Source organism: Pseudomonas sp. SWI36, assembly GCF_002948105.1.
Taxonomy (GTDB): Bacteria; Pseudomonadota; Gammaproteobacteria; order Pseudomonadales; family Pseudomonadaceae; genus Aquipseudomonas; species Aquipseudomonas alloputida.
On sequence record NZ_CP026675.1, the window covers coordinates 162,026 to 390,630 of the forward strand.

The following is a 228,605-nucleotide window of genomic DNA, read 5'->3' on the forward strand; positions in this document are numbered from 1 at the left end:
GGGAGGATCTCACGCGCCTGCTCAATGCCCTCGTCCACTCCAAGTTTTGGCACCACCTGGAAGGTCATCCGATACACCTGGCCGTCGATCTCGTAGCCCTCTCGCGCGAGTTCGCGGCGAGTCTTGCCGTCGCTACCAAATTCCCGGTTGTCGATGTCGTGAGGCCCCCAGTGCTCGCCATACTCGTAGCCGCGATCCTTGAGCACCTTCATGTAGTGCCGCAGGCCCTCGCCGCTGTTCTGGTAGAAATCGACAACGTGGTATTCCTCGCCGACGATCCGGACGAACCAGATGGCCGTTGAGTCGCCCACGCCAATGTCCCAGAACGTGTGCACCGGTAGGTGGCTGTTGTCTGGAAGCTTGCCGATGCGCTGGGCAGCGTAGAGCTTGGTGAACTGCTTGGCGTAGTAGGCGCCCTCGATCGTCTGCTGGAATGCCTCGGCCGGGATCGACGGGTACTCGCGCTTCATGTCGTCGCCGAGGGTCTTTTCCTTGGCGCTGTACCAGGCGCGCTGGCCTGGGTTGGTGACGATGCCGTGCTTGGCGGTGAGGTCGTCGAAATACTTGGTCAGCCGATCTGGAATGACTACATCTGTCGGGTCCAGCCAGTACAGCGGGTTGCGCCACCAGCTGAAGAAGAAGAACTTCCAGTCCAGCAGGCCAAGGGGCACGCCGGCCAGCTGCTGCTTCTCGGCAGACTGGCTGTAGTCGAAGAAGTACCCGGCCCGGCCTTCTGCTGTCGATTCGATGGTGACGAAGCACTCAGCGGCCACGGCCTCGAACGCACCGGTGACGATCTCACGCGCCTTGTGCGGGAACTTGGCGCAGATTTTCCCGAACTCGGAAACGTGCAGGTAACGCAGCGTGCCGCCCCGGAAGGAGGTGGACACGTACAGCGACCCGCCCTTGCTGAACACCAGCTCCCCCGCGGCGTCGTTGCGTGCCGGGTTGGCCGCCTTGATCTCCTTGGGCAGGTGATCGTAGGCGTACTTCACTTTCTCCCGGAACAGGCGCTTGGCGTCGTTCAGGGTATGGGCGATCAGTGCGCACTTGGCCGCTTCAAACAGCGCGGCATCCAACTGGACGATGCAGACCAGTGTGGTGAAGCCCAACTGCCGCGCCTTGAGGATGATGTTGCGGGTGTGCATCCCCTGGAAGTAATCGATCTGCTCCTGCGTCATGCGGAAGCGGACCTTCTTGCCCTGCTTGTCCGTGATGAAATACAGGTTGTTCAGCCGCCAGAACCGGTCCCGGAGCAGTTTCATGTGCTCGGGCTTCATGGTCAGGCATCCTTCGATAGTTCATCCATCAGCTGCGACAGCTCGTCGGCGTCTTTCGACTACTCCTTGTCGTCCAGGCCGAATGCGGTACGCTCAAGCACCTGCAGGTTCTTCATCGCCGAGGACAGCTGGAAAAGGGTTTTGGCATTACTTGGCAAGGCCACAGCCGCGAGCATAGAGCTACGGCGGAAGCCGCCTTCATCATCGGCAGTCTCGCGCTCAATCTCGTCCTCGATGTCCTCGCGGCGCTTGATGGTGGTGAGCAAATCATCCATCAGCAGGTTTGCAAGGTTCGCGGCTTTGCGAATGTCACGGCGGTGGCTGCGAACAACCGTCGCGCCCTCTTCTGCCGCCTCTTCGATGATCTCGGCGTCCCGCTCAGGGTTCGCGCATTGGTCTTCGCGAACCTCGCCGCGAACCAGCTTGTTGCGAACCTCTTTGCGGACCTGTTCGGAAAGATCCCGCTCCCAGCCTAAGGCCTTGGCCTTCTTCCGGATTGCGGTGTCGCTCACCCCGTTGCGGTCAGCGATGGTGCGGATGGAAAGCGCGCCGGCCCGGAAGGCTCGTTCGATCGCCTCCCAGTCGGGTTGCTTTGCTGTCATATCGGCACCAAATGAAGGCCCCGATAGAATCGGGGCCAGGTTATTTCCCTTACCTCTTAAGCCAGGGTCAACACTGCCACGTCAAATACCTTCTCTTTCGGCTCGCTTTTTTCAAACCAAATACAGTGTGCGCCATTCTCTGGCCCGGTCCCCCATTCCCCGGCGTAGTTACCAACGTTTTCGACGGTCATTTTCGGGCCGCCACTTTTCAGCTGAACTACGGCACCTTTTACAATTTCAGACATGTCACAGCTCCGCTTGTGTACTGGAAATAAACACATGGGGAGCTAATGCCATCATTTCAATGGCACGGATTCATCTGACCACCATCTTGTGCGTTTCAGCGTGCGCGTGACCATGCAGCAGGTCCACGAGCAAGCCCTGGGGAAGCCCGGCATCCTTGGCAGCATCAATCGCTTTCACCAAGGTGGCATCGAACTCTGCCACCGCAAGCACGATTTCCGTGCTCACTGGCAGTTCATGGCGAATACGAATGATGTTGCTCATGACTTCTCCTAGAAGAACGCCACTAACAACCGAAGATTGAAGGGCGGAAGATCAAAGGTTCTATAACCATTCATCCAGTGCGCGAAGGCGATGAAGCGCATGTTTGTATCGGCAAAAGAGGGCATACCCAGAGCGAGCAGTTCCCGCTGCGCTTTCTGCGTAAATTCCGTCGCAGTCAGCTTTGACATATTGTTTCCACAGCGCCTGGGAATCTTTGAGCAGGGACGGTACCGTCTCATAGGTCGCAAAGCTGTCAGGATGCTCAGCCATGTGCTGGGCTGTTACCATTTTTTCCTGATACTTCTCTTCGACCCTCTCGTTACTCGCGCGCACCATCGATAACAGACACAGGTCACTATCCTTCGTCGTGCGAGTGTTCGGATTCTTCAGGCACTGTTGCCACTCAGCCTCCACCTTTGCAGCAAACTGACGGACTGCCTCATCAAGACCCTCTTCTCGTCCCACATCAGCATGAGCCACGCCCGTCGCCAGCAAGGCCGCAACGCAAACTGCCTTGAACACACTTTCCATGCATCTCGTTCCTTGAGGTTATTAGTAGCCGACTGCATCGTGCCGGAGATGCACGCTACGCACAATCATCACATGCGGAATTTAGGTCGATGCGCCACGAAACGGTGCACCTCGATTTTGTGGCGCGGATTACTGACCTTCGGTGCGCCGTGGCAGCTTGAAGTCAGAGAAGCGATCAGCCAGATCAGCAATCTTCTTGACTCCGATGAAACCTATCCCGCCGCCAAGCCCGGCGGCGAAGTTCTGCGGAAGACCGAAGTACTCCAGCAGTGGGAATGCACCCGCTGTCAGCAATGTGCAGAGGCAGGCCTCCAGTACCGCCTGACGCCTGGTCCCGCCGCCGTAGATGATCCGCAGCAGGGCCATCACGAACGAAAGCGCTCCCGCGTAAAGCAGAGGGGCGTGCTGGCTCAGCCAGGCGAGCAGCATTGCCCAGGTGTCTGGTTTATCTGGCATGTTGGACATCCGAATGCCCCTCCCTTTCGGGAAGTGAGTTTGATACGGCCCCTACAACACTCCCAGGTCGGAGCAATGGATGTGGCGGAGCCGAAAAGAGAAAGCCAAGGAATTCTTCAAGGCTCTTTTTTACCACGAAAACGTTGTATAATGGACTCATCCAACAACGAGGCGAGGTGATGAAGTTCAGCGAGTTCAGACGATGGTTGAAGGCCCAAGGGGTGGCCTTCGAAGCAGGCAAGGAAGCCACTTCAAAGTCACCGCCCCAAACGGCAAAGGCAATCTTCGCGGATCACGGTTGCAAGGAAATGCCAGAACCGACCCGCAAGGCGTTCATTAAACAACTAGGGCTCAAAGAGCCCCTTCGCCACACCTGAATGCTGGGCGGTCACCTCTGAAGAATGGCTATGTACAACTATGCAATCCGCTTTGAGCGCGACGACACACCTGGGCTAGCAGTGTTTTGTCGCGACCTGCCGCAGTTTCACAGCTACGGCGATAACGAGCAACACGCGCTAAGCGAAGCGGTGGATGGTATCGAGACGACCCTGTCGATATATGTCGATGAGCGTCGCTCGATCCCCGCTGCGTCCGAACCTGAGACTGGCGAGTTGGTTGTCCACTTGCCTGCGGTGACCGTGGCGAAGATCGTGCTGTGGAACGAAATGATGGCCCGCGATATGCGCAAGGCCGATCTGTGCCGCCTGCTTGGCTTGGCGCAGACCCAAGGAGATCGTCTTGTCGACTTCCGGCACACTTCGAAGATGGAGGCAATGGAGACGGCGCTAGCCGCGCTCGGCAAACAACTGGTGGTGTCTGTCGAGTCGACTTGACCTGGACCGAGATCCGCCGGGTCCACTGCTAACTCTAGTTTAGGAAGGCTGCTGAGATGGCAGCCTTTGGGTCATCTGACTGACTCAGCAGCCAAATAATTGGAGGTTCAGAAATCCCCAGTGCCTGCCGCATTCAGGAATAGATCGCGAACAGCATCATTCCGGCTCTCATCAGGAATGTTTCGATGTGACTCGGTAGCCGCCGTCGCCCAATCTTGGTTGCGAACGGCTTCCATGAATCGTGGAAATCTAGTTGAGAGCCTGGTAGCACCTACGTTGTAAATCATGTCTTGCAGAGCAACACGTGCCGCGCCTGGGTATTGACCAATTGCAGGGAATAGGTTGTTCAACTCACTAAAATTGGTGCTAATGATAGCTCCAAGCCTTGAATCGATATAATCGCTAGCCAGATGCAAGTCTGTGTGACTCTGATACCAACCCGCAACGTAATTGGTAGGTAGCGCATGGATAGTTTGCCATTCGGCCCGTTTTTGCTCAACAGAGGCTGGACTATTATTGGAAGTTAGAAAAGGATATTCGACAGCCGCAGCTTCATTGGGAAGCATGAAGCCAATTCCAACGGTGACATAGCCATTTGTATCAAGATACATGTGATCGGTAATTCCTTCATGCTCTCTCATGGCAGCATCAATGGCATTGAGTTCGCGCGTGGTGAAATCTGCAGCTTTGTCCTCCTCAGGGAAGTCCACCTTCGCGGTCGCATTTACATGACCGGATCCATCCGCCGCAAGGGAAGCAGCCACCTTAACTTTTACCGTGTGTACGCCGGTATGCTGGAAAGTTGCCAAATATGGGCTGCCGAGGCGGTTCGGCATGCTAATGGAAAAATCACTACCGACGTAAACCCCAGACTCGGCGGTGTCCACCCAGTTGCCATTTACATCCCGGTGTTTGAGGTAATAGGACTTAGTGAAGATAGGCTCTCCCTTACTCAGGGCTACAACACTCACAGAAGCATTATGAAGTGCTGGATTTTGAGCATCAGGTAGATCGAAAACCATGAAGGAGATCGAAAGATCGGAATCAATTTGAATAGAGGTAGAGGCAATACCTTTTCCGGCGCCGCCCGTACCCATTACCATGCTGGGCTGACTCTCTTCCCCAAAAGCGTTGAAGGTTAGATTCTGATAGTCGGCGCCAAACTCAGAGACTGCAGCCCCTCCCGTAAAGGAAAATTCAGCACCACAGAAATTTTCATCTTCATTTTTCAGAGGGATCATAGTAAAAGCCATAGCTCATTTCCTTTTGCGATTATTAAGAAAGGCGATCAATGTCGCTCTCTTGTCGCACCTAGGCGATAAGTTCGAAGCTCTGGGCTTTCTGGGTTAATCTCATTCTGGCGCGATCACGCCCGTGAAGCTTTCTGATCGGCAACGGCGAGCGATACTTCTCGGTCGGCTGCCGTCACCTGATTCAACGTCCCGCAACGGGAGCATTTGATCTGGAGCTGGGTAACCCCCACCGCACGGGCGAGGAGTCGGTTGCATTTCCCGCAACGAATGTCTCTAAGCATCTGCAAAGCCTTGTGATTTTCTGCTAGGCTCCGCCCCGCTCGCGCGAGCAGTGGGGGCCTTGGCTGGCTTGCAGGTACAGTCTGCGATCTGGCGTCTCCCTTGGGTGTTACAGCACCTTCTGGAGTCGCCCTCTCTTTTTTCTCGCCGCACAAATGACAAAGCCCCGACTAGTTCGGGGCTTTTGCTTTTCTGCGGGCACAAAAAAACCGGCGCTTGGGCCGGTTTCTAGACGAGCTTGCCAAAGGCAAAACTCTAACAATGGACAAATAGTGCCATCACGCGTGCGGGAACGCAATAGGCCCTCAAGCGGCCTTTTTCATTTCGTAGATTGCGGCTGCTACCGGTGAGAGTGCACGCTTATCCAGGTCCTCACAGACCTCGAAGCAAATCTGCACGAATGGCTCCCAGTCCCTAGCCCAGGCGCACGAGGGAAGCGTCACGCCGTAGACGTCATCGATCCAGCGCTTGAACCACTCCGGGCTTTCGAACGGGTCTTGCGCCGATGACTGCCCACCCTGGTGCATACGGCGGTACCGGAACATGACACCCTTGGCCACATACTCACAGCGCTCACGCTTGGCCGCGGTCATACGGCCCGACCTGGCCATTGCCAGCGAGAACACGCACTCCTCGGCCACCTCGCGCTCGTTGTCGCCGCTCTGCGGGGCGTACATGAAGTTGCCGAAGGCGCGTAGACTGCCGGGCAGCTTGAAGATTGCCGCCTGCACACCACCGGCCAACGCCTGGTGCACGGCATGGCTCGCCTTCCGCTGCTTGTCTGTGGTCTGGACCATAGTGCCCAACAGGCCCAGCTGTTCGATGAATGCGCCCTGGCTGTCCCACGCCGTGTAGAGGCAGTCGTGCCACGCTTGGCGTGCGCTGTTCAGTTGCATGGGCCGTTCTCCTTCTTGCGGCGACTTTCGATGCCCTTGGCGCGCACTACGCACCAGGTGGAAGCGATGGTCATGGCCAGCAACAGCGCGCCGGCGGTATCTGCGATAGTCCAGTTCATGCTGCTGGCCTCCTCAGGTCTTTGAGCTTCTGCCTGTACAGGGCCTTGATGGCCTGCAGGTCTTCGATGGTCAGGCGCTGGGGCTTATGAGGCCCTTCGAGCCATTCAACCTGGTCGGCGCCGATGCGCTTCACCAACCGGATGCGGTACTCGATGGCGTTGCCCGACAGGTTCCGGTTGCACTTCACGCACTGGCGGTGGACGTTGAGCGGTTCAAACCGCAATTCAGGGCATGCACCCACCGACCGGTAATGCCCGGCGTCCCAGCGGCTGCCGGTGATGAGGTCATGGTCGCTTGGGTTCGAATCGCAACTGATGCACGGCAAGCCGGCGTCGCGCTCGCGGATGTAGGCATTGAACGCCGTCTGCGCTTCGGCCATGTGCTCGCGGCGGGTCTTCAGCTTCTCCCGGCGCTCCTGCAGGTCCTGGCGGGCCTGCTTGGTGATAGCCTTGGCCGCAACCTTCTGTAGCTTCGGATCTTTGGCCATGGCCTTGGCACAGGCGATGCTGCACACCTTCTGCGTGGTCATGGTCGGCTTGAAGTGCTTGCCGCAGCCTGGCGCCTTGCACTTCTTTGGTTTCGGTGTTTTCAGAGCGGTCATTGGTACACGCTCCCCCGCTGGCCTGGCTCATTACTTCCGGTGCACGCCAGATCATGATCACTCGCGTGGGGGCAGCGCTTGCAGCCGGACACCTGGCAGAGAATCATTTTTGTCGATGAGAGCCGCACCCATCCGAACGGGCCTTCCATACCAAGGCGGTGTTCTTCAATGCAGCGATGGCATTCGCATTGATGGCTCATATCTCGTCACCCCACTTGTAGAACACGCCCCCCATGGCCAGCGCAGTCCCGAAGATCATCCAGAAGGCTGGCGTGTTCATGAAAATACCCACCACCGCCAGCTGTGCTGCGAGTGCGCCCCCGAGCAACGCAGTCACCGCTCCATAACCAGGCTTCATGCCGCCTCCTCACTCAGCAGGTCACCAAAGAACCCCCCTGCGGCGCGAACTCGGCCACGATGCGGTCGGTGTATTCGCAGCCTTGGGCCCGGTCGAACAACCGGGTGACCGGGAACCCATCTGGCCCGAACATGGCGCACGGGCCCATCAGGCGCAGCTTCACGTCGTAATCCAGGTGGATGAACGACTCAGCCCAGCCGGTGCGGAACTCGGTGCAGCCGGCGCGCATGATCGGCACGCCCAGGTGCAGCTTGCAGTAACGACGCACGTCCTCGATGTCGCCCATCTCAGTGCTCTTGGCGATCCGCTCGTACATGGCGAACCACAGAGCGTTCTGGTCCAGGGTCCGATCCTTGCCCGGGCGCATGCTGACCACGACGAACTTCTTGTCGCGGAACATGCGGGTGAGCATGGTCACGGCCTCGGAGAGCTTGGCCTGGCTGTTGACGCTGATCTTTTCAGCCATGAGCACTGCCCTCCAGACGGTCCATCGACTTGATGAGCGCGCGATCATGCTCAACCAGGCCCCGTGCCTTCGAATAGAGCGCGTGAGCGCGCAGCCCTGTGTATGGGCTTCTGGAGTAAAAGTCCCAGCTCAGGTACCAGCCGCCGAGGACAGACAGAGCATTGTTCACCTGCATGCGGAACAGGAGATCTCTTTGGAGTTGGCTCATACGCCCTCCCCGGCCGGCTGCCCGGCGCGCTTGATGTTCAACTTGGCCAGCAGGTGGGCGCGGCACGCGGCTGCACCACTGGGAATTTGCTGGACTTCGAGCAGGCGGGCCTGCTTCTGGCTGGCGTACTCGTCGGCCAGTTCTGCAGCGCTCTTCTGGCTGTCGTGACCGATGCCCGTGGCGATCTTGCCGTCCAGTGACTGGCCTTCCTTTGCCCGGCGCAGCACGATCTCGTAGGCCCGGTCGAAGCGCGCCTGCAGGCCCTTGTCGTTCTGCTGTGCGGCGCGCAGGTCGAACAACCCGGTGGCCACGGCGGCGATCTTCACCCCCTCGTGGCTGTAGACGCCCAGCAGGGCCTCGACCCAGGCAGCGGCCGGCACCGGCATGCCGAAGTCCTCAGGCGTCGGCTGGCACATGGCGATGAACTCGCCAACGCTCGGCGCGAAGGGCTTCTTGAGCTTGCGGCACTTCTCGATGCCGAACTCGATCTGCTCGATGGTGCGGATGCCCTCGGCGGCGAACTCCTTGATCCACTCCTCCTTGGCAGCCGCCAGAGCCTCGGTGGATGGCCAGGCTTGGCGCCAGGCAGGGAAGATGCCGCGCAGACGGCGGAACAGGCCATTGACCACCTCGGCCGTCTCCAGCGAGACAACAACCGGGCCGCCGTGCAGCTCTGGCGGTAGGTTCTGCATCGCCGCCATCAGTTGGTTTGCTGATTTCATGTGCGCACCATCAGCCCTTCGGCCCAGGATGAGTCGTTGAAGTCGGGTTCGTTGTTCTGGCGGCGCTGGCCCTGCTGGACACCCGGCAGCACCTTCTCCGGGAACAGGCCAGTCCAGCCGTTGCTGATCGACTGGTTGATCACGGCGTCAGGCGCGTGGTGGCCTGCCAGGATCTTGGCCTGCTTCGCGCAGGTGGTGGCGGTCAGCGGCTTGCGGATCTCTTTGCGGTGCTGGCACCAGTCGGCCCAAGTCTGCTCGCTCACGTTGGTGGGTTTGCAGGTCATCGGGTCAAACTTCGCAGCCTTCTTCTTCGCCGAGGGAGCGTCAGCGACCGTCTGCTCTACTGGTTCATTGACTGATTCAAAAGAGTGACTGGTTCTGGTGCTTTCTGGGCCTACACCCCCTGTAGGCTGTGGGCCTACACCTGTGCTTTCTGGGCCTACAGGGGTGCTGTTTTGGCCTACAGGGTTGCGCAGGGTCAGATAGTACAAGTTGGTGGAGTTTCCCTTCGGCCCTTCGCGGTTCTCGATGCGCAGCAGCCCTTGAGATTCCAAGTGCTTGATATGCTTGCGAACGGTGCTGCGGTCGATCTCGCACTGATCGGCAATGTGCTGGTACGACGGCCAGCATTCGCCCTGATCACTGGCATTGTCGGCCAGCTTGATGAGCACGAGCTTGCGCAGCGGATTGCCGACCTTGGTCTTCATGGCCTTGACCATCAGTTCCATGCTCATGGCGAAACCTTTGGCAGAACCTTGCGACGCCCCTCTGAGTCAATTGCGCTCACAACTCCGTCAGCAACCAGTCGATCCATAAGCCGGCACGCAGCCCCATAGGCGATCTTGAAATGCCGCTGGAGGGCGGAGATCGAGGCGCGCCCCGATTCGCGGACGAATGCTTCGGCCAGCAGTGCCTGGCCACGCTCCTCGTCGTCGATACGCTGCATTAGCGCCGCGACTTCCGGGCTGATTGCGGAGTCCTGCGCAGCCTCGCGGGAGGCCTGCCAGGCCCAGGCGGCAGCCTTGAGCATTGCGGCGGCATCATCGTTGGCCGTGGCCGTCATCTCGCCGAAGCCGAATTCAGCTCGGAAGGCGGCCAGGAACTCGGATTTCATGCCGTCTGGCATGTCGTGAAGGCTCATGCTGCACCCCGCACTGCCTTGTCGTGGGAGTGCAGTCCGTCCCAGTTCTTCTTCATGGGCAGCTCGCCGGCCAGGTACAGCTCGTACAGGCGCACGGCGCCCTTGCGCAGCAGCACGGGGGTGAAGGCGACAAAGGCCTCTTTGCCGTGCGGGCTGACCGTCTGCTGATGCTCGGTCATGTATTTGTCGCGGGCGTATTTGCCGACGCGATAGCGAGTGCCGCTGCTGCCCTCGGTGTAGAGCCAGTTCTTGGCCTTGAGGAAGGCGTTCACCTGCATGACGTTGACCCCATTGAGGCCCTTGCAGAACTGGGTCGGACTCATGCCCTCCTTGAACAGGTTCTCTAGGTGGTCGATCTTCTTGGCCTGGGCCTCGACCTGGACGGTGAGCAGGACGCGGGCTTTCTCCGACTCCAGGGCCATCTGGAGGATTTCCAGCTTGCTCAGGTCGGCGGGTGCCGCCGGCGTGGCCTGGGCTTCGAGTTCACGCCAGCGTTTAATGACAGCCATGCGCATAGCGGCGCTGTAGCCGGTAAGCAGGCAGTCGGTGTGCTCACGGTCCAGGCAGTACTCGCGCCGAGCCCGGTTTTGCGAGTCGAAATAGATCTGTCCAAACTTGGACGCATCTTCTTTCAGATCGCCAAGCATCTTCTCGATGTCGCGCTTGACGTGCTGATGCTGCTTTCCAGTTAGTTCGGCGATTTCGCGCGACGACATCGTGCGCGCCACGAAATCGTGGTTCGCATTTTGTGGCGCGGGCCGGTTGAGGGCCTGTACACTTTGGGTCTGCATATGCATAATTCCCTTCAGAGTTTTGTGTTGCAGAAAGCCGGGCCGCTATCCCGGCTTTTTTGTGCCCGTAATTCGGGCTTATCAGGGCCTGTTCAGGCCTTTCGATGAAACGGGGTCACGACTCCTCGCGGGTTGCGAGGTTTGGTTCGGTTGGCCAGTTCTCGACGGATCAGCTCAGCTGCCAGCGCCTCAGGGCTTACGCCCCTTCTCATCGCCTCTTTCTCCAGCTGCTCCATCTGCCCCTGGTCCAATCCGATTTCTTCAATCGGCATGGGGCCTCCTAAGGGCCTTCAGGCCACGTGCTGATCGCCGGTATTCTCCGAAGCCAAGGCGGCCAGCTGAGCCTCAAGCAGCTCACGGCAAAGCACAGCGCGCTGAGTGCGATGAAACTTTGCCAGCGCTTGGATCAGTTCAAAGGTGTCCTCATCGACCCGGACCTTGATCTCGCGGTCATGCAGGTGATTGCGGTTGGCGTACATGCGGGAGTAGCTCCTTGCAGTTGGAATTGGTTAGGCGGCGACTTGTGCCGGTGGGAACGCATCATCAAGGGCGCAATTGGCACCCAGGACGTTCAGCGCTTCTACGATCTGGCGCGCCTCTTGAAGGCCCGGATTCCTGAGGCCTGATTCGTAATTCGCCAGGCGGGACTGATTCCAGCCGAGCTGACGGCGCAGCGCTGCCTGGGTAACGCCAGCCCTTTCGCGGATCGTTCGGACTTGGTTCATACGGTCTTCCTCCATTGATGACCGAAGGATAAACACGCATCGTGTTAATTGCAATCACAATAAGTGAAAGCCGGGTATTTCGTTTCGTGATGAAATTCCGCGCATGAACGAATCATTGAGCCAGCGCATCAAGCGCTTGAGAAAAGCGACGGGAATGTCCCAGGCCCAACTGGCAGAGGCCTGTGGCTGGAAATCGCAGTCTCGGGTCGGGAATTACGAGGCAGGCACGAGGGAGCCGACCTTGGCGGACATCGCGGCCATGGCATCGGCCTTGGGCGTCGACCAGTCCGAGCTACTGCTTAGTCAGCCTGTCGTCGAGGCTCCTACCACAACAGTTCGAAGCACGACCGACTTGGTTAAGCTGATGCTTGCCAAAAGTGGTAAGGGCATACCGGAAGAAGCCCGGCAGCGCTTGATAGCCGCGGCTGAGGATTATTCCTTGTCTGGGGTCATGTCTGATGACATGCAGCGCCCTGGCCTGGTCGGAGATGAAGTCCGGATCGCTCACTACGATATCCGCGCTGCAATGGGTGGCGGCCAGCTGCCGCACGACTACCCGGAAATGCTCAAGGACATTCGCGTCAGCCCCAGTCACCTGCGGGAAATCGGCGTCGAGTTCGAAGAGCACTACCACCTGAAGGTGGTCACCGGATGGGGTCAGTCGATGGAGCCCACCATCAAGCACCGGGACCCGCTGATCGTGAATATCAACGTCCGCGACTTCGTGGGCGATGGGGTGTACCTCTTCGTCTGGGATGACCTGCTCTACATCAAGCGCCTGCAGGTGGCTGATGAGGAGCACTACGAGATGATATCGGACAACCCGCGGCACAAGGATCGTCTGATCCGGCGGGATATGACCTACATCCAGGCCCGCGTACTACTGGTATGGAACGCCCATCTGGTGTGATCCTACGGGGAAGGCTTGCAGATTATTTCAGCTGCCAAAAAATGGACGGTCATGCGGCAAATACCCTTGGCCTAGACTAGGAATAGAGGATTTACGATGGTTCAGATTGGCTTGCCAGTAATACCGCACGTAATGGAGGGAAACCTTATCCATCAACGCGCGGTAGATGGATATATCAGTGCGACCGCCATGTGTAACGCTGCCGGTAAGCAATTTGGCCACTACAACTCCTCGCGACCAAATGTCGAGTTCCTGCAGGCGTTGTCAGCATCTCTGAATATCCCGCAAGCGGTTCTTGTGCAATCGATCCGCGGGGGAAATTACCAGGGAACGTGGGTTCATCCTCAGGTAGCGATCCATTTAGCTCAATGGTTGTCGGCTGGATTCGCCGTCCAAGTGACCGCATGGGTTGCCGAATGGATGTCTGGTGGCGTGAACCCTGCTACCGCCGGTCGTACCCCGGTGCACGTCCAGCGCTACATTGCAAACCGTTCGAAGATCCCGCACACGCATTTTTCGATGCTGAACGAAATAACCCTAGCGCTGATCGCTCCGCTCGAGGCGGAGGGCTACGTTCTGCCGGAGTCTTTGATCCCTGACATTTCTAGTGGCCGGATGTTTTCTGGCTGGCTTCGGAAAGAGAAGGGTATCAGCCCAGAGACCTTTCCAAGCTACCCACATCAATACCTAGATGGCAGGATTGTTCAGGCGAGACTTTACCCTAACGAGCTTCTTGCTGACTTCCGATCCTATTTCTACGGCACGTGGATGCCAAAGCGATGCATGGATTATTTCAAGGAAAGGGACCAGGTAGCCCTGAAATACCTCCCAGCTCTTCTCGAAAAATTCTGAGTACCGATATCGCCATACCGATATCGGTCAATCGCTCGGCCTGAAAGCCCGCCTTGTGCGGGCTTTTTCATGCTCGTCAAAAAGGCGCCTCCTCCCCTATCCTCTCCGCCTCCCATTCTTTCTCCACGACCAGGTCGTCTCGATCTTCGGCGCTCTGCGCTTCCCACCTGACCGTCACGCTCTCGTCGTCGTTGAATGTAAGGTCCAGCTCCGGCGTTTCCGCCAGCAGCCCCATCACCTCCTCCCATTCCATGTCTCCGTCTGTTTCCAGGCGATGGATCGTCACCCAGCGCTGCGACTGCGCGATCGGGTGATTGATCATCGACGAGACCCGCAAGCCCAGCCGCTCAAGGGCGGTCATCTCTTGGCGAGGTTGCGGGGTCGACTTCTTCTGCTTGGCCATACCTTCCTCTGTTAACTGTACATCCATCCAGTACTGAGCGAAGCATACATCACGCCTCGTGAAAGGTGAACACGCTTCGCTTTGAAGAATCTCAACACGGTCCTGAAAAAATAAATCACATATCGTGTTGACACATAAAACACAATGCGTGATATTTGCCTCAACACGCAGTCACTCACCAGGGACTGCGGAGGCCCTCAAGCCTCACCGCTCTTTCACATCGATGGGAACCTCGCGGATCGATCCCGGCAACGGTACAGCGCGAGCAATAAATTCGATCCCCATGCCAGCTCTGGAACTGGCCAGCTCGAAGCCATGCGGCGCGCTCCCTCACTGAAAGCGTCAAGCGGGCCAAGGGTTGCGCTGCAACCGCTCCCTGCCGGGATGCCCTCAGAACGGGCGTCGGTGCCTGGCACAGTGCGAGCAGCGAGGAAACACAGATTTCACTGGCTGGCCTTGGCGACAGGGCCAGACGGGAAATCGATTGCTCACGCGGCGTCGCGAAAGCAAGTGAGTCAAAAATATTGAATCCGACAGTTGCCTACTTGGTCAGGATTTATGAACGCAGTAAATCTGACGAGGTAACAGCAATGACTATCGAAGCAGAGACACTCGCTCAACTTACCGAAGCGCTTCAGAAGCGCGGTATGTTCCTAGTTTCAGACGTCGCATTTACCAGAGCGCCGTACCGACATAACCACCGCTGGATCTGCATCGTAGAGTGAAAATTCTTATTGCCGGCGGCTCAGAGTAGGCCTCTACCGCCGGCTCCTCTTCTGATTCATCCCACATTCGGCAAGACCCGGTTTCTTTCCTATCCCCTTCCCAACATTCGACCGCATTGGCAGGCGCCAGGCCACCTTTCACGGTGGGTTTGGTCACCCGCGCCTGGCTCCTGGCCAATGCGGTCACACCGAGGAAATTTCCATGTGCAACTGCGCATCCGAAGTTGAAGCCAAAGCCAAGGAAAAGATCGCCACGCAGCTCCCCGATGGGGCTCAGTCGCTCACTGTTGAGCTTCAGGGCATGGCGATGATCCTAGGCAAAACGCTGGAGACCAAAAACAAGCTCAACCTGCACGTTGAGTACCAGGCGCCCAAACGCGCCGGCGGCTTCAAGACCGTCAAGCAGGACCTGTCGATGATCGGCAGCTACTGCATGTTCTGCGGTGAGAAGTACCCGGAGGCAGCATGAGCGGCTGGGTCAAGTGCAGCGACAGACTGCCGGAGGAGATCAAGGCGGACTATTTGATCGTCTGCGAGTCCGGCGAAGTCGCGCTTTCCGAATACGTTTACGACGACACCGAAGGGTGGGGATTCTGGTACGACCCGTACGCGACTCATTGGATGCCCCTCCCTTCCCCACCCACCGAGTAACCCACCACCTGGAGGCGACCATGGGCGCACTTCGAGCAGCACAGTTTGAGTACGACAACCGGATGCCGCCGGCGGTGAGCGAAGTAGCTGACGCCGAATCCACCTGGATCGACGACGGCATCGCTGAGCTGATGGCGCGCCGCGACGTAGTGTTCCAGCGCCGGATGCGCCCGCAGCAGGGTGTCACCTATGAGCGCTTCACCCAGGCGGTGGATGAGTTCGTTATGGGCCAGCTTGCCCTGAATGGCATCAGCAACTCGGTGCTGGGCCGTCTGGTTCTGGCTGCGCGGTGCAAGGTCGCCAGCGATGCAGCAGCGGCAGCTGAGGAGATCCTGAGCGTGGCCAACCCTGAGTCGGCGCTGGAAGAGATCGCCCGCCAGCTGCTCACCCCCTTCGCCAAAGAAGGAGTGCTGGCCCAGGCCGAGGAGGCGCAATGAGCCCTCACAGCTTGGCAGTCAGCGCCATCGAGGCCGCAATCGAAACGATGCTTCTGCCGGGCTCTGGCCCGGTGGAGGAAGCCAAGGCTGAAACCCTGGTGGTCGCCTACTTCTCCCTCCTCGCCATCGACGCCGAGGAGTTCAAACACTACTGCGAGCGCATCCGGCGTATTGCCGTTCGGCGCAAGGAGGCTGCATGACTACGCCGATCTTCATGTCGATCGTCGACGAGCAGGTGGCAGAGGTCGCCCAGGCGGTGCCAGATGACCGCATCCTTCTGGTGTTCAAGGGCCTGACCATGGAGGACGCCATGAACCAGGCGCGCCTGGCTCATATCGAGAATCCTGCTGCCTGGTCGGGCCGCGCTTACCTTTGCGGCATGTGCACCCTCGCCTATGAGGTCCGCACGTGAGCCGCCAGCAGGCCAGACGCTGGGCGTTCTGGCGCGGCTCCTTCTCCATGCTCTTCGCCTGCACCTTCTTCATGCTTGCCAGCGCCCTGGCCGGCAGCATCACTTCCTGAATCACGTAGCCGAGCACGGCGGCCCTTCGGGATAACCGTACCCCATGCGGGAGCGTAAGCGGCGAGAGCGCGCAACCATCCACCGCAGCCAGGGCCTGGAGCGTACCTCCAATCTGGGTGACCTGGCATTTCCCTATCCCAACTGACGGCGCCGGCCTGGCGCGAGGTGTACCAATGTCCGCACAACAGAAACTGATCAAGATCGAAGAGATCAGCGAGGCGAACGCCTCCGGCCATCTACGTGGCCGGCGGCCTGCAGCAATTCATCGACCTGGTGAAGGGTGAGGTACTGGGCGAAGTGCCTGACCTGAAAACCCGCAAGGGCCGCGAGCGCATCGCCAGCCTTGCCGCCAAAGTCAGCAAGTCGAAGACTGCCGTAGAGAAACCTGGCCGCGACTACCTGCGCCGCCTGAAGGAAATGCCGAAGGTGGTCGAGGCTGAGCTGCGCGAGTTCGTGGCCAAAATGGACGCGCTACGGGACGAGACGCGCCGGCCGCTCACCGAGTGGGAAGCCGCCGAGGATGCTCGGATCGACCGCCACAACGACGCAATCAACCGTATGAAGGACCTGGCCACCGAGCTGGGCACCTTGGATGCCGAGCAGCTGAAGGCGCGCCTCAGCGAGCTCTCCGCGTTCCAGTTGGGCGAAGCGTGGGAGGAATTCGAGGCTGAGGCAGCTCGGACCAAAGAGGCTTCGCTGAATGCAGTGCAGGCCGCCCTGGTCGCCCGCCAGAAGTACGACGCCGAACAGGCCGAACTGGCCCGCCTGCGCCGCGAGGCAGAAGAGCGCGCCGAGCAGGACCGCATCCGAGCGGCACAGGAGGCCGCAGTTGAGGCGGAGCGTCAGCGTGTGGCCCAAGAGCAGCAGGCAGCGCGAGAGGCCGCCGCCCGCCGCGAGCAGGAGCTGCTTGACCAGGCTGCCGCACAAGAGCGCGAAGCCGAGAACCAGCGCCTGCAACTCAAGCTGCAGGCCGAGCAAGCTGAGCGTGCTCGCATTCAGGCCGAGGCCGACCGCGTTGCGGCCGAGCAGCGGATGAAGCAGGAGCGCCAGGACGCCGCACGCCGGGAGGAGGAAGCCGCCGAGCAGGCGCGCCAGGAAGAACGCCGCCGCGCCGATGCAGCAGCAGCCGAAATCCTCAGGCAGCAAGAGGCCCGCGAGCGCGACAAGGCGCACAGGGCCAGCATCAACCGCGCCGCCCTGGAGGCCTTCGTCGCCGGCGGCATGACCGAGGAATGCGCCAAGCAGGCCATCACCCTGATTGCCCAGCGCAAGATCCCCAACATCGCCATCACTTACTGAGGCACAGACCATGACCAGCGCAATCATTGTGCCCGAACAGCGTCGCCAGGCAGTGGCTGCGCCCGCCCCCGTCGACAACAGCATAATGGCGGTGATAAGCCGAGCAGCCGCCGACCCAACCTGCGACATCGAGAAGATGGAGCGGCTCCTGGCCATGCATGAGCGCATGCAGGCCAAGACAGCAGAAGCCGCCTTCAACGCTGGCATGGCGCAGATGCAATGCGAGATCCCGACCGTGTTCGAAGCGGCAGTAAATCTGCACACCGGCAACGCCTACGCCACGCTCGACGACATCACCCGAGTCGTCAAGCCGATCATGCAGCGGCACGGCTTCGCGATCACCTTCAAGGTGGAAAACCAGGACAAGTCGATCAGCGTCACCGGCATCCTGATGCACCGCGACGGCCACCGCGAGCAGACAACCATGACCCTGCCGGCCGACATCGGCAAAGGCCGGAACGATGTTCAAGCCGTCGGCTCGTCCACCACCTACGGCAAGCGCTACGTGATGTGCGCCTTGCTGAACATCACAACCGGCGACGTCAGGGACGACGATGCGCAATCGTCGGATGGCTCAGATACGGCGGAAGTGCGGGCCCAGGCGCTGGGCGACATCCTGGCCCAGGTCGAAGCAGCCGCAACCCCCGACGAGCTCAAGGATGTATGGCAGGCATCCGTAAAGGTCATGCAGGCCAGCGGCGACAAAGCCGGATACGACGCGGTGAAGATCGCCGTGACCAAGCGGAAAACAGTACTGGAGGCCAACCCATGATTATCGTCAATTGCACCCAAGGCTCGCCCGAGTGGCTGCAGGCCCGCGCTGGAGTGATCACCGCCAGCATGTTCAGCACCGCCCGTTCGAAGGTCAATGGGCTGACCGCGCAGCAGCGAACCTACGTCGACGCCATTCTGGCGGGGCACAGTGAAGCCAAGGCGCGGGATCTTGCCGGATACAAGGCCGGGCCGAAGGCGGAGGTTGTTCAGAGGGCGCTGGATGGCGAAAAGGTGGGCGAGCCATCGAATGCCGCCCTCACCTACGCCTTCGAGCTGGCCGTCGAGCGCATCGGGGGCGCCCCGCTCGATGGTGGGTTCGAGACCTGGCAGATGCGCCGCGGCCATGAACTGGAGCCGGAGGCGCGGATGGAGCACGAAATCCAGACAGGCCTGATCGTCACGCAGGTCGGTCTGGTCAAAACAGACGACGGCTCGTTCGGCGCCAGCGCGGACGGCTTCATCGGTGAAGACGGCGGAAGCGAGTACAAGTGCTTCCTGGCCCCGGACAAGCTCCGTGCCTTCCACATCGACAACGACGCCAGCGATGTCATCGACCAGGTACAAGGCTGCATGTGGATCACTGGCCGGAAATGGTGGCACATCGGGATGTACTGCCCCCTCCTCAAGCCCGTAGGTCGCCAGCTCTGGTGGCGTGAGTTCAAGCGCGATGACGACTACATCGAGCAGCTTGAGCAGGACCTGTGGGAGTTCAAGCTGTTGGTAGATGGCTTTGAAAAGCAGCTTAGGAGCAAAGCAGCATGAGGGGCATCAACAAAGTCATCCTGGTCGGCACCTGCGGCCAGGATCCCGAGGTCCGCTACCTGCCCAACGGCAACGCGGTCACGAATCTAAGCCTGGCCACCAGCGAATCGCATGCTGCAGCCGCACGAGCTCTACCGCGCCCAAGGCTTCCCGGCCAGCTACATCATCGACAAGGGCGCCGACGGCAAGCCGTTCACCAAGACTGAACAGGTGCACATGTGCGGCAACAGTGTCAGCCCGCCACCGATGGCCGCCCTGGCCCGGGCCAACGATCCCTGGCGAACAGAATGCCGGGCGGCAAAGGCTGCTTAGTGAAGAAGCAGTTGCCACGGATACGACCAGATCAGGTCGGCCAATCGGCTCAACAGCTCCACAGCAATTTCAGCGACAACGTTTGAAAGCAGTTCGACCATGAAGGTTTTCATTGTGCGTCTCCAAAGGATATCCAGTCCGGAATGGCATGGAGAAACCCTTTAGCGAACTGCTTTCACCTTTTTCACGACGCCGAATAATTTTTTTTTGCCAGGTGCCCCATGCCCACCGAAAACCGAACCTCCGCCCTTCAGATACTCAACAAGGGGAGGAAGCGATGAACCCCTACCAGATAACTGGGCCTGCGCAGATCGGCGTCAGTGGTGGCCGCACCAGCGGGCACATGCTCTGGAAAATCCTTGAGGCCCACGGCGGCAAGCTCCCGGCAGATGTGCACGCCTTCTTCCAAAATACCGGCAAGGAGCGCGAGGAAACGCTGGTCTTCATCGACGCCATGGCCAAGCACTGGGGCGTCAATATCGTTTGGATGGAGTGGTGCCGGGTGTACGGCCAGCCGGAATACGCGCCTTGGTACAAGATCGTCGACTTCGAGACAGCCAGCCGCAACGGCGAGCCCTTCACGATGATGCTGGAGTACTACCAGGCATACCGCAAAGCGGAGAAGAACCTGCCGGCCGTGTTGCCGAACTTCAGCAACAACATGTGCACCGCCTACCTCAAGGTGAAGATCGGCGAGAAGCACATGCGCGCCCTGGGCTACGACGAATGGGACTGCATCGTCGGCATCCGCTACGATGAGCCGCGGCGCTACAGCCGCATGATGACGGCCAACGAGCGCGGCAATGCCCGTTGGGACAGCGTCTGTCCCTCCTACGTCGCGGGAATCATCAAGGAGGACGTGGCCTCCTTCTGGGCCGATCAGTCATTCGACCTTGGCATGGATTCGGACTACGGCAACTGCGACCTTTGCTGGAAGAAGAACGAGGCCAAGCTGATCAGGACCATCCAGGAAGACCCGGCGCGGGTTATCTGGTGGTCTGGCACCGAAGAGCGGTTCGGCCAGGTGTTCCGTCAGGATCGCGCCAATTACCGGGCGCTGGCCTGGTCAGCAGATCAGCGTGCCAGGCAAACCGATTTCGGCTTCGATTACCTAGCCGAAGATATAGATTGCTTTTGCGGGGACTAACGGGTACCCCATTTAGACCAGAGAAGCTAAAGACGTTTATCTTTTAAGTAACTCTCTACGGCAGCACAGGCTTTATCGAACTCTTGCCTAAAGTCATCACCTTTTTCATCTGGGGTGTCGTACATGATGTCTCTGCGAGACTTAAGAATCTCACGATAGGGTCGCCGGTCATCCTCGTCTTCTCGGGGGTCGGACGCGATCAAGTTCAACTCTACGACCTTTGCAAATTCGTGATGCAGCTTGAATAGAGGTGCAAATAAGTCAGTAAGAGTCCTGTCCCATACCGCCTCGCTATCTAGCAAAGTGATATGGATCGGCTCACGAGCGCTACGAAGTGCTTCAAGTCTTCGTTGATAGCCCTTCCTCAATTCGAGATGGTGTTTCTCGGCAAATGACAATCCCGCCGCTTCATCTGCTGAAAGCTGGAATTCCCACCCAAGCATCCCCGCAAGACGAGCTTGCTCCATTGCATCCCGATATCGATAAAGCTCAATTAAAGCCCTGCGCGACAGCTCATGGTCGGATGCACCTTTCAGTTGGCGCCGCCACGTAGCAAGGCCTGAAAATCCAACCCAGGAAGCCAGGCCCACGCCAATTGCGCTGACGAACGTCCCGATTACGCTGAAAACATCCTTGGTAAGCGCCCAGTCAGCGTCAGTGATCGCCAAGCAAATCGACATCATCATTCTCCCTAAAGACTGGCTGCATGATAGCTACGAGGTATCCCCATGCCCACAGAAAACCGATCCAGCAACACACAGATGGTAAGCGCACTGCTTCCCTGCCCGTTCTGTGGTGAGAAGCCGCAGATCACGAAGCATCACCGCGAAGACATCTACAGCTTCATGCACCGCTGCCAGATCCTCGGCCCGATCAGTTGGGGCTTCCGCGAAGACCAGCAAGCCCACATTGAAAAGTGGAATGCCCGAGCCCAGCCAGCCCCGCAGCCCCACCCCGAGCCTATAGCCTGGATGGTTGGTACTGCCATCTGGTGGACCAAAGAAGAGGCAGAGCGGGATGCCGCAGAGACTGGGCTGCCGATTGTTGGACTTGGGCCGATGACCGGCACTGCGCCTGCCGAGCAACAACAGGGCGAGCCGGTGGCTTGGTTGGCCAAGACTCTCAAAGGCAGCCTTGCCGGGACGCTCGGGCTTGCACGATACGACCAAAGGCTGAACCCCGAACTGTACGATGGGCCATTCCCGGTGTTCAGGCACGCTGACCCTGGCGAGGTTGAGCGGCTGCGTGAAGGCATCGCCAAGCACTGGAAGGTGGTATGCGATCAGCGTGCGGAGATTGAAAGCCTGCGCGACCAGCTGGCCAAGGTCGTGCGCAGCGGCGCGCTTACCGCCCCAGAGCATGAAGCGCTTGAGGCTGAATGCTGCGCCCTATCCGCCACCGCAGAGCCGAGCGCGCCGGCTGCGCAGGCCTGAAACAAAGTCGTTTTAACCCGCCTCCTCTGTCTCTTGCTCCAGCAGCCAGAGAGCACTTTCGATCTCCGCAATTGCGCCAGGCACCAGCTCGGCATCTACCCATTGCCAGGACGTGTTGCCTATGAGCCCGCCAATGGCCTGGCGGCGCAGTTCACCGATGTCGATGCCCTGCTGCTCCGCTGCTGCAAAGACCGCCGCCAGCGCGTGCTCCAAATGCATAACCCTTTCTGTGGTCATGGCTGCTCTCCAGTTGGGAAGCTCAGTCTAGTCCCCTCCTGATGACCCAGATGTGAAAAACACACAAGAGCACATTTGTACTCTCCGCTGTAACCCCTCTCCCCTCTATTCACTGCCGCGATATGGCGGCCAAGGAATTCGTATGCTCGAAGCAAACATCAACCAACACCTGAGCACCCTCACCGCAAGTCAGCTGGCCAAGCTGCTTGTCATGCGCAAGGGCCTCCAGTTCGGCTACGACTACACGTTTACCGACGATGATGGGCAGTCTACCGACGTCGATCTGGCCTTCCTGGCTGCGGCACCTGGCGAGCTGCTCGAGGTTCTTTTCGAAGAAAACGAGCATGACGACGCCATCAACGAAGTGCGATACGAAGCTGAACAGGTAAGCGGCATCCCCGAGTGGTGCCACTACAGCTGGGGCAGAAACTACGAGGTCGACGTAAAGGCCTTCATCCTGCCCGATGGTCGTGCCCTCGCCTTCTGCGAGATGAGCGGCGGTGGCAAGCACGGCGATCCGAATGCCTACCCGTGGGTGAATGAGGCCAAGTTCATCAAGGTCGCGGGTGTCGAGGAGCGCGTCATCAAGACCTATAAATTCGAGGAGATTCCAGAAGCTGCTGGGGTCGAGCCATGACCCGACTCGCCCTTTGCCTCCTGCTGCTGGCCACCGGCGCCAGCGCAGAACAGGTTGCCCCCAACGTCGAGGTCATCCACGACGACAAGCGCGCCGTCACCTGCTGGGTCTACAGCGGCCACTACTACAAGGGCGGCATCAGCTGCATCCCCGACAGCCAGCTGCTGGCCGGCAACGAGCGCCAGTTCTCCCCGCACGAAACACAACCCGAACCTACACCCGCACTGGCGCCTGGGCGCTGGACTGATGAGAGGTATCAGCTGTGAGCGAATGGATCAAATGCAGCGACAGGCTGCCGGAAACGCCAGTCAATTCCGACACCACCTTTATCGTCGCGGTCTACCGCAGCCGAACCTACAAGACGTACGTGTTCGCAGCGGAATGGCTGAACGAGAAGCTGCTCAATACCGATGATGACGAGCAGCCCGAAGAAGGAACGCCCTTCACCGGCTGGTACTCGCTCGAACCGCACGACGACTTTGATGAATACTGGATGCCGCTTATCGATTCTGGTTCGGGTGATGAGGTCACCCACTGGCAGCCCATGCCTTCCCCGCCGGGCACCCAGCCATGACCGCCCTGATCGAAGTGAAGACGGCAGACCTGGTCGGTGAGGCGCTTGGCTGGGCTGTCGGAAAGGCGGAGGGCCTGGACCTGTTCCTTGAGCCGCCCGGGTACAACGGGGTTCCTTGGCGGGTGTTCGCCAGGTACCGGGGCGAGGCCATCGAGCACATCAAGCGGTACAACCCGTGGGAAGAATGGGCGCTGGGCGGGAAGCTGATCGAGAAGTACCAGGTTTCGCTGTCGCCACCGACAAGCGCCGTGCACCGCAACTTCGGCTCCATGGACAAGCGCAACGGCTACTACGAGTCGGGTTTCTGGAGCAGCACGATCTTAGGTAAAGAGCGAAAGCACCGCCGAACCGCGTTCCACCATCCCGATAACCCACTGACTGTCGCCATGCAGGCCATCGCTCAGTTTGAGCTCGGCGATACTGTCCAGGTTCCGAAGGAACTGACGCTATAACGGTCGTTACTGGGCACAAACATTCTTGAGCCCATGCACTCACGAGTCTGGGCTCACCAGTTGCGACTAACTCCATTATCACAATCAACCAATCTGCCTCTTTAGGCGAAGGAGTCATGCATGACGGAAAACAATATATCCCAAATAGGCACAATGGAAGAAAAACAACTGCTAGGTGGCGCTATTGCCCGAGCAGTTCAGGACTTCTCATCTGAAACGCTACCTACTATCGAAAGTTTTGGCGGCAAAGGTGACTACATCACTGATAACCTTGAGCCTTTAGCGATGGCGATAGCCTCAGGCGCGAAAGGTATTAAGTTTGGATTTGGAATATACTCATTCTCAAACGGCTTTGATAAGCCTCAAGGCTTCCTGATGAAAGGAGAAGTAGCACCAGAGTTCGGGTTTGGAACCTTGGACGCAAAGCAATTTTTACGAGAAGGGTATCGGCATTTGATGCCAGGAACGGTTCTAGCCTTTAAAGGCCGGGGAACCTTAGTAGCGCAATTCCCCCAAAGATCTGACGAATTTTCAACAGTCCGATACTGTATTCGGTCGGTCAATACTGGACATGGGTCTCTGGGCGCATCTATTAGAGACCTTGCCATAATTCAAGATATGATTTGCATTGATGCAAATGGCAAAGCAACTAAGCCAGGATTTGAAAACAAAGCCGATTACGAGGTCGGGCATCTGTTCGATGACAGCGCCCAAGAAGTCTCCTCAGGGGTCGTAGTATTCGGATATTTCTCTAAAGCTGGCACAGCAATTATTTCTAGCGCGGGAAACGATGACCCCGATTACAATAAATTTGTCGGCGGTTCCACAATGGGAAAACACGGACTTGCAATTCTTGGGAGCAGTACTTCTGCCAGCTATGGACTCAGCGGAACGGCAGGATACAACTTCAAAATGTACACCTTAGACCATCATAGTCGGGGCTCTATGACCACAGAGGAGCGCATTGAGTATTATGCAACTGCGGATACTTGGTCCTGCCTTTATATCGATGGCGATGTGGATGCCTCGTCGGCGGAAATCAATGGCCACTATTTTTATGACTGCGTGATGCGAACCAGAGCAAACCATCCTCTCCGCCTTGGAAAAGCATCAAACGTGCAGTTCTATGGCGGTGTTTGTGAATTATCTCCTTACGGCATACCAAACTCAGACACCCCGACCTTTATCGCATCTACCGATGTAAAACGAGGCATCGGCTTTTATGGCATGCGAAACAACTTCCTGAGCACGATATTCAACCCTGAATTCGTTGGAAAGATTCCAGTCCCAGTGATAGTTTCAGGCGACCCTCTCAACGGACGATTTGGAGTATTTGGCAAGGCTCCAACAGGCTATTCAGGTACAATCTTAGGCTCCGATGGAAACACTGGAAACTGCTCGGTTCAGTTAACGAGAGATGCAAACAACGGTAGTTCCGACTGGCTTATGAGGATGAATGTCAATCTAGGAGATAATCTTGAATTCAAGCATGCCTCTAAGAGCTCGCCTGCTTTTTCTCTAACACCAGCAGGAATACGCGTACCCACAGCAGGAGAGCGGCTTGTTATCAAAGAACCTCGCCCTGCGCTCTCCATCAAAGACGGGACAATCACAGTAACCGGATCGTACCATGCTGTTACTCCCGAACTTGGGAATGCAGACGATCTAGACACGATACATGGTGGGGTTGAAGGAATGGAACTAGTGCTACGCCCTACCTCCTCAGCGCATGAAATAACCTTGAGACGCGCCATCGGGAACATCAGACTTGACAGTTCAATCAACCAAGTGCTTAGAGGCAGCCTCTCACGAATCACGCTTCAATATACCGGTGGCTTCTGGGTCCAAGTTGCACCAGTTTGCAACAATGGCTAGCTAAATCACAAAGACTGCCTGTAGTAGCTCCAAAAGCGCTCCTACAGGCATTAGCGATACTCCTTTCTCGTTAGTAAGCACCAGGATAACTCAACTGCCTGTTGTTCTCGGGCAAGATCGGAATCCAAACAACTTTCTTCTGGTGTTGCCATCATCAACAACATAGAGATTTCCCCCATGGAAACCGAGATCCTTTCGGACGAAGAGCTGGTGGAGATCACCGGCTACAAACCCCGGGCGTGGCAGCGCCGTTGGCTCACAGAAAAAGGCTGGCACTTTGTCGAGAGCCGCGGCGGCCGGCCACTCGTGGGCCGCCAATACGCCCGTCAGAAGCTCAGCGGCGTGGTGATCGATACCGTGCCGGTCGTAGCAGCCCCTCCACCAGCCCCCACCTGGACCCCTGATTTTTCCCGAGTGAAGTGAAATGCGCCCAAGGAAGACCGAGAATCGCGACTTGCCACCAGGTATGTATCGCCGCAAGAGACAAAAAGCCAATGGCAAGGTGTGGGAGGCCCTGTACTACAGAGACAAGTCGGGCAAGGACATCTTCCTCGGCAATGACTTGATGAAGGCCAAGCTGAAGTGGGCGGAGTTGGAGGCCAAGTCGGTGCCGAAAGAACTGACCACGATGAAGGGGATCTTCGACGAGTACCTGCTGAAGATCATCCCAGGCAAGGCCGCCAGGACCCAGAAGGACAACATCTACGAGCTCAAGCAGCTGCGCAATGTGTTCGACTCGGCGCCGATCGACGCCATCACCCCGGCCATGATCGCGCAGTACCGCGACTCGCGGTCGGCGAAGACCAGGGCAAACAGGGAAATCGCCCTGCTCTCCCACGTATTCAACACGGCGAGGGAATGGGGGCTTACCACCCGGGACAACCCGTGCCTGGGCGTAAGGAAGAACAAGGAGAAACCGCGCGACTTCTACGCCAACGAAACAGTTTGGCAGGCGGTGTACAAGGAGGCTCCACCGGAGCTGAAGGATGCGATGGACTTGGCCTACCTGACTGGCCAGCGGCCATCGGACGTACTGTCCATGCGGAAGGACGATATGGAGGGAATCTACCTTCTGGTCAGCCAGGGCAAGACCGGCAAGCGATTGAGGATCGTCCTGGAAGTAGATGGAGTGAAGAACAGCCTGGGCCTGCTACTCGAGCGGATCATGCACAGGACCAGAGAACACCTGTCCCCGTTCTTCATCGTCAACGAGCACGGCAAACGCATGAGTTGGCCAATGTTACGCAACCGGTGGGCAGACGCCCGCGAGGGCGCAAGGGTGAAAGCTGAGGTCGAGAAGAAGCCGGACCTGGCCAACCGAATCGCCCAGTTCCAGTTTCGCGACATCCGACCGAAGGCGGCCTCGGAGATCAACGATCTGAGCGATGCAAGCGTGCTGTTGGGCCACTCGAAAGAGGGAATTACCGAGCGCGTTTATCGGCGCGTCGGGGCCATCGCCAAGCCTTCCAAATGACGAAGTTTTGGGACTGGTCTCAATTAGTTTTGGGACTTCGGTATTTTCTGGCGCACAAAGAAAAACCCCGCAGACGTTAATCTGCGGGGCTTTCGAATGGTGGAGGCCGAGGTCGGAATCGAACCGGCGTAGACGGATTTGCAATCCGGAGCATAACCACTTTGCTACTCGGCCTCAAAGGTCGGATCTAGCTGCTTGCGCTTTGCTATCTCCTTGAAACGCTGAACCTTTTTCAAAGTTTGCTGCGTTTCGATGGGCGCCATTATGTCTTCATTCTTTTAACCTTGCAACCCCCTGAACGAAAAAAAATTTCAACGGGTTCAAGGTGTTAGCGCAGGCGGCTGAGTTTACTCCACAAGCCCACCACCGTGTTCTCCACGGTACCACTGGCGGCCATGCCAATACGCTCCTGCAGGCTCTTGCGTTCGGCATAGTGCAGGTGGAACAGGTTGGCGTTGCGTGCGCGCTCGCTCAGGTACTCGTCACTGGTCTGCAACTCGTCAACCAGCTTGCGATTCAAGGCGGCCACGCCCAGCCAGACTTCGCCAGTGGCCACTTCATCGATGTGCAACTGCGGACGATAGCGGGAGACGAAATCCTTGAACAACTGGTGAGTGATGTCCAGGTCTTCCTGGAACTTCTCCCGGCCCTTCTCGGTGTTTTCGCCAAAGATGGTCAGGGTGCGCTTGTACTCGCCAGCAGTCAGCACTTCGAAGTCGATGTCGTGCTTTTTCAACAGGCGGTTGACGTTGGGTAACTGCGCCACCACGCCAATAGACCCCAGTACGGCGAATGGGGCGCTGACGATCTTCTCGCCGATGCAGGCCATCATGTACCCACCGCTGGCAGCCACCTTGTCGATGCACACGGTCAACGGGATGCCTGCCTGACGAATACGCGCCAGTTGCGACGCAGCCAAGCCGTAACTGTGCACCAGGCCACCGCCGCTTTCCAGGCGCAGTACCACTTCGTCACGCGCGGTGGCGAGCGTCAGCAGCGCGGTGATTTCGTTGCGCAGGCTTTCGGTGGCCGAGGCTTTGATGTCGCCATCGAAGTCCAGTACGAATACCCGGCTCTTGTCTTCGGCCTTGCCCTTCTTCTGCTGTTTTTCCGCCTTGGCCTGCTGCTTGCGCAGGGCCTTGAGCTGGGCCTTGTCGAGCAGGCCGGACTCCAGGCGCTCACGCAGGTCCTTGTAAAAATCGTTCAGTCGGGTGACCTGTAATTGCCCGCCCGATTTGCGCCGACCTTTGCCACGCAGACCGGCGATGGCCGACAGCACCACCAGGATGGCGATGACCAGGGTGGCGGTTTTGGCGAGAAAGCTTGCGTATTCGGCAAGAAACTCCACGTTGACTCCTTAAATGCCTGCGCCACTACGGCGCGTCACTGTTGCAAGCATACCGTTGCGTCTATGGTGCTGCCAGCCGGTGTAAACGCTGGCAACATCTTTCAAACAACCTTTTCAAACGCTTGTATGTTTTTTCGTTGACAGCCCGTGAGCCGCATCCTAACCTCGCAGCAACCTCCAACAGGCCGGAACCTTTCGTGGGCAATCTCTACCTGATTCGACATGGCCAAGCCTCCTTCGGTGCCGATGACTACGACGTCCTCTCGCCCGTGGGCGTGCGCCAGAGCCAGGCCCTGGGTGAACACCTGGCCCAGTTGGGCGTGCGGCTGGACCGCTGCGTGGCTGGCGACCTGCGCCGCCAGCAGGATACCGCACGGCTGGCGCTGCAGGCGCTGCACGCCAACGGCTGCCCGGTGCCGGCGATTGAGACCGACGCCGCATTCAATGAGTTCGATGCCGACGGGGTGATCCGCGCCCTGTTGCCCGACCTGCTGCCGGAAGAGCCCGATGCCCTGCATGTGCTGCGCAATGCTGCGCAGCATCGCAGCGAGTTTCAGCGCCTGTTCGCGTTGATGGTGCAGCGCTGGCACGATGGCGAGCATGCCGATAATGGCCTGGAAACCTGGCATTCGTTTACGTCACGCGTACAAGGGGGCCTGCAACGCGTGCTGGACAGCGCCGGCAGCGGCGATCATGTTGCTATCTTCACCTCGGGTGGCACCATTGCCGCCCTGCTCCACCTGGTTACCGGTATTACCCCCAGCCAGGCGTTCGCGCTGAACTGGCAGATCATCAACACGTCGCTCAGCCAGCTGAAGTTTCGCGGCCGCGACGTGGCACTAGCCTCCTTCAACAGCCAGGCCCATGTGCAGCTGTTGAGGGCGCCGGAGCTTGTCACCTACCGATAAGCCCGGCTTGTTGTGTCCCTGCGGGGACGTGTAAATCACTCTATAAGGAATGCGCCATGACCTCCGTAGCTGATGCCGTCAAAAAGATGCAAGAGAAATTCAACCCATCCGCTGCCGCCGGCCTGGACCTGGTGTTCGGCTTCAACATCACCGACGAAGACAAGCACTACGCGCTGATCGTCAAGGACGGCACTTGCGACCTGCAGGAAGGCGAAAACCCGGATGCCAACTGCACCCTGGTGATGGACGCCGAAACCCTGAAGGGTATCGTAAGCGGCGAAACCGACGGCATGCAGGCCTTCATGGGTGGCAAGCTGCGGGTTGAAGGCGACATGATGCTGTCGATGAAACTCAGCGAGCTGTTCCCGTCCTGAGGGCTGGGAATACCGGATGATCGAAAAACCGAAGCCTGACGGCTTCGGTTTTTTTTGCCCTGCATTCGGTGCAGTGATCCACCAGCAACACCCTCACCTATTTGGCACATGGGACGATTGTTCCAACCCCGGCGGACCATTAGATTACCCAATAGTACTTGCTATCGAGAATAAGGAAGACGCATGACGCTCACCGACCAGTCCACCCAGGTACGCCCCGGCGAAGAACTCGACGCGGCCGTCATCGACCCTTACTTCAAAGCCAATATCCCCGGCCTGCACGGCCTGCCGAGCATCAGCCAGTTTCCTGGCGGCGCCTCCAACCTCACCTACCTGGTCAGCTACCCGGGCCGCGACTTCGTGCTGCGTCGACCACCCTTCGGTCAAAAGGCCAAGTCGGCCCACGACATGGGTCGCGAGTACCGCATCCTCAACCAGCTGAACAGCGGCTTCCCCTTCTGCCCCAAGGCCTATGCACACTGCACCGACACCGGCCTGATCGGCGGCGAGTTCTATGTGATGGAACGGGTCAAGGGCATCATCCTGCGCTCGGACATCCCGGCCGAACTGAACCTGGACGCCAGCCGGACCGAAGCCCTGTGCAAAAGCTTCATCGACCGCCTGGTCGAGCTGCACCAGGTGGACTACACCGCCTGCGGCCTGGCCGACCTGGGCAAGCCGGAGGGCTACGTGCAGCGTCAGATCGAGGGCTGGACCAGCCGTTATGAAAAAGCCCTGACACCGGATGCGCCACGCTGGGAAACGGTAACCGCCTGGCTGCACGAAAAAATGCCCGCCGACCACCCGCGCCCAGGCATCGTGCACAACGACTACCGGTTCGACAACGTCATCCTGGACGCGGACAACCCCATGCGCATCATCGGTGTGCTGGACTGGGAAATGGCCACCCTGGGCGACCCACTCATGGACCTGGGCAACTCCCTGGCCTACTGGATCGAAGCCGGCGACCCGGCGCCAGTGCAGTTGATGCGCCGCCAGCCGAGCAACGCGCCGGGCATGCTCAGCCGTCGCCAGTTCGTCGATTACTACGCCGAGCGCGCCGGCATCCGCCTGGACAACTTCGATTACTACTATTGCTATGGCCTGTTCCGCCTGGCAGGCATCGTTCAGCAGATCTACTACCGCTACTACCATGGCCAGACCCAGGACAAGCGTTTCGCCCAGTTCATTCACATGAACCGCTTGCTGGAACAAATGACCTTGCAGGTCATTTCCAAGTCCAGCCTCTGAGCACAGCCCACGACGACGGATAACAAGGAAAACAGCATGTCCAAGACCCACCTGTTCGACCTCGACGGCAAGATTGCCTTTGTTTCCGGCGCCAGCCGAGGCATCGGCGAGGCCATCGCCCACTTGCTCGCGCAGCAAGGGGCCCATGTGATCGTTTCCAGCCGCAAGCTTGACGGGTGCCAGCAGGTGGCCGACGCCATCATTGCCGCCGGCGGCAAGGCCACGGCTGTGGCCTGCCACATTGGTGAGCTGGAACAGATTCAGCAGGTGTTCGCCGGCATTCGCGAACAGTTCGGGCGACTGGACGTGCTGGTCAACAATGCTGCCACCAACCCGCAATTCTGCAATGTGCTGGACACCGACCCAGGGGCGTTCCAGAAGACCGTGGACGTGAACATCCGTGGTTACTTCTTCATGTCGGTGGAGGCTGGCAAGCTGATGCGCGAGAACGGCGGCGGCAGCATCATCAACGTGGCGTCGATCAACGGTGTTTCACCCGGGCTGTTCCAAGGCATCTACTCGGTGACCAAGGCAGCGGTCATCAACATGACCAAGGTGTTCGCCAAAGAGTGTGCACCCTTCGGTATTCGCTGCAACGCGCTACTGCCGGGGCTGACCGACACCAAGTTCGCTTCGGCATTGGTGAAGAACGAAGCCATCCTTAACGCCGCCTTGCAGCAGATCCCGCTCAAGCGCGTGGCCGACCCCAAGGAAATGGCGGGCGCGGTGCTGTACCTGGCCAGCGATGCCTCCAGCTACACCACCGGCACCACGCTCAATGTCGACGGTGGCTTCCTGTCCTGATCAGGCTTTGACGGCGACCAAGGTGTAACTCAGGGGCAGGCGGGCAGGCTGCTCGCGCAGGCGATATTCGCCGTCTTCGCCCTTGACCATCTGCCCCGGCAGCGCCTCCCAGGGGATGCTCTGGTGCTCGACCAGCGCTGTCAGCTGCAGGCCGTGGGCCAGCAAGGCGGTGATCACTTCACCCAGGCCGTGGTTCCATTCGTGAGTTTCGGTGTGGGCCAGGCGTTGATCGGTTTCGACATAGGTCTGGTCGTTGTGCCACACCGTCGGCGCTTCGTGTTCGAAATACGGATATTCGAGCTGCAGGCGGTCCTGATGATCTTCGTTGACAGCCATCAGCATCGGGTGCCCGTCACGCAGGAACAGCCGCCCGCCCGGTTTCAGCAGTGCCGCGACGGTGCGCGCCCAAGGCTCGATGCGGGGCAACCAGCAGAGCGCGCCAATACCGGTGTAGACCAGGTCGAATGTACCCGCCGGCAGTACCTTGTCGGCGGCATAGACGTCAGACTCGACATACCGGATGGGCAGCGCGCAACGCTCGGCCAATGCCCGTGCCTCGGCCAGCGAAGCCTTGGAATAATCCAGGCCGCAAACCTTGGCGCCAAGGCGCGCCAGCGACAGGGTGTCGGTGCCGATGTGGCACTGCAAGTGGACCGTATCAAGCCCGTCGATGTCACCGAGCAATGGCAGGTCGAAGCGTACGGTTTCGGACAAGTGCCCGTGTTGCTGGACCAGGCGTTCGACCTCGTAGTCCTTCGAAGCGGCGTGCAACGGGGCACGCTCATCCCAGCTGATGCGGTTGAGTTGCAGTGAACGGTCCATGGTGTCGTCCTTGAGTGGAAGCACCTTATGCTAGCCGCCACCGAGCGCCCTGCGACACAACTGCCTTGAAAAAAACTGTAAAGCCCGCGCGCCTCTGCTGTGGCAACAACTGCCCTTCCTGAATGCACGGGCCCTTGCAGAAGCGGCGATAGCGCCCGTACAGGCGCCAGCCGTTACAGGCAGGTTGCAGCAGCCGCTCGGCGTTGCAGGGCCACGCCGTCGTTCTGCTTCGCGTAGTAATCCACACGCGTGCCGCCCGGCTGCGGGTAAACGTCCACGAACGCTTCGGCCTCACGGGTAAACACGGTGAAACCGCCCTGCTTGCGAGGCTCCAGGTAGCCGCTGGCGTCATCACCGAACACCTTCTCTTCCTGCCAGCTGAACTGGATGCACTGGGCCACCAGCTCTGGCGCCTTGTGCGAATCGAGCTGCGCAGTCGGCTTGCCGCCACGCGCCGTTTCCATGGTCGCAGAAGCACAACCGGCCAGCATCAGCACCGCAGCCAACGGCAGAATCGCACGCATGTTCCATCCTCGGGGTCGCAAAAAAGAAGGCGACTCTAGCACTGGCAGGCATCCCGAGTGAATTGCCGCGCACTTGCCGCTGTCGCAGATAAAACATGCCATCACGAGGAACGCATCATGAAACTGCACTATCTGCTACTCGCCGCCCTGCCTTGCCTGCCTCTGAGCGTCAGCGCCGCCCCCTCGAGCGAAGAAAGCATCACCGCCCCCGAAACCCACAACCGTGAACTGAACGTCGGCGACAAGGCCCCGGACCAGTACAAACGCGATGACCAGGCCATCCAGGACTGGAAAGCCAAAGGCCTGCCCGAACCGGAAAAGGAAAGCCACTGGGTGCGCATGGGCAAGCATTATGTGCTGGTGCAGATCACCAATGGCGTGGTGCTGGCGATTCAACCGGCATCCTGATTCGACACGCCCCGGCCAAGGCGACCCATTGCACAGCACTTCGCCGCCGGCCAAGCATGGCCAGAACGTGTTGATACGCTTGGAACGATCAATGCCGGTCAGCGCCACAGCCCGTTCTTTCAGGCGAACGCCTTGGCGCTGATCACTTGAAGCACAATTTTTTTGCCCGCCCGGGAAACCAAATCGATCGGTCCCAGTCTTAAAAGGTGCCCCGTAAACCTATGCGGATCAAGGACCTATATCGTGCTCACGCGTCTTGCAAGCCTTTCTCTGGTTGCTGTTGTCCTGCTGACCGCAGGTTGCCATAGCCATCGCTACCATGATGACGACGGCTGGCGTGACCGCGACCGTGACCATCGCCACCACCATCGCCATGACCGCGACGACGATGACGATCGGCAATACCGCGGTGACCGCTACTACCGCTGAAGCGTCCTTTCAGCCCTGACCTGCCGCCCGTTGCGCGGCGACTTATCCTGATGATTCCTTTGAGGTTCGTATCATGCGTCTGACTCTGCCTTCCCTTGCCCTTGGCCTGCTGCTATGCCAGGGCGCTTTCGCCGGTGACGGTACTGCCGCCATTGGCGGTGGCCTGGGGGGTGTCCTGGGCAACGTTGTTGGTCAACAGCTCGGCGGCAAGACCGGCGCAGCCATCGGTGCCGGCGTTGGCGGCGCAGCCGGCAGCGCTGTCGGTGCGCGCAAAGGCAACCGTACCGAAGCCGCCATCGGCGGTGGCCTGGGCTCGGCCGGCGGCTCGCTGCTGGGCGGTGCAGTAGGCGGCAAGACCGGTTCGACCGTGGGTGCCGGCCTGGGCGGCGCGGCCGGTGGTGCCCTCGGCAACCATCTGGGCGACAACAACCGCGGCAGCAAGAAGCACCACCGCCACCGTCACTGACCCCGTGACCGGAGGGCCGCATAGCGGCCCTTTTTGTTGCAGCACATCAACACCCCCTTCACTACAAGCTGGCACACTGACTGCTACTGTCTATCGTGCCCCCGTGTGAAGGAACACCCCCTCCCCATGAACCATGAGTTGCTCTGGGTCCTCGGCCTGCTGGCCATCGTGATTACCCTGTTCGTCATCAACCGCCCACGCATGGACGTGGTCGCGCTGCTGGTGATTCTCGCCCTGCCACTACTCGGCATCCTTACCGTGGAACAGGCCCTGGCCGGGTTCAGCGACCCCAACGTGGTGCTGATCGCCGCCCTGTTCGTGATTGGCGAAGGCCTGGTGCGCACCGGCATTGCCTATCGCATCGGCGAATGGATGAGCGAGCGGGCCGGCAATAGCGAAGCACGCCTGCTGGTACTGCTGATGGTGGCGGTGGCCGGGCTGGGATCGATAATGAGCTCCACCGGCGTGGTGGCCATTTTCATCCCGGTGGTGCTGAGCATCGCTGCGCGCCTGCAGCTGTCACCCAGCCGCCTGATGATGCCACTGGCTTTTGCCGGCCTCATCAGTGGCATGCTCAGCCTGGTCGCCACACCGCCCAACGTGGTGGTGCACAGCGAACTGGTCCGCCATGGCGAAGCGGGGTTCAGCTTCTTCAGCTTTACCCCGTTCGGCCTGGTGGTACTGGTGCTGGGCATTGGCTACATGCTGCTGACCCGGCACTGGCTCAACGGTGAAATGCGCAAGGACGGCCGGGTGGAAAGCCGCCGCACCTTGCTGGACCTGGTACTGGACTACAAGCTCAACGGCCGTGAACGACGCCTGCGCATCCGCCCTCAGTCACCGCTGATCGGCCACAACCTTGGCGAGCTGCAACTGCGCACCAGACACGGCGCCAACGTGATCGGTATCGAGCGCCAACACAAGTTCACCACGCGCGTGATCGCGGCCGACTCGGGCACCGTGCTGCATCAGGGCGACGTGCTGCTGCTCGACCTGTTCGCCAAGCATGACAACCTGCGCAGCCTGTGCCAAACCATGCACCTGGAGCCGCTGCACTTCAAGGCCGCCTACTTCATCGACCAGTCCCAGGATTTGGGAATGGCTGAGGTGTCGCTGCCACCCGGCTCGCAGTTGATCGGCAAGAGCATCCTCGAACTGGCGTTCCGCACCCGCTATGGCCTCAACGTGGTCGGCCTGCGCCGCGATCAGGCCGCTATCGAAGAGCAACTGGTGGAAGAAAAGCTGCGCCTTGGCGACACGCTGCTGGTAGTCGGCCCGTGGAAGGCAGTACGCCAATTGCAAAGCAAGCCCAAAGATTTCCTGGTCCTGAGCTTGCCCGCCGAGATCGACCTGGTCGCACCAGCCCGCACTCGCGCGCCGCAAGCGTTGCTTAGCCTGGCGGTAATGGTCGGGCTAATGGTCAGCGGCGCCGTACCCAATGTCATGGCAGCGTTGATCGGCTGCTTGCTGATGGGCGCAGGCCGTTGCATCGACATGAACAGTGCCTATCGCGCCATCCACTGGCAAAGCCTGGTGCTGATCGTGGGTATGCTGCCCTTCGCCCAGGCGCTGCAGAAAACCGGCGGCATCGACCTGGCGGTGGGTGGGCTGGTGAACGTGCTGGGTGGTGCCGGCCCCAGCGCCATTCTTGCCTGCCTGTTCGCCGTCACCGCAGTGATCGGGCTGTTCATTTCCAACACCGCCACCGCGGTTCTGATGGCGCCGGTGGCTGTCAGCACTGCGGCGCAGCTGGGCATGTCGCCCTACCCGTTCGCCATGACCGTCGCACTGGCCGCGTCGGCGGCATTCATGACGCCGGTGTCATCACCGGTCAACACGCTGGTGCTTGGGCCCGGGCAATACCGCTTCGCTGACTTCGTCAAGATTGGCGTGCCGTTCACCGTGCTGGTGATGCTGGTTACCGTCGTGATGGTGCCGTGGTTCTTCGGGCTGTGAGGAAAGTGGCCAGAAATAGAGGCAATTTGACATTATCGCAACCAATCGCGGCAGATTGACATCAACCACCCTGAGCCAACACACTGCGGGTAATTGCCCCAGGTGCTCTATCGCGTTGTCCTGGATTTCGTTTCCGCTTGCCGGTCGAGTTCATGGTTTTTCCAGCCCAATCGCGCGTGTTGCCTTATGTCATTGTAGTTGGCGTAACCTTCGCCCTTACCCTGGGCGGTATCCTGGCACGCCCGATCGAATCGCTGTCGCTGTTCTGGCCAGTCAATGCCGTACTGGCCGGCGTACTGCTGCGCTACCCCCGTCAAGCCACGTTTACGGGCTTTAGCCTGGTGTGGCTGGCCATGGTCGGGGCCGACCTGCTGTGTGGCAGCGCCTGGGTACCGGCTCTGTGGTTAAACCTGTGCAATCTTGGCGTGGTGGTCACCCTCTGGCAGCTGCTGTCGCGCTTGCCACGCATGCACCGGCGCATGCGCAGCCCGCACGGCGTACTCAGCGTGTTCGCCGCCTGCGCCGCCGCTGCCATGGTGGCGGCCAGCATGGCAGCGGTAATGGCCGCACCCTGGTTCGAACAGTCGTTGCGCGCCACCTGGCTAGCCTGGTTCAGCGAACAGTTCTCGACCGGCGTGCTGGTGCTGCCGGTGCTGCTTACAGCGCCCTCGGTGCGGGCCTTGGTGCGCGGCGGCGCGCAGCCCATTCGCCTGGCGCCGTTGCTGGTACTGCTGGCCTCGCTGGCATTCAGCATCGCATTCGGTGGCCCTGGGGCCATTGCCTTCCCGATTGCCGCGTTACTGTGGTGTGCCTGGACCTACTCACCGTTCCTGGTTTCATTGCTGACGCTCACGGCCGGCAGTACGCTCATCGTGGCCGTGGCGCAAAACCTCATGCACTTCAGCGTGCCGCAGAGCGAGCCTGGGGTTACCACGCTGATGTCGGCGCGCCTGGGCATCGCCATGCTGGTGCTCGGGCCGCTGGTGGTGGCCTGCGTCAGCCAGGCCAACCGTAGCCTCATGGCCCGCCTGGCGCACCAGGCCACCGTCGATCACCTCACCGGCGTGCTCACCCGCAGCGCCTTCACACGCCGTGCCAACTCGCTGCTGGAGAGCCGCCAGCAGCACGCCCAGGCGCTGCCGCTGACCCTGATGATGCTGGACATCGACCACTTCAAGTCGATCAACGATGCCCACGGCCATGCCGTCGGTGACCAGGTGCTGCGCCAATTCGCCAGCACCCTGCAGGACCAACTGCACAACGATGAACTGATCGCACGGCTGGGTGGCGAAGAATTCGTTGTCATCCTGCCCGGACTTGCGCCAGAGCGGGCCAACTTCACCGCCGAACGCCTGCGCCGCGCCATACAGGACCTGCACGTGACACAGGCCGACCAGCGCCTGCAGATTACCGTGAGTATCGGTGTGGCAGGCTGCGACGCAGACATGCCGGCCCCCAGCCTCGACGAACTGCTGGCCAGTGCCGACCAGGCGCTGTACCGGGCCAAGGCCCGGGGCCGCAATCGCGTCGAACAGGCCGAAGCACAGCGCCTGGTGATCTGAACTAGCCGGCCAGCAGGTCCCACGACAGCTTGGCGATCAGCACACACAACAGCACCAGGAACAGCCCGCGGACAAACCCGGCACCCTTGCGTACCGCCAGCCAGGTACCGGTCAGCGCGCCGAGAATGTTACACACCGCCATGGGCAAGGCTATGGCGTACAGCACGTTGCCCGTCGGCACGAAGAACACCAGCGCCGCCAGGTTGGTGGCAATGTTCACCACCTTGGCCGAAGCCGAGGCGTGCAGGAAGTCCAGGGCAAAGAAGCGGATGAACAGGAAGATCAGGAAGCTACCGGTGCCCGGGCCGAACAGGCCATCGTAGAAGCCGATAGCACCGCCGATCAGCACTGCCAGGCACTGCTCCTTGCGGCCGACCTGCGCAGGTGTGTGCAAGGTGCCGAAGTCCTTCTTGCAGAAGGTGTAGACAGCCATCAGCACGATCAGCACCAGCACTGCCGGGCGCATCACGCTGGGGGGTACCAGCGACACCGTGGCGGCCCCCGCGAACGACATGACAAAGGCACTGAGTGCCGCCGGTACGATCAACCCCCAATCCAGCGTCACTTTACGGATGAACGAGCGGGCCGCGAAGGCCGTGCCGCACACGGACGCCAGTTTGTTGCTGCCGAGCAAGGCGGCCGGTTGCGCGGAGGGCAACACGTTGAACAAGGCCGGGATCTGGATCAGCCCGCCGCCACCCACCGCGGCGTCGATCAACCCAGCGGCGAAGGCGAACACAGAAAGCACAGCAATATCCATCATGACGCGGTTCCAGGCAGTGAAGACGCCTGCAAGGCTAATCAAAGTGGCACACTTGTGTTGAAATGCCATATTGCGATAACTGCAACGAGGAGCACGCCATGGCACTGGACATGCTGCGGGAAATTCAGGCGTTCGTCAGTGTGGCGCACAAGCGCAGCTTCGTTGCTGCCGCCCGCGCCCTGGGGCGTTCGCCCAGCGCAGTTACGCGCGCGGTACAAACCCTGGAAGACAATGCGGGAAGCAAACTGCTCAACCGCAACGCCAACGCCGTCACACTGACCGAGGCCGGCGAGCGCTTGCTGCCGCATGCCGAACGCTTGCTGGATGTGCAACGCGATGCTGCCGACGAACTGGCCGCGCTCAGCGGCAGCGCCCAAGGTTGGATTCGCTTTGCCGCGCCGCAACTGCTGGGAGAGCATGTGCTACCGCAAGTGCTTGCCGAGTTTTCCAGCCGCCACCCTCAGGTGACCCTGGACGTGCAGTACAGCGACGAAGCCCTTGACCCGCTGCAAGGTAAATTCGACTTCGTGGTGCGCGGCGCCTTTCCGCAATCGAGCGAGCTGATCGGCTACCCGCTTTGGCCCTACCAGCGCCACCTGTATGCCAGCCCGGCATATCTGGCCCTGGCTGGCACACCGCAACATCCGGAAGACCTGGATGGACACACCTTGATCCTGCATACCGCGCCACGCATCCTCAAGGCCTGGCACTTCTGCCACGATGACCAGATCACCAGCCTGCGCCCCAGGCCCAGGCTCCGCCTGGGCTCAGGAGGCGCGGTGTACCACAGCACCCTGGCCGGCGCCGGCATCGCACGCCTTGCCGCCTGGGTCGGCGAAGCACAGGTCAAGGCCGGCCGCCTGGTGCGGGTGTGCCCGCAGTACCGCTTGACGTCCAGTAGCGGCCAAGACCCACAGATGCATGCTGTATACCCTGCCGGCGAGTTGCCGACGCGGGTGCGTGACTTGCTGGCCGCCCTGCGCCGAGCCGGCCCGCTGTACTGAAACAAGCCATGAAACGACTGTTCAAATTCTGCTCAATTTAACAGAGCCCGCCGCGGGTCTGGCTTGCAGCACTTTATCCACAGACCTACCCACGTTTTTTGTGGACAGATTTCCCAGCGTAAAGAACGACTTATCGCACAAGGAGAAAGGCGAACTGGCCAACCTGACCCGCTCGATCCACGCCTGCCCTGAGAATGACTTGCACCTGATGCTGACCCAGCAGTGCGATGAAAAAGATGACCGGCCATTGGCCAATAGATTGGGCCCGTCGCTTGGAGTGGACGGGCCGCGCAGGGGAAAACGCAGTTGAACTCAGCTTGGCGGAATGGTGCCAAGAATACCAATCAGAATGGTCAGCAGCAGAAAACCACCCAGGAACAGCGCCAGCTTGCCCATTGGAACCTCTACAGTTGTGATGCGGGAATGGGCATATTGTCGAGCTTGGGCTGATACGGTTACAGATTCAGGTTTATGGAAAAAAAGCGGATCAGATGTGACGCGCAGATGCCGCCGAGCTGGATTCAGCCACAGTGGTTGACGCTGAGCACGTGTCGCTCGCGGGCCGGCAATTGATACATGAAGTTTCCAAACACGCCTCCAGGTTTACCCAGCACCTGCGTTGGGTGCGCTGCCCCTCGAAAGCGCCCGAACCCAGCCAATACGGTAGATTGAGCTTGCTTGGGAGGACACGATCTGAAACACGACTTGCAGGATTATTTACCGCACCCTGTAGGAAAGAAGGCGGCAATGAGTCTTGCCTGTATGAAACATCAGTTTCTCCGGCAAATTCGAGCTGCTACGGTCCATTTTTCCTACAACGGTACGGAAGCCTACAGCGTGAGAAAAGCATGGACTCGTTCAAAACCTCTGCACTGAAATTGCAGAAAAATCTGCTTAACCTGCGCGTTGAGTGTGAGCGCCTGAGAGGTGAAGGCAAGGACAAGGAAGCGGATCAACTCACTGGGCCGATCGCGCGGCTTGAGGAGGCCCTTCGGCAACTGCCGGATAGCCTGAAGCCCGACACCTTGCAGTGACCTGCAAGAGCCATTGTCATGCTCCACAGCTCAAACCTACCCATCACCTTGCAGGAGCAGCCTTGCGCTGCGAAGAGCGCGGTAAGGCAAACGACTGCCTTAGGCAGTTATTGCTTCTTCGCAGCACAAGGTTGCTTCGGGAACCGAGCTGGCGCCGGGTCACCTACCCCCTCAGAACAACTTGATCGTGTAACTCAGAATCAAGCGGTTCTCATCTATATCTGTCCGGTAGTTGGAGCGCGCCATCACGTTGCGCACCCGTATCCCAAGCCCGGCCAACGGCCCGCTTTGCACCACGTAGGCCAGGTCCAGGTCACGCTCGCGGTCACGCCCTTCAAAGCCCAGCCCTGTCTCCACGTCCCGGCCCTTCACATAACGCAGGGTCGACGTCAGCCCTGGAAGCCCCAAGGCGACAAAATTGTAATCATGTCGCACCTGCCACGAGCGTTCACCCGGCGCCGAGAACTCATAGGTCGGCAGCGTATTACCCATCGGGTTGGTGTTGGCGCCTACCTGGATAAAGCCGTCATCCCCGCCGATCTGCTGATAGCCCACATAGAAGGTATGCCCGCCGGTCTTGGCCGAGAACAGGCTGAACAGCGCATGGTTATCGTAGTCGCCAGCCACCTTGCTCCCGTCCTCGCTGGCATCGAAGTAGCCGGCATTGACCCCCAGCGTCCAGCCCCCGATCGGCTCGGCATGCTTGAAGCTGTAGAAGCGCTGCTGGTAGATATCCTCCAGCTGCGCCTGCCAGACACCGACGCTGGTTCGGTTGTCGTTGAAGGCATAGTCGGCCCCCACGTAGTTGAACCGGTCGCTGGTAAAACGCGCCAGCCGCGCCGGGTTGATCGGGTCGTTGACCAGCGCGTACATCTTCTGGCTGTTGGACGAGTCGCGCAGGCTGGTGGAGCGGAACTGGCCGGCGCTCAGGGTCAACCCGGCGAACTCGCGCGACTCCAGCATCGCGCCCTGGTATGTCGGCGGCAGCAGGCGCAAATCGCTGAACAGCAGCACCGGCAGGTTGGGCATCAACTCGCCCACCTTCAGCTCGGTTTGCGACACCTTGAACTTGATCGCCGCACCCACGCGGCTGTATTCGTCCGCCGACTTGCCGCTGTCCAGGCTGGGCAGCAACCCGGACCGGGCATGTTCCGGGCTGCTGTCGAGCTTGAAACCCAGCAGGCCAGTAACATCCACACCCACGCCAACGGTGCCCTGGGTATAACCGGAGCTGGCATTGAGGATAAACCCTTGCGCCCATTCCTGGGTGCGCGACTGGGTGCTGGCGCCCTTGATATCGGCATAGTCGCGGCTGAAGAAGTAATTGCGCGCCTGCAGCGTGGCGCGGGCGCCTTCGATGAAACCAGCCTCTTCTGCCGTGGCCTCTGCACACAAGGCGGCGGCAATACAACCGCCGGCCAGGCGTGCAGACGAAGAAAAACGCGGCGCAGTGAAACCTTGCATAGGGCTACTCCTGGATTTGGGCAACAGCAACCCGGCGCGGCGGCACTGCATGGCCACCGGCGTGCGGGTTGCATCGAGAGAGGTCGGCAGGCGGGCCTCGGCCCGCCTGCCCTGCCGTTGCGCGAAGCGCTGGGCCGCTAGCGGTTGACCAGCTTGGCCGGCAAGGCAATGACCAGGAAGCAGCTGAGGATCAGGCAGCCGGCAAACACCCACAGCGCAGCGTGCGAGGTGCCGGTGAGGTCGGTGACCACGCCCATCAGTGAGTTGCTCACCAGGCCGGCGATGTTGGCTACCGAACAGGCCAGGGCAAAGCCGGTGGCGGCTGCGGTACCTTTGAGGAAGGTCGCCGGCAGGCTGAAGAACACCGGCACCGCGCCGATGATCGCCGCCGAGGCAATGGCGAACAGCACCACGGTCATCACCAGGTTCTGGCTGAACAAGGTGCTGCTGGCCATGGCGATTGCACCAATGATGAACGGCACGATGATGTGCCAGCGGCGCTCGCGGTGGCGGTCGGAGCTGGCCCCGATCATGAGCATGCCAGCCAGCGCGGCCAGGCTTGGAATGGCCGTGAGCAGGCCGATATGGAAGGTGTCGCTGACGCCCGCATCGCGGATGAAGGTCGGCATCCAGAAGCCCATTGCATAGGCGCTGAGCAGGATCGAAAAGTCGATACCACCAAGCATCCACACCTTAAGGTTGAAGAAGCCATCGCGGAAGCTGTGTTTGCTGTCCTTGCCCTCGGCATCGTCGGCGGCCAGGTCTGCCGCCAGTTGTGCCTTGTCGTCAGCCGACAGCCACTTGGCCTGCTGAAAATGGTTAGGCAATGCCCAGAACGTGAGGATGCCGAGTAAAACGCTGGGGATCGCCTCCAGCAGGAACAGCCACTGCCACCCATGCAAACCTTGAACCTGGTCGAAATGCCCCATGATCCAGCCAGAAATCGGCCCGCCAATCACGCTCGACAACGGCAGCCCGATCATGAACAGGGCAATGATGCGCCCGCGGCGATAGGTGGGGTACCACATGGTCAGGTAGTACAGCACGCCTGGCAGGAAGCCGGCTTCGGCCGCCCCCAGCAGGAAACGCAGGATATAGAACTGGGTGGTGCTGGTGACGAACATGGTGCAGGCCGACAGCAGGCCCCAGGTGATCATGATGCGGGCGATCCACAGCTTGGCGCCAACGCGCTGCAGGATCAGGTTGCTCGGCACTTCGAAGATGATGTAGCCGACGAAGAACAGCCCGGCACCCAGGCCATAGGCCGCTGTGCTGAACTGCAGGTCTTCGAGCATCTGCAGCTTGGCGAAGCCGACATTGATGCGGTCCAGATAAGCTGCAAGGTAGCAGAAGCACAAGAAGGGGATGAGCCTCCAGGTGATCTTGCTGTACAGCGCTTTCGTGCCATGGTCGATGTCACTGTGGACCGTGGTTGCATTCGCAATTGGCATTTCCTGTCTCCTGGCGGGCGACTTTGTGGTTGTTTTAAGGCCAGCAGTTTTCGACGCGCCGGGCACGCCGCGCATTCTACGCGGCGGGCCTGGACAGCGCCTGAAGACCCCGAGTGTTCCTGCGGGGCGACCACCCGGACAGCAGGCGGTCATGGACGGGCTTCCCGCACCGGTCCTTGATTGTTATTGGGTAGGCGCTGCCCGGCGTTCAGCCGGCCAGGTGCCTGAGTTGCTGCATGGCATCCTGCCGGGTGACGACATCGCCGTACTTGCTGTCGATGTCGAACAGGTTGGCTTCGTGCGGGTCGCTGTGGCGGTCACCGACACACTCGCGCACCACGATGGTTCGAAACCCGTGCTGCATGGCATCCACCGCACTGGCGCGGATGCAGCCGCTGGTCGAGCAGCCAGCCAGCACCACGGTATCCACCCCCTGTGCATGCAGCAGCGGGGCCAGGCTGGTGGCGAAGAAAGCGCTGGCGTACTGCTTGCTCAGCACCACCTCCCCTGCCTGTGGCGCAACGGCCTCGCAAAAGGCTGCCAGCGGGTTGCCTTCGACCATGTCCTTCATCACCGGCGCCTTGCGCACCCACACGCCGCCGTCAGCAAAATGCGGAGGCTGGTAGCGGATGTTGGTATGCACCACCAAGGTACCGCAGTCGCGGGCCAGCGCCAGCAGGCCGGCGGCCTGCTCGACCGCTGCGACCACGCCCGAGGCGTACAGCGGTGCGCCCGGGGTGGTGTAGCCCTGCATGAAGTCGATCATCAGCAGGGCCGGCTTGCGGCCAAAGCCGATGCGCTGGCCCCACACACCCTGGTAGTTGTCACGGGCGCTTTGTGCGTCGCTCATGTCCGTCTCCCGATTTCAGTAGGCGCCCGACAGCAAGGCACCGGCGCCCGGCACGATCGGCTCCAGGTCCAGCGCCTTGAGCATGGCGTAGGTGGTAGCGATGGCAGCGGTGACCACCGGCTTGCCGGTTTGCGCCTCGACCTTGGCCACTGCCGGCAGCGATTGCATCTGCACGCACGCCGACAGCACCACCACATCGACGCCTTCAAGGTCCATGCCGGCGACGATGTCCGGCAGGTTGGCCGGGTCGTGACGGGCCACGGCGAGGTTGTCGGGGATTTCCAGCGCGCGCCAGTCCTGCACCTCGAAGCCTTCCTCGCGGATGTAGTTCACCACCAGCTCGGTCAGCGGCTTCATGTACGGCGCGACGATGGCAATGCGCTTGGCCTTCATCACATGCAAGGCTTCCACCAGCGCCCCGGCGCTGGTGATCACCGGCGCCAGTGCATCATTGTCGGCGGTGGCCTGCTGCAGGCGCTTTTCAGATTGGCGGTGATAGCCCAGCCCCATGGCCATGATCGCCACAAGGCAGGCATAGCCCAGCACATCGACCTTGGCGTCGGACAGCTCGACTGCGCAGCGGTCGGACTCGGCGTCCATCGCGGCCAGTTCTTCCTTCTTCACCTGCTTCATGCGCATGCGGCTGGAATGGAAGGTGAACCGCTCGGGGCGGATCGCCTGGCGTGCGTTGAGCATCGCCGGAATTTCGGTTTCCATGGTGGTGTTCGAACTCGGCACGATCTGGCCGATGCGGTATAGCTGGGTCATGTCTCGTGCTCCGTCAGACGAGGGGGTGGTCGAGGAAGTCGCCAAAGGCGGCGAAGAAACCGTCCAGGTCATCCCAGGGGATCATGTGGCCGGCGTTATCCACGTACGCGACCTGGATATCCGGCTTGAGCTCGCGCATTTCAGCAATGTCACGGGGCTCGATCACTCCACCCCGCCCGGCCACCATCAGCAATGCCGGCTGGCGCACCGCGGGCAGGTACTGGTGGATATCGACCTCGTGGAAATCATCGAAGGCCCGCACGATCGCCGGCTCGTAGCAGGTGTGCAGCCACTCGGCACGCAGGGCCAGCTGCTCGTCGCTCCAGGTGGCACAGAAGGCGCGCATGTCATCGCCGCTCATGCCAACCGTGGCTTGGCGGATCGAATCGACGTACCACGGCAACTTGCTCGGGTAGGCACGGCGGCCCGGCCCGGACACCGGTGGGTCGACCAGCACCAGCCGCTGCAGCCCCGGTGCCCCTTGGGCGGCTGCGCGGATGGCAAAACGCGCACCCATCGAGTGACCGAGCAGATGGTAGCCATCCAGGCCCAGCGCGGCGGCAAAGGCGGGAATATCCGCAGCACAAGCGTCGGTGCCGTAGTCCAGGTCGGGGCCGCTTGAAGACAAGCCACGCCCGCGCACATCCAGCACATAGGTGTCGAAATACTGCCCAAGGCGCTCGGCGACAAAGCTCCAGGTGATCGCTGGGCTTGTGATGCCCGGCACCAGGATCAGCGCATGGCCCTTGCCACCATAGCGCAGGTAATGCTGGCGGATGCCATTGGCGCTGACGTTACCACCAGCGACGAAGGTGCTCATGCCGCCTCCCCGCTTTCAAGCTGCTGCCCATAGAGGTCGTAGCCGTAAACCCAGGCTGGATCTTCCTGGCTGTAGAGCCAGGTGTTGGCGTTGGATACCGATTGCACCTGCGATGCCCGCTCTTTACGGTTGGCCTCGTAGAGGGCGAACGCCGTGCGGTGGTCGGACAGCCCGGTCTCCTGCAGGCAGCGGGTCAGCATGGCCGCGTCCTCGATGGCCATGCACGCGCCCTGGGCCATGTGTGGCTTCATCGGGTGGCAGGCGTCGCCCAGCAGCACCAGGCGGCCACGGCTCCACAACGGCAACGGGTTGCGGTTGCGCAACGGCCACTTGGTGATCGATTCGGTAGCGTCGATCAGCTTCTGCACCGTGGGGTGGTAGCCTTCGAAGGCTGCGCGCATTTCTTCCTGGCTGCTGTCGACGAACGCACCCTGGAAGTCCCAGGCTTCATGTGGCACGCCGGTGACGAAGTAATACTCGTCGCGCTTGCCGGTGGTGTAGTAGACCATCATGTGGCGGTCTTCGGACCACCATTTGACGCAGGGCTCAAACACATCGGCATGCTGTGCCAGGTTCACCCCGCGAATCAGTGCACGGTGCGCGACCCAGCCGCTGTAGATCGGCGCTTCAGCCCCCAGCAACTCTTCACGGATCTTCGAGTGGATGCCGTCGGCCCCGATGACGATGTCGGCCACGGTGTGGGTGCCGTCGGCGAAGTCCAGGCGCACCTGGTCACCTTCGTCGACGATCTTTTCCAGGCGCTTGCCGAAGTGCACGGTGCCCGGCTTGATGGCCTCGATCTGCAGGGCGTGCAGGTCGCCACGGTGGATGGTGATGTAGGCGGCGCCGTATTCGCGGCGGGCAAACTCGCCCAGCGGAATGCGCGACAGGTAATCACCGGTATTGCCGTCGCGGCTGAACCAGAAGTCCGGGTGCGAGCCCATCAGCTCCAGCTTCTGCTCCAGCCCCATGCGGCGGAAGATTTTCATCACGTTAGGGCCGATATGAATGCCCGCGCCCAGGCGGGTGAACGCCGGAGCCTGTTCGAATACCTCGACATCGAACCCGGCCTGTTGCAGCAACGTGGCGGCGGCCGCCCCACCCAGACCTGCACCGACGATTGCGATTTTCTGCCTACCCCGCATGGGTATGTCTCCTCTTGTTCTGATAGGTGGCCAGCGGTTCAACCGCCTGACGATTTAGAGCGTATACGCTATAAATGACCTTTGAAAAGAGCCAGCTGAAAATATTTTTCAAACAGCTGATCGAAACGACACCCGGCTGATTGTTACCGTAAATAATGGTCAATGTGTGGATAGGTAACGTTTTAACAGATCACTTGCGCTCGCTGGCAGGATGCGTTTTCATCTACACAAGTAGGGTGTACACACTATTATTTTGCACCTAGATGAAGCACCAGGCACTGCCATGGTGCGCCCCTGTCAACGCCACCCAGGAGAACCCCGATGCCGGTGAGCAATGCACAACTGACCCAGATGTTCGAGCACGTACTGAAGCTGTCTCGCGTGGACGAAACGCAGAGCGTGGCCGTGCTCAAGAGCCACTACTCCGACTCGCGCACGGTCAACGCCGCCATGGAGGCCGCCCAGCGTTTGAAGGCCAAGGTGTATGCGGTAGAGCTGCCGGCGTTCAACCACCCGACCGCCATGGGCAACGACATGACGGCCTACTGCGGCGACACCGCGCTGACTGGCAACCTGGCGGCGCAGCGGGCGCTGGAAGCCGCCGACCTGGTCGTCGACACCATGATGCTGCTGCACTCGCCCGAGCAGGAGCAGATTCTCAAGACCGGCACGCGCATCCTGCTGGCCGTGGAGCCACCTGAGGTGCTGGCGCGCATGCTGCCGACCGAAGACGACAAACGCCGGGTGCTGGCTGCCGAAACCCTGCTGAAACAGGCGCGCAGCCTGCATGTGCGGTCCAAGGCCGGGAGCGACTTCCATGCCCCGCTCGGCCAGTACCCCGCCGTGACTGAGTACGGCTATGCCGACGAACCGGGGCGCTGGGACCACTGGCCCAGCGGCTTTCTGTTCACCTGGCCGAACGAGGACAGCGCCGAAGGCACGCTGGTGCTGGACGTGGGTGACATCATCCTGCCGTTCAAGAACTATTGCCGCGAGCGCATCACCCTGGAAATCGAAAAAGGCTTCATCACCGGCATACATGGCGGCTTCGAGGCCGAGTACCTGCGTGACTACATGAAATACTTCAACGACCCCGAGGTATACGGCATCTCGCACATAGGCTGGGGCCTGCAGCCGCGCGCGCAATGGACGGCCATGGGCCTGCACGACCGCAACGACGGCATGTGCATGGATGCCCGTGCGTTCTACGGCAACTTCCTGTTCTCCACCGGCCCCAACACCGAGGTCGGCGGCAAGCGCAAGACCCCGTGCCACCTGGACATCCCGCTGCGCAATTGCGATATCTACCTGGATGACAAGGCGGTAGTGCTGGCCGGCGACGTGGTTGCTCCAGAGGAGTCGCGAGCGCGATAGGGGTTATACTGGCCGGGCGCTCCGCTATTGGCGGCCGGCCAGCCTCTTTCCACCCAGCCCAAGCCATCCTATGTCGAAAAAAACCACCCCCAGCAGCGCCCCGCTCGACAACACCCCCTACGACGTTACCGAACAGGTCGGGCACTTGCTGCGCAAGGCCTACCAACGGCACACGGCGATCTTCCAGCAGCAGGCCTGCGACCCGCAGCTTACCTCGATCCAGTTCGTCACCCTGTGCGCCCTGCGCGATCACGGCCCCAGCTCCCAGGCTGAACTGATCAAGGCCACCGCGGTGGACCAGGCAACCATCCGCGGCATCGTCGAGCGCCTGAAGGCGCGCGAGCTGGTGCAGCTTTCGCCAGACCCGGGGGACCGGCGCAAGGTCATCGTCGAACTCACCGAAAGCGGCGCGGCCTTGCTCGATGCAATGATCCCCTGCGCCCGGCAGATCAGCGAATTGAGCATGGGCAGCCTGAATGCCGGGGAGCGCGTAGCCATTTTGTACCTGCTGCGCAAGATGATCGACAGCGACGAGAACGCGGGCTGAAAATTGTTGTGACTGCCGCGATTGCCGTCACAGATACGCAGCCTGAGAGATCAAGCGCATCGCGAGCAAGCTCGCTCACATTGGACACGCATCGGTGGTTGGACACAGGCCGCCGTAGGAGCGGGTTCACCCGCGAATGGGCCGGCCCTGCTGGCCAATCTCCACCCGCCGATCACCGTCACCGCCACCACCGTATTCGCGGGTAACCCCGCTCCTACACACACAACATCGGGGGTTCGGCACAACATCGGGGGTTCGGCACAGGCCGTCGTAGGAGCGGGTTCACCCGCGAATGGGCCGGTCCTGCTAACCAATCTCCACCCGCCGATCACCGCTACCGCCGCCACCGTATTCGCGGGTAAACCCGCTCCTACACACACAACATCGGGGGTTCGGCACAACATCGCGGGTTCGGCACAGGCCGTCGTAGGAGCGGGTTCACCCGCGAATGGGCCGGTCCTGCTAACCAATCTCCACCCGCCGATCACCGCTACCGCCGCCACCGTATTCGCGGGTAAACCCGCTCCTACACACACAACATCGGGGGTTCGGCACAACATCGCGGGTTCGGCACAGGCCGTCGTAGGAGCGGGTTCACCCGCGAATGGGCCGGTCCTGCTGGCCAATCCCCACCTGCCGATCACTGTTGCCGCCACCACCGTATTCGCGGGTAAACCCGCTCCTACACACGCATCGGGGGTTCGGCACAACATCGCGGGTTCGGCACAGGCCGTCGTAGGAGCGGGTTCACCCGCGAATGGGCCGGTCCTGCTAACCAATCTCCACCCGCCGATCACCGCTACCGCCGCCACCGTATTCGCGGGTAAACCCGCTCCTACACACACAACATCGGGGGTTCGGCACAACATCGCGGGTTCGGCACAGGCCGTCGTAGGAGCGGGTTCACCCGCGAATGGGCCGGCCCTGCTGGCCAATCTCCACCTGCCGATCACCGGTGCCGCCACCACCGTATTCGCGGGTAAACCCGCTCCTACACACGCATCGGGGGTTCGGCACAACATCGCGGGTTCGGCACAGGCCGTCGTAGGAGCGGGTTCACCCGCGAATGGGCCGGCCCTGCTAACCAATCTCCACCCGCCGATCACCGCTACCGCCGCCACCGTATTCGCGGGTAAACCCGCTCCTACACACACAACATCGGGGGTTCGGCACAACATCGCGGGTTCGGCACAGGCCGTCGTAGGAGCGGGTTCACCCGCGAATGGGCCGGTCCTGCTGGCCAATCCCCACCTGCCGATCACTGTTGCCGCCACCACCGTATTCGCGGGTAAACCCGCTCCTACACACGCATCGGGGGTTCGGCACAACATCGCGGGTTCGGCACAGGCCGTCGTAGGAGCGGGTTCACCCGCGAATGGGCCGGCCCTGCTAACCAATCTCCACCCGCCGATCACCGCTACCGCCGCCACCGTATTCGCGGGTAAACCCGCTCCTACACACACAACATCGGGGGTTCGGCACAACATCGCGGGTTCGGCACAGGCCGTCGTAGGAGCGGGTTCACCCGCGAATGGGCCGGCCCTGCTGGCCAATCTCCACCTGCCCATCACTGTTGCCGCCACCACCGTATTCGCGGGTAAACCCGCTCCTACACACACAACATCGGGGGTTCGGCACAACATCGCGGGTTCGGCACAGGCCGTCGTAGGAGCGGGTTCACCCGCGAATGGGCCGGCCCTGCTGGCCAATCTCCACCTGCCGATCACCGGTGCCGCCACCACCGTATTCGCGGGTAAACCCGCTCCTACACACACACAACATCGGGGGTTCGGCACAGCGAGATGCGCCGCGCGGGCGGCGCTCGGTTTCCCGGGCGCCGACAATCTTTAACCCTGCCCCACCATCACAGTTCTCTGCAGATTCATCTCTGGCCTGCTTCTTGCTCTCTCATTTCATGTAGTGAGTACTTACCGAAACGCTCGCGTCATTTGAGTCCTTTGGTAGCGCAAGCAACCTCCAGAGATGAGCCAATAATGCAAACAACCATCTCCCTGCAGGTCAACGGCCAGCCCGTCGAAGTCAGCGCCATGCCTGACACCCCGCTGCTGCTGATCCTGCGCAACGACCTGTGCCTGAACGGCCCCAAGTACGGCTGCGGCCTGGGCGAATGCGGGGCGTGTACGGTGATCATCGACGGCGTGGCCGCCCGCTCCTGCGTCATCCCCTTGGCCGGCGCCGCTGGCCGCAATATCACCACCCTCGAAGGGCTGGGCAGCAAGGCCGCGCCGCACCCCGTGCAACAGGCGTTCATCGACGAGCAGGCGGCCCAGTGTGGTTACTGCATGAACGGCATGATCATGACTGCCAAGGCCCTGCTCGATCGCATTCCCGAGCCCAGCGACGAACAGATTCGCAATGAGCTGTCCGGCAACCTGTGCCGCTGCGGCACCCACGTCGAAATCCTGCGCGCCGTGCGCCGCGCTGCCGAGACCCGGAGAAAGCCATGAACCACTCACAACAGGTGCCCAGCCGCGATCAACTGCTGGCCAAGACCGGCGTGTTGCTGATCGTCGACCAGATCACCCCACCCTCAGGCCCTGTGGCCAAGGGCGTGACACCTGCAGTCAAGGAACGTGAGCTGGCGCTGTTCATCGCGGTCAGCGACGACGGCATGGTCTACGCCTTCAATGGCCATGTCGACCTGGGCACTGGTATCCGCACCTCGCTGGCGCAGATCGTCGCCGAAGAGCTGGACGTGCGCATGGACCAGGTGCACATGGTGCTGGGCGACACCGAGCGGGCACCCAACCAGGGCGCGACCATTGCCAGCGCCACCCTGCAGATTTCCGCGGTACCGCTGCGCAAGGCCGCAGCCACAGCGCGACGCTATCTGTTGCAACAGGCCGCCCTACGCCTTGGCTGCCCGCCCGAAATGCTGCGCATTGAAGACGGCACGGTTATCGCCAGTAACGGCAGCACGCTGAGCTTTGCCGAACTGGTGCAAGGCGAGAACCACCAGCTGCACATTGCCGACGACGCCCCGCTCAAGGCCATCGAGGACTACCGCCTGGTCGGGCGCAGCGCCCCTCGAGTAGACATCCCTGGCAAGGCCACCGGCGAGCTGACCTATGTTCACGACATGCGCCTGCCCAACATGCTTCACGGTCGGGTCATCCGCCCGCCCTATGCCGGCCATGACAGCGGCGACTTTGTCGGCAACAGCCTGCTGGCGGTGGATGAATCCTCCATCGCCCATCTACCCGGCGTGGTCGCCGTGGTGGTCATCCGCGACTTCGTCGGTGTGGTGGCAGAGCGCGAAGAGCAAGCCATCCGTGCAGCCCATGAGCTGAAAGTCAGCTGGAAGCCCTTTACAGGCAAGCTGCCCGACCTTAGCGATGTCGCCCAGGCCATCCGCGACAACCCGCGCGTGCAGCGCACTGTGCTGGACCAGGGCGATGTCGACAGCGGCATCGCCAATGCCAGCCAGCGCCTGAGCCGCAGCTACCTGTGGCCTTACCAGCTGCACGCATCGATCGGCCCATCATGTGCACTGGCCGACTTCACCGCAGGGCAGATCCGCGTGTGGTCAGGTACGCAGAACCCGCACCTGCTGCGCGCAGACCTGGCCTGGCTGCTGGCGTGCGACGAAGCACGCATCGAGATCATTCGCATGGAGGCAGCCGGCTGTTATGGCCGCAACTGCGCCGATGACGTGTGCGCCGACGCGGTGCTGCTGTCGCGTGCGGTGCAGCGCCCGGTGCGGGTGCAGCTGACCCGCGAACAGGAACACGTATGGGAGCCCAAGGGCACCGCGCAGCTGATGGAAATCGATGGCGGCCTGAACGCCGATGGCAGCGTGGCCGCCTATGACTTCCAGACCAGCTACCCGTCCAATGGCGCGCCCACCCTGGCCCTGCTGCTGACCGGTGCCGTGGAACCGGTGCCGGCGCTGTTCGAGATGGGCGATCGCACGTCGATCCCACCTTATGATTACCAACACATGCGCGTCACCATCAATGACATGACGCCACTGGTGCGCGCCTCGTGGATGCGGGGGGTGTCGGCCATGCCCAACAGCTTCGCCCACGAGTCGTACATTGATGAGCTGGCCTTCGCCGCTGGCGTCGACCCGGTCGAATATCGCCTCAAGCACCTGTCCGACCCGCGCGCCATCGACCTGGTCAAAGCCACCGCTGAACGCGCGCAATGGCAGCCGCATACCCGGCCCATGCAGACACAGGCCGAAGGTGACGTGCTGCGCGGCAGGGGCTTTGCCTATGCGCGCTATATCCACAGTAAATTTCCCGGCTTCGGCGCGGCCTGGGCAGCTTGGGTGGCTGATGTCGCAGTGGACCGGCGCACAGGCGAAGTCGCCGTCACCCGCGTGGTGATCGGCCACGATGCCGGGATGATGGTCAACCCCGAGGGTGTGCGTCACCAGATCCACGGTAACGTCATCCAGTCCACCAGCCGGGTACTCAAGGAGCAGGTCAGTTTCGAAGAATCGACAGTGGCGAGCAAGGAATGGGGCGGCTACCCGATCCTGACCTTCCCCGAGCTGCCGGCTATCGACGTGATGATGCTGCCGCGCCAGCACGAGCCGCCAATGGGCAGCGGCGAATCAGCCTCGGTACCCAGCGCAGCGGCCATCGCCAATGCCATTTTCGACGCCACCGGCATTCGTTTTCGCGAGCTGCCGATCACTGCCGAACGCGTGCGCGCTGCGCTCGGTGGCGAAGGCCAAGGGCCAGATGCGCCCGCGCCAGCGCAGCCGTCAACCAAGCGTTCGAAGTGGTGGTTCGGCTCGCTGGCCGGGTTGTTCGGCGCCGCATTGGGCATGCTTGCCACCGCCTTGCCCTGGCGCGCCGAAATCGCCCCGGTAACGCCACCTGGTGTCGGCAGCTGGAGCGCTGCCATGCTCGAGCGCGGGCGCCAGGTGGCGGCAGCCGGCGACTGCGCCGTGTGCCATACGGTCAGTGGCGGCAAGGCCAATGCCGGGGGGCTGGCAATGGATACGCCTTTCGGCACGCTGTACAGCACCAATATCACCCCCGACCCGGAAACCGGCATCGGCCGCTGGTCCTTCGCCGCCTTCGAGCGGGCCATGCGCGAAGGTATCAGCCGCGATGGCCGGCACCTGTACCCGGCGTTTCCCTACACCTCGTTTCGCAACATCAACGACGCCGACATGCAAGCGCTGTATGCCTACCTGATGTCGCAAACACCGGTACGCCAGGAAGCGCCCGCCAACCAGATGCGCTTCCCGTTCAACCAGCGGCCGCTGATGGCCGGCTGGAATGCGCTGTTTCTGCAACGCGGCGAATACCAGCCCGACCCGCAGCGCAGCGCGCAGTGGAACCGCGGTGCCTACCTGGTCGACGGCCTGGGCCACTGCACGGCCTGCCACTCGCCGCGTAACCTGATGGGTGCAGAAAAAGGCGGTAGCAGCTACCTTGCCGGCGGCATGGTCGATGGCTGGGAGGCCCCGGCCTTGAATGCCCTGGCCAAGTCATCGACGCCGTGGAGCGAAGACGAGTTGTTCAACTACCTGAGCACTGGCTTCTCCGAAAAACATGGCGTGGCGGCCGGCCCCATGGGCCCGGTGGTCAGTGAGCTTGCCACCCTGCCAAAAAGCGACGTGCGCGCCATCGCCCACTACCTCAGTTCCCTGGAGGGCGAGCCGCAGGCACTGGCCGCCAATGCCGCGCCCCAGGTGGACACGCACGTGTCGCTGAGCAACGGCGAGCGGGTATTCAAAGGTGCGTGCCTGGCCTGCCACAGTGATGGGCTGGGGCCGAAGCTGTTTGGCGTCAGCCCGTCGATGGCGGTCAACAGCAACGTCCACAGCGACCTGCCGGACAACCTGCTGCGCGTGGTGCTGCACGGCATTCCGACCCCGGCAACCCGCGACCTGGGCTACATGCCTGGTTTCAAGGACAGCCTGTCGGACCGCCAGGTAGCCGACCTCGCGGCCTACCTGCGCCATCGTTTTGCCGCCGACAAACCGGCCTGGCAAGGGCTGGCGTCCAAGGCTGCGCAGGTACGCGCCAACCCTGGCAGCCACTGAGGCTCAGCGGCGCAAGCCGCGCAGCGCAAGGTCACTGATGAAGGCCAGCCAATCGGCCTTGGCCTGCTTGTCGGCAAGGTCCACGGCCAGGAACGAGCTGAGCGTATGGCGGTTGGAGTTATAGAAGTAGCAGAGCGAGGCAATCATCAGGTAGGCGTGGGTAATGCAGATATCGTCGCGGAACAGGCCCTTTGCCTGCCCTGCCTCGATGATCGGCCGCAGCACGCCGACCGCTTCGCCGGACAGCGCCCTGAGGTTTTGCGACTTGCGCGCGTGCAAGCCCTGGTGAAGGTTTTCGGTGGCGAGGATGGTGACGAATTCGGGGTGGCGCACATAATAGTCCCAGATAAACGCCACCAGCTCGCGCAGGGCCTGCTCAGGGTCGGCGAGGTCGAGGCGCAGCTTAGCTTCGGCCTGGTTGAAGCTGGCATAGATGTGTTCCAGCACACTGATGAACAGCTTTTCCTTGCTACCGAAGTAGTAATAGATCATCCGGTCGTTGGACTTGGCCAGCGTGGAGATCTGCTCGATGCGCCCGCCAGTGAAGCCTTCCTTGCTGAAAACCTTCACTGCGGCCTTGAGAATATTTTCCCGGGTGCGGTCGGCCTGCTGGGCGCGAACACCGGTTTTGCGAGTTTGCATGTCGGTCCCTGTGGGGCTGGCCAGATACCCAACACTGCCACAGACATTGAGCCATTGCGCGGCTTTTTCGGCTGGGCTGATGGCGGAGATGGCGGACCGGCTAACACCGGCAGAGCCGCTGCCATTGATCGCGTTGCTTTCTTCCCGGGCAAACCCGCTCTCCGTCTGCTACCGGCCTGGAAGTCAGCAGTCATCGGGGCTGGCTTGCACCTGATCATTGGCAGGTACAGCCAGCCGGATCATGACGGGCTCCCGGGTTACCGGACAGGTGCGTAACTCAAGCAGCGACGCCTCGTTCGCCATCATCGCTGACTTCGAACTGCCCCACCAGCTTCTGCAACTTGCCAGCATCCACCTTCACCTTCTGCGCACTGCTTTGCAGCACCAGGGCGGTCTGGCGCATCTCGCTGGAGGACTGGTTGACCTGCTCGATCGTCTTGCCGTATTCCACGCTACGACGGTTGAGCTGCTGGATAATGGCGAACATGCTCTCCACCGCCTGGTGCAGCTGTACATTTTCGGAAGAGGCGTCCTCCGCCAGGCGCAGGCTGTTGTCGACGTCCTGCACGCCCTGCTCCATGAAGCTTACCGCCTGCCGGGTTTCGCCCTGCAGGCTCTCGACCATGTGGCGGATGTCGTCGGCGGCACGCGAGGTGCGTGCGGCCAGGCTGCGCACCTCGTCGGCCACCACCGCGAAGCCACGGCCATGCTCCCCGGCACGCGCCGCCTCGATAGCGGCATTGAGCGCCAGCAGGTTGGTCTGGTTGGTGATTTCGCTGATCAACCCGGTGATGTTGTCGATCTCGACCATGCGGCTGTCGAGCCGCTGCACGCTGGATGATGAGCGCGCCACCACATCGCGGATCGACTGCGTGCCCGCCTGCACCGCCTGGTACTGTGCGCGTGCGCGGCTGACCACTTCGTCCATGGCCTGCTTCATCTGCTCGGCACTGACCGAGGCCTGCTGCAGTTCGCCGAGTTGCTCTTCCATGATGATCATCATCTGGTGCACGGCGTCGGCCACGTCGGCGGAGCTTACGCTGGCCTCCTGGCTGCGCCCGAGCATCATCTGGTTGGTGCTGCCGACCGTGCGACTGGCCTTGACCACCTGCCCAACCACCGCGTCCAGGCGGTCGATGAAGCTGTTGATCCAGCGTGCCATGTCGCCGCTCTCATCATTGGCCAAGGTGCTGGTATCCAGGCGCTGGCGCAGGTTGCCTTCACCCTCGGCGATGGTGCATAGCACACTGCTCATGCCATTCAACCTGGCGGCCAGGCGCTTGGGCCCGAGCACGCCAAACAACAAGGTGGCGCCCAGCATGCTCACGGCCTCGATCACGTCAGTCAGTCCTTGCGGCAGGCCTGCATAGTGCTGTACCAGAAAATTGCAGCCGAACAGCCCCGCCATGATCGCCACATAGGGTTTCATCAACCCGTAGCTCAGCGAACGCCGGCGGTAGACCTCTTCCAGGTCCGCCTCGCACATCATGCCCCAGCGGTCGGGCGAGCCCGGCAACTGGAAGGTCACGCCCTTGCCCACCACTGGCACATGACGGTAGTCGGAATAGCCGGGGTAGGTCACGAACAGGTTGGCACCGCGCCTGATCGTTTCCCTCACGCCAGGGTGCAGTTCCCGCGTGGAAGGGTCGGTGAAACGAAGCTCCAGCTCGGTATGACGCTGGACCTTTACAGTGGCCCAGGGCGTGTGCACACCGTTCTTGAGGTTTTCGCCATGGGTGAAGGTGGCGTCCTCGAAGCGCGAGCGGGACAACGCGGTACCGGGCTGTATGCCAGGGTCGAAGCGCGATTGCGCCATGAACAGGTAGTTGTCGCCCGACTCGGGGTAAATGTGCCCTGCCTCGCGCTGGATCAGATCGCCCAGCACATCGTTGGGCACCCGCCCACACAGACAACCCAGCACTTTGCCCTCGTGCATGAGAGGCTGGTAGAACATCAACGTGACTTCATCGTGGAAGCGCGAGGAAGACGGGCCGATCTGCAAGGTCAGCGGGTCGCTATAGGGACCGTGCAGGAAGGGTGCTTTCAGCCCCTGCGCCAGGGCTGCCAAGTACTCGATACGTGGCGTGCCACGCTGGGGCCAGGTCGAAGCGATGACGCTGCCGTGCACATCGACGACAAACAGTTCGGAAAAGTCCTCCGCCTGGGCCAGCGTGTTGCGCAACATTGCGCTATCGACTTGAGCGAGCCCGGGCGCCACCTGCTCGGCCAGGTCGGCCAGGTGCTCCCACTGCTCGCGCACCCACTCATGCAGCAACTGCACGCGGGTCTGGGCAATGGCTTCGAAGGTTTGCTCGACCTGCGGGTAACTGGCCCGGTTAAGGCGGCACGCCCAGCCCATGCTGAATTTGCCGGTTTTGCCGAACCACGGCAGCCAGCCCTTTTCACTCGACGATAACTGCATCGAACCACTGGAAAGCGACATTATCTTCACCATACGCGACATCGAATGGCAATCTGATAGCAAGTCGCACGCCAACGGCGGGAGGCGTGATTAATCGGCGATGCCGCGGAGTGAATGCACTTCATCAGTGCAAGATGCCGGCAGGCAACCCCGGAACGCACCAGCCACGGGCAAAAATGAGCGATTTAAGCATTCAACTGAAATGAGGCAAATAGCCTCCAGAACTGCTCGCAGATCGCACAACAGTTCGATAATCGCACAAATTCAGCCAAACCCTCTCTACTGTTTCCCTATCTTGCGGCACGCTATAGCGAAAGTCAGCAAGCCATTTCAAGTGCTGACAGGCCCCATCGCTTCACGCGCTCCGGCCAGCCCGACAACCACAACTCCAGGAACAACCAGGAGCTCGCCTTGATCAATAAAACGTACGAGTCCATCGCCAGCGCGGTGGAAGGGATTACCGACGGTTCGACCATCATGGTCGGTGGCTTCGGCACGGCTGGCATGCCGTCCGAGCTGATCGATGGCCTCATTGCCACCGGTGCCCGCGACCTGACCATCATCAGCAACAACGCCGGCAACGGCGAGATCGGCCTGGCCGCCCTGCTCATGGCAGGCAGCGTGCGCAAGGTGGTCTGCTCGTTCCCGCGCCAGTCCGACTCCTACGTGTTCGACGAACTGTACCGCGCCGGCAAGATAGAGCTGGAAGTGGTCCCGCAGGGCAACCTGGCCGAGCGTATCCGCGCCGCAGGCTCCGGCATTGGTGCGTTCTTCTCGCCAACCGGCTACGGCACCCTGCTGGCCGAGGGCAAGGAAACCCGTGAGATCGACGGCCGCATGTACGTGCTGGAAATGCCGCTGCACGCCGACTTCGCACTGATCAAGGCGCACAAGGGTGACCGTTGGGGCAACCTGACCTACCGCAAGGCCGCCCGCAACTTCGGCCCGATCATGGCCATGGCTGCCAAGACCGCCATCGCCCAGGTCGACCAGGTCGTCGAACTTGGTGAACTGGACCCGGAACACATCATCACCCCGGGTATCTTCGTCCAGCGCGTGGTCGCCGTCACCGGTGCTACCGCTTCTTCGATCGCCAAAGCTGTCTGAGGCCTGCCATGACCATCACCAAAAAGCTCTCCCGCACCGAGATGGCCCAACGCGTGGCCGCAGACATCCAGGAAGGCGCGTATGTAAACCTGGGTATCGGCGCACCAACCCTGGTGGCCAACTACCTGGGCGACAAGGAAGTGTTCCTGCACAGCGAGAACGGCCTGCTGGGCATGGGCCCAAGCCCTGCGCCGGGCGAGGAAGACGATGACCTGATCAACGCCGGCAAGCAGCACGTCACCCTGCTGACCGGTGGTGCCTTCTTCCACCATGCCGATTCGTTCTCGATGATGCGTGGTGGCCACCTGGACATCGCTGTACTGGGCGCCTTCCAGGTATCGGTCAAGGGCGACCTGGCCAACTGGCACACGGGCGCCGAAGGTTCGATCCCGGCCGTAGGCGGTGCAATGGACCTGGCCACCGGCGCCCGCCAGGTGTTCGTGATGATGGACCACCTGACCAAGACCGGCGAAAGCAAGCTGGTGCCCGAGTGCACCTACCCGCTGACCGGTATCGCTTGCGTCAGCCGCATCTACACCGACCTGGCCGTACTGGAAGTGACACCTGAAGGGCTGAAAGTGGTCGAAATCTGCGCGGACATCGACTTTGACGAACTGCAGAAACTCAGTGGCGTGCCGCTGATCAAGTAATCCAGAAAGCCCGCGGGCTTTCCATGCCCGCTGCGGCACTCTCAACAGTGCCGCACAAGCGCTGCACGGCAGCCCCGGCAATTCGTGTATCCACGCTGAAATCCGGGGGCTGCTCCGCAGCCCTTTCGCGACACAAGGCTTGCGCTGTTTTCGCCAACCCGCGAAGGGGGTGCGCGGCGTTGAGGCCTCTCTTCCAACCGTTTGGGAGCTGACAGACGGGAACACGCGTAGAGATCAGCCCAATGAGCCATCGAGCGAGAGCCAGACAGCGGCGTGCAAAATCCCCGGCCGCGACTTTACGCCTTTTTTACTCGACATTACCGTAAAGCAAGCAATACTGCCGGCACTGTCCCAACGAGCTCCCTCAATGCCGCTGCCTGCATTGCGTTTCATTGCCTTCATTATTGGCGTATTCCTGATCACATTGGCCGTCAGCATGGTGATTCCGATGCTGACGTTGCTGTGGTACGACCGCAGCGACGACCTCGGCGCATTCGTCTGGTCGAGCCTGATCGTTCTGTGCGTCGGCCTGCTTCCGGTAGCCCGGGGCGTCCCCGACATACCGCAACTGCGGACCAGGGACATGTATTTCCTCACGACGGCAAGCTGGGTCATCGTGTGTGCATTTGCGGCGCTGCCGATGGTGTTAATTCGCGACATCAGTTACACGGACGCGTTCTTCGAAACCATGTCGGGAATTACCACCACCGGCTCGACCGTGCTGACAGGCCTGGACAGTGCATCACCGGGGCTACTGATATGGCGTTCCCTGCTGCACTGGCTGGGAGGCATTGGATTTATCGGCATGGCCGTGGCGATCCTGCCACTGCTGCGCGTGGGCGGCATGCGCCTGTTCCAGACCGAGTCTTCGGATTGGTCTGACAAAGTGACGCCACGTTCGCATGTGGCTGCCAAGATGATACTGCTGGTCTACCTGGCCCTGACAGCATTGGGAACAGGGGCGTTGTGGGCTGCCGGCATGACCCCGTTCGAAGCCATCAATCATTCGATGTCGCTGATTTCAACCGGTGGTTACTCGACCTCGGATGCCTCGCTGGCTCATTGGCCACAGCCTGCGGTGCATTGGGTAGCTGTGGTCATCATGATACTCGGCAGCCTGCCCTTCACACTCTATGTCGCCACGCTGCGTGGCCATCGACGCATCCTGCTCACGGACCATCAAGTTCGCGGTTTCATTGGTTTTCTCGTCTTCGTCTGGCTCACCGTCGGAACCTGGCTCTGCCTGCACAGCGACCTGGCTTGGTGGGATGCGTTTCGTATCGTTGCGGTCAATGTGACCTCGGTGGTGACCACCACAGGCGTTGCCTTGGGTGATTACACGCTCTGGGGCAGCTTCGCCATCATGCTGTTCTTTTACCTGACGTTCGTCGGCGGGTGCTCGGGCTCCACCGCCGGCGGTTTGAAAATATTCCGTTTCCAGGTGGCCGCTGCCTTGCTTGTCAGCAGCCTGAAGCAGTTGATCCATCCACGGGCAACGATCTCGAAGAAATACAATGGGCACCCCATCGATGAAGAGATCGTACGGTCACTGCTGACGTTCTCCTTCTTCTTCTCCGTCACCATCGCAGTCATCGCCCTTGGCCTCTCTCTGATAGGGCTCGACTGGATGACGGCATTGAGCGGGGCGGCCACCGCGGTGTGCAACGTCGGCCCAGGCCTGGGGACGATTATCGGGCCTGTAGGTAATTTCGCCTCGTTGCCGGACGCAGCGAAATGGTTGCTGACGGTTGGCATGCTGCTTGGACGGCTCGAGATCCTCACCGTACTGGTACTTGTCTCGCCGGCCTTCTGGCGATTCTAGGCCTGAGGTCATACAACCAATCAGCCAGAAGACCTCTGGACTCCCCGCATGCCCCGCCTTTGCGGTGGGCTAGGCGGTGTAGCCTGGGCCAGCCTGCCACTGCCACTGCTCGATTTTACCCTCGCGTGGCAGCACGGTGTCGAACGCTGGGCGAAGGCATTACCGAACCCCAATGTCGCAGCGTGCACAGCACCTTGAGACAGAACACGACCACCCTAAGTACCGCGCCCAACGACAATGATGCTGAAGCTCCAGGAAAGCAAACAAGGCGAGCGCACTGTCTTCACAATGTGCAGGTGGCGGTGATCAGTTGGATAAATTGCCGTTCGCCAAGCCCCGCGTGCTCGGAAATCACCATAAACCGTAACGTCCGCAGGGAAAAATCCCAGACCGACGCCCCATGGGAGTGAATGGTTTGGCGCTTTTTGTTCATCTGCGAGTGGTTATTCGGTAGACTACCGCACGGGTGCCAGCTGCACGGTGCAGTGAGGCAGGTTAAAGAACAGCGCAGGTCGGGCCGCCATGCGGGAGCACCTGTGCCTATGCATAAACAAGAATTACCTCGCGCCCAGAAACTGGCCGAGCGCGCCTTCGCCAACCTTGAACGCTTTTTGCACATTGAAGCGGTCAGCGGCATCGTTCTCTTGATTGCCGCAGTCGCTGCCCTGATCTGGGCGAATTCCCCGGCTGCCGACAGTTATGAAGCCCTTTGGCATACCCCGTTGACGTTCGGCGTGGGCTCGCATGTCTATTCGCAGTCCCTGCATTTCTGGATCAATGATGGCCTGATGACCATCTTTTTCCTGGTCGTGGGCATGGAGATCCGCCGCGAGATCCACGAAGGTGCACTGTCCAGCCTGCGTCAAGCCACGCTTCCCATGGCAGCCGCTGTCGGCGGCGTAGCGGTACCCGCACTCCTCTACCTGAGTTTTGGTCACGCGCCAGCAGACCAACAAGGTTGGGCCGTGCCAACGGCGACGGATATCGCCTTTGCGGTGGGCGTATTGGCCCTGCTCGGCAAGTCGATCCCGTCCAACGTACGTGTATTCCTCCTCGCCCTGGCAATCATCGATGACATCATCGCAGTCCTGATCATCGCGTTCTTCTACTCAGGCGGCCTTGATTACACCGGCTTCGGCGTTGCAGTGATCGGCCTGCTAATGGTGATCGGGCTTCAGAAGATTGGAGTGGGTTCAGCCTACGCCTATGTCATTCCCGGTGCGATCGTCTGGCTGGGCATCTTGTTGACCGGCGCCCACCCGACCCTCGCAGGTGTCGTGCTGGGCCTGATGACACCTGTCACCGCAATGCCGATGCGTGAGCGCCCACTGGACGCCATTACCCGCTTCACCGGCGAATTGCTGGGGCGCGCCAAGGCGCCTGAGCAAGATGCCAGCGACCTCATGGACCCGTTGAAACGACTGCGCCTGGCCCAGCGCGAACTGCTGCCGCCGGTAGTGCGCATGCAAGGCACCCTGCACCCCTGGGTAGCCTTCGGCATCATGCCGGTGTTTGCCTTGGCCAACGCCGGGGTCAGCCTTTCGGGTGTCGACCTGTCCGCAGAAGGCCCCCAGTGGGTCATGATCGCCGTCGCTGTCGCCCTGGTAGCAGGAAAGCCCTTGGGCATCGTCAGCGTCAGTTGGCTGATGGTCCGCCTGGGCTGGTGCGTGCTTCCCGCCGAGGTCAACTGGCGTAGCATTGTCCTGGTCGGGCTGCTGGCCGGCATCGGTTTCACCATGTCGATCTTCATCGCCAACCTCGCGTTCGTCGACCCTGGCTCACTTGGGGCAGCGAAACTCGGCGTGCTATCCGCATCGTTGATCGCGGCCGTGCTGGGGTTGACCTGGGGGGTGTGGAGCCTGCGTAGCGCAGCGTCTGCTACCAAAGCAGGTTCGCCCACCTAGCCACGTTCCGAGACTGGCGATCCCTTGCAGTCGGGCAAGCGGATCGCCACTCCCGGCGCGGCTACAACCTGTGTCGGGTAGGCCTGTGCGGGAAAACACGCCATACTCTCGGTTTTCCAAGTCAGCCATGTGTGGACAATGTCCGACCCTACCCGACCTGCTCCTTCACTCCCCCGCCGTTCACGCTGGCGAGAATGGCGTCAGCGACTGGCGTTCTGGATCGGGGCATTGCTGGTGGGGCTCGTTGCGCTGGCATTCGCCTGGCTAGCCGACGCGGCGTTCGCTTCGTTCAAGCGCTTGCTGGAATGGGCACCCTGGTCACCTCTTCTCATCACTCCGCTGGGTTTCGCGGCCCTGGCTTATCTGACGCAACGATGGTTTGAAAATGCCAAGGGTAGCGGCATTCCCCAAGTCATCGCCGCCCTGGAAATGCCCTCTCGCCGGCTGCGCGCTCGATTACTCTCGCTCCCCGTGGCGGCAGCACGCATGAGTCTGACGTTGGGCGCCCTGCTGGTCGGCGGTTCGGTTGGCCGGGAAGGCCCGACCGTCCATATCGGCGCCGCAGTGCTCTATTCCTTTGGCCGACGCTTAGGCCTGCACGGCCGGCGCACCATCGCTGGCCTGGTGCTCGCCGGAGGCGCCGCGGGTATTGCCGCAGCCTTCAATACACCGTTAGCGGGGGTAGTCTTTGCCATTGAGGAGTTGAGCCGCACGTTCGAGCAACGTTTCAGTGGCTTGGTGCTCACTGCGGTGCTGATCGGCGGGGTCGTGACGCTGGGGCTGATGGGGCATTACGCCTACTTTGGCGAGATCAGCGGTCGGATGCCGGTGGGCTGGGGCTGGAGCGTCGTTCCTGCCTGTGCAGTGCTGGGCGGGCTGCTGGGTGGTTTTTACGCCAAGCTTGTGCTGCCCACCGACAAGGGCATACTCGGCCAGGTCTGTACGTTACGCGGACGCTATCCAGTGCGCTTTGCTGCCACCTGTGGGTTGCTGCTGGCCACCTTGGGGCTCGTCTCTGGCAATCATGTATTCGGCACCGGGTATGAAGAAACGCGTGCGTTGCTGGAGGGGCAGCCGATCACGGACACAAGCTTTCTCCTGTGGAAGTTTCTGGCCAACGTCGCGTCCTATCTTTCCGGGATTCCAGGCGGGCTCTTTTCGCCTTCGCTGAGCATCGGCGCCGCCTTTGCGCCGCTGTTGAGCTTGCTGCCCGATGTTGACCCTCAGGCAGGCGCACTACTCGGCATGGGCGCATACCTGGCCGGTGTGACACGCTCGCCACTGACCGCCTCGGTCATCGTGCTTGAACTGACACATAGCCCGGACCTGGCCATTCCCATGTTGGCCGCGACACTGATGGCGGCGGCCATCTCTGGATGGGTGTCTCCGGTCTCGCTTTACCATGCCTTGGCCAAGCAGATTACTGACAAGCTTCATGCTGCCGCGTCTTCCTCCACAGAACCCGCCGCTCGCCAAACGAGCGCTACCGAAAAACCTTGAGCAGCACCAAGCCTGCCCTGCCAGACGTTAACGGGTAGTCAGGTAGCGGAACTGCCCTGAGGGGGACGGGGCTCCCAACAGGGTGGAACTGTCGCGCGCATTCACGCGTCCGTAGAGTCTGTTGGCCGCTTTAGCACCCCGAGCAACAGCAGGTCGAACGCCTTGCCAGCCTGCGCCAAGCGTGCATTGCCGTCTTCGGCCTCCGCGATCCACACAGCCGCTTCAGCCAAGCTGCCGTAGATCAAAGCAGCCAGCGCTTGAGCGTGCGCGTTGACGAAAACGCCCTCTAGTACCAGGTTGTCGATCAACTGGCGCAGCGACTCTATGCAATACCGCTGGGCCTCAGGCGAGCCGCCCCCCAACACCGCTCTGGCGTCGCGCAGCACGATGCGCTGGATCTCGGGCTCCAGCGCCATCTCCAGGTAGGCGTGGCAGCGTTGGCGGAAGCCGTCCAAAGCGTTATCGGCGGTCTCGGTAATAGCACGCAGGCGCTCGTCCATTTCAGCGTCGAGCTGCTCAACGACGGCTGCCAGCAACCCCTTCTTGTCGCCAAAGTGGTGGTACAACGCCCCCCGTGTCAATCCCGCCCGAGCGGTCAGATCATCCATCGAGGCGTGCGCAAACCCCTGCTCGCTGAACATCTGGCGGGCGGTGGCCAGTAACAGGGCTCGGGTTTCTTGCATTGCAGCGCGGGTGCGGCGAACCATCCAGCTATTCCTTGTGTTCTGGCGGCATGGGGTAGGCGTATACGAGTATTCATACCGCTTGCACGCATTGTCTTGGGCGCGAGGCGCACTGACAAGCCTGTCGTATCGTCGCGCGGTGACCGAGCCACCAAGCCTGCCGGCCAGCCCTGAAGCCGATCAAAGCGAATACGACGCCTGTCGGGCTCCGGCGCGCATGCGCTGGTAGCCCCAAAGCGCGACCAACAACACTGCGGCCCCACCGGCCAAGGCAACGTTGAATCCGGCCTGGGCACCCCACATATCGACCACCTGCCCAGACGCTGCGGCACCGCCGGCAACTCCAACGTTGAGACCGGCGAGCAACCAGGTCATCCCTTCAGTCAGCTTGCTTTCGGGAACGATGCGCTCTACCAGCGACATCGCCACGATCATGGTCGGGGCGAAGAACAGGCCCGCAACCAGCACGGCAATGGTCAGCCCGATGATGTTTCCCACCACCAGCAGCGGCAAGGTTGTCGCCGCCGTCGCCAACCCACCCAGCAGTAGCAGCTTGTGTAGCGGGGTATCGAGTTTCAGGACACCGAACACCAGCCCCGCGACACAGGAGCCGATGGCATAACAAGACAGCACCACGCTGGCCGCAGCCGGCATGTCCATCTGCTCGGCGAATGCCACGCTGACGATGTCGACCGTACCGACGATCAAGCCCATAGCGACCATCAGCAAGGTCAGCAGGCGTACGTCGGCCAGCCTGAACGCCGACATGCTGTCTTGCCCGGCGGCGGCATCGGCCTCTACTGGCGGCTCGGTGCCGACCTGCACCGCCAAGGCGAACACGCCGACGGCCAGGAACACGGCAGCAGCCAATGTACCGGCCTGCGGAAGTACCGCCACGCTCAGCCCCACCGAAATCGGCGGGCCAGCAATGAAGGTGACTTCGTCAAGAACGGTTTCCAGCGAGTAGGCTGTCTTCAGTTGCGCCTTGCCGCGGTAAATCGCGGTCCAGCGCGCGCGCACCATCGCCGACATGCTGGGCATGAAGCCGGCGAGCGCGGCCCCGACGAATAGGGTCCAGTCCGCCAGCCGCCAATAGCTGCAAGCCAACAGCAGAAGGATGCCCAGCACACTGAGCCCGGCGGCGGCCGGCAATAAGCGGCCCTGGCCATGGCGGTCGACCAGGCGCGAGATCTGCGGCGACATCAGTGCATAAGTCAGCACGAAGGTGGCCGCCACCGCACCGGCCAGGCCGTAACTGCCGGTGATTTGAGACAACATGGTGATGATCCCGATACCGGTCATCGGCAACGGCAGCCGGGCCAGCAGGCCGGCCAAGGCGAAGCCCTTGGCGCCTCTGGCCTGGAACAACTCGCGGTAGGTACTGAACACGCTCGACTCTCCTTATCGAAAGGCCCTTGGGCAGTCACGCTCAAGGTAAAATACATACAGCTCGTATGATTAAAACCTTATTATCATACGAATTGAATGTAAATACTCGACGGGGAACGTCCTTATTCAGCCGCCCTGCCCCGTGACGCCTTGCGTGTGGCGAACACTCGTTCGCCGTTGAGCGAGAGTTGAAGGTGTGAGCGATGAGGCCCGCAGGCTAGTCGCCACGAACGTCGCTGCAGTCAGCGCACAATTGTAGAGCTTGCTTGAACCACCAAAGCCAACGGCCAAGAACCCTATGCATGGCTTCGCCACGTACTGGAGGACTTGCCGCATGCCGCGAAGATTGAGGATTACGAATCGCTATTGCCGTGGAAGTGAAAGTCGGGGAAGCCACGGTAAACCAAGCCCTGACCTTGCGGCAGGAGGGGAACGTGCATCGGTTAAGAATCGCAAAAAGCCCTGAATAATCAGGGCTTTCCTCACGCCTTTGTCCCATTGGGCCGGCGCGCTCCGCTTGCCATTTGACCACAAGATTCAATGACGTGAACCGTCGCATATCTCCGTCGCAGATCACGCGCATAGGCTGGCCCAGCGTTGGAGAACCCTGCATGACATTGGAGGGACTTTTCTTTCACCCCATTTTCACGACACCTAGGCAACACTCGTCCTATCCCCCCGTGTGATAGAAGCTCCCATTAGCCCGCCTAGCAGCGGGCTTTCTTTTGCCTAGAATTCGGCCGTTTGTCTTCTGAGTTGTCCGTTCAACAGGCCCAGGCTGTCCCTTGAGGACACTAGCTAGAGCCACTCTCATGCCACAACTCATCAAATTCGTAGCCCTTCCCCTGGCCTGTAGTCTTCTTTGGGCTTGCTCTGCTCCTGAGACGAAGTCGCCTGTGGAGACGCCTGGCAGGCCCGAATCCGCAAAGACTCAGTTGCTGGAAGCCGGCGCCGCGACCTTGCAGGCGAAGCCGCCCATTGAGGCCATCAACGCCTATCTGGATGGCTTCCACTTTTACAACGGACATCCTGATGTGCAGATGGAAGCGCATCACTACTGCTCCATCCTGAATGAGGATGTCATCCAGTGCGTCATCTTCGACGGTAATACCAGGGAAGCGAAGATCATGGGTGTCGAGTACATCATCGACGAAAAGCTGTTTGCTGGTCTGCCGGCCAACGAGAAGGCGATGTGGCACAGCCACGGCTATGAAGTCTCGTCCGGTCAGTTGGTTGCACCAGGCATCCCCGCGACTGCTGAACATGCGCTGATGGAGCGGCTTGCCCATACCTACGGGAAGACATGGCACACGTGGCACACCGACCAGGATAAAGCTCTTCCTGTGGGCGTTCCGCAGTTGATGATGGGGTTCACAATGGATGGCCAGGCTGACCCGGCGATGGTCGAGCAGCGCAATCGCCGTCTGAGGGTAGATGCGGCAAAAATCAAAGCTCAGCGGGCTGACATTCAAATCCCTGCGGCTGATCCCAAGGCGGATGCTTGGCAACACGGCAACGTTATTCAGATCACCGATCCAACAGGTGCTCATCTGCATCGGCCCGCCACGTCGACATCTGAGAAAGCGAACAGCCGTTCCAGCCAATAGCACGTGGGACAGTTGCATGTAGTTATGCCCCTGACGTACCCCTCTTGGGACGGCTATCGTAAACCGCACCCTGGCAAAGCCAGGCTACAGTCCTTTCGGGCTTACATCCTCACGCGCTGGCCCATCCTTGGGCCGGCGCGCTCCGCTTGCCTTATCCAAATTATCCCGGCGCATCCCACAACTTGGATTCCCGACTGCCCTTGTCAGTAGTTGCCATCATCCAGCAGCGGGCTGGGCAAGCTAGCCTCATGTCAAAGTGAACGCTCAGCACACCGCGCCACTCCATTTACCGCACCGTGTTTCACGAACAGCACGGCAACGGAAGGGTACTCATCAACATCCATGGAGAGGAAAGCTGTGAGCGGCACGCTGAGATGTCTCAAATGCGGTGGGCAAGACCTTGTGACACCAATAAAGTTGAACAAAAAGGCCATCCTCACGTGCCGAAGGTGTGGCGCAATTGCCAATTATGGCGATCTGATGCAGGCAGAAGGCAGACGGCTCATCGCCGACATCCGGCAGCGTCTGCCCCTGTTGGAAGTAAATTAGCCGCGCTCAGATCGCCACACCTACCTATACCATCGCAACGATCTTTATCACACGATACGTTGCGTTTTACGATCTTTCGCGCCCCCGGTCAGCTAGCACGAAAGTAAGGGGAGCATCCCACACTCTCCCGGCATCCGAAGAAAACACAGGCTCTCTGTGTGAACACACGAGGTGCGAGATCATGGCTAACGATCAAGACAAGGCTGGTCAGCAAGGCGGCACCGCTCAAAACAACCCTGGCAGTTTTGCCAATGATGCACAACGGGCGTCTGAAGCCGGCCAGAAAGGTGATCAAATGTCCGGAGGGAGACCTGAGAATCAGCAAACTGGGCATGGCAGCGGCAGTAACCTTCAGGAAGATGATCCTCAGCGTGCCGGTGGTGCAACCCAACGGGGTGGCCCAGGAGGCCATTCCACCGGCATTAAATCTGACCGGGAGGAAAGTATGGAAGATGAGTCGCAAGCGATTCAGGACGAAGACAGCGGAATGACGGAAGACAACCGCTGAGCAAATGGCCAGGGAGAGGGATAACCCTGGCTTCCCCAATATCTTCGAAGCCACCATTCAAGGAATGACGGAATGACCGGCTAAGGGAACAGTACAGTTTTCCCAATTGATAGGCGAAAAAAAGCCCGCGCACAAAGCGCGGGCCGATCAGAGAGCAACACCCGCCCTGATTAGTTATCCAGCTCGTCCTTGGTGATCTTGCCGTCGTGCGGATCGACCTGGAACTCGTACTGCTTGCCGTCAGCTTTCATACCTTCGCCCTCCCAATGACCATCATCGGCCTCGATCTTGGTAATCTGCGTGTAGCCGGCGCCCTTTAAGGTAGCTTCGGCCTGATCCTTGGTTACTTTCCAATCTGCTCCAGGCTGATCCGCCCATGCTGCAGTGCTTGCCATTGCGGCGACCATGGCGAAGCCTGTGAACAGTCGAGTCATCGCTTTCATCGTTAACATCCTTTTTCGTGACAGTTATCGTTCCGACCCTTACGCTGATCTCGCCGTTCAGTTTGAGTGCAGGTCGACACCGAAACTGAGGTCTCTTCATGGAGCTCCGGCAGACAAGCAGTCGGGTGAGGCTTCATAAATCGTTGGATCGAGTGACTCGAGCTATCCCCGCGTGAAAGTGCTTGCCCGCCTAGCAGCCGGCATTCTTCTGCCCATTAACCAGGCACGCCTTCTAACCCCACCTTGGTTGGCCAAGCTCCTTCTCGTATCATCAGCCCTCCCCACCTGGAATGATTGTCGTGAAGCCGTCACCTGGAAGTGCCCAGTCCATCCCTGCGAATGCCAACGGCCCGAAGTGGGATGTCGGCGAAGCTGTCAGCCAACTTTCCTGGGACGACTTGCGGATCATTAAAACGCTAAGTGACTGTAGCAACCGCTCCGCCACAGCCAAGAAGCTCGGCATCAATGTGTCCACCGTCTCGCGCCGGGTCGCGCAAGTTGAGAAGACGCTTGGGGTCGCGCTTTTCGATCATCGCAAGGCGGGGTATCTGCTGACCGCCGAAGGCGTCGAGCTGCGTGCACTGGCCGAGCGCGTTGAGCTGGACATCGTCAGTGTCACCCGCAGGGTGTCCCGCGCCGGCCAAGGCCCCCTGGGAAAGCTGCGAATCACTACCAGCGACTCGCTGCTGCTGTACTTTCTCACGCCGATCATCGCGGACTTCAAAGCCCTCAATGAGGGGATTTCCATCGAGGTGTTGGTCGGCAACCAGACGTTGAGTTTGGCAAGGGACGAGTCGGATATTGCGGTACGCGCGACCAAAAAACCAACGGACACCCTCGTGGGCCGCAAGCTCGCCAACATCGCGTGGGCGGCATATGGCAGCGTCAAGCAGGCGGCGATTACCGATCCCTTCGCTGAGGGTCAGGCATGGGTATCCTACTCGGGAGGCCTGTGCGGTTTGAAGGCAACGAGCTACGTCGAATGTCGAGTGCCCTCGGAGCATATTGCTTACCGCACTGATTCCGTGGCGGCAGCAAGTGCCGCTATTGCGGCGGGCCTCGGTTTTGGTTTCCTCCCCTGCATGCTGGGCGACATCACCCCAGGTTTGGTTCGAGCAGGCCCAGTGGTGCAGGAGCTTCAGGATGAGTTATGGCTGCTCACCCACCAGGACATAAGAAAGTCCTGGCGGGTAAAAGCATTCATGACGTTCTGCGCGGCTGCCGTGGCCGACCTCAAACCTCTGGTCGAAGGTCAGCAGGCCATCCCTGCTTCCTAGTTGAAATCGGAGGCCCGTTCATTTGGCTTGGGCGCCGATCACAGCACGACACACGATCTCGATCAGCTGGGGGCGCTGTGCAAGCCGCGATACACCGATGATATTACTGGCCGCCTGCGGTCGCTCGGTGCCATAGGCCGCCTTGCGCACCTTGCCGACTACGGCAAAGGCTGCGTCCATGTCCAACACATACAGCGTCTCCTCAACGACATCCTGCATCGTAGCGCCATACAAGGCCAACAGCTTGGCAATGTTGTCGTAAGAAACCCGCATCTGTTCGCCCATTGACGAGAAATCGCTCGGACGACCGTCAGCATCCAGTGGCGCCGGCGCTACCAGGTTGCCCTCTTCGTCATGGTTGAACTGCCCCGAGATGAAGATCTCGTTCCCAACTCGCCGCGCTTGCGGATAGCCGTAGCCCTCTTCCCATGAAACGCCCCAGTAGGCGGTGTCGTCGTTAAAAGGTCGTGAAGCAGCCATTGGATTCTCCTTGGCGAAAAATGGATCGACGTGATCCGACTGGCCGAGATCCTAGCACCGGATTGGACGTCATCCATGGTGCATTAATGCGCCTGCAAGAGCGCAAATGTGCGTCACCATTTCGCTGTGTGTTTCGCTATCTTGTGCTGGCACTCGGCGACAACCCGCCGAAAAACTCTCGCCACCGTTCAGCAAAAGGGAAGAACAATGAGCAAGCCATACACTGAAGTACTGACCCCGCTCAACAGCCAACTGATCTTCATCGATCAGCAACCGCAAATGGCTTTTGGCGTGCAGAGCATTGACCGGCAGACGCTGAAGAACAACACCGTGGGCCTGGCCAAAGCAGCCAGGATCTTTAATGTTCCCACCATCTTCACCACAGTCGAAACCGAGAGCTTCTCCGGGCATACCTACCCCGAGCTGCTCGCGGTCTTCCCTGACGCTCCGCTGCTCGAGCGCACGTCCATGAACTCCTGGGACGACCAGAAGGTACGTGACGCGCTGAAGAAGAATGGTCGAAACAAGATCATCGTTTCGGGCCTGTGGACTGAGGTCTGCAACACCACCTTCGCGCTGTCCGCCATGCACGATGCAGGCTATGAGATCTATATGGTTGCCGACGCTTCCGGGGGCACGACCAAGGAGGCTCACGACTACGCCATGCAGCGCATGATCCAGGCGGGCGTGGTACCAGTTACCTGGCAGCAGGTGCTACTGGAGTGGCAGCGCGACTGGAAAAACCGCGACACCTACGATGCGGTCATGGAACTGGTCAAAGAGCATTCGGGTGCCTACGGCATGGGCGTCGACTACGCCTACACCATGGTGCACAAAGCGCCAGAGCGCGTTCAGCACGGCCCAACCCTGGCCCCCGTGCCCGCATCGGTCTGATGCCTGATCAGCCCCAAAGTTGGTTCCTGATCAACAAGCGGGGCTGGATGAGCTGATCCGGGCTACCAATCGTTACGGAGTGTTCTGAAGCGCCAGACGAGGCTTCAGCGAATCGTGCTGCCCGGATCAAGCCATCTACAGATTTTTCAGGATGAATTGATCCCATGCACAGTACTAAAGGCATCGTTATAGCCACCGTCGGGATTCAGTCGACTGGGCGGCTCAAACCCTGGCAGGTCACAACGGCCAAGCAGATGATGTTGGATCATCTGGATACCGGCATATCGGTCACCGCGCTTGCTGCAGCATGCGGGCAGTCGCGCAGCCATTTTTCGCGAATGTTCAAGGAATCCACACAGATCTCTGCGCAGCAGTGGTTGCGGGAGCAGCGGCTCAGGAAGAGTAAGGACTTGCTGCAGGCGTCGACGATGATGCTCGCCGAGATCGCTCTGGAATGCGGCTTCTACGACCAGCCGCACTTCTGTCGGACGTTTATGAGATCCGTTGGGATGACGCCGCAGGCTTGGCAGCAACAGCCCATTTAGCAGAGTCAGGTGTGCTATCCCAGAAGCACCCGTTGGCGGCGGGTATTCTGGAAACCATCAACGCGTACCTGCGAGACAAAGGGTGCGAAAGTGGAGCACCCGTCCCGGGTGATCAAACGCCAGCTCGGTTATGTGAAGACTCGCTTTCGTGGCTTGGCCAAGAACATGGCGCAACTGACCACGCTATTTGCGCTGTCTAATCTGTGGATGGTGCGCCGGCAATTATTGCCTGCTGCGGGAGAGGTGCGTCCGTGAGGGCAAAAAATTAAGTTTGCGCCTTGGTTTTCCAATAATCAGCGGCTGAAAATCGGGCTTCTCGGCATCCCCAAGCCGTCCATTTCCGGCTGATGGGCAACTTGTTCTGAGTTCCCTCAAATTAGCATTCGAATGGCCAACGAATCCAAAATCATTAGCCCCTAGTTCTAGAACATGGAAATCATTCTGATATTACAATGACGTTGACGCCCCCAAAGCACTAAAGCGGATGAAATATATAGTCACCTCCCTCTTGGCCATCCAATGCCACACCAGCCTGTTTAAGTCTCTGCCGCAGAACTGGAATGTCGACCCGGACTTTCCAATCCGTTCGAATTTGGCTAGCTCTCATGAGTGCGTCGTAAAAAACAAAAGCATCGAGTAGCTGTTCTCGATCAAGCAGGTACACAGTAAATGCATTGCCTTTCCACGCAGCAACATTTAGCCCTAAGATTTCACAGACAGCGATTTTAGCCCGAGCATCGTCTCTATCTGCTTTTCGAGATCACTCAATCTGTTTCGCCAGAACGGGGTCAATGATACGGTCAGTAAATAATACTTCACCTTCATCCCATACCTCAGGCGGACAGATTTTGCTCGCAGGATTCAGTGGGATGAACGGATTTATTTCCGCAGGATAGATTCGACATACCAACGGACGCTCGTCATAGATGCCGCAAAGGTTGTTATCACCCAGGTTCTGACAGCCATTTAGGGCATTGCCCGCGAATACTGCAATGACATAGATTGAGGCATGACCACTGGTGACCTCCACGGCTCGGCCTTTGGCATGAGCAAACTCCTCCGGACTTGAACTCCAATGAAGCTCGTCAAATGCCTCAAGCAGAATTGCTACCTCATGCCCTCTGTTTAGCCACTGCCTCGTTTCATACAGCGTAAGTGGAATCAGCCGTCCTTTACAGCAGACCCCACATCCGTTGCAGGCAAATCGGAAAGAGTTGTTTTCCATAGAAGAACTCGAAAATGCTCTCGGCGCACCATTTGCAAAATTGACCTGACAAGGCAACGCCTTTCAAGAAAATGACCTAAACGGGGCAATCACTGACCACGTAAGTACTTTTATCAATCAAGAATTTTCTTAAATTTTCGGAATAGTCCGCTGATACAGCCTGACGCACGCTTGGTCGAGTCATTAGCGATTGCTTCCAGGCTTCAACTCGAGGGAGCCCATCCAGCACGACATTCTGGGCTGGGGAGTTAAGCACTTCAAAAAACCTGAAAATCGGTGCCATAACAACATCGACCATACTGAATTCAGCCCCTTCAAAGTACGGCCCAGCGACCAAGGCAGAATCAAGCTTCATTAGTTTTCCACGAAGTTCGAATGCCTTATGAACGAAACCCTCTTTATCGGGAGAGTTGATCATTCCCCAAGCATCCCCCATTGCGGCTGTGGAAAACTCCATCCATGCTCGATGTTTAGCTCGCTTCAAAGGCACAGTCGGGTGTAATGGTACCTGGCGATACTCGTCTTCAATAAATTCACATATCGGAAAGCTTTCAAATAAAACAGTTTGACTTTCCTCCTCCTCACCTACGATCAATAGCGGTACCTTGCCGGACGGCGAGATTGCGAGGAACCATTCTGGCTTGTTAGCCAAATCGATGGTTTCACGCTCGAAGGCAATATTTTTCTCGAGCAACGCAATGGCGACACGCTGGACAAACGGACACAATCCATGGCTCACGAGCTTGAGGTTATTGGGCATTTCTTAGGCCTATATTGAAAGGAGGGCGAGACAGCGAGTACATCTAGGCCTACTAAGCCCTACACCGCCCCGCCCACGCGCTGAAGTGATAAGTAAGGGACTTTTACAGTCGACGTCCGCCGTCCACGATGATTTCAGACCCAATCGTCCATTTGGACTCATCAGATGCTAGGTACACTACCGCTTTGGCGATCTCTTCTGGTGTGCCGAAACGACCTGCGGGAATGGAAGAAACGATTTCAGCGTTTACCTGCTCCCTGTACTCAACTGGAATACCGAGCTTGTCATAAAGTGGTGTATCCACAGGGCCAGGACTCACAGCATTCAGACGAACACCGCGATCAAGCAGCTCTGTTGAAAGTGTTTTCGACATATTCAGCAGCGCTGCTTTGGTCGCCGCGTAAACCGAAGAGTTGGCATCACCCACATGAACACTCACAGAAGTATTCAATACTACGGAAGCCGGATTTGCGAACACCGGCAGGAGTGCCTGGATCAGGAAGTAAGGCCCTTTGACATTGATGTCAAAAGACCGATCAAACATCTCTTCAGTCCACGCTTCCATAGGCATCCATACAGAAACACCAGCATTGAGGAAAGCGATATCAAGCTGTCCAAAATGATCACGGATGTCGAGAGCGAGTATTTTCTGGGCTTCCACGTCAGCGGAGTCCGCCTGGAGCACAAGTACCTCGCTCCCTAGCTGATTCTTAGCTTTAGCGATTGAATCTGGGTTCACGCCTGTAACGACAACTCTGGCCCCCTCATTCAGAAAATGTTTAGCGGCTTCGAGACCAATTCCGCTGGTGCCACCGGTGATCAGTGCGCGTTTGCCTTGCAATCTTGCCATTGGAAATTCTCCTGGTGTGCGGGGCCTTCATGCCCCGGTTAGGTGTACTATGTACCTATGCCGAATAATTGATAAGATGGCGAAATTGAATAGCATTCATGCCCTCCAGGCATAAATCGGAGAATGGAACGTGGATCGTCTGCTACTGATGACATGCTTTGTACGCACTGTGGAAACGGGTAGCTTCTCGTCGGCAGGTCGAGATTTAGGCCTTGGCCAACCGAACGTAAGCCGCTATGTAGCCGCCTTGGAAGATCATCTGAAAACTCGATTGCTTCACAGGTCTACCAGGAAGCTGTCACTCACGTCTGAAGGAGAGCGGTACTACGCGGATGCACGCCGAATTCTCGATGCAGTAGCTGAATCGGAATCAGCACTGAAGAACGACGTTACGCCTTCTGGGTTGCTGAGGGTGGCCTGCCCTACTGCTCTGGCACATACCTTTATCGTTCCTGAAATACCCAGATTTCTAAGCCTTTATCCGGAAATGACCCTAGACCTGCAGATTAATGATCGCTTCGTAAACCTTGTAGATGAGGGTGCTGACCTAGCACTGCGGATCGGTCACTTCGATGACAAGACACTTAGAACTAAACAATTAGGTTCATTCAAGCGCGTATGCGTCGCTAGTTCAGATTATTTAGCCAAGCGTGGCACCCCTTCGACGCCAGAAGATCTCGAAAATCATGACTGTATAATTTATACATTGTTAAGCACCGGGGCCACATGGCGTTTTCGTAATGTGGACATACCTGTCACCGGAAAGCTCAGAGTAAACTCTCCAGAAGCTACCCGAGAGTTGGTCAATGCGGGTGTGGGGATAGCACAAGGGCCCGAATGGCTATACGAGGCGGGCTTGAGCAATGGAAATCTTAAACTGATACTTCAGGAGTTTTATCCGCCTCCCGTACCTATCCAGTTTGTTTACATTGCGGATCGGCTAATGCCTAAAAGAGCGCTGGTATTCATGGAGTTTATAGCGGAAGCATTCGCCAACAGCTCCGTGATTGACGAACGCCATGCCTCACCCTAGCTAATGTGTCTCCGAGCCTGCTACCTCTGACCGAACTCGCTACCGGCTGTTAGTCCTAAGTGGTGACTTGAGCTATAGGCTTGGGAGCTTTATACACCAAGCCTTAACAACTCGAACACAGACAACCTAAATATTATTGAACCTGGACTTCAATAACGAAACACCGGTCATCTCTTTGGGCTGCGGAAGATCTAGGATATCTAGAATGGTTGGAGCGATATCACACAGCCGCCCATTACTTAGGCCGAATTTCTTCCCACCGGAAATGTAGATGAGAGGTACGGCATTAAGAGTATGGGCAGTATGAACTTGTCCAGACTCCGGATCCCACATCTGCTCAACGTTGCCGTGATCTGCAGTTATCAGGCAATTGCCACCCGACACAAGCACTGCGTCTACAACACGCCGCAGGCATTGATCGACGGCCTCCACAGCTTTTACAGCAGCTTCAAAAACACCACTATGACCAACCATGTCCCCATTTGCATAATTACATACATTCAAGTCATGATTGGCGCTTAAGATTTCTGCGACTAAATTATCCGTCAATTCAAAGGCACTCATCTCGGGCTGAAGATCGTAGGACTCCACCAGCGGAGATTTAACAAGAATCCTTTTTTCCAATGAGAATGGCTCTTCCTGCCCCCCATTAAAGAAAAACGTAACGTGGGCATACTTTTCTGTTTCGGCAATTCTAAGTTGAGACCTTCCCAGCCGGGCCATGTACTCACCCAGACTATTCCTAATAGGCTCTGGCGGAAAAGCACACAATACATCAAATTCTTCTGCGTAGCGCGTCATAGTGAGCATCTGCTCTTTGCCTATGACAAAAGGTCTCTTGAACTCAGAAAAATTATAGTCAGTGAGCGCTTTACACATTTGACGAGATCGGTCAGGCCTAAAATTTAATAGTATGACTGCATCGTTTCCACTAATTATAACAGGGCTGCCAATCGATGTTGCCTGGACAAACTCATCGCTTTCGCCACGTGCATAGGCTTCTTGAAGAGCCTCCAGCGCAGTTTCATAGTGAAACTTGCTTTGCCCTTGAACAATTAACCTGTAGGCCGCCTCTACCCGACTCCAGCGGTTATCGCGATCCATCGCATAGTAACGCCCTACTAACGACGCGATCCTACCTCCGCCATTGTTGGCCAATTCAAGCTCAAGGGCAGAAATAGATTCTGAAGCGCTTTTGGGTGGGGTATCTCGCCCATCAAGGAACGCATGAACATAGCACTGTTCGATACCATTCGCCGCAACCAAACTGGCTGCTGCAACAAAATGATCCAAGTGACTATGAACACCGCCAGGTGACAATAAGCCAAGCAGATGAATTGAACCACCTCGTTGCCTTGTACGTTTCAAAACCTCTAGAAAAGCATCGTTCTCATAGAATGAGCCATCTTCGATACTTTTGTTGATCCGCGAAAAATTTTGATAAACGATCCGGCCCGCTCCGAGGTTCATATGACCGACCTCGGAATTTCCCATTTGACCATCAGGAAGCCCTACAGCCATACCGGACGTCGCAATCTCACTGTAAGGGTAATTTTCGAAAAGGTAGTCCAGGGTCGGAGTGTTGGCAGCAGCTACTGCATTGGCTTCCTGCTGAGACCTCAGTCCAATTCCATCCAAAACAATTAGAGTGCAGGTTGTCATATGAGAACCTCTGAATGATATTCCTGGCGCGCACGACTCATACATCTACTTAGAGCTAAACCGTGCGCGCGATGGTCAGTCGGCATCTACGAGGATCGTCCCAGCACCTTAGGACGCTTGGCCTTCAAGAGCCTCTTCAATACGAAGCAAGCGGTTGTACTTCCCAACACGATCTGAACGACACAGCGAGCCGGTTTTGATCTGCCCGGCGTTAGTCGCTACGGCCAAATCGGCAATCGTTGTATCCTCCGTTTCCCCGGATCGATGGGAGATCACAGCAGCATAACCAGCCTCTTGCGCCATACGTATGGCATCAAACGTCTCACTTAGAGTTCCGATTTGATTAAGTTTAATCAAAATGGAATTGGCAACTCCTTGCTCAATACCCCTGCGCAGAATTTTTGGATTAGTGACGAAAAGATCATCCCCCACCAGTTGAACCTTCTGGCCCAGCTGAGCGGTTAAGTATGCCCATCCATCCCAATCACTCTCATCCAGACCATCTTCGATAGAAGCAATCGGATATTTGCTACAGAGATCAGCTAAATAGTCAACAAACTGCTCGGAAGTCAGAGACCTCCCCTCACCTTCCAACGTGTATTTACCGTCCTTGTAAAACTCGGAGGCCGCGCAATCTAATGCCAATGTTACGTCTCGCCCTAACTCGTAGCCTGCGCGACTAACAGCTTCGGCAATAACAACGAGCGCTTCTTCATTCGAGGCCAAGGAGGGTGCGAAGCCTCCCTCATCACCAACAGAGGTACTTAGACCACGCTCTGAAAGCACGGCCTTCAAGGTATGAAATATTTCAGCACCAATTCTCAAACCCTCCCTAAAATTCGGAGCTGAAATTGGCTGAATCATGAACTCTTGGATGTCGATATTATTATCCGCATGCTCACCACCGTTGAGGATATTCATCATCGGCACAGGCATAGAGTAAGTGGGGTTCGCACTGAATAGTTTCGCAAGGTGTTCGTACAATGGAATACCTTGGGATGCTGCGGCAGCTTTAGCCGTGGCCAAAGAAACAGCGAGAATTGCGTTAGCACCAAGAATAGATTTCGAGTCCGTACCATCAAGAGAGATCATCGCTTGATCAATGACGCGCTGATCCAGTGCGTCCAGGCCTAGAATGCGCTCGTGAATCGCGACATTCACATTTTCGACGGCACGCATTACTCCTTTTCCCTTGTAACGCCATGAGCCATCACGCAATTCAAGGGCTTCACGGGAGCCGGTGGAAGCGCCTGACGGTACGCTTGCCTCACCTGTTACTCCACAACCTAAAGTAACCACAGCCTCTACGGTAGGGTTGCCTCGAGAGTCCAAGATCTCGCGAGCGAAGACTTTCTTGATGCGAGTGAACTCACTCATCACTACTTTCCTCCAATTGCGATGCACATCCAGCATATTGATAATTAGCGTCCAGCAACTCTTGTTGTTCGGCAAACTCAGCTCGAATATCAAAATCGCGCGGCCAGTCATCAGGCTTCAAATTTCGATCCAAACCAGACTCGAAAATTTTCTGTTGAACAACCATTTGGAAACTCCCTGACAATAGCGACCATACCCCGGAGCTACACCTAGGTGAGTACCGATTGCGTGGCACCGCCGTATATATCCGACAAGAATTAGAGGCAGATCCTTATAAGCGTCAAAGCTGATGCATCCGCCTCTAGAATTATTTCAATTAACTGAGAGTTAGACTTGGAGGATTTTCATGCCGTTCGTACCACCCACCACATTGTAACTGTCACCCTTAGTGAGAATTATCCAGTCTCCAGGCTGTACCAAATCACGCTTCAGCAATTCGCCGATGGCGGCCTCGCTTACTGTCTCAGAGGGCAGTGAGGCAGGATCAAACGCTATTGGATAAACACCACGGAACAGCGAGGAGCGAGCCTGGGTAGCGCGATGAGGCGAAAGCGCATAGATCGGCACATGAGAACGAAGCCTAGACATAATCAAGGGTGTGAAGCCACTCTCTGTGAGCGAGATGATTGCCTTAACACCAGGAAAGTGGTTCGCTGTGTAGAGTGCGGCCAGCGCAATGCTTTCGTCACAACGCCCAAAGGTCGTATGCAATCGATGACTAGACTTTACATTGGTTGGATGTTTTTCAGCACCGCTGCAAATACGAGCCATGGCACGTACTGCCTCGATGGGGTATGCCCCGGCAGCGCTTTCAGCGGACAGCATTACGGCGTCAGTATTGTCGAGTACCGCATTGGCCACATCTGACACTTCAGCGCGGGTAGGCATCGGACTGGAGATCATCGACTCCATCATCTGGGTCGCAACGATCACCGCTTTATTGTTACGCCGGGCATGCAGAATGATCTTCTTTTGGATAGCGATTAGCTCCGCATCTCCAATCTCCACACCAAGATCTCCCCGAGCGACCATGACCGCATCACTCGCTGCGATCAGCTCATCGAGCGTCTGATCATCGGCAACAGCCTCTGCTCGTTCGATTTTCGACACCAGCCAGGCTGTCCCTCCTGACTCGTCACGCAGCTTGCGGGCGTACTCCATATCCTTGGCATCCCGAGGGAATGAAACGGCCAAATAGTCGAGATCCATTTGGGCAGCGAGTTTGATATCAGCTTTGTCTTTTTCGGTAAGGGCAGGAGCAGTGAGCCCGCCCCCCTTGCGGTTGATCCCCTTGTGATCTGACAGAGGCCCGCCCACAGTGACGATGCAATGTAAGGCTTCGGGCGTAGTTGACTCAACACGCATAACCACGCGCCCATCATCAAGCAGGAGCTCGTCACCGACACCACAGTCCTTCACTAGGTCAGGGTAATCAATCCCTACAACCTGCTCATTGCCTGACATGAGGGGATGGCTCGTGGAGAACGAAAAGGTATCGCCAACCTTCAACTCGATCCGTTTGTTAGTGAATTTCGCAATACGAATTTTAGGGCCCTGCAAATCGCCCAACAAAGCCACGTGCCTACCGTGTTTGGCAGCGATCTCACGAATCAAGCGAGCGCGAGTAATGTGCTCACTTGGAGTGCCATGAGAAAAATTCAAACGCGCTACATCTAGCCCGGCCAAGATCAGCGCTTCAATGACTTGCGGCGAATTACTAGCAGGGCCTAGAGTTGCAACAATTTTGGTTCTACGGATGGTCATACCGATACCTTCCAGGGACGAGGATTCTCTCATCTCACTGAGTAAGTTCGAAAAGTTATTGCTGGCTGAGCACTCAGCAATACAAGGTGGGATTTACAGCCGAGACTGCGTGCCCCCGGGGAGGCACGCAAATGCCAGGGTCACTCGTCGACGATGTCCACGTCTTTTGTCTCAGCAGACAGGTAGACACAGAGTCCAGAGAACGCCGCGAGAGCTATCGTGAGCATCGAGATCGCGTAAGGCGTACCGTAATGGCTGAGGAGGAATGCCCCTACAATTGGAGCAGTACCACCGCCTACAATTCCACCAACGTTAGTAGACATCGCGAAACCAGTGAAGCGAGCGCTAGGCCCGAAAGCTTCGCCAGTGAACGATGGCACTGCACCGTATACCAAGCCATATCCGGTCATTAACAGGCATGATCCAGCGACCATCGGCCAGAACTCGCCGGTTGAAAAGAGGTGCCAGAAAGGAAAGGCGGCAAGTGCCGTCACGACGAAACCAATCAGCATCATGGTACGGCGGCCAATACGATCTGCCAGCGCCCCGGCAAAGGGTACGACTACCAGGTGAGTACAGATTGCAACCATTGCGACTGACAACACAAATGCGTTGGACAGGCCTAGCTCTCGCTGGCCATAGCTCAGGGCAAATACAGTGAAGAGGTAGAAGGTCGAGAAGTGGCAGATGTTAGCGCCTGCAACCAGCATCAGTTGCTTAGGATAGCGAGTGAACAAGCGGAGCGCTGGAGATTGCGAATCGCCAGGGGTTGCAGCCCTCTTCTCAGCAGTTTTTTCAAACACTGGAGACTCAGGAACTTTGGAGCGGACAAACACCCCTACTATCAGCAGCGCAAGGCTGGCGATGAAAGGAATACGCCATCCCCAAGCTGTGAAATCCTCTTTAGAAAGCAAGGCACTCACGATCAAAAGCATGCCAGCGGATGCGATGAAACCAAAGACTGGGCCGATGTTATTGATCGCCGCATAGAATCCCCTCCTTCTTCTTGGGGCATGCTCTAAGAGCATCAGCACAGCGCCACTGTACTCACCCGCAAAAGCGAAGCCTTGGATGAAGCGGAGCACGCAGAGCATGATAGGTGCCCAAATGCCAATGCTGGCATAGGTAGGCAAAAGACCAATACCTACCGTGCTCAAGCCCATAATGATGAGAGTGAGATACAGCAGCTTTTTACGGCCAATCCTGTCCCCGAAATGACCAAGTACAAGCGACCCTAGTGGACGCGCCACGAAAGAAATTGCGAATGACGCGAGAGAGGCCAGCCGGGATACTGTCTCGTCAGTCCCTGGGAAAAACAGAGGCCCAAAAATAAGGGCAGCAGCAGTGCCATAGAGGTAGAGATCGTAGGTTTCTAATGCTGTTCCGAACAGGCTTCCGGCCACAACATTCTTCATGGATTTTTTCTCGTCATGATCCATGTGATCGAGGTCACTTTCGACAGGGCTCGATATAGAGGTATGCATGGTTTCACCTTTTGTTATTGTAGATATGCAAGTATTTTCTTGCTGAAAAACCCTCAGAGATTATTCAAGGCCTCTGAGTGCTTTGACGAAATAATCACGATCTCCCATCTGCCCACCTTTTAGAGCAATCTCCACATCCTTCAGGTACGGCTCGCGAGAGTGCATTTGGCACAGAGGAGCGCCAGGAGAAATATCAGACTTGATAACCAGAGCGTCGGGAGCAAGCACTTTGGTCACTTGGCTCGATGTGTCGCCACCGGACACCACTAATCGTTTCAACGGGAATGCCTTGAGAATTTCAAGTGCAACCTGGCCTACCTCCATCGCTAGCTGCTTCCCTCCCTGAACCCTCGCCTCATCCCTAGGCAGGCCTTTTTGCAGCATTGCCTCGATCATCTGCTCGATCCGAGAGTCGCCAGGGCCTTTGGCAGTGTGAATCAACACCGACCGCCCCTCTTCGAGGTGGGATACAGCGGCCATCACCACATCTCGTATTGCGGCGCTTTTTCGGGACTCAGTAATCAAAGCGGCAGCATCGACTTCAAGCTCCACAAACCCGTAATCGATTGCCGTTTCAATCTGGGCCTGACTCAACGGCGAAGCACTGCCTGAGATAACCAGTACCTGGTCTGCAGGTTTCAGAGGTACGGCCAGCGACGCTCGTGGCGGAAACACCCCAGCGGTACGCCAATATTGTGTTAGGCCGTACTCCACGCCGGAAGAACCGACGACGAAAACTGGAGCTGCGCCTGATGAAAGCTCGGTCAATACTTGGCCAGCGGTGGTCATATGAGAGTCGTCGGTACCATCAAACAGCACTGCATCGTGCTGCTGTGACATCGCGTCGACTAATCGGCTGAGCTCTGCACTCTTTTCGAGCTGGCGAATATCCACTTTGCCAATCGACAAGTTCTTTTGCTTGCCGATATGGATACTCAAGTCCGCTTCATGCATCGGGGTAATCGGGTGGGCACTCATAATAGGGTGCCGGTCAATCCTGTGAACCTTGTGATCTGTCTTGGACAAGGCATAGAGGTTGCCGAAAACGCAGTAACGGCCCAATGCGGGATTGCCTGCAATGATCGGAATCCCTTTCACATCATAGATGCGAGATGCCAGCTCAATGACGTGCCCAATGCTGCCCACGGAGTCGGCACTGTCAAAAGTCGAGCAAACCTTGTAGTGAATCAACGCTGGCGATAGACGTTTGATGCCCTCAAAAATCCCGGGCAACACCGCATCCATCTCGCCATTGGACAAAGCACGGCTATCACCAGCGATGCCGATGGCGTCAAATTCACCGAGCTCCGCCAGGCGTTCTGGGGTCGGAGGAGCGAGGAACAGGGCACATTTAAGTCCAGCAGCCGTCAGAACCTCTAGAGCATCGGTCGAGCCAGTGAAGTCATCACCATAAAAGACCAACGGCAGCTTGGTAACGTGATGGGAGGTCATGACTTATTTGCCTCCAAACTTCTGGAGGGCCGCTGACAGGGCTGGCCTACCCTCTGCGTAACGCTCAAGAGGCATATGCTGTACAGCAGCTTCCCAGCCCTCACGCATGCTTTGCACGCCTGCTTCGATACCCATCGGATGACCGATGATGCCGCCGCCAGCGAGGTGCATCAGGTCAACAGATTGAAGCCTGTTGAAAAGCTCAGGCGCCTGGCCCGCCCATTGTCCGGAGGAGAAGACAGGCATCAAGGGGCGCATGCCGGCAAATGGAGCAAGGCAGCTCTTGGCAGAGGAGATTACGGAGTCGTCCGCCTCGTAGAACTTGCCCTGAATACCATTCACATGCAGATGGTCGATCCCGGCCAGCCGCCAGATCTTCTGATACACCTCGAATGAGAAACCTAACTGGGGATAACGAGTCAGAGCTCCCCAGCCATTACGATGACCATGAATAGGCAACTGGGCATGCTTTCGAATGTGCTCTACCGCCGAATGCCCAACCCAATTCAGGCAAAGCATCACGCAGGTACCACCCGCCTCAAGCACTGCATCTTGGCGGCGCATCATCTCGTCGATGCTGCCCGAGATGTTGATAGCGTACATGGGCATGCGTCCGAGGCGATCTGCATGCTTGTGAAGCACAGGCATCACAGCACCGAGACGGGCATCGAACGAAGCGTAGGTAGGATCGATGAGCAACTCATCATCCTTGATGAAATCGATACCTCCGGCGCAGAGCTCATCGACCACAGAAGCTGTCTGCTCGGGAGTAAGGCCGATACTCGGCTTGACGATGGTTCCAATGATCGGTCGGTCATGAACACCGGCTAGCGCCCTGGTGCCCTCAACTCCGAATTGAGGGCCAATGAATCCCGATGCAAACCGCTCGGGAAGCTCCAGATCTAGCACCCTCAGCCCGCTCACCTCGCCGATCTCAAAGAGATTGCCGGCAATGGTGGTGAGCAACGCAGGGATATTCGTTCCGATATTGGCTGTAGGGAACGCGATAGTGACCTCACCTCGATGGTAGGTCTCAGAGGGATTGTGGCGAGCCAGGTAGTCGCTGTGCAGAGAAGGGCTGGAAACGGACGGCAGCGGCTCAATAGCTACGACACGAGCACGAGAGCGTTCTTTAAGCTCCGCCGATTCGCCAGGAAGTGAGAGGAAGGTACCGCTGGATTGCTCTCCTGCGATTACCTCGCTAACCCGTTCAATTGGGTAGCTGCTCTCTACAAAAAATCGGGCAGTAAATTCCTCTCGCCCGGCCTTGTGATCGACCATGATGGGTGCCTCAAATCTATTTGTTATTGTGAATCTGCCCGAAATGCCCAAGACAGTTTCAAATCAATATACATTGACCCTGTATCAATCCAACCGATATGATTTCCTTCGAGAGTGAGAAAAACTCACACTAGAATCCTAGCTATGGCCGAGGCTTCGGTCTTAAGGAGGTGCGTATATGACGTCGCCAGTCAGGCCTTCGCTCAATGCCCTACGAGCGTTTGAAATGATCGCGCGCAAAGGATCGTTCAGCGATGCAGCGGATGCTCTGTGCGTGACTCACGGAGCTATCAGCCGTCATGTCCGAAGCCTGGAAGACGCCCTAGGTGTAATTCTGCTCACCCGAAATGCACATGGCACCAAGCTCACCCCAGAGGGATCACGCCTCGCCTCGGGCTTGGCCAGGGCTTTTGCCTTGATACAAGAGAGCATTGATGAGGTTCGCCCTCGCCCGCTCGAACTCTCCTGCTCCGCCTCGATCATGATGCATTGGCTGCTACCTCGACTTGCCAAGCTACACAGCAGCTTCCCCACCATGGAATTAGGCTTGAAAACGGGTCACGGCCCCATTGATTTCGCCCACGAAGGCGTCAGCGTCGCGATACGCCTCGACAGCATCGAACCACCGCCAGGGATCGAGCCGATACCCTTGACCAGCGAATGGGTAGGTGCGATCTGTTCGCCTGCTTATCTGGCTGCGTCCGGCGTCACAGAGGCGAGCGACTTAGCTAAAGAACGTTTGCTGACCACAAAAACACGCCCTCACGCATGGAAGGACTGGTACTCATCTATTGAGGAGGAACCTGGTCAGCTGCTTGAGATGGAGTATTTCGAACACTTCTACTTGCTGATCCAGGCTGCCAAGCTTGGCTTGGGGTTCGCCTGTGTCCCACGCATGCTGGTGGAGGCAGAGCTTGAAAGTGGTGCCTTGGTGGCTCCCTTTGGCTTTGTGCAAGGGACAGCAAAATTGGTTCTGTGGGTTTCACCCAATGCGAGGCTACGCACTGATACAGCAGATTTGGAAAAGTGGATAAAGAAAGAGATGGCTCAAAGCTAGACAAGCGCCCGCTTGGGCGCTTGCAATAGTGCCGATTACAGGTCGCCTGCGCCCCAGGCCAGGAACCCGCCATCCACAGGCAGAACAACACCATTCACGTAAGCGGCTACGTCAGATGCCAGATAGCTAACTGCGCCGGCAATTTCTTGAGTCGTTCCGTAGCGCTTAGCCGGAATAGCATTGCTATAAGCCTGGCGGAAGGTGTCGCTGTGCAACTCCTTGGTCATCGGGGTATCGACCGGGCCCGGCGCAATAGCGTTAGCAGTGATCCCATATTCGCTGAGTTCCACAGCCATCTGCCGGGTCAACGCAATGACTGCACCTTTAGAAGTACCGTAAGCGGTTCGACCCTTGCCCACGGCACGCATACCAGCGACCGACGCGATGTTGATGATTCTGCCGAACCCGTTTTTCCGCATGATTTGAGCGGCGAGTTGGCAGCACATGAACGTGCCAGTGACGTTGATGTGCATGGTCTTGTTGAAAACGTCTAGATCAAACTCCAGGAACGGCATGGTCTTGGCGATACCTGCGGAATTCACTAGGACATCGCACCTGCCGAACTCGCTATCGATCCAAGAAAATGCATCCCTTACAGACTCCATCGAGGCTACATCTACCTGACATGCGTCAGCCGTGTAGCCCTCCTCACGCAGATGTCGCGAAAATTGCTCAGCCGCGTCGACATTGATGTCACAAATGACGACATGATGCCCGTCCCTTGCCAGTGAAACGGCAGCTTCAGCACCGATACCCATCGCACCGCCTGTAACCACGGCGATTTTCTTGTCTGCGTACTTCATCGAAACCCTCTCTTGTTATGACCGCCAAAGGCTTATTGGATCGCTGAAGGCTAGAGCTGTCAGGGGGCTTTGCGCAATGGATAAAAACTCGTGCTTAGGAGAGGAAACCTCACACAAGCCAGCGCGATTAACTGCACCAACTGAAGCCCCATACTAGGGTGGCATACCGAGGGGCCTTCACAGCAAATAAATAGTGACTACGTTGAACACATAAAAACTTTTAAATTCTATATGTCCACCAGAGGAAATAGCCGGGTGCTCGACAACCACTGAATTCACAACAGAGGTGAAATGTATGGGTGATGTCAAAATTTCCGCCATCCTTCCATCACATAAATATTTACGAGTAGCTACACCTGCCCACCACAGAGAGGTGCCTGATGATCAAGCAACGCCGCACCTTCACATCCGCATTTCAGCGCGAAGCCGCCCGCTTGGTGCTCGACCAGGCTACAACATCGAGGCGGCGCGGTGGCTTGGACTGGCTGAGTCAGCCTTGCCCAGGTGGATCGCCCAGCCTCTGCAGGAACGTGGCGGTGTTACACCGACCAGTGAAGCGCTGACGCCTGAGCAGCAAAAACCCAGGAACTGGAAGCGCGGATCATTTGGCAGGCGCAGGAGAAATCGATCCTAAAGAGCTACCGAGCGCTTGATGGCCGAGGAGCAGGAGCGCTCGCGTTAATCGATCAACTCTGCTGCGAAGCGCCGGTTGACCTGTTGTGCTCGCTTTTTGACATGAGCGCATCGCCTGCCCAGCAGGATATCGGCTGATTCCTGAAACAACGGCACATCTGGAAACGGCCGCATCAGCTCAACGACGGGTTACCGCCTGCGGTCGCCGAGGACAAACCTTGCGCAGGGCTCAGGATCACTTGGCCACTACCAGCAGCTCGCACACAGCATGCGGAAATGATCAAAGAAATGCGGGCGCGATCCGTATGACATAGAAAATCGGAGCCCCAAAAACGCAAAAAGCCCTGAATAATCAGGGCTTTGAATATGGCGGAAGCGTAGAGATTCGAACTCTAGGATAGTTGCCCATCGACGGTTTTCAAGACCGTTGCCTTAAACCACTCGGCCACGCTTCCAGCTCGTTTTGCGGCCGCCATAATACCTTAATGAAACACGCTGTCAAACTCTCTGTGTCGCGGGTTGCAGGAGCTCTGATAGACTCCTAGCATCTGAACGTCCGAAACCACAGGTTTACCAAGGAGTGTCGCCATGCGCGAACAGGATTACGCCGTCCACCACGGCCAGCAGGTCGAGCAGCAGGAGATCAGCAAGGTCCTGCGCAACACGTACAGCCTGCTGGCGCTTACTCTCGCCTTCAGCGGTGTCATGGCTTTCGTTGCCCAGCAGATGCGCGTCGGCTACCCGAACGTGTTCGTGGTGCTGATCGGCTTCTACGGGCTGTTCTTCCTTACCAACAAACTGCGTGATTCGGCCTGGGGCCTGGTGTCCACCTTCGCGCTTACCGGCTTCATGGGCTTCATCCTCGGCCCGATCCTCAACCGCTACTTGGGCATGGCCGGTGGCGCCGAGGTAGTGAGCTCCGCGTTCGCCATGACTGCGCTGGTATTTGGTGGTCTGTCGGCCTACGTGCTGATCACCCGCAAGGACATGAGCTTCCTCAGCGGCTTCATCACTGCAGGTTTCTTCGTTCTGCTGGGTGCTGTCGTTGCCAGCTTCTTCTTCCAGATCAGCGGCCTGCAACTGGCAATCAGCGCTGGCTTCGTGCTGTTCTCGTCGGTCTGCATACTGTTCCAGACCAGCGCGATCATTCATGGTGGCGAACGTAACTACATCATGGCAACCATCAGCCTGTATGTGTCGATCTACAACCTGTTTGTCAGCCTGCTGCAGTTGTTTGGCATCATGGGTCGCGATGACTGATTGATTGCTGTACCGCAAGAAGCCCGCTTCGGCGGGCTTTTTTGTGGGCGCTGGAAATGGGTTGAGCTGCAAGATGCTCGGGCCGTCATCCCGTTTTCTCTACCGCTATCCGCCATCACCCCGTAGAATGCGCTCCTTTTTTCTTCCGGGGCGGCTTTCAGCAATGAGCTCACACGAACACAGCCCAGGCGCAGCGGCGCCTGCCAATGAACTGGTGCTTGGTCTGGAGGACAAGCCACGGCTGTTGATCGGCCTGCTGGCAGCCCTGCAGCACCTGCTGGCGATCATCGTGCCGATCGTCACCCCTGGCCTGCTGATCTGCCAGGCGTTGGGTGTATCTGCACGTGATACCAATTTGATCGTTTCGATGTCGCTGGTGATCTCGGGTATCGCCACCTTCGTCCAGTGCAAACGCTTCGGCCCATTTGGCGCGGGGCTGCTGATCGTTCAGGGCACCAGCTTCAACTTCGTCGGCCCGCTGATTGCCGGTGGTGCGCTGATGGTCAAGCAAGGTACGCCGGTCGAGGGCGTAATGGCGGCCATTTTTGGTGTGGTAATCGCAGGCTCGTTCGTCGAGATGGGCGTGTCGCGCATCCTGCCCTTCGTCAAACGCCTGATCACCCCGCTGGTGACTGGCATCGTGGTGTTGATGATCGGCCTGACGCTGATCAAGGTCGGCCTGATCAGCATGGGCGGTGGCTTTGGTGCCATGGCCAATGGCACCTTTGCCAATGGCGAAAACCTGCTGATGTCGGGCGTGGTATTGGCGATCATCGTCGTTCTCAACCGTATCCCGGTGGTGTGGATGCGCAGCTGCGCCATCGTCATCGCCCTCGCGGTCGGCTATGCGCTGGCCGGTTTCCTGGGCCGCCTGGACTTTACCGGCATGCACGAGGCCGCGCTGTTCCAGGTGCCGACACCACTGCACTTTGGCTTGGGCTTCTCGTGGGCGCTGTTCATTCCGATGCTGGTGATTTACCTGGTCACTTCGCTGGAAGCCATCGGTGACGTTACCGCCACCAGCAAGGTGTCGCGCCAGCCGGTCGAAGGGCCGGTGTGGATGCAGCGGATCAAGGGGGGCGTGCTGGTCAACGGCGCCAACTCGCTGCTGGCCGGTCTGTTCAACACCTTCCCTAGCTCGATTTTTGCCCAGAACAACGGGGTGATTCAGCTGACAGGTATCGCCAGCCGTCATATCGGTATGTGGATTGCCGTGATGCTGGTGTTGCTGGGGCTGTTCCCGAGTGTTGCCGGGGTGATTCAGGCCGTGCCGGAGCCGGTGCTGGGCGGCGCGGCGATGGTCATGTTTGGCGCGGTTGCGGCGTCGGGGATCAATATTCTGGCCAGCACCCGGCTGGACCGTCGGGCGCTGCTGATTATTGCCGTGTCGTTGGCACTGGGCCTGGGTGTGGCGCAGGTGCCAGAGTTCCTGGCGCACATGCCGGCGGCGATTCGCAATGTGCTGGAGTCGGGTGTGGCTACCGGAGGGATTTGTGCGCTGGTGCTGAACTGGTTCTTGCCGGAGGGCAAGGAGCAGGCTTGAACCTTGAGACTGAATGAGAGTAGCCCGCGCCCGCTTGCACAAGCGGGCGCGGGCTTTTTTGCTTTATCATGGCACCATTCCTTTGCATGAGTTAGCCATGAAATTCGCTATCGCGGTGTTCTCCCCGGCCCATGCGCCCTCTTCGCGACGCGCCCTGCGCTTCGCCGAGGCGGTGCTGGCCGGCGGGCATGAGATTGCCCGACTGTTCTTCTATCAGGACGGGGTGCACAGTGCCTCTGCCAACGTCGTCGCCCCCCAGGACGAACTGGACGTGGCTGGCCAGTGGCGCACCTTCATACAGACCCATCAGCTGGACGCCGTGGTGTGTATCGCCGCCGCCCTGCGCCGTGGCGTGCTCGACGAAGCCGAGGCCAACCGCTACCAGCGCCCGGCCGTGAACCTGCCCAAGCCCTGGGAACTGTCGGGGCTGGGCCAACTGCACGAGGCCGCGCAAGTGGCCGACCGCCTTGTCTGCTTCGGAGGCGACTGATTTGGCCAAGTCCTTGTTGATCATCAGCCGTCAGGCACCGTGGAATGGCCCCTCTGCCCGCGAGGCGCTGGACATCGCCCTGGCCGGCGGCGCGTTCGACCTGCCGTTGGGCATGCTGTTCCTCGACGATGGTGTGTTCCAGCTCGCGCCGGACCAGCAACCCGCCGCCGTGCAACAGAAGAACCTGGCCGCCAACCTGCAGGCGTTGCCGATGTTCGGTGTCGAGGAACTGTTCGCCTGCAACCACAGCCTGGCCCGCCGTGGCCTGGCAGCCGAGACCCTGGCGCTGCCGGTGCAAGTGCTCGATGACGCAGCGCTGACCGCCCTGATAGCCCGTTTCGACCAGGTGATAACGCTCTGATGAAAACCCTGCATGTAATTGCCCATTCCCCGTTTGGCGACGAGCGCCTGGCCAGTTGCCTGCGCCTGCTCGGTGCCGAAGATGCCCTGCTGCTGTGCGGCGATGCCGTGTATGCCCTGCGCAGCGGCAGCGAGCCGCATGGCCATCTGCAAGCCGCCGGCCTGGCCCAGCGCCTGTTCGCCCTGGACGAGGATGTACAGGCCCGCGCGGTCGGCAACGACCTGGCAAAGGCCGTGGACTACGCCGGGTTCGTCGAACTGTCGCTGCAATACGACAAGGTCAACAGCTGGCTATGAATACGCTTACCGTTGGCGATCAGGTGATCGCCCTGGACAAGGATGGCTTCCTGGTCGACCTGCAAGACTGGTCCCACGACGCCGCCGAGGCTTTGGCCAAGCGCGAGGGTATCCCGTTGACGGCGGACCATTGGGAAATCCTCGAACTGCTCCGTCAGTTCTACCAGGAATACCAGCTGTCTCCGGCCACCCGCCCGCTGATCAAGTACACGGCCCTCAAGCTGGGCCCTGAAAAGGGCAACAGCCCGCACCTTAACCGCCTGTTCAACGGCACCCCCGCCAAACTTGCCGCCAAGCTGGCGGGCCTGCCCAAGCCGACCAACTGCATATGACCGAACCTCGTCCGCTCACTCTGGAAACCCCCGCCGAACACCCGTTCGCCGAATTCGTGCGTATTCTCGGCAAAGGCAAGCGCGGCGCGCGTGGCCTGACCCGCGAGGAGGCCCGTGCAGCCATGACCCTGCTGCTGGAAGGCAAGGTCGAAGACACCCAGCTCGGTGCCTTCCTCATGCTGCTGCGGCACAAGGAAGAAAGCGCTGAAGAGCTGGCTGGCTTCACCGAGGCCTTGCGCGCCCACTTACAGGCGCCGTACATCGCCGTTGACCTGGACTGGCCCACGTACGCCGGCAAGAAGCGTCACCTGCCCTGGTACCTGCTGGCGGCCAAGTGCCTGGCCAACAATGGCGTGCGCATCCTGATGCACGGCGGTGGCGCACACACTGCCGGGCGTATGTACACAGAGCAACTGCTCGACCTGCTGCAGATTCCGCTGTGCCGCGACTGGGCCGCCGTCGGCAACGCGCTGGACCAGCATCAACTGGCATTCTTCCCACTGCACGACTGGGCGCCGCAGCTGCAACGCATGATCGACCTGCGCAATACCCTGGGCCTGCGCTCGCCCATCCACTCGCTGGCTCGGGTGCTCAACCCGCTGGGCGCTCGCTGTGGATTGCAGAGCATCTTTCACCCCGGTTACCAGGCCGTGCACCGCGAAGCCAGCCGCTTGCTGGGCGACCATGCCGTGGTGATCAAGGGTGATGGCGGCGAAATCGAGGTCAATCCCGATGTCATCAGCCATCTCTACGGCACCACGGCGGGTGAGGCGTGGGATGAAGAGTGGCCAGCGCTGAGCGAACGCCGCCATGTCAAGCCGCCCAGCCTGCAGGCAGAGCACTTGCTGGCGTTCTGGCGTGGCGAAGTGGAAGACAGTTATGGCGAAAAGGCCCTGATCGCGACCATGGCCCTGGCCCTGCGTGGCCTGGGACAGCATCGCGAGCAGGCCTTCGTAACAGCGCAAGGCTATTGGGGTACTCGAAATAGATCGATCTAGCCGATAATAGAACCCCGATCTTTGCGCTATTTCTTCGAACGATTTGCCCTAGACTGGGCTCCAACGACAAACAACTTTGTTTCAGGAGCTCACCATGGGCCTATTGATCGACGGTCGCTGGCACGACCAGTGGTATGAAAACGGCAAGGACGGCACGTTCAAGCGTGAGAATGCCCAGCGCCGCAATCAGCTGCCCGCCCCGAGGCCGGCCGCTACCACCTGTATGTGTCGCTGGCCTGCCCATGGGCCCACCGCACCCTGATCTTTCGCGCGCTGAAAGGCCTGGAGCCGTTGATCGACGTGTCGGTGGTCAGCTGGCTGATGCAGGACCATGGCTGGACCTTCGATCAGCAGCAAGGCTCCAGCGGGGACCACCTCGACGCCCTGCAGTACCTGCACCAGCGCTACACCCAGGATGACCCGCACTACACAGGGCGCGTGACGGTGCCTGTGCTGTGGGACAAGAAAGAGAAGCGCATCGTCAACAATGAGTCGGCAGAAATCATCCGCATATTCAACAGCGCGTTCAACGAGCTGACCGGCAATACCCTGGACCTCTACCCCACATCGCTGCGCCCGACCATCGAAGCACTGAACGAGCGCATTTACCCGGCGGTGAACAACGGCGTGTACCGCGCAGGCTTTGCCACCACGCAAGACGCTTACGAGGCTGCCTTTGACGATGTGTTCAACGAGCTGGATTACCTGGAAGCCTTGCTAGGCCGCAATCGCTACCTGGCGGGTGAGTACCTGACCGAGGCTGATGTACGCCTGTTCACTACACTGGTGCGCTTCGATGCCGTGTACCACGGCCACTTCAAGTGCAACCTGCGCCGCCTGAGCGACTACCACAACCTGTCGAACTGGCTGCGTGAGCTGTACCAGTGGCCTGGGGTGGCGGGTACGGTAAACATGGAGCATATCCAGAAGCACTATTACATGAGCCACAAGACCATCAACCCGAACGGGATCGTGCCTAAAGGGCCTTTGCAGGACTTTGGCTTGCCGCATGATCGAGAGCGGTTGGTGGGCAAAGGGATTTGGCAGGCTTGAGAAAGCCGGGGCTGCTTTGCAGCCCATCGCAACACAAGGCCGCTCTTACAAGGACCTTGCAATGCCTGGGGCATGTGCGATGGGCCGCAAAGCGGCCCCAACGATTTCAGCTGTTCTGCGAACCTTCGAACCAGGCCAGCTTGTCACGCAACTGCACCACTTCCCCCACAATCACCAGGGTCGGCGCATGCACCTCATGCTGGGCCACCAGGTCTGGCAAGTCCGCCAAGGTGCCGGTGAACACGCGCTGATTACGCGTGGTCCCCTGCTGCACCAACGCCGCCGGGGTACTCGCGGCACGCCCGTGACGAATCAGCTCGGCACAGATGGTCGGCAAGCCCACCAAGCCCATGTAGAACACCAAGGTCTGCGCCGGCGCCACCAGGTCATTCCATGGCAGGTTGCTGGTGCCATCCTTGAGGTGCCCGGTGACGAAACGCACCGACTGGGCATAGTCGCGGTGAGTCAGCGGAATGCCGCCATACGCCGAGCAGCCGCTGGCTGCGGTAATGCCCGGCACCACCTGGAACGGAATGCCATGCTCGGCCAGCTCTTCGATCTCTTCGCCGCCCCGGCCGAAGATGAACGGGTCGCCACCCTTCAGGCGCAGCACCCGCTTGCCCTGCCGAGCCAGATCGACCAACAGGCGGTTGATCTGGTCCTGCGGCACTGAATGATCAGCGCGGCGCTTGCCTACATAGATGCGCTCGGCATCACGACGACACATATCGATGATGGCGGGTGCGACCAGGCGGTCGTACAGCACCACGTCGGCCTGCTGCATCAGGCGCAAGGCACGGAAGGTCAGCAAGTCCGGATCACCCGGGCCTGCACCAACCAAGTACACCTCACCACCCTGCTGCACCGGTGCGCCGTCCACCATCGCCTGCAACAGACGTTCGGCTTCAGCACCCTGCCCGGCCAGCTGACGCTCGGCGATCGGCCCCTGGAACACGGTTTCCCAGAAGCCGCGACGCTGGTTGACGTCCGGGTACAGGGATTTGACCTTGTGCCGGAAGCGTGCAGCCAGCCCGGCCAGCTCACCATAGGCCGAAGGGATCCACGCCTCGAGCTTGGCTCGAATCAGGCGTGCCAGTACCGGGGCGTCACCGCCGCTGGAAACAGCGATTACCAGCGGCGAACGGTCCACGATCGCCGGGAAGATCACCGTACACAGGGCCGGCGCATCCACCACATTGACCGGCAGGCTAAGGGCCTGCGCATCGGCCGACACCTGGGCATTCAGCCCAGGGTCGTCAGTCGCCGCGATCACCAGCCGGCAACCGATCAGGTCGGCTGCCTGATAGCCACGCACCAGCACCTCACCGCCACCTTCCCGGGCCAACGCCGCCAACTGGCCGTCGACGTCCGGCGCCACCACGCGCAGCACGCCGCCGGCATCGGCCAGCAGGCGCGCCTTGCGCAAGGCGATCTCACCGCCACCGACGACCAGCACGCGGCCGCCCTGCAGCTTGTGGAACAGCGGCAGGTAATCCATTTAGCGGATGACCTCGACGCCGCCCATGTACGGCTTCAGCACTTCCGGCACCAGGATCGAACCGTCGGCCTGCTGGTAGTTTTCCAGCACAGCAACCAGGGTACGGCCTACGGCCAGACCAGAGCCGTTGAGCGTGTGCACCAGCTCTGGCTTGCCGGTTTCCGGGTTGCGCCAGCGAGCCTGCATGCGGCGCGCCTGGAAGTCACCACAGTTGGAGCAAGAGCTGATTTCGCGGTACTTGTCCTGGCTCGGCACCCACACTTCCAGATCGTAGGTTTTCACCGCACCAAAGCCCATGTCGCCAGTGCACAGGGCCAGCACGCGGTATGGCAGCTCCAGCAGCTGCAGCACGCGCTCGGCATTGGCAGTCAGGCCTTCCAGGGCTTCCATCGACTTGGACGGCTCTACCACCTGCACCATCTCGACTTTGTCGAACTGATGCTGGCGGATCATGCCGCGGGTGTCACGGCCGGAAGCGCCGGCTTCGCTGCGGAAGCAAGGGGTATGGGCAACCAGTTTCAGCGGCAGCTGCTTGGCGTCGAGGATTTCACCTGCCACCAGGTTGGTCAGCGACACTTCGGCGGTCGGGATCAGGTAGAAGTCAGCCTCGCCATCGCGGGTGATCTTGAACAGGTCTTCCTCGAACTTCGGCAACTGGCCAGTGCCCTGCAGCGCCGGCGCCTGCACCATGTACGGGGTGTAGTGTTCCTCGTAGCCATGCTCGCCGGTGTGCAGGTTGATCATGAACTGCGCCAGGGCGCGGTGCAGGCGGGCAACCGGACCACGCAGCACAGCAAAACGGGCGCCGGACAGCTTGGCAGCCGCTTCGAAGTCCAGGCCACCGCTGATTTCACCGAGGGCCACATGGTCCTTGATTTCGAAGTCGAACGCCTTCGGCGTGCCCCAACGGCGCACTTCGACGTTGTCGTCCTCGCTGGCACCGACCGGTACGCTGGCGTCCGGCAGGTTGGGAATGGTCAGCAGGATGCCATCCAGCTCGGCCTGAATAGCGTCCAGCTCAGCCTTGCCGGCAGCCAGTTCGTTGGCCATGCGCTCGACGTCAGCCATCAGCGGGGCGATGTCTTCGCCCTTGGCCTTGGCCTGGCCGATGGACTTGGAACGGGCGTTACGCTCAGCCTGCAGTTGTTCGGTGCGGGTCTGCACCGCCTTGCGGCGCTCTTCCAGTGATTCGATGCGCGCGACATCCAGGCTGAAGCCACGGGAGGCCAGGCGGTCCGCCACTTCCTGAAGTTGGCCGCGTAACAGTTTGGAATCGAGCATATCGTTCTCTCGTTATATGTAGGTGTTGGTTCAGAATCGGGTCAGGGACAGGCCAGCCCAGGTTGCGAGCAGCCCGCCCACCACGCTGATACTGGTATAGCCCAAGGCAAGGGGCACTTGCCCGCTTTCCATCAGGCGCACGGTATCGAGCGAGAAGGAGGAAAAGGTCGTCAGGCCACCGAGAAAGCCGACAATCAGGCCGGCGCGCAATTCGACCGGCGCCAGCGGCTTGTGCAAGAACAAGCCATAGAGCAAGCCGATCAGCAGGCAGCCAACCAGGTTGACCGCCAGCGTACCGGCATAGAAGTGTCGTGGCCAGTGGGCCGCCACCCAGTTGGTGGTAGCGAAGCGCAACAAGGTACCAGCAATACCACCGGCGCTGACCGCGGCGATGAGTGCAATCATGGTTTTCTCCGCTGGCGGGGGCTGTTGCGGTCGAGGTCAGCCAGGTGGCGCAGCTTCTCGCCAATTTTCAGTTCCAGGCCACGGGGCACCGGCTGATAGTACTGGCGCGGCTCCAGTTCATCGGGGAAGTAATCCTCTCCGGCGGCGTAGGCGTCGGGTTCATCATGGGCATAGCGGTACTCGTCGCCATAGCCCAACTGCTTCATCAGCTTGGTCGGGGCATTGCGCAGGTGCAACGGCACCTCCAGCGAACCGTGCTCGGCCGCTTCACGCAGGGCGGTCTTGAAACCCACGTACACCGCGTTGCTCTTGGGTGCGCAGGCCAGGTAGGTGATGGCCTGGGCCACCGCCAACTCGCCCTCGGGGCTGCCAAGGCGCTCCTGCACATCCCAGGCAGCCAGGCACAGGCTAAGCGCACGCGGGTCGGCATTGCCGATGTCCTCGCTGGCCATGCGCACCACTCGGCGGGCGATGTAAAGCGGGTCACAGCCGCCGTCGAGCATGCGTGCAAACCAGTACAGGGCGCCATCGGGATTGGAGCCACGCACCGACTTGTGCAGCGCGGATATCTGGTCGTAAAACGCCTCGCCGCCTTTGTCGAAGCGGCGGCGACTGTCACCCAGCAGGCTCTGTAGCATCTCGACGTCGATCTCGCTGCCGTCTTCAGCCAGGTCCGAGGCGTTCTCGAGGAAGTTGAGCATGCGCCGGCCATCGCCGTCGGCAGCGGCCATCAGCATCTTGAAGGCGTCGTCGCCCACCCGCAGGTTGCGCTTGCCCAGGCCACGCTCTTCCGTCAGCGCACGGTTGACCAGCTTGCGCAGGGCGGCTTCGTCCAGGCTCTTGAGCACATACACCCGCGCCCGTGACAGCAGCGCGTTGTTCAGCTCGAACGACGGGTTTTCGGTGGTGGCACCGATGAACAGCAGGGTGCCGTCCTCGACATAGGGCAAAAAGGCGTCCTGCTGCGACTTGTTGAAGCGGTGCACCTCGTCAACGAACAGGATGGTGCGACGGCCATATTGGCCAGCCTGCTGTTTGGCCACCTCCACGGCCTGGCGGATCTCTTTCACCCCGGCCAGCACCGCCGACACCGTTTCGAAGTGCGCATCGCAGAACTGCGCCAGCAACCGCGCCAGCGTGGTCTTGCCGACCCCGGGCGGCCCCCAGAAGATCATCGAGTGCAGCGCACCTTGTTCCAGCGCTTCGCGCAGCGGTTTACCGCGCGCCAGCAGGTGCTCCTGGCCGACGTACTCATCCAGGCTGGACGGGCGCAGACGGGCGGCCAGGGGCTGGGCGACGGGTTCGCTTCGAAACAGGTCCATGGCGAGCTCTGGTTACTCCTTGATCACGTCCGCGCCCTTGGGGATGTCGAACTTGAACTTGCTGTCCGGCACCGCCTGGTTGGCCTTGACGCCATTGAACAGGATGTTGGTGCGCTGGCCGACGCTGTCGACCAGCTGCATGTCATTGATCAGGCCTTTGCGGAACGAAACGCGCAGCGAGTCGAACAGGGTGTCCTTGGTCTTTGGCTTGAGGGTGAAGTCCATTACTTCTCCCTGCTCCTTGGACGCAATATCAAAGCTCTGGCTGATCTTCGACACGTCACCGGACAGCAACAAGGCCGGGGTCTGGTTCAGGCGCACGTCGAGCTTCTTGATGGTGGCCTGTTCCAGGTCCGGGTCCCACAGGGTGACGTTCTTGCCGTCCGACACCACCACCTGCTCCTGCGGTGCATCGGTGTGCCAGTAGAACAGGCCAGGGCGCTTGACCGTCATCTTGCCCGAGGTTTCCTGCAGGCTGGTGCCATCAGCGCCCAGGGTCAGCTGAGAGAAGTTGGCCTCGATGGTCTGCGACTTTTCCAGCAACTGGGTCAGGCGTTGTACGTCTTGCTCACCGGCATAAGCAGTAACCGAGCCCAGGGTCAGGGCAGAAACCAACAGCATGCGAATCGCGCGCATGGGAATCCTCATTGAGCGTTGAAAAGGCCTGGCGCCACCGTTGGTGCCAGGCAGGGTGTTCATCAGTCGCGCGGGCCGCCCGGGGCTATCACTTCCCGCGAGCCGTTGCTGTTCATCGGGGTGACAACGCCGGCCATCTCCATCGACTCGATCATGCGCGCGGCACGGTTGTAGCCGATCTTCAGCTTGCGTTGCACGGCAGAAATGGAGGCACGACGGCTCTCGAGCACGAATTGCACCGCCTCATCATACAGGGCGTCGGTTTCGGCATCGTCACCCTCGCCACCGCCGCCGCCGCCGTCAAAGCCGCTACCGGCCTCTTCGACGCCGTTGAGGATGTCGTCGTTGTAGTCCGGGGCGCCACGCAGCTTCCACGCCTCGACCGTGCGGTGCACTTCGTCGTCAGACACGAATGCGCCGTGCACCCGGATCGGCAGGCTGGTGCCCGGCGGCATGTACAGCATGTCGCCATGGCCCAGCAACTGCTCGGCACCACCTTGGTCGATGATGGTACGCGAGTCGATCTTGCTCGACACCTGGAACGCCATACGGGTCGGGATGTTGGCCTTGATCAGGCCGGTGATCACGTCCACCGACGGGCGCTGGGTGGCGAGGATCAGGTGAATACCGGCCGCCCGTGCCTTCTGCGCGATACGGGCGATCAGCTCTTCGACCTTCTTGCCGACGATCATCATCATGTCGGCGAATTCGTCCACCACCACCACGATGGTCGGCAGGGTTTTCAGCGCAGGCGGCTCATCGTCCATGCTCTCACGGCGATACAGCGGGTCATGGATGATTTCGCCAGCTTCCTGGGCGTCCTTGATCTTGCGGTTGAAACCGGCCAGGTTACGCACGCCCATGGCCGCCATCAGTTTGTAGCGCCGCTCCATTTCGGCCACGCTCCAGCGCAGGGCGTTGGCGGCGTCCTTCATGTCGGTGACCACCGGGCACAGCAGGTGCGGGATGCCTTCGTAGATCGACAGTTCAAGCATTTTCGGGTCGATCATGATCAGCCGCGCGTCTTCCGGACTGGACTTGAACAGGATCGACAAAATCATCGCGTTCACACCCACCGACTTACCGGAGCCGGTTGTACCGGCCACCAACAGGTGCGGCATCTTGGCCAGGTCGGTGATCACCGGCTTGCCGCCAATGTCGTGGCCCAGCGCCAGCGTGACGGGCGATTTCTGCTCGTCGTACTGCGGCGTGGCCAGCACTTCGGAGAAGCGCACCATCTGGCGGTTTTCGTTGGGTATCTCGATACCTACCGTGGTCTTGCCAGGGATGACCTCGACCACTCGCACACTGGTCACGGCCAGCGAACGCGCCAGGTCCTTGGCCAGGTTGGCGATGCGGCTGACCTTCACACCGGCGGCCGGCTGGATTTCATAACGGGTAATCACCGGGCCGGGGTGGATCGAATCCACCGCCACTTCCACACCGAATTCCTTGAGCTTGATTTCCAGCAGCTGACCGACGCCGGCCAGGGATTCTGGCGAATACTCGATCTTTTTCTGTTCGGCCGGGTCGAGGATGGAAATCGAGGGCAAGGTGCCTTCCACGGCGCTGTCGACGAACAGCGGCGCCTGCTTTTCCTTCATCGCCCGCTTGCTCGGCTCCGGCGCTCTGCTGGCGGCTGACGGCGGCACAATGGTGGGCGCTGCGTGCTGCTGGCGGGGCACCACGGTTTCGCGCGGCGCCAATGCCTCAGGCGCCGTTTCACGTGGCGGCACAATCGGTTCGCGTGCAAGGGTTGGCTCACGCGGCTCGACCGGCTGAGCGGGTGGCTCTTCACGCTTGAGGATGCGCTCGCGCAGTGACGGCTTGGCCGGCTCGCGCTTCTCGGCAGCCATCGGCGCGGCCTTGAACACCGGTTCGTCCTCGCGCAACTGTGCCTCGAGGCGCTTGCGCTCGTTGCGCGCTTCCCACCAGCGGGTGGCAGCCCCTTGCACCAGTTCGAACAGGTCGAGGGTGATCTTGCCGGTCAGGTCCATCACCTTGAACCACGACAGGTCGGTGAAGACGGTCAGGCCGAACAGGAACAGGGCAATGAACATCAGCGTGCTGCCCTGCACGTTCAGCAGGTTGCGCGCCAGGTCGCCCAGGCTTTCGCCCAGTGCACCACCGGCAGAGAACGGCAGGCTGGCGGGCGGGTGGAAGTGGATATGCGCAAGCGCCGCCCCCGACAGCACCAGGAACACCAGGCCAATCAGCCGCCAGGAGAACAGCCAGCCGCTCCAGTCCCATGGCTGGTGGCGTTCGCGGAAAATCTGCCAGGTCTTGACCGCCAGCAGCAGCGGAAAAATATAGGCGAAGTAACCCAGCACCATGAACAGGATGTCGGCGAAATAGGCACCGGCACGCCCGGCCGCATTCTGCACCTGGTCGACGTTGCTGGTGTGGCTGAAGCCCGGGTCCGACGTATCGTAGGTCAGCAGCGCCATCCACAGGTACAGGCACAGCGCGCCGACAGCGATCAACGCACCTTCCTTGAGGCGATAATGCAGCTGCTGCCGCCACAGTGGCACAGGCAATGGAGCTGGAGTTGCGGTGGATTTCTTCAAAACGCGTCTATTCCTGCGCGTGGTGCGCGTCCAATAGTGATCGGCCGCTGCGCGACCAACGAACCACTACTTTTAACATTACTGCCCGCCAGCCGCCATGGCGGCACGCCGTATGGGGGTTTGGCCGGGGGCGAATTCATATAGCTGCAATTTGAGCATGCATTTTCTTTCGTGACAAAGGCTTATGCTGTGTTTTTGCACAGGTGTGACAGCAAATGTAGCGGATGGTGCCTGCGGTTTGATGAATGTGTAGGAAATTGCCCTGAATTGCCGCAAAACTGCCTCACTTCCCTGTAGGGGTAGCCTTGTGCAGGTTACCGCGCTGGCTTTGAGACCCCCAAAGAGATTGACCCCGCTTTTCACCCAAGCCATGCTGCCCTCTCCCCTCCCCCACCGCACGATAGACCATGCTCACCTGGCTGACCCGCGACTCGCTTACCTTCCCGCCCCTGGAAAAGGCGCTGCACGACCCCAACGGCCTACTGGCCGCCGGCGGCGACCTGAGCCCCGAGCGCCTGGTGCAGGCGTATCGCCATGGCTGCTTCCCGTGGTACCAGGACGGCCAACCGATCCTGTGGTGGTCACCCGACCCGCGCACGGTGTTGTTGCCTGACCAGTTGCATGTGTCACGCTCGCTGGCCAAGCTGATGCGCCAAGGCCGCTACCAGGTCAGCTTCGACACCGACTTCCCGGCCGTGATCGCCGCCTGCGCCGCGCCTCGCGACTACGCTGACGGCACCTGGATCACCGACACCATGCGCAACGCCTACTGCGAGCTGCACCGCCGTGGCATCGCTCATTCGGTCGAAGTTCGCCAGGACGGCGAACTGGTCGGGGGCCTGTACGGCCTGGCCATGGGCCAGCTGTTCTTTGGCGAATCGATGTTCAGCCGCGCCGACAACGCCTCCAAGGTCGGTTTCGTGACCTTGGTCAACCACCTGCGAGACGCCGGCTTCGTGCTTATCGACTGCCAGATGCCGACCAACCACCTGCACAGCCTGGGCGCCCACGCCATCAGCCGTGCCGAGTTCGCCAGCTACCTGGCACGCCACCTTGACCAGCCCAACAGCGCTTCATGGGTTGCCTAGGCGAGTTCCCGTAGCTGGCTTACACTTAAAACAAAGTCTCACCGAAGGGGTTGATCATGACAGAGTTGGCGCGGTTGAAGTTCTATGCCACTCAGCCCCACTCCTGCAGCTACCTGCCGGAGGAGCAGGCGACCACGCTGTTCCTCGACCCCAGCCAGCCGATGGACGTGCACGTGTACGCCGATTTGTCGGAAATGGGCTTTCGCCGCAGTGGCGACCACCTGTACCGCCCACACTGCCAGAACTGCAACGCCTGCGTGCCGGCGCGCATCCCGGCGGCGCGCTTCATTCCCAACCGCCAGCAGCGTCGCATACTCAAACGTAACGCCGACCTGACCGTAACCGCAGCGCGCCCGGCGTTCAAGGAAGAGTACTTCGAGCTGTACCGGCGCTATATCGAAACCCGCCACGCCGATGGCGACATGTACCCGCCCAGCCGCGATCAGTTTTCCACCTTCCTGGTACGCGACCTGCCGTTCTGCTGGTTCTACGAGTTTCGCCTGGAAGGCCGGTTGATGGCGGTGGCAGTGTGCGACCTGCTGCCCAATGGCCTGTCGGCGGTGTACACCTTCTACGAGCCGGACGAGGAGCGCCGCAGCCTTGGCCGTTTCGCCATTCTCTGGCAGATCACCGAAGCGCTGCGCCAGAACCTGGAGGCGGTTTACCTGGGCTACTGGATCAAGAACTGCAAGAAGATGAACTACAAGACGCAGTACCGACCTATCGAGCTGCTGATAAACCAGCGCTGGGTCACCCTCAACTGAAAGCATTGGCTTGACACGCAGTTTTCCGGCATAATCCACGCCACTTTTTTGCCCGGTGCGGATATGCGTCGGGCTAACATTGGATCCGAGGGCTCAACTGCATGTCGAAAGAAGACAGCTTCGAAATGGAAGGTACTGTCGTCGACACCCTGCCCAACACCATGTTCCGCGTGGAGTTGGAAAACGGGCACGTCGTAACCGCGCACATCTCCGGAAAGATGCGCAAGAACTACATCCGCATTCTCACTGGCGACAAGGTCCGCGTCGAGCTGACGCCGTACGACCTGAGCAAGGGCCGCATCACCTACCGTGCGCGCTAAGCTCAAGCCATGAAAAAGCCCGGCCAGGTGCCGGGCTTTTTTGTGCCTCAAGAAACTGCAAGGGGCTGCAAGGCAGCCCCTGCACATCACGCGACCTCAGCCGTGGTTTCGAAGTCGAACACCAGTTCGCCATCGCGCAGGTCGACATGCACCACGCCACCATGCTCGGCCAGCTCGCCAAACAGGATCTCCTCGGCCAGCGGCCGCTTGATCTTGTCCTGGATCAGCCGCGCCATTGGCCGCGCGCCCATCTGCACGTCATAGCCCGAAACCGCCAGCCAACCGCGTGCTTCATCGCTGACTTCCAGCAGCACACGCTTGTCTTCCAGCTGCGCCTGCAATTCGATAAGGAACTTGTCGACGATGCTTTTGATCGTCTCCGTGCTCAGGCGGCCAAACTGGATGATGGTATCCAGACGGTTGCGGAACTCTGGCGTGAAGCTCTTGCGGATCACTTCCATGGCATCGGACGCGTGGTCCTGATGAGTAAAGCCGATCGACGCCCGCGCCGCAGTTTCTGCACCGGCGTTGGTGGTCATGATCAGGATCACGTTACGGAAGTCGGCCTTGCGCCCGTTGTTGTCGGTCAGGGTACCGTGGTCCATCACCTGCAGCAGCAGATTGAAGACTTCCGGGTGGGCCTTCTCGATTTCGTCGAGCAACAATACGCAGTGCGGCTGTTTGGTGATCGCCTCGGTCAACAAGCCACCCTGGTCGAAACCGACATAACCCGGCGGCGCACCAATCAAACGCGAGACGGTGTGGCGCTCCATGTACTCAGACATGTCGAAACGCACCAACTCCACACCCAGCGCCTTGGCCAATTGCCGCGCCGCCTCGGTCTTGCCGACGCCGGTAGGGCCGGCGAACAGGAACGAACCAACCGGCTTGTCTGGCGACTTGAGGCCGGCACGGGACAACTTGATCGCGGTGGCCAGCGAGTCGATTGCCTGGTCCTGGCCAAACACGGTCAGTTTCAGGTCGCGCTCAAGGTTGCGCAGCAGCTCCTTGTCGGAACTGGTGACGTGCTTCGGCGGAATTCGCGCAATCTTGGCGACGATATCCTCCACTTGCGGCACATCAATGCGTTTGACGCGACTGGCCTCTGGCTGCAGGCGCTGGTAGGCGCCTGCCTCGTCGATCACATCGATGGCCTTGTCAGGCATGTGCCGGTCATTGATGTAGCGCGAAGCCAGTTCGGCGGCGGCGCGCAGGGCTTCGTCGCTGTACTCGATGTTGTGGTGGCTTTCGAAACGCCCTTTCAGGCCGCGCAGAATGCCCACGGTATCTTCGACCGATGGCTCGCTGACATCCACCTTCTGGAAGCGACGCGCCAGCGCACGATCCTTCTCGAAGATGCCGCGAAACTCCTGGAACGTGGTCGAACCGATGCAGCGGATTTCACCCGACGACAGCAGCGGCTTGAGCAGGTTGGAGGCATCCATCACCCCGCCCGACGCCGCACCGGCGCCGATGATGGTGTGAATTTCGTCGATGAACAGGATGGCCTGCGGACGCTTGCGCAGCTCACCGAGCAGCGCCTTGAAGCGCTTCTCGAAGTCACCACGGTATTTGGTACCAGCCAGCAAGGCGCCCAGGTCGAGGGAGTACACCACGCTCTGCGCCAGCAGGTCAGGCACCTGACCATCGACGATGCGCTTGGCCAAGCCTTCGGCGATGGCCGTCTTGCCCACGCCTGCCTCACCCACCAACAGCGGGTTGTTCTTGCGCCGACGGGCCAGGATTTGCGCCACGCGCTCCACTTCCTGCTCGCGACCTACCAACGGATCGATACGGCCGGCACGGGCCAGCTCGTTCAGGTTGCTGGCGTAGGCGTCCAGCGGGTTGCTCGAAGAGGAGGTTTCACCGCCCTCTTCGTCCTGCATGTCCTGGTCGCTTTCAGATTGCGCACCATGCCCTGGCACCTTGGAGATGCCATGGGCGATGTAGTTGACCACGTCGATACGGGCCACGCTCTGCTGCTTGAGCAGGAACACGGCCTGGCTTTCCTGTTCGCTGAAGATCGCCACCAGCACGTTGGCGCCGGTCACTTCGCGCTTGCCAGAGCTTTGCACGTGGAACACGGCACGCTGCAGCACGCGCTGGAAGCCCAGGGTCGGCTGGGTTTCACGGTCTTCGTCGTTGACAGGGATCAACGGCGTGGTGGAGTCGATGAACTCTTGCAGGTCATGCTTGAGCTTGTCGAGATTGGCGCCACAGGCGCGCAGAACGGTCGCGGCAGCCTCATTGTCAAGGAGTGCCAGCAGCAGATGCTCGACGGTCATGAACTCATGACGCTTCGAACGGGCCTCCTTGAAGGCAAGATTGAGGGTGACTTCGAGCTCGCGGTTTAACATAGCTTCACCTCATACCCAAGTGGTCGGCGATTAACCGTCCTTCTCGATTTCACAGAGTAGCGGATGCTGGCTTTCCCTGGCGTATTGGTTGACCTGCATAGCCTTTGTTTCGGCGATGTCACGGGTAAACAATCCGCACACTGCCCGCCCCTCGGTATGGACGGTCAGCATGATCTTGGTCGCCAGCTCGCGGTTCAGACTGAAGAACGTCTCGAGCACTTCGACGACGAAATCCATTGGCGTGTAGTCATCGTTGAACAAAACCACCTTGTACATCGGTGGCGCCTGCAGGATCGGCTTGGCTTCCTGAACTGCAAGACCTGAGCCGTCGTCCTCATTCGATTGCGGGCGATCCTGATTGAATGTTAGTCGAATCTCACTAGGTGCATGCATGGAAAGAATTTCATCATGAGCGTCAGGTTAAGGTTTCGGGTTGACTGCACAGGCCACCGCCAGCGCAGGCGCCGCGTGACCTTGACTATCGGCAAAACGGTGTTACAACCAATAAGAACCCACCGTGGTCGATAAAGATCCGCGCAGTCAACCAGATTTTTCGCAAGGTTCGTATGCGGATGAAGTGGATGATACTCCAGTGATGGAGTCCTTTGCAGAGGGACATAGGGATGGCAAGCGGTAAAGTCAAGTGGTTCAACAATGCCAAGGGCTATGGATTCATCAATGAGGAAGGTAAATCCGATGACCTGTTCGCCCATTATTCCGCCATCCGAATGGACGGATACAAGACCCTGAAGGCTGGCCAGGCCGTGATATTCGACATCGTCCAGGGCCCCAAAGGCTTGCACGCCGTCGAAATCAAAGATGCCGCGGCCGCTGCAGCAGAGGCTGCCAGAACCCTGGGCGAGCCGCAAAGCGAAACTGCAAAAGCCTGACTGCCTGCGCTGTGCCGATAGACGAAAAAACCGGCCGCCTCTTTACAGGAGGCGACCGGTTTTCTGTTGCCTTACATGTGTTTGATCATTTCATCGCCAAAGCCTGAGCTGCTTACCAGCTTGGCCCCCTCCATCAGCCGCTCGAAATCGTAGGTCACGGTCTTGGCCGCAATGGCGCCATTGGTGCCCTTGATGATCAGGTCGGCGGCCTCGGTCCACCCCATGTGGCGCAGCATCATCTCGGCCGAGAGGATCACCGAGCCCGGGTTGACCTTGTCCTGCCCGGCATACTTGGGTGCCGTGCCGTGAGTGGCCTCGAACATGGCCACGGTGTCGGACAGGTTGGCGCCCGGGGCAATGCCGATACCACCCACTTCCGCCGCCAGGGCATCGGACAGGTAGTCACCGTTGAGGTTGAGGGTGGCGATCACGTCGTACTCGGCCGGGCGTAGCAGGATCTGCTGCAGCATGGCGTCGGCGATGGCGTCCTTGACGATGACCTCGCGACCGGTCTTGGGGTTCTTGAACTTCATCCAAGGGCCGCCATCGAGCAGTTCAGCGCCGAACTCGTCACGCGCCACCTCGTACCCCCAGTCCTTGAAGGCACCCTCGGTGAACTTCATGATGTTGCCCTTGTGCACCAGGGTCAGTGATTCGCGGTCGTTATCCACCACGTATTGCAGGGCCTTGCGCACCAGACGTTTGGTACCCTCCTTCGACACCGGCTTGACGCCGATACCGCAGTCCTGGTCGAAGCGGATCTTGGTGACCCCCATTTCCTCCTTGAGAAACTTGATCACCTTGTTCGCCTCAGGCGACCCGGCCTTCCACTCGATGCCGGCATAGATGTCTTCGGAGTTCTCGCGGAAGATCACCATGTCGACGTCGCCAGGCTTTTTCACCGGGCTCGGTACACCCTGGAACCACAGCACCGGCCGCAGGCACACATACAGGTCCAGTTGCTGGCGCAGGGCCACGTTGAGCGAGCGGATGCCGCCACCGACCGGGGTGGTCAGCGGGCCTTTGATCGATACCACGTAATCACGCACGGCATCGAGGGTTTCCTGCGGCAGCCAGGTATCCTGGTCATACACCTGGGTGGCTTTCTCGCCAGCGTACACCTCCATCCAGGCAATCTTGCGCTTGCCGCCGTAGGCCTTCTCCACGGCGGCATCAACCACCTTGATCATGACCGGCGAAACATCGACGCCGATCCCGTCGCCTTCGATGTAAGGAATGATCGGATGATCAGGCACGTTGAGCGAATGATCTGCATTGACGGTGATCTTGCTGCCGCCGGTCGGAACCTTGATTTTCTGGTATCCCATGCTTGCACTACTCCGCTGTCGGGTGTGGTTTGGACATCGTGCGATCCACTGAGCCTAAACCACATCTGCCGACCTGCAAGGCATGCGACAACCCGCCGCATTGCCGCTTAGTCTTTGGTCTTATAAATGGGCCGATATCACTTGGCCTTGCTGATTAGCCCAAATGGTTTGGTATACTCCGCCGCGACCGAAGGGTCATCGGGGCGAATCCCAGGAAAATGCGGACCGCCCTAGGCCATGAATGGCCATAAAGCCTGGGTTGTTACCGCAGCTCAGCACTTGACGCTCGACTGATGCATCCACCATCACCGCTCGCAGCCTCTCGACTTTCCGCTCATGGTGCTACCAGGGCGATGCGCCTACCCTGCGCACCACGAGACTCGAGCACGCTCAGCACACAGAGAGTTAACCCGCATGCCCACCCGTTCCAAGATCATCTATACCTTCACCGACGAAGCCCCCGCCCTCGCCACTTACTCGCTGCTGCCGATCATCGAAGCGTTCACCGCTTCGGCTGACATCGCTGTCGAAACTCGCGACATTTCCCTGGCTGGCCGTATCCTTGCCGCCTTCCCGGAGCAACTGGGCGCAGAGAAGCAAGTAGGCGATCACCTGGCGGAACTGGGCCAGCTGGCTACCACCCCTGAAGCCAACATCATCAAGCTGCCGAACATCAGCGCCTCGGTACCGCAGCTCAAAGCCGCGATCAAGGAACTGCAAGGCAAGGGCTTCAACATCCCTGACTACGCCGACGAGCCGGCCACCGCGGAAGAAAAAGAATCCCGCGCCCGCTACGACCGCATCAAGGGCTCCGCCGTGAACCCGGTGCTGCGCGAAGGCAACTCCGACCGCCGCGCGCCGCTGTCGGTCAAGAACTACGCCCGCAAGCACCCACACAAGATGGGCGCCTGGGCCGCTGACTCCAAGTCGCACGTTGCCCACATGACCCAGGGCGACTTCTACGGCAGCGAAAAAGCCGCACTGATCGAAGCTGACGACAGCCTGCGCATCGAGCTGGTCGGCAAAGACGGCAGCACCACCGTGCTGAAAGAAAAGACCGCCGTCAAAGCCGCCGAAGTCATCGACTGCGCCACCATGAGCCGCAAGGCCCTGAAAGCCTTCATCGCCGAGCAGATCGCCGATGCCAAGGCCGCCGGCGTGCTGCTGTCGGTGCACCTGAAAGCCACCATGATGAAGGTCTCCGACCCGATCATGTTCGGCGTCATCGTCGAAGAATTCTACAACGACGTGCTGACCAAGCACGCCGCTGCCCTGGCCGAAGTAGGCTTCAACGCCAACAACGGTATCGGCGACCTGTACGCCCGCATCAAGGACCTGCCAGCCGACAAGCAGGCCGAGATCGAAGCCGACATCCAGGCCCTGTACGCAGAGCGCCCGGCCCTGGCCATGGTCAACTCCGACAAAGGCATCACCAACCTGCACGTGCCGAGCGACGTGATCGTCGACGCCTCGATGCCGGCCATGATCCGTGACTCGGGCAAGATGTGGAACGCCGCAGGCGAACTGCAAGACGCCAAGGCCGTGATCCCGGACCGCTGCTACGCCGGCATCTACCAGGCCACCATCGAAGACTGCAAGGTCAACGGTGCCTTCGACCCGACCACCATGGGCAGCGTGCCGAACGTTGGCCTGATGGCGCAGAAAGCCGAAGAGTATGGCTCCCACGACAAGACCTTCCAGATCAAGGCTGACGGCGTGGTTCGCGTAGTCGATGGCAAGGGCAACGTCGTGCTGGAGCAGAACGTCGAAGCCGGTGACATCTTCCGCATGTGCCAGACCAAGGACGCGCCGATCCAGGACTGGGTCAAGCTGGCCGTCAACCGTGCCCGCCTGAGCAACACCCCGGCGGTGTTCTGGCTGGACCCGGCTCGCGCCCACGACGGCGTCATGATCGAGAAGGTGCAGAAGTACCTGAAAGATCACGACACCACCGGCCTGGACATCCGCATCCTGGCACCGGTCGACGCCATCAAGTTCTCCCTGGCCCGCATCCGCGAAGGCAAGGACACCATCTCGGTGACCGGCAACGTGCTGCGCGACTACCTGACCGACCTGTTCCCGATCATGGAACTGGGCACCAGCGCCAAGATGCTGTCGATCGTGCCGCTGATGAACGGCGGTGGCCTGTTCGAAACCGGCGCCGGCGGTTCGGCTCCGAAGCACGTGCAGCAGCTGGTTGAAGAGAACTTCCTGCGTTGGGACTCGCTGGGTGAATTCCTGGCCCTGGCCGCTTCCCTGGAGCACCTGGGCAACACCTACGACAACCCGCGCGCCAAGGTTCTGGCCAACACCCTGGACCAGGCTACCGGCAAGTTCCTCGACACCAACAAGTCGCCGTCGCGCAAAGTCGGCGGTATCGACAACCGCGGTAGCCACTTCTACCTGACCCTGTACTGGGCCGAGGCCTTGGCCGCTCAGACGGACGACGCTGCCCTGCAGGCACGCTTCGCACCACTGGCAAAAACCCTGGCCGAGAACGAAGCGACCATCGTCGCCGAGCTCAACGCCGTTCAAGGCAAGCCAGCCGATATCGGCGGCTACTACGCCCCGGATGCCGAGCTGACCGCCAAGGTGATGCGCCCAAGCCAGACCCTGAACAGCGCCATCGCCGCCCTGTAAGGTTCGCTTGAAGTAACAGCACAAACCCCGGCCACGCACCGGGGTTTGTGCTTTCTGGATCGGGGCCGCTGCGCAGCCCTTCGCGGGGTTGCCCGCTCCCACAGGAAGGTGCTGCCAGCAAGACCTGCACTGCACCTGTGGGAGCGGGCGAGCCCGCGAAGGACCGCAAGGCGGTCCCGGCAATCTGAAAGGACATGGCAAATGACCTGGCAACCCCACATCACCGTCGCCACCATCGTCGAGCACGAAGGCAAGTTCCTCTTCGTCGAGGAATTCAAAGCCAACCAGCACGTCTTCAACCAGCCTGCCGGCCACCTCGAACCCAACGAGACCCTGCCCCAGGCCGCCCTGCGCGAAACCCTGGAAGAAACCGCCTGGGAAGTCGAGCTGACCGGCGTGGTCGGCATCTACCTGTACACCGCCCCCAGCAACGGCGTGACCTACCAGCGCGTCTGCTTCGCCGCCCGCCCCGTGCGCCATCACGCCGACCTGGCACTGGACAGCGACATCGTCCGCGCCGTGTGGCTGACCCGCGACGAACTGCTGGCCGACCCCACTCGCTGGCGCAGCGAGCTGGTGCCGCGCTGCCTGGATGACTACCTCAAAGGCCCGCTGCACAGCCTCGACCTGCTACGCGACTGACGCGGCGCCGCGGGTTTGATAGAATCGGCGTTTTTCCCCCTTGATACACACCGGTACCCATGACCAGCCCAGCACTTAAAGACCCCGCCAAGACCCGCGTCATCGTCGGCATGTCCGGCGGCGTGGACTCTTCCGTCTCAGCCCTTCTGCTCATCGAGCAGGGCTACCAGGTGGAAGGGCTGTTCATGAAGAACTGGGAAGAGGACGACGGCACCGAATACTGCACCGCCCGTGAAGACCTGGCCGACGCCCAGGCCGTGTGCGACCGTATCGGCATCAAGCTGCACACCGCCAACTTCGCCGCCGAATACTGGGACAACGTGTTCGAGCACTTCCTTGAGGAATACAAGGCCGGCCGCACACCCAACCCCGACATCCTCTGCAACCGCGAAATCAAGTTCAAGGCGTTTCTCGACTACGCCCTGTCGCTGGGTGCCGACCTGATCGCCACCGGCCACTACGTGCGCCGCCGCGATACTGGCGCGCTCACCGAACTGCTCAAGGGCCTGGACCCGAACAAGGACCAGAGCTACTTCCTGCACGCCGTCGGCGGCCAGGAAATCGCCCGCACACTGTTCCCGGTCGGCGAACTGGAAAAGCCCGAAGTACGCGCCATCGCCGAAAAGCACGGCCTGGCCACCGCCAAGAAGAAAGATTCCACCGGCATCTGCTTCATTGGCGAGCGCCGCTTCAGCGACTTCCTCAAGCAGTACCTGCCGGCCCAGCCAGGCGACATTGAAACCACCGAAGGTGAAGTGATCGGCCGCCACCATGGCCTGATGTACCATACCATCGGCCAGCGCCAGGGCCTGGGCATTGGCGGCCTGAAGGATGCCAGTGACGAGCCGTGGTACGTGCTGCACAAGGACCTGGCCCGCAACGTGCTGGTGGTCGGCCAGGGCAACGAGCACCCATGGCTGTTCTCCCGCGCCCTGCTGGCCTCGGAAATTTTCTGGGTCAACCCGATCGACCTCGACAGCCCACGGCAGTTGACTGCCAAGGTGCGCTACCGCCAGAGCGACCAGCGATGCACCCTGGAACGCACCGCCAGCGGCTACCGCGCCGTGTTCGACGAGCCTCAGCGCGCCGTGACGCCGGGCCAGTCCGTGGTGTTCTACGATGGCGAAGTGTGCCTGGGCGGCGGCGTGATCGAGGCTGCCGAGCCGTGGAGCCCGCGCGCATGAGCAACCTGCAGGAGCAGCTGATCGCGTTGGGTGGTGTGTTCCAGGCCGCCGTGCTTGTCGACCGCATCGCCCGCACCGGCCAGGCCAGTGAAGCCAATATCGGCTGCATGCTGGGCAGCCTGCTGGTGCGCGACCCCAAGGACACCCTGGAGGTGTTCGGCGGTGACGACCTGAACCTGCGTGACGGCTACCGAGCGCTGATCGGCGCCCTTGAGCGCGACCCCAACAGCCTGCAACGCGAGCCGCTGCGCTACGCCCTGTCGATGCTGGGCCTGGAGCGCCAGCTGAACAAGCGTGGCGACCTGCTGGACACCATCGGCAACCGCCTGCCGCAAATCCAGTCGCAGGCCGAGCATTTCGGCCTGGTTCACGAAAACGTCATCGCTTCCAGTGGAGCCTTGTACCAGGACACCCTGAGCACCTTGCGCCAGCGCATCCAGGTGCATGGCGACATGCGCTTCCTGCAGCAGCCCAACAATGCCTCGAAGATCCGCGCCCTGCTGCTGGCCGGCATCCGCGCCGCGCGACTGTGGCGGCAGCTGGGCGGGCACCGTTGGCAACTGGTGTTCAGCCGGCGCAAGTTGCTGAACGAACTGTACGACATGATGCGCAGCCCCAACTGACGGGCTGGGCAGCCCTTTGTGGGAGCGGGCGTGCCCGCGAAGCAGGCGACGCGGTGTATGGCACCGGCTACGCCGGTGTTCGCGGGCATGCCCACTCCCACAGGGTCTGCCACCAGATCCAAATTGGGCCGACCTTTGGTCAGCCACCCGACCCAGGCGCATTTTTCATGTATGATATGCGCCCTTCCAAAAGCCTGACTGTCCGAGAACACCCCATGCAGCTTTCTTCGCTCACTGCGGTTTCCCCTGTAGACGGCCGTTATGCCGGCAAAACCCAGGCCTTGCGCCCCATTTTCAGCGAATTCGGCCTGATCCGTTTCCGCGCCCTGGTCGAAGTGCGCTGGCTGCAGCGCCTGGCCGCCCACCCGCAAATCGGCGAAGTGCCGGCGTTCTCCGCCGAAGCCAACGCCCTGCTGGACAGCCTGGCCACCGATTTCAAGCTGGAGCACGCCGAGCGCGTCAAGGAAATCGAGCGCACCACCAACCACGACGTCAAGGCCATTGAATACCTCCTCAAGGAGCAGGCCGCCAAGCTGCCTGAGCTGGCCAAGGTCAGCGAGTTCATCCACTTCGCCTGCACCAGCGAGGACATCAACAACCTGTCCCACGCCCTGATGCTGCGCGCCGGCCGTGACGAAGTGCTGCTGCCGCTGATGCGCCAGGTCGCCGACGCCATCCGCGCCCTGGCCCACGCCCACGCCGAAGTGCCAATGCTGTCGCGCACCCACGGCCAGCCGGCTTCGCCGACCACCCTGGGTAAAGAGCTGGCCAACGTCGTGTATCGCCTGGAGCGCCAGATCGCCCAGGTTGCCGCCGTACCGCTGCTGGGCAAGATCAACGGCGCCGTGGGCAACTACAACGCCCACCTGTCGGCCTACTCGCAGATCGACTGGGAAGAAAACGCCCGCGCCTTCATCGAAGACGAGCTGGGCCTGCAGTTCAACCCGTACACCACCCAGATCGAGCCGCACGACTACATCGCCGAGCTGTTCGACGCCATCGCCCGCTTCAACACCATCCTGATCGACTTCGACCGTGATGTGTGGGGCTACATTTCGCTGGGTTACTTCAAGCAGAAGACCGTCGCCGGCGAAATCGGCTCGTCGACCATGCCGCACAAGGTCAACCCGATCGACTTCGAAAACTCCGAAGGCAACCTGGGTATCGCCAACGCGCTGTTCCAGCACCTGGCCAGCAAGCTGCCGATCTCGCGCTGGCAGCGTGACCTGACCGACTCCACCGTGCTGCGCAACCTGGGCGTGGGCTTTGCCCACAGCGTCATCGCCTTCGAGGCCAGCCTGAAAGGCATCGGCAAGCTGGAAGTCAACGAAGCTCGCATCGCCGCCGACCTGGACGCCTGCTGGGAAGTGCTGGCCGAGCCGATCCAGACCGTGATGCGCCGCTTCAACATCGAAAACCCCTACGAGAAGCTCAAAGAGCTGACCCGTGGCAAGGGCATCACCCCAGAAGCGCTGCTGACCTTCATCGACGGCCTGGACATGCCAGCCGAAGCCAAGGCCGAGCTCAAGCAGCTGACCCCCGCTACCTACATCGGTAACGCGGCAGCCCAGGCCAAACGCATCTAAGCTGAGCGTCGCGTACAACGCCCGGCCTGGCCGGGCGTTTTTATTCCCGTACGAAAATTACGTTTTTTCAATAGGTTGAACATGAATCCTGATACTCCACTGCAGCTGCTCGGCGGCATCTCGGCCCGCGAATTCATGCGCGACTACTGGCAGAAGAAGCCGCTGCTGGTACGCCAGGCCTTCCCGGACTTCATCAGCCCGATCGACCCCGACGAGCTCGCCGGCCTGGCCCTGGAAGACGAAGTCGAGTCGCGTATCGTGCTGGAGCACGGCGCACACCCGTGGGAGCTGCGCCGCGGCCCGTTCAACGAAGACACCTTCGCCGAACTGCCGGAAAAAGACTGGACCCTGCTGGTACAGGCCGTTGACCAGTTCGTTCCGGAAGTAGCCGAACTGCTGGAAAACTTCCGCTTCCTGCCCAGCTGGCGTATCGATGACGTGATGATCAGCTTCGCCGCCCCGGGTGGCAGCGTCGGCCCGCACTTCGACAACTACGATGTGTTCCTGCTGCAAGGCCACGGCCAGCGCAACTGGAAAATTGGCCAGATGTGCAGCAGTGACAGCCCGCTGCTGGAGCACGCCGACCTGCGTATCCTGGCCGAGTTCGAGCAGAGCGGCGAGTGGACCCTGGAGCCCGGCGACATGCTCTACCTGCCACCGCGCCTGGCCCACTACGGCGTGGCCGTGGATGACTGCCTGACCTACTCGGTCGGCTTCCGCGCACCGAGCGCTGCCGAAGTGCTGACCCACTTCACCGACTTCCTCGGCCAGTTCCTGCCCGACGAAGAGCGCTACAGCGACGCCGACGCCCAGCCGGTCAGCGACCCGCACCAGATCCAGCACGATGCCCTCGACCGCCTCAAGGCGCTGCTCGACAAGCACATGGGCGACAAGGACCTGCTGCTGACCTGGTTCGGCCAGTTCATGACCGAGCCGCGCTACCCCGAGCAGATCGTTGGCGAAGAGCTGAGCGAGGAAGAGCTGATCAATGCCCTTGAGCAAGGCGCCATCCTGATCCGCAACCCCAGCGCACGCCTGGCCTGGTCCGAATTCGAAGACGACCTGCTGCTGTTCGCCAGCGGCCGTAGTTGCCCACTGCCTGGCAAACTGCGAGAGCTGCTGAAGCTGGTATGTGCGGCCGACGCCCTGCACATCGATAACCTGGCCGAGTGGCTGCAGGATGAGGATGGCCTGATGCTGGTACAGCAGCTGGTCAAACAAGGGAGCCTGGGATTCGCCAATGAATAAGATCAGCGTTCGCCTCGCCGATTGGCACAAAGACAACGCCGACATCCGCCGTATCCGTGAAGCCGTGTTCGTCGCCGAGCAGCACATTCCACCAGAGCTGGAGTTCGATTCGGAAGACCAGGACGCCCTGCACTTCCTGGCCCTGGAAGGCGACTATCCAATCGGTACTGCGCGCCTGCTGGCCGACGGCACCATCGGGCGCATCTCGGTGCTCAAGGACTGGCGTGGCCTGAAGGTGGGCGATGCGTTGGTCAATGCGGTCATCGTCGAAGCGCAGAACCGCGACCTGAAACAGCAGATGCTCAGCGCCCAGGTGCACGCCACGCCGTTCTATGAGCGGCTGGGCTTTCGCGTAGTCAGCGAGGAATTCCTCGAAGCTGGCATCCCGCATGTCGACATGGTGCGCGACTCGCGCGCCTGATCCATAACCTGCACTGGCCGCTTCGCGGGTAAACCCGCTCCTACAAGCACCGCGCTTCCCTGTAGGAACGGGTTTACCCGCGAAGAGGCCGGCTCAGGCGATATACATCCCCGCTGACAAAAAACCTGTACATCCATCCAGATAAAACTTGCCTCTGCGCCCCCGCTTGCGCATCCTATGGCCCACCACCCCGATGAAGCGTCCCCGGCCATGCGCCTGTTTCTCTGCGAAAAACCCTCCCAGGCAAAAGACATCGCCAAAGTGCTCGGCGCCCACCGCAAAGGCGACGGCTGCTGGCAAGGCACCGACATCTGCGTAACCTGGTGCATCGGCCACCTGCTGGAAACCGCCCCGCCCGACAGCTACGACGAACGTTACAAGCGCTGGAACCTGGCCGACCTGCCGATCATTCCAGACAAGTGGAAGATGCTGGTAAAGCCCAAGACTGCCAGCCAGTTCAAGGCGGTCAAGCGCCTGCTCGGTGAAGCGCGGGAGCTGGTGATTGCCACCGACGCCGACCGCGAAGGCGAAATGATTGCCCGCGAGCTGGTCGAGCATTGCCGCTACCGAGGCCCGGTGCAGCGCCTGTGGCTGTCGGCACTGGACGACGCCTCCATCCGCAAGGCCCTGGCACGCCTGCTGCCAGGCCACGAGACGTTCAACCTGTACCACTCGGCGTTGGGCCGCTCGCGCGCCGACTGGCTGATCGGCATGAACATGAGCCGGCTGTTCACCCTGCTGGGCCGCCAATCCGGCTACCAGGGTGTGCTGCCGGTAGGCCGCGTGCAAACGCCGACCTTGCGCCTGGTGGTCGACCGTGATCGCAGCATCGCCAACTTCGTGCCGGTGCCGTTCTGGGCCATCGACGTACAGCTGGAACACGCCGGCCAACGCTTCAATGCCCAATGGCGCGCTCCCGAAGACGCCTGCGATGACCAAGGCCGCTGCCTGAAGCAAAGCCTGGCACAGCAGGCCGCCACCGACATCGGCCATGCCGGCACTGCCCGAGCGGTAAAGGTGGCGACCGAGCGTGTGCGCGAAGCGGCACCGCTGCCCTTCGACCTTGGCACCCTGCAGGAGCTGTGCTCGAAAAAGTTCGGCCTCGGCGCCCAGGAAACCCTCGACATTGCCCAGGCACTGTACGAAACACACAAGCTGATCACCTACCCGCGCAGCGATTGCGGCTATTTGCCACAAAGCCAGCACGCCGAGGCACCCGCCATCCTTGCCGCCCTGCAACGGGCCGATGCCAGCCTTGCGCCGCTGCAGCCCTACCTGGAGCCGCAACGCCGCTCGCGGGCGTGGAACGACGCCAAAGTCAGCGCTCACCATGGCATCATCCCCACCGCCGCCGCCAGCGACCCCTCGCGCCTGCCGGCCAAGCACAAGGCCGTGTACACCCTGATCCGCGCCCGCTATCTGGCGCAGTTCCTGCCCAACCATGAGTACGACCGCACCCAGGCCGACTTCGACTGCGCCGGTCATGCGCTGCGTGCTGTGGGCAAACAGATCGTCGAGCCGGGCTGGCGCCGCGCCTTGCCCGAAGCGCTGACCCCGGCCAAAGGCCGCGAGGCACCACCGGCCCAGGTGTTGCCAGCGCTGCGCGAAGGCCAGGACTGCAACGTAAACGGCCTGCAACTGAAAGACCTGTGGACCCAGCCGCCCAAGCCGTTTACCGAAGGCGACCTGATCAAAGCGATGAAAAACGTGGCCAAGCTGGTGGATGATCCTCGGCTGAAGCAGAAACTCAAGGAAACCACCGGCATCGGCACCGAGGCCACCCGCGCCAGCATTATCCAAGGTCTGCTCGACCGCGGTTACCTGGTAAAGAACGGCAAGGCGTTGTCGGCCACACCTGCGGCCTTCAGCCTGATCGACGCTGTTCCCCGCGCGATTGCCGACCCCGGCACCACGGCGATCTGGGAGCAGGCGCTGGACATGGTGCAAAGCGGCGAGATGACCTTGGACGAGTTCGTCGCCCGGCAGTCAGCGTGGATGGGCAAGCTGGTCGAGCGTTGCAGCGGCATGCGCATGACCATCAGCGGGCCAGCGGCCGGGGCGGCCCCGCCCTGGAAAAAGAAACGTCGCGGTGGCGGGAAGAGCAAAGCGACTGGAAGCAAGGCGACCCCAAACAAGCCACGACAGGCGCGAAAAAAGCGAGCCCCCCTGTAGGAGCGGGTTCACCCGCGAAGAGGCCAGCCCAGGCAACACATTAACCACAGGCAAACCACAAACCCCGACCAACACATTGGCAACGTGAAATTTAACTGCTAACTTTTCATGAAAATAAACATAATAATTTTCACGGAAAATCCTGCATGTTCAAACAATCCGCCCAGCACGTCGCCAGTTACTACGCCCAGACCTACCCCGCCAACATCCCATTACGCCCTACCCTGCAAGGCGCTCAAGACACCGACGTGCTGATCATCGGCGCCGGTTTCAGCGGCCTGCACACTGCCCTGCGCCTGACCCAGGCCGGCAAACGCGTAACGCTGCTGGAGGCCAGCCGGGTTGCCTGGGCGGCCTCCGGACGCAACGGTGGCCAGGCGCTGTTGGGCTGGTCGTGCGACATGCCGCCGCTGGAGCAGGCCCTTGGCACCGAACGCACCCAACGGCTATGGGCCAGCATGTGCTGGGCCGCCGACGAAATGCGCGAACTGCCCCAACGCCACGGCTTCGACATCGACTACCGGCAGGGCAGCCTGTGGACTGCGGTATTGCCGCGCCGGGTGAAAATGCTCGAAGAGGCCCTGCATGATGCCGAACATAAATGGGGTTACGACGCCCTGCGCCTGATCGGCCGTGACGAGTTGCCGCAATGGGTCGACAGCCCGCGCTACCAGGCCGCGCTGTACGACGCCAAAGGCGCCCACCTCAACCCGCTGAAACTGGCGCAGGGCCTGGCCAATGCCATAGAGGCTGCCGGCGGGCGAATCTACGAACAGAGCCAGGTGCGCAGCTACGAGCAGGCTCGCGACGGCTATGTCGCCCGTACCGACCGTGGCGAAGTTCGTTGCCAGGTATTGGTGCTGGCCTGCAACGCTTACATCGATCGCCTAGACCGCAGCCTGTCGCGTCGCCTGTTGCCAGTCGGTTCCTACCAGGTAGCCACTGCGCCTCTGGATGCCGACTTCGCCCATTCGTTACTACCTCGCAACAGTTGCGTGATCGACAACCAGTTCGTGCCCGACTACTTCCGCCTCACCCCAGACCACCGCCTGCTGTTCGGCGGTGGCTGCACTTACCTGGGCGGCATTCCCAAGGACGTCGCCAGCGCCACCCGCCCGTACCTGGAGCGGGTATTCCCGCAACTGGCCGGGGTGGCCATCGACTATGCCTGGGGTGGCCACATCGATTGCAGCATCAAGCGCACCCCGGACGTCGGCCGCGAGGGCCAGCGCTACTGGTTGCAGGGTTTCTCCGGCCATGGCGTACTGCCGACCCTGGCGGCGGCGCGTGCGGTCAGCGATGCCATTCTCGGCGATGAAGACCTGTTGGCGCTGTACCAAGCCATCGACAACGGCCGCTTTCCCGGTGGCGACCTGCTGGCTGCGCCATTGGAAGCTGCGGCAAAGGCCTGGTACCGCATGCGCGATCGCGTCTGAAGGGCATAAGTGCGGGCCTCTTCGCGGGTGAACCCGCTCCTGCGCATTCAAAATCCATGAGCCCCCTGTAGGAGCGGGTTCACCCGCGAAGAGGACCGCACAGGCAACACAACTTCCTGATACCCGCCAAAATTCCTCCTATTCTCAATAGCTCCCTTCGCTTCCTGCACTCTGGAGACACGACGATGAGCTATGTAACCACGAAGGACGGCGTACAGATCTTCTACAAGGACTGGGGCCCGCGCGATGCGCCGGTGATCCACTTCCACCACGGCTGGCCGCTCAGTGCCGATGACTGGGACGCGCAGATGCTGTTCTTCCTCGCTGAAGGCTACCGGGTGGTCGCCCACGACCGGCGAGGCCATGGCCGCTCCAGCCAGGTATGGGACGGCCACGACATGGACCACTATGCCGACGACGTAGCCGCCGTGGTCGCCCACCTGGGCACCCAGGGTGCCGTGCATGTCGGCCACTCGACCGGCGGCGGCGAGGTGGTGCGCTACATGGCCCGGTACCCTGAAGACAAGGTGGCCAAGGCCGTGCTGATCGCGGCCGTACCCCCCTTGATGGTACAAACCCCCGGCAACCCCGGTGGCCTGCCCAAGTCGGTATTCGACGGCTTCCAGGCCCAGGTTGCCAGCAACCGGGCGCAGTTCTACCGGGATGTGCCAACAGGGCCGTTCTACGGCTACAACCGCCCAGGGGTCGAAGCCAGCGAAGGCATCATCGGCAACTGGTGGCGCCAAGGCATGATCGGCAGTGCAAAGGCCCATTACGATGGCATCGTGGCGTTTTCCCAGACCGATTTCACCGAGGACCTGAAGGGCATCACGCAGCCGGTGCTGGTGATGCACGGCGACGATGACCAGATCGTGCCCTATGAAAACTCCGGGGTATTGTCGGCCAAGCTGCTGCCCAATGGCACGCTGAAAACCTACAAAGGCTACCCGCATGGCATGCCGACCACCCATGCCGATGTGATCAATGCGGATTTGCTGGCGTTTATTCGTAGTTGATGTTTTCGCCAGTACCGGCCCTTTCGCGGGTAAACCCGCTCCTACGGGATTGCGCCATCTTCGTAGGAGCGGGCTTGCCCGCGAAAGGGCCGGCACTGGCAACACACCTTCCCCAGGATTACCATGCTCCCCTTCTAGTGCAGCACTTTGCCGCCTCCTTGCCTCCCTGCCTGTCAAAAACCCATGCCCTTCGAACTCACCGTAGAACCCCTCACCCTGCTGATCCTGGCGCTGGTTGCCTTCGTCGCCGGATTCATCGATGCCATCGCCGGTGGCGGGGGCCTGCTCACCACTCCGGCCCTGCTCACTGCCGGCATGCCACCGCACCTGGTCCTGGGCACCAACAAGCTCAGTTCCACCTTCGGCTCGGCCACTGCAGGTTTCACTTACTACAAACGCAAACTATTCCACCCGGCGCAGTGGCGCCCGGCATTGTTCGCCACCCTGACCGGGGCGTCGCTCGGCGCCGTCATTGCCCACTACATGCCAGCCGAATGGCTGAACAAGATGTTGCCGGTGATCGTCTTCGCCTGTGGCATCTACCTGTTGTTCGGCGGCACGCCCAAGGCACCGCTGGATGCCGATGCACCGATCAAGAAAAAGTGGCAAGTGCCGCAAGGCTTCACCCTGGGCTTCTACGACGGCGTAGCCGGCCCAGGTACCGGGGCGTTCTGGACGGTCAGTACCCTGCTGCTATACCCCATCGACCTGGTACGCGCCAGCGGCGTGGCGCGCAGCATGAACTTCGTCAGCAACATCGCGGCGCTGACGGTGTTCATCATTTCCGGGCAGGTGGACTACATCGTCGGCCTGTGCATGGGCCTGTCGGTGATGGTCGGCGCCTTTTTCGGCGCACGCACGGCGATCAGCGGCGGCAGCAAGTTCATCCGCCCGGTGTTCATCACCGTGGTGCTGGCGTTGACCGTGCGCCTAGCGTGGCAACACTGGTTCGGGCAGGCCTGAACCTTTGTACCCGATCATGAGGCCCATCAGCCGTACTATCATTTATGCCAGTTGAGGGGTGCGCAAGGAATTGTAAATATATGACGCCTCTCATCAACGGAAATATCTAAATGCAGAGCAAGGTTATTTCCTTCCAATATACCTGCTATGGAGCCTCAGCTAAGCCAGGGAATATTTACGTACTGGGTTTCACGGGAGCACCTCGCGACATATGGACAGGCTGCTACCTACTGGGAAACGGCAAGCGTACTTATAACCCGAATTTGATGAGGTTCCTCTCGCCCGACAGCCTAAGCCCTTTCAGTAAAGGAGGCATAAACGCCTACGCCTATTGCTCTGCCGACCCAATAAACAGGCTAGATCATTCAGGCCAGAATTGGATCAAGAAACTGTTCAGTCGCCCCGAACCTGCTTATAAGATGACAGAGATAATAGCCGCTCACGACCATCCAGACCTGCAAAAGTACTCGGGGTGGCGTTTCAGCAGCAAGGCAACTGGCTGGGATGTTAAAATGGCGAAAAAGCTACCAAAACGACTGGCAGAAAAGGCTCAGCTTGAGCGCGACATACCAGAAGCAGCACAACTTCGATCGTATAACCTCCTCCCAAAGCTGGTAAAGCGATTACAGTATGTCACCGCTAAGATCGAAGCCACTGACAGCAGGCTTGCAGAACTACAGTCTGGATTGACCCCGCACGAATTAGCTGCTGCTCTTTCACAAAATCAAGGTCTTCCACCACCGCCGTATTCCGAATACTAGCCCAGATAGCTTAGGTCTCCCCAACCCTTTTTTTCGGGCAATGAATACCATACGTTGGGCAGGGAGCTCCCCCCAAGCGACACCAGATTCCCGAGCATATACCAGTAATCAGAATAACGATTCCTGAATACCCATCGACCCGGTTCGCGCCAGCGACGTGGCGCGCAGCATGAACTTCGTCAGCAACATTTCGGCGCTGACGGTGTTCATCATTTCCGGGCAGGTGGACTACATCGCCGGCCTGTGCATGGGCCTATCGGTGAGGGGCGATGAACACTTCTCACTGCAGCTAGGACGGGAAAGCAGGGATATCACAGCCCAGCCGCCGCGCAACATACAGGTCGATCAGGTACCGGGCGATGGACCGCCCGGCCGGCAGCGGCGGCAGGTCGTGGACGCTGAACCACTTGGCGTCCTCTATCTCGTCCGGTTGCATGACAATCTCGCCACCGGCGTACTCGGCATGGAAACCGAGCATCATCGAATGCGGAAACGGCCAGCACTGGCTGCCGACGTACTGAATGTTCTTCACCTCCACCGCCACTTCTTCGCGCACTTCGCGCACCAGGCAGTCTTCGGCCGATTCACCCGGTTCGGCAAAACCTGCCAAGGTGCTGTACACCCCGGTGACGAAGCGCGGCGAACGCGCCAGCAGGATTTCATCGCCGCGGGTCACCAGCACGATCATGCTGGGTGAAATGCGCGGATAGCTGCGCAGGTCGCAGGGTTGGCAATACATCGCCCGCTCCCAGCGAATTTGCGTCATCGCCTGGCCGCAACTGCCGCAGAAGCGATGCTCGCGGGCCCAGGTGCCGATCTGTGCGGCATAGCCCAGCACCTTGTAGGTGTCGAAGTCGCCTTCGAGCATGAACGCACGCAGGCCGCGCCAGCTGCAGCCAGGCACATCAGTGGCGCTGCGCAGTTCCAGCAGGAACACCGGCTGGCCGTCAAAGTGGCCGATGCCATGCTCGCACAGCACGTCGAGGTCCTGCCGCTTGAGCCAGTCGCGGGGGAACAGCGCGCCGTTGGCGTCCACCAGAAACCCTTCAGGGCTGCGGGCCACGGCCAGCCCCCCGGTCATCTGTGGGTCGAGTACTGCAGTAGTCCAGCGTGCTGACATGTCGGGGGTTCCTTTACTGCGCGTCCCCCGGCCCGATCAGTCGGCGAACGTCGGTTTCTGTTTGCTCATGTGCGCCGCCACAGCCACACGCAGGTCTTCGGACTGCAGCATTGCGGCGTTCCAGGTGGCAATGTAGTCCAGGCCATCGTCGATGCGATGGTCACGCATGTAGCTGAGCATTTCCTTGGTGCCGGCCACGGCGATCGGCGATTTTGCGGCAATCTCGCGGGCGATGGCAAAGACGCCGTCCATCAGTGCAGCCTGATCATCATAGACTCGGTTGACCAGGCCGATACGCAGCGCCTCGTCGGCCTCGACATTGCGCCCGGTAAACGCCAGCTCACGCATGATGCCGTCGCCAATGATGCGTGGCAAACGTTGCAATGTGCCGACATCGGCAGCCATGCCCATGTCGATTTCCTTGATCGAGAACTGCGCGTCACTGCTGCAGTAGCGCATGTCGCACGCCGAGATGAGGTCGATGGCGCCGCCGATGCAGTAGCCTTGAACCGCCGCCAGTACCGGCTTGCGGCACGTGTCTACAGCGGTGAACGAGGCCTGCAGCCGCTGGATGGTCTTGCGCAGGAAGCGTGCATTGCGGCCCACGTCCTTGCCCATCTGCCCGGCCAGCGAGGCCAGCATCATCAGGTCGATACCGGCGGAAAAATGCTTGCCAGCGCCACTGATCACCACCGCGCGCACGGCATCGGTGTCATCGATCCACTGGAAGATGTCGACGATTTCCTCCCAGAAGGCCGCATTCATCGCGTTGACCTTCTCTGGGCGATTGATCTGAACATGGGCGATGCTGTCGGTCAGTTCGACCTTGAATGCACTGTACTCGGTCACGGGCGGCACTCCTATGGGTGAAAGGTTCATGACACCGATGGTAACCCAGCCCAATGGCCGTACATGTGCCAAAAACGGGACTGTGCGCCTTGCCTCAGACGCGCTTATCCGGCACCGTGCGCCATCGCTGAATCATAAGGATACATATTCATGTCGCGTTCCCTGACCGGCGCCCTCGCTCACGGTTTCCTGGGCCAGTCGCCGCTTTGGTACAAAGCGGTCATCTGCCTGTTCCTGGTGCTCAATCCGCTCCTGCTGGCAACCATTGGCCCCGCCGCAGCGGGGTGGGCACTGGTAGTCGAATTCATCTTCACCCTGGCCATGGCCCTGAAATGCTACCCGTTGATGCCCGGTGGCTTGTTGCTGATCGAAGCCCTGCTGTTGCAGATGACCACGCCACAGGCGCTGTACGAGGAACTGCAGCACAACTTCCCGGTAATCCTGCTACTGATGTTCATGGTCGCCGGCATCCACTTCATGAAGGAACTGTTGCTATTCCTGTTCTCACGCATTTTGCTCGGGGTGCGTTCCAAGGCCATTCTGGCGCTGCTGTTTTGCGTACTGTCGGCGTTTCTATCCGCGTTTCTCGATGCCCTGACCGTCACGGCGGTGATCATCAGCGCTGCGGTCGGCTTCTACGCGGTGTACCACCGCGTCGCGTCCGGGGCCAATCCGCGCGAGGACAGCGCACTGGAGAGCGACCAGCAAGTCGCTCACCTGCACCGGGAAGACCTCGACCAGTTCCGCGCCTTCCTGCGTAGCCTGCTGATGCATGGCGCTGTGGGTACCGCCCTGGGCGGCGTTTGCACGTTGGTGGGCGAGCCGCAGAACCTGTTGATCGGCCACGAGATGGGGTGGCACTTCGTCGAATTCTTCTTGAAGGTGGCGCCCGTATCGCTGCCAGTGCTGGGTGCTGGCCTGGTGACCTGCGTGCTGCTGGAAAAAGCGCGCCTGTTCGGCTACGGCACGCTGATGCCCGAACCGGTGCGCAGGGTGCTGACCGCCTATGCGGCCGAAGACGATGCGGCGCGCACCCAGGCCCAGCGCATCGCGCTGTGGGTACAAGGGCTCGCTGCACTGATCCTGATCATCTGCCTGGGGCTGCATGTGGCCGAGGTCGGCCTGATCGGCCTGATGGTGATCGTACTGATCACGGCCTTCACCGGCATCACCGACGAGCACCGCCTGGGCCGTGCCTTCCAGGACGCCATGCCGTTCACTTCGCTGTTGGTGGTGTTCTTCGCCGTGGTCGCGGTGATTCATCAGCAGCAGCTTTTCAGCCCATTGATCAACTGGGTGCTGACGCTGCCGGCCGAACAGCAACCGGGCATGCTGTATCTGGCCAACGGCTTGCTGTCGGCGATCAGCGACAATGTGTTCGTTGCCACCATCTACATCACCGAAGTGAAGCAGGCATTTCTCGATGGCAGCATGAGCCGCGAGCATTTCGAAACCCTGGCGGTGGCGATCAACACCGGCACCAACCTGCCAAGCGTGGCGACGCCGAACGGGCAGGCGGCGTTCCTGTTCCTGCTGACCTCGGCCATTGCACCGCTGATCCGGCTGTCGTATGGGCGGATGGTGTGGATGGCGCTGCCCTATACCGTGGTGATGGGCGGGTTGGGATGGTGGGCGGTGACGTACTGGCTGTGAGGCAGGCCTGTGCGGACCTGTGCGGGGCCTTTCGCAGGCAAACCCGCTCCTGCATGGGTTTCGCCGCAGGCAAGATCGTCTACAACTTTTCCCCCGCACAGGCGTCGAAACACAGGTACGCCCCATCCGCTCCAAGGAGGTCACCCATGGCGCTGCGCACAACACTGCTGCTTTCCTGCATGACCCTGGCCCTGCTCGGCTGCGCCGGCAACGATCACCCGGCACCGCCGCGTACCCAGCAGGTGGACCTGCAACGCTATCAGGGTACCTGGTACGAACTGGCGCGACTGCCGATGTTCTTTCAGCGTAACTGCGTGAAGTCGGAGGCGCGCTACGGCTTGCGCGAGGACGGCCGTATCGATGTAACCAACCGCTGCCAGGAAAAGGACGGCCAGTGGAATGAAGCCCAGGGCATCGCCGAGGCTCAGCAACCGGGCAGCACCGACAAGCTGTGGGTGCGTTTCGACAACTGGTTCAGCCGCCTGGCACCGGGCCTGACCAAGGGTGAGTACTGGGTGCTGTACCACGACAAGGACTACCGCGTGGCACTGGTCGGCCACCCCAACCGCGAGTACCTGTGGCTGCTTTCGCGCACGCCAGCGGTCACCGACCAGCAGCGCGAGCAACTGCTGACAATCGCCCGAGAGCAAGGTTATGACACCAGCGAGCTCATCTGGCGGCAGGATAACTAGCAGGCCGTCGACGGCGGGCGGCAATCCGGCTAAGGTGTGCGCCCCGTATCACCTTGGCCGCTTCTGGCCTGAAACAGGAGCCTGAGCATGGACCTGCTGTTCCTCGGCACCTCCGCCGGGGTGCCCACCAAGGCACGCAATGTCAGCGCCACTGCCGTGATCGAAGCCAGTGGCAGCCACTGGTATCTGGTCGATTGCGGCGAAGGCACCCAGCACCGCCTGCTACACAGCCCGCTTTCGATCCGCGACCTGCGCGCGATTTTCATCACCCACGTGCATGGAGACCATTGCTTCGGCCTGCCCGGCCTGCTGGCCAGCGCGGGCATGAGCGGGCGCACCCAGCCGCTGGAAGTGATCCTGCCCGCCGTACTGCACGATTGGGTACGCCAGGGCCTGGTTGCCAGCGACACCTTCCTGCCGTTCGAGCTGCGCCTGTTGCCCTTGGAAGAGCTGATCGCATGGCGCAGCGAGACCCTGCAGGTGACCACCGTGCAACTGTCGCACCGGGTGCCCAGCGTGGGTTTCGTATTCACCGAAATCAACCCTGAGCCACGCCTGGACATCCAGCGCCTGGACGCCGAGGGCATACCGCGTGGTCCGCTGTGGGGCGAGCTGGCCAAGGGGTTGACCGTGACGTTCAATGGGCAACTGCTGAACGGCAACGACTACCTGCGCCCTTCGCGTCCGCCCCAGCGGGTGATCGTGTGCGGGGACAACGACAAACCAGAGCTGCTGGCAGCCGTCGCCAGGGGTGCGGATGTACTGGTGCACGAAGCCACCTTCACCCAGGCGGTGGTCGAACGCACCGGGGGCACGTTCGGCCACAGCACCGCCGCTGAGGTGGCACGCTTTGCCGAGGCCGCTGGCGTGCGCAACCTGGTACTGACGCATTTCAGCGCCCGCTACCAGAACGACCCGCGACGCAGCCCGCACATCGACAACGTGCGCGACGAGGCCCTCGCCCATTACAGCGGGCAGTTGACCCTGGCGCAGGACCTGCAGCGCTATCACCTTGGCCGTAACGGCCTTCTTGAGGCCAGTGCCTAGGCCGCCAGGCGCCCGCTGGCAATTGCCTCCGACGCCGCCAGCATCGCCCGCAACAATACCGCGCAGCCCGCCGCCAGGTCTTCGGGCGTGGCGTTCTCGATCTCGTTATGGCTGATGCCGTTTTCGCACGGCACGAAAATCATCCCCGCCGGCCCCAGCTCGGCCAGGAAGATCGCGTCATGCCCCGCGCCACTGACGATGTCCATGTGCGGCAGGCCCAGCGCCTTGGCCGACTCGCGCACGGCGTCGACACAGCCTTTGTCGAAGTAAAGCGCCGGGAAGTCGGCCGTGGGCACCAGCTCATGGCTCAGGCCATGCTTGGCACAGGTCGCCTCGATCACCCCGCGCACATCGGCAATCATCGCATTCAACTGCTCGCCCTCCAGGTGGCGGAAGTCGAGGGTCATGCGCACTTCGCCCGGGATCACGTTACGCGAGCCCGGGTACGCCTGAAGGCAACCCACTGTGCCACAGGCGTGGGGCTGGTGGGCAAGCGCCGTGCGGTTGACCGCCTCTACCACAGCGGCTGCACCCACCAGGGCGTCCTTGCGCAGGTGCATCGGCGTAGGGCCGGCATGGGCTTCAACACCGCGCAGGGTCAGGTCGAACCACTTCTGGCCCAGCGCGCCGAGGACCACGCCGATGGTCTTGGCCTGGTCCTCAAGGATAGGACCCTGCTCGATATGCGCTTCGAAATACGCCCCCACCGGGTGCCCCGACACGGCACGCGGACCGGCGTAGCCAATGGTGTTCAACGCTTCGCCAACGCTGACACCCTGGGCATCGCGCTTGGCCAGGGTGTCTTCCAGGGTGAACTTGCCGGCGAACACCCCAGACCCCATCATGCACGGCGCAAAACGCGAACCTTCTTCGTTGGTCCACACCACCACTTCGAGCGGCGCTTCGGTTTCCACGCCCAGGTCGTTGAGGGTGCGGATCACCTCCAGCCCGGCCATCACCCCGAAGCAGCCATCGAACTTGCCGCCTGTGGGCTGGGTGTCGATATGGCTGCCGGTCATCACCGGCGGCAGCTTGGGGTTACGGCCCGGGCGGCGGGCGAATATGTTGCCGACGGCGTCGATGCTGACCGAGCAACCGGCCGCCTCGCTCCACTGCACGAACAGATCGCGGGCCTGGCGGTCGAGGTCGGTCAAGGCCAGGCGGCAGACACCGCCCTTGGCAGTGGCGCCGAGCCGGGCCAGGTCCATCAGCGACTGCCACAGGCGGGTGCTGTCGACGTGACGGGCGTTGGTCTTCAGGATCTCTTTGACGGGGGTCACGGGCTTCTCCTTCAGGCTTCTTATTGTTTGTACAGGCCTCTTCGAGGCCTCAAGGCAAGGGTTTGACCAGCCGCACCGGGTTGCGTGCCGCCAAACCGCCAAGCACGGCGTACAGTGCACCGCCCAGCAGCGAGCCGGTGAACCAGCCGTAGTCGTAGAACCAGCTGAAACTGCTGTTGCCAATCGCCATTACCGTCAGCCCTACTGGCAAGGCGAAGGCGGCAAAACCGGCCCAGTTCCACGCGGGATACACGTCGTCGCGGTATAGCCCGGCCAGGTCCAGCTTCTGCCGACGGATCAGGAAGTAGTCCACCACCATGATGCCGGCAATGGGCCCCAACAAGCTGGAATAGCCCAGCAGCCAGTTGGAATACACGCTCTCCAGGCTAAGGTCGGAGACAATCAGGCCCAGCTTCTTCAACAGTTCATGCCCCATCAGCGCCAGGCCGATAAAGCCGGTCAGCCATACCGCGCGGCTTCGGCCGATCAGGCGTGGGGCAATGTTCTGGAAGTCATTGGTGGGCGACACGATGTTCGCCGCGGTGTTGGTCGACAGCGTGGCGATCACGATCAGCGCCATGGCCAGGGCCACCCAGAACGGGCTTTGAATCTTGCCGATCAGGCTGACCGGGTCGGACACCGTCTCGCCCACCAGCGACGCCGAAGCGGCGGTCAGCACCACACCCAGCGCAGCGAACAGGAACATGGTCAGCGGCAGGCCGAAGATCTGCCCGAGAATCTGATCCTTCTGGCTGCGGGCGTAGCGGCTGAAGTCGGGAATGTTCAGCGACAGTGTGGCCCAGAAACCGACCATGGCCGTCAGCCCGGCGCAGAAGTAACTGACCACGCTCGCCCCTTCCGGGCGCTTGGGCGGCTGTGCCAACAGCTCGGTCATCGACATGTGCGGCAAGGCCCAGAACAGCAGACCGACGCCCACTGCCACCAGCAGCGGTGCCGAGAGCGTTTCCAGCCACTTGATCGACTCGGCGCCGCGCAGCACCACCCACAGGTTCAGGCACCAGAAGATCATGAAGCCAATCACCTCGCCTGTACCGCCCAGCGCCTTCCAGCCGTCGAACACCGAACCCAGGAACAGGTGAATGGCCAGCCCGCCGAACATGGTCTGAATACCGAACCAACCACAGGCCACCACCGCGCGGATCAGGCACGGTACGTTGGAGCCGAGAATGCCGAACGACGAACGCAGAAGCACCGGAAACGGGATGCCGTACTTGGTACCGGGAAAGGCATTTAGGGTAAGCGGTATCAGCACGATAACGTTGGCCAGCAGGATCGCCAGCAGCGCTTCGCCAACACTGAGGCCGAAGTAGGCGGTGAGGACACCGCCGAGGGTGTAGGTGGGTACGCAGATGGACATGCCCACCCACAGGGCGGTGATGTGCCATTTGTTCCAGGTGCGCTGGTGCACCTTGGTCGGTGCTATGTCGGGGTTGTAGCGCGGGCTGTCGAGGACATCGCTGCCCTCGGACAGCTCGAACAGGCCATCTTGCTCGACCACTTCCGATCTGCTCTGTTGCATAGGCCCTTCTCCAGTTTTTCTTCTATTTTTCGCTCATCAGGCTGATTCGATGACCGGAGTTCGCACGCGGAATTGTGCTTAGAAATCTCGACCAGATTTTCATCTTGTCAAGTTAGTCAAATACCCTGAAAACCCCGTCGCCCATTCGCGCGTTAATTTTTTCCTTTTTTTATCAACAACTTAAAAACCACAAATTTAATGGGAAAATTTTCTTGCTGAATCCAGAATCAGCATCTAGCCTCGAATCTTGTCAGGCCTGACAGGATTGACCGCCCTGCCCGCCCTGCATCCATGACAATGCAAAGAACCGGCCAAGACCGGTCAGCCTGCGAGGAAAACGGCATGTCCCTGTTGATCCGTGGCGCCACCGTGGTTACCCACGAAGAGAGTTACCCCGCCGATGTCCTGTGTGCCGATGGCCTGATCCGTGCCATCGGGCAAAACCTCGAACCGCCCACCGACTGCGAGATCCTCGACGGCAGCGGCCAGTACCTGATGCCCGGCGGCATCGACCCACACACCCACATGCAGTTGCCGTTCATGGGCACGGTGGCCAGTGAGGACTTCTTCAGCGGCACCGCTGCGGGCCTGGCTGGCGGCACCACCTCGATCATCGACTTCGTCATTCCAAACCCGCAGCAGTCATTGCTGGAGGCCTTCCACACCTGGCGTGGCTGGGCCCAGAAAAGCGCCAGCGACTATGGCTTCCACGTCGCCATCACCTGGTGGAGCGAGCAGGTGGCCGAAGAGATGGGCGAGCTGGTGGCCAAGCACGGGGTGAACAGCTTCAAGCATTTCATGGCCTACAAAAATGCGATCATGGCCGCCGACGATACCCTGGTGGCCAGCTTCGAGCGTTGCCTGCAACTGGGCGCGGTGCCCACCGTGCATGCCGAAAACGGCGAGCTGGTGTACCACCTGCAGAAGAAACTGCTCGCCCAGGGCATGACCGGGCCGGAAGCCCACCCGCTGTCGCGCCCCTCGCAGGTTGAAGGTGAAGCGGCCAGCCGCGCCATCCGCATTGCCGAAACCCTCGGCACGCCGTTGTACCTGGTGCACATTTCCAGCCGCGAGGCACTGGATGAAATCGCCTATGCCCGAGGCAAGGGCCAGCCGGTGTATGGCGAGGTGCTGCCCGGCCACCTGCTGCTGGACGACAGTGTCTACCGCGACCCGGACTGGGCCACCGCCGCCGGTTATGTGATGAGCCCGCCGTTCCGCCCACGCGAACACCAGGAGGCGCTGTGGCGCGGCTTGCAGTCGGGCAACCTGCACACCACCGCCACCGACCACTGCTGCTTCTGCGCCGAGCAGAAAGCCATGGGCCGCGACGACTTCAGCCGCATCCCCAACGGCACCGCCGGCATCGAAGACCGCATGGCGGTGCTGTGGGATGCCGGGGTCAACAGCGGGCGTTTGTCGATGCACGAATTCGTCGCGCTGACCTCTACCAACACGGCGAAAATCTTCAACCTGTTCCCGCGCAAGGGCGCTATCCGCGTGGGTGCCGATGCCGACCTGGTGCTGTGGGACCCGCAGGGCACCCGCACCATCTCCGCCAAAACCCACCACCAGCAGGTGGACTTCAACATTTTCGAAGGCCGCACCGTGCGCGGCATCCCAAGCCACACCATCAGCCAGGGCAAGGTGCTCTGGGCCGATGGCGACCTGCGCGCCGAGCCGGGCGCGGGGCGCTATGTGGAACGGCCGGCGTACCCGGCGGTGTATGAGGTGCTGGGGCGCCGGGCCGAGCATCAGCGGCCGATGCCTGTTCAGCGCTGAAGTCATTGGGGCTGCTGTGCAGCCCATCGCGACGCAAGGCCGCTCCCACAAGGACCGCCATCGCCTGTGGGAGCGGCCCCAGAATCGACCGCAATACCTGTCGCCTGCACCAAAAAAAATAGAGAGGCTACAACCGTGACCAACGCCCTGAACCATTTGCCGCGCCCACGGGCCGGCGCCGACCAGTTGGCCGAGCGCTTCAGCGACCTGGCCCCACCCCTCACCGCGCGTCAGGCCGCCCTGGAAAGTGCACGCTGCCTGTACTGCTACGACGCCCCCTGCGTCAACGCTTGCCCCAGCGAAATTGACATCCCCTCGTTCATACACCGCATCAGTGACGAAAACCTGCAAGGCGCCGCCGAGCGCATTCTTTCGGCCAACATTCTGGGCGGTAGTTGCGCCCGCGTGTGCCCCACCGAAATCCTCTGCCAGCAAGCCTGCGTGCGCAACAACGCCCAGGAATGCGCGCCGGTGCTGATCGGCCAACTGCAGCGTTACGCCCTGGACAACGCCCAGTTCAGCGCACACCCGTTCAAGCGCTCGGCAGCCACCGGCAAGCGAATCGCCGTGGTGGGCGCCGGCCCGGCAGGGCTGTCCTGCGCCCACCGCCTGGCCATGCACGGGCATGACGTGGTGGTGTTCGAGGCCTGCGACAAAGCCGGTGGCCTCAACGAGTACGGCATCGCCCGCTACAAGCTGGTAGACGACTATGCCCAGCGTGAAGTGGATTTCTTGTTGGGCATTGGCGGTATCGAAGTCCGCCATGGCCAGCGCCTGGGTGGCAACCTCAGCCTGGGCGAACTGCGCGATCAGTACGACGCGGTGTTCCTGGGCCTCGGCCTGAATGCCGTGCGCCAGCTAGGGCTGCCCGACGAGGAAGCCCCCGGTGTGGTCGCCGCCACCGAATACATCCGCGAGCTACGCCAGGCCGATGACCTGAGCCAGCTACCGTTGGCCGACCGCTGCCTGGTGATCGGTGCTGGCAACACGGCCATCGACATGGCCGTGCAGATGAGTCGTCTGGGTGCCCGCGACGTCAACCTGGTTTATCGCCGTGGCCACGCCGACATGGGCGCGACCGGCCACGAGCAGGACATTGCCAAGGCCAACCAGGTACGCCTGCACACCTGGGCCCGCCCTGATGCCGTGCTGCTGGATGACGCCGGCAAGGTCCGCGGCATGCGCTTTGCCCGCACCGAGCTGGCGGAAGGCCGCCTGCGCGATACCGGCGAAACCTTCGAGCTGGCTGCGGACGCCATTTTCAAGGCCATTGGCCAACGCTTTGACGATGCCAGCCTCGCCGACCCGGTGGCTGCGCAACTGGCCCGCGAGGGTGAGCGCATCCGCGTTGACGAAAACCTGCAGACCAGCCTGCCGGGCGTGTACGCAGGCGGCGACTGCACCGCGCTGGGGCAGGACCTTACCGTGCAGGCCGTGCAACACGGCAAGCTGGCCGCCGAAGCCATCCATGCCCAACTCATGCTCAACGTGGAGGCAGCGTAAATGGCCGACTTGTCTATCGTATTTGCCGGCATCAAGGCACCCAACCCCTTCTGGCTGGCCTCCGCACCGCCAACCGACAAGGCCTACAACGTGGTCCGCGCCTTCGAGGCCGGCTGGGGCGGCGTGGTCTGGAAAACCCTGGGCGAAGACCCTGCGGCGGTCAACGTGTCGTCGCGCTACTCGGCCCACTATGGCCCCAACCGTCAGGTACAGGGGATCAACAATATCGAGTTGATCACCGACCGCTCCCTGGAAATCAACCTGCGCGAGATCACCCAGGTGAAGAAGGACTGGCCCGACCGCGCACTGATCGTGTCGCTGATGGTGCCGTGCATAGAGGAATCGTGGAAGTTCATCCTGCCGCTGGTGGAAGCCACGGGGGCCGATGGCATCGAGCTGAACTTCGGTTGCCCGCACGGTATGCCGGAGCGCGGCATGGGGGCGGCCGTCGGCCAGGTGCCGGAATATGTGGAAATGGTCACCCGCTGGTGCAAGACGTACTGCGCGCTGCCGGTGATCGTGAAGCTTACGCCGAACATCACCGATATCCGCCAGTCGGCCCGCGCCGCGCATCGAGGCGGGGCCGATGCCGTGTCGCTGATCAACACCATCAACTCCATCACCAGCGTCGACCTGGACCGCATGGTGGCCCACCCGATTGTCGGAGACCAGAGCACCCATGGCGGTTACTGCGGTTCGGCAGTGAAGCCGATTGCCTTGAACATGGTGGCGGAAATCGCCCGCGACCCGGAAACGCGGGGCTTGCCGATTTGTGGCATTGGCGGCATCGGCAACTGGCGTGACGCCGCCGAGTTCATGGCCCTGGGCAGTGGCGCCGTGCAGGTGTGCACGGCAGCGATGCTGCATGGCTTCCGTATCGTCGAGGACATGCAGGACGGCCTGGCACGCTGGATGGACCAGCATGGGCATGCCACTATCGAAGCGTTCCGCGGGCAGGCGGTGGGGCATACCACCGACTGGAAATACCTGGACATCAACTATAAATCGGTAGCGCACATTGACCAGGAGGCGTGCATTGGTTGCGGGCGCTGCCACATTGCGTGCGAGGACACCTCGCACCAGGCGATTGCAAGCACGCTGAAGGCTGACGGCACGCATGCCTACAGTGTGATCGAAGAGGAATGCGTGGGCTGCAACCTGTGCCAGATCACCTGCCCGGTGGAAAACTGCATCGAAATGGAGGCACAGGACACCGGCAAGCCGTACCTGAACTGGACGCAGGATCCGCGTAACCCGTACCGCGAGGCCAGTTGAAGCAATGGGGGCTGCCATGCAGCCCTTCGCGGGCTTGCCCGCTCCCACAGGACTGCGCCGTTTCTGAGGACAGCGCAGAACCTGTGGGAGCGGGCAAGCCCGCGAATGCCGCGCAGCGGCCTCCATCGCCGGTTCACGGCTCCAGCCCGATCCCCCGCAAGATCACGCTGGTCACCGTCTGCACCGCACTCTCGAACGCCATGTCCGACAGCATCTCGCCGCCGTTTAGCAACTGCACCTGGTAGCCGAAGTCGGCGTAATGCTGGGTCGAGGCCCAGATCATGTACAGCAGCGCCGACGGCTCCACCGGCAGAATGCGCCCCTCTTCCACCCAACAGCGGATCTTGGCCTCTTTCATCTTCGCCCAGGGCACAAGGCTTTCGTCGAGGTTAACCCCCAGCACCGGCGCCCCGTGCAGCATCTCTTCAGCCCAGATTTTCGAGCCCAGCGGCCGCGAGCGCGAATGCCCCATCTTCGCCCGGATGTAGCTGGTCAGCACCACACGCGGATCGTCGAAGTTCTCGAAGCACAGGGCGTCCTGCTTCCACACGTCCAGCAGGTCCTGCAGCACCGCGCGGAACAGCTCGTCCTTGGTGCTGAAGTAATAATGCAGGTTGGAGCGTGGCAGCTCAGCCTGCTCGGCAATATCGCCCATGGAGGTGGCGCCGTAGCCCTTCTCGGCAAACACCTTTTCCGCCGCTTGCAGGATTTTTTCGATATTGCGTCGGCGGATTTCGATCTTGTGATTGGCCATCAGGCTTGGGCCGTCCACACCGCCAGCTCATAACCGTCCGGGTCGATGAAATGAAAGCGCCGCCCGCCGGGGAAGGCAAAGGTCGCCCGGCTGATTTTCGCCCCGGCAGCTTCGATCCGTTGCTGCGTGGCCTCCAGGTCGTCAGCGTACAGGATGACCAGCGGCCCGCCCGGGCGCACCGGCTCACCCGTGGTGAAGCCACCCGTCAACCGGCCATCGCTGAACTCGGTGTAGGTCGGCCCGTAGTCGGTGAACGCCCAGCCGAATACACTGCCATAGAAGGCCTTGCTCCGTGAGATGTCGCTGACATTGAACTCGATGTTGTCGATCTGCCGGTCAGTACCGCGAATGCCCATGTATGCTCCGTGCCGAAAGGGTTTGGCCTAGTCTACTCCGGTCAAGGCAGTCGCCCTACTCATTCGCTACCCACAACGCGCCCGGTCGCGCGCCGGGCACTGAGCGCGGTGCAGATTCAGCGCGGTGTTGATGATGCCTATCTGGCTGAAGGCCTGGGGGAAGTTGCCGAGCATGCGCTGGCCGGCCGGGTCGTACTGTTCGGCCAGCAGGCCGAGGTCGTTGCACAGGCCGGTCAGGTGTTGGTACAGCGCTTCGGCTTTGGCCTGGCGCCCCAGCAATACATATACGTCAGCCAGCCAGAACGAACACACCAGGAAGGTGCCCTCTCCCGGCGTCAGGCCGTCGCTGCAGCTGTCACTGTCATAGCGCAGCAGCAGGCCGTTCTTCATCAGACGCTGTTCGATCTGTTCGAGGGTGCGCATGAAGCGTGGGTCCTCCGCCGGCAGGAAGCCGGTCAGAGCGATCTGCAACAGGCTGGCGTCCATTTCGGTCGAACCATAGGCCTGGACGAAGAACCGGCCGCTGGGGTCGAGGCCGTGCTCGCACACGTCGCGGTGAATCTCGTCAGCCACCTGGCGATAATGCTGCCCGCGCTCGCGGCCTTCTTCCGTAGTGTCGGCCAGCCCTGCGGCGCGGTCGAAGGCGACCCAGGCCATCACCTTGGAGTGCACGAACTGCTGCCGGCCGCCACGCACTTCCCAGATGCCTTCGTCCGGCTCGCGCCAGATGCGTTCGACATAAGGCAATATCAAGCGCGAAATGGCGGCGCTGCGCGGGTGGCGGGGCAACCCGCCCTTGATCGCCTGGGTCATCGCATCGGCCAGTTCGCCATAGATGTCCAGTTGCCTCTGCGCCGAGGCGGCGTTGCCCACCCGCACCGGCTGCGAATGCTCATAACCGGCCAACCACGGCAAGGTGTACTCCTGCAGGTCACGCTCGCCAGCCAGGCCATACATGATCTGCATCTGCTCGGGGTTGCCGGCCACCGAGCGCAGCAGCCACTCGCGCCAGGCCTGGGCCTCGTCGAAGTAGCCAAGGTTCATGAAGGCCAGCAGGGTCATGGTCGCGTCGCGCAGCCAGCAGAAGCGGTAGTCCCAGTTGCGCTCGCCGCCCACACGCTCGGGCAGCGACGTGGTGACGGCAGCGACAATACCGCCGGTGGGGGCGTAGGTCATGGCCTTGAGGGTGAGGAGCGACCGACGCACCAGGGCGGTATATGGCCCTACCTGCGGGCAGCGGTCGGCGAAGGCCTGCCATTGCTCACAGGTGTTTGCCAGGGCATGGTCGATGTTGCAGTCAGGCTGCACCGGCAAGTGCGAGGGCTGGTGACGCAGGCTGAAGACCTGGCGCTGGCCCGTGCTGACGCGAAAGCGGCAGCCGGTATGGTGGTCGCGGGCTTGCGGGGGCACGGTGCTGCACAGGATCAGCCGGTCAGGGCCGGCGACGGCGCTGAGGGTCAGTGGGTCCAGTCGTTCCACCCAGGGCACGCTGCGGCCGTAGTCGAAGCGCATGACCAGGTCCATTTCGAAATGGGTTTCGCCAGACAAGCCTTCGACGATGCGCACCACCGAATTGACTTCGCCCAGGGGCATGAAGTCGAGCACCCGGGCACGACCGCTGGCGGTGACCCAAGTGGTTTCCAGCACCAGGGTGTCGCCCAGGTATTGGCGGCTGCTGTGCGTTACCGGGTCGCAAGGGGCCAGGCGCCAGCGGCCATTTTCTTCGTTGCCCAGCAGGGCCGCGAACACCGCGGGGGCGTCGAAGCGTGGCAGGCACAGCCAGTCCAGCGCGCCATCGCGGCTGACCAGCGCCGCACTTCGGCAGTTGCCCAGCAGGGCGTAGTCTTCGATATGGGCAGGCATTAGGTCTCCTTTGTGTGGTTGCCTGTGCTGGCCTCTTCGCAGGTGCCTGAGGGAAATGGAATTCCCTGTAGGAGCGGGCTTGCCCGCGAAAGGGCCGGCACAGGCTTGCAAACCTCTCACCCCAACCGGTGCCACTCCCGCTTGTCGCGGGTCAGCAATTCATTGCCGGCCTCAGGCCCATCTTCGCCAGCCGAGTACTCATGCACTTCGCCGCCCTGGGCCCAGGCATCGAGAAACGGCTGCACCGCTCGCCAACCGTTTTCGATGTTGTCAGCCCGCTGGAACAGGGTCTGGTCACCGGTCAGGCAGTCATAGATCAGCGTCTCGTAGCCAGTGGCCGGGGTCATCTTGAAGAAGTCCTTGTAGGCAAAACCCAACTCGACATTCTCCATCACCAGCTCTGGCCCGGGCCGTTTGGCTTGCAGGTCGAACCACATGCCTTCATTGGGCTGGATCTGGATTTTCAGGTAGTTGGGTTTGGGCCGTTCCAGCTCCGACTCGCGAAACTGCGCATACGGTGCGGGCTTGAAGCAGATGGCAATCTCGGTATCACGCACGCTCATGCGCTTGCCGGTGCGCAGGTAGAACGGCACGCCGGCCCAGCGCCAGTTGTCGATCATCACCTTCAGCGCCACGTAGGTCTCGGTCTGGCTATCCGGCGCGACGTTGGACTCCTGACGGTAGCCTGGCAACGGCTTGCGCCCCTGCTTGCCGGCGCTGTACTGGCCTCGTACGGAATTCTTCAGGGCCATTTTTGCCGACCATGGGCGGATAGCGCCGATTACCTTGGCCTTTTCACCGCGCACCGCATCAGCGCCGAACGCGGCCGGCGGCTCCATGGCCACCATCGCCAGCAACTGGAACAGGTGGTTGGGCACCATGTCGCGCAGGGCGCCGGTGCTGTCATAGAAGGCACCACGGGTCTCGACACCGACGGTTTCCGCTGCGGTGATCTGCACGTGGTCGATGTAGTGATTGTTCCAGAACGATTCGAACAGGCCGTTGGAAAAGCGGCTGACCAGAATATTCTGCACCGTCTCTTTGCCCAGGTAATGGTCGATGCGGTAGATCTGCCGCTCGCCCATCACCTTCAGCAGGCAGGCGTTGAGCGCCTCGGCGCTGGCCAGGTCGGTGCCGAACGGTTTTTCAACCACCACCCGGCGAAAGCCGCCGGCAGACTCGTCCAGCAGGCCGGCCTGCCCCAGGCGCTGCGCCACCTCAGGGAAGAAGCGCGGCGACGTGGCCAGATAGAAAATGGCATTGCCGTGGCGGGTCTTGTCGATGCGCCTGGCCAGGGCCTGGTAGGTGGCCGGATCGAGAAAGTCGCCCGTCTGGTAATCCAGGCGCTTGGCCAGGCGGGCCCATAGCTTCTCGTCCAGGCACTTGGCGCTGCCCTCGCTTCCTTTGTCACGCTCGACCATGAACGCGTGCAGGCGCGCGGCGAAATCCTCGGCGCTGGCCGGGTTATGGTCGACGCCGACAATGCGCAGGTTACGGTCCAGCAAACCGTCACGGCTGAGGTTGTACAGCGCAGGCATCAGCAGGCGCTTGACCAGGTCGCCATTGGCGCCGAACAGGAACAGGGTACAAGGGGGGGCGGCCGCAAGGGTCTGTTTAGTCATTCGCCTTTCTTCTCGACGTGGCCACCGAAGCCCAGGCGCATGGCCGAGAGAATCTTGTCACCGTAGGTGCCCTGTTGCTGGCGCGAACGGAAGCGCGCGAACAGTGCGCTGGACAACACCGGCACCGGCACCGCCTGCTCGACGGCGGCGTCGATGGTCCAGCGGCCTTCGCCACTGTCGGACACCGAGCCACTGAATTGCGACAGCTGAGGGTCGGCTACCAACGCATCGGCGGTGAGGTCGAGCAGCCACGAGGTCACCACGCTGCCGCGTCGCCACACTTCGGCAATTTCGGCCACGTTCAGGTTGAAGCGCTGGTCTTCGGGCAGCTCGTTGCCGCCTTTGCTGCGCAGCAGGTCGAAGCCTTCGGCATAGGCCTGCATCAGGCCATACTCGATGCCGTTATGCACCATTTTCACGTAGTGCCCGGCGCCGGGTGGGCCGGCATGGATGTAGCCGTGCTCGGCACGCTGGTGCTCGCCGCTGCGGCCATGGGTACGCGGGATGTCGCCCACGCCCGGTGCCAGCGCCTTGAACAGCGGTTCCAGGCGCTCGAACACGTCCTTTTCGCCGCCGATCATCATGCAGTAGCCGCGGTCCAGGCCCCACACGCCGCCGGACGTCCCGACGTCCAGATAATGCAGGCCGCGCTTGGCCAGTTCTGCAGCGCGGCGCATGTCGTCCTTGTAGAAGGTGTTGCCGCCGTCGATGATCGCATCGCCCGGCTCCAGCATTTCGGCCAGCTGGGCGATGGTCTGCTCGGTGGCGTCACCAGCCGGCAGCATCACCCATACCGCGCGCGGCGCTTTCAGCTTTTGTACCAGTGCACCGAGGTCATGCGCACCCTGAGCGCCTTCGCCCTCCAGGCCGGTGATGGCTTCACGGTTGCGGTCGTGCACCACGGTGCGGTGACCGGCGCGCATCAGGCGCCTTGCGATATTGCCGCCCATACGGCCCAGCCCGATGATTCCCAGTTGCATGAGCCAATGCTCCCTTTTCGAAATGGATGACGACAGTCCAGCTTTTCAGATTAGTCCAGCATGCCGCCCGAGGGTTCAGCGACGAACGGCAAGACCACAATAAACAAAAAAGTTCCCAAGCCCGGTGAAAGAATTCAGAATGCGCCCCGCGTGAAGCGTCTACGCTTTGACTTGTCACCAGCCAAAACCGCGAGGTGTGCTCATGGGTACATTGATGCCTGCAACCCCACCCCAGACCCTCTATGTCTCCGTGCGCCGTGATGAGCTGCGTAAACTTAAAGACGAACGTGACCAGCTGCGTCAGCAGGTCGCCCAGTTGAACCTGCTGTTGGCGCAACAGCGCGCTGGCGATAAAGCGGTCAGCCTCTGATCGATTCCTTTTTCGCCTGTGGGGGCTGCATGGCTCCCACCCGATCCTGAATCCAGTCGCCGTCTTTTAACCCTATCGGGCAACCGAAGCGGCTTTGTGCCCAAAAAGGGCCAGCACTGAAAGCAGAATCCTGCGCCCATACCCACCTCTTCGCAGCCTAAAGCCACGCTTACGCCTACGCACCCAAAAGGTGCATTGCGCGTAACGAGCCACAATTTGGCGCAGCTCGAAACCCCTCTGCCCCACACTCGCCCACCCCGTTTCACAACCCCTCACAAACGCCAACGTTTGCGTCTATTGCGCACATAACAATAGTGACCAGTGGGTCACCTTTTTAGCACTTTCTCTCCTACACTCAGTTTTCGGCCCGCCATTTGCTCAATGGAAGAGTGACCCCAAAAAAGTCGAACTTTCAGGAAACCCGGCAGGTCATGAACATAAGTAGGCCAGACGCATCGGGCTATTCCCGATCCTCGGCCCACACACCCCAACCAGTCCAAGCGCCTTCGGCCGGAATGCTGATCGCGTAGTGCCTGCGCGCACGACCCTGGGGCATGGAACGCACTAAGCAGATTCAAACTAGAGAGAACCAGCACGAAACATCGCCACGGGTGCCAGCACCCGACCAAGCATAGGGACGGAGAGAAGTATGATCAGTGCCGCTGTCGAGCCTCACGTAGACGCTTTCAAACCGGATAACCGCGAGCCGCTCACCCCGGATTTCGCCACGACAGGCAAGGCACCCGGCGCCCAGCGCCAGCAAAACCCGAACATGCGCAAGATTCTGTTCGTGACCTCGGAAATCGCCGACCTGGTGAAAACCGGTGGCCTGGGTGACGTGTCCGCTGCCCTGCCCCGTGCCCTGGCGCACCTGCACGATGTGCGGGTCCTCATCCCCGGCTACCGCCAGGTGATGGAAAGCGACAACCCTATACATATCGTGGGTGAACTGGGCGGCCATGCGGCCCTGCCGCCCTGCAAGATCGGGCGCATGGACATGGCCGACGGCCTGGTCATCTATGTGTTGATCTGCCCCGAACTGTACCAGCGCGACGGCACACCCTATGGTGCCAACAATGGTCGCGACTGGCCTGACAACCACATTCGCTTCGCCCGCCTGGGCCTGGCTGCCGCCGAAATCGCTGCGGGCGAAGGCAAGATCCACTGGACGCCGGAAGTGGTGCACGCGCATGACTGGCCCGCCGGTCTGGCCCCGGCCTACATGCACTGGCGCGGCCTGAATACGCCCACACTGTTCACCATCCACAACCTGGCGTACCAAGGTGTGTACAGCCGCGGCTGCAGCCCGGAGCTGGCGATACCCGAACATGCCATGCAGCAAGAAGGCATGGAGTTCTACGGCAAGCTGTCGTTCCTCAAGGCCGGCCTGGCCTACTCCAGCCACATCACCACAGTCAGCGCCACCTATGCCCGGGAAATCACCACCCCGGAATTTGGCTGCGGCCTGGACGGTTTCCTCGCCAGCAAGGCCCAGCAAGGCCTGCTCGGTGGCATCCCCAACGGCATCGACGAAAGCTGGGACTCGGCTACCGACAAGTACCTGCAGCACAACTTCAGCATCAATGACTGGGAGGGCAAAGCGCGTAACACCCAGGAGGTGCGCGAGCTGTTCGGCCTGGACGATTCCGAAGGCCCGCTGTTCGCCGTGGTGTCGCGGCTGGTCTATCAAAAGGGCCTGGACCTGACCCTGGGCGTGGCCGACTACATCGTCGAGCAAGGCGGGCAGATCGCGATCATCGGCCGCGGCGAGCCGGAAGAGGAACAGGCCATGCGCGAGCTGGCGCTGCGCCACCCGGGCCGCATCGGTGTGCGTATCGGCTTCAATGAAACCGATGCCCGGCGCATGTTCGCCGGCAGCGATTTCCTGCTGATGCCATCCCGCTATGAGCCGTGCGGCCTCAGCCAGATGTACGCGCAACGCTTCGGCTCGCTGCCGGTAGCACGCAATACCGGTGGCCTGGCCGACACCATCGAATGCGGCGTAACGGGCTTCCTGTTCAACGAGTCCACCGTCGAGAGCTACCGCGAGGCACTCAGCCGCGCCTTCTATGTTTACGGCAAGAAGGACCTGCTGAACGCCATGCGCTGCCTGTCGATGACCCAGCCGTTCAACTGGTGCCAGGCGGTTGAACCCTATGCCCGCCTGTACGAGGACCTGGTCAAGCAGACACAACTGAGCCATTACTGAGCGGGGGTCGGAAGATGCACAGACATGGCGCACACTTGCTGGACGCCACGTCGGCGCGCTTCGCCCTCTGGGCGCCGGATGCGCGCAGCGTGAGCGTGGAACTGGAGCGGCAGCCGGCCATCGAACTGCTGCCGGATGATGAGGGTTGGTACAGCGGCGTGGCGCCATGCCAGGCCGGTGACCGTTACCACTACCGTATCGACGGGGAGCTGCAGGTGGCCGACCCGGCCTCGCGCTACCAGCCCGACGGCGTACACGGGCCCAGCCAGGTAGTGGATGTGGCCGGTTACGCCTGGCAACACCCGTGGCAAGGCCGGCCTTGGCATGAGGCCGTGATCCAGGAGGTGCATGTCGGCCTGCTCGGGGGTTACGCCGGGGTTGCCCGGGAACTGCCGCGCCTGGCCGAACTGGGCATCAGCGCGATCGAGCTGATGCCGCTGGGGCAGTTCCCCGGCGAACGCAACTGGGGCTACGACGGCGTACTGCCATACGCCCCACAGAATACCTACGGCAGCCCCGAGCAGCTGTGCGCACTGGTCGACCAGGCCCACGGCCACGGGCTGATGGTGCTGGTCGATGTGGTGTACAACCACTTCGGCCCCGACGGCAATTACCTGCACCAGTACGCCAGCCCTTTCTTCCGTGAAGACCGGCAGACACCTTGGGGCGCGGCCATCGACTTTCGCCGCCCGCAGGTGCGCGAGTACTTTATCCAGAACGCCCTGATGTGGCTGTGCGACTACCGCTTCGACGGCCTGCGCCTGGATGCGGTGCATGCCATCGACCAGCCCGACTTCCTGATCGAGCTGGCCCAACGGGTGCGCGCCGCCGTAGAACCGGGCCGGCACGTGTGGCTGGTGCTGGAGAACGAGCACAACCAGGCGGGCCTGCTGGAACAGGGTTACGACGCCCAGTGGAACGATGACGGCCACAATGCCCTGCACGTGCTGCTGACCGGTGAAACCGAAGGGTACTATGCCGACTTCCAGCATCGCCCCATCGACCAACTGGCACGGTGCCTTGGCGAAGGTTTCGTGTTCCAGGGCCAGGCCAACCGGCATGGCAAACCACGCGGCGAACCCAGCGGGCATTTGCCGCCCAGCGCCTTCGTGTTGTTCCTGCAGAACCACGACCAGATCGGCAACCGCGCGCTGGGTGAGCGCCTGACCCGCCTATGCCCCGCGCCAGCCCTGCGTGCAGCCACCGGCCTGTTGCTGCTGGCCCCCATGATTCCGCTGCTGTTCATGGGCGACGAAGCCGGCAGTTGCCAGCCGTTCCTGTTTTTTACCGACTTCCATGACGCGCTGGCCGACGCGGTACGCGAAGGCCGTCGTGGCGAGTTCGCCCACTTCGCCGCGTTCGCCGACCCCGAGCAGCGTGAGCACATTCCCGACCCCAACGCCGAACAGACCTTCGCCTCTTCACGCCCGCAGAACAAGGCGGTGATCGCCGGCTGGCACGGCCTTTACCAGCAACTGCTCGACCTGCGCCGCCGCCACATCATCCCGCACTTGCCCGGTAGCCGTGCGCTGGGCGCCGAGGTGCACGCTGACAAAGCGCTGACCGCGCGCTGGCAGCTGGGCAACGGCAACACTCTGCGCATCGACCTGAACCTGGCCGACACCCCGCAGGCGGTCGAACTGCCCGCGCCATCCACACGGCTGTTTGACAGCAGCGACACCCGACACCCGGATACCCACCTGGCTGCCTACAGCTGTGTGGTCAGCCTGCTTCCCCCTGCCCAGGAGCACCCATGAGCGAAACCGCCCTGCACCGTCTGGCATCCAGCGTCGGGCTGAGCCGCGACTGGATCGACGCCAATGCCAGGCCCCAGCGTGTCAGCGACGACGTGCTGCGCAACATCCTCGAAGGCCTTGGCCACCCGGCCGGCGATGACGCGGCCGTTGCCGCCAGCCTGCGTGCGGTGGAAACCGCCGAAGACAGCGAACACCTGCCGCCCTTGCTGACCGCCGACGTAGGCCAGCCGCTAGCGCTGTCGCGCTACTTCAGTGCCGCCAGCGTGGCCCACTGCACCCTGGAAGATCACACCTCTGTCACCCTCAGCCTCGATGACCAGGCGCGCCTGCCCGGCGAGCTGCCCATCGGCTATCACCAGGTGGAAATCGACAGCCGCCGCTTCACCGTGGCGGTGGCGCCAACACGCTGCCACAGCCTGGAAGACAAGGTGCAACAGCCGCCACCACGCTGCTGGGGCCTGGCAGTGCAGCTGTACAGCCTGCGCCGCCCCGGCGATGGGGGCTTCGGCGACTGCCTGGCGCTGGAGCAGTTGGCGCGCTCGGCCGCCGAGCGCGGCGCCGATGCCTTGGCTATCAGCCCGATTCACGCCCTGTCGGCCATCGACCAGGAACACTACAGCCCCTACTCACCTTCCAGTCGCCTGCTGCTCAACACCCTGTACACCAGCCCTGCGGCCCTGCTGGGTGAACGGGAGGTGCGCATGGCCATCGAAGCCTGCGGGCTGGAGCAACAACTCGAAGAGCTGGAGCAGCGCCCTCTGGTCGACTGGCCACGCGCCGCCAGCGCCCGGCTGCGTTTGCTTGAAGCGCTTTACCAAGGCTTCAGCCACGGCGACCACCCGCTACGCACAGATTTTGACAGCTTCCGCGAAGCTGGCGGCCAGACCCTGGAGCACCACTGCCGCTTCGAGGTGCTGCAGGCCCAGGCAGTGGAGCGCGGCCTCGGGGCCGACTGGCGCAACTGGCCCAAAGCCTGGCACGACCCCTACCACCCGGAAGTGGAGGCTTTAGCCAATGCCTACCCGGCCAAGGTCGAGTTCCACGCCTTCTGCCAGTGGTTGACCGAACGTGGCCTGCAACGCGCCCAGGAAGCGGCCCGCAGCAACGGCATGGCCGTGGGCCTGATCGCCGACCTGGCGGTGGGTGCCGACGGTGCCGGCAGCCAGGCCTGGAGCCGCCAGGACGAACTGCTGGCCGGTCTGAGCGTGGGTGCGCCGCCCGACATCCTCAACCACGTCGGGCAGGATTGGGGCATTTGCGCCTTCTCGCCCGAGGGCCTCAAGCGCAATGGCTATCGCGCCTTCATCGAGATGCTGCGGGCCAACCTCGCCCACGCTGGCGGCCTGCGCATCGACCATGTGATGGGCCTGCGCCGGCTATGGCTGATCCCGCAGGGGGCCAAACCCAGCGAAGGCGCCTACCTCGACTACCCGCTAGACGACCTGTTGCGCCTGCTGGCGCTGGAGTCGGTGCGTCACCAGGCGATCATCCTCGGCGAAGACCTGGGCACCGTGCCCGACAGCCTGCGCGAAAAGCTGGCCGAGAAAGCGGTGCTGGGCATGCGCGTGCTGCCGTTCGAGCAGACCCAGCCGGGCCAGTTCAAGCCCATTCTCGACTGGCCGGACAATGCCCTGGCCACCACCGGCACCCACGACCTGGCGCCACTGGCCGGCTGGCTGGCAAACCGCGACATCGACTGGAGACACCGCTTGCAACTGATTGATGCTGCTGCCGAATTGCACTGGCGACACGAGCGTCAGAAAGAACGCGAAGGCCTGCGCCGCATCCTGGAGGCCAACTACGGCGAACTGAAGGACAACGACGCGCTGATCGATGCGGCCATCCGCTTCGTTGGCCATACCCGTGCGCCGCTGGTGCTGGTACCGCTGGAAGACCTGCTGGGCTGCGACGAGCAACCCAACCTGCCGGGCACCACCAATGGCCATCCCAACTGGCGGCGGCGCTTTGCCCGTCCGGTACGCGAACTGCTCGACGACGAAGATGCCGCACGGCGCCTGGAGCTGCTGGCCCAGGCCCGCGAGCAGGCGTGGGAGCGTGACCGATGAAGCCACTGACCGCGACCCTACGCCTGCAATTCCACAGCGACTTCACCCTCGACCACGCTGTGCCGCTGGTGCCGTATTTCGCCCAGCTGGGCATCAGCCACCTGTATGCCTCGCCCATCCTCAAGGCCCGCGCTGGCTCGCGCCATGGCTACGACGTGGTCGATCCTACCTGCGTCAACCCGGAGCTGGGCGGCGAGGCCGCGCTGGAGCGCCTGGTTGCCGCCCTGCGCCAGCATGGCATGGGGCTGATCCTCGACACGGTGTCCAACCACATGGCCGTGGGCGGTGCCGACAACCCCTGGTGGCAAAGCCTGCTGGCCTGGGGACGGCGCAGCCCGTATGCAGAGTTCTTCGACATCCAGTGGCACTCCAGCGACCCACTGCTGGCCGGGCAACTGCTGTTGCCGTTCCTCGGCAGCGACTACGGCGTGGCGCTCAGGAATGGCGAGATACCACTGCAGTTCGACAAACAGCAGGGGCTGCTGCAGGTGGCCCATTACGCGCATCGTTTCCCGATCTGCCCGGTCGATTACGGCTGGATTCTCGCGCTCAGCCCGGAACCTGCACTCAAGGTGCTGGCCGAGCGCTTCACGGCATTGGGCGACTCGGCCACCCCGCTGGCCGATAGCCTGCCGCTCCAAGCCGAACTGGCCCGCCTGGTGCGCGAAGGTGCCGACCTCGAATCGGCCCTGGTGGCCTTCGACAGCCGCAGCGAGGCCGGTTTCAAACGCCTGCACCTGCTGCTGGAACGCCAGACCTACCGCCTGGCCAGCTGGCGTACCGCTGCCGACGACATCAACTGGCGGCGCTTCTTCGACATCAACGAATTGGGCGGCCTGCGCGTGGAGCGCGCCGTGGTGTTCGAAGCCACCCATGCCAAGCTGTTCGAACTGATCGAACGCGGCCTGGTGGACGGCCTGCGCATCGACCATATCGACGGCCTTGCCGACCCGCGTGGCTACTGCCGCAAACTGCGCCGGCGGGTTGATAACCTGCTGGCGCGGCGGCCGCTGAATGCAGGGCTGGAGCACTTCCCCCTGTACGTGGAAAAGATCCTGGGTGCCGACGAGCACCTGCACCGCGACTGGCTTACCGACGGCACCACCGGCTACGAGTTCATGAACCAGGTGTCGCTGCTGCAGCATGATCCGGCCGGCGAAGCGCCGCTGAGCGAACTGTGGAGCAACGTCAGCGAGCGCCCGGACTTCCCTGAAGAAGTGCGCCAGGCCCGTCACCTGGTGCTCAACGCCAGCCTGGCCGGTGACTGCGAGTCGGTGGCCCAGGCACTGTTGCAGGTGGCGCGCAACGACCTGATGACCCGTGACCTGACCCTGGGCGCGATTCGCCGGGCCTTGCAGGCGTTGGTGGCGCATTACCCGGTTTACCGAACCTACTTCAATGCCTGCGGGCGCCCGGCGCAGGACGAAACGTTCTTCCAGCAGGCCCTGACCAATGCCCGGCAAGACCTTGCCGAAGCTGACTGGCCGCTACTGGACCAACTTGAACGGTGGCTGGGCGGGCAAGCCTGGCGGCATCTGCCACCGGGGCGCGCCCGCAAGCAACTGCGCCACGCCTGCGTGCGCTTCCAGCAACTGACTGCGCCCAGCGCCGCCAAAGCCGTGGAAGACACCGCCTTCTACCGCAGCGCGCGGCTGCTGTCGCGTAACGACGTGGGTTTCGAGGCAGAGCGCTTCAGCGCACCCCCCATGCATTTCCACAACGAGGCCCAGCGGCGCCTGCGCGATTTCCCCGACAACCTGCTGACCACCGCCACCCACGACCACAAGCGCGGCGAAGACACGCGTGCACGCCTGGCCGTACTCAGCGAGCGCGGCACGTGGCTGGCCAGCCGGGTGGAGCACTGGCGTGAGCTGGCAGCCCCCCTGCGCGCGCAGTTGGACGACGGGCTGGCACCCAGCCCCGGCGACGAGTTGATGCTGCTACAGACCCTGCTCGGCAGTTGGCCCTTGGACCTCGACCTGAACGACGACAATGCCCTGCGTCAATACGCCGAGCGTGTTCGCCAGTGGCAGCAGAAGGCCCTGCGCGAGGCCAAGCTGCGCAGTAGCTGGAGCGCGCCGAACGAGGCCTACGAAGGCGCCTGCGCTCATTACCTCGACGGCCTGCTGCTGGACAGCGAGAACCAGCAACTGCGCAAGTCGCTGGCCGACGCGGCGCAGCTGCTGGCCTGCCCCGGCGCTCTCAATGGCCTGGTCCAGGCCTTGTTGCGCATGACCACACCCGGTGTGCCCGACCTGTACCAGGGTAACGAATACTGGGACTTCAGCCTGGTCGACCCGGACAACCGCCGCGCCGTGGACTACGCTTCGAGGCGTCGCACGCTGGACGACGCCACACCGGCCGCCGAGCTGCTGGCGCACTGGCGCGACGGCCGTGTCAAACAGGCCTTGATTGCCCGGGTGCTGGACTGCCGCCAGGCCCATGCCGAGCTGTTCCGCCGCGGTGCCTACCTGCCACTGACCGTACAGGGCCGGCACGCTGACAAGGTCATTGCCTTTGCTCGCCTGGGGGAAGGCGAGCACGCCATCGTCGTCGCCCCGCGCCTGGCCAGCAGCCTGCTCGGAGGTGCCGCAACACCGTTGATCCCGGCGCAGAACTGGGACGACACCCGGCTGGTATTGCCGTTTGCCTTGTCACCTGCCAACTCGACGGGACTTTTCGCCTGTGCGGCGGTCAGCTCTTCAAAGGAGTTGCCGTTGAGCGCCGTGCTGGCGGAATTTCCGGTCAACGTGTTGATACAACAATCTTGAGCATCAGGAGCGTCATGATGAGTGTCGATGAAAAGCGTATTCGCGAATTTGCCTACCAGATCTGGGAATCCGAAGGTAAGCCCGTAGGGGAAGAAGAACGCCACTGGGAAATGGCCCGCAAGCTGGCCGAGGCCGAAGCGCTGGCGCCCAAGGCAGCCCCGCGCAAGAAAGCAGCGGCCAAGCCGAAGGCACCTGCCGAACCCAAGGCGGCTGCCCTGCCGGGGGTTAAACCCGCTGTGGTGAAAAAGCCCCGGGCGGTGAAAAAGCCTACTGCCAGTTAAACCTGTCCTGGCCTCTTCGCGGGTAAACCCGCTCCTACAGGCACCTGTGATGAACCTGTAGGCGCGGGTTTACCCGCGAAGAGGCCCATGCAGGACAGCCCGATTCCCCTTCCATCACGGCCACTCGAGGATCGTCATGAGCCCCCGCACCCCAAAGAAAACCCGCTCGGTCGCACCATCGCGCATTCGCGAAGGCATGCCCTTCCCCCTCGGCGCCACCTGGGATGGCCTTGGGGTCAACTTCGCTCTCTTCTCGGCCAACGCCACCAAGGTCGAGCTGTGCCTGTTCGACTCCACCGGCGAGCAGGAACTCGAGCGCATAGAGCTGCCCGAATACACCGATGAGATCTACCATGGCTACCTCCCCGACGCTCACCCCGGCCTGGTCTATGGCTACCGGGTGTATGGCCCCTACGAGCCGGAAAACGGCCACCGCTTCAACCCCAACAAACTGCTGATCGACCCGTATGCCAAGCAACTGGTCGGCAGCCTGAAATGGTCCGAGGCACTGTTCGGCTACACCATCGGCCACCCCGATGGTGACCTTTCGTTCGACGAGCGCGACAGCGCGCCTTTCGTGCCCAAATGCAAGGTCATCGACCCGGCGTTCACCTGGGGCCGCGACCAGCGCGTGCAGATCCCATGGGAGCGCACGATCATCTATGAAGCGCATGCCCGCGGCATCAGCATGCGCCACCCGGCTGTGCCTGAAGAACTGCGCGGCACCTTCGCCGGCCTGGCCAACGACGAGTTGCTCAAACACATCAAGGACCTTGGCGTGTCGAGCATCGAGCTGCTGCCGATTCACGCCTTCGTCAACGACCAGCACCTGCTGGACAAGGGCCTGAACAACTACTGGGGCTACAACAGCATCGCCTTTTTCGCCCCGCACCCGCGCTACCTGGCCAGCGGCAAGATCGCCGAGTTCAAGGAGATGGTCGCGCACCTGCACGACGCGGGGCTTGAGGTGATCCTGGACGTGGTCTACAACCACACCGCCGAAGGCAACGAGCGCGGCCCGACCCTGTCGATGCGCGGCATCGACAACGCCTCGTACTACCGCCTGATGCCGGACGACAAGCGCTACTACATCAACGACTCCGGCACCGGCAACACCCTGGACCTGAGCCACCCCTGCGTGCTGCAGTTGGTCACCGACTCGCTTCGCTACTGGGCCGGCGAAATGCACGTGGACGGCTTTCGCTTCGACCTGGCGACCATCCTTGGCCGTTACCACGATGGCTACAGCGAGCGTCATGGCTTCCTGGTCGCCTGCCGCCAGGACCCGATGCTGAGCCAGGTCAAGCTGATTGCCGAACCGTGGGATTGCGGCCCCGGCGGCTACCAGGTGGGCAACTTCGCCCCGGGCTGGGCGGAATGGAACGACCGCTTCCGCGATACCGCACGCGCCTTCTGGAAAGGCGACGAAGGCCAGCTGGCCGATTTTGCCGCGCGCTTGACCGCCTCGGGCGACATGTTCAACAACCGCGGGCGCAGGCCCTATTCCTCGGTCAACTTCATCACCGCCCACGACGGTTTCACCCTGCGCGACCTGGTGTCCTACAACCACAAGCACAACGAAGACAACGACGAAAACAACCAGGACGGCACCGACAACAACCTGTCGTGGAACTGCGGCGTCGAAGGGCCGACCGACGACCCGGCGATCAATGCCCTGCGCATGCGCCAGATGCGCAACTACTTCGCCACCTTGCTGCTGGCCCAGGGCACGCCAATGATCGTTGCCGGCGACGAGTTCAGCCGCACCCAGCACGGCAACAACAACGCTTACTGCCAGGACAGCGAGATCGGCTGGGTGAACTGGGACCTGGACGAGGAAGGCCAAGAGCTGCTGGCCTTCGTCAAGCGCCTGACGCGCCTGCGCCTGGCCTACCCGGTGCTGCGCCGCTCGCGCTTTCTGGTGGGTGACTACAATGAGGCAATTGGGGTCAAGGACGTGACCTGGCTGGCACCCGATGGCAGCGAGATGAGCGTTGAGCAATGGGAAGACCCGCACGGGCGCTGCCTGGGCATGCTGATAGATGGCCGCGCGCAGGTCAGCGGTATCGCCCGGCCAGGTGCCGAGGCCACCGTGTTGCTGATCGTCAATGCCCACCATGACATCGTGCCATTCAAGCTACCGGCCGTGCCCGAAGGCGATTACTGGAGCTGCCTGGTCGATACCGACCGGCCGGAGTTGCGCAAGGGGCAGCACCTGCAGTTCGATAGTACGTTCGAGGTGAAGGGTCGGTCGATGCTGCTGATGGTGTTGCAGTACGACGAGGAGTGAACGGTGATAGCCCGGGCAGGTCCTACGTTGTGATCGCCACGCCAAACCCGGTGGGAACGGTGTACCGGCCCCCACAGGGTTTGGCGGCGACAGTGAGGCAGGGTTAACTTCAGGAGGAATCGTGAGCCTCGAAGCCGGCAGTAATGGTTTCGCCAGCGTCAGCCAGGCCCCGGCCGTGAAACGCCTGCGGGTACTGACGGTGAATACCCACAAGGGCTTCACCGCCTTCAACCGGCGCTTTATCTTGCCGGAGCTGCGCGAGGCGGTGCGCAGTACACAGGCCGACATTGTCTTCCTTCAGGAAGTGCTCGGCAGCCACGATCGCCACGCCGCGCGCTACCCCGGCTGGCCACAGACCTCGCAGTACGAATTCCTCGCCGACAGCATGTGGAGCGACTTTGCCTATGGCCGCAACGCGGTCTACCCTGACGGCCACCACGGCAATGCGTTGCTGTCCAAATACCCGATCATCGAGCACCGCAACCTGGACGTGTCGATCACCGGCCCCGAACGCCGCGGCCTGTTGCACTGTGTGCTGGAGGTGCCGGGGCAAGGCCAGGTGCATGCGGTCTGCGTGCACCTGTCGTTGCTGGAAAGCCACCGGCAAAAGCAGCTGCAGTTGCTGCGTAAACTGCTGGACGCCCTGCCTGCCAACGCCCCGGTGATCATCGCCGGCGACTTCAACGACTGGAAAAGCCACGGCAACCGCACCCTTGGCCTGCAACGCGACTTGCACGAAGCCTTCGAACGCCACCACGGCCACCTCGCGCGCACCTATCCTGCCCGCCTGCCGCTGCTACGCCTGGACCGAATATACCTGCGTAACGCCGAAAGCCATGGGCCGCGGATTCTGGGGCACAAACCTTGGTCGCACCTGTCAGATCACCTGCCGCTGGCCGTTGAAGTGCGACTTTAGCAATCATTCTTCATAGCCACGGCACGGCAAATAGCGATCCCCGCTATACCCTGCTGTTTTTACCGATAAAACAACAGGTTGAGCGTTACGACGCCCCCTGAACACTTCCTTCACGCTTTCTTGACGCAAGCGGCGACCTCTCCTTAGCTGAACAGTACCAAGCTGTAAAAAACTTGCGCCGGGCCTCTAGCTCGCGCCTTCGTGCGCGCTTGCGATAACTGGCGTGCTGGTTTGGGTCGCCCACTGTTTTTGCCGTACAGCTCGTGACAACAGGCCAGGTTCTCGGGCTGCACCACAAAAACAAAGGAGATCCGCCATGAAAAGCACCTCGAACCCCTCGCGCTTCGACAGCATTTTCTACGCGGTTTCCACGTCGCTGCTTCTGGCAACCCCAGTGGAAACGATCGCGTACGAACTGCAGGGTGACCCCACTTCCCCCGGCTATCTGCAGCAACCCGTGGCGGCGCAACTGTCGCTCGACCCGCTCAGTGCCAGTGGGTTGAGTCTCGGCACCCTCAATGCGTTTTCGCAGCAGATGAGCGAACGCCACCAGCAGCCGGCACCGGACCTGATGGCCAGTCAGTGGGCGCAGTTCTTCCCCACCAGTGCGCGCGGCCGCGCGCTGCCCCCAGCACAGCTGGAGGCGCCCAGCCAGCAACTGATGATCGGCCCGGACCTGTTCGTGCGTGAAACTGCAGCGGGCGATGTGCACCGCGCAGGGATTTTCGTGGGGCACAACAACCTGCAAAGCAGCTTCAAAGGCGCGCGCCCTCTGCTGGGCGACAAGCAGCGCAAAGCGGTGAACTTGAGCGGTGAAAGCCTGGGGGTGTACTGGAGCATGACCCATGAACAGGGTTGGCATCTGGATGCCGTGGCCATGGGCTCGCGGATCGACGTGATGGGCCGTGGCGAAAACGGCCAGCGCCTGGACGACAGTGGCCACGCAATGACCTTCTCGGTAGAGGGCGGTTACCCGATCCGCCTGAGTGGCAACTGGGTCATCGAGCCCCAGGCACAGTTGATCAACCAGCAGTTCTTCCCTGGCAACCAGGTGCAGGAGGAGACCCTGCAAGCCTTCGACAGCCAGCCGAGCTGGAGCGGCCGGGTCGGTGCCAAGTTGTCCGGGCGCTACGAAGTGCGCGGCATGCCCATCGAACCCTATGTGCGGACCAACGTGTGGTATGACTTCAGCAATGCCGATGAGGTGAAGCTGGACCAGGTCGACAAGATCTCCAGCTCGCGCTATTCGACCACGGTGGAGTTGGGCTTGGGGCTGGTGGCGCGGGTGACGCCTTCGGTGGCGTTGTTCGTCAGCGCCGATTACAGCAGTGATGTGGATGACAATGACCTGAACGGGCTGATTGGCAGCCTTGGGGTGCGGATGCGGTGGTAGGCAGGGCCGGCCTCTTCGCGGGTAAACCCGCTCCTACACGGGCCACCGCCGGGTGCGGTAGCTGCGTAGGAGCGGGTTTACCCGCGAAAGGGCCGGGCCTGCCGGCCAATTTCCAAAGGCCATTCACGGTTGCCGCCGCTACCGGATTCGCGGGTAAACCCGCTCCTACAGGCGAAAAGGCCAGTGCGGCCAACCGATCAGGCGGGCTTCATGATCAACACCCCCAGCGGCGGCAGGTTCAGGGCCAGCGATAATGGCTGCCCGTGGCTGGCCACTTCGTCACTGGCCACCGCCCCGAGATTGCCGACATTCGACCCGGCATACAGCTCGGCATCACTGTTCAGCAGCTCCTGCCAACGCTCGCCGAACGGCACGCCAATGCGGTAGCCCTCTCGGGGTACCGGGGTGAAGTTGGCCACCACCAGCACCGGCTCGCCGCTGGTGCTCCAGCGCAGCCAGGCGTACACGCTGTTCTGCGCGTCGTCACCGATCAACCACTGGAAACCCTGCGGCTGGCAATCCTGCTCGTGCAACGCCGGCTCTTCGCGGTACAAGCGGTTGAGGTCGCCCACCAGGCGCTGCACACCCTGGTGCTCGGGATACTGCAGCAGGTACCAGTCCAGTTCGGCGTCGTGGTTCCACTCACGCCACTGGCCGAACTCGCAGCCCATGAACAGCAGCTTCTTGCCCGGGTGTGCCCACATGAAGGTGAGGTAGGCGCGCAGGTTGGCGAACTTCTGCCAGCGGTCGCCGGGCATCTTGTCGATCAGCGAGTGCTTGCCGTGTACCACTTCATCATGGGAAATGGGCAGGATGAAGTGCTCGGAATAGGCATAGATCAGCCCGAAGCTCATCTCGTTGTGGTGGTAGGTGCGGTGCACCGGGTCGTTCTGGATGTAGTGCAGGGTGTCGTGCATCCAGCCCATGTTCCACTTGTAGGCAAAACCCAGGCCGCCCTGTTGGGTAGGTTGGCTGACCCCGGGCCAGGCGGTGGACTCCTCGGCGATGATCAGCGCACCCGGGGCCTCGTGGGCAGCCACGCCGTTGAGGTGGCGGATGAAGTCGATGGCTTCCAGGTTCTCACGCCCGCCGTGGCGGTTGGGTACCCATTCGCCGGCCTTGCGCGAGTAGTCGCGGTACAGCATCGAGGCCACCGCATCGACGCGCAGGCCGTCGATGTGGAAGTGCTTCAACCAGTGCAGCGCCGAGGCCATCATGAAGCCGCGTACCTCGTTGCGGCCGAGGTTGTAGATCAGCGTGTTCCAGTCCTGGTGGTAGCCTTCCAGTGGGTTGTCGTATTCGTACAGGGCCGTGCCGTCGAAACGCGCCAGGCCATGTTCGTCAGTGGGGAAATGCGCAGGCACCCAGTCCAGCAGCACACCGATGCCCCCTTGGTGGCAGGCGTCGATGAACGCGGCGAAATCTTCGGCACTGCCGTAGCGCGAGGTGGGCGCGAACATCGACAGTGGTTGATAGCCCCAGGAGCCGCCGAACGGGTGCTCCATGATCGGCAGCAGTTCGATGTGGGTAAAGCCCAGTTCCTGCACATAGGGCACCAGCCGCTCGGCCAGTTCCCGCCAATTGTAGAAACGCCCGATTTCCCCCGTTTCGTCCAGCTCGCAGCGCCATGACCCTGGGTGCAGCTCGTAGATCGACAACGGCGCGTTGTAGGCATGGCGCTGGGCACGTTGTGCCATCCAGTCATGGTCCTGCCAGGCGTGACTGAGTTCACCGGCTACCTTGGATGCCGTGCTCGGCGGCAGCTCGGTGGCACGGGCCAGCGGGTCGGCCTTCAGCGGCAGTATGCCGTCCTTGCCGAGTACTTCGAACTTGTAGGTTTCGCCCACGCCCAGACGCGGAATGAACAGCTCCCACACCCCCGCGCCGTGCCGCAGGCGCATGGGGTGGCGGCGACCATCCCAGTTGTTGAAATCACCCACCACCGACACCCGCCGGGCATTCGGCGCCCAGACCGAGAAACACACGCCGTCGATGCCATCGACCTGAGTTGGCTGGGCACCGAAGCGCCCGGACAAATCGCGGTGATTGCCTTCCGCGAACAAGTGAAGGTCCATGTCTCCCAATTGCGGGCCGAAGCTGTAGGGGTCTTCGGTAACCTGCTCGCCGCCGGCCCAGACGATGTGAAGCTGATAGGGCTGTGCCTTATCGAGGTGCGCGCTGAACAAACCGGGCAGGCTGCCCTGCTCCATTTCGGCAAGCACCCGCCCGTCATCCCGGGCCTGAATGCGCACTTTCAGGGCATTGGGCAGAAAGGCGCGGACCACCTGCCCGCCTGCGCCGTCGCCGTGGGGGCCGAGTACCGCAAAAGGATCGGCGTGTTCGGCGCGGGCCAGGGCGTCGAGGTCCCGTTGCCGAAGGCCACCGTTTTCACGCGTTGTAACGTTCATTCTGACTCTCCCCAGGTACTGATCAGTCCATGCAGACCATGCAAAGGCACGGCCAGCCAGCTCGGACGGTTTTCGGCTTCGTATGTGATCTCGTAGGCGGCTTTTTCCAGGCAGAACAGCTCCAGCGCCGCGCGCTCGCCCTCGGCGTGCTGCCACGCGTGGGGCATGGCGGCAGTGGCCAGGCCATAGGCTTCGACAAAGGCATGCCGGGACTGGTGCAGGTACTGCCGGGCAACCCGCTGCCGGGCTTGCCGCGCCGGCTCGGAAAGGTCCACCGCAGACGCGCTGCGCAAGATCATCGCAGCAGCATAGTCGAAGGATCGCAGCACGCCGCTGACATCCTTGTAGGGGCTGTGTTTTGCCCGGCGCTCTTCAAGGGGCCGGGCGGGTTCGCCTTCAAAATCGATGAGGTAGGCATCCCCCTGCACCACCAGCACCTGGCCCAGATGCAGGTCGCCGTGCACACGCATCAGCAGGCCACCCTGAGCCTGCTCGGCGAGGTTGTCGATGTGCTGTGCCAGGCCGTCACGCTGTTGCTGCAGGTCGTCGACCAAGGCCTGGCTGTCGCCGTCCAGCGTGTCGCGATGCTGGGCCAACAGGTCGAGGGCGTGGGTCAGTTCGGCGCTGATCTGTGCACGCCAGCGCTCGCTGTCCTGCGCATCGCTGGGGCGCGGCTGGAAGGCCGGGTCTTCGGTGGGTGCGGCCAGCAGAAGGTGCATCTCGCCCAGGCGCTGGCCAAGCAAGGCCGCAAAGCCGCTGAGTTCGGCCAATGCGTCAGTGTGCGCTTCGGTGTCGTTGCGGGTGGGCTCCATCTGGTCGCGGATGGCCCTTTCCAGCGTGTTCTGGGTCCAACCCCAGGCATCGCCCTGGTTACTCAGGTAACCTTGGGCAATCATCAGCAGGTGCGGCGCATGTTGTTCGTCCACCCGGCTGACCCAGGCCAGCAGCGGCGAGATGTTGGCAAAGCCGGCGGCTGTCAGGTAGGCACTCATTTCCAGCTCTGGATGAATACCCGGGTTGACCCGGCGGATCAGCTTGAGCACCACGCGGTCGCCGATGACCACCGAACTGTTGGACTGCTCGGCGCTGAGGTAGCGCACTTCGCTCTCCTCGTCGAGCGCCAGGCCGGCCAGCTGCTCTGTGCATTCGAAGCGCAATTCACCCTCAGCGTCGCCACACGGCAGACGCAGGCCATCCTGGCAGGCTTGTATCACGGCGTGAATGAACGGCTCGAGGACGAAGGCGTCTGTGATCAAGCCAACCTGGTGGGCACGGCGCACCCGCGACAACGCCAGCTGCTGCGGCAGCGCGGTATGGATCTGTTCCTCACGCAGCAGGCCGAACGGCAGCTGGTAGCGGGTGGCCGTGCCGTCGCTGAGTACCTCGATTTCGCTGAGCAACACCGGTGTGGTGGCGGTGCCGAAACGCACGCCGTAGCACAGGCGCACGGCATCGATCGGCCCTTCCTTGCCGGCGAACCAGCGGCGCTTGGGCAGGTACTGCGGCAGGATGGTGCTTTGCAGCGTATCGCTTGCGGGGGCTTGCAGCAGTTCTTCCATGCGCTTGCGCAGTACCAATGTAGTCAATTCGGGTAACCCCTCGGTGGGCTGGATGTGCCAGCTGGGCATGCGATCGCGGCTGGCCAGCAGGAACCAGTAGAACGCATAAGGTGGCAAGGTCAGCAGAAACGGCAGTTGGCCGATTGGCGGGAACGCGCTGCCGCCAAGCATCTCCACCGGTACTTTGTCGGCGTATTGTGACAATTCGAGTTCGGCAGCCTGGGCGGCGCGGGACACGTTGGCCACGCAGAGGATGACCTCGGTATTGCCGTCGGCATCGGTGTACTCGCGGATATAGGCAAGGATGCGCCGGTTGCTGGGCGTGAGGGTGCGCAGGCTGCCGCGACCAAAGGCCTTCTGCTGCTTGCGCACCGCCAGCATGCGCCGGGTCCAGTTCAGCAGCGAATGCGGGTCGTGGCTTTGCGCCTCGACGTTGACGGTCTGGTAACCGTAGAGCGGGTCCATGATCGGCGGCAGCACCAGGCGCTGCGGGTCGGCGCGGGAAAAACCGCCGTTGCGGTCTGGCGACCACTGCATGGGTGTGCGAACGCCATCGCGGTCACCCAGATAGATATTGTCGCCCATACCCAGTTCGTCGCCGTAATACAGGGTTGGCGTGCCGGGCATCGACAACAGCAGGCTGGTCAGCAGCTCTATGCGCCGACGGTCACGCTGCAGCAGGGGCGCCAGGCGCCGGCGAATGCCCAGGTTGATGCGCGCGCGGCGGTCTTCGGCGTAGTAGTTCCACAGGTAGTCGCGCTCGCGGTCGGTGACCATTTCCAGGGTCAGTTCATCATGGTTGCGCAAAAAGATCGCCCACTGGCAGTTGGCCGGGATTTCCGGGGTCTGGCGCAGGATGTCGGTGATCGGGAAGCGGTCTTCCATGGCCAAGGCCATGTACATGCGCGGCATCAACGGAAAGTGGAAGGCCATATGGCATTCGTCGCCGTCGCCTTCGCCGAAGTACGGGCGCGTGTCTTCCGGCCACTGGTTGGCTTCGGCCAGCAGCATGCGATCGGGGTAGTTGGCGTCGATCTCGGCGCGGATCGCCTTGAGCACGTCGTGGGTTTCGGCGAGGTTTTCGTTGTTGGTGCCGTCGCGCTCGATCAGGTAAGGGATCGCGTCCAGGCGCAGGCCATCTACACCCAGGTCGAGCCAGAAGCGCATGACGCCGATCACCGCCTTGAGCACCTGCGGGTTGTCGAAATTGAGGTCCGGCTGGTGGGAATAGAACCGGTGCCAGAAGTACTGGCCGGCGACCGGGTCCCAGGTCCAGTTGGACTTTTCGGTGTCGAGGAAGATGATGCGCGTACCGTCATACTTCTGGTCATCGTCCGACCACACGTAGAACTCGCGCGCCTTGCTGCCGCGCTTGGCGTGGCGGGCGCGCTGGAACCACGGGTGCTGGTCGCTGGTGTGGTTGATGACCAGCTCGGTGATCACCCGCAGGCCGCGCTTGTGGGCCTCGGCGATGAAACGGCGGGCGTCGGCCATGCTGCCGTAGTCGGGGTGCACGGCCTTGTATTCGGCGATGTCGTAGCCGTCGTCACGGCGTGGCGAGGGATAGAACGGCAGCAGCCACAGGGTGTTGACGCCCAGCTCAGCGATATAATCGAGCTTGCTGATCAGCCCGGCGAAGTCGCCGATGCCGTCATTGTTCGAGTCGAAGAACGACTTGATGTGCAGCTGGTAGATGACGGCGTCCTTGTACCACAGCGGGTCGTCGATGAAGGCTGCCGGGCGGGAACGCTTGGCCATGTGCGACTCCTTTCAATTGCATGTTTGCCCCTTCTTGCACCATCGCTGTGGGAGCGGGCGGGCCCGCGAATCAGCCACCGCGGTGCTTGGCACCGGCTCTGCCGGTGTTCGCGGGCATGCCCGCTCCCACAGGGGAAAAGGCTACAGACCGGTTTTACCCGGCTTTTTCGATGCGCCAGATGCCGAACGGCAGGTGCCAGGGCTCTATGCGCATCCATTGGGTCTTGCCGTACCACGACCAGCGGTGGCCGTTCATCAGGTCTTCACCCTGGGTTTCGGCGTTGTCGTCCAGCCCCAACTCCCACAGCGGCAACTCGAAGTGCGCCTCCTGGGCGTTGTGTGGGTCGAGGCTGACGGCCACCAGGATGTAGTTGTCCCGCTCGGGCGTACGCTTGGCGAAGTACAGGATGTTGTCGTTCCAGCAATTGAAGAAGGCCACGCCCAGGTGGGTTTGCAAGGCGCGGTTCTGCCGGCGGATGCGGTTGAGCTGGGCGATCTCGGCGATGATGTTGCCGGGCTGGGTGAAATCGCGTGGGCGGATTTCGTACTTCTCCGAATCCAGGTACTCCTCCTTTCCCGGCAACGGCGTGCCCTCGCACAGCTCGAAGCCCGAGTACATGCCCCACAAGCCTGAGCCCATGGTCGCCAGCGCCGCACGGATAAGAAAACCTGCGCGGCCTGAGGTGTGCAGGAAAAACGGGTTGATATCCGGGGTATTGACGAAGAAGTTGGGCCGGTAGCACTGGCTCCACGGCGGCTGATTGAGCTGCTCGAAATATTCGCGCAGCTCCTGCTTGTGGTTGCGCCAGGTGAAATAGGTATAGCTCTGTGCGTAGCCGACCTTGCCCAGGCGCGCCATCATCGCCGGCTTGGTAAAGGCTTCGGCGAGGAAGATGACGTCGGGGTGCTGGCTGCGCACATTGGCGATCAGCCATTGCCAGAACGGCAACGGCTTGGTGTGCGGGTTGTCGACGCGGAAAGTCTTCACGCCCTCCTCGACCCAGCCGACCACCACGTCGCGCAGGGCCAGCCACAGCGAAGGCACGGCCTCTGGGGCGTAGAAATCGACGTTGACGATGTCCTGGTACTTTTTCGGCGGGTTTTCGGCGTAGCGGATGGTGCCGTCCGGGCGCCAGCTGAACCAGCCCGGGTGCTCCTTGAGCCAGGGGTGGTCCTGGGAACACTGGATGGCGAAATCGAGGGCGATTTCCAGGCCGTGTTCCGCCGCCGCCGCCACCAGTCGACGGAAGTCATCGCGGCTGCCCAGTTGCGGGTGAATCGCCTCGTGGCCGCCCTCCGGGCTGCCAATGGCATACGGGCTACCCGGGTCGCCCGGCTCGGCCTTGAGGGCGTTGTTGCGGCCCTTGCGATGCTGCATGCCGATGGGGTGGATGGGCGGGAAGTACAGGACGTCGAAGCCCATGTCGCGGATCATCGGCAGCCGTTCGTGCACGTCGTTGAAGGTGCCGTGACGCTGCGGGTCGTCGGTAATCGAGCGCGGGAACAGCTCGTACCAGCTGGCGAACAATGCGGCCGGGCGGTCGACATCAAGGGGGAAATCAGGGCTGCGGGTCAGGTAGCTGCGGTGTTCGGCTTCGCCCATCAGGCGGGCGGTGGTCGGGTCGAGAAGCACGGCCACCTGATCATCGGTACTGAGCGTGGCCAGGCGGCTCTGCACGGCCTCGAGCTCCTCGCGCAGGGCGCCGCTGCACAGCTCGATGCCTTTGCCCAGCATCAAGCGGCCTTCTTCCAGTTCCAGTTTTACCTCGACGCCGGCGTGGTACTTCTTCTCCAGATCGTGGCAATAGGTGGCAAACGGGTCGATCCAGGCCTCGATACTGAACCGGTGCGGGCCCAGCTCGGTGGGGGTGAATTCGGCCTGCCACAGGTCGTTGCCCGCCGACTGCATCGGTACGCAATGCCAGCGCCGGCTGTGGGCCTGGCGCCAGTTGAGCATCACCGCCAGGCGGTCGTGGCCGTCGCTGTAGGCCTTGGTGCTGACGGCCACAGGCTGGCCGCTGACGGCCTTGGCGGCGAAGCTGCCGGCGTCGAGCACGGGTTGGGTGTCTTCGATCACGATGCGTGGCGCCAACAGCGCCTGGGCCAGGCTAATGGCCTGGTCCGGGTGATCGTTCGCCATGGGCACGCTTTCAAAGGGCTCGTTTCGTGACATCGACCTTGCTCCCTCAGGCTGGTGGCGGTAAGGGTTCAGAGCCGGGCACAGGCGGGGGGTTCAAAATAATTGAGCGAACGGCAGCTGCCAGCGGTCAGAGCCTACAGCACCTCTTCACCCACCCACGCGAGGTCAGGCCATGAACATTCCCATTCCACCGGAGACACCCGATCCCAATATCGACGACCCGAGCTTGCCGCCACCCGTACCGGAAGAAGACCCGGACGAGCTGCCGATCAAGCCGACCGTGCCGCCGACAGTGGGCGACCCGCCGAGCCAGGAGCCACCGGTGAAGGCTTAAGGGTAGACCACGGCACCGGCATGAACAGCTGATCTCCGCTGCTTCATTGAAAGGTTGAGGATGACCGGGTGCTTGGCAAGGTGAAGATCTTGCATTGATCGGGCCGGCCTCTTCGCGGGTAAACCCGCTCCTACCAGGGACCGTGCCGGCCTTGAATGCGGCGCTGCCCCTGTGTAGGAGCGGGTTTACCCGCGAAGAGGCCGGCCGCGCCCGCACATCAACCCGCAGATGCAGCCGCAATCTCCGCCACACTGATCTCGCGCATGCGGAACTTCTGCACCTTGCCGGTCACGGTCATCGGGTACTCGTCGACAAAACGGATATACCGCGGCACCTTGAAGTGGGCAATGCGTGCCTTGCACCAGCCCTGCAGCTCCTCGACCGTGGCGCTGTGCCCCGGGTGCAGCTTGATCCAGGCGACGATCTCTTCGCCATAGCGGCTGCACGGAATGCCAATCACCTGCGCATCGGCCACCGCCGGGTGGGTGTAGAAAAACTCTTCCAGCTCACGCGGGTAAATGTTCTCGCCGCCGCGAATGATCATGTCCTTGTTGCGCCCGACGATGCGCACATAGCCCTGCTCGTCCATCACCGCCAGGTCACCCGAATGCATCCAGCCGGCCGGGTCGATGGCATCCGCCGTGGCCTGGGGGTTGTCCCAGTAGCCAAGCATCACGCTGTAGCCGCGGGTGCACAGTTCGCCAATCTCGCCGCGGGCGACGATGCAGCCGTCAGCGTCCACCAGTTTGTTTTCCAGCTGCGGCTGGGTGCGGCCGACGGTGGTCACGCGCAACTCCAGATCGTCGTCCGGCCCGGTCTGCAGCGACACGGGGCTGGTTTCGGTCATGCCGTAGGCGATCTGCACTTCTGCCATGTGCATCTGGTCGATGACCCGGCGCATCACCTCGATCGGGCAGGTAGCGCCGGCCATGATGCCGCTGCGCAGGGTCGACAGGTCCATGTGGGCACGGGACGGGTGGTCGAGCATGGCGATGAACATGGTCGGTACGCCATAGAGGATGGTGGCGCGCTCCTCGGCCACGGCGCGCAAGGTAAGTTCGGCGTCGAAAGCATCGTTGGGGTAGATCATGGTGCTGCCGTGGGTGACGCAGCCGAGGTTGGCCATGACCATGCCGAAGCAATGGTACAGCGGCACCGGGATCACCATACGGTCGCGGGCCGTCAGGCCAAGGCTTTCACCCACCATGAAACCGTTGTTGAGGATGTTGTAGTGACTGAGCGTGGCACCTTTGGGCGCACCGGTGGTGCCGGAGGTGTACTGGATGTTTACCGGCTGGTCGAACTGCAGGCTTTGCTGACGGGCTGTGCAGGCCTCAACAGACGTCTGCCCTGCCCGCTCGGCCAATGCGTGCCAGGGCAGGAAGCCGGCAGGCGGGTTGGCGGCCAGGCTGATGACGCCACGCAACTCGGGCAGGCATTCACTGGCCAGCTCACCAGGCGCGGCACTGGCCAGTTCAGGCACCAGCTCCTGCACCATGGCATGGTAATCAGACGTCTTGAAGGCTTCAGCGCAGACCAGCCAGCGGCAGCCGGACTGGCGCAACACGTATTCCAGTTCGCCCACACGGTAGGCCGGGTTGATGTTGACCAGGATGGCGCCGACCTTGGCACTGGCCAGCTGCAAGATGCACCACTGGGCGCAGTTGGGCGACCAGATGCCAACACGGTCGCCGGTGTTCACGCCCAGTGCGATCAGGGCGCGGGCGTGTATTTCGACCTGTTCGGCCAACTGCCGCCAGCTGTAACGCAGGCCCTGGTGGCGGGACACCAGGGCCTCGCTGTCGGAACAGCGGGCCACGGTGGCATCGAAGGCCTGGCCGATGGTCTGGGTCAGCAAGGGTCGGTCCTGGCGACCGCGGGTATAGCTCGGTTGACTCATGGGTGTCCCTTCTTGTGGTTGTTTTGGGCACGGCTGAAGCAAGCGGGAATACTCTGGCGCAGATTTACGTTTACGTAAAGGTGACGAGTGGATTGACAGTGACCTCATGCAGGTTTACGTTAACGTAAAGGTGATGAACGACACCCACTTGAGGCGCCACGCCGCCCTCTGTGGGAGCGGGCTTGCCCGCGAATGCGATCGATCAGGTAATGACGGTGACCCTGCTGACGTATTCGCGGGCATGCCCGCTCCCACAGGAGGCGGGGCTGGATCCAAAGCTATGGTGTAACCCAATTTCAAGAACAAGAAGGTGCCCCAGCATGCATTACCCCTCCCTGAACTTCGCCCTGGGCGAGACCATCGACATGCTCCGCGACCAGGTCCGCACCTTCGTCGCCGCTGAACTGGCCCCAAGGGCCGCGCAGATCGACCACGACAACCTGTTCCCCGCCGACATGTGGCGCAAGTTCGGTGACATGGGCCTGCTGGGCATCACCGTACCGGAAGAGTACGGCGGCGCTGGCCTGGGCTACCTGGCCCATGTGGTGTCAATGGAAGAGATCAGCCGTGGCTCCGCCTCGGTGGCGCTGTCCTACGGCGCCCATTCCAACCTGTGCGTCAACCAGATCAACCGCAACGGCACCCACGAGCAGAAGCTCAAGTACCTGCCCAAGCTGATCAGCGGCGAGCACATCGGCGCCTTGGCCATGAGCGAGCCCAATGCCGGCTCCGACGTGGTGTCGATGAAGCTGCGCGCAGAAAAACGCGGCGATCACTACGTACTCAACGGCAGCAAGACCTGGATCACCAACGGTCCCGACGCCAACACCTACGTGATTTACGCCAAGACCGACCTGGACAAGGGTGCGCACGGCATCACCGCGTTCATCGTCGAGCGTGACTGGAAAGGCTTCAGCCGCAGCAACAAGTTCGACAAGCTGGGCATGCGCGGGTCCAACACCTGCGAGCTGTTCTTCGATGGCGTGGAAGTGCCGGCAGAGAACATTCTGGGCCAGCTCAACGGCGGCGTGCGCGTCCTCATGAGCGGCCTGGACTACGAACGCGTGGTGCTGTCCGGCGGCCCGACCGGCATCATGCAAAGCTGCATGGACCTGGTGGTGCCGTATATCCACGACCGCAAGCAATTCGGCCAGAGCATCGGCGAGTTCCAGCTGATCCAGGGCAAGATTGCCGACATGTACACCCAGCTGAACGCCAGCCGCGCCTACCTGTATGCCGTGGCTCAGGCGTGCGACCGTGGCGAAACCACCCGCAAGGACGCTGCCGGCGTGATCCTGTACACCGCCGAGCGTGCCACGCAAATGGCCCTGGAGGCGATCCAGATTCTTGGCGGCAACGGCTATATCAACGAATTCCCGGCTGGCCGCCTGTTGCGCGACGCCAAGCTGTACGAAATCGGTGCCGGCACCAGTGAAATCCGCCGGATGCTGATCGGCCGCGAACTGTTCAACGAAACCCGCTGAACATAAGGGACGGGCGCACATGGCTACCTTGCACACCCAGATCAACCCGCGTTCGGCAGAATTTGCCGTCAACAGCGCGGCCATGCTCGAACAGGTCCAGGCCCTGCGCGGCTTGCTCGCCCAGGTTGCCCAGGGCGGCGGGCCCAAGGCCCAGGAACGGCATACCTCGCGTGGCAAACTGCTGCCGCGCGAGCGTATCGACCGCCTGCTGGACCCGGGCTCGCCGTTCCTCGAAATCGGCCAGTTGGCCGCCCATGAGGTGTACGGCGAAGACGTGCCAGCGGCGGGCGTGATCGCCGGCATCGGCCGCGTGGAAGGCGTGGAATGCATGATCGTGGCCAACGACGCCACGGTAAAAGGCGGTTCGTACTACCCGCTGACGGTGAAGAAGCACCTGCGTGCACAAACCATCGCCCTGCAGAACCGCCTGCCGTGCATCTATCTGGTGGACTCCGGCGGCGCCAACTTGCCACGCCAGGACGAAGTGTTCCCCGACCGCGAGCATTTCGGGCGCATCTTTTTCAACCAGGCCAACATGAGCGCGCAAGGCATCCCGCAGATCGCCGTGGTGATGGGCTCGTGCACCGCTGGCGGCGCCTACGTGCCGGCCATGGCCGACGAAGCGATCATGGTGCGCCAGCAGGCGACCATCTTCCTCGCCGGCCCGCCGCTGGTGAAAGCCGCCACCGGCGAAGTGGTGAGCGCCGAAGACCTCGGCGGCGCCGATGTGCATTGCCGCACCAGCGGCGTCGCCGACCATTATGCCGACAACGACGAACACGCCCTGGCCATCGCGCGACGCAGTGTAGCCAACCTCAACTGGCACAAGCTCGGCAAGCTGCAGCGATTGGCCCCAGTGGCGCCGCTGTATGCCGCCGACGAGCTGTACGGCGTGGTACCGGCGGATGCCAAGCAACCGTTCGACGTGCGCGAAGTGATCGCCCGCATGGTCGATGGCTCGGTGTTCGATGAATTCAAGGCGCTGTTCGGCACCACCCTGGTGTGCGGCTTCGCCCACCTGCACGGCTACCCGGTGGCGATCCTGGCCAACAACGGCATCCTGTTCGCCGAAGCCGCGCAAAAAGGCGCGCACTTCATCGAACTGGCCTGCCAGCGCGGCATCCCTTTGCTGTTCCTGCAGAACATCACCGGTTTCATGGTCGGCAAGAAATACGAAGAAGGCGGCATCGCCAAGCACGGCGCCAAACTGGTCACCGCCGTGGCCTGCGCCCAGGTGCCGAAGTTCACAGTGATCATCGGCGGCAGCTTTGGCGCCGGCAACTACGGCATGTGCGGCCGCGCCTACGACCCGCGCTTCCTGTGGATGTGGCCCAACGCGCGGATTGGCGTGATGGGCGCCGAACAGGCCGCCGGGGTGCTGGCCCAGGTCAAGCGCGAGCAGAGCGAACGCAGCGGCCAGCCATTCAACGCCGAGGATGAGGCCAGGCTCAAGCAGCCGATCCTCGACCAGTACGAACGTCAGGGCCACCCCTATTATTCCAGTGCCCGCCTGTGGGACGACGGCGTCATCGACCCGGCGCAGACCCGAGACGTCCTCGGCCTGGCGTTGTCTGCCGCGCTGAACGCGCCGATCGAACCGAGCCGCTTCGGCATTTTCCGGATGTGACCCATGAGCGATTTCAGCACCCTCGAAGTGATCCGCGACCCACGCGGCTTCGCCACCCTGTGGTTAAGCCGCGAGGACAAGAACAACGCCTTCAACGCGCAGATGATCCGCGAGCTGATCGTGGCCATCGACCAGTTGGCCGAAGACGCCAGCCTGCGCTTTGTGCTGCTGCGCGGCCGTGGCCGGCACTTCAGCGCCGGTGCCGACCTGGCCTGGATGCAGCAGTCGGCACAACTGGACTTCAACACCAACCTGGATGACGCCCACGAACTGGGTGAGCTGATGTACGCCCTGCACCGCCTCAAGGCCCCGACCCTGGCCGTGGTGCAAGGCGCAGCCTTCGGCGGCGCGCTGGGTCTGATCAGCTGTTGCGACATGGCCATCGGCGCCGAAGACGCCCAGCTGTGCCTGTCGGAAGTACGCATCGGCCTGGCCCCGGCGGTGATCAGCCCGTTCGTGGTCAAGGCCATTGGCGAACGCGCCGCGCGCCGCTACGCCCTCACCGCCGAGCGTTTCACTGGCGTGCGCGCCCGCGAGCTGGGCCTGTTGGCCGAGGTATACCCGGCCAGCGAACTGGACGACCACATCGAAGCCTGGGTAAGCAACCTGCTGCAGAACAGCCCACAAGCATTGCGCGCCACCAAGGACTTGCTGCGCGAAGTGGACGACGGCGAACTCAGCCCGGCCCTGCGCCGGTACTGCGAAAACACCATCGCCCGCATCCGCGTCAGCGCCGAAGGCCAGGAGGGCCTGCGCGCTTTCCTGGAAAAACGCCGCCCTGCCTGGCAAACCGTTGACAAGAAGGAGCCGCGCCCATGAGCCGCCCCGCTTTGACCACCCTGCTGGTCGCCAACCGCGGCGAAATCGCCTGCCGGGTGATGCGCACCGCCAAGGCCATGGGCCTGACCACTGTTGCCGTGCACAGCGCCACCGACCGTGACGCCCGGCATAGCTGCGAAGCTGACATCCGCGTGGATCTCGGTGGCACCAAGGCCGCCGAAAGCTACCTGCTGGTCGACAAGCTGCTGGCAGCAGCCAAGGCCAGCGGCGCCCAGGCTATCCACCCAGGTTATGGCTTTCTGTCCGAGAACGCAGGTTTCGCCCGCGCCATCGAGCAGGCCGGGCTGATATTCCTCGGCCCACCGGCCAGCGCCATCGACGCCATGGGCAGCAAATCGGCAGCCAAGGCGCTGATGGAGGCAGCCGGCGTGCCGTTGGTGCCGGGCTACCACGGCGAGGCCCAGGACTTGGACACCTTCCGCGCCGCAGCCGAACGCATCGGCTACCCGGTGCTGCTCAAGGCCAGCGCTGGTGGCGGTGGCAAGGGCATGAAAGTGGTCGAGGAAGAAAGCCAACTGGCCGACGCCCTGGCCTCGGCCCAGCGTGAGGCACAGTCGTCGTTCGGCGATGCGCGCATGCTGGTGGAAAAGTACGTGCTCAAGCCACGCCACGTGGAGATTCAGGTGTTCGCCGACCAGCACGGCAACTGCCTGTACCTCAACGAGCGCGACTGTTCCATTCAGCGCCGCCACCAGAAGGTGGTGGAAGAGGCCCCGGCCCCCGGCCTCTCGCCCGAACTGCGCGGGGCCATGGGCGAAGCGGCGGTGCGTGCCGCTCAGGCTATCGGTTACGTGGGTGCCGGCACCGTGGAGTTTCTGCTTGATGCACGTGGCGAATTCTTCTTCATGGAGATGAACACTCGCCTGCAGGTGGAACACCCGGTCACCGAGGCCATAACCGGCCTGGACCTTGTTGCCTGGCAAATTCGCGTGGCCTGCGGCGAAGCCCTGCCGATCACACAGGAACAGGTGCCGCTGATCGGCCATGCCATCGAAGTACGCCTGTATGCCGAAGACCCGGCCAACGATTTCTTACCCGCGACCGGCAAATTGGCGCTGTACCGTGAATCGGCGCCTGGCGAAGGCCGGCGGGTGGACAGCGGGGTCAGCGAAGGCGATGTGGTGTCGCCGTTCTACGACCCGATGCTGGGCAAGCTGATTGCCTGGGGCGAAGACCGCGAGCAGGCGCGCTTGCGCTTGCTGGCCATGCTCGACGAGTTCGCCATTGGCGGGCTGAAAACCAACATTGCCTTCCTGCGGCGCATTCTCGCCCACCCGGCATTTGCTGCGGCGGAGCTGGATACCGGCTTCATTCCGCGTCATCAGGCGGTTCTGCTGCCTGCGCCGCAAGCACTGCCGGCAGCCGTCTGGGAAGCGGCGGCAGAGGCGTGGCTGCAGGGCCAGGGGGTCCATCAGCGCGAAGACGACCGCCATTCACCTTGGGGCGGGCGTAACGGCCTGCGCGTGGGCCTACCGGCACGCAGCAGCTTGCATCTGGTGAGCGCTGGGCAAGATCAGGCAGTGGCCCTGGAACGCAGCGCTGCTTCTACCTGGCAGCTGCAAGGTGAGCAGTTGGTGCATGACCAGAACGGCGTGCGTCGCCAGCATCTGGCAATCCGTCGGGGTGGCACGCTGTACCTGCACTGGGATGGTGAAATGCATGCCATCGAAGCTTTCGACCCGATTGCCGAGGCTGAAGCCAGCCACAGCCATCAGGGTGGGATGGGTGCGCCCATGAACGGCAGTATCGTGCGGGTGCTGGTCGAACCTGGCCAGGTGGTGGAAGCCGGTACTGCGCTGGTGGTACTGGAGGCCATGAAGATGGAGCACAGCATTCGTGCGCCGCATGCCGGCACGGTGAAGGCGCTGTTCTGCCTGGAGGGGGATATGGTCAGCGAAGGGACTGTGCTGGTCGAACTGGTGGAATAACGGTGCCGGAGGGCCGCTTTGCGGCCCTAACGCAACACAAGGCCGCCCCTGCAACAGCCCGTAGGAGCGGGTTCACCCGCGAAAGGGCCGGGCCTGCTGGCCAATCTCCACCCGCTGTTCACCGTTGCCGCCGCTACCGTATTCGCGGGTAAAACCGCTCCTACGCCATCGGGGGTGGACACACTTTGGTGATTGGGCGCAGGCCGCGTGCAGGCCGTCGTAGGAGCGGGTTTACCCGCGAAAGGGCCGGTCCTGCCGGCCAATCTCCACCAGCCGTTCACTGTTGCCGGCGCCACCGTATTCGCGGGTAAACCCGCTCCTACGCCCGATCGGGGGGTGGACACACATCAGTGATTGGGCGCAGGCCGCGTGTAGGAGCGGGTTTACCCGCGAAAGGGCCGGTCCTGCCGGCCAATTTCCACCCGCCGTTCACCGTTGCTGCCGCCACCGTATTCGCGGGTAAACCCGCACCTATCGGGGGTGGACACACATCGGTGATTGGGCGCAGGCCGCGTGTAGGAGCGGGTTCACCCGCGAAAGGGCCGGCCCTGCTGGCCAACTTCCACCCGCCGTTCACCGTAGCCGCCACTCCTCAAACCCTTTCAAAAGGCCCCATGCACCCGCACGACCACCCCAAGAAATTCGCAACCCTCTTCGCACAACAGCGCCGGGTAGTTACTGTTCAATGCCTTCAGATAACGCTGCCCACCTTCCTCGGCCAGCTCGCGGAAAATCGCCGGCTTGCCCGGCTGACGAGCGATAACCAAACGCCCCGCCTCAGCCTCTACACCTGGGTCCACCAGCATCCGCATGCCCTGCGGCACACTGCGGCCACTGACAGCGCTCATGGCATCGTTTTCCACGGTTAGCCAGAACGCCTTGCCCTGTGCCAGGTAGTCAGTCTGCTCGAAAACAGCAGGCTCTACAGCCGTCGCAGCCTCTAACTCACTCCAACCCAGCACCGGGTAACGGAAGCAAACGATGTACCGCATGAGGTCGAGTTCATCATCGTCTGCTATCTCGTAAACACTACGCTCCTCGCCAACCTGCCCCTGGATACGCAGCTGCAGGCTGACGTTGTAATGAGGCATTCCAAGCTCGACGAACGTGCGGTTCATCGATTCGATTTTCGGCTGACGCCGCTTGTTCACCCAATGACCGACACTGCCTTGAGACACACCAACGCGCTCGGCAAGCTGCTCTTGAGTGAGCCCTAGCTCCTCCATCCGGTCACGGACGAGGGCAATCCATTTATCCATATTCATCGCTGGCACGATACGGACTGCCTTCAAGCGCTCAATAAACATTCAGTATTATTTATCGGGAAGAATAAAAATACTGTAGGTATTACCATCGACCTGACCCCTTCCCTACTGGCTCCGGCAGGTATCAGGATGAAACTACCGAAAAACGACGAAACAGATCTCGACAGCGAAGCAGCCCGCCGCGCGCTCGACTATTACCTCAACCCCAACCCACCGCGGCCCACCCTGGACAACAGGATCTGGACCCTGCACGAAGGCGTAACCGGCGAACAGGCCAAGGAACACGCCATCGCCCTGCTGCGCTGCGCTGCGGCCACCGCCCAGGAAACCGCCACCCACCAGCACGGCAGCCAGCGCGAACTGACGTTCGCGTTGATGCACATGATGGACATGGCTCGCGCCCTGCTGGAGCACAAACACACCGAGTGACCGGGTTTATAGACAAGAAAGGAGGGAGAGAACGTGATGGCCGCGTAACGGCAAAAGCCCCGATTGCCGGGACAAGGAAGCGCGCCGGTAAAACTTTTTTACCGGATTAGCGAAAATTCATTTGACTGCCAAATGATAACGATTATTATTGCACTCAGCTGATCGCGAGATCCGCTGGATAACCTGAAAGCTTAGGTCGCTCTCAGATTATCTCCTCATCAGGCTAATCACGGTTTTTGACCCGGCTTTTTTGCCGGGTCTTTTTTTTGGCTCTTCAGGCTAATGAAGATCGTGATGGCGCGCATGATAGCAAAGGTGTTTCAGGGCGTGAACGCTCGTTACAAAACTTTGCGGAATCAGCACTTGAGAATCAATCTCGTTTCCACTAAGCTGTTTCCGCATCAAGGAAGATGCCCCCTCCTCCCCTTTATAGAGCAAGGAGCTGTCCATGACCCGTCTGCTGCTGCCCCTTGAGCACCCCACTCCTGCTACCGAGCATGATGCCGACGATGCCCTGCTGCATGCACTGAAGCGGCTACCACGGCGCGTACAGCAAGTATTCCTGCTTAACCGCCTCGATCAGCTGGACTTCGCCAGCATTGCTGTGCGCCTTGACCTGCCACTGGCGAGTATCGAGCGCAACATGGGCCAGGCGCTGCAAGCCGGCCGCTCGCGCCGGGATGTGCTGGCGAGCGTGGCCGGGCAATGGTATGTGCGCTTGCAGAGCCCGCAGGTGACGGCGTGCGAGCGTATCGACTTCCGCCGCTGGCTGGATGCCGATACGGCGAACTTGCAGGCGTTTCACGATACGGAACTGCGGTGGCGCAGCCTGCTGGCGCCGGCACGGCAATTGGGCCATGACGGCTGGTATCGGCAAGGCCGGGCGGCGCTGTCGCTGGGTGGCTGCTCGGTTGCGGTCGGGCTGGGTGTGGCGGCGTTGGTACTGGTTGGGTTCTGGGCTTGATCAGCGCTTCAACATGCCTGTAAGTCCCTGCCCGTGCGTATGCCCGACTTCAGTTGCTCGATAGCCTGGGTACAGTAATGCCGTGCCTGGACTCGCGCTTCGTTTTGCACCACCTCCTGCTTACATGACAGGCACATCCGCCTGCTCGACCAACGCCACCCTCGCTGGCTGTTGCAACAACCCTCGGGGCAACCGAAAACCTTTGAACGGTTGTTGAGTAATTGGGTTGAAGGCTTTTTCCGCGTTCAGCCGGTAGCGCATCACACCATCACCCGTCCTGAAGCTCAGGTCCACGCTGGTTGCCGTGCGTCCATTGAGCGAACCGCGGCTCAGCAGGCGGAACATCGACCAAGGCCCTCGATACTCCAGGCTGCTGCTATTGCCGTTCTGCCTGAGCAGGGTCAGGTTGCTGCGCACGTGTTGCCCCAAGGTATTGGGCCAGACAATACCGGTGATCTGGCTTGGGCCGTGGGTGTAGGAAATCAGCTGCCCATCCAGATCCAGCAGGCTGGTGCGTTGATTTGCACTGAGCCCCAATGGCTCGATGCTGAACTGCACGCTGAGGTTACCGCGCTGATCAAAGAACGTTTCGCGGATGCGATCAGCCAGTTTCAGCTGCTCGATCACATCAGTACGGATCAGGGAACGCCCCTGCAGACCAGCCTGCAAGGCCTCCAGATTGTCCTTGAGGAAGAGCTTCAGGTATTGATCCTGGAACTGCTGCAGTCGCCCATTCGGTCCAAAGAACGCTTCAAAGTCTTCCAGCGAAGCGTCGGGTGCCCTGACGACGAATGGGTAGCGCTCGGCCAGGCGCTGCTGGAAGAAGCTGTAGACTTCAGCATCCCACCGTCGCTCCAGCTCGCGCAGCGCTTCAACGTTCAGCACTTGCGCCGTTTGCTCTGCCACCTTTCTGACGTGATGATTGATTGGCTCCGGCAAGCCAGTGGCGACGCGTTGCAAGGTGCCGATGGGGTCGTGCCCGGTCATTGAAAAGCGCTGATGCACCGCGTGCAGCGCGGCCTTGCCCCGGTCTGGGCTACCCTGTACCGCCTTGGCATAGTCGTGGACGGCAGCTATGGCTGCGTGGGTTTCATCGTAGTAGCTCGGCTTTTCGCCTGCAGCGTGCAACATGGCGTTCAAGCCTGCAAACGCCCGCTGGATGGCCAGCGCCTGTTGTTGCTCGGGCTTGCTGTTGACCGAAACAAGCGAGGGGGTCTCATCCGCCACGCCAACATTCATCGGTGATAACAGCGAACTGTTGTCGCGAACCGTCTCCAGCAATCGGTGCAACGGCGCCGCTGGCCCGGCCAACTGTTCAAGGATCGTGATGCCATGATCCAGGTCTCGAAAATCCGCCACGGAGAATGCGTTCAAGGCGCGACGCCAACTGTCGATGTAGTCGGCGCTGTACAGGTTGCGCAGGCGCTCGTTCAGCGCAGCCTGGTCGGCATCTGAGTAGTCCAGTTGAGCACGTTCCCCCAGTGCCCACTGGTCGATCATTGCCATTTCCGTAAAGCGCTGACTACGCGGTTCAAAATACTCCTTGAAGCCTTTGGCGGTGAGCATGGGCGCCAGCAAAACACCATTGTCGCCCTGGCTCGAGCCGGAAGACAGCTGGTAAACGACATCGAACGCAGGCCCCACCTGATGACGCAGGTCCAGACCGGTATGCAACTGCTCCTGGGCCTGCTGCTTCAGGCCTGCATACACGCGTTGTGGCAACGGCACCTTGCGCAAGGTCTGCTGCACGTCGCTGACACGCTGGCGATACTGCGGCAGGTCGGTATCCGCGTAGGCCAGGGCATACTTCAGGTGCCGCATGAGGTCACGTTGCAGCTGCCCCTGGCCGGGGAAGGCCTGTTGCCACTGTCGCGCCATCCAGTCTTCGACCCATTCCGCTCGGCGGTTCCGGCGATCCTCGATCATCCGGTAAACCCGGAGCGCGGCCATTTGCTGCTCGCTGCCGGGGGGCGCCGCATCCATGGCATCGATCACGCCGCTGGCCAACGCAGGCAAGAAACGCCTGGACAACAAACTGAGGTACGCCTCATCCACGGTCGGCCCGATGGCACGGCCCTGGTACAGCCCCAGATCAGCAACACCCGGCCACGCAGCGCGGTAGTCGCCAAACACTGCTACCGCATCGCGGATCTGGTCCAGCGGCTCCAGCAAGTTGCGCCCGGTCGGGTCCAGACGCTGATCCACTTCGTGATGGCTGTACTCCCGGCTCTTGGCCAGCACGCTGGCGGCCTTGATGCCATTGATGTCGAAGTAACGATGCCAGCTGGCAATAGCGATACAGAAGGCCAGAACGCCTACAGAAGCACCCACCCACAGCAATTGTCGCTTGCGCCGTGCCACCCTGACGTTGTCGCCGGCAAGGCCGGCCTCCTTGTAGATGACCCGCCCAAAGGCCTGTTGAATGAAGTAGGCCAACGCCTTGCCCTGCGCCTTGCCCTCCAGCAAGGGGAGGCTGGTCTTGTAAGGCTGCGCCGCCTCACGGACAAAGGCGTTGCGCACGTCACCGTGCTGTACGACTGACGACCAATACACACCGCGCACCAGCGCCGGGGTGGTGAAACGGTCACTTGCCAAGGTCTCGCGCAGAAAGCTCAACAGTATTGGACGCAACCCGAGCAACTGCCTATGCAGTGAGTAGAGACGTGAACGCAACGCAGGGCTACCCTGCACGTCCAGACGATCGATCACCTGCTCGAACAGCTGCTCCAGCAACCGATCATAGTGTTCGCCATACTCGCCCAGCCAAGCGTCGAAGGTGTCGACAGCATCCAGCTTGAACGTGAATCCAAACAGGCTGTTGCGCTTGGCGGCCGAAAGCTTGCTGTAGAATTGGTCGAAGCCGTCCAGCAGATCGAACTTGCTCAACACGACATACAGCGGCAAGCGCGAGCCCAACTGGCTGCTCGCCTCGTAAAGACGTGTGCGCAGCAGGTGGGCAAGTGCCGTGCGTTGCTCGACGGTACCGTGCAGCAGCGCGGGCAGGTCGACAACCAGCACCAGGCCGTTTAGGGCTCTCTGGCTTCGATTGCGCTGCAGCCAATCCAACAGATGCTGCCACAGTTTGGCTTGGGTTCCAGACGGTACCGAAGACTCAACGTCAGTGGAGTCACTGCCCAGCGAATCTGCGGGGCCGTTCTGGCTGATAAAGGCACCGGGCGGGTCGATGATCACCGCGTCATTGCTGATCCACCACCCCACGGGGTAGGCGAGCGCCTGCGCTGGCCGTCCCCGTGCCTGCGCCTTGTCGATGCGGGTCAACGAGAAACTTTGATCGGTGCAGTCAATAAAGCTGCTCTTGCCGGCCTGCCTGGCGCCCAGCACGAGGTACCACGGCAATCGGTACAGCGCGCGACGCCCACCGGCATTGTCCAGGTAGCGTGCAAGCGCTTGGCTCAACGCCTTCTCTTGTGCATGAACGAACGGTTGCGCCGGATCCACCTCGGCAGCCATCGCCTGCTGACGTTCTGCTTGCAAGCGGCGAAAGCGCGTTCTCAAGACAACCAGCCAGCACAACAGCGCCACCAACACGAACACCAGGCTGGCCATACTACGATGCGCCACACTGGCCAACGGCTGCTGATCGCGCCACGTCCATTGCGGGCCGAGCCACCAGATGGCGACCAGCATCAGCACAGCGCCAAGCCCAAGTAGCAGCGGCATTGCCAGACCGATACGGGTCATCAGCGGCCAGCCCCAACGTTTGAGGTACTTCCAGAGTTGATTCATCGAGGCTCCTGCTCCTTGTTCCGATCGGCCAGCACGTGGGAGGACGCGTATTGTTGAAGCCGCTGAAATACCTCGGGCTCCCAGTCGCTGGCGGTGGTTTGCTGCATCGTGCGCGCTACCCCGGCGCACAGGTCCTGGGCCAACCAGGACACGCCTCGTGCGGCCAACAGGTCCGCTGCGATGAGGGTGGTATGGCAGCGCTCGCGAGGGGCTCGAAAATCTGCCTGCATCCCCTGCAGCCTTAGCAACACCGGTTCTACGCCGCCGCTTTCCAGCTGGCTGACCAGTTCTTCGCGAAGGCTGGTGAACTCTTGGGAAGCTCCGGCTTGCTCGGATTGCCCGTCTGCCCCTTTGAGCCAGGCCAGGCATTGGTCGTCGACAAACACCCGACCGTCGCTGAAGCACAGCTGCTGCAGCGCTGGCATGCGCAGCACGAAACGAGCGGTCGCCGCACGGATGGCCTCAGCCACTTCGCCTATCGCCAGCCGCGACGCGGCGGTTGCGGCAAGGAAGCTGCCGCGAATCCAGAAGGGCGAAGCCGACACACTTTTTTCAACCCGCTGGAGCAACGCCGCGTCGATTACGGTACCGGCGATGGCCTCCTCGTAGTCGCTGGCAATATCCCGCGGCACTGCCATCAACTCTGTACGGTTGCCCTGCCGGGTTTGCGGTGCGGCCTGGATGTGGGCCCACAGACCGAAGCGACGCAGTTGGTAGCCGGTCGGGTCGTAAGGGTCCTGCTGGTTGATCAGCTCGGCCATGCTCAGGATGGCTCGGCGCGTCTCGCGCTCGTTACCGATCGACATGCAGGGTTTCGGCGTGGCGATGACATCCACCAGCGGCGCAGGTTGGGGGCTCTCCACCGGGGCCTTGGGCGCATCGCACTCGCCAATACCGTTGGCAAGCGCCGTGTGTTTACGCAACAGGCGCTCCAGCTCACCCAGAACAGCCGGGTCAAGCTGGGCGGCTTCCTGCTGACGTAGCAAACGGGCCAATGCACCCTTCGCCGCTGCGGCGTGAGCCGGGGTGTAGGTGAAACGATCAAGGCGCGGCAGCGCATCGATCAAGCGATTGAGCACCAGGCCAACGACCTTGCGCTTGGTCAGGAAGCCCTTCGGGCCAGGCGCTGGATGAGCGGTTTCCCAATAGCCTTCGATCATTCCGCCCAGCAACGCCAAGGTGAACCCCCAGCGCTCCCAACAACCACTGCGCAGCCACGCAACGCTCAAGTGCGCGACGATCCGCAGATGCTTGCACTGTCGCTCCAGGTACTGACCGGAGGCCTCCTCGATGTAGTCCCAGTCGATAGACGCTTCCTGCAGCCCACCCAGCTTGACCATCTCCTGGTCAATGGCCTGGTAGGTTTCGTCTTCCCCATCGAACAGCCCCGCCGGTACCTGGGCATCGATGGGTGCGAGCAACCGTGTGATTTCTTGCGCCTCGACCTCAGCTACCAGCGACATGTCTTGCGAGCCTCGTCGATAAGCGGGTCCAGCCCCTGAGCGTCAAAAACGAGTCCATCAACGGCAGGGTTGTCGCTCTCTACGTGAATGCGATGGGCCCCGATCAATTGCTTGATCTGCTCGATACCCGGCAAGCCTCTGCCGGCGTCGAGCACTTGGCCGTTTTCCATCACTTGCCACGGTGTGGGTACAGTAGCGCCCCGCTCCCCTCTCAACCGCACCTGCACTCGGCTGGCATCGACGGGTTGGGCGGTGACCAGTTGCAACCTCGAGATGTTCTGCACGCAGCTGATGATCAGGTAGGGGTGCGGTGCAACTGAAGCAATCGCAGGTGCAGAGATCAGGAGCCCGCCTTCTTCAGACCTGAGGCGAAACATCAAGTCCTCGGGCGCCCGCCCCGTCTCATGGATCAATACGCGACGCAACGTGGGCGCTTCCAGTTCCTGCGCTGACCACTGTCGGTGCGGCGTGAATCCCGGCGTACCCGCCGCCTGATCGAAACACGCCAGGCGTTCGATATTGGACACGATCCGTGGGCAGTCCTGCGATGCACGGGTCAAGGCAGGCATTAACAAGAACAGGAATGAAAGTCCGACGCCACCTGCATAACGAATAATCATCTCACCTTAACTCTCCCACTCAATCGTACACATGCCCGTGAATTAACCCAGCCATCCCAACAGCGGAAAAGAGGCTAGTACATAAACTCAATTCTATTCAAGAATTTATTTTGTTACATATTTGAACTCGACGCTCGACGATTATCCAGCGCATGGTTTTTACGCAACGAACAACTCAAATCTCAGAAATCATGTTTATTAAACGTTTAACGCGCAAGCTTACTTGTAGGAAGCGTCCTACATATAAACCCCACACTAAAAAAGATATATAACCATGACTAAATCCTCCGGCTCCGTTGCACCCAAAGAACGCATCAACATCAAATATGTGCCCGCCACCGGTGACGAGCAGGCCGAGGTAGAGCTGCCGCACAAGATGATGGTGCTGGGTGACTTCGGCCTCGACGACAGCCGCTCCCTCGAAGACCGTCAGGTCATGCGCATCGATAAACACACCTTCAACAACGTGTTGAACGACGCCGATGTGAGCCTGGCCATGTCGGTGCCCTCTGCGCTTGGCGCTACTCCGGATGCAGAGCTGGCAGTCAACCTGCAATTCAAGTCCATCCAGGACTTCGGGCCAGACCGCATCGCACGCCAGGTGCCCGAGCTGAACAAGCTGCTGCAGCTGCGTGAAGCGCTGGTCGCCCTGAAAGGCCCGCTGGGCAACGTGCCCACCTTCCGCAAACAGCTGCAGCAGCTTCTGAACGACGCGCATGCCCGCAAGCAACTCGCGCAAGAACTGGACCTGGTGCTTGAAGCGCCAAAAGCCGACTGAGACAACGGAGCGTCCCCATGCCAAAGCCAAGCACAACTGTCACTGTTGAAACACAGGCCGAAACACTGAGCAATGCCACCTTGCTCGACCAGATCATGGCAGAGACCAAGTTGGTTCCCACGCAAGAGGGTTACCAAGTGGCCAGGCAGGGTGTATCCGCCTTCATTGCCGAAATTCTGAAAAGTCATGACCCAGATCAATTGATCAACAAACACCGCGTCGACCAGATGATTGCCGAGCTGGATCGGGTCCTCAGCAAGCAGATGGATGCCATTCTGCATGAACCCGCGTTCCAGCAACTTGAATCCGCGTGGCGAAGCCTCAAACTTCTGGTCGACCGTACGGACTTTCGCGAGAACATCAAGCTCGAAGTCTTGCACGTCAGCAAGGAAGACTTGCTCGATGACTTCGAGAACGCCGCCGACATTACCTGCAGTGGTATTTATAAACACGTCTATACCGCCGGCTACGGCCAGTTCGGTGGCGAGCCGGTCGCGGCAATGGTTGGCAACTACAACTTCGGCCCCTCTTCGCCTGATATCAAACTGTTGAGCTACATGGCGTCCGTCGGTGCCATGTCGCATGCGCCCTTCATTGCGGCACCCTCCCCGGAGTTCTTCAACCTGAGCAGCTTCGAAGCGCTACCCAATCTGAAAGAAATCAAAGACATCTTCGCCGGCCCACGGCATGCCAAGTGGCGTGCGTTCCGCGAGAGCGAAGATGCCCGCCACATCGCGCTGACCGGGCCGCGCTTCATGCTGCGCTCCGCCTACCATCACCAGGACCAGCCGATCAGCAGCTTCAATTACGATGAGAACATCAACGGCCGGCACGACAATTACCTGTGGGGCAGCTCAGCCTTTCTGTTGGCCAGCTGCATCAACGACAGCTTTGCCCGCTACCGCTGGTGCCCCAACATCATCGGCCCGCAATCGGGTGGTGCCGTCGAAGGCCTGCCGGTACATCTGTACGAATCGCTGGGCCAACTGCAGGCCAAGATTCCTACCGAGGTACTGATTTCCGACCGCAAGGAATTCGAGCTGGCCGAAGAGGGCTTTATCGCCCTGACCATGCGCAAGGACAGCGACAACGCCGCGTTCTTCTCAGCCAACTCGGTGCAAAAGCCGAAAAACTTCCCCAAGACACCCGAAGGCCTGCAGGCACAGACCAACTACAAGCTCGGCACCCAACTGCCCTACCTGTTCATCGTCAATCGCCTGGCCCACTACATCAAGGTGTTGCAGCGCGAGCAGATCGGCAGCTGGAAGGAGCGACGGGACCTTGAGTCCGAACTCAACAAATGGATCAAGCAATACGTCGCCGACCAGGAAAACCCTTCGGCCGATGTGCGCAGCCGTCGGCCGTTGCGTGCTGCCAGGGTCGAGGTCTCGGACGTGGCGGGTGATCCGGGCTGGTACCAGGTCTCGCTCGCCGTGCGCCCGCACTTCAAGTACATGGGCGCGAACTTCGAAATTTCCCTGGTAGGCCGGCTCGACACGCAATGAGTGGTTTCTTCGATCGCTTGATGGCGGACCCGTCCGCCATCCGGGAGCCGTCTCGCCAGGAAAGCGCTTCGCACAAGTTCGCGGCCATCAAGCGCCACCTCGAAACGTTGCTGAACGCTCGCCAAGGCTGCTCCCAGAGCAGCCCCGAGCTTGGCCTGCGCGACTTCAACGGGCATGACGTCAGCAGTGGCGACCTGCTGCAGCAAGTGAGCGCCGATATCCGCCGTACCCTCCAGCGCTTTGAACCGCGCATCCAAGTGCGCGCGCTCAAAGCGGTACCGGATTGTCACGCCCCGTTGGAACTGCATTTCAGGCTCGACTGCCAGGTGCAGGTCAACAACCAGGCAGAGCAGTTGCAGCTGGAGCTGCTGGTAAACGGACACAACCGCTACACCCGAGTGAGGTGACCCATGTCACTGAAGGACAGATTCAGCGAAGAACTGCGTTACCTGCACGAGTTGGGAAACGACTTCGCCAAGGACAACCCTCAGCTTGCCCGGCTGCTAGGCAAGGCGGGCAGCGACCCCGATGTCGAGCGGTTGATGGAAGCCTTTGCGTTTCTAACGGCCAAGCTTCGGCTGAAGCTGGAAGATGACCTGCCAGAACTCACCCACCCCATGCTGCAGATACTGTGGCCCAACTACCTGCGGCCACTGCCCAGCGCGACGATCATCCAGTTCTCGCCACGCAAACAATCGCTCAGCCAGTCACAGCACATTCTCAAAGGTGCAAGATTGTTCTCGAAACCCGTGGACGGCGTGCCCTGCGAGTTTCGTACCTGCACGGGAGTGAGCCTTCATCCGGTCGAAATCAGCGCCGTCAGCGCAACCCAGACACTCGACAGCTCTGTGGTTCGCATCGGCCTGCAAACCTTGGTCGAACGGCCACTGAATACGTTGGGCTGCGCCCGTCTGGATTTCCACCTGAGCGGCGACAACCGCACCGCTCTGACGCTTTATCTATGGATTGCTCAATACCTCAAACACGTCAGCGTGATCATGGACGGCGAGGTGCGCCGGCTACCGGCCAACAGCATCGCGTTCCCGGGTTTCAGCCCTGAGGAGGCCTTGCTGCCCTACCCGCGGAACGTGTTCGATGGCTACCGGATCCTGCAGGAATACTTCGTGTTCCCGAAGCGCTTCCACTTCTTCAGCATTACCGGCCTGGAAAAGCTGTGGCCGGCGCAAGCCTGCCAGCAGGTGGGCATCGAGTTCCACTTCACGCGTCAACTGCCAGAACCCCTTCGCGTTGGCACAGAAGATTTCAGCCTGTTCTGCACCCCGGCTGTCAACCTGTTCAAGCACAGTGCCGAGCCCATCGACCTGGCCAGCGAGGCTGCCCAGGTCGAGCTCAAGCCCAGAAGCGAGGAGCAGTCCGCTTACGAAATCTTCAGTGTCGATGAAGTCATCAGCACCCGAACGACCACTGACGGAAGCACCGGCGAGCACCTGCGGACTTTTCGCCCTTTCGAGTCGTTCGCCCACGAAATCGAGCATGTCCAAGGCCGCACGGCGCTGTACTACCGCTACCAACTCGAAGAGTCCCTGCGCGGCGATGGCGTGACCCACCGCATCGCCTTCGTGCGCGCCGATGCCAACAGCTATATAGGCGAGCTTGAAACTGCATCCATCGACCTGACCTGCACCAACAGGGACTTGCCGCTGGCGCTGGGCGTGGATGACATCAACGTCCTCACCGAAGTCACGCCGCCCCTGGCGACCTATACCAACATCTGCGCCCCCACCCGCCCCTACCGGTCCGTGCTGGATGGCCAGTTGCAGTGGGCGTTGATCTCCAACATGTCGCTCAACTACCTGTCGCTGCTGTCGGTCGAGCCGCTCAAGGCGGTGATTCGCACCTACGACTTCGCGGCGTTGCACGACATCCAGCAAGCGCGCACCACCGGCAAACGTCTCGACGGTATCCGCGAACTCCACACGCAGCCCATGGACTGGCTGATCAAGGGGCAACCCATACGAGGCCTGCACACCCAACTGAAGCTGGACCAGGCGGCCTTCCTCTGCGAAGGCGACCTCTACCTGTTCGGCTGCGTGCTCGCGCACTTCTTCGCCCTGTACGCCAGCATCAATTCCTTCCATCAACTGGAAGTGATCAACACCACCAACAACGAGCACTACACATGGCCCATCCAGACCGGCAAGCAACCGCTGATCTAGCCGACAAGCTGCTCGCCAATGCGCACCAGTACAACTTCTTCCAGTTGCTGGAGCGGTTGCATGGCCTGCACGGGGACGACCTGGAACCGCGTTGGGCGGATGAGGCCACCCGGCTGCGCGTGCGGCTGGCCAGCGACCCGCGCCTGACCTTTCCCGTCTCTGATGTGTACAAGGCCGAGCGGATGCCCGGGGAGGATGAGCGCTATCGCGTGTGCACCACGTTCATGGGGCTGCACGGTACCGACTCGCCCTTGCCCACCTATTACCTGGAACAGGTGGCCTATGAACATGCCCAGGGTGTAGGCGTGCGGCCTGCCTTCTTCGACTTCTTCAACCATTACCTGCTCAGCCTGCTGCACCGGATCTGGCGCAAGTACCGCTATTACATCCGTTTTCAACCCGGTGCGCGCGACGGGTTCTCCCAGTACATGTTTGCCCTGCTCGGGCTGAACGACAAACAGCTGCGCGGCGACACGACACTGCCCTGGAGCCGCCTGCTCAGCTTTGCCGGGGTTATCGCCAGCCGCAGCCGCGCACCGGGTACCGTTGCCGGCATCATCGCCCACTGCTTCGATCTGACGCACGTGCAGATCCGCGAATTCGAGACGCGCTCGGTCACCACCAACAGCAAACAGCTTGTAAGCCTCGGGCGCAGCAACGGCGAGCTTGGCAGCACGTTCATGGTCGGCAGCCGCACCCGCACCCGCAGCAGCAAATTCACCATCCTCATCAGCGAACTCGACCAGGCGCAGCTGCATGACTTGCTGCCCAGCGGCATCAACTTCGGTCGCTTGCGCGCCTTGATTGATTTTCTGCTGCGCGATGGCCTGGCGTATGACCTGGAGCTGCGCCTGAAAAAGAACGCACTGTCGCCGTTCTGCCTGCACCGCAGCAAAGGCGCCTACCTGGGCTGGACCAGCTTCGTCGATGACCACGATGGCCAGATCAGTCCCGTTGTCCGCTTTCGGGGGCGCTCATGAGCACCTTGACCTTGTGCATCATCAATCTCGACCAGGTGCAGCATACCGTCACCCTGCCTCATCGGTTTGATCGCACGGGCGGCACCATCGGCAGCGACGGGGCCGATTGGGTGATCAAAGACCCCTTGGCAGCGTTCAAGGCGCTGGCTGAGGCGGCGCCATCAACCACGGCCCCGCTGCAACAGCTGACGGCGGGAGAGCGCCCATGAGCCGCCTGGCTTTCTTGATGGCGCCTCTGCTGATCGTGCTGGTCGGGCTGCCAGGTTGCACGTCCTTGAGCAGAGCCACCAAGGTGGTGCTGGATCACTCGTTACCGATCGGGCCGCCCAAGGACGACCCCACCCAAGTCGCGTTCAGCATCAACGTCAGCCCAACGCTCAACAGCAACCCGAACAGTGTCGACGTGGCGGCCATCCCTGAGAGCATCCTGGAACCCAGCCCCTATGCAGTCACCTTGAGCGCCGGCGATCCGCACGCACTGACCGACAAAGTCGGGACCTTGCTCGCATACCTGCAAGCGCAATTCCCCGCGATGTCCCGCGTGGAAACCGGCGAAGAGGACCAAAGCGAATGGGCTCGCTCCCCGATGGAAGAAAGCTCGCCCGGCAGCTATGACGACCCCACGGTGGTGCTCACACTGCCGAGCAGCAAGGCCGAAGCCAGCGGGCCTGTCGCCACACCGATTGCCATCAAGATCCTGCAACTGCGCGATGACTCGCTGCTGCGCAACAGCGTGTACCAACTGCTGGACGATGACCCCGCCAAGGCACTGCGCAGTACCTACATCCGCGATGACGATTACCTGCTGAACCCAGGCCAGTTCAAGTTCATACCGTTTCAGCCCATCGAGCCCGAGACCCGCTTCGTCGCAGTGATCGGCGACTACAGAAACCAGGAGAACGCGACCTGGCAGCACGTGTTGCGGATTCCGCCACGCGGCCACCAGATCATTCTCTCAGTGCTGGTCAATGACGCGCAGATCCTGCTCAAGGAGGAGGAATGACAGCGCCTCTGCACCCTATCCCCCTTACTCACGCTGACACGGAGCGCTCATGAGTTCACGTAACCCCGTTCTGTGGCCCGAAGGCCTGTTCGTCAAACCGCAACATTTCCAACAAGCTGCGCGGGCCAGTGAAGCGGCCTTGCATCAACGCCTTGGCAGCCTAAACGCGGCCTTCTACGGCTTCAGCGAACTGCAGCTGAGCACCGAATACCTGAGCCTGGGCAAGGTCGCCATCACCAAGGCGCGCGGCATCATGCCCGATGGCACGGTGTTCGATATTCCCGCCGATCTGCCTCCGCCGCCACCCCTGGAAATCGAGGACGACGGTTCGAAAGACAGCGAGATTTTCCTGTGCTTGCCGCTGCGGACCGAGGGCGGCCGTGAAGTGAGCTGGCCCGACAATGCCGCCAACTTCCGCTATACCGCCCAGGCACAGGAAATCAAGGATACCCACAGCGCCGACGGTGACCTGGTGCAGGTCGACCTGGCCGTGCCCAACCTGCAGCTCAAACGTAAAGCCGATGACAGCAGTGCCTACACCCGCCTGGCCGTGGCTCGTATCCTGGAACGGCGCCCCGACGGTAGCCTGCAGTTGGATGAAACGTTCTACCCCACCAGCGTTTCGGTGCGGGCAGTGCCGGCCCTTCAGCGTTGTCTTGAAGAAATCACCAATACCCTGCGCGAGCGTGCGCGCAATCTTGCCGCCCGCATTGGCGCTTCGGGCCAGTCGGGTATCGCCGACATCCGTGACTTCAACCTGCTGCAGGCCATGAACCGCTGGTGGCCGTGCTTCAACCACCTGGCCAGGCAAGGACAAACACACCCCGAGCAGTTGTACCTGTCCATGAGCCAGGCGTGTGGTGAATTCGTCACCTTCACCGACGAGAACCGGCTGCCGCAGGAATACCCGGCCTACCACCACACCGCACTGCGTACCTCGTTCAAGCCCCTGGAGGACACGCTCCGTCGAGCCCTGAGCACGGTCCTGCAACCCCGCGCCGTGTCACTGCCGCTGGAAACCCTGGACTTTGGCGTGATGACAACCACGCTGGAAGACCGGCGCCTGATCGACGAAGCCGATTTCATCGTCGCCGTGCGCGCCGACCTGCCGCCGCAGACGTTGCGCCAGATGTTCATACAGAAAGCCAAGGTCACCTCACTCGAATCCTTGAATGACCTGGTGCCGTTGCAACTGCCGGGCATCCCGCTGCTGCCCCTGCCGGTTGCACCACGCGACCTGCCCTTCCATGCGGGCTTCAGCTACTTCGAACTGGACCGCCGTGACCCCGCCTGGGCCTGCATGAAGACGGCCAACGGCTTCGGCTTCCACGTTGCAGGTGAGTTCCCAGGGCTTGAACTGCAGTTCTGGGCGATCAGGGGTGAATGATATGGAAAACAGTAACCCTACCCTCAACGACGCGAAGCACGTTGCGGATACGGATTTGCACTCGATGCTTGAGAAGTCGCTGCCCAACGACGCACCCGCACCCGCACCTGCAGCTTCCACTGCATCTGCACAGGAGCAGAAGCCGGAACCTGCATATCAGGGCTACCCCGCGGATCCGGAGTTTCAGCTCCGGGGTGGCTGCGCCAATCTCATGCTGGATGCCGCAGCGCCCTTGTTCGGGCTGGTCATGCGCCTGCGCACGCTTGATGAACTGCCCAACATCAAAGATGTGCATCAGCAAGTACGTATTCAGATCGACAGCATCCGGGAAGAAATACGCCAGCACGGCTATGAGCCCGCTCAGTTGCTGGCGTACTCCTACGGCCTGTGCCTGTACATCGATGAAGCGGTGATGGATCGGCCCTGGGGCAAAAGCAGTTGCTGGAGCCACGAGCCGCTGCTCAGCATCTTCCACGACGAGACCTGGGGCGGGGAAAAATTCTTCACCGTGCTTTCCCGCCTGATGCAGGAGCCCAAGCGCTATCAGGACGTGCTGGAGTTCATGTACTTCGCCCTGTGCCTGGGCTTGAAGGGCAAGTACGCCATCGCCCCCAAGGGCGAAGAGTCACTTAACGCCCTGATCCACCAGCTCCACGGGATCATCCGTGAGCTGCGCGGCCCTACGCCAGAAGAGGTCTGCGACCCCTACACCAACGTCGCCCCAAAGAACTTCCGCATGAGCCGGATATGGCCGTGGTGGAGCCCGTTGGTCATCTCCGCCATCGCCATGGCGGTGGCCTACGGGATCTACAGCTACCGCCTGCACCTGATCACAACCGAGGTGCTGGAGTCGCTGAACGGCATTTTGCAGCAATAGCCAACCGTGACACAGCACCACTGAGTTCAACGAATTCGCGAGGTTTTTGCCTCGCTGACAAGCCCATCGTTTCCGATGGCCACGCCACCTGTGGTGCGCGTGCTTTACCCACATGGACGCAGGAGTAACTGCCATGCCAACACCCGCTTACATCAAGATCATAGGCCAGACCCAAGGCAACATCACCGCTGGCGCCTTCACCGCTGACTCCGTCGGCAACGTGTTCCAACAAGGCCATGAAGATCAGATTCTGGTTCAGGAAATCAAGCATGAGGTGACTACGCCCACTGACCCCCAGAGCGGTCAACCGAGTGGCCAGCGCGTGCATAAGCCTTTCATATTCACCAGTTCACTGAACAAAGCTACCCCCCTGATGTATCAGGCACTTGCCACCGGCGAAATGCTGCCAACGGTCGAGGTCAGCTGGTATCGCACCTCGTCGGAAGGCAAACAAGAGCATTTTTTCACCACCACGCTCGAAGACGCCACCATCGTCAGCATCAATACCGTGCTTCCCCACGCACTCGACAAAGACAATGAAAACTACACCCAACTGGTTGAAGTATCGCTGGCTTATCGAAAGATCACGTGGGCTCACGATGTAGCCAATACCGAAGGCTCTGACGACTGGCGCGCACCTGCCGCCTGACCTGTGCAAATGCCCCGGGCAGGCCATGCCCGCCCGGGCTTTGTGTTGATTCAGACGGCGGACAAGGATCTTTTATGCCTAGCCAATCTGATTTGCGCTACAGCTTTGAGGCACTCGTTGGCAAAGCTGAATTCGAGGTGGTGTCGTTCGAACTCCGCGAGGGCATCAGCGCACCCTTTGAACTGGAGCTGAAACTGATCAGCTTCGAAAACGACATCGACTTCGGCCATTTGCTCGACAAACCCGTCCTCTTCACCATCCTGGAGGGCGAACGCCCGGTACGGTACGTGCACGGCCTTGTCAGCCGTTTCAGCCAGGCTGAAAGCGGCTTCTACCGCACCTACTATCACGCGCTGGTCGAGCCCCAACTGGCACGGGCCAACCTGCGCTCGAACTGGCGCATCTTCCAGCACAAGACCGTTCCGCAAATTCTCGAGCTGATGCTCAAGCGCCAGGGCATTGACCAGTACGAACTGCGCGCCAGCATGGACCATCAGGTGCGCGAATTCTGCGTTCAGGCCGGTGAGACGGACTTGGCGTTCATCGCCCGCCTGGCCGCTGAAGAAGGCTTCGTCTACCGCTTCGCGCACAGTGAAAAGCTGCACAAGCTGATCATCACCGATCGGCTGCAGTCCCTCGGACTGATCAGCCATGGCGCCGTCAAGGCCGACGATGAAGACGAGGGCTTATTCGATGACGATGAGCCTGTAGGCCCTGACAGCGTGCTGTACCAAGCCAACAGCGGTGGCGATCAAGCCATGCCCTGCCTTCGCCGCTTGCGCTACAGCGAGCAGGTGCGCACCGCTCGACAGGTTCAGCGCGACCACACCTTCACCAACCCGGCCTACCGCCAGGAGCACAGAGCCGCCGGGCCCTTCCTGGAGCACCAGAGCAAAGAGTACGAATACTTCGATTACCCCGGCCGCTATAAACGCGATGCCGTGGGCAAGCCCTTCACTGAAAACCGTATCACAGCGCTGCGCCATGATGTGCGTATTGCCGAGGTCCAGGGCGATGACGTGCGCCTGCAACCGGGGCTCAGTTTCACCCTGACCGGTCACCCACGTGACGACCTCAATGTGCATTGGCGGGTGAACACGGTTACCCATAAAGGCCACCAGTTCACCAGCCTGCAGGAAGAAGCCGCCGACGTCGATGTAAGCACGCGCTACGAGCAGACCGCAGTGCTGGTCCCCGGTCGGACCGAATGGCGCCCTGCGCCATTGAAAAAACCGCGAATCGACGGGCCGCACATGGCCACCGTCGTCGGCCCGCCTGGCGAGGAAATCTACTGCGATGAATGGGGCCGGGTAAAAGTCAGTTTCCCCTGGGACCGCGAAAGCCAGAACAACGAGTTCAGTTCGTGCTGGCTGCGGGTGTCTCAAGGCTGGGCGGGGGGCAGCTGGGGCTCGATGGCCATTCCTCGGATCGGCCAGGACGTGATCATCCATTACGTCAACGGCGACCCCGACCAGCCGATGATCACCGGGCGCACTTACTGCGGTGACCAACTGCCGCCTTACGACCTGCCCGATCACAAAACACGCATGACCATCAAGAGCCAGACCCACAAGGGGGAAGGTTTCAACGAGCTGCGTTTCGAGGATGAGCTGGGCAAGGAGGAAGTGTTCATCCATGCCCAGAGAGATCAGAACACTCTGGTCAATCACAACCAGTCCCTCTCTGTGGGCGTCGATCGCACCCAACAGGTTGGCCAGGACGAATCGGTCGCCATTGGCCGCAATCGTCTGCGCGTGGTCAAGGCCAACGACACCGTGAAAGTGGGGGGTGGCAAAAACGACCTCATCGCAGGCGACTACGAAGTCGAAGCGGGCACCACGCTGCGCCTCAAGTGCGGCAAGACCCTTATCGAAATGCACGCCAATGGCACGCTGAACATCACCTGCGAGACCTTCAACTTCACCGCACAACAGACCGGGCAGATCAACACCCTGGCGGCAAAGCTCGACCTCAACCCAACGGGTAGTTCGGCGGGTGCGGGCGCGAACGGGCGCGACAGTGACTCACTCAAGGCTGACGTGGATGGGCATTTCGACTAGCGCTCGCCCAGCCACCCTGCACTGAACTCAAAAAGGACTTACCCAAGATGACCCGATACCTGACGCACGATGTAATCCTCAATCTGGGTGATGAAGCCCACGAGGACTCGACGCTGAACATGCTGCGCTTCCCCAACAGACAAACCACGTTGGTGATTGCTCGCAGCCCTGTTGCAAACACCAAGACCCTGGATGAGGCCTTGGACGACCAACTGAACCTATTACGGAAGAAGTCAAAGGCGCTGACCATTACGCCCGCGAAAGTGACCCGCCTTGGAAGCAATGAGCATCCCATCGACAGTCGGGAAATGGCCATCCAGTTCATGGTCGGCGACAAGCCCCACTACCAGCTTCAGGCGGCCTGCCTGATACCGGGGCAGCAACGGATGCTGGTGCTCAACTACAGCAAGCCAGGGCCTTTGAGTGACGACGATATCAGCCACTGGCGCGCTCTCAAAGACGAGCTCCGATTTGCCTGAGCCTCTCCACGCACCAGGACAAGGACTTTCGGATTGCTAGGAGCTTACCGCCAATGGCGCAGACCGTTCACGCCGCCCGAATGGGCGACGCAATTCTTCATCCATCGCTTGCCGCTGAAATGATCAGCGCAGTTGCCGAGGCCGTTATCTATGCAGCGGCCACCGCAGCCGTCGCCGCAGCCATCAGCTTGGCCGTTGTTGGCACCGTAGCCACTGGCGGTGCGGCTGGAGTCGCCATCGCCGCAGTCGCGGGTGTGGCAGTCGGCGCAATGAGCACCCTTTCCGTCGGCGAAGACCAGACTGTCGGCGATGCCATCTCCAGCTTTTGCGACAGCCTTGGCAACAGTGTGGACTCGCCCGATCCCTACGGAAAAATCGCGAGCGGGTCAACCAATGTGCTCATTAACAGTGAGCCCGCTGCGCGCGCGGCCGGCATCACTGGCCCACCTGGAGGCGGCGCAGCCGATACTGAACAAGAGGAACCGTCCATCCTGGAGAACGTCGGTTCCATGGCCATGGCTGCGGTGCCTTATCTCGTCCCGTTCGTGGGGCTGGGGATGGCCATACGTGACATCTTCAACCCGCCCGTGACCACACCGGCCGACCCAGGCTCGGAGCCCGCTGAAGGAGACAAGATCAGCTGTTCGCGCCACCCGCCCCTGCCCGACACCTTCATTGCGCAAGGCTCGGACAAGGTATTCATCAATGGCCAACCCGCAGCGCGTTCAGGTGACAAGACCACCTGCGATGCCACGATTGATGTGAATGAAAACGTATCGCCCAATGTGCGCATTGGTGGCGGTACGGCGACGGTCCGGGACATTCGCAACGGCAAGAGCAAGATTGCGATGTTTACCGGGATTATTGCGGGGATGCTTATCTCCCGAAGGTTTGGCCGCATCAAAGGGTGCACATTAGGCAACCCGGTTGCCGTTGCCACAGGGAGCAAGCTGCAGGAGGGTCCGGAGGACATCGACTTCAATCTCCCAGGCTTGCTGGGCATCCAATGGGCACGGCGCTACGACAGCAGGGACATGCGTAGCGACGGTCTACTGGGGATGGGTTGGAGCGTCCCCTATGAAGTGGAGCTGGCCCGCGTCCCACATCCTCAAGGCGGTACGCTGTGGATCTACATCGACAACGACGGTAACCGACTGGAACTGGGCCGGCTCAGTGCCGGTGATGCCTTCGTCAGTGCCGTGGACGGCTTGGCCTTCTTCCAGCTGGAGGACGGCCAGACCGTTGTCGAAGATATCAATGAAGGGCTTTATCGGGTCTTCAATACCGACCCGTTGAATCCGAAACGCTCACGGCTGATCAGGCTCGGCGACCGCAATCTCAATTGCCTCGACCTGCTGTACGACGAACAAGGGCGCCTGAAAGCCCTCTATGACAAGTACGGCCAAACGGTCGTGCAGCTTCACTATGCCGCCAGGCATCCCCAGCGTGTCAGTGAGGTATCACGGGTGTTCCTGAAAAATGGTGGAACACCGACGGTAGAACGCAGCGAACTGCTGGTCAGCTATCGCTACACCGACAACGGGCAACTGCATGAGGTATTGGATGCGACGGGTCAACGAGTCCGCCGCTTCACTTACACCCCCGAGGGCTATCTCAATAGCCATCAACTGGCTAGCGGTGCTGTCCGCGAATACGAATGGGCGCGCTTCGCCATTCCTGAAAAGCGCCCTGCCCCCAAGCGCCTAGACGGTACGCCCTACCGCTTGCCTCCACTGCTGGAGCCCCAACCCGATCACGAGTGGCGGGTGATTCGCCACTGGGGCAGCGATGGTGAAGAGTACCGGTTCGAGTACAACCTGGAAGTCGGTGAAACCCTCGTCACGGACAACCTCGGCCGCCGTGATCACTACTACTGGGGGCCACTGTACGAGGTCTATAAGCACATCGACCCTCAGGGCAACTGCTGGCTGGCGGAAGTTATCGCCGGACAGCTGATCAAGCGCATCGACCCGCAAGGGGGTGAATGGCGCTACAGCTACGACGACATCGGCCGCCTGATCGAAACCCGCGATCCCCTCGGCCGCCGCGAACACATCAAATATTTGCGACATTGGGCACTGCCCGTCCAGGTCACCGATACAGCCGGACGGACTCGGCAATACGGCTACGACAGCCACGGCAATCTGCTCTGGCAGCAGGACCCGCTGGGGCGCGAGACACAGTACCAATACGACCCGGAAGGCCGTGTTACCCAGGTCACCGATGCCCTCGAAAAGAGCAAGTACCTGAGCTGGAACACGTGCGGTCAGTTGCTCAGCTACCGCGACTGCAGCAATGTCCAGACGCTGTATCACTACGACGCCCATGGCCGCTTGCGCGAAAGCATCAATGCCCGGGGTGAACACACCCACTTCCGCTACGACGCACGTGGTTATCTGGTCCAAAGCGAACGCCCGGACGGCCGCATTGACCGCTATGAGGTCGATGTTGCCGGTCAGCTGACGCGCTATATCGACCCTGCACAGAAAACCCTGCAATTTCGCTACGACCCCAGCGGCCGGTTGGTCGAACGCACGGACGCCATGGGCTACAGCGTGAAGTTCCGCTACGACGCCTATGGTCGGCTACTGCAACTTACCAACGAGAATGACGAGTCATACCGCTTCGGCTGGGACGAACTGGACCGGCTGGTGGCACAAAAAGACCTGGATGGCAGTGGCCGCCTCTATGCCTACAACGTGCTGGATGAGGTCACTCGTCTTACCCATGTGCCCTCGCCTGACGAGCAGCCGCCGCTGTCCGACAACGCCCCGCCGACACGGACGGCTGCCATCCGCCACGACTTCGAGCGGGACGCAATCGGCCGGCTTGTCAGCAAGCGCACTGAAGATGGCACCACCGACTACCGCTACGACGCGGCCGACAATCTGCTGTCCATCACCTTCACAGACAATAAAGGAAAAAAACAGCAACTCGACTACACCTACGACGCCAACGGACAATTGCTCAGCGAAACCAACAGCGCTGGCTTGCTGCAGTACCGCTATGACGAACTGGGTAACCTGCAGACGCTGGTCCTGCCCGACCAACGCGAACTCAACCACCTGTACTACGGCAGCGGGCACCTGCACCAGATCAACCTGAACGGCCGGGTGATCAGTGATTTCGAGCGTGATGCGGTGCACGACGAGGTCCTGCGCACCCAAGGCAAACTGGTCACCCGCACGCGCTACGACACCAGCGGTCGCTTGGCCGGCAAGGCTATTCACTACCGCGATGCCCCTGCTGAAGTGCTGCCACTGCTGGACAAGGCCTATCGCTACGATGCCAGCGACAACCTGATTGCCGAGGTACTGACCCAGACCCAGCGCCGAGGGATGACCAACGCCGCCAATGACGAAAACGCGCATCTCGAACAGATCATCGGCCGCTTTCATGACCTACCCCACACGGGCAAGACCTATTCGGGACACAACCGTTACGGCTACGACCTCAACGAGCAACTGCAAACCGTTCAGCAGTCACGCCCCAACTGGCAAGCCACGCAGGTCGAGGATTTCAAGTACGACAAGGCCGGCAATCTGTTCGACGGCCCCAAGCTCAATGGCCTGATCAAGCACAACCGGGTGTTGGTGTATCAGGACAAGCGCTACCGCTATGACCGCTTTGGGCGGCTGTGCGAGAAGCGGATCGGCAGCAATTGGGTGCAGTATTTCGAGTATGACGCCGAGCAGCGGCTGGTTTGCGTGGAGCAGTACCGCAGTGGCGAGCGTGAGCGGGTGGTGTTTGCCTATGACCCGTTGGGGAGGCGGATCAGCAAGGAGGTTTATCAGAGGGACTATCCAGAACCGCGTCGGCGGGTGTTGTTTCACTGGCAAGGGTTGCGCTTGCTGCAAGAAGTGCAGAGTGGGCTGGCTAGCTTGTATGTGTATGCGAATCGGGATAGCTATGAACCGCTGGCACGCATAGACGGCAAATTGGGTAGTGAAACGACACATTACTTTCACACCAACCTGGCCGGCCTGCCGGTACAACTGACTGATTCTGTTGGCAACGCGATCTGGCGAAGTGACTTTAAAGGTTGGGGACAACCGTTTGATGAGTGGCATAGCCTGCAACAAGCCAGCGAGCAAAACTTGCATCGTCAAGGGCAGTATTATGACCGTGAGACTGGGCTACACTTCAATACACTCAGATTCTATGACTCTGACATTGGTCGATTCGCTACTACAGATCCGATAGGACTCAGCGGCGGGCTCAACCTTTATCAATATGCTCCCAACCCACTCACGTGGATTGACCCGCTTGGATTGTGTCGTCGAGGAAATGCAGCAACCAAACGACATATGGATGCTGTCAGAGACCAATTCCTGCGTGACAACAAACTCTCTCCACACCACCACTCTGAAGGTGGACGACAGGTAGGCACTGGTATTGAGCTGAGAGAAACATATTTGAGACCCCTTCACGGCAGCCCCGGCCGAAGCGGCGGTTCTTACACAGACATGACATTCATAGACTCCAAGGGCAGAACAGTATACATTCAAACAGTTGATAAAGGGAGTGTGAACGGAATGTCCAAACGCGAATGGGATAATGCAAGTCGAATTATCCAACAAGACCCCAACTCCATTGTAATTACCGTCATCAAGGGGAAGGTTGTGCCGAGCGGCACGCTAAATACTACAAACATGCCTACGGGCCAAATAATTATAAGGTAACCGCGCATGACAAACCAAACCCCAACCCTTCTAATATTCATGACTAAAGTGGATGAGGCCAAGTTCTCTCAGGCATTAGTCTCAACCTTACCCGAGATAACCTTTCTTAACATCGGTGACTGGCCTACAAAAAAACCCCTCACGAAAAACACTCTAGGCGATTGCAGTAGCGATAGCCCCCAGCACTCCATATGGAACAAAGCAATATTACCCACAACCGATTACATAGAAAATTTTATTTTTCACAACGAAACTAATAATGCCTACTTTGGAGCAACTATTGGACCTGGCCTAATTCAGTACATCAGACCGAGCATCGCAGATTATGATAATCTTTCCCTCCGCAATGGGCGCCTATCATCATCCTACGATCCAAAAACTGACCCGCAGACTCACTATTTTGTAAAAGAAACATTCAGAATACTAAGAACAGGAGCCAGAAGAGTTTATCTAGTAGATCGTAAAACCGGACAGACAGATGACAAACCTGAACTCCATTTTTTTGCATGGCCGGACGCTGCAGAAAAATACAATGGCGACAATGGTAAATATCTAACTAATAACTTCCTAACCTATTTCGTCGCTACCCCGCGTAAAAAATCGTAAGGCACCACGACTCGCCAGCCCATTTCGGGGCATGTATAAAATGCCCCCAACGAACGACCGCCATCCGCCACGACTTCGAGCGGGACGCCATCGGCCGGCTTGTCAGCAAGCGCACCGAAGATGGCACCACCGACTACTGCTACGACGCGGCCGACAATCTGCTGTCCATCACCTTCACAGACAATAAAGGAGAAAAACAGCAACTCGACTACACCTACGACGCCAACGGGCAACTGCTCAGCGAAACCAACAGCGCTGGCTTGCTGCAGTACCGCTACGACGAACTGGGCAATCTGCAGACGCTGGTCCTGCCCGACCAGCGCGAACTCAACCACCTGTACTACGGCAGCGGGCACCTCCATCAGATCAACCTGAACGGCCGGGTCATCAGCGATTTCGAGCGTGATGCGGTGCACGACGAGGTCCTGCGCACCCAAGGCAAACTGGTCACCCGCACACGCTACGACACCAGCGGTCGCCTGGCCGGCAAGGCTATTCACTACCGCGATGCCCCTGCTGAAGTGCTGCCGCTGCTGGACAAGGCCTATCGCTACGATGCCAGCGACAACCTGATTGCCGAGGTACTGACCCAGACCCAGCGCCGTGGGATGACAAACGCCGCCAATGACGAAAACGCGCATCTCGAACAGATCATCGGCCGCTTTCATGACCTACCCCACACGGGCAAGACTTATTCGGGACACAACCGCTACGGCTACGACCTCAACGAGCAACTGCAAACCGTCCAGCAGTCACGCCCCAACTGGCAAGCCACGCAGGTCGAGGATTTCAAGTACGACAAGGCCGGCAATCTGTTCGACGGCCCCAAGCTCAATGGCCTGATCAAGCACAACCGGGTGTTGGTGTATCAGGACAAGCGCTACCGTTATGACCGCTTTGGGCGGCTGTGCGAGAAGCGGATCGGTAGCAATTGGGTACAGTATTTCGAGTATGACGCCGAGCAGCGGCTGGTTTGCGTGGAGCAGTACCGCAGTGGCGAGCGTGAGCGGGTGGTGTTTGCCTATGACCCGTTGGGGAGGCGGATCAGCAAGGAGGTTTATCAGAGGGAGTATCCAGAGCCGCGTCGGCGGGTGCTGTTTCATTGGCAAGGGTTGCGCTTGCTTCAAGAAGTGCAGAGTGGGTTGGCTAGCTTGTATGTGTATGCCACTCCGGACAGCTATGAGCCGCTAGCACGGATCGATGGGTCGATGGGTAGGGAGGTGGTTCAGTATTTTCATACCAACCTGGCCGGGCTTCCCGAGCAACTGACTGACGCGAATGGCAATGCGATTTGGCGTAACGATTATGAGGGCTGGGGGAAGACGCGGGATGAGTGGCACAGTCCACACCAGGCGAGAGAACAGAACCTGCGATATCAAGGTCAGTATGTTGACAGAGAAATAAGCCTCCATTACAACACCTTCAGGTTCTACGATTTTACCACTGGTCACTTTATTCAACCGGATCCCATTGGACTGGAAGGCGGGTTAAACTCATACGCGTATGGACCGAACCCGCTGGCATGGATTGACCCTCTTGGATTGTTCTGTGGTGTCGCCAAGAGCTCGAAATGGAATAGAGCACGTCAAAACCTTAATGGGCCCGGACTTAGAGATCATTTCGAAAAGCATGGCTCTCAAGTAGGAGCAAACTCAGCGAAGGAATACGATTTTAGTGCAAGAACGACGATACAAAATGGAAGAAAATTCACCTACAGGGACCGGTACACTAACAAGCCAAGAGTCGGCTATCACGATCCTGACACTGGATTATTTACCGCAACCAGTCAGACAGGAAAAGTACCTGTTATTTTAACTCATTTCCCTGAATCGTGGTCAAACTTAAGGCGCCTACCTGGATTCAGCACTCCAAATTAGAGGTTTTAGATTATGTCCCCTGAGAAAAAAATAATGGCTACCATTAGAAAAGGATACCGAAGACCTCATGACATTGAAATGCTGGCTAGCGAAATTTACACATGGCTTTGCAATGACAAACTAGCTAGCAGGGAAATTCTAATGGAATTTGTTTCAAGCGTTAACAACTCAAAATTCCCTGACGTCATTCAACTAACCTTTGAATACTTGAAGCGCCTATCCACTCATGAAAGCGAGTTACTATACGAGGAGAGCGAAAAAATAGGGCATTTATTTGATTCTATAAACATCATGACAACACTCGGCCTCCATCATGATGACAACATAATCAAGGAATCTGACGAGCTAATAATTAACACACTGAAAAGCAAACGATTCACCAACCCCCCCAAACAAATCAACACTGAGAAACCATGGTGGAGCAGAATATCAGACAAGCTTCTCAAAGAACATATTCCCAATAAAAATCTCTGACCAGCATTCTTATATATCAGCGCTCACACTGGCGCATTTAATCAATCAGGAACTACTGAGATCTGCGACTTTAATTTGTTCAGGCGATGAACCGCTCGAGGCCTGCAATTTCGCTACGACCCCAGCGGCCGGCTGGTCGAACGCACGGACGCCATGGGCTACAGCGTGAAGTTCCGCTACGACGCCTATGCTCGGCTACTGCAACTTACCAACGAGAATGACGAGTCATACCGCTTCGACTGGGACGAACTGGACCGGCTGGTGGCACAAAAAGACCTGGATGGCAGTGGCCGCCTCTATGCCTACAACGTGCTGGATGAGGTCACTCGTCTTACCCATGTGCCCTCGCCTGACGAGCAGCCACCCCTGTCCGACAACGCCCCACCGACACGGACGATTGCCATCCGCCATGACTTCGAGCGGGACGCCATCGGCCGGCTTGTCAGCAAGCGCACCGAAGATGGCACCACCGACTACCGCTACGACGCGGCCGACAATCTGCTGTCCATCACCTTCACAGACAATAAAGGAGAAAAACAGCAACTCGACTACACCTACGACGCCAACGGGCAACTGCTCAGCGAAACCAACAGCGCTGGCTTGCTGCAGTACCGCTACGACGAACTGGGCAACCTGCAGACGCTAGTCCTGCCCGACCAGCGCGAACTCAACCACCTGTACTACGGCAGCGGGCACCTCCATCAGATCAACCTGAACGGCCGGGTCATCAGTGATTTCGAGCGTGATGCGGTGCACGACGAGGTCCTGCGAACCCAAGGCAAACTGGTCACCCGAACGCGCTACGACACCAGCGGTCGCTTGGCCGGCAAGGCTATTTACTACCGCGATGCCCCCGTTGAGGTTCTGCCACTGCTGGACAAGGCCTATCGCTACGATGCCAGCGACAACCTGATTGCCGAGGTACTGACCCAGACCCAGCGCCGTGGGATGACAAACGCCGCCAATGACGAAAACGCGCATCTCGAACAGATCATCGGCCGCTTTCATGACCTACCCCACACGGGCAAGACCTATTCGGGACACAACCGTTACGGCTACGACCTCAACGAGCAACTGCAAACCGTTCAGCAGTCACGCCCCAACTGGCAGGCCACGCAGGTCGAGGATTACAAGTACGACAAGGCCGGCAATCTGTTCGACGGCCCCAAGCTCAATGGCCTGATCAAGCACAACCGAGTGCTGGTGTATCAGGACAAGCGCTACCGCTACGACCGCTTTGGGCGGCTGTGCGAGAAGCGGATCGGCAGCAATTGGGTGCAGTATTTCGAGTATGACGCCGAGCAGCGGCTGGTTTGCGTGGAGCAGTACCGCAGTGGCGAGCGTGAGCGGGTGGTGTTTGCCTATGACCCGTTGGGGAGGCGGATCAGCAAGGAGGTTTATCAGAGGGACTATCCAGAGCCGCGTCGGCGGGTGCTGTTTCACTGGCAAGGGTTTCGCTTGCTTCAAGAAGTGCAGAGTGGGTTGGCTAGCTTGTATGTGTATACCACTGTGGAGAGCTATGACCCGTTGGCGCGGGTTGACGGTAAACCTGGCAGCGAAGCAATTCACTATTTTCATACCAAACTGGCAGGTCTGCCTGAGCAGTTGACTAGCTCTGATGGCAAGACAATCTGGCAAGGCGATCATCAAGGTTGGGGAAAAACACCTGCTGAGTGGCACAGCCCGCAGCAGGCGCGAGAGCAGAATTTGCGGTTTCAGGGTCAGTACCTTGACCGGGAAACGGGGCTGCATTACAACACGCTCAGGTTCTATGATCCGGATATAGGGCGATTCACTCAGACGGATCCAATTGGCTTGGCAGGGGGAGAAAACCTCTATCAATATGCTCCCAACCCCAATTTATGGATCGACCCTTGGGGATTGACTTGCGATCCGACGGACAAAGTCAACTGGAAAAGCGTTAAACAATTTGGACATACATTTTCCGTACATGGCGCTGGAGCCAAGAACACTCAACGCTTAACTGACAGAGCACGTACCGGAAACAACCAAGGACAATGGTTAAACAATGAAGAGGCGGCCAAAATAATTGCAAAAATTAAAAGCAACGAACCAACAAAAATCAAAATCCCTGAAGGACTTGGTCAAGTAATCACGCCCCATGGAGATATCATTCCAACAAGGGCGGCGATTGTAGTACCTAAAGACGACGGAATTAGAACCGCCTACCCCATACTGGAATGACTTTATATGAAAATTAAAATAACAATCAAATCATCAAACTTTGAAAATTTCACTCTCCGCAGCTACAACCCAGAGGAAGAGGACGTCCGATCCATGTTGATGGACATATGCCAATTTATTGAAAAACAAGTAGATTTCAATATTTCCGGTTTCGGACAAGATAATTGGCCAGTGGACAGCGGAATTGATCTAGCCGTGTTCCTAGAACAACTGCCAGACGCAATAAATTTGGTAAAAAAAAGAAATACCCTAGCCATAGACCTTTATGAGCAAGGCATTGAAAGATACTTAAAAATTTCCGCCCCAGACATTAATAGCATGCATCAAATCGCCTGTACTAGTTACACCAGTTGGAAACCCGATCCTGAAGTCGAAAAAATCCACAACTCTGAGCTATTGGAAATGCTATACATCGCCAAAAACACCTTTATCAAAATTCTCACAGAACTTTCACCAGACATAATTAATCATCCATGGATCGTGGAATGGATGCGTGATTAGAGCACCAGAGCCAAGGGATCTAATCCAGAGGATTTTCAGACAAGACAACCTCAGAGGGCACCCATGCCAAACTCGATAAAATGCATTCTCTCCAATGAGGTACCATGCATTAACGATTTAATCGACATCAATGACATCACTCACAAAATCAATGAATACATAGAAAAAATAAGACCAACCATAAATATCGAAAAACTTAATGGGTGGGGTATTTTAATCTCCGCAACCATTATAAACACCGATAAAATTGGAATTTACAAGCGCACAATCAGATACCCATCTGACAACGAATTTGAAATTTCAATCTCTGTCCCGCCCCCCAGTCTTGATGACGCATCATATGGCCTCCCCTTAAAGGAGCTCGGTTACTTCCTAGCTGTAGATGAGAAAAAATTTAGAGCAATTACACCTCTATACTCAAATTACAAAAGCCTTGGCGACTACATCACAAACAGCATCGAACTAGCAATACGCAAAACATTTGAAACCGGCATAACATGTCACGGTGTCAAAATTCAATTCAAGGAAGAAGATTAAAATCTCATTTGCCGCCCGCACCGACATATGGAGAACGGCAATAACTTCGTCACCGATGGCCTCGGCCAAAACCGTCGCTATTACTGGGGGGCGATGTATGAGGCGTACAAATACATCGAGCCCTCGAAAATTTCTGACAAGATGAAGTTATCAGCAGACAACTTGAAAAAAAGCATCGGCCCTCAGGCGGAGAATCGCGCTACAGCTACGACGATATCGGCCGCCTGATCGAAACCCGCGATCCCCTCAGCCGCAGCGAACACATCAAATACCTACGACATTGGGTGCTACCCATCCAGGTCACCGATACAGCCGGACGGACTCGGCAATACGGCTACGATAGCCACGGCAATCTGCTCTGGCAGCAGGACCCGCTGGGGCGCGAGACACAGTACCAATACGACCCGGAAGGTCGTGTTACCCAGGTCACCGATGCCCTCGAAAAGAGCAAGTGCCTGAGCTGGAACACGTGCGGTCAGTTGCTCAGCTACCGCGACTGCAGCAATGCCCAGACGCTGTATCACTACGACGCCCATGGCCGCTTGCGCGAAAGCATCAATGCCCGGGGTGAACACACCCACACAGTGATTAAAAAGGACACGGATTCAGTAATCGAGCAGAAATTAATTTCTGGAAAAGAGCGTTTCCGGCGAATCAAGCCTCTAACTATCTGCAAAATAGAATCGACGCTAAATCATCCTCACCAGCAAGGTGCCCATAATGGACAACATCCTTCAGAAAAGAATTGAAAAATTAGTTGAGAGCGATAATGCTCTCCGCGGACGACCGGCGACCGATAACGAAATAAAAGACGCAGAAATAAATTTAAATATCAAATTTGACACCCAGTACATTGATTTTATAAAAATTTTTGGCGGAGCATTTTGCGGCATTGCAATTCACGCCTTTGATAACGGTGATATGATAGGTAACGAAACAGTAACTGAGTTAACTCAGCGCTTTCGACAATACACTACCAACCTTTCTAATGAGCTCATGAACTCATATGTAATATCGGACGACGGCGCAGGCAACCCAATACTGACCAGCCGAACCGGCCATATATTAATCTATTTTCACGACAGTGGAGAAACGGAAGTTCTGCATACCACATTCAACGACTTGCTAAACCAAGCATTATCATAGAGATAACGTTATAAGCATGCGGGTCACCGTATTAGGGAAAATCCGTTGATTCGTGCGTCAATCCAGATACGCAAGACAAGGCAACAGGACCAGAGAGTAACGCTTCAGCGGCTTGCCCGATTCGCCTTGGCCTACCTGAGGAATCAAACCGTGAATCCCCTCGCCAGCAAAACCGAAGCTCAGAAAAGCTGGCTGATTGAGCAGGGCTTCCAGGTTCAGGCATGCACCTGCGCTGACGCATGCTGCCTGCAGGCCATGCGTTTAAGGGGCAGCGGGACATCGTGTGAATTTACTTCCAAACCGCCGCGGCGCCACTTCTATCGAAAGCGTTTAACCCCGCAGCGTCCATCGTTGAAACGAAAGCGGAGCCGTTGTTCCGCACCGTGCCACCCGCCGTTCATATCTGGCACTGGCGATGACGGAACCTGAAGAGCAAGCCAGCGTCATAGCCTCATGCAGCAACTCGGCATCAGTGGACTCGATGCCGCCCTCCGCATGACTCAGGATGGAAACGGCGCACCGGTTTCGAGCCGTTCGATCTGGAATTGCCAGGAGCAACAACATGCGCAAACGGATGAGTGCAACCAACCTAAAGTGGGCCTGCGGCTGGCTCGCAGCCGCGGTTTTGGCACTGTGCTGGTGGCTGCCGCTACCTTTTCATTCTACCGCCGATGATGGCCCGCAGCGGATCTACGGCAACCCCGAAGCGCGCTTCACCATCACCCTCTACGCCGACCTCGAATGCCCGCGCTGCCAGGGCTACCTGCCGCAATTGCAACGCTGGATCGTCACCAACGATCACGTCAACCTGGCCTGGCGTCACCTGCCCCTCCCCCAGCATGAAGCGGCCGCCAGTCGGGAAGCGCGACTGATCGAATGCATGGGCCAGCGTGAGGGTCGCGAAGGCGTTTGGGGGACCGTGCTCCGGGTCTACCTGAATACCCAACGCAACGGCCGTGGGTTGGCTGCTGGACACGACTATCCGGACATCGGCCCGTCCCTGCAACGCTGCCTGCCCGGCGAACGGGCTGCCCAAGTCGTGGACACGCAAAAAGCGCAAGCCTTGGAGAACGGATTCAACGCTACCCCCACGCTGCGCCTGACCGACAATCACACCCAGCACACGCTGATCCTGGAAGACCCAATCGATCCCGATGCCTTGCTGTCCGCAGTGGACCTGTTGAGCGCACCCGAGATTTTTGAAATGCCCGCTGACGTGATCAGCGATATGTCCAGGTAGCACACGACGTCACGGCCAGGGCGCCGCGTTGTGGTGTTTGTACTTGAATTTCGTGGAGGGCGGGTATTGAGGCAGAATGCATTCGAACGAAAAAAGGCCCCGAAGGGCCTTTTTTCAACGACTTACAGACTTCGACTGAAACCTGTAGATCTTTATTTGGAGCGGGAAACGAGACTCGAACTCGCGACCCCGACCTTGGCAAGGTCGTGCTCTACCAACTGAGCTATTCCCGCGTCGTGATGGGTGCCATTCTAGCGATTTCTAAAACAGCGTCAACCCCTTGATTCAAAAAACTTTTATTTTTTTTCCGAGCCTTCGCGCAGGTGCGGCCAGGCGGCCAGCAGGTAGTGCACCATCGACCACAGCGTCAGCCCCGCTGCCACCAGCAGCAGCCCGTAGCCCAGAATCACCCAGAAGGTCACCACCGGCGGGTTGCCCAGCAGGATCACCAGCGCCAGCATCTGCGCCGCAGTCTTCCACTTACCGAGGTTGGACACCGCCACATGCGCCCGCGCGCCTAGCTCAGCCATCCACTCGCGCAGCGCAGACACCACGATCTCGCGGCCGATGATCACCGCGGCGGGCAGGGTCAGCCAGAAGTTGGCGTGGGTCTGCACCAGCAGCACCAGGGCCACTGCCACCATCAGCTTGTCGGCCACCGGGTCGAGGAAGGCGCCGAACGGCGTGCTCTGCTGCAGTCGACGCGCCAGGTAGCCGTCCAGCCAATCGGTGGCGGCGGCAACGGCGAATACGCTGCTGGCGGCCATGTAACTCCACTGATAGGGCATGTAGAACAGCAGAATGAAGCACGGAATGAGCAGGACGCGTAGAACGGTGAGCAGGTTTGGAATATTCATCGGTACGACTGGCTGCAAGTTGAGCCGGCATTCTACTCGCTATGCAGGCTGGCATAAATTGATTCGGCAAGCTTTTTACTGATGCCGGGGGCTTTGGCGATTTCATCGATACTGGCGCGGTTGAGCTCCTGCAGGCCGCCGAAATGTTTCAGCAGGTCGCGGCGGCGCTTGGGCCCTACCCCGGCCACATCTTCAAGGCTGGAGACTCGACGGGCCTTGCCACGGCGGGCGCGGTGGCCGGTGATAGCGAAGCGGTGGGCTTCGTCGCGGATCTGCTGGATCAGGTGCAACGCTGACGAATCGCCCTTGAGGGTGAATTCGTGATGCACATCGTTCAGGTACAGGGTTTCGAAACCCGCCTTGCGTGTGACGCCCTTGGCCACACCCAGCAGGGTCAGGTCGGTGAACCCCAGCTCCTGCATCACATCGCGGGCCATGTTCAGCTGGCCCTTACCGCCGTCCACCAGCAGCACATCGGGCAGCTTGCCCTCGCCGTCCTTGATGCGCCCATAGCGACGGGTCAGGGCCTGATGCATGGCCGCATAATCGTCACCTGCGGTGACGCCTTCGATGTTGAAGCGGCGGTAGTCGGACTTGATCGGCCCTTCGGGGCCGAACACCACGCAACTGGCCACGGTAGCTTCACCACTGGAGTGGCTGATGTCGTAGCATTCCAGGCGTTGCGGCACTTCATCCAGGCCCAGCACTTCGGCCAGGGCTTCGAAGCGCGCAGCCATGTGCTGGCGGTTGGCCAGGCGGGCATTCAGCGCCTGCTCGGCATTGGTCACGGCCAGTTGCTGCCAGCGGGCGCGAGTGCCACGCACCCGGTGGCTGATGGTCAGTTCGCGGCCACGCAGCGTGTGCAGCGCTTCGGTGATGGCGTTGAAATCTTCGTGAACAACATTGACGATCAACTCGCCGGGTAGCTCGCGCTCTGCGTTGCCCAGATAGTACTGGGACAGGAATGCGGCCATGACCTCGGCCACCTCCTCCTCGATGCCCACCTGCGGGAAGAAGTTCTTGCTGCCCAGTACCCGCCCGCCGCGCACGCTGATCAGGTGCACACAGGCACCACCCGGGTTGACGAAGGCGGCGATGACGTCGACATCGCCGCTGCCGCCCTCGATGTACTGCTGGTCCTGCACGCGGCGCAACAAGGCGATCTGGTCGCGCAGCTCGGCGGCTTTTTCGAAATCAAGCGCCATGGCGGCCTTTTCCATCTCGGCATTCAACTCATTGCCCAGTTGCTGGCTACGCCCTTCCAGAAACATCACCGAATGACGCACGTCCTCTGCGTATTCCTCGGCAGTCACCAGGTCGGTGCAGGGCCCTTTGCAGCGTTTTATCTGGTACTGCAGGCATGGCCGGGTGCGGTTGGCGTAGTAGCTGTCTTCGCACTGACGCACAGAAAAAGCCTTTTGCAGCAGGCTGAGGCTTTCGCGAATGGCCCCGGCGCTGGGGTACGGGCCAAAGTAACGGCCCTTGGCCTTTTTCGCCCCACGGTGAATACCCAGGCGCGGGAACTCGCCATCGGACAGAAAGACGTACGGGTAGGACTTATCGTCGCGCAGCAGGATGTTGTAAGGCGGCCGCCACTCCTTGATCAGGTTCTGCTCCAGCAGCAACGCCTCGGTTTCGTTGGCGGTGATGGTGGTTTCAACCTGGGCGATGCGCGCAACCAGCGCGGCGGTCTTGGGCGCAAGGCCAGTCTTGCGGAAATAGCTGGCCAGGCGCTTCTTCAGGTTCTTGGCCTTGCCCACGTAAAGCAGCCGGGCTTCGCCGTCGAACATCCGGTAAACGCCCGGGCGACCGCTGCAGGTCGCCAGGAATGCGCTGGCATCAAAGACTTGGGACATGAGGTTTTACAGGCTTGCGTCAACCATACCGTGGCGAACGGCCAGCAAGGTCAATTCGACGTCGCTGGTGACCGAGAGTTTTTCAAAGATCCGATAACGGTAAGTATTGACGGTCTTGGGCGAGAGGCACAACTTGTCGGAGATGATCTGCACTTTCTGGCAGCCGACGATCATCAGGGCAATCTGGATTTCCCGTTCGGACAATGCGTCGAACGGAGACCCCTGCGGCTGGAACGGTTTCAGCGCCAACTGCTGGGCGATCTGCGGGCTGATATAGCGCTGGCCGGCAAAGGCCAGACGAATGGCCTGGACCATTTCGTCAAGGCCTGCACCCTTGGTCAGGTAGCCGGCAGCGCCGGCCTGCAACAAGCGTGTGGGGAACGGGTCTTCCTCGCACACCGTCACCGCCACTACCTTGATGTCAGGGTGGCTGCGCAGCAGTTTGCGGGTGGCCTCCAGGCCGCCGATGCCGGGCATTTTCACATCCATCAGCACAACGTCCGGTTTCAGCTCCCGGGCCAGCTTCAGTGCCGACTCGCCCGAGTCTCCCTCACCCACCACCTGCAGGCCGTCGATGTCGGCCAACATCCGTGTAATACCGGTTCGTACCAGATCGTGATCATCGACCACTAAGACCCTAATCAAGCACACACCTCGTCAGCAGGGCGATTGGATCCCGCCACCTTAACAAAATTTTTCACGGTGGGCCTAACGCATTGCTTCCTTCAGAAACGACTGACGTTCGACAGTAAGCGGCCGCACTATTTGCCGGGGCTTGGCGTCGTTGGCCAACCGCCCCAAAAGGTGCAAGAGCGCCGCCTGATCATCCGACCGCAATTTCCGAAAAGCCCCCAGCAAACCGGACTCATCCGTGTTCAAACCTTCGAGCGCTGCCGGGGTACGCAGGCCGCTGAGGACATACAACGCATCCACGCCCCGGGTCGCCAATGCCGCCAGGTAATCTAGCCGCGGCGTGCGTTCACCGCTTTCGTACTTACCCTGAGCGTTGGGCTCGACCCCACCGATATCGCCAAATACACGCTGGGTCATACCCAGCCGCTCACGCTCTTCCCGCAGCCGCATACCGATTCCGTTCATAGGGGCTTCTCCTTTTCCCTTATCTCCTCAAGTACGGCCTGCCCGCCTGCAGGCAGCCGTAAAGGTGTGGATCCACTATGCCCATGCTCTGCGGTCGCGACAAGCCATCATTTAGCTACTATGTTGATATCTCGCTGCATCCGTACAAAGCATTCGTCTTCACCCATTTCGACGAAGCCATGACGCTGGTACAGCAGGCGGGCCGGGTTGCTGCGGAACACCATCAGCCGCAACAGAGGAAGGCGCCGCTGCCTGGCCCACAGCGCCAGTTCTTCCAGCACCCAGCTACCGACCCCTCGCCCACGGTGCTCAGGCAACAGGTGCAACTCGCGGATGAACAGCGCCTGGCGGTCCTGGCTGAGGCTGCAAAAACCCAACAGCGTGTCGCCTTCGATCACCAGCCACTGCTCGCGCCAGCCCCAGGCCGCATCGAAGGCGTCCTCGATCCACAGCAGGTCGAATTCACGGTAGTAGGGCAACATGGCGCGGCGCGTAAGGTCGCGGGCGAAGGTGCAGTGGATGTCTTGGGCGGGAATCAACTGTAAGGGCATCGCATCGCACTCATTGGGCATAACAAACTGGCGAACTGCCAGGGCCACTCCTGTCCAGTTCGTTTTCCAACCAGTCGGCCAGCACCCGGGCATTGTTGTGCTCGCTGTCCTTGCCGGCATAAAGCAATGTCAGCGTCCCCTTCCTGGCCATGTCCAGCAGCGGATACCAATGTTCGGGGTGGGCCGCCAGCGCTTGCTGGTAACGCTGGGTAAAACCGGCGAAATCCACGTCCCCCTGGTGGAACGCCTTACGCAATTCATTCGAAGGTGCCACTTCGCGCAACCACTGACCATGGAGGTCTTCCTTGCGTTTGTTGCGCGGCCACAGGCGGTCGACCAGTACACGCTGGCCATCTTCATCTCCAACCGCATCATAGACACGCTTGCAGCGAATCATGGGCGTCTCCTGCCATTACCGTCTGTCTTGAGCCTAGATAATTCATTGACCGAGGTCACGGCCGGGTTACGAATTGTTTCTATGCTCAAGGCCTTCGGCATCATCGCCCAACGCCAACCGGAGCCCCCATGGCAACCCCGTCAGTGGCCAGCAGCCCACTACTGGCCCAACACGACGCCCGCCCGCAGCTCTCCCACAAGCCTGGGCGTGCCACCTTAACGTTGTTCTTCAGCCTGCTGCTGGCTGGTATCGCCTACACCGCCTGGAGCCTCAAGCAGGATGTGACCGCAAGCGGTACGGTCATCACCACGGCCACACCGTTTCTTCTGCTGGGCCTGGCGCTGCTGATTGCCCTGGGCTTCGAGTTCGTCAACGGCTTCCACGACACCGCCAACGCGGTAGCCACCGTGATATACACCCATTCGTTGCCGGCGCCGGTCGCAGTGGTGTGGTCTGGGCTGTGCAACTTCCTGGGCGTGCTTTTTTCCAGTGGCGCGGTGGCCTTCGGCATCATCGCATTACTACCGGTAGAACTGATTCTACAGGTGGGTTCTTCGGCCGGCTTCGCCATGGTCTTCGCCCTGCTGCTGGCGGCGATCATCTGGAACCTTGGCACTTGGTGGCTGGGCCTGCCGGCATCGTCCTCGCACACCCTGATCGGCTCGATCATAGGCGTGGGCGTGGCCAATGCGCTGATGCATGGGCGTGACGGCACCAGCGGCGTGGACTGGGCCCAGGCCAGCAAGGTGGGTTATGCCCTGCTGTTCTCACCGCTGATTGGTTTTGCTTGCGCAGCCCTGTTGCTGCTGGCCCTGCGCGCGCTGGTCAAACGCAAGGCGCTGTACCAGGCACCGGAAGGCCAGACACCTCCACCGTGGTGGATCCGCAGCCTACTGATTCTGACCTGCACCGGGGTCTCTTTTGCCCACGGCTCCAACGATGGCCAGAAAGGCATGGGGTTGATCATGCTGATTCTGGTCGGCACCCTGCCGATGGCTTATGCGCTGAACAAGACCATGCCCAACGGGCAGGCCCTGCAGTTTTCCGCTGTCGCCGAGGTGACCCGCCAGGCACTGGTACGCAGCGACCCGCAAGCGGCCCCGGCTGACCCGCGCCAGGTACTGACCCTGTTCATTGCCGCGCCCAAGGCCAGCCCGCACCTGGTACCGGCATTGGCGGCGCTGACCGGGATGATCGGCGAAGAGGTCAAAGGCTATGGCTCGCTCAAGCGCATACCGGCTGAAGCCATGGCCAACGTGCGCAATGACATGTACCTGACCAGTGAAGCCATCCGCCTCATGGAGAAAAACCACCTGGTGACATTCGATGCCGACACCCGCAGCCAAGTGCAGTTGTTCAAGGCCCAGCTGGACGACGCCACCCGCTATATTCCGTTGTGGGTGAAGGTGGCTGTAGCCATCGCGCTGGGGCTGGGGACCATGGTTGGCTGGCGACGTATTGTAGTCACCGTTGGCGAGAAGATCGGCAAGACCCACCTCAGCTATGCCCAAGGCGCATCAGCCGAAGTGGTGGCGATGTGCACCATTGGCGCGGCGGATATGTTCGGGCTGCCGGTGTCGACCACGCATGTGCTGAGTTCGGGGGTGGCCGGCGCCATGGTCGCCAATGGGTCGGGGATTCAGAAACGCACTTTGTTCAATCTGCTGATGGCCTGGGTGCTGACCCTGCCAGCGGCAATGCTGTTGGCTGGCGGCCTGTACTGGCTGCTGAACCACATCTTCTGAACCCGTACGCCGTCGGATGTAATCGATGGACTCGCCCAATCTCCGGCATGTGTCCACCACCTTGGTAGGAGCGGGTTTACCCGCGAATACGGTAGCCGCGGCAACCGTGAACGGCGGGTGGAGATTGGCCAGCAGGCCCGGCCCTTTCGCGGGTAAACCCGCTCCTACGACGACCTGAGTCCGACCCCAGATGCGTGTACACCACCGATCTGCGTAGGAGCGGGTTTACCCGCGAAGACGGGAGCGGCGGCAACCGTGAACGGCGGGTGGAGATTGGCCAGCAGGCCCGGCCCTTTCGCGGGTGAACCCGCTCCTACGACGGCCTGAGTCCGACCCTAGATGCGTGTCCACCACCGATCTGCGTAGGAGCGGGTTTACCCGCGAAGACGGGAGCGGCGGCAACCGTGAACGGCAGGTGGAGATTGGCCAGCAGGCCCGGCCCTTTCGCGGGTGAACCCGCTCCTACGGGCGACCTGAGTCCGACCCCAGATGCGTGTCCACCACCGATCTGCGTAGGAGCGGGTTTACCCGCGAATACGGGAGCGGCGGCAACCGTGAATGGCAGGTGGAGATTGGCCAGCAGGCCCGGCCCTTTCGCGGGTGAACCCGCTCCTACGACGACCTGAGTCCGACCCTAGATGCGTGTCCACCACCGATCTGCGTAGGAGCGGGTTTACCCGCGAATACGGTAGCCGCGGCAACCGTGAACGGCGGGTGGAGATTGGCCAGCAGGCCCGGCCCTTTCGCGGGTAAACCCGCGCCTACGACGACCTGAGTCCGACCCCAGATGCGTGTCCACCACCAATCTGCGTAGGAGCGGGTTTACCCGCGAAGACGGGAGCGGCGGCAACCGTGAACGGCGGGTGGAGATTGGCCAGCAGGTCCGGCCCTTTCGCGGGTGAACCCGCTCCTACGGGCGACCTGAGTCCGACCCCAGATGCGTGTCCAACACCGATCTGCGTAGGAGCGGGTTTACCCGCGAATACGGTAGCCGCGGCAACCGTGAACGGCGGGTGGAGATTGGCCAGCAGGCCCGGCCCTTTCGCGGGTGAACCCGCTCCTACGACGACCTGAGTCCGACCCCAGATGCGTGTCCACCACCGATCTGCGTAGGAGCGGGTTTACCCGCGAAGACGGGAGCGGCGGCAACCGTGAACGGCGGGTGGAGATTGGCCAGCAGGCCCGGCCCTTTCGCGGGTAAACCCGCTCCTACGGGCGACCGGCAGGCGTTTCGAAGTTTGCGCAAGGCTGTTGTCCCTGCACAGGTTGATCAGCCCGGGATTTTCAGGCCACGCTGCACAGCTGGCCGTTCCAGGAAATTCGCCAGCACGCGCTGCACTTCCTTGAACTGGTCGAAGCCCACCAGGTCACGGGCGTTGTAGCGCTCCACCAGGTTACGCACCCAAGGGAAGATGGCGATGTCGGCGATGCTGTATTCCTCAGCCATCCACTGCCGACCTTTCAAATGCCGATCCAGCACGCCCAGCAGCCGCTTGGACTCGTTGACATAGCGGTCGCGCGGGCGCTTGTCTTCATATTCCTTGCCAGCAAAGAAATGGAAGAACCCGACCTGGCCGAACATCGGCCCGATACCGCCCATCTGGAACATCAGCCACTGCAGGGTCTGGTAGCGCTGGGCGGGGTCCTGGCTGAGCAGCTGGCCGCTCTTCTCCGCCAGGTACTGCAAGATCGCCCCCGATTCGAACAGCGCCAGCGGCTGACCGCCCGGCCCGTTCGGGTCGAGGATGGCGGGGATCTTGTTGTTCGCGCTGAGCGAGATGAACTCGGGGCTCAATTGGTCGTCATTGTCGAAGCTGACCTTGTGCGCCTCGTAAGCCAAGCCAATCTCTTCGAGCATGATCGACACCTTCACCCCGTTGGGCGTCGGCAACGAGTACAACTGCAGGCGTTCGGGGTGTTTGGCGGGCCATTTGCGGGTAATGGGGAAAGCACTGAGTTCGGTCATGATCAACCTTGCCAAGGGAATGAACCTGTCACTCTAGAGACATCCCCAGCCGCTGACCATCACCGACCACTCATCAGCGTTGGCAGCTCAGGCCTGGCCGTGGGCCTTGAGCTTGAGCTTTTCGGTATCGACGCGGACAAACACGGAGTCGGCGGTCACAGTCAGTACATCCTCTGCCCAGACTTCGCAGATTACCCGGCTCTTGCGCCCCACTTCGCCTTCGACACGCGCCTTGAGCAACAGCTCGACGCCCATCGGCGTAGGTTTCAGGTAGGTCAGGTTGAGCGTGCCGGTAACGCAATCGATACGCGGCAGGCTGCCCGGCTCTCGGCCTTCGTTACGGTAGTGGTAGGCCATCGCCGTCCAGTTGGAGTGGCAGTCGACCAGCATCGCCAGCAGGCCACCATAAACCAAGCCAGGCCAGCCAATGAAGGTGCTGTCGGGCGAGTGCCGGCACACCAGGTGAACACCGTCGGCGTCCCAGTAGCTTTGCAGGTGCAGGCCGCTGGGGTGGGAACAGCCGCAGCCATAGCAAGTACCCTCAGGGGCCGCGAGGGCTTGAAGGGAAAGTGTGTGATCAGTCATACGCTTCCTGTGCTTGTTGGAATGGGGGCGCGCAACGCCCCCATTAAAGCAGAAACATCAGACCGTCTGGGCAACCATCTTCGTACGCCGCTGGGTCAGCGAAACCAGCAGGATGAACGCGGTCACCCCGGCAGTCATCAGCGTCTCATAGCGGTAGGCATCGCTGAACAGCATGTAGCCCAGCACCATGACGATGGTGCCGATCACCAGCCAGGTCAGCCACGGGAACAGCCACATCTTCAGTTCCAGCGGGCGCCCTTCACGCTCGGCACGGGCACGCATGCGCAGCTGCGACACGGCAATGACCAGGTACACCAGCAAAGCGATGGCGCCAGTGGTCGACAGCAGGAAGCCAAACACCTTGCCCGGGAACACATAGTTGACGAGGCAGCCAGCGAAACCCGCCAGGGTCGAGAAGATCACTGCCACGGTCGGCACGCCGGAACCGGAGATGCGCTTGGTCACGCTCAGCGCCTGGCCACGCGCGCCAAGCGAATAGAGCATGCGCGACGCCGTGTACAGCCCCGAGTTCATGCAACTTGTCACCGCCACCAGCACCACCAGGTCAACCAGCAACTTGGCGCCCGGCACGTTCAGCACTTCCAGTACACGCTGGAACGACCCTACTGCTTTCAGCCCGGGGTCGTTCCAGGCCACCAGCGACACCACCAGGAAGATCGACGCCAGGTAGAAAATGGCGATGCGGTACACCACCAGGTTGGTGGCGCGGCGAATCTTGTCTTTCGGGTTGGCGGTTTCGTCCGCCGCGATGGTGACGATTTCGGCACCGAAGAACGAGAAGATGGTGATCAGCACGCCCCCAAGCACCGTCCCGAACCCATTGGGCATGAAACCACCGCTGTCCCACAGTCGGCTGACCCCGGAGACCTCGGCCAGCGGCCAGAAACCGAACACCGCCAAGGTGCACACCCCGATGAAGCCAATGATCGCGACCACCTTGACCAACGCGAACCAGTACTCGAAAGCACCGAAGTTCTTCACGCTGACCAGGTTGGTGCCCGACAGCACCAGCATGATCAGGAAAGCGAACAGCCAGGACGGCACGCCAGGGAAGTAGGCATGCAGGATGTCAGCACCGGCAATGGCTTCCACCGGAATGATCAACACCCAGAACCACCAGTACAACCAGCCAATGGTAAAGCCCGCCCAAGGCCCGATGGCCTCCGAGGCGTAGGTGGAAAAAGAGCCGCTGTTGGGGTTTGCGATGGCCATTTCACCCAGCATGCGCATCACCAGCAAGACCAGCAGGCCAGTCATGGCGTAGGAGATGAGGATGGCCGGGCCGGCGGTGGCAATGGCGTTGGAGGACCCGATGAACAGCCCGGCGCCGATGATGCCGGCAATGGAGATCATGGAAACCTGACGGGAAGTCAGGCCGTGCTGCAGTGAGCGCTGTTTCTTGTTGTCTTGCGAAGCCATGAAGAACCCTCGAATGGGTCGGCCGCAGCAAAGCGGCTGAAGGTCTGAGCAGAATTCTTATAAATTTCTGATGTGTGTTGTTGTTGTTTTGCAGATGACCGAAGCGGGTATTGACCTCCTCTTCGCATGACCGGTTGTAATCGTTGATCCAGGTCAGTATTAATCTATAGGCCGGGGTCAACAAACGACCTTTTCGAACCACATAATTCCTTTATGGAATGAACTCCTTCCTTTTTTGCTCGGTATTCGCCCGTCATGTCCAAACGCCTGATGCCTTCGACCACCGCCCTTCAGTGCTTCGAAGCGGCCGCTCGCCACCTCAGCTTCACCCGCGCGGCCCAGGAACTGCACCTGACCCAGAGCGCCGTCAGCAAGCAGGTCGCGCAGCTTGAGGACATGCTCTCGCACTCGCTGTTCCAGCGCATTCGCCGGCGCCTGCACCTGACCCCGGCCGGCGCGCTGTACCTCACCGAAGTGAACAAGATCCTCACCCAGATCGACATATCCAGCCGCTACATCCTCAGCTACGGCGACGAAACCGAAGTGCTGCGCATCGCCACCCAGCCGACCTTCGGCGCCCGCTGGCTGGTGCCCAGGCTCAAGGGTTTTGGTGACCGCTACCCACGCATTCACCTGGATGTGCGCAACGAGCTGGAGCCATTCGACCTGGTACAGGCCAAGGCTGACGTCGCCTTTTTCTTCGGCCAGGGCACCTGGCCCGGGGCGACCTGCATCGAGTTGTTCAGCGAAGAAGTGGTGCCGGTGTGCAGCCCGCAGCTGCTGGCCAGCAACCGTTTCGACAGCGCCCAGGCGCTGACTGAGCACCGCCTGTTGCAATGCGTGTCACGGCCGGAGGCCTGGCATGAGTGGTTCCTGGGGCTTGGCTTGCATAGCCAGAACAGCTACCACGGGCCGCGCTTCGACACGTTCTACCTGTGTATCCGCGCGGCCATCTCCGGCTGCGGCATAGCCCTGATTCCCCGCTATCTGGTGGCCGAAGAGCTGAGCGAAGGCAAGCTGGTGGTGGCCTGGGACCACCCTGTGGCAAGCAACGGGAGGCACTTCATCGCGCATGCCGAGCATGCGGCCGAAGTGCCCAAGATCAGGGCCTTCGTGCAGTGGATCCGGGAGCGGGTGGCTGAAGGCGATTGATTTGACCTGCCCCGGCCTCTGGCAGGAGCGGGCTTGCCCGCGAAGAGGCCGGCACAGCCAACCCAAAAAACCGGCTAGATCACGAATCCATGGAATGATCGCAATCGAATAATTCGTTTGCGGAATAACCCGCCGACACGCTTGGATAATAAGAAACTCGAACAAGGTCCGCGTGCCCCATGAACCAGGAAAGTATCAGCCAATCCATTGCCATCGTTCACCCGATCACACTTTCCCATGGCCGTAATGCCGAAGTCTGGGACACTGACGGCAAACGTTACATCGACTTCGTCGGCGGTATCGGCGTGCTCAACCTGGGCCACTGCAACCCCGCTGTGGTCGAGGCCATCCAGGCTCAGGCCACCCGCCTGACCCACTACGCCTTCAACGCGGCCCCTCACGGCCCTTACCTGGCCCTGATGGAGCAACTGAGCCAGTTTGTGCCAGTCAGCTACCCACTGGCCGGCATGCTCACCAACAGCGGCGCGGAAGCGGCGGAAAACGCCCTGAAAGTGGCCCGCGGCGCCACCGGCAAACGCGCCATCATCGCGTTCGACGGAGGCTTCCATGGCCGCACCCTGGCCACCCTGAACCTCAATGGCAAGGTCGCCCCCTACAAGCAGCGGGTCGGCGAACTGCCCGGGCCGGTGTATCACCTGCCCTACCCCAGCGCGGATACCGGAGTTACCTGCGAGCAGGCGCTCAAGGCCATGGACCGCCTGTTCAGCGTCGAGCTGGCCGTGGAGGACGTCGCGGCGTTCATCTTCGAGCCCGTGCAGGGTGAAGGCGGCTTCCTTGCCCTGGACCCGGCCTTCGCCCAGGCCCTGCGCCGCTTCTGCGACGAGCGTGGCATCCTGATCATCATCGACGAGATCCAGTCGGGCTTCGGCCGCACCGGCCAGCGCTTCGCGTTTCCGCGCCTGGGCATCGAGCCTGACCTGCTGTTGCTGGCAAAGAGCATCGCTGGCGGTATGCCGCTGGGTGCAGTGGTCGGGCGCAAGGAATTGATGGCGGCGCTGCCCAAGGGCGGCCTGGGTGGCACCTATTCGGGCAACCCGATTGCCTGTGCGGCGGCCTTGGCCAGCCTGGCGCAGATGACCGACGAAAACCTTGCAACCTGGGGTGAACGGCAGGAACAGGCCATCGTCAGCCGCTATGAGCGCTGGAAGGCTTCGGGCCTGAGCCCGTACATCGGCCGCCTGACCGGCGTGGGCGCCATGCGAGGGATCGAGTTCGCCAATGCCGATGGCAGCCCGGCACCGGCACAGCTGGCCAAGGTGATGGAAGCAGCCCGCGCCAGGGGCCTGCTGCTGATGCCCAGCGGCAAGGCGCGGCACATCATTCGCCTGCTGGCACCGCTGACCATCGAGGCCGAGGTGCTCGAGGAAGGGCTGGATATCCTCGAGCAGTGCCTGGCAGAACTGAACTGAGGCTTACAGGCCGAGTTCTTCCGGGGTAAGCATGTCGGACTCGAAGGCGATCCAGCCGCCTTCCAGTTCGGCATGGCCGTTGACGATCGGGCCGTAATAGGTCAGGCCGTTCTCCAGGGTTACGCAAATGTGCGTGGCCGGTTTCTCAGGGGCCGCGAGCGTACCGACGAAATGCACCTTCTTCAGGGTTTCGGTCACCGCTTCCAGGCCCACGCGCATCTTGGGGTTTTCCGAGGCTTCGGTATCTCCGCCACGGTCTTCGGCGCTGATGGTCACGGTGGCGATGTACGGGTACTTGGTGCTCAAACGGGGTTACCTCGGTGGGTGTATAGGCGTACGGGCGCGTAGAGTACGGCAGGCCGTCTCTGTTGTCTCTACTGGCCTCTTCGCGGGCACGCCCGCTCCCACAGCGATCGCATGTTGCTTGGGGTATGCAGGGCACCTGCAACAGGTGATCTGAATGCCCCGATCTGTTAGGGTGCCCGCCGATGCACGCCACACCACACGAGGATCCCGAGTGAGCGCCGAAGAACCCCTGATCGCCGACCTGTTCGAAGTCGACAAACGCCTGTCCCTCAAGCCCGTCGTGGACTTCAACAGCTACCTGCGCAACGCCTTCGGCGAGGGCCCATGCCGCTGCCACCGCTGCGTAGAAGGTGCCGACCAAAGCACCTACAGCCACGCGCACAACTTCACCTTCGAAGGCCGCCAGTGGCACCGCCGGTTCGCCACTACCGCCGGCAGCGACGTCGCCCAGGTGTTGAAAAAAGCCTGGCTGTCGTACACCAAGGCTGATCTCAACCTGGTCGGCGCGCTGGACCTGACCACCCTCAAGACCTTTACCGAGGCCACCCTGCACACGCGCCTGCTGGCCTTGCTGCCGGCCAGCGGCCTGGCCCGTGAAGTGGATGGCCAGTGGATGCTGCAAGCCCAGGCCGACTGACGGCCCGGTGGCAGGGCAGGATTCCACCGGTCTGCTAACTTGGTGGAATCCGTCCACCCACAGGTAGTCCGCCATGGCCCGCACAACGCCCATCGAGCTGTACCGCAATATCGGCATCGTTGCCCACGTGGATGCCGGCAAGACCACGACCACCGAGCGGATCCTGTTCTACACCGGGGTCAACCACAAGATGGGCGAAGTGCACGATGGCGCGGCGACCATGGACTGGATGGCCCAGGAGCAGGAACGCGGCATCACCATCACCTCGGCGGCGACCACGGCGTTCTGGCAAGGCTCGACCAAGCAGTTCGCCCACAAGTACCGTTTCAACATCATCGACACCCCAGGCCACGTCGATTTCACCATCGAGGTGGAGCGCTCATTGCGCGTGCTCGATGGCGCGGTCGTGGTATTCAGCGGCGCGGACGGCGTCGAGCCGCAGTCCGAGACAGTCTGGCGCCAGGCCAACAAGTATCACGTGCCACGCTTGGCCTACATCAACAAGATGGACCGCCAGGGGGCCGACTTCCTGCGCGTGGTCAAGCAGATCGATCAGCGTCTCGGGCACCACCCGGTACCCATCCAGCTGGCCATCGGCAGCGAAGAAAACTTCATGGGCCAGATCGACCTGGTGAAGATGAAGGCCATCTACTGGAACGATGCCGACCAGGGCACCAGTTACCGCGAAGAAGATATTCCCGCCGATCTGCAGGAGCTTGCCGACGAATGGCGCGCGCACATGATCGAAGCTGCGGCCGAGGCCAATGACGAGCTGACCATGAAGTTTCTCGATGGCGAGGAGCTGAGCATCGAAGAGATCAAGGCCGGGTTGCGCCAGCGCACCATCGCCAACGAAATCGTGCCGACCATCCTCGGCTCATCGTTCAAGAACAAGGGCGTGCCGCTGATGCTCGACGCGGTGATCGACTATCTGCCCGCCCCCTCGGAAATTCCTGCCATCCGCGGCACCGACCCGGATGATGAAGAAAAGCACCTGGAACGCCACGCCGACGACAAAGAGCCGTTCTCGGCACTGGCTTTCAAGATCGCCACCGACCCGTTCGTCGGCACCCTCACCTTCGCCCGCGTTTATTCCGGCGTGCTCAGCTCAGGCAATGCGGTACTCAACTCGGTCAAAGGCAAGAAGGAACGCATCGGCCGCATGGTGCAGATGCATGCCAACCAGCGTGCCGAAATCAAGGACGTGTGTGCCGGCGACATCGCCGCACTGATCGGCATGAAGGACGTGACCACCGGCGATACCCTGTGCGACATGGACAAACCGATCATCCTCGAACGCATGGACTTCCCCGACCCGGTCATTTCCGTCGCAGTAGAGCCGAAAACCAAGGCCGACCAGGAAAAAATGGGCATCGCGCTGGGCAAGCTGGCCCAGGAAGACCCCTCATTCCGGGTGCGTACCGATGAAGAGACTGGCCAGACCATCATCTCGGGCATGGGCGAGCTGCACCTGGATATCATCGTCGACCGCATGCGCCGCGAGTTCAACGTCGAGGCCAACATCGGCAAGCCACAGGTGGCCTACCGCGAGAAAATCCGCAACACCTGCGAGATCGAGGGCCGCTTTGTTCGCCAATCCGGCGGCCGCGGCCAGTACGGCCATTGCTGGATCCGTTTTGCTCCCGGCGATGAAGGCAAAGAAGGCCTGGAGTTCATCAACGAGATTGTCGGCGGCGTGGTACCGCGCGAGTACATTCCGGCCATCCAGAAGGGTATCGAGGAGCAAATGAAGAACGGCGTGCTTGCCGGCTACCCACTGATCAACCTCAAGGCCGCCGTGTTCGACGGCTCGTACCACGATGTCGACTCCAACGAGATGGCCTACAAGATCGCCGCATCAATGGCCACCAAGCAGTTGTCGCAGAAAGGCGGCGCAGTGTTGCTGGAGCCGGTGATGAAGGTAGAGGTGGTGACGCCGGAGGAATATCAGGGCGACATCCTCGGCGACTTGAGCCGACGTCGCGGCATGATCCAGGACGGTGATGAAACACCGGCTGGCAAGGTGATACGTGCCGAAGTGCCGTTGGGTGAAATGTTCGGCTACGCCACCTCGATGCGCTCGATGACCCAGGGCCGGGCCAGCTTCTCGATGGAGTTCACCCGCTATGCCGAGGCCCCGGCGAGCATTGCCGATGGCATCGTCAAGAAGAGCCGCGGGGAGTAAGCGGTTCTCCTGTACCGGCCTCTTCGCGGGTAAACCCGCTCCTACAGGATGGCCGCAGGCCCAAACATTGTGCGCCCCCCTGTAGGAGCGGGTTTACCCGCGAAGAGGCCGGCACAGGCAGCAACAGTTTTCAATGCTGCTCGCCCGCCCGCTTCAACAGCTTCTTGCACCGCTCCGACAAATGCACCACGCGCAAATGCTTGCCCGCCTTGGCATAGCGCTCGCGCAGGGTTTTCAGCGCCGCAACGGCCGAATAATCGACAAAGCTCAAATGCTGGCAATCCAGCGTGACCTGGGCCGGGTCCCCGGCCGTGTCGAACTGGTTGAGGAACGAGGTGGTCGAGGCAAAGAACAGCGTGCCATGCAGTTGATAACGCTTGCCGCCCTCCGCGTCCTCATGGGTGTCGGCATACAGCTCCCGCGCATGCTGCCAGGCAAAGTTAAGCGCCGCGATGATGATACCGAACAGCACTGCCATGGCCAGGTCGGTCAGCACCGTGACCACAGTCACCGCAACGATCGCCAGCACATCATTCACCGGCACCTTGTGCAACACCCGCAACGACGCCCAGGCAAAAGTCTGCTGGGCCACCACGAACATCACCCCAACCAGCGCCGCCAGGGGAATGCGCTCGATCAGCGGCGACAGGAACAGCACGAACAGCAGAATCATTACCCCGGCCACTACCCCCGACAACCGGCCCAGGCCATTGGAGCTGAGGTTGATCACCGTCTGCCCGATCATCGCGCAGCCGCCCATGCCGCCGCACAGGCCCGACACCATGTTCGCAGCGCCCAATGCCACACACTCGCGGTCCGGGAAGCCACGGCTCTCGGTGATCTCATCGGTCAGGTTGAGGGTGAGCAGGGTTTCCAGCAGGCCGACCATGGCCATCAGCACCGCGTAGGGGGCGATGATCTTCAGGGTTTCCAGATTCCAGGGCACATCCGGCAGTGCCAGCCCCGGCAGGCCACCGGCGATATGCGCCATGTCGCCCAGGGTGCGGGTAGGCAGCCCGAGCACGTACACCAGCAGGCCAACACCGAGGATCGCCACCAAGGCCGGCGGCACCGCACGGGTCAGTTTCGGCAGCACATAAACCACCGCCATGGTCAGCGCGACCAGGCCGATCATCAGGTACAGCGGCGTGCCACTGAGCCAGTGTTCGCCGTCCTTGAAATGCTCCAGCTGAGCCATGGCGATGACGATGGCCAGGCCGTTCACGAAGCCAAGCATGACCGGGTATGGCACCAGGCGCACCAGTTTGCCCAGGCGCAGCAGGCCGAACAGGATCATCACCACACCGCCCAGCAGCACCGTGGCCAGCAGGTACTGCACGCCGTGCTGCACCACCAAGGCGACGATCACCACCGCCATCGAGCCGGCAGCGCCTGAGATCATCCCCGGCCGCCCGCCGAACAGCGCCGTCAGGGTACAAATGATGAACGCGCCATACAGGCCCATCAGCGGGTTGAGATGGGCCACCAGGGCAAAGGCGATGCACTCGGGGACCAAGGCGAACGAGGTGGTGAGGCCGGCGAGCAGGTCGGCGCGTAGTCGGGCGGGCTTCATGGGCTTCCTGTGGTGCAGTCCTGACGGACGTTAGAAAAACGAGGGGCGCGATGTTACGGAATTTGTCTGACAGCGGCCACCGCTCAACGCACCCGTTCCAGGCTCTGCACGGCCAGGTCCAGCGCACGCTGCATGTCCAGGCGCGCCGAACGGCCCAGGTCCGGGTCGTTCAGGCGGCCGCCACGCTCTGAGGGCAGGATCGGCGCCGTCAGGTCTTCGGCATCCATCGCTTCAAAATCCTGTTCGGCGCCCAGGGTCAAGGCACTGCGCCGCAACAGCATGCGCACCTGTTCCGGGGTAAGTGCCGGGTTGATCGACAGCATCGTCGCCACAGTGGCAGTCACCAAGGGTGTTGCGTACGACGTGCCGCAATGCGCAGCCTCGGCAGACACCGGGCGTATGCAGGCAGCAGCACTGACATCCACGCGCATGTCGATGTTGGAACTGTGACGCTTGCGCACATGATCGTGGGCTTCAACTGCCGTAGCCTTGCCACTGCGCTGATGCCCGCCCACCACCAGCAATTGTTCGGTGATGAATGACGAAGGCAGGCGATATTCATCGGTCCCCGACCAGGACGCACCATTGCCCGCCGAATTCACCACCACCACATCAGGGTGCTCCTTGCGCAGCCAGAGGAAAAACTCCTCAAGCAACTCCTCGTAGCCACTCATTGCCAGCCCGGAACGCACCAGCGAATCGACCTCATCACCGTTGACATCGCGCGCGCCGACCCGGTGGATGCCCCAGCTCCAGTTCAGCACCCGCACGCCATCTTCGACCAGGTTCACCGAGGCAGCGATGTTGGCGGTGATACCGGCATCCGAGTTGCGCTCTACCACCACCTCGAAGCCAGGGCTGTGCTTGCCCAGCCCCGGCAAAAAGCCCTCACCCTGCGCAGCGAGAATGCCCGCAACATGGCTGCCGTGGCTGGCCGGGCGATCACCGTCGCGAGCGAAGAGGCATGTCTGGCCTCGTTCGCAGCCCCCTCGATAATCGCCGAACCCTGGGGCGTCAAAGTCCACTTCACGCTCGATTACCCCGACCCGCACGGGCTTCACCGGCAAGCCAGAGGCGGCAATCCGGCGCCGGTAGAAATACAGCGCGTCCATGAAGCGATTGGCCGCCCATTCGTCCGCCTGGTCGATGGCCCGGGTGCCGCGCCCATTGCCCTCCTCCCCGCGCTCGGGGGCGGACTCTTCGACAATCACGGCATCCACGCTGACTTCACTGCCCATGCGCAGGACCATCGCATCGCGCTGCACCAGGTTCTTTACCGGCAAGCGCAACTGGTAGACATTCAGCGGCGGTATGGCACCGACAACCTGGGCGCCGTATTTACCGGCGATGCGCCGGGCCTCGCCGAGGCCGTCGTATTTTTCTTCGATCAACAGGCTGACCAGATCGACATAAGTGGTCAGGCCGTCCATGTTCTTCGCCACTTCATCAGGCCCTGCGGCGATCACATGACTGCGCTGGCGGGTCAGCCATACCGGGTTGCTGGTGCGGCCGCCATCGGCCAGCCAGAGCGGGGCGCTGCGCTGGGCTTCTCTCGCCAGTTTCAGCGTCAGCCGGTCACCTTGCCGCCCGACATTGGCTTCTGACAGCCGCACACCGCCCAACCATACCGTTGGCAGGTTTGCCCCGAGCCCCTCGGCACGCAGGCACCATTGCTGCTGGCTATCGCTGAACAAGTCGCCGCAACGCTGCAACTGCTTGATGCGCAGCGTGTCCGCTGCAGCCTGTGCACCCAGACTGCAAAGCCATAACAGCAAGATCAGGACACCGTTCATGCAATCACCCCACGCGCTCCCTGTGAGTGCGACTTACGGGGCACCTCAAAGGTTCACCTGTGGCTGGCAACTGCCTGGTCGCGGGCGAGCCATTCGGCCATGGAAGTATCCTCCAACGCGTACTCGCCACGATTGGCCTTCCATACCAGCTCCTTGTCGCGCAGGGCGTCGAGGGCCTTCTGTACGTTTGCCGTGTTGACGTTGGCTACCGCCTGGGCCTGCTCCAGCTTGCGGCTGACCTCAACCAGGGTTTGCTCGGTAAATGGGGAAAACGGCTGCCGGCCCAGCGTGCGCTCGGCCATGACCGCTAGCACGGCCTGCTGCAACGGCGTAAGTTCGTTCCAAGCGCTTTCGTAGTCACTCCACACCCCGGCTTGATGGTTCAGCGCCCCATTGCGCAGCAGTTCACCCAGGTTGCCCGCCTCACCCAGGCCGACGCTAACTTCGGCCAACAGTTTGTTGAGCATTTCCGGGCGCCGGCCGACCAATTCGAACGCGTATGCCAGGTCCTCTACCTTGAACTGGTTACTGTCGGCCAGGCGACGGTTCCACAAGGCGGTGATGAATTCGACATATTCACGCCCCAGCAACGGAAATGGCGTGATGCTGGCACCAAAGAATGGCTGCTTGCTCTTGAGTACCAGGTTGGCCAGCTTGTCGCGACTAGAGCCCGTGAACACCAGGCGCAAGCCGTCCGGACGGTCGCCACGGTTAAGATGGTCACGCGCGGCTTTCAGCGCGAACATAGCATTGAGGCCATCTTCGCTGTTAAGGGCGTGCTGAGCCTCGTCGATGATCAGCACTACCAGCTGCCCTGACACTTGATGCAACACGGCAAGCGCCTGGGCCAGGGTAGTCCCCGCAGGCAGTTGCGGGCGGGTGAAATCCCAGCTCAGGGTGCGCAGCAGGTTGATCTTGTCGATACCGGCCTTTTTCGCCGTCCTGGCCAGCGCACCTTCGAATCTGGCCAGCGCAGTACCGATGGCGCCACTGATGAGCTGCGCAGGGGCGGCGTCACGATCCGACCACAGGTCGACGTAAACCGGTAGCCAGCCGCGCTGTACGCATTCCGGTATGAAGTCGTTGTTGAGGAAGGTGCTCTTGCCCGTACGCCGGGGCGCGGCCAGGAACATGCCCGAGCTGTAATCGACCAACGACTCGCCGGCCAAGTCTTGGGCCAGTGCGTTGGCCAACTGATTACGGCGTAGGAGCGGGCGAACGGGAGACATGCAATTAACCTCAATTATCTTGCCTACTATAATTTATAGCCTACAAGATAAATCAGGATAATACGACCGACTGCAACCGTGCCTGCGTGATCCAGATCCGGCAAAAAGTCAGCAAATTTGCCATCATGTTGGTTCCACCTGCGGAGATCATGGACATGCCGCTACGCCCCCTTTTCGCCTCCCTGTTGCTGGTCGCCAGCCTCACCGCCCACGCCGCCACCGAGGTGGTGCCACTTCAGCATCGCAGCAGCGCCGAACTGCTGCCCGCCCTGCAGGCTTTCATCGGCAAGGACGGCACGGTCAGCGCCTTCGAGAACAAACTGATCGTCAACGCCAGCCCCGAGCGCATCGACGACCTGCGCGCCCTGCTGCAACAGCTGGACACCGCGCCCAAGCGCCTGCTGATCAGCGTCGACAACAACGACAGCAATTTCCAGGACAACCGCGGCAACGCACGCGTCATTCACTACGGCACCAGCAACCGCGACGGCGGCATGCAGCAGGTACAAGCCAGCGAAGGGCAACCGGCCCTGATCCAGGTGGGCCAGAGCATCCCCATTACCAGCACCAGCACAGACGGCTATGGGCGCATTCAGAGCAACACCGAATACCGCAACGTGACCCAAGGCTTCTACGTAACCCCAAGCCTGAGCGGCGAAACGGTTCGTCTGCAAATAAGCAGCAATAATGACCGTATCAGCCATGAACGTGCAGATGTAGTGAAAGTGCAAAGTACCGACACGACAGTCACTGGCAAGCTCGGCGAGTGGATCACCCTGGCGGGGTTCAACCAGCAGAGCCAAGCCGACCGCAGCGCGTCAAGCCACACGTACAGCACCCAACGGGGTGAAAACATGACATTGCGGGTCAAAGTCGACCTTGTGGACTGATCCCAGGCAATTCAAGGCTTCGACCAAAGGCCTTGAAACTGACTGCCAAGTCGCATTAGACCAAAGATGTAGTAAGGACAAAAAAGCACTACAAAACATTTGACAGGGTCTTTTTCCCAAGGGCATGATGGCCTCGCTCCCGCTAATCAGGGGCCCTGGCAAGGGCCTTCGAGGCGTACTCCTCCCACCCCTGGAGGCGCCTCGTGTCTATACGGCCCACAAGGCGGTTCGACGGGATTGCGACTGCAACGAAGAAGTTGTCCCGAGGGACGGAAGCGCATCACCGC

Annotated in this window: 209 protein-coding genes, 3 tRNA genes and 11 pseudogenes (1 of these 223 cut by a window edge); 130 read left to right on the forward strand and 93 right to left on the reverse strand. The window is 60.7% G+C overall.

The genetic code is table 11. The features are described from left to right. The 6 genes from C4Q27_RS00935 to C4Q27_RS00960 form a co-directional block, all read right to left on the reverse strand. A protein-coding gene (locus C4Q27_RS00935; RefSeq protein WP_104886291.1) for a terminase crosses the window boundary here: on the reverse strand, positions 1-1,280 show its 5' portion. Its footprint begins 208 nt before the window's first position; only the first 1,280 of its 1,488 coding nucleotides appear in the window; its start codon is at positions 1,278-1,280; the stop codon falls past the left edge of the window. Between the two features lie 59 nt (positions 1,281-1,339). After that, positions 1,340-1,882, reverse strand: a complete 543-nt coding sequence (locus tag C4Q27_RS00940) for a hypothetical protein (RefSeq protein WP_104886292.1) — start codon at positions 1,880-1,882, stop codon at positions 1,340-1,342. A 56-nt stretch (positions 1,883-1,938) separates the two neighbouring features. Further along, the gene (locus tag C4Q27_RS00945; protein ID WP_104886293.1) at positions 1,939-2,127 is read right to left on the reverse strand and encodes a DUF2158 domain-containing protein; all 189 of its coding nucleotides are present in this window, start codon (positions 2,125-2,127) and stop codon (positions 1,939-1,941) included. A gap of 70 nt (positions 2,128-2,197) precedes the next feature. Continuing rightward, positions 2,198-2,389 carry a hypothetical protein gene (locus tag C4Q27_RS00950; protein WP_104886294.1) on the reverse strand — a complete coding sequence of 64 codons (192 nt, stop codon included), beginning with the start codon at positions 2,387-2,389 and terminating at the stop codon, positions 2,198-2,200. 60 nt (positions 2,390-2,449) lie between these two features. Then, positions 2,450-2,920 (reverse strand): lysozyme inhibitor LprI family protein, encoded by a 471-nt coding sequence (locus C4Q27_RS00955; protein ID WP_104886295.1) that lies wholly within the window; start codon positions 2,918-2,920, stop codon positions 2,450-2,452. Between the two features lie 129 nt (positions 2,921-3,049). Further along, on the reverse strand, positions 3,050-3,385 hold the full coding sequence (locus C4Q27_RS00960; protein WP_104886296.1) for a phage holin, lambda family: 336 nt from the start codon (positions 3,383-3,385) through the stop codon (positions 3,050-3,052). Between the two features lie 170 nt (positions 3,386-3,555). On the opposite strand from C4Q27_RS00960, the gene C4Q27_RS00965 reads away from it, so the two are divergent. Both C4Q27_RS00965 and C4Q27_RS00970 read left to right on the forward strand, forming a co-directional pair. Continuing rightward, positions 3,556-3,753, forward strand: a complete 198-nt coding sequence (locus tag C4Q27_RS00965; RefSeq protein ID WP_104886297.1) for an mRNA interferase — start codon at positions 3,556-3,558, stop codon at positions 3,751-3,753. A gap of 30 nt (positions 3,754-3,783) precedes the next feature. Next, a complete protein-coding gene (locus C4Q27_RS00970) occupies positions 3,784-4,209 on the forward strand; it encodes a type II toxin-antitoxin system HicB family antitoxin (protein WP_104886298.1) in 426 nt (141 codons plus the stop codon). A gap of 107 nt (positions 4,210-4,316) precedes the next feature. Here C4Q27_RS00970 and C4Q27_RS00975 read toward each other — a convergent pair whose 3' ends face one another. From C4Q27_RS00975 to C4Q27_RS01040, 15 genes and pseudogenes are all read right to left on the reverse strand, one after another. Beyond that, a complete protein-coding gene (locus C4Q27_RS00975; RefSeq protein WP_104886299.1) occupies positions 4,317-5,462 on the reverse strand; it encodes a hypothetical protein in 1,146 nt (381 codons plus the stop codon). Positions 5,463-5,575: 113 nt separating this feature from the next. After that, positions 5,576-5,743 carry a Com family DNA-binding transcriptional regulator gene (locus tag C4Q27_RS00980; RefSeq protein WP_104886300.1) on the reverse strand — a complete coding sequence of 56 codons (168 nt, stop codon included), beginning with the start codon at positions 5,741-5,743 and terminating at the stop codon, positions 5,576-5,578. 303 nt (positions 5,744-6,046) lie between these two features. Next, positions 6,047-6,637, reverse strand: coding sequence for a hypothetical protein (locus C4Q27_RS00985; protein WP_104886301.1), 591 nt, complete (start codon positions 6,635-6,637; stop codon positions 6,047-6,049). Next, positions 6,628-6,756, reverse strand: coding sequence for a hypothetical protein (locus C4Q27_RS29610; protein ID WP_020191738.1), 129 nt, complete (start codon positions 6,754-6,756; stop codon positions 6,628-6,630). Before C4Q27_RS29610 ends, C4Q27_RS00985 begins: the two co-directional genes overlap by 10 nt. Next, complete coding sequence (locus tag C4Q27_RS00990; RefSeq protein WP_104886302.1) at positions 6,753-7,358, reverse strand: recombination protein NinG; 606 nt, start codon at positions 7,356-7,358, stop codon at positions 6,753-6,755. Before C4Q27_RS00990 ends, C4Q27_RS29610 begins: the two co-directional genes overlap by 4 nt. 196 nt (positions 7,359-7,554) lie before the next feature. Continuing rightward, the gene (locus C4Q27_RS29215) at positions 7,555-7,716 is read right to left on the reverse strand and encodes a hypothetical protein (RefSeq protein WP_158666112.1); all 162 of its coding nucleotides are present in this window, start codon (positions 7,714-7,716) and stop codon (positions 7,555-7,557) included. Next, a pseudogene (locus C4Q27_RS01000) lies at positions 7,713-8,182 on the reverse strand (hypothetical protein). The gene C4Q27_RS29215 and the pseudogene C4Q27_RS01000 overlap by 4 nt, the downstream one beginning before the upstream one ends. Then, positions 8,175-8,390: a hypothetical protein gene (locus C4Q27_RS01005; protein WP_104886304.1), complete on the reverse strand. Its 216-nt coding sequence runs from the start codon at positions 8,388-8,390 to the stop codon at positions 8,175-8,177. Before C4Q27_RS01005 ends, C4Q27_RS01000 begins: the two are co-directional and overlap by 8 nt. After that, positions 8,387-9,112, reverse strand: a complete 726-nt coding sequence (locus tag C4Q27_RS01010) for a replication protein P (RefSeq protein ID WP_104886305.1) — start codon at positions 9,110-9,112, stop codon at positions 8,387-8,389. The genes C4Q27_RS01005 and C4Q27_RS01010 overlap by 4 nt, the downstream gene beginning before the upstream one ends. Further along, positions 9,109-9,846: a helix-turn-helix domain-containing protein gene (locus C4Q27_RS01015; protein ID WP_256599929.1), complete on the reverse strand. Its 738-nt coding sequence runs from the start codon at positions 9,844-9,846 to the stop codon at positions 9,109-9,111. The genes C4Q27_RS01010 and C4Q27_RS01015 overlap by 4 nt, the downstream gene beginning before the upstream one ends. Next, entirely contained in the window at positions 9,843-10,253 is a 411-nt protein-coding gene (locus C4Q27_RS01020; RefSeq protein WP_104886306.1) for a DNA translocase FtsK, read from the reverse strand. The genes C4Q27_RS01015 and C4Q27_RS01020 overlap by 4 nt, the downstream gene beginning before the upstream one ends. Beyond that, positions 10,250-11,044: a Rha family transcriptional regulator gene (locus C4Q27_RS01025; RefSeq protein ID WP_104886307.1), complete on the reverse strand. Its 795-nt coding sequence runs from the start codon at positions 11,042-11,044 to the stop codon at positions 10,250-10,252. Before C4Q27_RS01025 ends, C4Q27_RS01020 begins: the two co-directional genes overlap by 4 nt. Positions 11,045-11,136: 92 nt before the next feature. Next, complete coding sequence (locus tag C4Q27_RS01030) at positions 11,137-11,316, reverse strand: hypothetical protein (RefSeq protein ID WP_044047010.1); 180 nt, start codon at positions 11,314-11,316, stop codon at positions 11,137-11,139. Positions 11,317-11,334: 18 nt separating this feature from the next. Further along, on the reverse strand, positions 11,335-11,523 hold the full coding sequence (locus tag C4Q27_RS01035) for a hypothetical protein (protein ID WP_027907665.1): 189 nt from the start codon (positions 11,521-11,523) through the stop codon (positions 11,335-11,337). 30 nt (positions 11,524-11,553) lie between these two features. Continuing rightward, positions 11,554-11,769: a helix-turn-helix transcriptional regulator gene (locus tag C4Q27_RS01040; protein ID WP_053867836.1), complete on the reverse strand. Its 216-nt coding sequence runs from the start codon at positions 11,767-11,769 to the stop codon at positions 11,554-11,556. 103 nt (positions 11,770-11,872) lie between these two features. Between C4Q27_RS01040 and C4Q27_RS01045 the strand changes: the two genes are divergently transcribed. Both C4Q27_RS01045 and C4Q27_RS01050 read left to right on the forward strand, forming a co-directional pair. Beyond that, complete coding sequence (locus C4Q27_RS01045) at positions 11,873-12,679, forward strand: XRE family transcriptional regulator (RefSeq protein ID WP_104886308.1); 807 nt, start codon at positions 11,873-11,875, stop codon at positions 12,677-12,679. A 96-nt stretch (positions 12,680-12,775) separates the two neighbouring features. Continuing rightward, positions 12,776-13,531 carry a KilA-N domain-containing protein gene (locus tag C4Q27_RS01050; RefSeq protein WP_104886309.1) on the forward strand — a complete coding sequence of 252 codons (756 nt, stop codon included), beginning with the start codon at positions 12,776-12,778 and terminating at the stop codon, positions 13,529-13,531. A 76-nt stretch (positions 13,532-13,607) separates the two neighbouring features. Here the strand turns inward: C4Q27_RS01050 and C4Q27_RS01055 are convergent, their stop codons facing one another. After that, complete coding sequence (locus tag C4Q27_RS01055; RefSeq protein ID WP_104886310.1) at positions 13,608-13,934, reverse strand: DUF1654 domain-containing protein; 327 nt, start codon at positions 13,932-13,934, stop codon at positions 13,608-13,610. Between the two features lie 927 nt (positions 13,935-14,861). Between C4Q27_RS01055 and C4Q27_RS01060 the strand changes: the two genes are divergently transcribed. The 11 genes and pseudogenes from C4Q27_RS01060 to C4Q27_RS01110 all read left to right on the forward strand — a co-directional run bounded on the left by C4Q27_RS01060 (position 14,862) and on the right by C4Q27_RS01110 (position 20,564). Further along, positions 14,862-15,128 carry a hypothetical protein gene (locus C4Q27_RS01060; RefSeq protein WP_104886311.1) on the forward strand — a complete coding sequence of 89 codons (267 nt, stop codon included), beginning with the start codon at positions 14,862-14,864 and terminating at the stop codon, positions 15,126-15,128. Next, complete coding sequence (locus C4Q27_RS01065; RefSeq protein ID WP_104886312.1) at positions 15,125-15,310, forward strand: DUF551 domain-containing protein; 186 nt, start codon at positions 15,125-15,127, stop codon at positions 15,308-15,310. Before C4Q27_RS01060 ends, C4Q27_RS01065 begins: the two co-directional genes overlap by 4 nt. 20 nt (positions 15,311-15,330) lie before the next feature. Beyond that, positions 15,331-15,747 (forward strand): hypothetical protein, encoded by a 417-nt coding sequence (locus tag C4Q27_RS01070; RefSeq protein WP_104886313.1) that lies wholly within the window; start codon positions 15,331-15,333, stop codon positions 15,745-15,747. Further along, entirely contained in the window at positions 15,744-15,947 is a 204-nt protein-coding gene (locus tag C4Q27_RS01075; protein WP_104886314.1) for a hypothetical protein, read from the forward strand. Before C4Q27_RS01070 ends, C4Q27_RS01075 begins: the two co-directional genes overlap by 4 nt. Then, complete coding sequence (locus tag C4Q27_RS01080; RefSeq protein ID WP_020191077.1) at positions 15,944-16,159, forward strand: hypothetical protein; 216 nt, start codon at positions 15,944-15,946, stop codon at positions 16,157-16,159. The genes C4Q27_RS01075 and C4Q27_RS01080 overlap by 4 nt, the downstream gene beginning before the upstream one ends. Before the next feature lie 284 nt (positions 16,160-16,443). Continuing rightward, positions 16,444-17,569, forward strand: a pseudogene (locus tag C4Q27_RS01085) (hypothetical protein). A gap of 10 nt (positions 17,570-17,579) precedes the next feature. Further along, positions 17,580-18,341 (forward strand): ERF family protein, encoded by a 762-nt coding sequence (locus C4Q27_RS01090; protein ID WP_104886315.1) that lies wholly within the window; start codon positions 17,580-17,582, stop codon positions 18,339-18,341. Further along, a complete protein-coding gene (locus tag C4Q27_RS01095; RefSeq protein WP_104886316.1) occupies positions 18,338-19,105 on the forward strand; it encodes a lambda exonuclease family protein in 768 nt (255 codons plus the stop codon). The genes C4Q27_RS01090 and C4Q27_RS01095 overlap by 4 nt, the downstream gene beginning before the upstream one ends. Next, positions 19,102-19,215: pseudogene (gene ssb, locus C4Q27_RS01100) on the forward strand (single-stranded DNA-binding protein); the annotation flags it as partial. The gene C4Q27_RS01095 and the pseudogene ssb, both read left to right, overlap by 4 nt. Next, a pseudogene (locus C4Q27_RS01105) lies at positions 19,214-19,417 on the forward strand (DNA cytosine methyltransferase); the annotation flags it as partial. The pseudogenes ssb and C4Q27_RS01105, both read left to right, overlap by 2 nt. A 277-nt stretch (positions 19,418-19,694) precedes the next feature. Continuing rightward, on the forward strand, positions 19,695-20,564 hold the full coding sequence (locus C4Q27_RS01110) for a hypothetical protein (RefSeq protein WP_104886317.1): 870 nt from the start codon (positions 19,695-19,697) through the stop codon (positions 20,562-20,564). A gap of 26 nt (positions 20,565-20,590) precedes the next feature. Here the strand turns inward: C4Q27_RS01110 and C4Q27_RS01115 are convergent, their stop codons facing one another. Beyond that, positions 20,591-21,244: a hypothetical protein gene (locus tag C4Q27_RS01115; protein WP_104886318.1), complete on the reverse strand. Its 654-nt coding sequence runs from the start codon at positions 21,242-21,244 to the stop codon at positions 20,591-20,593. Between the two features lie 81 nt (positions 21,245-21,325). On the opposite strand from C4Q27_RS01115, the gene C4Q27_RS29615 reads away from it, so the two are divergent. Further along, the gene (locus tag C4Q27_RS29615; RefSeq protein ID WP_104886319.1) at positions 21,326-21,997 is read left to right on the forward strand and encodes a Lar family restriction alleviation protein; all 672 of its coding nucleotides are present in this window, start codon (positions 21,326-21,328) and stop codon (positions 21,995-21,997) included. Positions 21,998-22,009: 12 nt separating this feature from the next. On the opposite strand, the gene C4Q27_RS01125 is transcribed toward C4Q27_RS29615, so the two are convergent. Next, a complete protein-coding gene (locus C4Q27_RS01125; protein ID WP_104886320.1) occupies positions 22,010-22,234 on the reverse strand; it encodes a hypothetical protein in 225 nt (74 codons plus the stop codon). 142 nt (positions 22,235-22,376) lie between these two features. On the opposite strand from C4Q27_RS01125, the gene C4Q27_RS01130 reads away from it, so the two are divergent. From C4Q27_RS01130 to C4Q27_RS01155, 7 genes are all read left to right on the forward strand, one after another. Then, on the forward strand, positions 22,377-22,871 hold the full coding sequence (locus C4Q27_RS01130) for a hypothetical protein (RefSeq protein ID WP_104886321.1): 495 nt from the start codon (positions 22,377-22,379) through the stop codon (positions 22,869-22,871). Beyond that, positions 22,868-23,137 carry a hypothetical protein gene (locus C4Q27_RS01135; protein WP_104886322.1) on the forward strand — a complete coding sequence of 90 codons (270 nt, stop codon included), beginning with the start codon at positions 22,868-22,870 and terminating at the stop codon, positions 23,135-23,137. The genes C4Q27_RS01130 and C4Q27_RS01135 overlap by 4 nt, the downstream gene beginning before the upstream one ends. Continuing rightward, the gene (locus C4Q27_RS01140; RefSeq protein ID WP_104886323.1) at positions 23,134-23,445 is read left to right on the forward strand and encodes a DUF551 domain-containing protein; all 312 of its coding nucleotides are present in this window, start codon (positions 23,134-23,136) and stop codon (positions 23,443-23,445) included. The genes C4Q27_RS01135 and C4Q27_RS01140 overlap by 4 nt, the downstream gene beginning before the upstream one ends. Continuing rightward, positions 23,442-23,897, forward strand: a complete 456-nt coding sequence (locus C4Q27_RS01145; RefSeq protein WP_104886324.1) for a DUF2591 domain-containing protein — start codon at positions 23,442-23,444, stop codon at positions 23,895-23,897. The genes C4Q27_RS01140 and C4Q27_RS01145 overlap by 4 nt, the downstream gene beginning before the upstream one ends. Before the next feature lie 120 nt (positions 23,898-24,017). After that, entirely contained in the window at positions 24,018-25,772 is a 1,755-nt protein-coding gene (locus C4Q27_RS29225) for a hypothetical protein (RefSeq protein ID WP_158666113.1), read from the forward strand. Between the two features lie 177 nt (positions 25,773-25,949). Then, positions 25,950-26,195: a DUF4224 domain-containing protein gene (locus C4Q27_RS01150; RefSeq protein ID WP_104886325.1), complete on the forward strand. Its 246-nt coding sequence runs from the start codon at positions 25,950-25,952 to the stop codon at positions 26,193-26,195. Between the two features lies 1 nt (position 26,196). Continuing rightward, positions 26,197-27,246 carry a site-specific integrase gene (locus tag C4Q27_RS01155; RefSeq protein WP_104886326.1) on the forward strand — a complete coding sequence of 350 codons (1,050 nt, stop codon included), beginning with the start codon at positions 26,197-26,199 and terminating at the stop codon, positions 27,244-27,246. A gap of 100 nt (positions 27,247-27,346) precedes the next feature. On the opposite strand, the gene C4Q27_RS01160 is transcribed toward C4Q27_RS01155, so the two are convergent. Next, positions 27,347-27,420 (reverse strand) — tRNA-Cys (locus C4Q27_RS01160). A 154-nt stretch (positions 27,421-27,574) separates the two neighbouring features. Then, positions 27,575-28,594: a protease SohB gene (sohB, locus tag C4Q27_RS01165; RefSeq protein ID WP_064492611.1), complete on the reverse strand. Its 1,020-nt coding sequence runs from the start codon at positions 28,592-28,594 to the stop codon at positions 27,575-27,577. A gap of 197 nt (positions 28,595-28,791) precedes the next feature. On the opposite strand from sohB, the gene C4Q27_RS01170 reads away from it, so the two are divergent. From C4Q27_RS01170 to C4Q27_RS01185, 4 genes are all read left to right on the forward strand, one after another. Further along, the gene (locus C4Q27_RS01170; protein ID WP_104886327.1) at positions 28,792-29,502 is read left to right on the forward strand and encodes a histidine phosphatase family protein; all 711 of its coding nucleotides are present in this window, start codon (positions 28,792-28,794) and stop codon (positions 29,500-29,502) included. A 56-nt stretch (positions 29,503-29,558) separates the two neighbouring features. Continuing rightward, positions 29,559-29,876 carry an SCP2 sterol-binding domain-containing protein gene (locus tag C4Q27_RS01175; protein ID WP_003251077.1) on the forward strand — a complete coding sequence of 106 codons (318 nt, stop codon included), beginning with the start codon at positions 29,559-29,561 and terminating at the stop codon, positions 29,874-29,876. 183 nt (positions 29,877-30,059) lie between these two features. Continuing rightward, positions 30,060-31,127: a phosphotransferase family protein gene (locus C4Q27_RS01180; RefSeq protein ID WP_104886328.1), complete on the forward strand. Its 1,068-nt coding sequence runs from the start codon at positions 30,060-30,062 to the stop codon at positions 31,125-31,127. A 36-nt stretch (positions 31,128-31,163) separates the two neighbouring features. Continuing rightward, positions 31,164-31,931, forward strand: coding sequence for an SDR family oxidoreductase (locus C4Q27_RS01185; RefSeq protein WP_003251082.1), 768 nt, complete (start codon positions 31,164-31,166; stop codon positions 31,929-31,931). Here the strand turns inward: C4Q27_RS01185 and C4Q27_RS01190 are convergent, their stop codons facing one another. Then, positions 31,932-32,753, reverse strand: a complete 822-nt coding sequence (locus C4Q27_RS01190) for a bifunctional 2-polyprenyl-6-hydroxyphenol methylase/3-demethylubiquinol 3-O-methyltransferase UbiG (protein WP_104886329.1) — start codon at positions 32,751-32,753, stop codon at positions 31,932-31,934. A 173-nt stretch (positions 32,754-32,926) separates the two neighbouring features. Then, positions 32,927-33,277, reverse strand: a complete 351-nt coding sequence (locus C4Q27_RS01195) for a hypothetical protein (RefSeq protein ID WP_003251087.1) — start codon at positions 33,275-33,277, stop codon at positions 32,927-32,929. Between the two features lie 117 nt (positions 33,278-33,394). Between C4Q27_RS01195 and C4Q27_RS01200 the strand changes: the two genes are divergently transcribed. The 5 genes from C4Q27_RS01200 to C4Q27_RS01220 all read left to right on the forward strand — a co-directional run bounded on the left by C4Q27_RS01200 (position 33,395) and on the right by C4Q27_RS01220 (position 38,098). Beyond that, positions 33,395-33,685: an RcnB family protein gene (locus tag C4Q27_RS01200; RefSeq protein WP_010954750.1), complete on the forward strand. Its 291-nt coding sequence runs from the start codon at positions 33,395-33,397 to the stop codon at positions 33,683-33,685. A gap of 243 nt (positions 33,686-33,928) precedes the next feature. After that, complete coding sequence (locus C4Q27_RS01205) at positions 33,929-34,114, forward strand: hypothetical protein (protein ID WP_004577263.1); 186 nt, start codon at positions 33,929-33,931, stop codon at positions 34,112-34,114. A gap of 73 nt (positions 34,115-34,187) precedes the next feature. Further along, positions 34,188-34,580, forward strand: a complete 393-nt coding sequence (locus tag C4Q27_RS01210; protein ID WP_010954752.1) for a glycine zipper domain-containing protein — start codon at positions 34,188-34,190, stop codon at positions 34,578-34,580. A 126-nt stretch (positions 34,581-34,706) separates the two neighbouring features. Next, complete coding sequence (locus tag C4Q27_RS01215; protein ID WP_104886330.1) at positions 34,707-36,536, forward strand: SLC13 family permease; 1,830 nt, start codon at positions 34,707-34,709, stop codon at positions 36,534-36,536. A gap of 137 nt (positions 36,537-36,673) precedes the next feature. Continuing rightward, positions 36,674-38,098, forward strand: coding sequence for a GGDEF domain-containing protein (locus C4Q27_RS01220; RefSeq protein ID WP_104886331.1), 1,425 nt, complete (start codon positions 36,674-36,676; stop codon positions 38,096-38,098). 1 nt (position 38,099) lies between these two features. Here the strand turns inward: C4Q27_RS01220 and C4Q27_RS01225 are convergent, their stop codons facing one another. Continuing rightward, the gene (locus C4Q27_RS01225; RefSeq protein ID WP_010954755.1) at positions 38,100-38,861 is read right to left on the reverse strand and encodes a TSUP family transporter; all 762 of its coding nucleotides are present in this window, start codon (positions 38,859-38,861) and stop codon (positions 38,100-38,102) included. Positions 38,862-38,959: 98 nt separating this feature from the next. Here C4Q27_RS01225 and C4Q27_RS01230 point away from each other — a divergent pair, with 98 nt between their 5' ends. After that, positions 38,960-39,865: a LysR family transcriptional regulator gene (locus C4Q27_RS01230; protein ID WP_104886332.1), complete on the forward strand. Its 906-nt coding sequence runs from the start codon at positions 38,960-38,962 to the stop codon at positions 39,863-39,865. 848 nt (positions 39,866-40,713) lie between these two features. Beyond that, positions 40,714-40,899, forward strand: coding sequence for a hypothetical protein (locus C4Q27_RS01245; RefSeq protein WP_104886334.1), 186 nt, complete (start codon positions 40,714-40,716; stop codon positions 40,897-40,899). 171 nt (positions 40,900-41,070) lie between these two features. Here the strand turns inward: C4Q27_RS01245 and C4Q27_RS01250 are convergent, their stop codons facing one another. The 6 genes from C4Q27_RS01250 to nicC form a co-directional block, all read right to left on the reverse strand. Then, positions 41,071-42,363, reverse strand: coding sequence for an OprD family porin (locus tag C4Q27_RS01250; protein ID WP_104886335.1), 1,293 nt, complete (start codon positions 42,361-42,363; stop codon positions 41,071-41,073). 137 nt (positions 42,364-42,500) lie between these two features. Beyond that, positions 42,501-43,814, reverse strand: a complete 1,314-nt coding sequence (locus C4Q27_RS01255; RefSeq protein ID WP_003251108.1) for an MFS transporter — start codon at positions 43,812-43,814, stop codon at positions 42,501-42,503. A 208-nt stretch (positions 43,815-44,022) separates the two neighbouring features. Further along, positions 44,023-44,664 carry an N-carbamoylsarcosine amidohydrolase gene (locus C4Q27_RS01260; RefSeq protein WP_104886336.1) on the reverse strand — a complete coding sequence of 214 codons (642 nt, stop codon included), beginning with the start codon at positions 44,662-44,664 and terminating at the stop codon, positions 44,023-44,025. Between the two features lie 15 nt (positions 44,665-44,679). Next, positions 44,680-45,432 (reverse strand): Asp/Glu racemase, encoded by a 753-nt coding sequence (locus tag C4Q27_RS01265; RefSeq protein ID WP_104886337.1) that lies wholly within the window; start codon positions 45,430-45,432, stop codon positions 44,680-44,682. Positions 45,433-45,445: 13 nt separating this feature from the next. Then, positions 45,446-46,252 (reverse strand): N-formylmaleamate deformylase, encoded by an 807-nt coding sequence (nicD, locus tag C4Q27_RS01270; protein ID WP_064492618.1) that lies wholly within the window; start codon positions 46,250-46,252, stop codon positions 45,446-45,448. Next, positions 46,249-47,397 (reverse strand): 6-hydroxynicotinate 3-monooxygenase, encoded by a 1,149-nt coding sequence (nicC, locus tag C4Q27_RS01275; RefSeq protein WP_064492619.1) that lies wholly within the window; start codon positions 47,395-47,397, stop codon positions 46,249-46,251. Before nicC ends, nicD begins: the two co-directional genes overlap by 4 nt. A gap of 321 nt (positions 47,398-47,718) precedes the next feature. Between nicC and C4Q27_RS01280 the strand changes: the two genes are divergently transcribed. The 4 genes from C4Q27_RS01280 to C4Q27_RS01315 all read left to right on the forward strand — a co-directional run bounded on the left by C4Q27_RS01280 (position 47,719) and on the right by C4Q27_RS01315 (position 55,346). Next, positions 47,719-48,771: a 2,5-dihydroxypyridine 5,6-dioxygenase gene (locus C4Q27_RS01280; RefSeq protein ID WP_064492620.1), complete on the forward strand. Its 1,053-nt coding sequence runs from the start codon at positions 47,719-47,721 to the stop codon at positions 48,769-48,771. A gap of 70 nt (positions 48,772-48,841) precedes the next feature. After that, on the forward strand, positions 48,842-49,318 hold the full coding sequence (locus tag C4Q27_RS01285) for a MarR family winged helix-turn-helix transcriptional regulator (protein WP_003251120.1): 477 nt from the start codon (positions 48,842-48,844) through the stop codon (positions 49,316-49,318). 1,994 nt (positions 49,319-51,312) lie between these two features. Next, positions 51,313-51,786: a (2Fe-2S)-binding protein gene (locus C4Q27_RS01310; RefSeq protein WP_064491887.1), complete on the forward strand. Its 474-nt coding sequence runs from the start codon at positions 51,313-51,315 to the stop codon at positions 51,784-51,786. Continuing rightward, positions 51,783-55,346 carry a molybdopterin cofactor-binding domain-containing protein gene (locus C4Q27_RS01315; protein WP_104886339.1) on the forward strand — a complete coding sequence of 1,188 codons (3,564 nt, stop codon included), beginning with the start codon at positions 51,783-51,785 and terminating at the stop codon, positions 55,344-55,346. Before C4Q27_RS01310 ends, C4Q27_RS01315 begins: the two co-directional genes overlap by 4 nt. Positions 55,347-55,349: 3 nt before the next feature. Here the strand turns inward: C4Q27_RS01315 and C4Q27_RS01320 are convergent, their stop codons facing one another. Beyond that, positions 55,350-55,988, reverse strand: a complete 639-nt coding sequence (locus tag C4Q27_RS01320) for a TetR family transcriptional regulator (RefSeq protein ID WP_064491889.1) — start codon at positions 55,986-55,988, stop codon at positions 55,350-55,352. Positions 55,989-56,265: 277 nt separating this feature from the next. Then, a complete protein-coding gene (locus C4Q27_RS01325; protein WP_371919363.1) occupies positions 56,266-58,452 on the reverse strand; it encodes a methyl-accepting chemotaxis protein in 2,187 nt (728 codons plus the stop codon). A gap of 369 nt (positions 58,453-58,821) precedes the next feature. On the opposite strand from C4Q27_RS01325, the gene C4Q27_RS01330 reads away from it, so the two are divergent. The 5 genes from C4Q27_RS01330 (at position 58,822) to C4Q27_RS01350 (ending at position 65,393) form a co-directional block, all read left to right on the forward strand. Beyond that, complete coding sequence (locus tag C4Q27_RS01330) at positions 58,822-59,517, forward strand: 3-oxoacid CoA-transferase subunit A (RefSeq protein ID WP_064491891.1); 696 nt, start codon at positions 58,822-58,824, stop codon at positions 59,515-59,517. An 8-nt stretch (positions 59,518-59,525) separates the two neighbouring features. Then, entirely contained in the window at positions 59,526-60,167 is a 642-nt protein-coding gene (locus tag C4Q27_RS01335; protein WP_003251131.1) for a 3-oxoacid CoA-transferase subunit B, read from the forward strand. 367 nt (positions 60,168-60,534) lie between these two features. Then, positions 60,535-61,989, forward strand: a complete 1,455-nt coding sequence (locus C4Q27_RS01340) for a TrkH family potassium uptake protein (RefSeq protein ID WP_003251133.1) — start codon at positions 60,535-60,537, stop codon at positions 61,987-61,989. Between the two features lie 542 nt (positions 61,990-62,531). Further along, positions 62,532-63,893: a Na+/H+ antiporter NhaA gene (nhaA, locus tag C4Q27_RS01345; RefSeq protein WP_104886341.1), complete on the forward strand. Its 1,362-nt coding sequence runs from the start codon at positions 62,532-62,534 to the stop codon at positions 63,891-63,893. Positions 63,894-64,031: 138 nt separating this feature from the next. Continuing rightward, on the forward strand, positions 64,032-65,393 hold the full coding sequence (locus C4Q27_RS01350; protein ID WP_232968710.1) for a chloride channel protein: 1,362 nt from the start codon (positions 64,032-64,034) through the stop codon (positions 65,391-65,393). A 101-nt stretch (positions 65,394-65,494) separates the two neighbouring features. Here the strand turns inward: C4Q27_RS01350 and C4Q27_RS01355 are convergent, their stop codons facing one another. Continuing rightward, positions 65,495-66,100, reverse strand: a complete 606-nt coding sequence (locus C4Q27_RS01355; protein ID WP_010954776.1) for a TetR/AcrR family transcriptional regulator — start codon at positions 66,098-66,100, stop codon at positions 65,495-65,497. A 156-nt stretch (positions 66,101-66,256) separates the two neighbouring features. After that, positions 66,257-67,465: an MFS transporter gene (locus C4Q27_RS01360; RefSeq protein WP_064491893.1), complete on the reverse strand. Its 1,209-nt coding sequence runs from the start codon at positions 67,463-67,465 to the stop codon at positions 66,257-66,259. A 270-nt stretch (positions 67,466-67,735) separates the two neighbouring features. Between C4Q27_RS01360 and C4Q27_RS01365 the strand changes: the two are divergent. The 3 genes and pseudogenes from C4Q27_RS01365 to C4Q27_RS01380 form a co-directional block, all read left to right on the forward strand. Continuing rightward, positions 67,736-67,846: pseudogene (locus tag C4Q27_RS01365) on the forward strand (transposase domain-containing protein); the annotation flags it as partial. Between the two features lie 431 nt (positions 67,847-68,277). After that, entirely contained in the window at positions 68,278-69,072 is a 795-nt protein-coding gene (locus tag C4Q27_RS01370) for an OBAP family protein (RefSeq protein WP_064491894.1), read from the forward strand. Positions 69,073-69,802: 730 nt separating this feature from the next. Then, positions 69,803-70,129 carry a general stress protein gene (locus C4Q27_RS01380; RefSeq protein ID WP_104886343.1) on the forward strand — a complete coding sequence of 109 codons (327 nt, stop codon included), beginning with the start codon at positions 69,803-69,805 and terminating at the stop codon, positions 70,127-70,129. A gap of 170 nt (positions 70,130-70,299) precedes the next feature. Here C4Q27_RS01380 and C4Q27_RS01385 read toward each other — a convergent pair whose 3' ends face one another. Then, positions 70,300-70,572, reverse strand: a complete 273-nt coding sequence (locus C4Q27_RS01385) for a PepSY domain-containing protein (protein ID WP_064491896.1) — start codon at positions 70,570-70,572, stop codon at positions 70,300-70,302. Positions 70,573-70,862: 290 nt separating this feature from the next. Here C4Q27_RS01385 and C4Q27_RS01390 point away from each other — a divergent pair, with 290 nt between their 5' ends. After that, positions 70,863-71,849 carry a LysR family transcriptional regulator gene (locus tag C4Q27_RS01390; protein WP_012051848.1) on the forward strand — a complete coding sequence of 329 codons (987 nt, stop codon included), beginning with the start codon at positions 70,863-70,865 and terminating at the stop codon, positions 71,847-71,849. An 18-nt stretch (positions 71,850-71,867) separates the two neighbouring features. Here the strand turns inward: C4Q27_RS01390 and C4Q27_RS01395 are convergent, their stop codons facing one another. Further along, positions 71,868-72,329, reverse strand: coding sequence for a RidA family protein (locus tag C4Q27_RS01395; RefSeq protein WP_003256717.1), 462 nt, complete (start codon positions 72,327-72,329; stop codon positions 71,868-71,870). A gap of 207 nt (positions 72,330-72,536) precedes the next feature. On the opposite strand from C4Q27_RS01395, the gene C4Q27_RS01400 reads away from it, so the two are divergent. The 3 genes and pseudogenes from C4Q27_RS01400 to C4Q27_RS01410 all read left to right on the forward strand — a co-directional run. Continuing rightward, positions 72,537-73,223, forward strand: a complete 687-nt coding sequence (locus C4Q27_RS01400) for a hydrolase (protein ID WP_064491897.1) — start codon at positions 72,537-72,539, stop codon at positions 73,221-73,223. Positions 73,224-73,387: 164 nt separating this feature from the next. After that, positions 73,388-73,768, forward strand: coding sequence for a helix-turn-helix domain-containing protein (locus C4Q27_RS01405; protein ID WP_064491898.1), 381 nt, complete (start codon positions 73,388-73,390; stop codon positions 73,766-73,768). Positions 73,769-73,852: 84 nt separating this feature from the next. Beyond that, positions 73,853-74,023: pseudogene (locus C4Q27_RS01410) on the forward strand (IS5/IS1182 family transposase); the annotation flags it as partial. 220 nt (positions 74,024-74,243) lie between these two features. Here C4Q27_RS01410 and C4Q27_RS01415 read toward each other — a convergent pair. From C4Q27_RS01415 to C4Q27_RS01425, 3 genes and pseudogenes are all read right to left on the reverse strand, one after another. Beyond that, positions 74,244-74,993, reverse strand: a pseudogene (locus tag C4Q27_RS01415) (YkgJ family cysteine cluster protein). Positions 74,994-75,069: 76 nt separating this feature from the next. Further along, complete coding sequence (locus tag C4Q27_RS01420; RefSeq protein ID WP_012051843.1) at positions 75,070-75,753, reverse strand: glutathione S-transferase family protein; 684 nt, start codon at positions 75,751-75,753, stop codon at positions 75,070-75,072. Between the two features lie 103 nt (positions 75,754-75,856). Beyond that, positions 75,857-76,603: an SDR family oxidoreductase gene (locus C4Q27_RS01425; RefSeq protein ID WP_064491899.1), complete on the reverse strand. Its 747-nt coding sequence runs from the start codon at positions 76,601-76,603 to the stop codon at positions 75,857-75,859. A gap of 130 nt (positions 76,604-76,733) precedes the next feature. On the opposite strand from C4Q27_RS01425, the gene C4Q27_RS01430 reads away from it, so the two are divergent. Then, entirely contained in the window at positions 76,734-77,636 is a 903-nt protein-coding gene (locus C4Q27_RS01430) for a LysR family transcriptional regulator (protein ID WP_081273212.1), read from the forward strand. A 126-nt stretch (positions 77,637-77,762) separates the two neighbouring features. On the opposite strand, the gene gpmI is transcribed toward C4Q27_RS01430, so the two are convergent. The 7 genes from gpmI to C4Q27_RS01460 form a co-directional block, all read right to left on the reverse strand. Beyond that, complete coding sequence (gene gpmI / locus C4Q27_RS01435) at positions 77,763-79,298, reverse strand: 2,3-bisphosphoglycerate-independent phosphoglycerate mutase (RefSeq protein ID WP_104886344.1); 1,536 nt, start codon at positions 79,296-79,298, stop codon at positions 77,763-77,765. Positions 79,299-79,406: 108 nt separating this feature from the next. Beyond that, entirely contained in the window at positions 79,407-80,675 is a 1,269-nt protein-coding gene (gene eno / locus C4Q27_RS01440; protein ID WP_104887831.1) for a phosphopyruvate hydratase, read from the reverse strand. Next, positions 80,668-80,841 (reverse strand): hypothetical protein, encoded by a 174-nt coding sequence (locus C4Q27_RS29230; RefSeq protein ID WP_158666114.1) that lies wholly within the window; start codon positions 80,839-80,841, stop codon positions 80,668-80,670. Before C4Q27_RS29230 ends, eno begins: the two co-directional genes overlap by 8 nt. Before the next feature lie 161 nt (positions 80,842-81,002). Further along, complete coding sequence (gene pyk, locus C4Q27_RS01445; RefSeq protein WP_017148220.1) at positions 81,003-82,439, reverse strand: pyruvate kinase; 1,437 nt, start codon at positions 82,437-82,439, stop codon at positions 81,003-81,005. A gap of 140 nt (positions 82,440-82,579) precedes the next feature. Continuing rightward, the gene (locus C4Q27_RS01450) at positions 82,580-83,923 is read right to left on the reverse strand and encodes an MFS transporter (protein WP_104886345.1); all 1,344 of its coding nucleotides are present in this window, start codon (positions 83,921-83,923) and stop codon (positions 82,580-82,582) included. 60 nt (positions 83,924-83,983) lie between these two features. Beyond that, the gene (locus tag C4Q27_RS01455; protein ID WP_064491903.1) at positions 83,984-85,375 is read right to left on the reverse strand and encodes a four-carbon acid sugar kinase family protein; all 1,392 of its coding nucleotides are present in this window, start codon (positions 85,373-85,375) and stop codon (positions 83,984-83,986) included. Between the two features lie 3 nt (positions 85,376-85,378). Beyond that, positions 85,379-86,656, reverse strand: coding sequence for a ribulose-bisphosphate carboxylase large subunit family protein (locus tag C4Q27_RS01460; RefSeq protein ID WP_104886346.1), 1,278 nt, complete (start codon positions 86,654-86,656; stop codon positions 85,379-85,381). Positions 86,657-86,834: 178 nt separating this feature from the next. Between C4Q27_RS01460 and C4Q27_RS01465 the strand changes: the two genes are divergently transcribed. After that, complete coding sequence (locus tag C4Q27_RS01465) at positions 86,835-87,713, forward strand: LysR substrate-binding domain-containing protein (protein WP_104886347.1); 879 nt, start codon at positions 86,835-86,837, stop codon at positions 87,711-87,713. Between the two features lie 35 nt (positions 87,714-87,748). Here C4Q27_RS01465 and C4Q27_RS01470 read toward each other — a convergent pair whose 3' ends face one another. Continuing rightward, positions 87,749-88,516, reverse strand: a complete 768-nt coding sequence (locus tag C4Q27_RS01470) for an SDR family NAD(P)-dependent oxidoreductase (RefSeq protein ID WP_104886348.1) — start codon at positions 88,514-88,516, stop codon at positions 87,749-87,751. 380 nt (positions 88,517-88,896) lie between these two features. On the opposite strand from C4Q27_RS01470, the pseudogene C4Q27_RS29625 reads away from it, so the two are divergent. Further along, a pseudogene (locus tag C4Q27_RS29625) lies at positions 88,897-89,263 on the forward strand (transposase); the annotation flags it as partial. A gap of 253 nt (positions 89,264-89,516) precedes the next feature. Here C4Q27_RS29625 and C4Q27_RS01475 read toward each other — a convergent pair. Then, positions 89,517-89,604, reverse strand: a tRNA-Ser gene (locus tag C4Q27_RS01475). A gap of 133 nt (positions 89,605-89,737) precedes the next feature. Between C4Q27_RS01475 and C4Q27_RS01480 the strand changes: the two genes are divergently transcribed. The 8 genes and pseudogenes from C4Q27_RS01480 to C4Q27_RS01520 all read left to right on the forward strand — a co-directional run bounded on the left by C4Q27_RS01480 (position 89,738) and on the right by C4Q27_RS01520 (position 95,482). Continuing rightward, the gene (locus C4Q27_RS01480; protein WP_003251184.1) at positions 89,738-90,409 is read left to right on the forward strand and encodes a Bax inhibitor-1/YccA family protein; all 672 of its coding nucleotides are present in this window, start codon (positions 89,738-89,740) and stop codon (positions 90,407-90,409) included. A 163-nt stretch (positions 90,410-90,572) separates the two neighbouring features. Beyond that, on the forward strand, positions 90,573-91,952 hold the full coding sequence (locus tag C4Q27_RS01490; protein WP_003251186.1) for a nucleobase:cation symporter-2 family protein: 1,380 nt from the start codon (positions 90,573-90,575) through the stop codon (positions 91,950-91,952). A gap of 97 nt (positions 91,953-92,049) precedes the next feature. After that, entirely contained in the window at positions 92,050-92,442 is a 393-nt protein-coding gene (tusD, locus tag C4Q27_RS01495; RefSeq protein ID WP_003251188.1) for a sulfurtransferase complex subunit TusD, read from the forward strand. 1 nt (position 92,443) lies between these two features. Continuing rightward, entirely contained in the window at positions 92,444-92,803 is a 360-nt protein-coding gene (gene tusC / locus C4Q27_RS01500) for a sulfurtransferase complex subunit TusC (RefSeq protein ID WP_010954803.1), read from the forward strand. Further along, entirely contained in the window at positions 92,803-93,099 is a 297-nt protein-coding gene (gene tusB, locus C4Q27_RS01505) for a sulfurtransferase complex subunit TusB (protein WP_003251193.1), read from the forward strand. The genes tusC and tusB overlap by 1 nt, the downstream gene beginning before the upstream one ends. Then, positions 93,096-93,431: a TusE/DsrC/DsvC family sulfur relay protein gene (locus C4Q27_RS01510; RefSeq protein ID WP_010954804.1), complete on the forward strand. Its 336-nt coding sequence runs from the start codon at positions 93,096-93,098 to the stop codon at positions 93,429-93,431. The genes tusB and C4Q27_RS01510 overlap by 4 nt, the downstream gene beginning before the upstream one ends. Beyond that, positions 93,428-94,429: a glycosyl transferase family protein gene (locus C4Q27_RS01515; RefSeq protein ID WP_104886350.1), complete on the forward strand. Its 1,002-nt coding sequence runs from the start codon at positions 93,428-93,430 to the stop codon at positions 94,427-94,429. Before C4Q27_RS01510 ends, C4Q27_RS01515 begins: the two co-directional genes overlap by 4 nt. 94 nt (positions 94,430-94,523) lie before the next feature. Continuing rightward, positions 94,524-95,482 (forward strand): annotated as a pseudogene (locus tag C4Q27_RS01520) (glutathione S-transferase family protein). 106 nt (positions 95,483-95,588) lie between these two features. Here the strand turns inward: C4Q27_RS01520 and cysG are convergent. The 6 genes from cysG to C4Q27_RS01550 all read right to left on the reverse strand — a co-directional run bounded on the left by cysG (position 95,589) and on the right by C4Q27_RS01550 (position 103,191). Further along, on the reverse strand, positions 95,589-96,980 hold the full coding sequence (gene cysG, locus C4Q27_RS01525; RefSeq protein ID WP_064491927.1) for a siroheme synthase CysG: 1,392 nt from the start codon (positions 96,978-96,980) through the stop codon (positions 95,589-95,591). Further along, a complete protein-coding gene (serS, locus tag C4Q27_RS01530) occupies positions 96,981-98,261 on the reverse strand; it encodes a serine--tRNA ligase (protein WP_020191942.1) in 1,281 nt (426 codons plus the stop codon). Positions 98,262-98,291: 30 nt separating this feature from the next. Next, the gene (gene crcB, locus C4Q27_RS01535; RefSeq protein ID WP_003251205.1) at positions 98,292-98,666 is read right to left on the reverse strand and encodes a fluoride efflux transporter CrcB; all 375 of its coding nucleotides are present in this window, start codon (positions 98,664-98,666) and stop codon (positions 98,292-98,294) included. After that, the gene (locus C4Q27_RS01540; protein WP_010954809.1) at positions 98,663-99,988 is read right to left on the reverse strand and encodes a replication-associated recombination protein A; all 1,326 of its coding nucleotides are present in this window, start codon (positions 99,986-99,988) and stop codon (positions 98,663-98,665) included. The genes crcB and C4Q27_RS01540 overlap by 4 nt, the downstream gene beginning before the upstream one ends. A gap of 12 nt (positions 99,989-100,000) precedes the next feature. Then, a complete protein-coding gene (gene lolA / locus C4Q27_RS01545; RefSeq protein ID WP_064491928.1) occupies positions 100,001-100,624 on the reverse strand; it encodes an outer membrane lipoprotein chaperone LolA in 624 nt (207 codons plus the stop codon). Positions 100,625-100,686: 62 nt separating this feature from the next. Next, positions 100,687-103,191: a DNA translocase FtsK gene (locus tag C4Q27_RS01550; protein ID WP_014590374.1), complete on the reverse strand. Its 2,505-nt coding sequence runs from the start codon at positions 103,189-103,191 to the stop codon at positions 100,687-100,689. 407 nt (positions 103,192-103,598) lie between these two features. Here C4Q27_RS01550 and aat point away from each other — a divergent pair, with 407 nt between their 5' ends. The 3 genes from aat (at position 103,599) to infA (ending at position 105,363) form a co-directional block, all read left to right on the forward strand. Continuing rightward, a complete protein-coding gene (aat, locus tag C4Q27_RS01555) occupies positions 103,599-104,279 on the forward strand; it encodes a leucyl/phenylalanyl-tRNA--protein transferase (RefSeq protein ID WP_003251213.1) in 681 nt (226 codons plus the stop codon). A gap of 56 nt (positions 104,280-104,335) precedes the next feature. Continuing rightward, positions 104,336-105,043 (forward strand): arginyltransferase, encoded by a 708-nt coding sequence (locus tag C4Q27_RS01560; protein WP_003251215.1) that lies wholly within the window; start codon positions 104,336-104,338, stop codon positions 105,041-105,043. A gap of 101 nt (positions 105,044-105,144) precedes the next feature. After that, a complete protein-coding gene (gene infA, locus C4Q27_RS01565) occupies positions 105,145-105,363 on the forward strand; it encodes a translation initiation factor IF-1 (protein WP_002553999.1) in 219 nt (72 codons plus the stop codon). An 86-nt stretch (positions 105,364-105,449) separates the two neighbouring features. Here the strand turns inward: infA and clpA are convergent, their stop codons facing one another. After that, on the reverse strand, positions 105,450-107,720 hold the full coding sequence (gene clpA, locus C4Q27_RS01570; RefSeq protein ID WP_064491929.1) for an ATP-dependent Clp protease ATP-binding subunit ClpA: 2,271 nt from the start codon (positions 107,718-107,720) through the stop codon (positions 105,450-105,452). A gap of 30 nt (positions 107,721-107,750) precedes the next feature. Then, positions 107,751-108,113, reverse strand: coding sequence for an ATP-dependent Clp protease adapter ClpS (clpS, locus tag C4Q27_RS01575; protein WP_003251220.1), 363 nt, complete (start codon positions 108,111-108,113; stop codon positions 107,751-107,753). A 230-nt stretch (positions 108,114-108,343) separates the two neighbouring features. Between clpS and cspD the strand changes: the two genes are divergently transcribed. Beyond that, positions 108,344-108,610 (forward strand): cold shock domain-containing protein CspD, encoded by a 267-nt coding sequence (gene cspD / locus C4Q27_RS01580; protein ID WP_014590372.1) that lies wholly within the window; start codon positions 108,344-108,346, stop codon positions 108,608-108,610. A 71-nt stretch (positions 108,611-108,681) separates the two neighbouring features. On the opposite strand, the gene icd is transcribed toward cspD, so the two are convergent. Next, positions 108,682-109,938, reverse strand: a complete 1,257-nt coding sequence (gene icd, locus C4Q27_RS01585) for an NADP-dependent isocitrate dehydrogenase (RefSeq protein ID WP_104886351.1) — start codon at positions 109,936-109,938, stop codon at positions 108,682-108,684. Positions 109,939-110,352: 414 nt separating this feature from the next. Between icd and C4Q27_RS01590 the strand changes: the two genes are divergently transcribed. From C4Q27_RS01590 to C4Q27_RS29930, 13 genes and pseudogenes are all read left to right on the forward strand, one after another. Then, positions 110,353-112,578: an NADP-dependent isocitrate dehydrogenase gene (locus tag C4Q27_RS01590; RefSeq protein WP_010954815.1), complete on the forward strand. Its 2,226-nt coding sequence runs from the start codon at positions 110,353-110,355 to the stop codon at positions 112,576-112,578. A gap of 201 nt (positions 112,579-112,779) precedes the next feature. Further along, the gene (locus C4Q27_RS01595; RefSeq protein ID WP_010954816.1) at positions 112,780-113,220 is read left to right on the forward strand and encodes an NUDIX hydrolase; all 441 of its coding nucleotides are present in this window, start codon (positions 112,780-112,782) and stop codon (positions 113,218-113,220) included. A 59-nt stretch (positions 113,221-113,279) separates the two neighbouring features. Further along, complete coding sequence (gene mnmA / locus C4Q27_RS01600) at positions 113,280-114,404, forward strand: tRNA 2-thiouridine(34) synthase MnmA (protein WP_064491931.1); 1,125 nt, start codon at positions 113,280-113,282, stop codon at positions 114,402-114,404. Next, positions 114,401-115,027 (forward strand): high frequency lysogenization protein HflD, encoded by a 627-nt coding sequence (gene hflD, locus C4Q27_RS01605; protein ID WP_010954818.1) that lies wholly within the window; start codon positions 114,401-114,403, stop codon positions 115,025-115,027. Before mnmA ends, hflD begins: the two co-directional genes overlap by 4 nt. 215 nt (positions 115,028-115,242) lie before the next feature. Then, positions 115,243-116,613 (forward strand): adenylosuccinate lyase, encoded by a 1,371-nt coding sequence (gene purB / locus C4Q27_RS01615; RefSeq protein ID WP_010954819.1) that lies wholly within the window; start codon positions 115,243-115,245, stop codon positions 116,611-116,613. Positions 116,614-116,694: 81 nt separating this feature from the next. Further along, on the forward strand, positions 116,695-117,861 hold the full coding sequence (locus tag C4Q27_RS01620; protein ID WP_014590368.1) for a cupin domain-containing protein: 1,167 nt from the start codon (positions 116,695-116,697) through the stop codon (positions 117,859-117,861). Beyond that, positions 117,854-118,282 carry a GNAT family N-acetyltransferase gene (locus C4Q27_RS01625; protein ID WP_003251237.1) on the forward strand — a complete coding sequence of 143 codons (429 nt, stop codon included), beginning with the start codon at positions 117,854-117,856 and terminating at the stop codon, positions 118,280-118,282. Before C4Q27_RS01620 ends, C4Q27_RS01625 begins: the two co-directional genes overlap by 8 nt. Positions 118,283-118,492: 210 nt before the next feature. Continuing rightward, on the forward strand, positions 118,493-120,454 hold the full coding sequence (locus tag C4Q27_RS01630) for a DNA topoisomerase III (RefSeq protein ID WP_104887832.1): 1,962 nt from the start codon (positions 118,493-118,495) through the stop codon (positions 120,452-120,454). A gap of 146 nt (positions 120,455-120,600) precedes the next feature. Continuing rightward, the gene (locus tag C4Q27_RS01635; RefSeq protein ID WP_064491932.1) at positions 120,601-121,890 is read left to right on the forward strand and encodes an FAD-binding oxidoreductase; all 1,290 of its coding nucleotides are present in this window, start codon (positions 120,601-120,603) and stop codon (positions 121,888-121,890) included. Between the two features lie 185 nt (positions 121,891-122,075). After that, entirely contained in the window at positions 122,076-122,906 is an 831-nt protein-coding gene (locus tag C4Q27_RS01640; RefSeq protein WP_064491933.1) for an alpha/beta fold hydrolase, read from the forward strand. Between the two features lie 183 nt (positions 122,907-123,089). Then, positions 123,090-123,869, forward strand: coding sequence for a TSUP family transporter (locus tag C4Q27_RS01650; protein ID WP_060489072.1), 780 nt, complete (start codon positions 123,090-123,092; stop codon positions 123,867-123,869). Positions 123,870-123,979: 110 nt separating this feature from the next. Then, complete coding sequence (locus C4Q27_RS01655) at positions 123,980-124,630, forward strand: RHS repeat-associated core domain-containing protein (protein WP_177409984.1); 651 nt, start codon at positions 123,980-123,982, stop codon at positions 124,628-124,630. A gap of 130 nt (positions 124,631-124,760) precedes the next feature. Then, a pseudogene (locus tag C4Q27_RS29930) lies at positions 124,761-124,892 on the forward strand (hypothetical protein); the annotation flags it as partial. A 27-nt stretch (positions 124,893-124,919) separates the two neighbouring features. Here the strand turns inward: C4Q27_RS29930 and nudC are convergent. Continuing rightward, positions 124,920-125,750: an NAD(+) diphosphatase gene (gene nudC, locus C4Q27_RS01660; protein ID WP_104886353.1), complete on the reverse strand. Its 831-nt coding sequence runs from the start codon at positions 125,748-125,750 to the stop codon at positions 124,920-124,922. 36 nt (positions 125,751-125,786) lie between these two features. Further along, positions 125,787-126,599: a crotonase/enoyl-CoA hydratase family protein gene (locus tag C4Q27_RS01665; RefSeq protein ID WP_104886354.1), complete on the reverse strand. Its 813-nt coding sequence runs from the start codon at positions 126,597-126,599 to the stop codon at positions 125,787-125,789. Between the two features lie 150 nt (positions 126,600-126,749). Here C4Q27_RS01665 and nhaB point away from each other — a divergent pair, with 150 nt between their 5' ends. From nhaB to C4Q27_RS01680, 3 genes are all read left to right on the forward strand, one after another. Then, positions 126,750-128,252 (forward strand): sodium/proton antiporter NhaB, encoded by a 1,503-nt coding sequence (gene nhaB, locus C4Q27_RS01670; RefSeq protein ID WP_104886355.1) that lies wholly within the window; start codon positions 126,750-126,752, stop codon positions 128,250-128,252. Positions 128,253-128,398: 146 nt separating this feature from the next. Continuing rightward, on the forward strand, positions 128,399-128,944 hold the full coding sequence (locus tag C4Q27_RS01675) for a lipocalin family protein (RefSeq protein ID WP_104886356.1): 546 nt from the start codon (positions 128,399-128,401) through the stop codon (positions 128,942-128,944). Between the two features lie 87 nt (positions 128,945-129,031). After that, on the forward strand, positions 129,032-129,991 hold the full coding sequence (locus C4Q27_RS01680; protein ID WP_104886357.1) for a ribonuclease Z: 960 nt from the start codon (positions 129,032-129,034) through the stop codon (positions 129,989-129,991). Here C4Q27_RS01680 and C4Q27_RS01685 read toward each other — a convergent pair. Both C4Q27_RS01685 and C4Q27_RS01690 read right to left on the reverse strand, forming a co-directional pair. Continuing rightward, positions 129,988-131,271, reverse strand: a complete 1,284-nt coding sequence (locus tag C4Q27_RS01685) for a Zn-dependent hydrolase (protein ID WP_064491938.1) — start codon at positions 131,269-131,271, stop codon at positions 129,988-129,990. The genes C4Q27_RS01680 and C4Q27_RS01685 overlap by 4 nt on opposite strands. A gap of 49 nt (positions 131,272-131,320) precedes the next feature. Continuing rightward, positions 131,321-132,811 (reverse strand): NCS1 family nucleobase:cation symporter-1, encoded by a 1,491-nt coding sequence (locus C4Q27_RS01690; RefSeq protein ID WP_064491939.1) that lies wholly within the window; start codon positions 132,809-132,811, stop codon positions 131,321-131,323. A gap of 342 nt (positions 132,812-133,153) precedes the next feature. Here C4Q27_RS01690 and hydA point away from each other — a divergent pair, with 342 nt between their 5' ends. The 3 genes from hydA (at position 133,154) to preA (ending at position 137,371) form a co-directional block, all read left to right on the forward strand. Beyond that, positions 133,154-134,593, forward strand: coding sequence for a dihydropyrimidinase (gene hydA / locus C4Q27_RS01695; RefSeq protein WP_014590358.1), 1,440 nt, complete (start codon positions 133,154-133,156; stop codon positions 134,591-134,593). 135 nt (positions 134,594-134,728) lie between these two features. Next, positions 134,729-136,096 (forward strand): NAD(P)-dependent oxidoreductase, encoded by a 1,368-nt coding sequence (locus C4Q27_RS01700; protein WP_020190488.1) that lies wholly within the window; start codon positions 134,729-134,731, stop codon positions 136,094-136,096. Then, positions 136,097-137,371 (forward strand): NAD-dependent dihydropyrimidine dehydrogenase subunit PreA, encoded by a 1,275-nt coding sequence (preA, locus tag C4Q27_RS01705; RefSeq protein ID WP_064491940.1) that lies wholly within the window; start codon positions 136,097-136,099, stop codon positions 137,369-137,371. Positions 137,372-137,504: 133 nt separating this feature from the next. Here preA and C4Q27_RS01710 read toward each other — a convergent pair whose 3' ends face one another. The 5 genes from C4Q27_RS01710 to gnd all read right to left on the reverse strand — a co-directional run bounded on the left by C4Q27_RS01710 (position 137,505) and on the right by gnd (position 142,946). Continuing rightward, entirely contained in the window at positions 137,505-138,125 is a 621-nt protein-coding gene (locus C4Q27_RS01710) for a TetR/AcrR family transcriptional regulator (RefSeq protein ID WP_028697673.1), read from the reverse strand. Beyond that, a complete protein-coding gene (locus C4Q27_RS01715) occupies positions 138,125-138,481 on the reverse strand; it encodes a VOC family protein (RefSeq protein WP_003251273.1) in 357 nt (118 codons plus the stop codon). The genes C4Q27_RS01710 and C4Q27_RS01715 overlap by 1 nt, the downstream gene beginning before the upstream one ends. 66 nt (positions 138,482-138,547) lie before the next feature. Further along, the gene (locus C4Q27_RS01720; protein ID WP_064491941.1) at positions 138,548-140,344 is read right to left on the reverse strand and encodes a glycoside hydrolase family 15 protein; all 1,797 of its coding nucleotides are present in this window, start codon (positions 140,342-140,344) and stop codon (positions 138,548-138,550) included. A gap of 116 nt (positions 140,345-140,460) precedes the next feature. Further along, positions 140,461-141,966, reverse strand: a complete 1,506-nt coding sequence (gene zwf / locus C4Q27_RS01725; RefSeq protein WP_064491942.1) for a glucose-6-phosphate dehydrogenase — start codon at positions 141,964-141,966, stop codon at positions 140,461-140,463. Beyond that, on the reverse strand, positions 141,963-142,946 hold the full coding sequence (gene gnd, locus C4Q27_RS01730) for a phosphogluconate dehydrogenase (NAD(+)-dependent, decarboxylating) (RefSeq protein ID WP_104886358.1): 984 nt from the start codon (positions 142,944-142,946) through the stop codon (positions 141,963-141,965). Before gnd ends, zwf begins: the two co-directional genes overlap by 4 nt. A 202-nt stretch (positions 142,947-143,148) precedes the next feature. Here gnd and C4Q27_RS29370 point away from each other — a divergent pair, with 202 nt between their 5' ends. The 9 genes from C4Q27_RS29370 to C4Q27_RS01770 all read left to right on the forward strand — a co-directional run bounded on the left by C4Q27_RS29370 (position 143,149) and on the right by C4Q27_RS01770 (position 156,999). Further along, positions 143,149-143,316: a DUF6026 family protein gene (locus C4Q27_RS29370; protein WP_003251280.1), complete on the forward strand. Its 168-nt coding sequence runs from the start codon at positions 143,149-143,151 to the stop codon at positions 143,314-143,316. A gap of 649 nt (positions 143,317-143,965) precedes the next feature. After that, complete coding sequence (gene glgA, locus C4Q27_RS01735) at positions 143,966-145,525, forward strand: glycogen synthase GlgA (RefSeq protein WP_104886359.1); 1,560 nt, start codon at positions 143,966-143,968, stop codon at positions 145,523-145,525. Positions 145,526-145,539: 14 nt separating this feature from the next. Further along, positions 145,540-147,282 carry a malto-oligosyltrehalose trehalohydrolase gene (gene treZ / locus C4Q27_RS01740; RefSeq protein ID WP_064491944.1) on the forward strand — a complete coding sequence of 581 codons (1,743 nt, stop codon included), beginning with the start codon at positions 145,540-145,542 and terminating at the stop codon, positions 147,280-147,282. Further along, entirely contained in the window at positions 147,279-149,348 is a 2,070-nt protein-coding gene (gene malQ, locus C4Q27_RS01745; protein WP_064491945.1) for a 4-alpha-glucanotransferase, read from the forward strand. The genes treZ and malQ overlap by 4 nt, the downstream gene beginning before the upstream one ends. Next, on the forward strand, positions 149,345-152,119 hold the full coding sequence (locus C4Q27_RS01750) for a malto-oligosyltrehalose synthase (RefSeq protein WP_104886360.1): 2,775 nt from the start codon (positions 149,345-149,347) through the stop codon (positions 152,117-152,119). The genes malQ and C4Q27_RS01750 overlap by 4 nt, the downstream gene beginning before the upstream one ends. Positions 152,120-152,133: 14 nt before the next feature. Beyond that, positions 152,134-152,400: a DUF2934 domain-containing protein gene (locus tag C4Q27_RS01755; RefSeq protein WP_064491947.1), complete on the forward strand. Its 267-nt coding sequence runs from the start codon at positions 152,134-152,136 to the stop codon at positions 152,398-152,400. Positions 152,401-152,536: 136 nt separating this feature from the next. Beyond that, positions 152,537-154,690 (forward strand): glycogen debranching protein GlgX, encoded by a 2,154-nt coding sequence (gene glgX, locus C4Q27_RS01760; RefSeq protein WP_010954850.1) that lies wholly within the window; start codon positions 152,537-152,539, stop codon positions 154,688-154,690. A gap of 121 nt (positions 154,691-154,811) precedes the next feature. Further along, the gene (locus tag C4Q27_RS01765) at positions 154,812-155,606 is read left to right on the forward strand and encodes an endonuclease/exonuclease/phosphatase family protein (protein ID WP_003251297.1); all 795 of its coding nucleotides are present in this window, start codon (positions 154,812-154,814) and stop codon (positions 155,604-155,606) included. A gap of 316 nt (positions 155,607-155,922) precedes the next feature. Further along, on the forward strand, positions 155,923-156,999 hold the full coding sequence (locus tag C4Q27_RS01770; protein WP_104886361.1) for an autotransporter outer membrane beta-barrel domain-containing protein: 1,077 nt from the start codon (positions 155,923-155,925) through the stop codon (positions 156,997-156,999). 197 nt (positions 157,000-157,196) lie between these two features. On the opposite strand, the gene glgB is transcribed toward C4Q27_RS01770, so the two are convergent. The 3 genes from glgB to C4Q27_RS01790 all read right to left on the reverse strand — a co-directional run bounded on the left by glgB (position 157,197) and on the right by C4Q27_RS01790 (position 164,897). Next, the gene (gene glgB / locus C4Q27_RS01780; RefSeq protein WP_104886362.1) at positions 157,197-159,407 is read right to left on the reverse strand and encodes a 1,4-alpha-glucan branching protein GlgB; all 2,211 of its coding nucleotides are present in this window, start codon (positions 159,405-159,407) and stop codon (positions 157,197-157,199) included. Further along, on the reverse strand, positions 159,404-162,724 hold the full coding sequence (gene treS, locus C4Q27_RS01785) for a maltose alpha-D-glucosyltransferase (RefSeq protein ID WP_104886363.1): 3,321 nt from the start codon (positions 162,722-162,724) through the stop codon (positions 159,404-159,406). The genes glgB and treS overlap by 4 nt, the downstream gene beginning before the upstream one ends. Before the next feature lie 154 nt (positions 162,725-162,878). Next, the gene (locus C4Q27_RS01790; RefSeq protein ID WP_104886364.1) at positions 162,879-164,897 is read right to left on the reverse strand and encodes an alpha-1,4-glucan--maltose-1-phosphate maltosyltransferase; all 2,019 of its coding nucleotides are present in this window, start codon (positions 164,895-164,897) and stop codon (positions 162,879-162,881) included. Between the two features lie 139 nt (positions 164,898-165,036). Here C4Q27_RS01790 and C4Q27_RS29375 point away from each other — a divergent pair, with 139 nt between their 5' ends. Further along, a complete protein-coding gene (locus tag C4Q27_RS29375; RefSeq protein WP_003251307.1) occupies positions 165,037-165,198 on the forward strand; it encodes a hypothetical protein in 162 nt (53 codons plus the stop codon). Positions 165,199-165,415: 217 nt separating this feature from the next. Here the strand turns inward: C4Q27_RS29375 and C4Q27_RS01795 are convergent, their stop codons facing one another. Continuing rightward, complete coding sequence (locus tag C4Q27_RS01795; RefSeq protein WP_104886365.1) at positions 165,416-167,098, reverse strand: AMP-binding protein; 1,683 nt, start codon at positions 167,096-167,098, stop codon at positions 165,416-165,418. 320 nt (positions 167,099-167,418) lie between these two features. Between C4Q27_RS01795 and C4Q27_RS01800 the strand changes: the two genes are divergently transcribed. Genes C4Q27_RS01800 through C4Q27_RS01815 form a run of 4 tightly spaced genes read left to right on the forward strand, consistent with a single transcriptional unit; the run spans position 167,419 to position 172,977 of the window. Continuing rightward, a complete protein-coding gene (locus C4Q27_RS01800; RefSeq protein ID WP_003251317.1) occupies positions 167,419-168,582 on the forward strand; it encodes an isovaleryl-CoA dehydrogenase in 1,164 nt (387 codons plus the stop codon). A gap of 19 nt (positions 168,583-168,601) precedes the next feature. Further along, positions 168,602-170,209: a carboxyl transferase domain-containing protein gene (locus tag C4Q27_RS01805; RefSeq protein WP_104886366.1), complete on the forward strand. Its 1,608-nt coding sequence runs from the start codon at positions 168,602-168,604 to the stop codon at positions 170,207-170,209. A gap of 3 nt (positions 170,210-170,212) precedes the next feature. Next, a complete protein-coding gene (locus C4Q27_RS01810; RefSeq protein ID WP_104886367.1) occupies positions 170,213-171,028 on the forward strand; it encodes a gamma-carboxygeranoyl-CoA hydratase in 816 nt (271 codons plus the stop codon). Next, on the forward strand, positions 171,025-172,977 hold the full coding sequence (locus tag C4Q27_RS01815) for an acetyl/propionyl/methylcrotonyl-CoA carboxylase subunit alpha (RefSeq protein ID WP_104886368.1): 1,953 nt from the start codon (positions 171,025-171,027) through the stop codon (positions 172,975-172,977). Before C4Q27_RS01810 ends, C4Q27_RS01815 begins: the two co-directional genes overlap by 4 nt. A 602-nt stretch (positions 172,978-173,579) precedes the next feature. Here the strand turns inward: C4Q27_RS01815 and C4Q27_RS01820 are convergent. Further along, positions 173,580-174,284, reverse strand: a complete 705-nt coding sequence (locus C4Q27_RS01820; RefSeq protein WP_010954860.1) for a LexA family transcriptional regulator — start codon at positions 174,282-174,284, stop codon at positions 173,580-173,582. Between the two features lie 87 nt (positions 174,285-174,371). Between C4Q27_RS01820 and C4Q27_RS01825 the strand changes: the two genes are divergently transcribed. Both C4Q27_RS01825 and C4Q27_RS01830 read left to right on the forward strand, forming a co-directional pair. Then, positions 174,372-174,671 (forward strand): DUF6124 family protein, encoded by a 300-nt coding sequence (locus C4Q27_RS01825; protein ID WP_010954861.1) that lies wholly within the window; start codon positions 174,372-174,374, stop codon positions 174,669-174,671. 448 nt (positions 174,672-175,119) lie between these two features. Beyond that, on the forward strand, positions 175,120-175,635 hold the full coding sequence (locus tag C4Q27_RS01830; RefSeq protein ID WP_064491956.1) for a DUF4880 domain-containing protein: 516 nt from the start codon (positions 175,120-175,122) through the stop codon (positions 175,633-175,635). 120 nt (positions 175,636-175,755) lie between these two features. On the opposite strand, the gene tssM is transcribed toward C4Q27_RS01830, so the two are convergent. The 3 genes from tssM to vasI are packed head-to-tail and all read right to left on the reverse strand — an operon-like array spanning position 175,756 to position 181,465. Then, the gene (gene tssM, locus C4Q27_RS01835; protein ID WP_104886369.1) at positions 175,756-179,382 is read right to left on the reverse strand and encodes a type VI secretion system membrane subunit TssM; all 3,627 of its coding nucleotides are present in this window, start codon (positions 179,380-179,382) and stop codon (positions 175,756-175,758) included. Next, on the reverse strand, positions 179,379-180,845 hold the full coding sequence (gene tssA / locus C4Q27_RS01840) for a type VI secretion system protein TssA (RefSeq protein WP_104886370.1): 1,467 nt from the start codon (positions 180,843-180,845) through the stop codon (positions 179,379-179,381). The genes tssM and tssA overlap by 4 nt, the downstream gene beginning before the upstream one ends. Then, positions 180,833-181,465 carry a type VI secretion system-associated protein VasI gene (vasI, locus tag C4Q27_RS01845; RefSeq protein WP_177409985.1) on the reverse strand — a complete coding sequence of 211 codons (633 nt, stop codon included), beginning with the start codon at positions 181,463-181,465 and terminating at the stop codon, positions 180,833-180,835. Before vasI ends, tssA begins: the two co-directional genes overlap by 13 nt. A 274-nt stretch (positions 181,466-181,739) precedes the next feature. Here vasI and tssB point away from each other — a divergent pair, with 274 nt between their 5' ends. The 24 genes and pseudogenes from tssB to C4Q27_RS01955 all read left to right on the forward strand — a co-directional run bounded on the left by tssB (position 181,740) and on the right by C4Q27_RS01955 (position 206,628). Further along, positions 181,740-182,243, forward strand: coding sequence for a type VI secretion system contractile sheath small subunit (tssB, locus tag C4Q27_RS01850; protein ID WP_104886371.1), 504 nt, complete (start codon positions 181,740-181,742; stop codon positions 182,241-182,243). 17 nt (positions 182,244-182,260) lie between these two features. Beyond that, positions 182,261-183,748 (forward strand): type VI secretion system contractile sheath large subunit, encoded by a 1,488-nt coding sequence (tssC, locus tag C4Q27_RS01855; protein ID WP_104886372.1) that lies wholly within the window; start codon positions 182,261-182,263, stop codon positions 183,746-183,748. Continuing rightward, positions 183,745-184,155, forward strand: coding sequence for a type VI secretion system baseplate subunit TssE (gene tssE, locus C4Q27_RS01860; RefSeq protein ID WP_104886373.1), 411 nt, complete (start codon positions 183,745-183,747; stop codon positions 184,153-184,155). The genes tssC and tssE overlap by 4 nt, the downstream gene beginning before the upstream one ends. A 3-nt stretch (positions 184,156-184,158) precedes the next feature. Then, positions 184,159-185,925: a type VI secretion system baseplate subunit TssF gene (tssF, locus tag C4Q27_RS01865; protein ID WP_104886374.1), complete on the forward strand. Its 1,767-nt coding sequence runs from the start codon at positions 184,159-184,161 to the stop codon at positions 185,923-185,925. Beyond that, complete coding sequence (gene tssG, locus C4Q27_RS01870) at positions 185,889-186,905, forward strand: type VI secretion system baseplate subunit TssG (RefSeq protein WP_104886375.1); 1,017 nt, start codon at positions 185,889-185,891, stop codon at positions 186,903-186,905. Before tssF ends, tssG begins: the two co-directional genes overlap by 37 nt. After that, the gene (locus C4Q27_RS01875) at positions 186,902-187,114 is read left to right on the forward strand and encodes a hypothetical protein (RefSeq protein ID WP_104886376.1); all 213 of its coding nucleotides are present in this window, start codon (positions 186,902-186,904) and stop codon (positions 187,112-187,114) included. Before tssG ends, C4Q27_RS01875 begins: the two co-directional genes overlap by 4 nt. Next, on the forward strand, positions 187,111-187,908 hold the full coding sequence (gene tssJ / locus C4Q27_RS01880) for a type VI secretion system lipoprotein TssJ (protein WP_104886377.1): 798 nt from the start codon (positions 187,111-187,113) through the stop codon (positions 187,906-187,908). The genes C4Q27_RS01875 and tssJ overlap by 4 nt, the downstream gene beginning before the upstream one ends. A 49-nt stretch (positions 187,909-187,957) precedes the next feature. Then, positions 187,958-189,295 carry a type VI secretion system baseplate subunit TssK gene (gene tssK, locus C4Q27_RS01885; RefSeq protein WP_104886378.1) on the forward strand — a complete coding sequence of 446 codons (1,338 nt, stop codon included), beginning with the start codon at positions 187,958-187,960 and terminating at the stop codon, positions 189,293-189,295. A gap of 1 nt (position 189,296) precedes the next feature. Next, positions 189,297-190,172 (forward strand): type IVB secretion system protein IcmH/DotU, encoded by an 876-nt coding sequence (icmH, locus tag C4Q27_RS01890; protein WP_104886379.1) that lies wholly within the window; start codon positions 189,297-189,299, stop codon positions 190,170-190,172. Positions 190,173-190,305: 133 nt separating this feature from the next. After that, on the forward strand, positions 190,306-190,821 hold the full coding sequence (locus C4Q27_RS01895) for an Hcp family type VI secretion system effector (RefSeq protein WP_003251355.1): 516 nt from the start codon (positions 190,306-190,308) through the stop codon (positions 190,819-190,821). A gap of 74 nt (positions 190,822-190,895) precedes the next feature. Beyond that, entirely contained in the window at positions 190,896-192,881 is a 1,986-nt protein-coding gene (locus tag C4Q27_RS01900) for a type VI secretion system Vgr family protein (RefSeq protein WP_104886380.1), read from the forward strand. 47 nt (positions 192,882-192,928) lie between these two features. After that, positions 192,929-193,360 (forward strand): DcrB-related protein, encoded by a 432-nt coding sequence (locus tag C4Q27_RS01905; protein ID WP_104886381.1) that lies wholly within the window; start codon positions 192,929-192,931, stop codon positions 193,358-193,360. A gap of 53 nt (positions 193,361-193,413) precedes the next feature. Continuing rightward, positions 193,414-198,042 (forward strand): RHS repeat-associated core domain-containing protein, encoded by a 4,629-nt coding sequence (locus tag C4Q27_RS01910; RefSeq protein WP_256599944.1) that lies wholly within the window; start codon positions 193,414-193,416, stop codon positions 198,040-198,042. A gap of 6 nt (positions 198,043-198,048) precedes the next feature. Further along, positions 198,049-198,648, forward strand: a complete 600-nt coding sequence (locus C4Q27_RS29235; RefSeq protein ID WP_158666115.1) for a hypothetical protein — start codon at positions 198,049-198,051, stop codon at positions 198,646-198,648. 89 nt (positions 198,649-198,737) lie between these two features. Then, positions 198,738-198,920: pseudogene (locus C4Q27_RS29630) on the forward strand (hypothetical protein); the annotation flags it as partial. Between the two features lie 138 nt (positions 198,921-199,058). Beyond that, a complete protein-coding gene (locus C4Q27_RS01915) occupies positions 199,059-200,525 on the forward strand; it encodes an RHS repeat domain-containing protein (RefSeq protein WP_256599945.1) in 1,467 nt (488 codons plus the stop codon). Positions 200,526-200,537: 12 nt separating this feature from the next. Next, a complete protein-coding gene (locus C4Q27_RS01920) occupies positions 200,538-200,999 on the forward strand; it encodes a hypothetical protein (RefSeq protein WP_158666116.1) in 462 nt (153 codons plus the stop codon). Positions 201,000-201,152: 153 nt separating this feature from the next. Next, positions 201,153-203,204, forward strand: coding sequence for an RHS repeat-associated core domain-containing protein (locus C4Q27_RS01925; RefSeq protein WP_256599947.1), 2,052 nt, complete (start codon positions 201,153-201,155; stop codon positions 203,202-203,204). Positions 203,205-203,210: 6 nt separating this feature from the next. Continuing rightward, positions 203,211-203,705, forward strand: coding sequence for a hypothetical protein (locus tag C4Q27_RS01930; protein ID WP_104886383.1), 495 nt, complete (start codon positions 203,211-203,213; stop codon positions 203,703-203,705). A gap of 63 nt (positions 203,706-203,768) precedes the next feature. Further along, positions 203,769-204,242: an Imm9 family immunity protein gene (imm9, locus tag C4Q27_RS01935; RefSeq protein ID WP_104886384.1), complete on the forward strand. Its 474-nt coding sequence runs from the start codon at positions 203,769-203,771 to the stop codon at positions 204,240-204,242. 27 nt (positions 204,243-204,269) lie between these two features. After that, on the forward strand, positions 204,270-204,470 hold the full coding sequence (locus tag C4Q27_RS29635; protein WP_232968870.1) for a hypothetical protein: 201 nt from the start codon (positions 204,270-204,272) through the stop codon (positions 204,468-204,470). After that, positions 204,458-204,991: an RHS repeat protein gene (locus C4Q27_RS29640; RefSeq protein WP_256600135.1), complete on the forward strand. Its 534-nt coding sequence runs from the start codon at positions 204,458-204,460 to the stop codon at positions 204,989-204,991. Before C4Q27_RS29635 ends, C4Q27_RS29640 begins: the two co-directional genes overlap by 13 nt. Continuing rightward, positions 204,963-205,388 (forward strand): SMI1/KNR4 family protein, encoded by a 426-nt coding sequence (locus C4Q27_RS01945; RefSeq protein WP_104886385.1) that lies wholly within the window; start codon positions 204,963-204,965, stop codon positions 205,386-205,388. The genes C4Q27_RS29640 and C4Q27_RS01945 overlap by 29 nt, the downstream gene beginning before the upstream one ends. Positions 205,389-205,950: 562 nt before the next feature. Then, positions 205,951-206,628 carry a thioredoxin domain-containing protein gene (locus C4Q27_RS01955; protein WP_104886386.1) on the forward strand — a complete coding sequence of 226 codons (678 nt, stop codon included), beginning with the start codon at positions 205,951-205,953 and terminating at the stop codon, positions 206,626-206,628. A 157-nt stretch (positions 206,629-206,785) separates the two neighbouring features. Here the strand turns inward: C4Q27_RS01955 and C4Q27_RS01960 are convergent. From C4Q27_RS01960 to C4Q27_RS01990, 7 genes are all read right to left on the reverse strand, one after another. After that, positions 206,786-206,861, reverse strand: a tRNA-Gly gene (locus C4Q27_RS01960). Positions 206,862-206,924: 63 nt separating this feature from the next. After that, on the reverse strand, positions 206,925-207,485 hold the full coding sequence (gene pgsA, locus C4Q27_RS01965; RefSeq protein WP_010954882.1) for a CDP-diacylglycerol--glycerol-3-phosphate 3-phosphatidyltransferase: 561 nt from the start codon (positions 207,483-207,485) through the stop codon (positions 206,925-206,927). A 32-nt stretch (positions 207,486-207,517) separates the two neighbouring features. Beyond that, a complete protein-coding gene (gene uvrC, locus C4Q27_RS01970) occupies positions 207,518-209,341 on the reverse strand; it encodes an excinuclease ABC subunit UvrC (protein WP_064493178.1) in 1,824 nt (607 codons plus the stop codon). A 6-nt stretch (positions 209,342-209,347) separates the two neighbouring features. Continuing rightward, a complete protein-coding gene (gene uvrY / locus C4Q27_RS01975; protein ID WP_003251380.1) occupies positions 209,348-209,986 on the reverse strand; it encodes a UvrY/SirA/GacA family response regulator transcription factor in 639 nt (212 codons plus the stop codon). Positions 209,987-210,049: 63 nt separating this feature from the next. Continuing rightward, on the reverse strand, positions 210,050-210,439 hold the full coding sequence (locus C4Q27_RS01980; RefSeq protein ID WP_020192472.1) for a helix-turn-helix domain-containing protein: 390 nt from the start codon (positions 210,437-210,439) through the stop codon (positions 210,050-210,052). 107 nt (positions 210,440-210,546) lie between these two features. Beyond that, the gene (locus C4Q27_RS01985) at positions 210,547-210,990 is read right to left on the reverse strand and encodes a GNAT family N-acetyltransferase (protein WP_104887834.1); all 444 of its coding nucleotides are present in this window, start codon (positions 210,988-210,990) and stop codon (positions 210,547-210,549) included. A gap of 10 nt (positions 210,991-211,000) precedes the next feature. Further along, positions 211,001-211,387, reverse strand: coding sequence for a DUF488 domain-containing protein (locus C4Q27_RS01990; protein ID WP_104886387.1), 387 nt, complete (start codon positions 211,385-211,387; stop codon positions 211,001-211,003). Between the two features lie 128 nt (positions 211,388-211,515). On the opposite strand from C4Q27_RS01990, the gene C4Q27_RS01995 reads away from it, so the two are divergent. Further along, positions 211,516-213,132 carry an inorganic phosphate transporter gene (locus tag C4Q27_RS01995; protein WP_064493175.1) on the forward strand — a complete coding sequence of 539 codons (1,617 nt, stop codon included), beginning with the start codon at positions 211,516-211,518 and terminating at the stop codon, positions 213,130-213,132. 1,270 nt (positions 213,133-214,402) lie between these two features. Here the strand turns inward: C4Q27_RS01995 and C4Q27_RS02015 are convergent. The 3 genes from C4Q27_RS02015 to C4Q27_RS02025 all read right to left on the reverse strand — a co-directional run bounded on the left by C4Q27_RS02015 (position 214,403) and on the right by C4Q27_RS02025 (position 217,123). Next, positions 214,403-215,098, reverse strand: coding sequence for a glutathione S-transferase N-terminal domain-containing protein (locus C4Q27_RS02015; protein WP_010954888.1), 696 nt, complete (start codon positions 215,096-215,098; stop codon positions 214,403-214,405). A gap of 87 nt (positions 215,099-215,185) precedes the next feature. Continuing rightward, positions 215,186-215,683 (reverse strand): PaaI family thioesterase, encoded by a 498-nt coding sequence (locus tag C4Q27_RS02020; protein ID WP_104886389.1) that lies wholly within the window; start codon positions 215,681-215,683, stop codon positions 215,186-215,188. A 57-nt stretch (positions 215,684-215,740) separates the two neighbouring features. Further along, entirely contained in the window at positions 215,741-217,123 is a 1,383-nt protein-coding gene (locus C4Q27_RS02025) for an amino acid permease (RefSeq protein WP_003251396.1), read from the reverse strand. A 255-nt stretch (positions 217,124-217,378) separates the two neighbouring features. Here C4Q27_RS02025 and gcvA point away from each other — a divergent pair, with 255 nt between their 5' ends. After that, the gene (gcvA, locus tag C4Q27_RS02030; RefSeq protein ID WP_064493173.1) at positions 217,379-218,275 is read left to right on the forward strand and encodes a transcriptional regulator GcvA; all 897 of its coding nucleotides are present in this window, start codon (positions 217,379-217,381) and stop codon (positions 218,273-218,275) included. A 179-nt stretch (positions 218,276-218,454) separates the two neighbouring features. After that, a complete protein-coding gene (locus C4Q27_RS02035; RefSeq protein ID WP_064493172.1) occupies positions 218,455-219,705 on the forward strand; it encodes an aspartate aminotransferase family protein in 1,251 nt (416 codons plus the stop codon). 3 nt (positions 219,706-219,708) lie between these two features. Here the strand turns inward: C4Q27_RS02035 and C4Q27_RS02040 are convergent, their stop codons facing one another. Next, entirely contained in the window at positions 219,709-220,011 is a 303-nt protein-coding gene (locus tag C4Q27_RS02040) for a hypothetical protein (protein WP_012051778.1), read from the reverse strand. 211 nt (positions 220,012-220,222) lie between these two features. Here C4Q27_RS02040 and C4Q27_RS02045 point away from each other — a divergent pair, with 211 nt between their 5' ends. Together C4Q27_RS02045 and fusA are read left to right on the forward strand one after the other, a co-directional pair. Beyond that, positions 220,223-220,648, forward strand: a complete 426-nt coding sequence (locus C4Q27_RS02045) for a hypothetical protein (protein ID WP_104886390.1) — start codon at positions 220,223-220,225, stop codon at positions 220,646-220,648. 73 nt (positions 220,649-220,721) lie between these two features. Continuing rightward, the gene (gene fusA / locus C4Q27_RS02050) at positions 220,722-222,833 is read left to right on the forward strand and encodes an elongation factor G (RefSeq protein WP_064493169.1); all 2,112 of its coding nucleotides are present in this window, start codon (positions 220,722-220,724) and stop codon (positions 222,831-222,833) included. 130 nt (positions 222,834-222,963) lie between these two features. Here fusA and C4Q27_RS02055 read toward each other — a convergent pair whose 3' ends face one another. The 3 genes from C4Q27_RS02055 to C4Q27_RS02065 all read right to left on the reverse strand — a co-directional run bounded on the left by C4Q27_RS02055 (position 222,964) and on the right by C4Q27_RS02065 (position 227,428). Beyond that, positions 222,964-224,406 (reverse strand): SulP family inorganic anion transporter, encoded by a 1,443-nt coding sequence (locus tag C4Q27_RS02055; protein ID WP_104886391.1) that lies wholly within the window; start codon positions 224,404-224,406, stop codon positions 222,964-222,966. Positions 224,407-224,489: 83 nt separating this feature from the next. Beyond that, positions 224,490-226,199 carry a S8/S53 family peptidase gene (locus C4Q27_RS02060; protein ID WP_012051775.1) on the reverse strand — a complete coding sequence of 570 codons (1,710 nt, stop codon included), beginning with the start codon at positions 226,197-226,199 and terminating at the stop codon, positions 224,490-224,492. 53 nt (positions 226,200-226,252) lie between these two features. Then, positions 226,253-227,428 (reverse strand): hypothetical protein, encoded by a 1,176-nt coding sequence (locus C4Q27_RS02065; RefSeq protein ID WP_020191997.1) that lies wholly within the window; start codon positions 227,426-227,428, stop codon positions 226,253-226,255. Positions 227,429-227,553: 125 nt separating this feature from the next. On the opposite strand from C4Q27_RS02065, the gene C4Q27_RS02070 reads away from it, so the two are divergent. Next, positions 227,554-228,318, forward strand: a complete 765-nt coding sequence (locus C4Q27_RS02070; protein WP_177409986.1) for a secretin N-terminal domain-containing protein — start codon at positions 227,554-227,556, stop codon at positions 228,316-228,318. Positions 228,319-228,605: the final 287 nt, after the last annotated feature.

Excerpts from the sequence above, each read along its gene's own strand:
- C4Q27_RS00940 (WP_104886292.1), bottom strand. The coding sequence starts at position 1,882 with ATGACAGCAAAGCAACCCGACTGGGAGGCGATCGAACGAGCCTTCCGG.
- C4Q27_RS00945 (WP_104886293.1), bottom strand. The coding sequence starts at position 2,127 with ATGTCTGAAATTGTAAAAGGTGCCGTAGTTCAGCTGAAAAGTGGCGGC.
- C4Q27_RS00950 (WP_104886294.1), bottom strand. The coding sequence starts at position 2,389 with ATGAGCAACATCATTCGTATTCGCCATGAACTGCCAGTGAGCACGGAA.
- C4Q27_RS00955 (WP_104886295.1), bottom strand. The coding sequence starts at position 2,920 with ATGGAAAGTGTGTTCAAGGCAGTTTGCGTTGCGGCCTTGCTGGCGACG.
- C4Q27_RS00960 (WP_104886296.1), bottom strand. The coding sequence starts at position 3,385 with ATGTCCAACATGCCAGATAAACCAGACACCTGGGCAATGCTGCTCGCC.
- C4Q27_RS00965 (WP_104886297.1), top strand. The coding sequence starts at position 3,556 with ATGAAGTTCAGCGAGTTCAGACGATGGTTGAAGGCCCAAGGGGTGGCC.
- C4Q27_RS00970 (WP_104886298.1), top strand. The coding sequence starts at position 3,784 with ATGTACAACTATGCAATCCGCTTTGAGCGCGACGACACACCTGGGCTA.
- C4Q27_RS00975 (WP_104886299.1), bottom strand. The coding sequence starts at position 5,462 with ATGGCTTTTACTATGATCCCTCTGAAAAATGAAGATGAAAATTTCTGT.
- C4Q27_RS00980 (WP_104886300.1), bottom strand. The coding sequence starts at position 5,743 with ATGCTTAGAGACATTCGTTGCGGGAAATGCAACCGACTCCTCGCCCGT.
- C4Q27_RS00985 (WP_104886301.1), bottom strand. The coding sequence starts at position 6,637 with ATGCAACTGAACAGCGCACGCCAAGCGTGGCACGACTGCCTCTACACG.
- C4Q27_RS29610 (WP_020191738.1), bottom strand. The coding sequence starts at position 6,756 with ATGAACTGGACTATCGCAGATACCGCCGGCGCGCTGTTGCTGGCCATG.
- C4Q27_RS00990 (WP_104886302.1), bottom strand. The coding sequence starts at position 7,358 with ATGACCGCTCTGAAAACACCGAAACCAAAGAAGTGCAAGGCGCCAGGC.
- C4Q27_RS29215 (WP_158666112.1), bottom strand. The coding sequence starts at position 7,716 with ATGAAGCCTGGTTATGGAGCGGTGACTGCGTTGCTCGGGGGCGCACTC.
- C4Q27_RS01005 (WP_104886304.1), bottom strand. The coding sequence starts at position 8,390 with ATGAGCCAACTCCAAAGAGATCTCCTGTTCCGCATGCAGGTGAACAAT.
- C4Q27_RS01010 (WP_104886305.1), bottom strand. The coding sequence starts at position 9,112 with ATGAAATCAGCAAACCAACTGATGGCGGCGATGCAGAACCTACCGCCA.
- C4Q27_RS01015 (WP_256599929.1), bottom strand. The coding sequence starts at position 9,846 with ATGAGCATGGAACTGATGGTCAAGGCCATGAAGACCAAGGTCGGCAAT.
- C4Q27_RS01020 (WP_104886306.1), bottom strand. The coding sequence starts at position 10,253 with ATGAGCCTTCACGACATGCCAGACGGCATGAAATCCGAGTTCCTGGCC.
- C4Q27_RS01025 (WP_104886307.1), bottom strand. The coding sequence starts at position 11,044 with ATGCAGACCCAAAGTGTACAGGCCCTCAACCGGCCCGCGCCACAAAAT.
- C4Q27_RS01030 (WP_044047010.1), bottom strand. The coding sequence starts at position 11,316 with ATGCCGATTGAAGAAATCGGATTGGACCAGGGGCAGATGGAGCAGCTG.
- C4Q27_RS01035 (WP_027907665.1), bottom strand. The coding sequence starts at position 11,523 with ATGTACGCCAACCGCAATCACCTGCATGACCGCGAGATCAAGGTCCGG.
- C4Q27_RS01040 (WP_053867836.1), bottom strand. The coding sequence starts at position 11,769 with ATGAACCAAGTCCGAACGATCCGCGAAAGGGCTGGCGTTACCCAGGCA.
- C4Q27_RS01045 (WP_104886308.1), top strand. The coding sequence starts at position 11,873 with ATGAACGAATCATTGAGCCAGCGCATCAAGCGCTTGAGAAAAGCGACG.
- C4Q27_RS01050 (WP_104886309.1), top strand. The coding sequence starts at position 12,776 with ATGGTTCAGATTGGCTTGCCAGTAATACCGCACGTAATGGAGGGAAAC.
- C4Q27_RS01055 (WP_104886310.1), bottom strand. The coding sequence starts at position 13,934 with ATGGCCAAGCAGAAGAAGTCGACCCCGCAACCTCGCCAAGAGATGACC.
- C4Q27_RS01060 (WP_104886311.1), top strand. The coding sequence starts at position 14,862 with ATGTGCAACTGCGCATCCGAAGTTGAAGCCAAAGCCAAGGAAAAGATC.
- C4Q27_RS01065 (WP_104886312.1), top strand. The coding sequence starts at position 15,125 with ATGAGCGGCTGGGTCAAGTGCAGCGACAGACTGCCGGAGGAGATCAAG.
- C4Q27_RS01070 (WP_104886313.1), top strand. The coding sequence starts at position 15,331 with ATGGGCGCACTTCGAGCAGCACAGTTTGAGTACGACAACCGGATGCCG.
- C4Q27_RS01075 (WP_104886314.1), top strand. The coding sequence starts at position 15,744 with ATGAGCCCTCACAGCTTGGCAGTCAGCGCCATCGAGGCCGCAATCGAA.
- C4Q27_RS01080 (WP_020191077.1), top strand. The coding sequence starts at position 15,944 with ATGACTACGCCGATCTTCATGTCGATCGTCGACGAGCAGGTGGCAGAG.
- C4Q27_RS01090 (WP_104886315.1), top strand. The coding sequence starts at position 17,580 with ATGACCAGCGCAATCATTGTGCCCGAACAGCGTCGCCAGGCAGTGGCT.
- C4Q27_RS01095 (WP_104886316.1), top strand. The coding sequence starts at position 18,338 with ATGATTATCGTCAATTGCACCCAAGGCTCGCCCGAGTGGCTGCAGGCC.
- C4Q27_RS01110 (WP_104886317.1), top strand. The coding sequence starts at position 19,695 with ATGAACCCCTACCAGATAACTGGGCCTGCGCAGATCGGCGTCAGTGGT.
- C4Q27_RS01115 (WP_104886318.1), bottom strand. The coding sequence starts at position 21,244 with ATGTCGATTTGCTTGGCGATCACTGACGCTGACTGGGCGCTTACCAAG.
- C4Q27_RS29615 (WP_104886319.1), top strand. The coding sequence starts at position 21,326 with ATGGTAAGCGCACTGCTTCCCTGCCCGTTCTGTGGTGAGAAGCCGCAG.
- C4Q27_RS01125 (WP_104886320.1), bottom strand. The coding sequence starts at position 22,234 with ATGACCACAGAAAGGGTTATGCATTTGGAGCACGCGCTGGCGGCGGTC.
- C4Q27_RS01130 (WP_104886321.1), top strand. The coding sequence starts at position 22,377 with ATGCTCGAAGCAAACATCAACCAACACCTGAGCACCCTCACCGCAAGT.
- C4Q27_RS01135 (WP_104886322.1), top strand. The coding sequence starts at position 22,868 with ATGACCCGACTCGCCCTTTGCCTCCTGCTGCTGGCCACCGGCGCCAGC.
- C4Q27_RS01145 (WP_104886324.1), top strand. The coding sequence starts at position 23,442 with ATGACCGCCCTGATCGAAGTGAAGACGGCAGACCTGGTCGGTGAGGCG.
- C4Q27_RS29225 (WP_158666113.1), top strand. The coding sequence starts at position 24,018 with ATGACGGAAAACAATATATCCCAAATAGGCACAATGGAAGAAAAACAA.
- C4Q27_RS01150 (WP_104886325.1), top strand. The coding sequence starts at position 25,950 with ATGGAAACCGAGATCCTTTCGGACGAAGAGCTGGTGGAGATCACCGGC.
- C4Q27_RS01155 (WP_104886326.1), top strand. The coding sequence starts at position 26,197 with ATGCGCCCAAGGAAGACCGAGAATCGCGACTTGCCACCAGGTATGTAT.
- C4Q27_RS01175 (WP_003251077.1), top strand. The coding sequence starts at position 29,559 with ATGACCTCCGTAGCTGATGCCGTCAAAAAGATGCAAGAGAAATTCAAC.
- C4Q27_RS01180 (WP_104886328.1), top strand. The coding sequence starts at position 30,060 with ATGACGCTCACCGACCAGTCCACCCAGGTACGCCCCGGCGAAGAACTC.
- C4Q27_RS01185 (WP_003251082.1), top strand. The coding sequence starts at position 31,164 with ATGTCCAAGACCCACCTGTTCGACCTCGACGGCAAGATTGCCTTTGTT.
- C4Q27_RS01190 (WP_104886329.1), bottom strand. The coding sequence starts at position 32,753 with ATGGACCGTTCACTGCAACTCAACCGCATCAGCTGGGATGAGCGTGCC.
- C4Q27_RS01195 (WP_003251087.1), bottom strand. The coding sequence starts at position 33,277 with ATGCGTGCGATTCTGCCGTTGGCTGCGGTGCTGATGCTGGCCGGTTGT.
- C4Q27_RS01200 (WP_010954750.1), top strand. The coding sequence starts at position 33,395 with ATGAAACTGCACTATCTGCTACTCGCCGCCCTGCCTTGCCTGCCTCTG.
- C4Q27_RS01210 (WP_010954752.1), top strand. The coding sequence starts at position 34,188 with ATGCGTCTGACTCTGCCTTCCCTTGCCCTTGGCCTGCTGCTATGCCAG.
- C4Q27_RS01215 (WP_104886330.1), top strand. The coding sequence starts at position 34,707 with ATGAACCATGAGTTGCTCTGGGTCCTCGGCCTGCTGGCCATCGTGATT.
- C4Q27_RS01225 (WP_010954755.1), bottom strand. The coding sequence starts at position 38,861 with ATGATGGATATTGCTGTGCTTTCTGTGTTCGCCTTCGCCGCTGGGTTG.
- C4Q27_RS01230 (WP_104886332.1), top strand. The coding sequence starts at position 38,960 with ATGGCACTGGACATGCTGCGGGAAATTCAGGCGTTCGTCAGTGTGGCG.
- C4Q27_RS01245 (WP_104886334.1), top strand. The coding sequence starts at position 40,714 with ATGGACTCGTTCAAAACCTCTGCACTGAAATTGCAGAAAAATCTGCTT.
- C4Q27_RS01250 (WP_104886335.1), bottom strand. The coding sequence starts at position 42,363 with ATGCAAGGTTTCACTGCGCCGCGTTTTTCTTCGTCTGCACGCCTGGCC.
- C4Q27_RS01255 (WP_003251108.1), bottom strand. The coding sequence starts at position 43,814 with ATGCCAATTGCGAATGCAACCACGGTCCACAGTGACATCGACCATGGC.
- C4Q27_RS01260 (WP_104886336.1), bottom strand. The coding sequence starts at position 44,664 with ATGAGCGACGCACAAAGCGCCCGTGACAACTACCAGGGTGTGTGGGGC.
- C4Q27_RS01265 (WP_104886337.1), bottom strand. The coding sequence starts at position 45,432 with ATGACCCAGCTATACCGCATCGGCCAGATCGTGCCGAGTTCGAACACC.
- nicD (WP_064492618.1), bottom strand. The coding sequence starts at position 46,252 with ATGAGCACCTTCGTCGCTGGTGGTAACGTCAGCGCCAATGGCATCCGC.
- nicC (WP_064492619.1), bottom strand. The coding sequence starts at position 47,397 with ATGCGGGGTAGGCAGAAAATCGCAATCGTCGGTGCAGGTCTGGGTGGG.
- C4Q27_RS01280 (WP_064492620.1), top strand. The coding sequence starts at position 47,719 with ATGCCGGTGAGCAATGCACAACTGACCCAGATGTTCGAGCACGTACTG.
- C4Q27_RS01285 (WP_003251120.1), top strand. The coding sequence starts at position 48,842 with ATGTCGAAAAAAACCACCCCCAGCAGCGCCCCGCTCGACAACACCCCC.
- C4Q27_RS01310 (WP_064491887.1), top strand. The coding sequence starts at position 51,313 with ATGCAAACAACCATCTCCCTGCAGGTCAACGGCCAGCCCGTCGAAGTC.
- C4Q27_RS01315 (WP_104886339.1), top strand. The coding sequence starts at position 51,783 with ATGAACCACTCACAACAGGTGCCCAGCCGCGATCAACTGCTGGCCAAG.
- C4Q27_RS01320 (WP_064491889.1), bottom strand. The coding sequence starts at position 55,988 with ATGCAAACTCGCAAAACCGGTGTTCGCGCCCAGCAGGCCGACCGCACC.
- C4Q27_RS01325 (WP_371919363.1), bottom strand. The coding sequence starts at position 58,452 with ATGTCGCGTATGGTGAAGATAATGTCGCTTTCCAGTGGTTCGATGCAG.
- C4Q27_RS01335 (WP_003251131.1), top strand. The coding sequence starts at position 59,526 with ATGACCATCACCAAAAAGCTCTCCCGCACCGAGATGGCCCAACGCGTG.
- C4Q27_RS01340 (WP_003251133.1), top strand. The coding sequence starts at position 60,535 with ATGCCGCTGCCTGCATTGCGTTTCATTGCCTTCATTATTGGCGTATTC.
- nhaA (WP_104886341.1), top strand. The coding sequence starts at position 62,532 with ATGCATAAACAAGAATTACCTCGCGCCCAGAAACTGGCCGAGCGCGCC.
- C4Q27_RS01350 (WP_232968710.1), top strand. The coding sequence starts at position 64,032 with ATGTCCGACCCTACCCGACCTGCTCCTTCACTCCCCCGCCGTTCACGC.
- C4Q27_RS01355 (WP_010954776.1), bottom strand. The coding sequence starts at position 66,100 with ATGGTTCGCCGCACCCGCGCTGCAATGCAAGAAACCCGAGCCCTGTTA.
- C4Q27_RS01370 (WP_064491894.1), top strand. The coding sequence starts at position 68,278 with ATGCCACAACTCATCAAATTCGTAGCCCTTCCCCTGGCCTGTAGTCTT.
- C4Q27_RS01380 (WP_104886343.1), top strand. The coding sequence starts at position 69,803 with ATGGCTAACGATCAAGACAAGGCTGGTCAGCAAGGCGGCACCGCTCAA.
- C4Q27_RS01385 (WP_064491896.1), bottom strand. The coding sequence starts at position 70,572 with ATGAAAGCGATGACTCGACTGTTCACAGGCTTCGCCATGGTCGCCGCA.
- C4Q27_RS01390 (WP_012051848.1), top strand. The coding sequence starts at position 70,863 with ATGATTGTCGTGAAGCCGTCACCTGGAAGTGCCCAGTCCATCCCTGCG.
- C4Q27_RS01395 (WP_003256717.1), bottom strand. The coding sequence starts at position 72,329 with ATGGCTGCTTCACGACCTTTTAACGACGACACCGCCTACTGGGGCGTT.
- C4Q27_RS01400 (WP_064491897.1), top strand. The coding sequence starts at position 72,537 with ATGAGCAAGCCATACACTGAAGTACTGACCCCGCTCAACAGCCAACTG.
- C4Q27_RS01405 (WP_064491898.1), top strand. The coding sequence starts at position 73,388 with ATGCACAGTACTAAAGGCATCGTTATAGCCACCGTCGGGATTCAGTCG.
- C4Q27_RS01420 (WP_012051843.1), bottom strand. The coding sequence starts at position 75,753 with ATGCCCAATAACCTCAAGCTCGTGAGCCATGGATTGTGTCCGTTTGTC.
- C4Q27_RS01425 (WP_064491899.1), bottom strand. The coding sequence starts at position 76,603 with ATGGCAAGATTGCAAGGCAAACGCGCACTGATCACCGGTGGCACCAGC.
- gpmI (WP_104886344.1), bottom strand. The coding sequence starts at position 79,298 with ATGACAACCTGCACTCTAATTGTTTTGGATGGAATTGGACTGAGGTCT.
- eno (WP_104887831.1), bottom strand. The coding sequence starts at position 80,675 with ATGAGTGAGTTCACTCGCATCAAGAAAGTCTTCGCTCGCGAGATCTTG.
- C4Q27_RS29230 (WP_158666114.1), bottom strand. The coding sequence starts at position 80,841 with ATGGTTGTTCAACAGAAAATTTTCGAGTCTGGTTTGGATCGAAATTTG.
- pyk (WP_017148220.1), bottom strand. The coding sequence starts at position 82,439 with ATGACCATCCGTAGAACCAAAATTGTTGCAACTCTAGGCCCTGCTAGT.
- C4Q27_RS01450 (WP_104886345.1), bottom strand. The coding sequence starts at position 83,923 with ATGCATACCTCTATATCGAGCCCTGTCGAAAGTGACCTCGATCACATG.
- C4Q27_RS01455 (WP_064491903.1), bottom strand. The coding sequence starts at position 85,375 with ATGACCTCCCATCACGTTACCAAGCTGCCGTTGGTCTTTTATGGTGAT.
- C4Q27_RS01460 (WP_104886346.1), bottom strand. The coding sequence starts at position 86,656 with ATGGTCGATCACAAGGCCGGGCGAGAGGAATTTACTGCCCGATTTTTT.
- C4Q27_RS01465 (WP_104886347.1), top strand. The coding sequence starts at position 86,835 with ATGACGTCGCCAGTCAGGCCTTCGCTCAATGCCCTACGAGCGTTTGAA.
- C4Q27_RS01470 (WP_104886348.1), bottom strand. The coding sequence starts at position 88,516 with ATGAAGTACGCAGACAAGAAAATCGCCGTGGTTACAGGCGGTGCGATG.
- C4Q27_RS01480 (WP_003251184.1), top strand. The coding sequence starts at position 89,738 with ATGCGCGAACAGGATTACGCCGTCCACCACGGCCAGCAGGTCGAGCAG.
- C4Q27_RS01490 (WP_003251186.1), top strand. The coding sequence starts at position 90,573 with ATGAGCTCACACGAACACAGCCCAGGCGCAGCGGCGCCTGCCAATGAA.
- tusD (WP_003251188.1), top strand. The coding sequence starts at position 92,050 with ATGAAATTCGCTATCGCGGTGTTCTCCCCGGCCCATGCGCCCTCTTCG.
- tusB (WP_003251193.1), top strand. The coding sequence starts at position 92,803 with ATGAAAACCCTGCATGTAATTGCCCATTCCCCGTTTGGCGACGAGCGC.
- C4Q27_RS01510 (WP_010954804.1), top strand. The coding sequence starts at position 93,096 with ATGAATACGCTTACCGTTGGCGATCAGGTGATCGCCCTGGACAAGGAT.
- C4Q27_RS01515 (WP_104886350.1), top strand. The coding sequence starts at position 93,428 with ATGACCGAACCTCGTCCGCTCACTCTGGAAACCCCCGCCGAACACCCG.
- cysG (WP_064491927.1), bottom strand. The coding sequence starts at position 96,980 with ATGGATTACCTGCCGCTGTTCCACAAGCTGCAGGGCGGCCGCGTGCTG.
- serS (WP_020191942.1), bottom strand. The coding sequence starts at position 98,261 with ATGCTCGATTCCAAACTGTTACGCGGCCAACTTCAGGAAGTGGCGGAC.
- crcB (WP_003251205.1), bottom strand. The coding sequence starts at position 98,666 with ATGATTGCACTCATCGCCGCGGTCAGCGCCGGTGGTATTGCTGGTACC.
- C4Q27_RS01540 (WP_010954809.1), bottom strand. The coding sequence starts at position 99,988 with ATGGACCTGTTTCGAAGCGAACCCGTCGCCCAGCCCCTGGCCGCCCGT.
- lolA (WP_064491928.1), bottom strand. The coding sequence starts at position 100,624 with ATGCGCGCGATTCGCATGCTGTTGGTTTCTGCCCTGACCCTGGGCTCG.
- aat (WP_003251213.1), top strand. The coding sequence starts at position 103,599 with ATGCTCACCTGGCTGACCCGCGACTCGCTTACCTTCCCGCCCCTGGAA.
- C4Q27_RS01560 (WP_003251215.1), top strand. The coding sequence starts at position 104,336 with ATGACAGAGTTGGCGCGGTTGAAGTTCTATGCCACTCAGCCCCACTCC.
- infA (WP_002553999.1), top strand. The coding sequence starts at position 105,145 with ATGTCGAAAGAAGACAGCTTCGAAATGGAAGGTACTGTCGTCGACACC.
- clpA (WP_064491929.1), bottom strand. The coding sequence starts at position 107,720 with ATGTTAAACCGCGAGCTCGAAGTCACCCTCAATCTTGCCTTCAAGGAG.
- clpS (WP_003251220.1), bottom strand. The coding sequence starts at position 108,113 with ATGCATGCACCTAGTGAGATTCGACTAACATTCAATCAGGATCGCCCG.
- cspD (WP_014590372.1), top strand. The coding sequence starts at position 108,344 with ATGGCAAGCGGTAAAGTCAAGTGGTTCAACAATGCCAAGGGCTATGGA.
- icd (WP_104886351.1), bottom strand. The coding sequence starts at position 109,938 with ATGGGATACCAGAAAATCAAGGTTCCGACCGGCGGCAGCAAGATCACC.
- C4Q27_RS01590 (WP_010954815.1), top strand. The coding sequence starts at position 110,353 with ATGCCCACCCGTTCCAAGATCATCTATACCTTCACCGACGAAGCCCCC.
- C4Q27_RS01595 (WP_010954816.1), top strand. The coding sequence starts at position 112,780 with ATGACCTGGCAACCCCACATCACCGTCGCCACCATCGTCGAGCACGAA.
- mnmA (WP_064491931.1), top strand. The coding sequence starts at position 113,280 with ATGACCAGCCCAGCACTTAAAGACCCCGCCAAGACCCGCGTCATCGTC.
- hflD (WP_010954818.1), top strand. The coding sequence starts at position 114,401 with ATGAGCAACCTGCAGGAGCAGCTGATCGCGTTGGGTGGTGTGTTCCAG.
- purB (WP_010954819.1), top strand. The coding sequence starts at position 115,243 with ATGCAGCTTTCTTCGCTCACTGCGGTTTCCCCTGTAGACGGCCGTTAT.
- C4Q27_RS01620 (WP_014590368.1), top strand. The coding sequence starts at position 116,695 with ATGAATCCTGATACTCCACTGCAGCTGCTCGGCGGCATCTCGGCCCGC.
- C4Q27_RS01625 (WP_003251237.1), top strand. The coding sequence starts at position 117,854 with ATGAATAAGATCAGCGTTCGCCTCGCCGATTGGCACAAAGACAACGCC.
- C4Q27_RS01630 (WP_104887832.1), top strand. The coding sequence starts at position 118,493 with ATGCGCCTGTTTCTCTGCGAAAAACCCTCCCAGGCAAAAGACATCGCC.
- C4Q27_RS01635 (WP_064491932.1), top strand. The coding sequence starts at position 120,601 with ATGTTCAAACAATCCGCCCAGCACGTCGCCAGTTACTACGCCCAGACC.
- C4Q27_RS01640 (WP_064491933.1), top strand. The coding sequence starts at position 122,076 with ATGAGCTATGTAACCACGAAGGACGGCGTACAGATCTTCTACAAGGAC.
- C4Q27_RS01650 (WP_060489072.1), top strand. The coding sequence starts at position 123,090 with ATGCCCTTCGAACTCACCGTAGAACCCCTCACCCTGCTGATCCTGGCG.
- C4Q27_RS01655 (WP_177409984.1), top strand. The coding sequence starts at position 123,980 with ATGCAGAGCAAGGTTATTTCCTTCCAATATACCTGCTATGGAGCCTCA.
- nudC (WP_104886353.1), bottom strand. The coding sequence starts at position 125,750 with ATGTCAGCACGCTGGACTACTGCAGTACTCGACCCACAGATGACCGGG.
- nhaB (WP_104886355.1), top strand. The coding sequence starts at position 126,750 with ATGTCGCGTTCCCTGACCGGCGCCCTCGCTCACGGTTTCCTGGGCCAG.
- C4Q27_RS01675 (WP_104886356.1), top strand. The coding sequence starts at position 128,399 with ATGGCGCTGCGCACAACACTGCTGCTTTCCTGCATGACCCTGGCCCTG.
- C4Q27_RS01680 (WP_104886357.1), top strand. The coding sequence starts at position 129,032 with ATGGACCTGCTGTTCCTCGGCACCTCCGCCGGGGTGCCCACCAAGGCA.
- C4Q27_RS01690 (WP_064491939.1), bottom strand. The coding sequence starts at position 132,811 with ATGCAACAGAGCAGATCGGAAGTGGTCGAGCAAGATGGCCTGTTCGAG.
- hydA (WP_014590358.1), top strand. The coding sequence starts at position 133,154 with ATGTCCCTGTTGATCCGTGGCGCCACCGTGGTTACCCACGAAGAGAGT.
- preA (WP_064491940.1), top strand. The coding sequence starts at position 136,097 with ATGGCCGACTTGTCTATCGTATTTGCCGGCATCAAGGCACCCAACCCC.
- C4Q27_RS01710 (WP_028697673.1), bottom strand. The coding sequence starts at position 138,125 with ATGGCCAATCACAAGATCGAAATCCGCCGACGCAATATCGAAAAAATC.
- C4Q27_RS01715 (WP_003251273.1), bottom strand. The coding sequence starts at position 138,481 with ATGGGCATTCGCGGTACTGACCGGCAGATCGACAACATCGAGTTCAAT.
- C4Q27_RS01720 (WP_064491941.1), bottom strand. The coding sequence starts at position 140,344 with ATGCCTGCCCATATCGAAGACTACGCCCTGCTGGGCAACTGCCGAAGT.
- zwf (WP_064491942.1), bottom strand. The coding sequence starts at position 141,966 with ATGACTAAACAGACCCTTGCGGCCGCCCCCCCTTGTACCCTGTTCCTG.
- gnd (WP_104886358.1), bottom strand. The coding sequence starts at position 142,946 with ATGCAACTGGGAATCATCGGGCTGGGCCGTATGGGCGGCAATATCGCA.
- C4Q27_RS29370 (WP_003251280.1), top strand. The coding sequence starts at position 143,149 with ATGGGTACATTGATGCCTGCAACCCCACCCCAGACCCTCTATGTCTCC.
- glgA (WP_104886359.1), top strand. The coding sequence starts at position 143,966 with ATGATCAGTGCCGCTGTCGAGCCTCACGTAGACGCTTTCAAACCGGAT.
- treZ (WP_064491944.1), top strand. The coding sequence starts at position 145,540 with ATGCACAGACATGGCGCACACTTGCTGGACGCCACGTCGGCGCGCTTC.
- malQ (WP_064491945.1), top strand. The coding sequence starts at position 147,279 with ATGAGCGAAACCGCCCTGCACCGTCTGGCATCCAGCGTCGGGCTGAGC.
- C4Q27_RS01750 (WP_104886360.1), top strand. The coding sequence starts at position 149,345 with ATGAAGCCACTGACCGCGACCCTACGCCTGCAATTCCACAGCGACTTC.
- C4Q27_RS01755 (WP_064491947.1), top strand. The coding sequence starts at position 152,134 with ATGATGAGTGTCGATGAAAAGCGTATTCGCGAATTTGCCTACCAGATC.
- glgX (WP_010954850.1), top strand. The coding sequence starts at position 152,537 with ATGAGCCCCCGCACCCCAAAGAAAACCCGCTCGGTCGCACCATCGCGC.
- C4Q27_RS01770 (WP_104886361.1), top strand. The coding sequence starts at position 155,923 with ATGAAAAGCACCTCGAACCCCTCGCGCTTCGACAGCATTTTCTACGCG.
- glgB (WP_104886362.1), bottom strand. The coding sequence starts at position 159,407 with ATGAACGTTACAACGCGTGAAAACGGTGGCCTTCGGCAACGGGACCTC.
- treS (WP_104886363.1), bottom strand. The coding sequence starts at position 162,724 with ATGGCCAAGCGTTCCCGCCCGGCAGCCTTCATCGACGACCCGCTGTGG.
- C4Q27_RS01790 (WP_104886364.1), bottom strand. The coding sequence starts at position 164,897 with ATGTCACGAAACGAGCCCTTTGAAAGCGTGCCCATGGCGAACGATCAC.
- C4Q27_RS29375 (WP_003251307.1), top strand. The coding sequence starts at position 165,037 with ATGAACATTCCCATTCCACCGGAGACACCCGATCCCAATATCGACGAC.
- C4Q27_RS01795 (WP_104886365.1), bottom strand. The coding sequence starts at position 167,098 with ATGAGTCAACCGAGCTATACCCGCGGTCGCCAGGACCGACCCTTGCTG.
- C4Q27_RS01800 (WP_003251317.1), top strand. The coding sequence starts at position 167,419 with ATGCATTACCCCTCCCTGAACTTCGCCCTGGGCGAGACCATCGACATG.
- C4Q27_RS01805 (WP_104886366.1), top strand. The coding sequence starts at position 168,602 with ATGGCTACCTTGCACACCCAGATCAACCCGCGTTCGGCAGAATTTGCC.
- C4Q27_RS01810 (WP_104886367.1), top strand. The coding sequence starts at position 170,213 with ATGAGCGATTTCAGCACCCTCGAAGTGATCCGCGACCCACGCGGCTTC.
- C4Q27_RS01815 (WP_104886368.1), top strand. The coding sequence starts at position 171,025 with ATGAGCCGCCCCGCTTTGACCACCCTGCTGGTCGCCAACCGCGGCGAA.
- C4Q27_RS01820 (WP_010954860.1), bottom strand. The coding sequence starts at position 174,284 with ATGTTTATTGAGCGCTTGAAGGCAGTCCGTATCGTGCCAGCGATGAAT.
- C4Q27_RS01825 (WP_010954861.1), top strand. The coding sequence starts at position 174,372 with ATGAAACTACCGAAAAACGACGAAACAGATCTCGACAGCGAAGCAGCC.
- C4Q27_RS01830 (WP_064491956.1), top strand. The coding sequence starts at position 175,120 with ATGACCCGTCTGCTGCTGCCCCTTGAGCACCCCACTCCTGCTACCGAG.
- tssM (WP_104886369.1), bottom strand. The coding sequence starts at position 179,382 with ATGAATCAACTCTGGAAGTACCTCAAACGTTGGGGCTGGCCGCTGATG.
- tssA (WP_104886370.1), bottom strand. The coding sequence starts at position 180,845 with ATGTCGCTGGTAGCTGAGGTCGAGGCGCAAGAAATCACACGGTTGCTC.
- vasI (WP_177409985.1), bottom strand. The coding sequence starts at position 181,465 with ATGATTATTCGTTATGCAGGTGGCGTCGGACTTTCATTCCTGTTCTTG.
- tssB (WP_104886371.1), top strand. The coding sequence starts at position 181,740 with ATGACTAAATCCTCCGGCTCCGTTGCACCCAAAGAACGCATCAACATC.
- tssC (WP_104886372.1), top strand. The coding sequence starts at position 182,261 with ATGCCAAAGCCAAGCACAACTGTCACTGTTGAAACACAGGCCGAAACA.
- tssE (WP_104886373.1), top strand. The coding sequence starts at position 183,745 with ATGAGTGGTTTCTTCGATCGCTTGATGGCGGACCCGTCCGCCATCCGG.
- tssF (WP_104886374.1), top strand. The coding sequence starts at position 184,159 with ATGTCACTGAAGGACAGATTCAGCGAAGAACTGCGTTACCTGCACGAG.
- tssG (WP_104886375.1), top strand. The coding sequence starts at position 185,889 with ATGGCCCATCCAGACCGGCAAGCAACCGCTGATCTAGCCGACAAGCTG.
- C4Q27_RS01875 (WP_104886376.1), top strand. The coding sequence starts at position 186,902 with ATGAGCACCTTGACCTTGTGCATCATCAATCTCGACCAGGTGCAGCAT.
- tssJ (WP_104886377.1), top strand. The coding sequence starts at position 187,111 with ATGAGCCGCCTGGCTTTCTTGATGGCGCCTCTGCTGATCGTGCTGGTC.
- tssK (WP_104886378.1), top strand. The coding sequence starts at position 187,958 with ATGAGTTCACGTAACCCCGTTCTGTGGCCCGAAGGCCTGTTCGTCAAA.
- icmH (WP_104886379.1), top strand. The coding sequence starts at position 189,297 with ATGGAAAACAGTAACCCTACCCTCAACGACGCGAAGCACGTTGCGGAT.
- C4Q27_RS01895 (WP_003251355.1), top strand. The coding sequence starts at position 190,306 with ATGCCAACACCCGCTTACATCAAGATCATAGGCCAGACCCAAGGCAAC.
- C4Q27_RS01900 (WP_104886380.1), top strand. The coding sequence starts at position 190,896 with ATGCCTAGCCAATCTGATTTGCGCTACAGCTTTGAGGCACTCGTTGGC.
- C4Q27_RS01905 (WP_104886381.1), top strand. The coding sequence starts at position 192,929 with ATGACCCGATACCTGACGCACGATGTAATCCTCAATCTGGGTGATGAA.
- C4Q27_RS01910 (WP_256599944.1), top strand. The coding sequence starts at position 193,414 with ATGGCGCAGACCGTTCACGCCGCCCGAATGGGCGACGCAATTCTTCAT.
- C4Q27_RS29235 (WP_158666115.1), top strand. The coding sequence starts at position 198,049 with ATGACAAACCAAACCCCAACCCTTCTAATATTCATGACTAAAGTGGAT.
- C4Q27_RS01920 (WP_158666116.1), top strand. The coding sequence starts at position 200,538 with ATGTCCCCTGAGAAAAAAATAATGGCTACCATTAGAAAAGGATACCGA.
- C4Q27_RS01925 (WP_256599947.1), top strand. The coding sequence starts at position 201,153 with ATGGGCTACAGCGTGAAGTTCCGCTACGACGCCTATGCTCGGCTACTG.
- C4Q27_RS01930 (WP_104886383.1), top strand. The coding sequence starts at position 203,211 with ATGAAAATTAAAATAACAATCAAATCATCAAACTTTGAAAATTTCACT.
- imm9 (WP_104886384.1), top strand. The coding sequence starts at position 203,769 with ATGCCAAACTCGATAAAATGCATTCTCTCCAATGAGGTACCATGCATT.
- C4Q27_RS29635 (WP_232968870.1), top strand. The coding sequence starts at position 204,270 with ATGGAGAACGGCAATAACTTCGTCACCGATGGCCTCGGCCAAAACCGT.
- C4Q27_RS01945 (WP_104886385.1), top strand. The coding sequence starts at position 204,963 with ATGGACAACATCCTTCAGAAAAGAATTGAAAAATTAGTTGAGAGCGAT.
- C4Q27_RS01955 (WP_104886386.1), top strand. The coding sequence starts at position 205,951 with ATGCGCAAACGGATGAGTGCAACCAACCTAAAGTGGGCCTGCGGCTGG.
- pgsA (WP_010954882.1), bottom strand. The coding sequence starts at position 207,485 with ATGAATATTCCAAACCTGCTCACCGTTCTACGCGTCCTGCTCATTCCG.
- uvrC (WP_064493178.1), bottom strand. The coding sequence starts at position 209,341 with ATGTCCCAAGTCTTTGATGCCAGCGCATTCCTGGCGACCTGCAGCGGT.
- C4Q27_RS01980 (WP_020192472.1), bottom strand. The coding sequence starts at position 210,439 with ATGAACGGAATCGGTATGCGGCTGCGGGAAGAGCGTGAGCGGCTGGGT.
- C4Q27_RS01985 (WP_104887834.1), bottom strand. The coding sequence starts at position 210,990 with ATGCCCTTACAGTTGATTCCCGCCCAAGACATCCACTGCACCTTCGCC.
- C4Q27_RS01990 (WP_104886387.1), bottom strand. The coding sequence starts at position 211,387 with ATGATTCGCTGCAAGCGTGTCTATGATGCGGTTGGAGATGAAGATGGC.
- C4Q27_RS01995 (WP_064493175.1), top strand. The coding sequence starts at position 211,516 with ATGGCAACCCCGTCAGTGGCCAGCAGCCCACTACTGGCCCAACACGAC.
- C4Q27_RS02015 (WP_010954888.1), bottom strand. The coding sequence starts at position 215,098 with ATGACCGAACTCAGTGCTTTCCCCATTACCCGCAAATGGCCCGCCAAA.
- C4Q27_RS02020 (WP_104886389.1), bottom strand. The coding sequence starts at position 215,683 with ATGACTGATCACACACTTTCCCTTCAAGCCCTCGCGGCCCCTGAGGGT.
- C4Q27_RS02025 (WP_003251396.1), bottom strand. The coding sequence starts at position 217,123 with ATGGCTTCGCAAGACAACAAGAAACAGCGCTCACTGCAGCACGGCCTG.
- gcvA (WP_064493173.1), top strand. The coding sequence starts at position 217,379 with ATGTCCAAACGCCTGATGCCTTCGACCACCGCCCTTCAGTGCTTCGAA.
- C4Q27_RS02035 (WP_064493172.1), top strand. The coding sequence starts at position 218,455 with ATGAACCAGGAAAGTATCAGCCAATCCATTGCCATCGTTCACCCGATC.
- fusA (WP_064493169.1), top strand. The coding sequence starts at position 220,722 with ATGGCCCGCACAACGCCCATCGAGCTGTACCGCAATATCGGCATCGTT.
- C4Q27_RS02055 (WP_104886391.1), bottom strand. The coding sequence starts at position 224,406 with ATGAAGCCCGCCCGACTACGCGCCGACCTGCTCGCCGGCCTCACCACC.
- C4Q27_RS02060 (WP_012051775.1), bottom strand. The coding sequence starts at position 226,199 with ATGAACGGTGTCCTGATCTTGCTGTTATGGCTTTGCAGTCTGGGTGCA.
- C4Q27_RS02065 (WP_020191997.1), bottom strand. The coding sequence starts at position 227,428 with ATGTCTCCCGTTCGCCCGCTCCTACGCCGTAATCAGTTGGCCAACGCA.
- C4Q27_RS02070 (WP_177409986.1), top strand. The coding sequence starts at position 227,554 with ATGTTGGTTCCACCTGCGGAGATCATGGACATGCCGCTACGCCCCCTT.